Annotated in this window: 191 protein-coding genes, 21 tRNA genes, 13 rRNA genes, 3 pseudogenes, 3 riboswitches and 3 other annotated features (2 of these 234 cut by a window edge); of the genes and pseudogenes, 178 read left to right on the top strand and 50 right to left on the bottom strand. The window is 40.3% G+C overall.

Going from position 1 to position 230,686, the window contains the following annotated elements:
* The 11 genes from AC3ANL_RS25775 to AC3ANL_RS25725 all read left to right on the top strand — a co-directional run.
* On the top strand, position 1 holds a 1-nt sliver of the coding sequence (locus AC3ANL_RS25775; protein ID WP_488329840.1) for a bifunctional 2-keto-4-hydroxyglutarate aldolase/2-keto-3-deoxy-6-phosphogluconate aldolase. 641 nt of this gene lie to the left of the window's left edge; just 1 of its 642 coding nucleotides falls inside the window; its start codon lies off the left edge, out of view; the stop codon is cut by the window's left edge — 1 of its three bases falls inside, at position 1.
* A 2-nt stretch (positions 2–3) separates the two neighbouring features.
* Entirely contained in the window at positions 4–1,017 is a 1,014-nt protein-coding gene (locus AC3ANL_RS25770; RefSeq protein WP_488327115.1) for a PfkB family carbohydrate kinase, read from the top strand.
* Positions 1,018–1,058: 41 nt separating this feature from the next.
* A complete protein-coding gene (uxaC, locus tag AC3ANL_RS25765) occupies positions 1,059–2,471 on the top strand; it encodes a glucuronate isomerase (protein WP_488327114.1) in 1,413 nt (470 codons plus the stop codon).
* An 18-nt stretch (positions 2,472–2,489) separates the two neighbouring features.
* A complete protein-coding gene (gene uxuA, locus AC3ANL_RS25760) occupies positions 2,490–3,536 on the top strand; it encodes a mannonate dehydratase (RefSeq protein ID WP_488327113.1) in 1,047 nt (348 codons plus the stop codon).
* A 125-nt stretch (positions 3,537–3,661) separates the two neighbouring features.
* Positions 3,662–4,516, top strand: a complete 855-nt coding sequence (locus tag AC3ANL_RS25755; protein WP_488327112.1) for an SDR family oxidoreductase — start codon at positions 3,662–3,664, stop codon at positions 4,514–4,516.
* Positions 4,517–4,672: 156 nt separating this feature from the next.
* A complete protein-coding gene (locus tag AC3ANL_RS25750) occupies positions 4,673–5,512 on the top strand; it encodes an HAD family hydrolase (protein ID WP_488327111.1) in 840 nt (279 codons plus the stop codon).
* An 18-nt stretch (positions 5,513–5,530) separates the two neighbouring features.
* A complete protein-coding gene (locus AC3ANL_RS25745) occupies positions 5,531–7,282 on the top strand; it encodes a glycoside hydrolase family 3 protein (RefSeq protein ID WP_488327110.1) in 1,752 nt (583 codons plus the stop codon).
* Positions 7,283–7,370: 88 nt separating this feature from the next.
* Positions 7,371–9,674, top strand: a complete 2,304-nt coding sequence (locus AC3ANL_RS25740) for a glycoside hydrolase family 2 protein (protein ID WP_488327109.1) — start codon at positions 7,371–7,373, stop codon at positions 9,672–9,674.
* Between the two features lie 152 nt (positions 9,675–9,826).
* Positions 9,827–10,270, top strand: a complete 444-nt coding sequence (locus tag AC3ANL_RS25735) for a YbaK family protein (RefSeq protein WP_488327108.1) — start codon at positions 9,827–9,829, stop codon at positions 10,268–10,270.
* Positions 10,271–10,365: 95 nt separating this feature from the next.
* Positions 10,366–11,088: an N-acetylmuramoyl-L-alanine amidase CwlD gene (cwlD, locus tag AC3ANL_RS25730; RefSeq protein ID WP_488327107.1), complete on the top strand. Its 723-nt coding sequence runs from the start codon at positions 10,366–10,368 to the stop codon at positions 11,086–11,088.
* A gap of 146 nt (positions 11,089–11,234) precedes the next feature.
* A complete protein-coding gene (locus AC3ANL_RS25725) occupies positions 11,235–12,287 on the top strand; it encodes an Mrp/NBP35 family ATP-binding protein (RefSeq protein ID WP_488327106.1) in 1,053 nt (350 codons plus the stop codon).
* A 160-nt stretch (positions 12,288–12,447) separates the two neighbouring features.
* On the opposite strand, the gene gerD is transcribed toward AC3ANL_RS25725, so the two are convergent.
* The gene (gene gerD, locus AC3ANL_RS25720) at positions 12,448–13,017 is read right to left on the bottom strand and encodes a spore germination lipoprotein GerD (RefSeq protein ID WP_488327105.1); all 570 of its coding nucleotides are present in this window, start codon (positions 13,015–13,017) and stop codon (positions 12,448–12,450) included.
* A 148-nt stretch (positions 13,018–13,165) separates the two neighbouring features.
* Here gerD and AC3ANL_RS25715 point away from each other — a divergent pair, with 148 nt between their 5' ends.
* Positions 13,166–13,855, top strand: a complete 690-nt coding sequence (locus AC3ANL_RS25715) for a KinB-signaling pathway activation protein (RefSeq protein ID WP_488327104.1) — start codon at positions 13,166–13,168, stop codon at positions 13,853–13,855.
* A gap of 72 nt (positions 13,856–13,927) precedes the next feature.
* Here the strand turns inward: AC3ANL_RS25715 and pdaB are convergent, their stop codons facing one another.
* The gene (pdaB, locus tag AC3ANL_RS25710) at positions 13,928–14,680 is read right to left on the bottom strand and encodes a polysaccharide deacetylase family sporulation protein PdaB (RefSeq protein WP_488327103.1); all 753 of its coding nucleotides are present in this window, start codon (positions 14,678–14,680) and stop codon (positions 13,928–13,930) included.
* Positions 14,681–14,818: 138 nt separating this feature from the next.
* Here pdaB and AC3ANL_RS25705 point away from each other — a divergent pair, with 138 nt between their 5' ends.
* From AC3ANL_RS25705 to rocF, 15 genes are all read left to right on the top strand, one after another.
* The gene (locus AC3ANL_RS25705) at positions 14,819–15,055 is read left to right on the top strand and encodes a hypothetical protein (protein WP_488327102.1); all 237 of its coding nucleotides are present in this window, start codon (positions 14,819–14,821) and stop codon (positions 15,053–15,055) included.
* Between the two features lie 250 nt (positions 15,056–15,305).
* Positions 15,306–16,855: ribosomal RNA gene (locus AC3ANL_RS25700) — 16S ribosomal RNA — on the top strand.
* 189 nt (positions 16,856–17,044) lie between these two features.
* Positions 17,045–19,980, top strand: a 23S ribosomal RNA gene (locus AC3ANL_RS25695).
* Between the two features lie 253 nt (positions 19,981–20,233).
* Positions 20,234–20,350 (top strand): 5S ribosomal RNA (gene rrf / locus AC3ANL_RS25690).
* The 16S, 23S and 5S rRNA genes sit together here with 10 tRNA genes alongside, the layout of an rRNA operon.
* 17 nt (positions 20,351–20,367) lie before the next feature.
* A tRNA-Asn gene (locus AC3ANL_RS25685) sits at positions 20,368–20,442 on the top strand.
* Between the two features lie 27 nt (positions 20,443–20,469).
* Positions 20,470–20,542, top strand: a tRNA-Thr gene (locus AC3ANL_RS25680).
* Positions 20,543–20,564: 22 nt separating this feature from the next.
* Positions 20,565–20,639: transfer RNA gene (locus AC3ANL_RS25675), tRNA-Glu, on the top strand.
* Positions 20,640–20,644: 5 nt separating this feature from the next.
* A tRNA-Val gene (locus AC3ANL_RS25670) sits at positions 20,645–20,720 on the top strand.
* Between the two features lie 7 nt (positions 20,721–20,727).
* A tRNA-Thr gene (locus tag AC3ANL_RS25665) sits at positions 20,728–20,803 on the top strand.
* Positions 20,804–20,820: 17 nt separating this feature from the next.
* Positions 20,821–20,905 (top strand) — tRNA-Tyr (locus AC3ANL_RS25660).
* Between the two features lie 48 nt (positions 20,906–20,953).
* Positions 20,954–21,028: transfer RNA gene (locus AC3ANL_RS25655), tRNA-Gln, on the top strand.
* Between the two features lies 1 nt (position 21,029).
* Positions 21,030–21,102: transfer RNA gene (locus tag AC3ANL_RS25650), tRNA-Lys, on the top strand.
* Positions 21,103–21,162: 60 nt separating this feature from the next.
* A tRNA-Gly gene (locus AC3ANL_RS25645) sits at positions 21,163–21,237 on the top strand.
* A 7-nt stretch (positions 21,238–21,244) separates the two neighbouring features.
* Positions 21,245–21,320, top strand: a tRNA-Ala gene (locus tag AC3ANL_RS25640).
* Positions 21,321–21,541: 221 nt separating this feature from the next.
* Entirely contained in the window at positions 21,542–22,444 is a 903-nt protein-coding gene (gene rocF, locus AC3ANL_RS25635; RefSeq protein ID WP_488327101.1) for an arginase, read from the top strand.
* Between the two features lie 256 nt (positions 22,445–22,700).
* Here the strand turns inward: rocF and AC3ANL_RS25630 are convergent, their stop codons facing one another.
* Positions 22,701–22,859: an aspartyl-phosphate phosphatase Spo0E family protein gene (locus AC3ANL_RS25630; RefSeq protein WP_488329839.1), complete on the bottom strand. Its 159-nt coding sequence runs from the start codon at positions 22,857–22,859 to the stop codon at positions 22,701–22,703.
* A gap of 187 nt (positions 22,860–23,046) precedes the next feature.
* Between AC3ANL_RS25630 and sigW the strand changes: the two genes are divergently transcribed.
* From sigW to AC3ANL_RS25565, 13 genes are all read left to right on the top strand, one after another.
* Complete coding sequence (gene sigW / locus AC3ANL_RS25625) at positions 23,047–23,610, top strand: RNA polymerase sigma factor SigW (RefSeq protein WP_488327100.1); 564 nt, start codon at positions 23,047–23,049, stop codon at positions 23,608–23,610.
* Positions 23,611–23,626: 16 nt separating this feature from the next.
* Positions 23,627–24,250 (top strand): zf-HC2 domain-containing protein, encoded by a 624-nt coding sequence (locus tag AC3ANL_RS25620; protein ID WP_488327099.1) that lies wholly within the window; start codon positions 23,627–23,629, stop codon positions 24,248–24,250.
* 127 nt (positions 24,251–24,377) lie between these two features.
* The gene (gene cdaA, locus AC3ANL_RS25615; RefSeq protein WP_488327098.1) at positions 24,378–25,202 is read left to right on the top strand and encodes a diadenylate cyclase CdaA; all 825 of its coding nucleotides are present in this window, start codon (positions 24,378–24,380) and stop codon (positions 25,200–25,202) included.
* On the top strand, positions 25,195–26,424 hold the full coding sequence (locus AC3ANL_RS25610) for a CdaR family protein (protein WP_488327097.1): 1,230 nt from the start codon (positions 25,195–25,197) through the stop codon (positions 26,422–26,424). The genes cdaA and AC3ANL_RS25610 overlap by 8 nt, the downstream gene beginning before the upstream one ends.
* A 37-nt stretch (positions 26,425–26,461) precedes the next feature.
* A complete protein-coding gene (gene glmM, locus AC3ANL_RS25605) occupies positions 26,462–27,811 on the top strand; it encodes a phosphoglucosamine mutase (protein WP_488327096.1) in 1,350 nt (449 codons plus the stop codon).
* A gap of 509 nt (positions 27,812–28,320) precedes the next feature.
* Complete coding sequence (glmS, locus tag AC3ANL_RS25600) at positions 28,321–30,123, top strand: glutamine--fructose-6-phosphate transaminase (isomerizing) (RefSeq protein ID WP_488327095.1); 1,803 nt, start codon at positions 28,321–28,323, stop codon at positions 30,121–30,123.
* A 366-nt stretch (positions 30,124–30,489) separates the two neighbouring features.
* Complete coding sequence (locus AC3ANL_RS25595) at positions 30,490–30,702, top strand: DUF6366 family protein (RefSeq protein WP_488329838.1); 213 nt, start codon at positions 30,490–30,492, stop codon at positions 30,700–30,702.
* A gap of 104 nt (positions 30,703–30,806) precedes the next feature.
* Entirely contained in the window at positions 30,807–31,004 is a 198-nt protein-coding gene (locus tag AC3ANL_RS25590) for a hypothetical protein (protein ID WP_488327094.1), read from the top strand.
* 121 nt (positions 31,005–31,125) lie between these two features.
* Positions 31,126–31,401, top strand: a complete 276-nt coding sequence (locus AC3ANL_RS25585) for a hypothetical protein (protein WP_488327093.1) — start codon at positions 31,126–31,128, stop codon at positions 31,399–31,401.
* 57 nt (positions 31,402–31,458) lie between these two features.
* Positions 31,459–31,923 (top strand): GNAT family N-acetyltransferase, encoded by a 465-nt coding sequence (locus AC3ANL_RS25580; protein ID WP_488327092.1) that lies wholly within the window; start codon positions 31,459–31,461, stop codon positions 31,921–31,923.
* 294 nt (positions 31,924–32,217) lie between these two features.
* Entirely contained in the window at positions 32,218–32,619 is a 402-nt protein-coding gene (locus AC3ANL_RS25575) for a hypothetical protein (protein WP_488327091.1), read from the top strand.
* Positions 32,620–32,769: 150 nt separating this feature from the next.
* Positions 32,770–33,258, top strand: a complete 489-nt coding sequence (locus AC3ANL_RS25570) for a DinB family protein (protein WP_488327090.1) — start codon at positions 32,770–32,772, stop codon at positions 33,256–33,258.
* Between the two features lie 199 nt (positions 33,259–33,457).
* Positions 33,458–33,835, top strand: a complete 378-nt coding sequence (locus AC3ANL_RS25565) for a DUF3888 domain-containing protein (RefSeq protein ID WP_488327089.1) — start codon at positions 33,458–33,460, stop codon at positions 33,833–33,835.
* A 285-nt stretch (positions 33,836–34,120) separates the two neighbouring features.
* On the opposite strand, the gene AC3ANL_RS25560 is transcribed toward AC3ANL_RS25565, so the two are convergent.
* Positions 34,121–34,648: an AAA family ATPase gene (locus tag AC3ANL_RS25560; protein ID WP_488329837.1), complete on the bottom strand. Its 528-nt coding sequence runs from the start codon at positions 34,646–34,648 to the stop codon at positions 34,121–34,123.
* On the opposite strand from AC3ANL_RS25560, the gene AC3ANL_RS25555 reads away from it, so the two are divergent.
* The 5 genes from AC3ANL_RS25555 to AC3ANL_RS25535 all read left to right on the top strand — a co-directional run bounded on the left by AC3ANL_RS25555 (position 34,596) and on the right by AC3ANL_RS25535 (position 39,365).
* Positions 34,596–35,255 carry a hypothetical protein gene (locus AC3ANL_RS25555; RefSeq protein ID WP_488329853.1) on the top strand — a complete coding sequence of 220 codons (660 nt, stop codon included), beginning with the start codon at positions 34,596–34,598 and terminating at the stop codon, positions 35,253–35,255. The genes AC3ANL_RS25560 and AC3ANL_RS25555 overlap by 53 nt on opposite strands.
* A 440-nt stretch (positions 35,256–35,695) precedes the next feature.
* Positions 35,696–36,133: a MarR family winged helix-turn-helix transcriptional regulator gene (locus AC3ANL_RS25550; protein WP_488327088.1), complete on the top strand. Its 438-nt coding sequence runs from the start codon at positions 35,696–35,698 to the stop codon at positions 36,131–36,133.
* Positions 36,134–36,217: 84 nt separating this feature from the next.
* Entirely contained in the window at positions 36,218–37,165 is a 948-nt protein-coding gene (locus AC3ANL_RS25545) for a ring-cleaving dioxygenase (protein WP_488327087.1), read from the top strand.
* Between the two features lie 76 nt (positions 37,166–37,241).
* Complete coding sequence (locus AC3ANL_RS25540; protein WP_488327086.1) at positions 37,242–38,219, top strand: ring-cleaving dioxygenase; 978 nt, start codon at positions 37,242–37,244, stop codon at positions 38,217–38,219.
* A gap of 132 nt (positions 38,220–38,351) precedes the next feature.
* Positions 38,352–39,365 (top strand): pirin family protein, encoded by a 1,014-nt coding sequence (locus AC3ANL_RS25535; RefSeq protein WP_488327085.1) that lies wholly within the window; start codon positions 38,352–38,354, stop codon positions 39,363–39,365.
* A gap of 634 nt (positions 39,366–39,999) precedes the next feature.
* Here AC3ANL_RS25535 and AC3ANL_RS25530 read toward each other — a convergent pair.
* On the bottom strand, positions 40,000–40,620 hold the full coding sequence (locus tag AC3ANL_RS25530) for a LysE/ArgO family amino acid transporter (RefSeq protein ID WP_488327084.1): 621 nt from the start codon (positions 40,618–40,620) through the stop codon (positions 40,000–40,002).
* A gap of 209 nt (positions 40,621–40,829) precedes the next feature.
* Here AC3ANL_RS25530 and AC3ANL_RS25525 point away from each other — a divergent pair, with 209 nt between their 5' ends.
* The 3 genes from AC3ANL_RS25525 (at position 40,830) to AC3ANL_RS25515 (ending at position 43,724) form a co-directional block, all read left to right on the top strand.
* On the top strand, positions 40,830–41,003 hold the full coding sequence (locus AC3ANL_RS25525) for an aspartyl-phosphate phosphatase Spo0E family protein (RefSeq protein ID WP_488327083.1): 174 nt from the start codon (positions 40,830–40,832) through the stop codon (positions 41,001–41,003).
* A gap of 266 nt (positions 41,004–41,269) precedes the next feature.
* Positions 41,270–41,740, top strand: coding sequence for a CBO0543 family protein (locus tag AC3ANL_RS25520; RefSeq protein ID WP_488327082.1), 471 nt, complete (start codon positions 41,270–41,272; stop codon positions 41,738–41,740).
* A 223-nt stretch (positions 41,741–41,963) separates the two neighbouring features.
* The gene (locus AC3ANL_RS25515; RefSeq protein ID WP_488327081.1) at positions 41,964–43,724 is read left to right on the top strand and encodes a glycoside hydrolase family 3 protein; all 1,761 of its coding nucleotides are present in this window, start codon (positions 41,964–41,966) and stop codon (positions 43,722–43,724) included.
* A 159-nt stretch (positions 43,725–43,883) separates the two neighbouring features.
* Here the strand turns inward: AC3ANL_RS25515 and AC3ANL_RS25510 are convergent, their stop codons facing one another.
* Positions 43,884–45,113, bottom strand: coding sequence for an MFS transporter (locus AC3ANL_RS25510; RefSeq protein ID WP_488327080.1), 1,230 nt, complete (start codon positions 45,111–45,113; stop codon positions 43,884–43,886).
* A gap of 135 nt (positions 45,114–45,248) precedes the next feature.
* On the opposite strand from AC3ANL_RS25510, the gene AC3ANL_RS25505 reads away from it, so the two are divergent.
* The gene (locus AC3ANL_RS25505; protein ID WP_488327079.1) at positions 45,249–46,001 is read left to right on the top strand and encodes a MerR family transcriptional regulator; all 753 of its coding nucleotides are present in this window, start codon (positions 45,249–45,251) and stop codon (positions 45,999–46,001) included.
* A 39-nt stretch (positions 46,002–46,040) separates the two neighbouring features.
* Here AC3ANL_RS25505 and AC3ANL_RS25500 read toward each other — a convergent pair whose 3' ends face one another.
* Complete coding sequence (locus AC3ANL_RS25500; RefSeq protein ID WP_488327078.1) at positions 46,041–47,252, bottom strand: helix-turn-helix transcriptional regulator; 1,212 nt, start codon at positions 47,250–47,252, stop codon at positions 46,041–46,043.
* A gap of 207 nt (positions 47,253–47,459) precedes the next feature.
* Here AC3ANL_RS25500 and AC3ANL_RS25495 point away from each other — a divergent pair, with 207 nt between their 5' ends.
* From AC3ANL_RS25495 to metG, 4 genes are all read left to right on the top strand, one after another.
* On the top strand, positions 47,460–49,190 hold the full coding sequence (locus tag AC3ANL_RS25495; RefSeq protein ID WP_488327077.1) for a glycoside hydrolase family 3 protein: 1,731 nt from the start codon (positions 47,460–47,462) through the stop codon (positions 49,188–49,190).
* A gap of 271 nt (positions 49,191–49,461) precedes the next feature.
* Complete coding sequence (locus AC3ANL_RS25490) at positions 49,462–50,838, top strand: MFS transporter (RefSeq protein WP_488327076.1); 1,377 nt, start codon at positions 49,462–49,464, stop codon at positions 50,836–50,838.
* 109 nt (positions 50,839–50,947) lie between these two features.
* Positions 50,948–51,667, top strand: a complete 720-nt coding sequence (locus AC3ANL_RS25485; RefSeq protein ID WP_488327075.1) for a GntR family transcriptional regulator — start codon at positions 50,948–50,950, stop codon at positions 51,665–51,667.
* 442 nt (positions 51,668–52,109) lie between these two features.
* Positions 52,110–52,362 (top strand) — a binding site (T-box leader).
* A gap of 47 nt (positions 52,363–52,409) precedes the next feature.
* Positions 52,410–54,044 carry a methionine--tRNA ligase gene (gene metG, locus AC3ANL_RS25480; protein ID WP_488327074.1) on the top strand — a complete coding sequence of 545 codons (1,635 nt, stop codon included), beginning with the start codon at positions 52,410–52,412 and terminating at the stop codon, positions 54,042–54,044.
* A 119-nt stretch (positions 54,045–54,163) separates the two neighbouring features.
* Here metG and AC3ANL_RS25475 read toward each other — a convergent pair whose 3' ends face one another.
* Positions 54,164–54,478: a winged helix-turn-helix transcriptional regulator gene (locus tag AC3ANL_RS25475; RefSeq protein ID WP_488327073.1), complete on the bottom strand. Its 315-nt coding sequence runs from the start codon at positions 54,476–54,478 to the stop codon at positions 54,164–54,166.
* Between the two features lie 267 nt (positions 54,479–54,745).
* Positions 54,746–56,191, bottom strand: a complete 1,446-nt coding sequence (locus AC3ANL_RS25470; RefSeq protein ID WP_488327072.1) for a GMC oxidoreductase — start codon at positions 56,189–56,191, stop codon at positions 54,746–54,748.
* A 257-nt stretch (positions 56,192–56,448) separates the two neighbouring features.
* Between AC3ANL_RS25470 and AC3ANL_RS25465 the strand changes: the two genes are divergently transcribed.
* From AC3ANL_RS25465 to AC3ANL_RS25410, 12 genes are all read left to right on the top strand, one after another.
* On the top strand, positions 56,449–57,309 hold the full coding sequence (locus AC3ANL_RS25465) for an SDR family oxidoreductase (RefSeq protein WP_488327071.1): 861 nt from the start codon (positions 56,449–56,451) through the stop codon (positions 57,307–57,309).
* 407 nt (positions 57,310–57,716) lie between these two features.
* Positions 57,717–57,851: a BA3454 family stress response protein gene (locus tag AC3ANL_RS25460; RefSeq protein ID WP_488327070.1), complete on the top strand. Its 135-nt coding sequence runs from the start codon at positions 57,717–57,719 to the stop codon at positions 57,849–57,851.
* Between the two features lie 40 nt (positions 57,852–57,891).
* Positions 57,892–58,839, top strand: coding sequence for a class II fructose-bisphosphatase (gene glpX, locus AC3ANL_RS25455; RefSeq protein ID WP_488327069.1), 948 nt, complete (start codon positions 57,892–57,894; stop codon positions 58,837–58,839).
* Between the two features lie 42 nt (positions 58,840–58,881).
* A complete protein-coding gene (gene zwf, locus AC3ANL_RS25450) occupies positions 58,882–60,390 on the top strand; it encodes a glucose-6-phosphate dehydrogenase (protein WP_488327068.1) in 1,509 nt (502 codons plus the stop codon).
* Positions 60,391–60,418: 28 nt separating this feature from the next.
* Positions 60,419–62,413: a transketolase gene (gene tkt / locus AC3ANL_RS25445; RefSeq protein WP_488327067.1), complete on the top strand. Its 1,995-nt coding sequence runs from the start codon at positions 60,419–60,421 to the stop codon at positions 62,411–62,413.
* 124 nt (positions 62,414–62,537) lie between these two features.
* On the top strand, positions 62,538–63,431 hold the full coding sequence (gene gnd, locus AC3ANL_RS25440; protein ID WP_488327066.1) for a phosphogluconate dehydrogenase (NAD(+)-dependent, decarboxylating): 894 nt from the start codon (positions 62,538–62,540) through the stop codon (positions 63,429–63,431).
* Positions 63,432–63,477: 46 nt separating this feature from the next.
* On the top strand, positions 63,478–64,143 hold the full coding sequence (fsa, locus tag AC3ANL_RS25435) for a fructose-6-phosphate aldolase (protein WP_488327065.1): 666 nt from the start codon (positions 63,478–63,480) through the stop codon (positions 64,141–64,143).
* Between the two features lie 101 nt (positions 64,144–64,244).
* Positions 64,245–65,582: a glucose-6-phosphate isomerase gene (locus AC3ANL_RS25430; protein ID WP_488327064.1), complete on the top strand. Its 1,338-nt coding sequence runs from the start codon at positions 64,245–64,247 to the stop codon at positions 65,580–65,582.
* 44 nt (positions 65,583–65,626) lie between these two features.
* Positions 65,627–66,958: a GntP family permease gene (locus AC3ANL_RS25425; RefSeq protein WP_488327063.1), complete on the top strand. Its 1,332-nt coding sequence runs from the start codon at positions 65,627–65,629 to the stop codon at positions 66,956–66,958.
* 64 nt (positions 66,959–67,022) lie between these two features.
* A complete protein-coding gene (gene gntK, locus AC3ANL_RS25420; protein ID WP_488327062.1) occupies positions 67,023–68,576 on the top strand; it encodes a gluconokinase in 1,554 nt (517 codons plus the stop codon).
* 125 nt (positions 68,577–68,701) lie between these two features.
* On the top strand, positions 68,702–69,559 hold the full coding sequence (locus AC3ANL_RS25415; RefSeq protein WP_488327061.1) for a class II fructose-bisphosphate aldolase: 858 nt from the start codon (positions 68,702–68,704) through the stop codon (positions 69,557–69,559).
* Positions 69,560–69,805: 246 nt separating this feature from the next.
* The gene (locus AC3ANL_RS25410; RefSeq protein WP_488327060.1) at positions 69,806–71,080 is read left to right on the top strand and encodes a diguanylate cyclase domain-containing protein; all 1,275 of its coding nucleotides are present in this window, start codon (positions 69,806–69,808) and stop codon (positions 71,078–71,080) included.
* A 104-nt stretch (positions 71,081–71,184) separates the two neighbouring features.
* Here AC3ANL_RS25410 and AC3ANL_RS25405 read toward each other — a convergent pair whose 3' ends face one another.
* The 3 genes from AC3ANL_RS25405 to AC3ANL_RS25395 form a co-directional block, all read right to left on the bottom strand.
* Positions 71,185–72,429, bottom strand: a complete 1,245-nt coding sequence (locus AC3ANL_RS25405; protein ID WP_488327059.1) for an aminopeptidase — start codon at positions 72,427–72,429, stop codon at positions 71,185–71,187.
* A 229-nt stretch (positions 72,430–72,658) separates the two neighbouring features.
* Positions 72,659–74,767 carry an MMPL family transporter gene (locus AC3ANL_RS25400; RefSeq protein ID WP_488327058.1) on the bottom strand — a complete coding sequence of 703 codons (2,109 nt, stop codon included), beginning with the start codon at positions 74,765–74,767 and terminating at the stop codon, positions 72,659–72,661.
* Between the two features lie 108 nt (positions 74,768–74,875).
* Entirely contained in the window at positions 74,876–75,451 is a 576-nt protein-coding gene (locus AC3ANL_RS25395; protein ID WP_488327057.1) for a TetR/AcrR family transcriptional regulator, read from the bottom strand.
* A 488-nt stretch (positions 75,452–75,939) separates the two neighbouring features.
* On the opposite strand from AC3ANL_RS25395, the gene AC3ANL_RS25390 reads away from it, so the two are divergent.
* From AC3ANL_RS25390 to AC3ANL_RS25375, 4 genes are all read left to right on the top strand, one after another.
* On the top strand, positions 75,940–76,659 hold the full coding sequence (locus AC3ANL_RS25390) for a hypothetical protein (RefSeq protein ID WP_488327056.1): 720 nt from the start codon (positions 75,940–75,942) through the stop codon (positions 76,657–76,659).
* Positions 76,659–77,429 (top strand): hypothetical protein, encoded by a 771-nt coding sequence (locus AC3ANL_RS25385; RefSeq protein WP_488327055.1) that lies wholly within the window; start codon positions 76,659–76,661, stop codon positions 77,427–77,429. Before AC3ANL_RS25390 ends, AC3ANL_RS25385 begins: the two co-directional genes overlap by 1 nt.
* Positions 77,430–77,713: 284 nt before the next feature.
* Positions 77,714–78,631: a class I SAM-dependent methyltransferase gene (locus tag AC3ANL_RS25380; RefSeq protein ID WP_488327054.1), complete on the top strand. Its 918-nt coding sequence runs from the start codon at positions 77,714–77,716 to the stop codon at positions 78,629–78,631.
* Between the two features lie 150 nt (positions 78,632–78,781).
* Positions 78,782–79,474: an AIM24 family protein gene (locus AC3ANL_RS25375; protein ID WP_488327053.1), complete on the top strand. Its 693-nt coding sequence runs from the start codon at positions 78,782–78,784 to the stop codon at positions 79,472–79,474.
* 489 nt (positions 79,475–79,963) lie between these two features.
* Here the strand turns inward: AC3ANL_RS25375 and AC3ANL_RS25370 are convergent, their stop codons facing one another.
* From AC3ANL_RS25370 to AC3ANL_RS25355, 4 genes are all read right to left on the bottom strand, one after another.
* Positions 79,964–80,908, bottom strand: coding sequence for a nuclease-related domain-containing protein (locus AC3ANL_RS25370; RefSeq protein ID WP_488327052.1), 945 nt, complete (start codon positions 80,906–80,908; stop codon positions 79,964–79,966).
* 89 nt (positions 80,909–80,997) lie between these two features.
* On the bottom strand, positions 80,998–82,089 hold the full coding sequence (locus AC3ANL_RS25365) for a GerAB/ArcD/ProY family transporter (protein ID WP_488327051.1): 1,092 nt from the start codon (positions 82,087–82,089) through the stop codon (positions 80,998–81,000).
* Positions 82,086–83,285, bottom strand: a complete 1,200-nt coding sequence (locus tag AC3ANL_RS25360) for a Ger(x)C family spore germination protein (protein ID WP_488327050.1) — start codon at positions 83,283–83,285, stop codon at positions 82,086–82,088. Before AC3ANL_RS25360 ends, AC3ANL_RS25365 begins: the two co-directional genes overlap by 4 nt.
* Positions 83,282–84,862, bottom strand: coding sequence for a spore germination protein (locus AC3ANL_RS25355; protein ID WP_488327049.1), 1,581 nt, complete (start codon positions 84,860–84,862; stop codon positions 83,282–83,284). Before AC3ANL_RS25355 ends, AC3ANL_RS25360 begins: the two co-directional genes overlap by 4 nt.
* 205 nt (positions 84,863–85,067) lie before the next feature.
* Here AC3ANL_RS25355 and AC3ANL_RS25350 point away from each other — a divergent pair, with 205 nt between their 5' ends.
* Positions 85,068–85,640 (top strand): TetR/AcrR family transcriptional regulator, encoded by a 573-nt coding sequence (locus AC3ANL_RS25350; protein ID WP_488327048.1) that lies wholly within the window; start codon positions 85,068–85,070, stop codon positions 85,638–85,640.
* Positions 85,641–85,669: 29 nt separating this feature from the next.
* Here AC3ANL_RS25350 and AC3ANL_RS25345 read toward each other — a convergent pair whose 3' ends face one another.
* Positions 85,670–85,924, bottom strand: coding sequence for an alpha/beta-type small acid-soluble spore protein (locus AC3ANL_RS25345; RefSeq protein ID WP_488327047.1), 255 nt, complete (start codon positions 85,922–85,924; stop codon positions 85,670–85,672).
* A 104-nt stretch (positions 85,925–86,028) separates the two neighbouring features.
* Positions 86,029–86,242 (top strand) — a binding site (T-box leader).
* A 66-nt stretch (positions 86,243–86,308) separates the two neighbouring features.
* Here AC3ANL_RS25345 and argS point away from each other — a divergent pair.
* From argS to AC3ANL_RS25325, 4 genes are all read left to right on the top strand, one after another.
* Positions 86,309–88,003 carry an arginine--tRNA ligase gene (gene argS, locus AC3ANL_RS25340; protein ID WP_488327046.1) on the top strand — a complete coding sequence of 565 codons (1,695 nt, stop codon included), beginning with the start codon at positions 86,309–86,311 and terminating at the stop codon, positions 88,001–88,003.
* 72 nt (positions 88,004–88,075) lie between these two features.
* Positions 88,076–88,543, top strand: coding sequence for a DinB family protein (locus AC3ANL_RS25335; RefSeq protein ID WP_488327045.1), 468 nt, complete (start codon positions 88,076–88,078; stop codon positions 88,541–88,543).
* A 266-nt stretch (positions 88,544–88,809) separates the two neighbouring features.
* On the top strand, positions 88,810–90,636 hold the full coding sequence (locus AC3ANL_RS25330; RefSeq protein ID WP_488329836.1) for an APC family permease: 1,827 nt from the start codon (positions 88,810–88,812) through the stop codon (positions 90,634–90,636).
* A gap of 51 nt (positions 90,637–90,687) precedes the next feature.
* Positions 90,688–90,823: riboswitch (guanidine-I (ykkC/yxkD leader) on the top strand.
* Between the two features lie 60 nt (positions 90,824–90,883).
* Entirely contained in the window at positions 90,884–91,216 is a 333-nt protein-coding gene (locus AC3ANL_RS25325) for a hypothetical protein (protein ID WP_488327044.1), read from the top strand.
* Between the two features lie 526 nt (positions 91,217–91,742).
* Here AC3ANL_RS25325 and uptA read toward each other — a convergent pair.
* The 3 genes from uptA to mgtE form a co-directional block, all read right to left on the bottom strand.
* Complete coding sequence (gene uptA, locus AC3ANL_RS25320) at positions 91,743–92,336, bottom strand: undecaprenyl phosphate transporter UptA (protein ID WP_488327043.1); 594 nt, start codon at positions 92,334–92,336, stop codon at positions 91,743–91,745.
* 142 nt (positions 92,337–92,478) lie between these two features.
* The gene (locus tag AC3ANL_RS25315; protein WP_488327042.1) at positions 92,479–93,666 is read right to left on the bottom strand and encodes an FtsW/RodA/SpoVE family cell cycle protein; all 1,188 of its coding nucleotides are present in this window, start codon (positions 93,664–93,666) and stop codon (positions 92,479–92,481) included.
* Positions 93,667–93,802: 136 nt separating this feature from the next.
* Positions 93,803–95,161: a magnesium transporter gene (gene mgtE, locus AC3ANL_RS25310; RefSeq protein WP_488327041.1), complete on the bottom strand. Its 1,359-nt coding sequence runs from the start codon at positions 95,159–95,161 to the stop codon at positions 93,803–93,805.
* A gap of 266 nt (positions 95,162–95,427) precedes the next feature.
* Here mgtE and AC3ANL_RS25305 point away from each other — a divergent pair, with 266 nt between their 5' ends.
* Entirely contained in the window at positions 95,428–96,204 is a 777-nt protein-coding gene (locus AC3ANL_RS25305) for a hypothetical protein (protein WP_488327040.1), read from the top strand.
* 161 nt (positions 96,205–96,365) lie between these two features.
* On the opposite strand, the gene AC3ANL_RS25300 is transcribed toward AC3ANL_RS25305, so the two are convergent.
* Complete coding sequence (locus AC3ANL_RS25300) at positions 96,366–97,025, bottom strand: sulfite exporter TauE/SafE family protein (RefSeq protein WP_488329835.1); 660 nt, start codon at positions 97,023–97,025, stop codon at positions 96,366–96,368.
* Between the two features lie 224 nt (positions 97,026–97,249).
* Here AC3ANL_RS25300 and AC3ANL_RS25295 point away from each other — a divergent pair, with 224 nt between their 5' ends.
* The 4 genes from AC3ANL_RS25295 (at position 97,250) to cshA (ending at position 102,434) form a co-directional block, all read left to right on the top strand.
* The gene (locus AC3ANL_RS25295) at positions 97,250–98,329 is read left to right on the top strand and encodes a D-alanine--D-alanine ligase (protein ID WP_488327039.1); all 1,080 of its coding nucleotides are present in this window, start codon (positions 97,250–97,252) and stop codon (positions 98,327–98,329) included.
* A gap of 118 nt (positions 98,330–98,447) precedes the next feature.
* Positions 98,448–99,824, top strand: a complete 1,377-nt coding sequence (locus AC3ANL_RS25290; RefSeq protein WP_488327038.1) for a UDP-N-acetylmuramoyl-tripeptide--D-alanyl-D-alanine ligase — start codon at positions 98,448–98,450, stop codon at positions 99,822–99,824.
* A 28-nt stretch (positions 99,825–99,852) separates the two neighbouring features.
* Positions 99,853–100,539, top strand: a complete 687-nt coding sequence (locus tag AC3ANL_RS25285; RefSeq protein WP_488327037.1) for an alpha/beta hydrolase — start codon at positions 99,853–99,855, stop codon at positions 100,537–100,539.
* Positions 100,540–100,943: 404 nt separating this feature from the next.
* Positions 100,944–102,434 carry a degradosome RNA helicase CshA gene (gene cshA, locus AC3ANL_RS25280; protein ID WP_488327036.1) on the top strand — a complete coding sequence of 497 codons (1,491 nt, stop codon included), beginning with the start codon at positions 100,944–100,946 and terminating at the stop codon, positions 102,432–102,434.
* Between the two features lie 46 nt (positions 102,435–102,480).
* Here the strand turns inward: cshA and AC3ANL_RS25275 are convergent, their stop codons facing one another.
* From AC3ANL_RS25275 to AC3ANL_RS25265, 3 genes are all read right to left on the bottom strand, one after another.
* Positions 102,481–103,599, bottom strand: a complete 1,119-nt coding sequence (locus tag AC3ANL_RS25275) for a GerAB/ArcD/ProY family transporter (RefSeq protein WP_488327035.1) — start codon at positions 103,597–103,599, stop codon at positions 102,481–102,483.
* Positions 103,600–103,822: 223 nt separating this feature from the next.
* Entirely contained in the window at positions 103,823–104,986 is a 1,164-nt protein-coding gene (locus tag AC3ANL_RS25270) for a Ger(x)C family spore germination protein (protein ID WP_488327034.1), read from the bottom strand.
* Complete coding sequence (locus AC3ANL_RS25265; protein WP_488327033.1) at positions 104,983–106,530, bottom strand: spore germination protein; 1,548 nt, start codon at positions 106,528–106,530, stop codon at positions 104,983–104,985. Before AC3ANL_RS25265 ends, AC3ANL_RS25270 begins: the two co-directional genes overlap by 4 nt.
* Positions 106,531–106,676: 146 nt before the next feature.
* Between AC3ANL_RS25265 and uvsE the strand changes: the two genes are divergently transcribed.
* From uvsE to AC3ANL_RS25250, 3 genes are read left to right on the top strand one after another with little or no spacing between them, the layout of a single operon-like run.
* Positions 106,677–107,660: a UV DNA damage repair endonuclease UvsE gene (gene uvsE / locus AC3ANL_RS25260; RefSeq protein ID WP_488327032.1), complete on the top strand. Its 984-nt coding sequence runs from the start codon at positions 106,677–106,679 to the stop codon at positions 107,658–107,660.
* A gap of 48 nt (positions 107,661–107,708) precedes the next feature.
* Positions 107,709–108,188, top strand: a complete 480-nt coding sequence (locus tag AC3ANL_RS25255) for a PH domain-containing protein (RefSeq protein ID WP_488327031.1) — start codon at positions 107,709–107,711, stop codon at positions 108,186–108,188.
* Positions 108,178–109,638 carry a PH domain-containing protein gene (locus AC3ANL_RS25250; RefSeq protein WP_488327030.1) on the top strand — a complete coding sequence of 487 codons (1,461 nt, stop codon included), beginning with the start codon at positions 108,178–108,180 and terminating at the stop codon, positions 109,636–109,638. Before AC3ANL_RS25255 ends, AC3ANL_RS25250 begins: the two co-directional genes overlap by 11 nt.
* A 7-nt stretch (positions 109,639–109,645) precedes the next feature.
* Here the strand turns inward: AC3ANL_RS25250 and AC3ANL_RS25245 are convergent, their stop codons facing one another.
* Positions 109,646–110,215, bottom strand: coding sequence for a rhomboid family intramembrane serine protease (locus AC3ANL_RS25245; protein WP_488327029.1), 570 nt, complete (start codon positions 110,213–110,215; stop codon positions 109,646–109,648).
* A gap of 251 nt (positions 110,216–110,466) precedes the next feature.
* Between AC3ANL_RS25245 and acpS the strand changes: the two genes are divergently transcribed.
* The 6 genes from acpS (at position 110,467) to AC3ANL_RS25215 (ending at position 116,605) form a co-directional block, all read left to right on the top strand.
* A complete protein-coding gene (gene acpS, locus AC3ANL_RS25240; protein WP_488327028.1) occupies positions 110,467–110,814 on the top strand; it encodes a holo-ACP synthase in 348 nt (115 codons plus the stop codon).
* A gap of 211 nt (positions 110,815–111,025) precedes the next feature.
* Positions 111,026–112,039 carry a LolA family protein gene (locus tag AC3ANL_RS25235; protein WP_488327027.1) on the top strand — a complete coding sequence of 338 codons (1,014 nt, stop codon included), beginning with the start codon at positions 111,026–111,028 and terminating at the stop codon, positions 112,037–112,039.
* A 219-nt stretch (positions 112,040–112,258) separates the two neighbouring features.
* Positions 112,259–113,422 carry an alanine racemase gene (alr, locus tag AC3ANL_RS25230; RefSeq protein ID WP_488327026.1) on the top strand — a complete coding sequence of 388 codons (1,164 nt, stop codon included), beginning with the start codon at positions 112,259–112,261 and terminating at the stop codon, positions 113,420–113,422.
* 184 nt (positions 113,423–113,606) lie between these two features.
* Positions 113,607–113,888: a CopG family ribbon-helix-helix protein gene (locus AC3ANL_RS25225; RefSeq protein ID WP_007083557.1), complete on the top strand. Its 282-nt coding sequence runs from the start codon at positions 113,607–113,609 to the stop codon at positions 113,886–113,888.
* A 4-nt stretch (positions 113,889–113,892) separates the two neighbouring features.
* Positions 113,893–114,243, top strand: a complete 351-nt coding sequence (gene ndoA / locus AC3ANL_RS25220) for a type II toxin-antitoxin system endoribonuclease NdoA (protein WP_007083556.1) — start codon at positions 113,893–113,895, stop codon at positions 114,241–114,243.
* Between the two features lie 184 nt (positions 114,244–114,427).
* A complete protein-coding gene (locus tag AC3ANL_RS25215) occupies positions 114,428–116,605 on the top strand; it encodes a Tex family protein (protein ID WP_488327025.1) in 2,178 nt (725 codons plus the stop codon).
* Positions 116,606–116,668: 63 nt separating this feature from the next.
* On the opposite strand, the gene cmpA is transcribed toward AC3ANL_RS25215, so the two are convergent.
* Entirely contained in the window at positions 116,669–116,782 is a 114-nt protein-coding gene (cmpA, locus tag AC3ANL_RS25210; protein ID WP_007083554.1) for a cortex morphogenetic protein CmpA, read from the bottom strand.
* Between the two features lie 98 nt (positions 116,783–116,880).
* Here cmpA and AC3ANL_RS25205 point away from each other — a divergent pair, with 98 nt between their 5' ends.
* The 15 genes from AC3ANL_RS25205 to AC3ANL_RS25135 all read left to right on the top strand — a co-directional run bounded on the left by AC3ANL_RS25205 (position 116,881) and on the right by AC3ANL_RS25135 (position 123,737).
* The gene (locus AC3ANL_RS25205; RefSeq protein ID WP_488327024.1) at positions 116,881–117,351 is read left to right on the top strand and encodes a SprT family protein; all 471 of its coding nucleotides are present in this window, start codon (positions 116,881–116,883) and stop codon (positions 117,349–117,351) included.
* Positions 117,352–117,613: 262 nt separating this feature from the next.
* Positions 117,614–117,688, top strand: a tRNA-Asn gene (locus AC3ANL_RS25200).
* A 3-nt stretch (positions 117,689–117,691) separates the two neighbouring features.
* Positions 117,692–117,782: transfer RNA gene (locus AC3ANL_RS25195), tRNA-Ser, on the top strand.
* A gap of 17 nt (positions 117,783–117,799) precedes the next feature.
* A tRNA-Glu gene (locus AC3ANL_RS25190) sits at positions 117,800–117,871 on the top strand.
* 67 nt (positions 117,872–117,938) lie between these two features.
* A tRNA-Gln gene (locus AC3ANL_RS25185) sits at positions 117,939–118,013 on the top strand.
* A gap of 28 nt (positions 118,014–118,041) precedes the next feature.
* A tRNA-Leu gene (locus AC3ANL_RS25180) sits at positions 118,042–118,126 on the top strand.
* 62 nt (positions 118,127–118,188) lie between these two features.
* Positions 118,189–118,275, top strand: a tRNA-Leu gene (locus tag AC3ANL_RS25175).
* A gap of 59 nt (positions 118,276–118,334) precedes the next feature.
* Positions 118,335–118,411, top strand: a tRNA-Arg gene (locus AC3ANL_RS25170).
* A gap of 5 nt (positions 118,412–118,416) precedes the next feature.
* Positions 118,417–118,493, top strand: a tRNA-Pro gene (locus AC3ANL_RS25165).
* Positions 118,494–118,507: 14 nt separating this feature from the next.
* A tRNA-Gly gene (locus AC3ANL_RS25160) sits at positions 118,508–118,581 on the top strand.
* A 108-nt stretch (positions 118,582–118,689) separates the two neighbouring features.
* Positions 118,690–120,239: ribosomal RNA gene (locus AC3ANL_RS25155) — 16S ribosomal RNA — on the top strand.
* A 190-nt stretch (positions 120,240–120,429) separates the two neighbouring features.
* Positions 120,430–123,365 (top strand): 23S ribosomal RNA (locus AC3ANL_RS25150).
* A 75-nt stretch (positions 123,366–123,440) separates the two neighbouring features.
* Positions 123,441–123,557 (top strand): 5S ribosomal RNA (gene rrf, locus AC3ANL_RS25145).
* 30 nt (positions 123,558–123,587) lie between these two features.
* Positions 123,588–123,661 (top strand) — tRNA-Met (locus tag AC3ANL_RS25140).
* A 2-nt stretch (positions 123,662–123,663) separates the two neighbouring features.
* Positions 123,664–123,737: transfer RNA gene (locus AC3ANL_RS25135), tRNA-Asp, on the top strand.
* A gap of 104 nt (positions 123,738–123,841) precedes the next feature.
* On the opposite strand, the gene AC3ANL_RS25130 is transcribed toward AC3ANL_RS25135, so the two are convergent.
* Complete coding sequence (locus AC3ANL_RS25130) at positions 123,842–123,988, bottom strand: hypothetical protein (protein ID WP_488327023.1); 147 nt, start codon at positions 123,986–123,988, stop codon at positions 123,842–123,844.
* A gap of 224 nt (positions 123,989–124,212) precedes the next feature.
* Here AC3ANL_RS25130 and tsaE point away from each other — a divergent pair, with 224 nt between their 5' ends.
* The 4 genes from tsaE to tsaD are packed head-to-tail and all read left to right on the top strand — an operon-like array spanning position 124,213 to position 126,856.
* Positions 124,213–124,668, top strand: coding sequence for a tRNA (adenosine(37)-N6)-threonylcarbamoyltransferase complex ATPase subunit type 1 TsaE (gene tsaE / locus AC3ANL_RS25125; RefSeq protein WP_488329834.1), 456 nt, complete (start codon positions 124,213–124,215; stop codon positions 124,666–124,668).
* Positions 124,665–125,378, top strand: a complete 714-nt coding sequence (gene tsaB, locus AC3ANL_RS25120; RefSeq protein WP_488327022.1) for a tRNA (adenosine(37)-N6)-threonylcarbamoyltransferase complex dimerization subunit type 1 TsaB — start codon at positions 124,665–124,667, stop codon at positions 125,376–125,378. The genes tsaE and tsaB overlap by 4 nt, the downstream gene beginning before the upstream one ends.
* 6 nt (positions 125,379–125,384) lie before the next feature.
* Positions 125,385–125,834 (top strand): ribosomal protein S18-alanine N-acetyltransferase, encoded by a 450-nt coding sequence (gene rimI, locus AC3ANL_RS25115; RefSeq protein ID WP_488327021.1) that lies wholly within the window; start codon positions 125,385–125,387, stop codon positions 125,832–125,834.
* A complete protein-coding gene (gene tsaD / locus AC3ANL_RS25110) occupies positions 125,831–126,856 on the top strand; it encodes a tRNA (adenosine(37)-N6)-threonylcarbamoyltransferase complex transferase subunit TsaD (protein ID WP_488327020.1) in 1,026 nt (341 codons plus the stop codon). Before rimI ends, tsaD begins: the two co-directional genes overlap by 4 nt.
* A gap of 488 nt (positions 126,857–127,344) precedes the next feature.
* Here tsaD and AC3ANL_RS25105 read toward each other — a convergent pair whose 3' ends face one another.
* On the bottom strand, positions 127,345–129,264 hold the full coding sequence (locus AC3ANL_RS25105) for an ABC-F family ATP-binding cassette domain-containing protein (protein ID WP_488327019.1): 1,920 nt from the start codon (positions 129,262–129,264) through the stop codon (positions 127,345–127,347).
* 176 nt (positions 129,265–129,440) lie between these two features.
* Between AC3ANL_RS25105 and moaC the strand changes: the two genes are divergently transcribed.
* The 5 genes from moaC (at position 129,441) to AC3ANL_RS25080 (ending at position 132,865) form a co-directional block, all read left to right on the top strand.
* A complete protein-coding gene (gene moaC, locus AC3ANL_RS25100; RefSeq protein WP_488327018.1) occupies positions 129,441–129,938 on the top strand; it encodes a cyclic pyranopterin monophosphate synthase MoaC in 498 nt (165 codons plus the stop codon).
* Between the two features lie 21 nt (positions 129,939–129,959).
* A complete protein-coding gene (locus AC3ANL_RS25095; RefSeq protein ID WP_488327017.1) occupies positions 129,960–130,613 on the top strand; it encodes a redox-sensing transcriptional repressor Rex in 654 nt (217 codons plus the stop codon).
* Between the two features lie 165 nt (positions 130,614–130,778).
* Positions 130,779–131,405 carry a YhbD family protein gene (locus tag AC3ANL_RS25090; RefSeq protein ID WP_488327016.1) on the top strand — a complete coding sequence of 209 codons (627 nt, stop codon included), beginning with the start codon at positions 130,779–130,781 and terminating at the stop codon, positions 131,403–131,405.
* 12 nt (positions 131,406–131,417) lie between these two features.
* Positions 131,418–132,140, top strand: a complete 723-nt coding sequence (locus AC3ANL_RS25085) for a polymer-forming cytoskeletal protein (protein WP_488327015.1) — start codon at positions 131,418–131,420, stop codon at positions 132,138–132,140.
* 14 nt (positions 132,141–132,154) lie between these two features.
* Positions 132,155–132,865, top strand: coding sequence for a cytoplasmic protein (locus tag AC3ANL_RS25080; protein WP_488327014.1), 711 nt, complete (start codon positions 132,155–132,157; stop codon positions 132,863–132,865).
* Positions 132,866–132,925: 60 nt separating this feature from the next.
* Here AC3ANL_RS25080 and AC3ANL_RS25075 read toward each other — a convergent pair whose 3' ends face one another.
* Complete coding sequence (locus tag AC3ANL_RS25075) at positions 132,926–133,132, bottom strand: YdiK family protein (protein ID WP_488327013.1); 207 nt, start codon at positions 133,130–133,132, stop codon at positions 132,926–132,928.
* The gene (locus AC3ANL_RS25070) at positions 133,129–133,839 is read right to left on the bottom strand and encodes a CPBP family intramembrane glutamic endopeptidase (RefSeq protein WP_488327012.1); all 711 of its coding nucleotides are present in this window, start codon (positions 133,837–133,839) and stop codon (positions 133,129–133,131) included. Before AC3ANL_RS25070 ends, AC3ANL_RS25075 begins: the two co-directional genes overlap by 4 nt.
* A gap of 253 nt (positions 133,840–134,092) precedes the next feature.
* Here AC3ANL_RS25070 and AC3ANL_RS25065 point away from each other — a divergent pair, with 253 nt between their 5' ends.
* The 3 genes from AC3ANL_RS25065 to groL all read left to right on the top strand — a co-directional run bounded on the left by AC3ANL_RS25065 (position 134,093) and on the right by groL (position 136,588).
* Positions 134,093–134,236, top strand: coding sequence for a hypothetical protein (locus AC3ANL_RS25065; protein WP_488327011.1), 144 nt, complete (start codon positions 134,093–134,095; stop codon positions 134,234–134,236).
* A gap of 384 nt (positions 134,237–134,620) precedes the next feature.
* Positions 134,621–134,908 (top strand): co-chaperone GroES, encoded by a 288-nt coding sequence (groES, locus tag AC3ANL_RS25060; protein WP_488329833.1) that lies wholly within the window; start codon positions 134,621–134,623, stop codon positions 134,906–134,908.
* 51 nt (positions 134,909–134,959) lie between these two features.
* Positions 134,960–136,588, top strand: a complete 1,629-nt coding sequence (gene groL / locus AC3ANL_RS25055) for a chaperonin GroEL (RefSeq protein WP_488327010.1) — start codon at positions 134,960–134,962, stop codon at positions 136,586–136,588.
* A gap of 103 nt (positions 136,589–136,691) precedes the next feature.
* Here groL and AC3ANL_RS25050 read toward each other — a convergent pair.
* From AC3ANL_RS25050 to AC3ANL_RS25040, 3 genes and pseudogenes are all read right to left on the bottom strand, one after another.
* A pseudogene (locus tag AC3ANL_RS25050) lies at positions 136,692–136,892 on the bottom strand (tyrosine-type recombinase/integrase); the annotation flags it as partial.
* Positions 136,893–137,108: 216 nt separating this feature from the next.
* Positions 137,109–139,514 (bottom strand): M14 family metallopeptidase, encoded by a 2,406-nt coding sequence (locus tag AC3ANL_RS25045; RefSeq protein WP_488327009.1) that lies wholly within the window; start codon positions 139,512–139,514, stop codon positions 137,109–137,111.
* A 412-nt stretch (positions 139,515–139,926) separates the two neighbouring features.
* Positions 139,927–141,075 carry an ArgE/DapE family deacylase gene (locus tag AC3ANL_RS25040; protein WP_488327008.1) on the bottom strand — a complete coding sequence of 383 codons (1,149 nt, stop codon included), beginning with the start codon at positions 141,073–141,075 and terminating at the stop codon, positions 139,927–139,929.
* Positions 141,076–141,420: 345 nt separating this feature from the next.
* Here AC3ANL_RS25040 and AC3ANL_RS25035 point away from each other — a divergent pair, with 345 nt between their 5' ends.
* The 8 genes and pseudogenes from AC3ANL_RS25035 (at position 141,421) to AC3ANL_RS25000 (ending at position 148,592) form a co-directional block, all read left to right on the top strand.
* Positions 141,421–142,062 (top strand): TetR/AcrR family transcriptional regulator, encoded by a 642-nt coding sequence (locus AC3ANL_RS25035; RefSeq protein ID WP_488327007.1) that lies wholly within the window; start codon positions 141,421–141,423, stop codon positions 142,060–142,062.
* The gene (locus AC3ANL_RS25030) at positions 142,055–143,353 is read left to right on the top strand and encodes an MFS transporter (RefSeq protein WP_488327006.1); all 1,299 of its coding nucleotides are present in this window, start codon (positions 142,055–142,057) and stop codon (positions 143,351–143,353) included. The genes AC3ANL_RS25035 and AC3ANL_RS25030 overlap by 8 nt, the downstream gene beginning before the upstream one ends.
* Complete coding sequence (locus AC3ANL_RS25025) at positions 143,338–145,644, top strand: ABC transporter permease (protein WP_488327005.1); 2,307 nt, start codon at positions 143,338–143,340, stop codon at positions 145,642–145,644. Before AC3ANL_RS25030 ends, AC3ANL_RS25025 begins: the two co-directional genes overlap by 16 nt.
* 4 nt (positions 145,645–145,648) lie before the next feature.
* Positions 145,649–146,407 (top strand): ABC transporter ATP-binding protein, encoded by a 759-nt coding sequence (locus AC3ANL_RS25020; protein ID WP_488327004.1) that lies wholly within the window; start codon positions 145,649–145,651, stop codon positions 146,405–146,407.
* Between the two features lie 423 nt (positions 146,408–146,830).
* Positions 146,831–146,941 carry an SDR family NAD(P)-dependent oxidoreductase gene (locus tag AC3ANL_RS25015; protein WP_488327003.1) on the top strand — a complete coding sequence of 37 codons (111 nt, stop codon included), beginning with the start codon at positions 146,831–146,833 and terminating at the stop codon, positions 146,939–146,941.
* 52 nt (positions 146,942–146,993) lie between these two features.
* A pseudogene (locus AC3ANL_RS25010) lies at positions 146,994–147,521 on the top strand (SDR family NAD(P)-dependent oxidoreductase); the annotation flags it as partial.
* Positions 147,503–147,601: an SDR family oxidoreductase gene (locus AC3ANL_RS25005; RefSeq protein WP_488329832.1), complete on the top strand. Its 99-nt coding sequence runs from the start codon at positions 147,503–147,505 to the stop codon at positions 147,599–147,601. The pseudogene AC3ANL_RS25010 and the gene AC3ANL_RS25005, both read left to right, overlap by 19 nt.
* Positions 147,602–147,806: 205 nt before the next feature.
* Positions 147,807–148,592, top strand: coding sequence for an SDR family oxidoreductase (locus AC3ANL_RS25000; protein WP_488327002.1), 786 nt, complete (start codon positions 147,807–147,809; stop codon positions 148,590–148,592).
* A 119-nt stretch (positions 148,593–148,711) separates the two neighbouring features.
* Here the strand turns inward: AC3ANL_RS25000 and AC3ANL_RS24995 are convergent, their stop codons facing one another.
* Positions 148,712–150,172: an alpha-amylase gene (locus AC3ANL_RS24995; RefSeq protein WP_488327001.1), complete on the bottom strand. Its 1,461-nt coding sequence runs from the start codon at positions 150,170–150,172 to the stop codon at positions 148,712–148,714.
* A 249-nt stretch (positions 150,173–150,421) separates the two neighbouring features.
* On the opposite strand from AC3ANL_RS24995, the gene AC3ANL_RS24990 reads away from it, so the two are divergent.
* The 40 genes and pseudogenes from AC3ANL_RS24990 (at position 150,422) to rrf (AC3ANL_RS24795) (ending at position 199,770) form a co-directional block, all read left to right on the top strand.
* Entirely contained in the window at positions 150,422–150,676 is a 255-nt protein-coding gene (locus AC3ANL_RS24990) for a KGG domain-containing protein (protein ID WP_488327000.1), read from the top strand.
* A gap of 365 nt (positions 150,677–151,041) precedes the next feature.
* Positions 151,042–151,599 carry an integrase gene (locus AC3ANL_RS24985; protein WP_488326999.1) on the top strand — a complete coding sequence of 186 codons (558 nt, stop codon included), beginning with the start codon at positions 151,042–151,044 and terminating at the stop codon, positions 151,597–151,599.
* A gap of 227 nt (positions 151,600–151,826) precedes the next feature.
* The gene (gene pruA, locus AC3ANL_RS24980) at positions 151,827–153,458 is read left to right on the top strand and encodes an L-glutamate gamma-semialdehyde dehydrogenase (protein WP_488326998.1); all 1,632 of its coding nucleotides are present in this window, start codon (positions 151,827–151,829) and stop codon (positions 153,456–153,458) included.
* A gap of 195 nt (positions 153,459–153,653) precedes the next feature.
* Positions 153,654–154,082: an RrF2 family transcriptional regulator gene (locus AC3ANL_RS24975; protein WP_488326997.1), complete on the top strand. Its 429-nt coding sequence runs from the start codon at positions 153,654–153,656 to the stop codon at positions 154,080–154,082.
* A gap of 223 nt (positions 154,083–154,305) precedes the next feature.
* A complete protein-coding gene (gene spxA, locus AC3ANL_RS24970) occupies positions 154,306–154,701 on the top strand; it encodes a transcriptional regulator SpxA (RefSeq protein WP_488326996.1) in 396 nt (131 codons plus the stop codon).
* 174 nt (positions 154,702–154,875) lie between these two features.
* The gene (locus AC3ANL_RS24965) at positions 154,876–155,214 is read left to right on the top strand and encodes an IDEAL domain-containing protein (RefSeq protein ID WP_488326995.1); all 339 of its coding nucleotides are present in this window, start codon (positions 154,876–154,878) and stop codon (positions 155,212–155,214) included.
* A 279-nt stretch (positions 155,215–155,493) separates the two neighbouring features.
* Complete coding sequence (locus tag AC3ANL_RS24960) at positions 155,494–156,948, top strand: DHA2 family efflux MFS transporter permease subunit (protein ID WP_488326994.1); 1,455 nt, start codon at positions 155,494–155,496, stop codon at positions 156,946–156,948.
* A gap of 180 nt (positions 156,949–157,128) precedes the next feature.
* Entirely contained in the window at positions 157,129–157,836 is a 708-nt protein-coding gene (locus AC3ANL_RS24955; RefSeq protein WP_488326993.1) for an SH3 domain-containing protein, read from the top strand.
* 700 nt (positions 157,837–158,536) lie between these two features.
* Positions 158,537–158,833 (top strand): WXG100 family type VII secretion target, encoded by a 297-nt coding sequence (locus AC3ANL_RS24950; RefSeq protein ID WP_235741964.1) that lies wholly within the window; start codon positions 158,537–158,539, stop codon positions 158,831–158,833.
* Positions 158,834–159,020: 187 nt separating this feature from the next.
* On the top strand, positions 159,021–162,332 hold the full coding sequence (gene esaA / locus AC3ANL_RS24945) for a type VII secretion protein EsaA (protein WP_488326992.1): 3,312 nt from the start codon (positions 159,021–159,023) through the stop codon (positions 162,330–162,332).
* Positions 162,307–162,819 carry a type VII secretion protein EssA gene (essA, locus tag AC3ANL_RS24940; protein WP_488326991.1) on the top strand — a complete coding sequence of 171 codons (513 nt, stop codon included), beginning with the start codon at positions 162,307–162,309 and terminating at the stop codon, positions 162,817–162,819. The genes esaA and essA overlap by 26 nt, the downstream gene beginning before the upstream one ends.
* Before the next feature lie 13 nt (positions 162,820–162,832).
* The gene (locus tag AC3ANL_RS24935; protein WP_488326990.1) at positions 162,833–163,084 is read left to right on the top strand and encodes an EsaB/YukD family protein; all 252 of its coding nucleotides are present in this window, start codon (positions 162,833–162,835) and stop codon (positions 163,082–163,084) included.
* A gap of 72 nt (positions 163,085–163,156) precedes the next feature.
* Positions 163,157–164,323 carry a type VII secretion protein EssB gene (essB, locus tag AC3ANL_RS24930; RefSeq protein ID WP_488326989.1) on the top strand — a complete coding sequence of 389 codons (1,167 nt, stop codon included), beginning with the start codon at positions 163,157–163,159 and terminating at the stop codon, positions 164,321–164,323.
* Between the two features lie 31 nt (positions 164,324–164,354).
* Positions 164,355–168,893: a type VII secretion protein EssC gene (essC, locus tag AC3ANL_RS24925; protein ID WP_488326988.1), complete on the top strand. Its 4,539-nt coding sequence runs from the start codon at positions 164,355–164,357 to the stop codon at positions 168,891–168,893.
* Entirely contained in the window at positions 168,880–169,290 is a 411-nt protein-coding gene (locus AC3ANL_RS24920) for a chorismate synthase (protein WP_488326987.1), read from the top strand. The genes essC and AC3ANL_RS24920 overlap by 14 nt, the downstream gene beginning before the upstream one ends.
* Complete coding sequence (locus tag AC3ANL_RS24915) at positions 169,277–169,579, top strand: WXG100 family type VII secretion target (protein ID WP_488326986.1); 303 nt, start codon at positions 169,277–169,279, stop codon at positions 169,577–169,579. Before AC3ANL_RS24920 ends, AC3ANL_RS24915 begins: the two co-directional genes overlap by 14 nt.
* Positions 169,576–170,283 (top strand): DUF5081 family protein, encoded by a 708-nt coding sequence (locus AC3ANL_RS24910; protein ID WP_488326985.1) that lies wholly within the window; start codon positions 169,576–169,578, stop codon positions 170,281–170,283. The genes AC3ANL_RS24915 and AC3ANL_RS24910 overlap by 4 nt, the downstream gene beginning before the upstream one ends.
* Positions 170,276–170,608 (top strand): hypothetical protein, encoded by a 333-nt coding sequence (locus AC3ANL_RS24905; RefSeq protein WP_488326984.1) that lies wholly within the window; start codon positions 170,276–170,278, stop codon positions 170,606–170,608. The genes AC3ANL_RS24910 and AC3ANL_RS24905 overlap by 8 nt, the downstream gene beginning before the upstream one ends.
* A gap of 4 nt (positions 170,609–170,612) precedes the next feature.
* On the top strand, positions 170,613–172,298 hold the full coding sequence (locus tag AC3ANL_RS24900) for a hypothetical protein (protein ID WP_488326983.1): 1,686 nt from the start codon (positions 170,613–170,615) through the stop codon (positions 172,296–172,298).
* A 3-nt stretch (positions 172,299–172,301) separates the two neighbouring features.
* The gene (locus AC3ANL_RS24895; RefSeq protein WP_488326982.1) at positions 172,302–172,688 is read left to right on the top strand and encodes an immunity 22 family protein; all 387 of its coding nucleotides are present in this window, start codon (positions 172,302–172,304) and stop codon (positions 172,686–172,688) included.
* Positions 172,689–172,705: 17 nt separating this feature from the next.
* A pseudogene (locus AC3ANL_RS24890) lies at positions 172,706–173,212 on the top strand (pentapeptide repeat-containing protein); the annotation flags it as partial.
* A 176-nt stretch (positions 173,213–173,388) separates the two neighbouring features.
* The gene (locus AC3ANL_RS24885) at positions 173,389–173,838 is read left to right on the top strand and encodes an SMI1/KNR4 family protein (RefSeq protein ID WP_488326981.1); all 450 of its coding nucleotides are present in this window, start codon (positions 173,389–173,391) and stop codon (positions 173,836–173,838) included.
* Between the two features lie 72 nt (positions 173,839–173,910).
* The gene (locus tag AC3ANL_RS24880) at positions 173,911–175,836 is read left to right on the top strand and encodes a hypothetical protein (protein ID WP_488326980.1); all 1,926 of its coding nucleotides are present in this window, start codon (positions 173,911–173,913) and stop codon (positions 175,834–175,836) included.
* 28 nt (positions 175,837–175,864) lie between these two features.
* Positions 175,865–176,308 (top strand): hypothetical protein, encoded by a 444-nt coding sequence (locus AC3ANL_RS24875; RefSeq protein WP_488326979.1) that lies wholly within the window; start codon positions 175,865–175,867, stop codon positions 176,306–176,308.
* 14 nt (positions 176,309–176,322) lie between these two features.
* Positions 176,323–177,126: a hypothetical protein gene (locus AC3ANL_RS24870; protein ID WP_488326978.1), complete on the top strand. Its 804-nt coding sequence runs from the start codon at positions 176,323–176,325 to the stop codon at positions 177,124–177,126.
* A 130-nt stretch (positions 177,127–177,256) separates the two neighbouring features.
* A complete protein-coding gene (gene ypfJ / locus AC3ANL_RS24865; RefSeq protein ID WP_488326977.1) occupies positions 177,257–178,090 on the top strand; it encodes a KPN_02809 family neutral zinc metallopeptidase in 834 nt (277 codons plus the stop codon).
* A 339-nt stretch (positions 178,091–178,429) separates the two neighbouring features.
* On the top strand, positions 178,430–179,686 hold the full coding sequence (locus tag AC3ANL_RS24860; RefSeq protein ID WP_488326976.1) for an SH3 domain-containing protein: 1,257 nt from the start codon (positions 178,430–178,432) through the stop codon (positions 179,684–179,686).
* A 194-nt stretch (positions 179,687–179,880) separates the two neighbouring features.
* A complete protein-coding gene (locus AC3ANL_RS24855; RefSeq protein ID WP_488329831.1) occupies positions 179,881–180,822 on the top strand; it encodes an AAA family ATPase in 942 nt (313 codons plus the stop codon).
* The gene (locus tag AC3ANL_RS24850; RefSeq protein WP_488326975.1) at positions 180,822–182,042 is read left to right on the top strand and encodes a DUF58 domain-containing protein; all 1,221 of its coding nucleotides are present in this window, start codon (positions 180,822–180,824) and stop codon (positions 182,040–182,042) included. The genes AC3ANL_RS24855 and AC3ANL_RS24850 overlap by 1 nt, the downstream gene beginning before the upstream one ends.
* Positions 182,042–184,249 (top strand): transglutaminase TgpA family protein, encoded by a 2,208-nt coding sequence (locus AC3ANL_RS24845; protein ID WP_488326974.1) that lies wholly within the window; start codon positions 182,042–182,044, stop codon positions 184,247–184,249. The genes AC3ANL_RS24850 and AC3ANL_RS24845 overlap by 1 nt, the downstream gene beginning before the upstream one ends.
* A gap of 75 nt (positions 184,250–184,324) precedes the next feature.
* Positions 184,325–184,426: riboswitch (purine riboswitch) on the top strand.
* 146 nt (positions 184,427–184,572) lie between these two features.
* Positions 184,573–186,093 (top strand): glutamine-hydrolyzing GMP synthase, encoded by a 1,521-nt coding sequence (guaA, locus tag AC3ANL_RS24840; protein WP_488329830.1) that lies wholly within the window; start codon positions 184,573–184,575, stop codon positions 186,091–186,093.
* 150 nt (positions 186,094–186,243) lie between these two features.
* A riboswitch (purine riboswitch) is annotated at positions 186,244–186,345 on the top strand.
* Between the two features lie 103 nt (positions 186,346–186,448).
* Positions 186,449–187,777, top strand: a complete 1,329-nt coding sequence (locus AC3ANL_RS24835) for an NCS2 family permease (RefSeq protein ID WP_488326973.1) — start codon at positions 186,449–186,451, stop codon at positions 187,775–187,777.
* A gap of 183 nt (positions 187,778–187,960) precedes the next feature.
* Positions 187,961–188,899 carry an ABC transporter ATP-binding protein gene (locus AC3ANL_RS24830; RefSeq protein ID WP_488329829.1) on the top strand — a complete coding sequence of 313 codons (939 nt, stop codon included), beginning with the start codon at positions 187,961–187,963 and terminating at the stop codon, positions 188,897–188,899.
* Positions 188,900–188,911: 12 nt separating this feature from the next.
* Positions 188,912–190,099 carry an ABC transporter permease gene (locus AC3ANL_RS24825; protein ID WP_488326972.1) on the top strand — a complete coding sequence of 396 codons (1,188 nt, stop codon included), beginning with the start codon at positions 188,912–188,914 and terminating at the stop codon, positions 190,097–190,099.
* Entirely contained in the window at positions 190,092–191,219 is a 1,128-nt protein-coding gene (locus tag AC3ANL_RS24820; RefSeq protein WP_488326971.1) for an ABC transporter permease, read from the top strand. Before AC3ANL_RS24825 ends, AC3ANL_RS24820 begins: the two co-directional genes overlap by 8 nt.
* 110 nt (positions 191,220–191,329) lie before the next feature.
* Entirely contained in the window at positions 191,330–192,172 is an 843-nt protein-coding gene (gene glcT, locus AC3ANL_RS24815; RefSeq protein WP_488326970.1) for a glucose PTS transporter transcription antiterminator GlcT, read from the top strand.
* Positions 192,173–192,359: 187 nt separating this feature from the next.
* Complete coding sequence (ptsG, locus tag AC3ANL_RS24810; protein WP_488326969.1) at positions 192,360–194,411, top strand: glucose-specific PTS transporter subunit IIBC; 2,052 nt, start codon at positions 192,360–192,362, stop codon at positions 194,409–194,411.
* A gap of 363 nt (positions 194,412–194,774) precedes the next feature.
* Positions 194,775–196,324: ribosomal RNA gene (locus tag AC3ANL_RS24805) — 16S ribosomal RNA — on the top strand.
* 190 nt (positions 196,325–196,514) lie between these two features.
* Positions 196,515–199,450 (top strand): 23S ribosomal RNA (locus tag AC3ANL_RS24800).
* A gap of 203 nt (positions 199,451–199,653) precedes the next feature.
* Positions 199,654–199,770 (top strand): 5S ribosomal RNA (gene rrf, locus AC3ANL_RS24795).
* A 79-nt stretch (positions 199,771–199,849) separates the two neighbouring features.
* On the opposite strand, the gene AC3ANL_RS24790 is transcribed toward rrf (AC3ANL_RS24795), so the two are convergent.
* From AC3ANL_RS24790 to AC3ANL_RS24780, 3 genes are all read right to left on the bottom strand, one after another.
* Positions 199,850–200,122, bottom strand: coding sequence for a YqhV family protein (locus AC3ANL_RS24790; protein WP_488326968.1), 273 nt, complete (start codon positions 200,120–200,122; stop codon positions 199,850–199,852).
* Between the two features lie 419 nt (positions 200,123–200,541).
* The gene (locus AC3ANL_RS24785; protein ID WP_488326967.1) at positions 200,542–200,823 is read right to left on the bottom strand and encodes a hypothetical protein; all 282 of its coding nucleotides are present in this window, start codon (positions 200,821–200,823) and stop codon (positions 200,542–200,544) included.
* 75 nt (positions 200,824–200,898) lie between these two features.
* A complete protein-coding gene (locus AC3ANL_RS24780) occupies positions 200,899–202,143 on the bottom strand; it encodes an MFS transporter (protein WP_488326966.1) in 1,245 nt (414 codons plus the stop codon).
* Positions 202,144–202,308: 165 nt separating this feature from the next.
* On the opposite strand from AC3ANL_RS24780, the gene AC3ANL_RS24775 reads away from it, so the two are divergent.
* The 5 genes from AC3ANL_RS24775 (at position 202,309) to cysC (ending at position 206,199) form a co-directional block, all read left to right on the top strand.
* Entirely contained in the window at positions 202,309–203,076 is a 768-nt protein-coding gene (locus AC3ANL_RS24775; protein WP_488326965.1) for a phosphosulfolactate synthase, read from the top strand.
* The gene (locus AC3ANL_RS24770; protein WP_488326964.1) at positions 203,061–203,600 is read left to right on the top strand and encodes a histidine phosphatase family protein; all 540 of its coding nucleotides are present in this window, start codon (positions 203,061–203,063) and stop codon (positions 203,598–203,600) included. The genes AC3ANL_RS24775 and AC3ANL_RS24770 overlap by 16 nt, the downstream gene beginning before the upstream one ends.
* A gap of 77 nt (positions 203,601–203,677) precedes the next feature.
* A complete protein-coding gene (locus AC3ANL_RS24765) occupies positions 203,678–204,334 on the top strand; it encodes a phosphoadenylyl-sulfate reductase (RefSeq protein ID WP_488329828.1) in 657 nt (218 codons plus the stop codon).
* Positions 204,335–204,380: 46 nt separating this feature from the next.
* Positions 204,381–205,544 (top strand): sulfate adenylyltransferase, encoded by a 1,164-nt coding sequence (gene sat, locus AC3ANL_RS24760; protein WP_488326963.1) that lies wholly within the window; start codon positions 204,381–204,383, stop codon positions 205,542–205,544.
* Between the two features lie 55 nt (positions 205,545–205,599).
* Complete coding sequence (cysC, locus tag AC3ANL_RS24755) at positions 205,600–206,199, top strand: adenylyl-sulfate kinase (RefSeq protein ID WP_488326962.1); 600 nt, start codon at positions 205,600–205,602, stop codon at positions 206,197–206,199.
* A gap of 7 nt (positions 206,200–206,206) precedes the next feature.
* Here the strand turns inward: cysC and AC3ANL_RS24750 are convergent, their stop codons facing one another.
* Positions 206,207–206,761 (bottom strand): YitT family protein, encoded by a 555-nt coding sequence (locus AC3ANL_RS24750; protein ID WP_488326961.1) that lies wholly within the window; start codon positions 206,759–206,761, stop codon positions 206,207–206,209.
* Between the two features lie 517 nt (positions 206,762–207,278).
* Between AC3ANL_RS24750 and AC3ANL_RS24745 the strand changes: the two genes are divergently transcribed.
* The 3 genes from AC3ANL_RS24745 (at position 207,279) to rrf (AC3ANL_RS24735) (ending at position 212,274) form a co-directional block, all read left to right on the top strand.
* Positions 207,279–208,828, top strand: a 16S ribosomal RNA gene (locus AC3ANL_RS24745).
* A gap of 190 nt (positions 208,829–209,018) precedes the next feature.
* Positions 209,019–211,954 (top strand): 23S ribosomal RNA (locus AC3ANL_RS24740).
* Positions 211,955–212,157: 203 nt separating this feature from the next.
* Positions 212,158–212,274, top strand: a 5S ribosomal RNA gene (rrf, locus tag AC3ANL_RS24735).
* 228 nt (positions 212,275–212,502) lie between these two features.
* Here rrf (AC3ANL_RS24735) and AC3ANL_RS24730 read toward each other — a convergent pair.
* The 6 genes from AC3ANL_RS24730 to AC3ANL_RS24705 form a co-directional block, all read right to left on the bottom strand.
* Positions 212,503–213,426, bottom strand: coding sequence for a GDP-mannose 4,6-dehydratase (locus AC3ANL_RS24730; protein WP_488326960.1), 924 nt, complete (start codon positions 213,424–213,426; stop codon positions 212,503–212,505).
* The gene (gene gmd / locus AC3ANL_RS24725; RefSeq protein ID WP_488326959.1) at positions 213,423–214,388 is read right to left on the bottom strand and encodes a GDP-mannose 4,6-dehydratase; all 966 of its coding nucleotides are present in this window, start codon (positions 214,386–214,388) and stop codon (positions 213,423–213,425) included. The genes AC3ANL_RS24730 and gmd overlap by 4 nt, the downstream gene beginning before the upstream one ends.
* Before the next feature lie 161 nt (positions 214,389–214,549).
* A complete protein-coding gene (locus tag AC3ANL_RS24720) occupies positions 214,550–215,677 on the bottom strand; it encodes a glycosyltransferase (RefSeq protein ID WP_488326958.1) in 1,128 nt (375 codons plus the stop codon).
* 38 nt (positions 215,678–215,715) lie between these two features.
* Positions 215,716–216,318, bottom strand: a complete 603-nt coding sequence (locus AC3ANL_RS24715) for a class I SAM-dependent methyltransferase (RefSeq protein WP_488326957.1) — start codon at positions 216,316–216,318, stop codon at positions 215,716–215,718.
* A 35-nt stretch (positions 216,319–216,353) separates the two neighbouring features.
* On the bottom strand, positions 216,354–217,352 hold the full coding sequence (locus AC3ANL_RS24710; RefSeq protein ID WP_488326956.1) for a glycosyltransferase: 999 nt from the start codon (positions 217,350–217,352) through the stop codon (positions 216,354–216,356).
* 43 nt (positions 217,353–217,395) lie between these two features.
* The gene (locus AC3ANL_RS24705) at positions 217,396–218,793 is read right to left on the bottom strand and encodes a glycosyltransferase (protein WP_488326955.1); all 1,398 of its coding nucleotides are present in this window, start codon (positions 218,791–218,793) and stop codon (positions 217,396–217,398) included.
* Between the two features lie 164 nt (positions 218,794–218,957).
* Between AC3ANL_RS24705 and AC3ANL_RS24700 the strand changes: the two genes are divergently transcribed.
* The 3 genes from AC3ANL_RS24700 (at position 218,958) to AC3ANL_RS24690 (ending at position 221,108) form a co-directional block, all read left to right on the top strand.
* A complete protein-coding gene (locus tag AC3ANL_RS24700) occupies positions 218,958–220,166 on the top strand; it encodes a glycosyltransferase (RefSeq protein ID WP_488326954.1) in 1,209 nt (402 codons plus the stop codon).
* Positions 220,167–220,246: 80 nt separating this feature from the next.
* Entirely contained in the window at positions 220,247–220,579 is a 333-nt protein-coding gene (locus tag AC3ANL_RS24695; RefSeq protein ID WP_488326953.1) for an alpha-helical endospore appendage domain-containing protein, read from the top strand.
* A 211-nt stretch (positions 220,580–220,790) separates the two neighbouring features.
* Positions 220,791–221,108, top strand: a complete 318-nt coding sequence (locus tag AC3ANL_RS24690; RefSeq protein WP_488326952.1) for an alpha-helical endospore appendage domain-containing protein — start codon at positions 220,791–220,793, stop codon at positions 221,106–221,108.
* 175 nt (positions 221,109–221,283) lie between these two features.
* On the opposite strand, the gene AC3ANL_RS24685 is transcribed toward AC3ANL_RS24690, so the two are convergent.
* Positions 221,284–222,666, bottom strand: a complete 1,383-nt coding sequence (locus AC3ANL_RS24685) for a sugar phosphate nucleotidyltransferase (protein WP_488326951.1) — start codon at positions 222,664–222,666, stop codon at positions 221,284–221,286.
* Positions 222,667–222,944: 278 nt separating this feature from the next.
* Positions 222,945–223,091 carry a hypothetical protein gene (locus tag AC3ANL_RS24680; RefSeq protein ID WP_488326950.1) on the bottom strand — a complete coding sequence of 49 codons (147 nt, stop codon included), beginning with the start codon at positions 223,089–223,091 and terminating at the stop codon, positions 222,945–222,947.
* A 533-nt stretch (positions 223,092–223,624) separates the two neighbouring features.
* On the opposite strand from AC3ANL_RS24680, the gene AC3ANL_RS24675 reads away from it, so the two are divergent.
* Both AC3ANL_RS24675 and AC3ANL_RS24670 read left to right on the top strand, forming a co-directional pair.
* On the top strand, positions 223,625–224,329 hold the full coding sequence (locus AC3ANL_RS24675; RefSeq protein WP_488329827.1) for an alpha-helical endospore appendage domain-containing protein: 705 nt from the start codon (positions 223,625–223,627) through the stop codon (positions 224,327–224,329).
* 329 nt (positions 224,330–224,658) lie between these two features.
* The gene (locus tag AC3ANL_RS24670) at positions 224,659–225,291 is read left to right on the top strand and encodes an alpha-helical endospore appendage domain-containing protein (protein ID WP_488326949.1); all 633 of its coding nucleotides are present in this window, start codon (positions 224,659–224,661) and stop codon (positions 225,289–225,291) included.
* On the opposite strand, the gene AC3ANL_RS24665 is transcribed toward AC3ANL_RS24670, so the two are convergent.
* The 3 genes from AC3ANL_RS24665 to AC3ANL_RS24655 all read right to left on the bottom strand — a co-directional run bounded on the left by AC3ANL_RS24665 (position 225,275) and on the right by AC3ANL_RS24655 (position 226,378).
* Entirely contained in the window at positions 225,275–225,559 is a 285-nt protein-coding gene (locus AC3ANL_RS24665) for an alpha-helical endospore appendage domain-containing protein (protein WP_488326948.1), read from the bottom strand. The two genes, AC3ANL_RS24670 and AC3ANL_RS24665, sit on opposite strands and share 17 nt — an antisense overlap.
* A 174-nt stretch (positions 225,560–225,733) precedes the next feature.
* On the bottom strand, positions 225,734–225,982 hold the full coding sequence (locus AC3ANL_RS24660) for a hypothetical protein (RefSeq protein WP_488326947.1): 249 nt from the start codon (positions 225,980–225,982) through the stop codon (positions 225,734–225,736).
* Between the two features lie 36 nt (positions 225,983–226,018).
* Positions 226,019–226,378, bottom strand: a complete 360-nt coding sequence (locus tag AC3ANL_RS24655; protein ID WP_488326946.1) for an alpha-helical endospore appendage domain-containing protein — start codon at positions 226,376–226,378, stop codon at positions 226,019–226,021.
* A gap of 649 nt (positions 226,379–227,027) precedes the next feature.
* Positions 227,028–227,871, top strand: a sequence feature (23S ribosomal RNA rRNA prediction is too short).
* Positions 227,872–228,086: 215 nt separating this feature from the next.
* On the opposite strand from AC3ANL_RS24655, the gene rrf (AC3ANL_RS24650) reads away from it, so the two are divergent.
* Positions 228,087–228,203, top strand: a 5S ribosomal RNA gene (gene rrf / locus AC3ANL_RS24650).
* Between the two features lie 690 nt (positions 228,204–228,893).
* Here the strand turns inward: rrf (AC3ANL_RS24650) and AC3ANL_RS24645 are convergent.
* Positions 228,894–230,159 (bottom strand): TolB family protein, encoded by a 1,266-nt coding sequence (locus AC3ANL_RS24645; RefSeq protein ID WP_488326945.1) that lies wholly within the window; start codon positions 230,157–230,159, stop codon positions 228,894–228,896.
* Between the two features lie 124 nt (positions 230,160–230,283).
* Here AC3ANL_RS24645 and AC3ANL_RS24640 point away from each other — a divergent pair, with 124 nt between their 5' ends.
* On the top strand, positions 230,284–230,686 hold the 5' portion of the coding sequence (locus AC3ANL_RS24640; protein WP_488326944.1) for a DUF2179 domain-containing protein. Its footprint extends 140 nt past the window's final position; only the first 403 of its 543 coding nucleotides appear in the window; its start codon is at positions 230,284–230,286; its stop codon lies off the right edge, out of view.

Raw genomic sequence — 230,686 nt, 5'->3', positions numbered from 1 at the left:
ATCATGAAAAAAGTAGTAACCCTTGGGGAAATTATGCTTCGATTATCAGCACCAAACTATCAAAAAATTGTTCAAGCAAATTCTTTTGATGCGGTATATGGCGGCGGGGAAGCGAATGTTGCTGTCTCCTTAGCAAAATTTGGACTATCCAGTTCCTTCGTGACCAAGTTGCCCGATAATGCGATTGGCACGAGTGCTGAGCAGCAATTAAATCGATTTGGCGTCATGACCAACCATGTTCTGCGTGGAGGAGACCGGCTGGGGATATACTTTTTAGAAAAGGGTTTTTCGATCCGGCCATCAAAGGTCTACTATGACCGGAAGTACTCTTCGTTTGCCATGTCAAAAGCAGAAGAATATGATTTTGATGCTATTTTTGCAGATGCTGATTGGTTTCATATAAGCGGGATCACACCTGCTTTAAATGAAGAGTTATTTACCTTAACGAAGCAGGCGTTAATCGCTGCAAAGGCAAAAGGATTAACGACCAGCTGTGATCTTAATTACAGAAGTGCATTATGGACTTTTGAAAAGGCACGCGAAAAAATGACAGAATTAATCCAATATGTAGATGTATGTATTGGAATAGAACCATTAACATTACTGGATGAAGCAGGACAGGACATTAAAGATAAACTGCCAAAAAATCCTAGCATAGACGATTATGCAGAAGTCATGACACAACTACATAAACAATTTGGATTCAAATATGTGGTCATGACAAAAAGAGAACATGTGTCTGTGAATTGTAATCGATTGCAGGCTTATCTGTTTGATGGTTCAAAAATTTATCAATCTACTGAAGTTGAAGTGGATATTATTGATCGAGTGGGTACAGGTGATGCCTTCTCTGCGGGAATCATTTATTCATTAATTAATGATTATAAACCACAAGAGGCAGTTGAATTTGCTACAGGATGTTTCGCCCTTAAGCATACAATTGAGGGAGATGCGAATTTGATACCTATCTCTGATGTCGAAAAATATATGAGCCGCTCATTTTCCATCAATCGCTAATCAGGGTAACGACTGACTAAAAAAGAGGGAGGGTGTTTGATATGGGATCATTTATTCATGATGATTTTATGCTAAAAAATAAAACAGCTGTAGATTTGTACCATACCTATGCTGAAAAAATGCCGATTTATGATTATCATTGTCATTTATCACCACAGGAAATTGCTGAAAACCGAAAGTTTAACAATATCACAGAACTATGGCTGGCTGGCGACCATTATAAATGGCGTGGTATGAGAGCTAACGGGATTGATGAACGCTATATTACGGGGGACGACAGTGACAAAGAAAAATTTGCTGCTTGGGCAAAAACGGTACCTAATACAGTTGGGAATCCACTCTATCATTGGACCCATTTAGAACTAAAGAAATACTTTGGAATTGAAGAATTATTGAGTGAAGATAACTGGGAACGTATATGGGACCAGTGCAATGCGTTATTACAACAAGATGATTATTCAGTCCAGGGTTTGATTCAACGCTCCAATGTAAAGGTAATTTGTACAACTGACGATCCAACAGATGATTTGTATTATCATGATCAAATCAAACAAAGTGATTTTCCAGTTGTCGTGCTTCCAACATTCCGTCCTGACAAAGGAATCGAGATTAATAAAGAACCCTTTGTTGGATTTGTTCAGCAACTTGAAAAGGTTACAAACAAACAAATATCTTCATTTGAAGATTATTTGAATGCTCTTGAAGAAAGGGTTGAATACTTCCATCAAAAAGGCGGCAGGATTTCGGATCACGGTTTAGGTGATATTCCATTTGCAACCGCAGAACCTGGTGAAGTAGAGGCTATTTTTCAAGCAGGACGCAGTGGTAATGGTGTAAGCCTAGAGGATGAAAAGAAATTCAAAACGGCTGTTCTTCTCTTTTTGGGTAAATGCTATAAAAAGAGAGATTGGGCGATGCAAATTCATTTCGGTGCCATCCGGAATAATAATGCGAGGATGTTCAAAAAGCTAGGACCGGATATTGGGTTTGATTCAATTAATGATCAAGGTGAAGTAGCAGCACCATTAAATGCACTCTTAAATGCATTAGATGAAGATGGTTCATTACCAAAAACGATTCTTTATAACTTGAATCCCGTATACAATGATTTGGTTGGAAGTACGTTAGCTAATTTCCAAACAGAGCCAGGGATTGCTGGTAAAATCCAACTGGGTTCTGGCTGGTGGTTTAACGACACTAAGCAAGGAATGCTTCGCCAGATGAATGCATTAGCCGACCAAGGCTTGTTGATGCATTTTGTCGGCATGCTGACAGATTCACGCAGTTTCATTTCTTACAGCCGTCATGAATACTTCCGCCGGATTTTATGTAATCTTGTCGGTGAATGGGTTGAAGATGGTGAAATTCCGAATGATCAAGCATTGTTGCAAAAACTAATTGAGAATATTTGTTATAACAATGCAAAAAACTATTTTAGCATAGAGGTTAACTAATAAGGAGGCGTATTATTTATGGAAATGAGTTTCCGTTGGTATGGGAAAACAGATAGTATTTCACTAGAAAACATCCGTCAAATTCCCGGCATGAAAGGTATCGTAACAGCAATCTATGATATCCCTGTTGGAGAGGCTTGGCCATTAGAAAAGATTCAAGAATTAAAAAATACAGTTGAAGAAGCAGGCTTACACATTTCGGTTATTGAAAGTGTTCCTGTTCACGAAGATATTAAAATTGGTCTTCCAACTCGTGACAAATACATTGAAAACTATAAAGAAACTTTACGTAATCTAGGTAAAGCTGGCATTCCAGTTGTATGTTACAACTTCATGCCAATCTTTGACTGGACACGTACTGATTTAGATTACCGTCTTCCAGATGGTTCAACAGCCCTTATTTTTGAAGAAGAAGTTGCGAAGAAAATGGATCCGCTAACTGGTGAATTATCACTTCCAGGATGGGATAGCAGCTACAAAAAAGAGGACTTACAAGTTCTATTTGATCATTATAAAAATGTCGATCATGAAACACTTTGGGCGAACTTAGAGTATTTCATTAAAGAAATTATACCTGTTGCTGAAGAAGCTGGCGTTAAAATGGCGATTCACCCAGATGATCCACCAACCGATATCTTTGGATTGCCACGGATTATCACAAACAAAGAAAACCTTGAAAGATTTGTTAACTTATACGACAGCCCATATAATGGCTTAACAATGTGCAGTGGTTCGCTTGGTTGTGATCCAAAAAATGATTTTCCTGAAATGCTTCGTTATTTTGGACAAAAAGGCCGCGTAAACTTTGTACATGCTCGTAACGTAAAACATACAGGCGGTATGTCATTTGAAGAATCTGCTCATGTATCAGAATACGGTTCCATCGATATGTACGAAGTCATCCGCGCGATGAAGGACTTTGATTACACCGGTCCAATTCGCCCAGACCACGGAAGAATGATTTGGGGCGAAACAGGTAAACCAGGCTATGGTTTATATGACCGTGCGCTAGGTGCTACCTATCTAATTGGATTATGGGAAGCAGAAGTAAAAAATAGAAAGTAAATAGAAAAGCGAAAGCGCCCGTTTAGCGAAGTACACTAGCCGCTGGGCGCTGGAGCTAGACAATTTTTTAAGTCAAAAATTATAAACTTTCTTATTCTAAAATAAACCTTCAGGAGGAAATTATCATGACAGTTCCATTTAAAGTGGATTTAACAGATAAAGTTGCCGTTGTTACCGGCGGTGGCGGTGTATTAGGTTCTTATTTTGCTAAAGCATTAGCTGAATGCGGTGCAAAAGTAGCGATTCTTGATCTTCACCAAGAACCAGCAGATAAAGTAGCAAATGAAATCAATGAAGCTGGCGGAAAAGCTATCGGTGTGGCAGCTAACGTTTTAGATAGAGAAGCACTTGAAAAAGCGAGAGAAATCGTTGAAAAAGAGCTAGGAACATGTGATATCCTTCTAAACGGTGCAGGTGGAAATAATCCACGTGGAACCACTGATGATGAATTCTTTAATGCAGAAGAAGTTAAAAAGAATCCAGAAATGAAAACATTCTTTGAACTTGATCCTAAAGGTGTAGGTTTCGTATTTGACTTAAACTTCTTAGGCACATTACTTCCTTCTCAAGTATTTGCAAAAGCAATGACTGAGAAAAAAGGAAGCTGTATCATCAACGTATCATCTATGAACGCTTATACACCATTAACAAAAATACCTGCATACAGTGGAGCAAAAGCAGCTATTAGTAACTTCACACAATGGTGTGCTACTTATTTTGCAAAAGCTGGTATTCGTGTAAATGCGATTGCACCAGGATTCTTAGTAACAAAACAAAATGAAAAATTATTATTTAATGAGGATGGAACACCTACAGCAAGAACAGGTAAAATCCTTGGCAGCACACCAATGGAAAGATTTGGTGAGCCAGAAGAATTGATTGGCGGAGTTCTTTTCTTAGCTAGCGAACAAGCAGCAAGCTTTGTAACTGGCGTTGTCCTTCCAATCGATGGCGGCTTCTCATCTTACACTGGAGTTTAATTCTTTTGAATAGCTAACAGGAGCTCAAGGTTGCTAGTCCCAAGTATGGATTAGCAGCCTTCCTTCATTTACAAAACATGGATAATTAATAGTTTTTTTTCGAAAGATAATAGTGTGTAAAAAATACATAAGCCAAACAACCGAGGTGTAAAGAGAATGAAAGATAAGATTCAAGATTTTCAAAAGACAAAAGACTTTCTCGTATGCGTGGACTCTGACGGCTGTGCGATGGATACGATGGAAGTAAAACATAGAAAAGCATTTGGCCCGGAGGCAGTAAATACTTGGGGTCTTCAGCATATTCAAGATCATTTCCTTGAAGTGTGGAACAATATTAACCTTTATACGCAGACAAGAGGAATCAATCGTTTTAAAGGAGTTATCCAAACATTCGCCGCTCTTCAAGCTGAAGGGATTGATATGCCTGATATTTCTTCCTTTAAAAACTGGACGGAAACCACTTCGGAATTATCCAATCCTTCTCTTCAGAGAGAAATTGAAAAGACCAATGATGAGCAATTAAAGAAGGCATTAGAATGGAGCAATGCCGTAAATAAGTCAATCGAAGAAATGGCTGGGGACGACAGACCATTTGAAGGGGCAAAAGAAGGCTTGCAGGCTGCCAATAATGTCGCTAATGTGGCGATTGTTTCCTCTGCGAATGGTGCGGCTGTTTTGGACGAATGGACAAGACATGAACTTAATGTTCATGTAGATGTGATGCTTGGCCAAGAAGCCGGTACAAAAGCTTATTGTATTGAGCAACTAAAGACATTCGGTTTTGATCAGACCCATGTATTAATGGTGGGCGATGCACCTGGAGATTTAGATGCGGCTCAAAAGAATGGGGTTCTTTATTATCCAATCTTAGTTGGTAAAGAAAAATTCTCTTGGGACCGTTTCAGAAATGAAGCTTTAGGAAAGTTCATCGATGGAAGCTTTGCAGGTGATTACCAACAAAAGTTAATCGATGAATTTAATGATAACTTAAAATAAGCTTTTGGAGGGTCCGAAATGATGCAAAAAATTGCTGGAATGAATATTTCAATGCCTAAAGTAGATTTAAAAGCAAAACCTTATAACTTATCTGATGCAGATATCAAATGGGTAAAGGATACCATTTCAGGCATGTCTGTTGAGGAAAAAATTGGGCAATTATTTATTAACTTATTCTTCTTTGGCGGAGATCAATTTAGCGGCAATAAACTTACAAATGCTGAAATCATGAGTAAATATCATATTGGCGGTGCTCGTTACCAGGGCGGCACTTCCGAGCAAGTACAAGATTTAATTAATGATTTACAATCAAATTCAAAAGTTCCTTTATTGGTGGCAGCAAACTGTGATTCTGGAGGAAACGGTGCCATGAATGATGGTACCTATGTGGCTAAAGCTGCGATGTGTGAAGCATCCGGTGATGAACAAGTATCATTCGATGCTGGTTATGTAAGCGGTCGTGAGGAGCAGGCGATTGGCGTAAACTGGAATTTTGATCCATGTGTTGATATCCTTAAAAACTGGAGAAATACCATTGTCAATACTCGTGCTTACGGAACGAACGCAGAAACGGTTATTAAGCATACAAACGCTTATATTAAAGGATTAACAGAAAGTAATATTGGTGTATGTATTAAACACTGGCCTGGTGATGGTACAGAAGAACGCGACCAGCACTTAGTATTAGGTGTTAATGAATTATCTGTGGATGAATGGGAAGAATCATTCGGTAAAGTATACCGTAATCACATTGAAAATGGTGTGCATTCCATCATGGCAGGTCATATTGCATTGCCTGAATATCAAAAAGCGTTAGTTCCTGGTTTAGAAGACAAAGATGTCTTACCAGCAACATTAGCTCCAGAATTAATTAATGGACTTTTAAAAGGAAAATTTGGCTTCAACGGTTTAGTGTTAACAGATGCTACTCATATGTTAGGGATGACTGCTGCTATGCGCCGTGAAGATTATGTGCCATTAGCCATCGCTGCAGGATGTGACATGTTCTTATTCTTTAACAATATTGATGAAGATTTCAACTTTATGTTAAATGGATACAAAAATGGTGTCATTACAGACGAACGTCTGCATGATGCATTAGAAAGAATTCTCGGACTTAAAGCCTCCCTTGGCTTACACAATGCCCAACAAGAAGGCACGTTATTGCGTACTAGAGAGGACTTAAAAGTTGTTGGTAGTGAAGACCATATAGCACGTGCAAAAGCGGCCGCTGATAAAGGTATCACATTAGTGAAAAATACTTTAGACCAGCTTCCAATCCGCCCAGAAACACACAAGCGTATTCGTCTTTATTTCTTAGAAGGTGAAAAAGGCGGTATTTACGAAGCTAGCACTAAAACACTCGACTTCATCGTTGCCGAGTTAGAAAGACGCGGCTTTGAGGTAACAGTAAACGATGGTACCACTCGTATTAAAGGTCCTACTCTCAAATATCGCGATGAAGTGGATGCAGCTTTAGTCTTTGCAGATGTGATTGGCTATGGTGCACAAAACAACTACCGTATCCAATGGAAAACAGCAATGAGCAACGAGGTACCTTGGTATGTGTATGAAGTTCCGACTGTGTTTGTATCATTAAACTTTACGACACACTTAACAGACGTTCCAATGGTGAAGGCCTACATTAATGCGTACAATGATGATGAAATTTCCATCAGCACAACAATTGATAAAATCATGGGTGAATCAGATTTCAAAGGAACACCAAATGAAAACGTATGGTGTGGTAAATGGGATACTAGACGCTAAATCAATATGTTGAAAAAACCAAAAAGCAACTATCCTTATCGATAGTTGCTTTTTTAAAGAAAAAATGGAGAAAACGGGAGGTTAGAACATGAGAAAAGTTATTAATATGAACCAATCGTGGAAATTTATCAAACAAAATGAAGAACAAGCTCTCGAAAAAAGCTATAACGATGAAAATTGGGAAAGCGTTAACATCCCGCATACATGGAATGCTATTGATGGCGCAAACGGCTTTGACTATTACAAGGGTGCATGTTGGTATAGAAAAGACTTTCAAATAGATACTCCTTCTGAAGGAAATAAGGTCTATATCGAATTCAATGGCTCAAACAGTGTTACTGACGTGTATGTGAATGACCACCACCTTGGGCAGCACCGCGGCGGGTTCTCCATCTTCCGTTTTGATATCACCGACGTGATTGAATTTGGGAAAGCGAATACATTAGCGGTTAAAGTCGACAATACTGTCGTGGAAGACGTTTATCCGCAGATGGCTGATTTCACATTTTATGGTGGTATCTATCGTGATGTTAATCTAGTCATTACCAATCATGTTCATTTTGATTTAATGGATTATGGTTCACAAGGCGTCTACATTGTTCAGGAGCAAGTAACAAACGAACAAGCTCAATTAACAATTAAGGCAAAATTAGTGAATGATTACAAAGAGGAAAAGAAAGTACGAGTATGGGCAGATTTTCTAGATGCAGCCGGAAAAAGTGTAGCTTACGCCGCTAAAGAAGTGTTCTTAGCTGCTGGAGAAACCAAAACAATCGAGATTCCAGCGACCATTCAAAACCCAACCTTATGGAATGGGTTGAAAAATGCTTACATGTATAGAGCAAATGTGTCGCTCGAAAGCTTTAACGATACAGTTGATGAACTTACCATTCCGTTTGGAGTTCGCTATTTTAAGGTTGATTCCGAACAAGGCTTCTTTTTAAATGGAGAACATCTGCCATTGTACGGTGTTTCCAGACACCAGGATCGAAAAGATATGGGCTGGGCCATTACGAACAAAGAGCACAAAGAAGATATGGAATTCATTAAAGAGGTAGGAGCCACTTCGATTCGTTTGGCTCACTATCAGCATGATCAATACTTCTATGACCTTTGTGACCAAGAAGGTATGGTGGTTTGGGCAGAAATTCCGTTTATTTCCGTTATGTCGAAAACAGAACTCGAAGGAATTAACCCAAAACAGCAGATGATCGAACTAATCAGACAAAACTTTAACCACCCATCCATCATGTTCTGGGGCATCCAAAATGAAATCCAAATTGGCGGCGATCGACCAGAAGTTCGCAAATTGGTAAAAGAGTTAAATGAGTTAACGAAAAAAGAAGATCCAACCAGACTTTCGACGATGGCAAACGTCATGTTTGTTCAAGAGAAGGATGAGTATAATTTTATCACCGATATTGTCGGCTATAACAAATATTACGGCTGGTATCAAGGAAAAACGGAAGACTTTGCTACTTGGTTAGATGGATTCCATCAAGTAAATCCCCAAGTGAAATTAGGGATTTCTGAATATGGGGCAGAGGGCATTTTACAATACCATAGTAATGATCCGAAGGTAAAGGATTACACAGAAGAATATCATACCTTATTCCATGAAACGGTTTGGGGTATTTTCTCGAAACGACCATACCTCTGGTCAACATACGTTTGGAATATGTTTGACTTTGGTGCCAACATTCGTGACGAAGGCGGCGTAAAGGGACGCAATAATAAAGGCCTGATGACGTACGACCGCAGAATTAAAAAAGATGCTTTTTATATGTACAAAGCAAACTGGTCCAATGAAAAATTTGTCCATATAACAAGTAAACGTTTTGTTGATCGTGTGGATGAGTCCATTACGGTTAAAGTGTATTCCAACTGTGATCAAGTCACTCTCTTTGCTAATGGAGCGGAAGTGGGAGCGAAGACAAGTGATAGCAGGACCTTTATTTTTGAAAATGTAGCGTTAAAATCAGGATTAAATAAAGTTAAGGCTATTTCGAATCAAGATGGAGTAGAATTTGAGGATATCGCCTTCTTTAATAAAGTCGAGGAAGCTAACCAAAGTTATGTGGCTCCTGAAGCCGAAACAGGAGGTTTAGTAGCAAACTGGTTCACCATGCCTGAAATGGAAGATGTCGAAATAGAGGAATTTGAAATCTCTGATGACGTTTATTCGACGCGTTCTACCCTTGGGGAGCTTTTGAAAAATGAAGAAACGAGAAAAGTAATCGAGAAGTATTTAGTAGGCTTTTCCGAAGAGCACCCAATGTTTGCAATGGCCGAAGGAATGTCAATTGATGTATTGGCATCGATGGCAGAAGAAATGTTTACCGATAAAGTCATGTATATCCTTAATAGGGAATTAACTAAAATTCACAAATAATCTTAGTAAGGTCGTTTCCATGGAAACGGCCTTTTTCAATGTTAAATAGGCGTTTTACTATTCCCTAAAAAATTTGGCAAAGGGAAAACAGTCAGGTCTTTGCATTTCTTCTGAACGCGCGTTAAAGAATAGTGCTAAGAGGTGAAAATGAAGTGACGATTATTACAACCTTTAAAGAAAAAAGACGCGAAAAACAAATCAAATATGAACGTTCCGTGCTGCGGGACTTATCCATCAATACATTGAAAGAACGGGTCAAACAGTATTTTGGTTCAACAAGCCTTGCTTCAAGCTTTGTCATGAATACAGGAATAGAGGAAGCCTGCTATGATGTGGCTCTGGAAGCTTTTCTACTGGGGGCTAAACTCAGTAAATTTGGCTACCATGGAGAAGATCCTGAACAGGTGCGCATGCGTTGCTCTAGAGAAGAAAAACACCTGATTGATACGTTATATAACTTTTTATTATATTGGGGAAATGGTCAAGAAGGTGCCATGAGTGAGTCACTCTACTATCTATGCGAACAATATATCCATGTCTGGTGGAGAGAGGGCTTCGAAAAAGGGCAGCGGCGCCACAAGTTAAGACTGCATTAAAACCAAACATTTCTTCCTGTTCTAAAACGGTTCTAAAACTTTTCCTTGTCCCATATAGTGTAGGGAACATGGACGAGCGGGAAGGAATGATTTTGGTGTCAAAGCGCAGATTGAAATTGACTAGCTTTATTGCGGGATTACTTGTGTTATTTTTCATACTACAGCATGACTTTAGTGAAAATAACTCGTGGAAAACCTGGAATCTACCCTTGTCAGGTAAAATTATTTTATTAGATGCTGGCCACGGCGGTCCAGATGGAGGCGCTGGTACCGGTAAAACGCTAGAAAAGGACATTGCCTTAGAAATTACGCATAAGGTCCGGGATTATCTTCAAGAGCAAGGGGCCCTTGTGATTATGACAAGGGAAAAGGACGAAGATTTAGCCGATCCCGATACAAGAGGCTACAGTCGAAGAAAAGTAGAGGATCTGAAAAAAAGATTAAAAATGATTAATACCTCCGATAATGACTTATTTGTCAGTATACATTTAAATGCCATTCCCTCTTCAAGATGGAGTGGGGCCCAAACCTTCTACGCTCCCCATCATAAGGAGAATGCCAGGGCTGCTAAATTTATTCAAGAAGAGCTCCGCCGAAATCTGGAGAATACCACCCGTAAAGCAAAGCCCATTAATCAAGTATATATACTAAAGTATGCCAAAAAACCAGGCGTATTGGTAGAGGTTGGCTTTCTCTCTAATCCGACAGAAAAAGCGTTGTTAAAAAAGGACTCCTATCAGGAAAAAGTAGCTGCCTCCATTAATAATGGGATATTGCGCTATTTTACAAAGGAGAAGGAGTTAAAAGAAACAGATTAAGGAGATGGCGGCATCCTCCTTTTTTTGTGATTATTAAGCTATCGTGCATTTCTAATGTGATAAACGTGTGATTCATTTAACTGTTTCCATGCTTGAATATGGTATACTGAGAAATGGAAACGAATACAAAAGGTGAGGTGTTTTTTATGTTAACAGAGGTGAGCATCCGTGAAGTTTTGGGCGGACTCAAGGAACCATTTTTACATAAAACGTTAGCTGAATTAAATGCAATTCAGGAAATTAAGATTAAAGAAGAAAAAAATCACGTAAGTGTAAAGATAGCCATAGCTAAAACGGGGACAAGCGAACAACTGCAGCTGCAAACCCAAATTGTTAACTTGCTTAAAGAAGCAGGAGCCGCAACAGTGGGCATCCGTTTTAGTGAACTGCCTGAAGAAGTTTTAGCTGCGCATCGACATGCGGAACCCGAACAAGAAAAAAATCTCCTTAATTCAGATCAAACCACCTTCATTGCCATAGCAAGTGGAAAAGGCGGCGTTGGTAAATCAACGGTTTCCGTAAACCTTGCTGTTGCCCTAGCTCGTTTAGGGAAAAAGGTTGGCCTCATCGACGCTGATATTTATGGGTTCAGCGTACCAGATATGATGGGAATAACTAATCGACCTGTTGTTCGTGGGGAAAAAATTATCCCTGTTGAACGTTTTGGTGTTCAAGTCATTTCGATGGGCTTCTTTGTTGAAGACAACGCCCCCATTATCTGGCGTGGACCAATGCTTGGAAAAATGTTAAATAGTTTCTTCAATGAAGTAGAATGGGGAGACATTGATTATTTACTACTAGATTTACCACCAGGGACAGGGGACGTCGCCTTAGATGTTCATACGATGCTACCTGCATGCAAGGAAATTATTGTAACGACTCCACATCCAACCGCAGCATTTGTTGCAGCCCGTGCTGGTGCAATGGCCTTACGGACCGAGCATGAGGTACTAGGAGTCATTGAGAATATGGCTTATTTTGAGAGTAAGGTAACAGGCGAAAAGGAATATGTATTTGGCCGTGGCGGCGGAGATAAATTAGCTGAAGAATTAAATACAGAAGTTCTAGGCCGTCTTCCACTTAACCAACCAGATTGGAACGATGAGGATTTTGCTCCATCTGTTTATCAGGAGGACCATCAAATTGGTAAAATCTATTTAGAAATTGCTGAAAAAGTAACAAGTCTGCTTAAAAAGTAAGCAATTAGAAAAGGGTCAGACCTCACATTGCAGCGACCTGTTGATGTTGTGGGGTCTGACCCTTTGTGTTGGGAATAAGTTAACCATAATTGTAGGAATTTATTGAAGCATTTGGTTTTCTTAAGGCTTTGTCCCCCAAATCCACTTTTACTTCTCGACGCTATTTCTTGGTTGTAGAGGTTTTTGTCTCCTCGGCAGCCTTTAAGAGTAATTCCTCTATCTTTGCCTTATAAAGAGGACTATCAAGGGTTTCTGTAATGAGCTTTTGGAGCTGTTCACGATAATCCTTACTTTTTAGGGCATCCGCCATTTCTTTTTTAATCTCAGGCTCTTTAAAAACCTCAATCATCATTGCTCTATATTCAGGGTCATTCATTAATTCCTTTAATAATGTCTGGTTCTCTTTTTTCATATTTTTAGCAACGCCCTGAGCAAACTTTGGATCACTGAACGTTTTCTTCCAAAACTCAGTTGCTTTGTCTGTTGTTAGTGTTTGTTGGATTGTGTCAGAGACCACCTTCTGATCCATGACAAGCTTCTCCTTCATCGTATCATCGGTCATTACATCTTGAATAGCCTTCTTACCATCATCTGTTTTTAGAATATCAACAACCATTTTCTTAGTTTGGTCGTAATCAAGTTGCCCTCCGCTACTGCCAGTATCGCTCGAAGAACAGCTTGTTAATATCAACATGATGGGTAGGAGGAGCAATATCGTTTTCCCTTTCATTTTCAAGCTCCTTTCACATAAATATCCTTAATTTTAGGATGAATAAAAAATGGTAAGATTATGCGTAAGGATATCAAATTATAGATTTTTCCTATTTGGCTTGGTACAATCAGTATGGTATTTATTTTTTTACTTGGAGGTTTATAGTGTGACAAGCCGTAATTGGGTAAGACTGTTTTTGACCACATTATTAGTTGGCGGGGTCACGACGGCTATTGTGGGTTTTATTATTCGCTGGAATGAATTTCAGCCTTATTTTATTGAATTTAAAATCATTGATATTTTATCAACGTTAATTTGGTTAATTGGGATGGGATGTCTATTTAGCTTAATAAGCCAATTGGGCTTTTTTGCTTATTTAACGGTTCACCGCTTCGGTTTAGGAATTTTTAAATCTGCTTCCCTTTGGAATGCCGTTCAAGTGGTTCTGATCTTATTTGCATTCTATGATTTAATTAGTTGGCGATTTGATAAATTCGCGAAAGCAGGGGAATCTATTCTTCCCTATTTCTTGCCTGCAATCCTCCTTTTAGTGGTTGCACTTGCGGTTGCCTGGGTAAAAATGAAACAGACAAATAGCGGGGCGTTTATTCCGGCCCTGTTTGTTATGATTGTGGTTACAATAATAGAATGGGTTCCTGCCATTAAAGCAAATGATAATAGCTGGCTTTATCTAATGATGTTAGCTTTAATGGCTTGCAATGCCTATCAATTATTAATCCTTCATAAATTGAATATGCAATCGCAACAAGAAAGACAATTACGAGCAAGCCAATCAAACTCTAAAGCAAACAAGAATCCAAAAAATAAGAAAATGACCAAAAAACCGTCCATGTAATGGGCGGCTTTTTCGTAAGCTATATGAACATCAGAATACAGCGATTATTACTGAGACCTGTTTTTAAATAGACTATCTAATTTCTTTTGACTGGACCTCTCCGTTTGCAATCATTTCGGAAACGGAAACCAGTTTTAAGCCTTTTTGTCTGATATCTGCCAAAATGAGCGGCAGGGCTTTTGCCGTTTGTTTGGCTGAATCTGAGGCATGAAGAAGAATAATATCTCCGTTTTTAGCCTTACTTACGTTTTTAACTATTTTTTCTACACCTGGATTTTGCCAATCTTTTGAGTCAATTTTCCAATGAATAACGGTGTATCCATACCTTTTAGCAATTTGTAAGGTACGCTTATCAAAATGCCCTGTCGGAGCACGTAAAAGCTTTATATCCTTTACATTTAACTTTGTAAAGGCCTCTTGGGCTTTTGAGATATCCTTCGCAATTTTTGCATCCTCTAAATCATTGTAATCGACATAATTGTAACCAAGCATCCCAATTTCATAGCCTTCCTTTGCAATCCGGCTGACTAAATCAGGATGTTGTTCTGCCCAGGAACCTGCTAAAAAGAAAGTGGCTGACTTCACATTTTCCTTTTTCAACGTATCTAAGATTGGCTCTGCTTTTTCATCACCCCAACCAATATTAAATGTAAGGGCTAAATCCTTTTCACCGCGATAGATCGCATTCGTGCTGTCCTTCGTTGAAAAGACAGGAACTTGCACCATGTTTTCCATATAGAGAAACCAAGCAGTAAAAAAAGCGGCAATAAAGATTAGTGATAGGCTTTTTAATGATTTTCCGTTTAATACAAAAAAGAATTTCATCCTTCCCACCTCGTCCAATACAGTCCTTGTCTCAAACCTATGCTTGCATTTTTAATAATATGATTAAAGAATTTTATTATAAAATTTCAATAATTGGAAAAGACTACTATAACTACAAACTTTGTTGGGGGTTATTTTATGTTTGGACTTCTAATCAATGATAAAGAAGTAAAAGAAGTGGAATACCTTATAAAAAGAGAAATGGATGAGATATTATTTGATTTAAAGGATGACCGTATTGATCATATTGTAAAAAGAGCAATGGAAGAGAGATACAAAATACTATTTACCTTATTTAAAAGGGTAGCATCGCCACAAGAATGCTTTAAATATATGAGAAGAGGAGGTAAGAAGGACCGAAAAAGGGTTGATTAATATTTTTTATAAAATGCGTTGACAATTATTTAGTATCTTGTTATAGTAATAAACGTCGCTGCTGACAGTAACAAAAACAGCTTAAAAAAGTTGTTGACATTACTAATGACAGCTGATATATTAATAAAGTCGCTTTTGAGCGATTGGAAAATTGTTCTTTGAAAACTAAACAAACAAAAGCGTCAACAAACAATAAATTATTAGTTTCTTACGAAACTAAGCCAACGTAACATTTATGAGCTAATCAACTTTCTTGGAGAGTTTGATCCTGGCTCAGGACGAACGCTGGCGGCGTGCCTAATACATGCAAGTCGAGCGGATCAACAGGAGCTTGCTCCTGTTGGTTAGCGGCGGACGGGTGAGTAACACGTGGGCAACCTGCCTGTAAGACTGGGATAACACCGGGAAACCGGTGCTAATACCGGATAATCTTTTTCTTCACATGAAGAAAAACTGAAAGACGGTTTCGGCTGTCACTTACAGATGGGCCCGCGGCGCATTAGCTAGTTGGTGAGGTAACGGCTCACCAAGGCGACGATGCGTAGCCGACCTGAGAGGGTGATCGGCCACACTGGGACTGAGACACGGCCCAGACTCCTACGGGAGGCAGCAGTAGGGAATCTTCCACAATGGACGAAAGTCTGATGGAGCAACGCCGCGTGAGCGATGAAGGCCTTCGGGTCGTAAAGCTCTGTTGTTAGGGAAGAACAAGTATCGGAGTAACTGCCGGTACCTTGACGGTACCTAACCAGAAAGCCACGGCTAACTACGTGCCAGCAGCCGCGGTAATACGTAGGTGGCAAGCGTTGTCCGGAATTATTGGGCGTAAAGCGCGCGCAGGCGGTCCTTTAAGTCTGATGTGAAAGCCCACGGCTCAACCGTGGAGGGTCATTGGAAACTGGGGGACTTGAGTGCAGAAGAGGAAAGCGGAATTCCACGTGTAGCGGTGAAATGCGTAGAGATGTGGAGGAACACCAGTGGCGAAGGCGGCTTTCTGGTCTGTAACTGACGCTGAGGCGCGAAAGCGTGGGGAGCAAACAGGATTAGATACCCTGGTAGTCCACGCCGTAAACGATGAGTGCTAAGTGTTAGGGGGTTTCCGCCCCTTAGTGCTGCAGCTAACGCATTAAGCACTCCGCCTGGGGAGTACGGCCGCAAGGCTGAAACTCAAAGGAATTGACGGGGGCCCGCACAAGCGGTGGAGCATGTGGTTTAATTCGAAGCAACGCGAAGAACCTTACCAGGTCTTGACATCCTCTGACACTCCTAGAGATAGGACGTTCCCCTTCGGGGGACAGAGTGACAGGTGGTGCATGGTTGTCGTCAGCTCGTGTCGTGAGATGTTGGGTTAAGTCCCGCAACGAGCGCAACCCTTGTTCTTAGTTGCCAGTATTCAGTTGGGCACTCTAAGGAGACTGCCGGTGACAAACCGGAGGAAGGTGGGGATGACGTCAAATCATCATGCCCCTTATGACCTGGGCTACACACGTGCTACAATGGATGGTACAAAGGGCAGCAAAGCCGCGAGGCCTAGCCAATCCCATAAAACCATTCTCAGTTCGGATTGTAGGCTGCAACTCGCCTACATGAAGCCGGAATCGCTAGTAATCGCGGATCAGCATGCCGCGGTGAATACGTTCCCGGGCCTTGTACACACCGCCCGTCACACCACGAGAGTTTGTAACACCCGAAGTCGGTGGGGTAACCGCAAGGAGCCAGCCGCCTAAGGTGGGACAGATGATTGGGGTGAAGTCGTAACAAGGTAGCCGTATCGGAAGGTGCGGCTGGATCACCTCCTTTCTAAGGATAATGCAGTCCTTTCGGACTGATAAGAAGTTGACCGTTTTTTGTTTGTTTAGTTTTGAGAGTACAATCTCTCGAAACATTCGTTCTTTGAAAACTAGATAATCGTAAGAAGAAGCAAGTAAAACATCGAGAATTCGCCATTTTAGTTTTCTCTCTTTTTTATTAAGAGAAACAAACCTTTTAGGTTAAGTTAGAAAGGGCGCACGGTGAATGCCTTGGCACTAGGAGCCGATGAAGGACGGGACTAACACCGATATGCTTCGGGGAGCTGTAAGTAAGCTTTGATCCGGAGATTTCCGAATGGGGAAACCCACTGCTCGTAATGGAGTAGTATCTTTACCTGAATACATAGGGTATGGATGGCATACCCGGGGAACTGAAACATCTAAGTACCCGGAGGAAGAGAAAGCAAACGCGATTCCCTGAGTAGCGGCGAGCGAAACGGGACATAGCCCAAACCAAGAGGCTTGCCTCTTGGGGTTGTAGGACACTCAACATGGAGTTACAAAGGAACGGGGTAGATGAAGCGATCTGGAAAGGTCCGTCATAGAAGGTAAAAACCCTGTAGTTGAAACTTCGTTCCCTCCTGAGTGGATCCTGAGTACGGCCGGACACGAGAAATCCGGTCGGAAGCAGGGAGGACCATCTCCCAAGGCTAAATACTCCCTAGTGACCGATAGTGAACCAGTACCGTGAGGGAAAGGTGAAAAGCACCCCGGAAGGGGAGTGAAATAGTTCCTGAAACCGTGTGCCTACAAGTAGTCAGAGCCCGTTAATGGGTGATGGCGTGCCTTTTGTAGAATGAACCGGCGAGTTACGATCCCATGCAAGGTTAAGTTGAAAAGACGGAGCCGCAGCGAAAGCGAGTCTGAATAGGGCGAATGAGTATGTGGTCGTAGACCCGAAACCAGGTGATCTACCCATGTCCAGGGTGAAGTCCAGGTAACACTGGATGGAGGCCCGAACCCACGCACGTTGAAAAGTGCGGGGATGAGGTGTGGGTAGCGGAGAAATTCCAATCGAACTTGGAGATAGCTGGTTCTCTCCGAAATAGCTTTAGGGCTAGCCTCACGTAGTAAGAGTCTTGGAGGTAGAGCACTGTTTGGACTAGGGGCCCTCATCGGGTTACCGAATTCAGACAAACTCCGAATGCCAAAGACTTATCCGTGGGAGTCAGACTGCGAGTGATAAGATCCGTAGTCAAAAGGGAAACAGCCCAGACCACCAGCTAAGGTCCCAAAGTATACGTTAAGTGGAAAAGGATGTGGAGTTGCTTAGACAACCAGGATGTTGGCTTAGAAGCAGCCACCATTTAAAGAGTGCGTAATAGCTCACTGGTCGAGTGACTCTGCGCCGAAAATGTACCGGGGCTAAACGTATCACCGAAGCTGTGGATTGACATCAACGATGTCAGTGGTAGGAGAGCGTTCTAAGGGCGTTGAAGCTAGACCGTAAGGACTGGTGGAGCGCTTAGAAGTGAGAATGCCGGTATGAGTAGCGAAAGATGAGTGAGAATCTCATCCACCGAATGCCTAAGGTTTCCTGAGGAAGGCTCGTCCGCTCAGGGTTAGTCGGGACCTAAGCCGAGGCCGAAAGGCGTAGGCGATGGACAACAGGTTGATATTCCTGTACCACCTCTTTATCGTTTGAGTGATGGGGGGACGCAGGAGGATAGGGTAAGCGCGCTGTTGGATATGCGCGTCTAAGCAGCTAGGCTGGTAAGTAGGAAAATCCGCTTACCGTGAAGGCTGAGCTGTGACAGCGAGGGAAATTTAGTACCGAAGTTCCTGATTCCACACTGCCAAGAAAAGCCTCTAGCGAGATAAAAGGTGCCCGTACCGCAAACCGACACAGGTAGGCGAGGAGAGAATCCTAAGGTGAGCGAGAGAACTCTCGTTAAGGAACTCGGCAAAATGACCCCGTAACTTCGGGAGAAGGGGTGCTCTTTGGGGTGAATAGCCTCGAAGAGCCGCAGTGAATAGGCCCAGGCGACTGTTTAGCAAAAACACAGGTCTCTGCGAAGCCGCAAGGCGAAGTATAGGGGCTGACGCCTGCCCGGTGCTGGAAGGTTAAGAGGAGGGGTTAGCGCAAGCGAAGCTCTGAATCGAAGCCCCAGTAAACGGCGGCCGTAACTATAACGGTCCTAAGGTAGCGAAATTCCTTGTCGGGTAAGTTCCGACCCGCACGAAAGGCGTAACGATCTGGGCACTGTCTCAACGAGAGACTCGGTGAAATTATAGTACCTGTGAAGATGCAGGTTACCCGCGACAGGACGGAAAGACCCCGTGGAGCTTTACTGTAGCCTGATATTGAATTTTGGTACAGCTTGTACAGGATAGGTAGGAGCCTGAGAAGCCGGAGCGCTAGCTTCGGTGGAGGCGTCGGTGGGATACTACCCTGGCTGTATTGAAATTCTAACCCGCACCCCTGATCGGGGTGGGAGACAGTGTCAGGTGGGCAGTTTGACTGGGGCGGTCGCCTCCTAAAGAGTAACGGAGGCGCCCAAAGGTTCCCTCAGAATGGTTGGAAATCATTCGTAGAGTGTAAAGGCACAAGGGAGCTTGACTGCGAGACCTACAAGTCGAGCAGGGACGAAAGTCGGGCTTAGTGATCCGGTGGTTCCGCATGGAAGGGCCATCGCTCAACGGATAAAAGCTACCCCGGGGATAACAGGCTTATCTCCCCCAAGAGTCCACATCGACGGGGAGGTTTGGCACCTCGATGTCGGCTCATCGCATCCTGGGGCTGTAGTCGGTCCCAAGGGTTGGGCTGTTCGCCCATTAAAGCGGTACGCGAGCTGGGTTCAGAACGTCGTGAGACAGTTCGGTCCCTATCCGTCGTGGGCGCAGGAAATTTGAGAGGAGCTGTCCTTAGTACGAGAGGACCGGGATGGACGCACCGCTGGTGTACCAGTTGTCTTGCCAAAGGCATCGCTGGGTAGCTATGTGCGGACGGGATAAGTGCTGAAAGCATCTAAGCATGAAGCCCCCCTCAAGATGAGATTTCCCATAGCGTCAAGCTAGTAAGAACCCTGAAAGATGATCAGGTTGATAGGTCAGAGGTGGAAGCGTGGCGACATGTGGAGCTGACTGATACTAATCGTTCGAGGACTTAACCAAATAGAAAAGCGGAGGCGACTGGTCAACTTCGACAGACGTTGGAGAGCCGGCACTGCAAATCCTGGTTTTGGATTTGAAGGGACGGATCGAAACGGCCGAGAAGTAAGGAGCCGCAGCTGGACAAATTTTAAAGCGAACTTGAGTTTTACCACACTTCTTCTAGATTATTTAGTTTTGAGGGAATGAAAAAATTTAAATTTCCTCTTGAAAAATATAAAAAAGACATTATAATAAAATAGTGTCGAATAAATAGTCTGGTAATTAAGGCGAGAAGGTCACACCCGTTCCCATACCGAACACGGAAGTTAAGCTTCTCAGCGCCGATGGTAGTTGGGACACGCGTCCCTGTGAGAGTAGGACGTTGCCAGGCTGTAATATTATTATTGTTCCGCAGTAGCTCAGTGGTAGAGCTATCGGCTGTTAACCGATCGGTCGTAGGTTCGAGTCCTACCTGCGGAGCCATTTTTTTCATCAAAGAAAATCAGCTATGCTTCCATAGCTCAGTAGGTAGAGCACTTCCATGGTAAGGAAGAGGTCAGCGGTTCGAGCCCGCTTGGAAGCTTACCTATATTTATTATAAAAAAGGCCCCTTGGTCAAGCGGTTAAGACACCTCCCTTTCACGGAGGTAACACGGGTTCGAGTCCCGTAGGGGTCACCATATTTGGAGGATTAGCTCAGCTGGGAGAGCATCTGCCTTACAAGCAGAGGGTCGGCGGTTCGATCCCGTCATCCTCCACCATTAATATGCCGGGGTAGCTCAATTGGTAGAGCAACTGACTTGTAATCAGTAGGTTGGGGGTTCAAGTCCTCTCGCCGGCACCATTTTTTTAATTGAATATGGAGGGGTAGCGAAGTGGCTAAACGCGGCGGACTGTAAATCCGCTCCCTCCGGGTTCGGCGGTTCGAATCCGTCCCCCTCCACCATTCATATTTTTAAAAAAGTTGGACATACTAAATATATCACATTCATATTGGGCTATAGCCAAGCGGTAAGGCATCGCACTTTGACTGCGACATGCGTTGGTTCAAATCCAGCTAGCCCAGCCATGAGCCATTAGCTCAGTTGGTAGAGCATCTGACTTTTAATCAGAGGGTCGAAGGTTCGAGTCCTTCATGGCTCATAATGCAATAAAAGATAAAAACCCTAATGATACTTATTATGGGTTTTTATCTTTGAATACGCGGAAGTAGTTCAGTGGTAGAACATCACCTTGCCAAGGTGGGGGTCGCGGGTTCGAATCCCGTCTTCCGCTCCAATTATATGGGGCCTTAGCTCAGCTGGGAGAGCGCCTGCTTTGCACGCAGGAGGTCAGCGGTTCGATCCCGCTAGGCTCCACCATCACACTACATATTTGCCTTAAATCAGGATGCTGATTTAAGGCTTTTTTTATTTTTTTAGTTGGAAAAAATATGAGCTTTCGTGGATTCGCTGATAAAAATCTCCTGTTAACTTTCAGAACCTTTCCAAAATACTGTATATATATACACGACTTTGTCGAGTTGAGTCATAGGGATGAAAGCGGTTAAAATATACGTATCATGAGCAGGGGGGAAACAGTGATGTCTAATAAAAAGCTATCAATTATAGGAATGCCGATGGACTTAGGCCAGATGAGAAGGGGAGTAGATATGGGGCCAAGTGCCATTCGTTATGCGGGGATTAATGAACGACTAAAGCCTCTATTTGATAGTATTCACGACCTAGGTGATATTCCGGTTGGCAGACCAGAAGTAGTCATCGATAAAGAATCTAATCTACGGAACTTAGATTTAGTGGCAGAAAAAAGTGCTATGCTGGCTGAGAAGGTGGATGAGGCGATTAAATCAGGCGCATTTCCACTTGTCCTTGGTGGAGACCATAGTATTGCGATTGGTACATTAGCTGGAGTTTCTAAGCATTATAAAAATCTTGGTGTCATTTGGTATGATGCCCATGGTGATTTAAATACCGCTGAGACAAGCCCCTCTGGGAATATTCACGGGATGCCCTTAGCCGTTAGCCTTGGATTAGGACATTCATTGTTGACTGAAATCGCAGGATATTATCCAAAAGTTAAACCTGAAAACGTAGTAATCATTGGTGCAAGGGCGCTGGATGATGGAGAAAAGGATTTAATTAAGGAAATAGGAATTAAAGTATACACCATGCATGAAATTGATCGTTTGGGAATGGCTAAAGTAATGGAAGAAACGATTACCTACCTTAAAGAAAAAACAGATGGTGTCCATCTATCTCTTGATTTAGATGGTTTAGATCCAAGTGATGCCCCTGGTGTTGGAACACCTGTTATAGGCGGTATCAGCTATCGCGAAAGCCATCTTGCTATGGAAATGCTAGAAGAAGCCAAAATTATTACTTCTGCAGAATTTGTAGAGGTAAATCCAATCTTAGATGAAAAGAATAAGACTGCCATTTGTGCAGTTGAACTAATGGGTTCATTATTTGGCGAAAAATTATTATAAAAATGAGCAGCTGCACCTATTGCGAGTGCAGCTGCTTTTTAGCGTTTGGCCCTTTTCGTAACCTTTATTGCTATTTTCCCCCTACTTTGAGGCTCATTTGGACAGGCTTGGAGTATATTAAAGCAACCGAGTCTGAATCGGAGGCTCATGCAGACAGGTATGATGTCTTTTAAAGCAACTGAGTCTGAATCAGAGACTAATTCAAAAAATCCCCTATATAATTTGTCCAAAAAACAACAAACATTGCGAAAACAGTTTAACGTTTTAATGCAGTATACTTATTAAGTAAAGAGTCCAGCTTCATACTGGTTTCAATGACCTTCTGATTAGCAAATGAGGTATTAGATGCTAATCGAACCATCTCATTTCGATAATGTTCTATTTTTTCTAGTAAATCACGAGAACAAGCGCCCATCAACTACACCCTCTTTATAAAAATTACTATCTTTTTTCCCCACTACAAAAACTTTAAACTTAATTTATCCCTAAATTAGTAAATTTTTGTTAATATTATAGGTATTGAGAAGTTTTTCGTTAAAAACGAAACTTTTTCGCTAGCGATTCGTATTATCGTATAGCAGCATTGGAGCTGAAGAAACTCGATGGAAACAATTGTTAAAAAAAGAATTAAACAGGTGATCAAAGGCGATCAAGATGCATTTGGCGAAATTGTGGAATTATATAAAAACAGTGTCTATCAGCTTTGTTACAGAATGCTCGGAAATCGGCATGAAGCAGAGGACATGGCACAGGAAGCCTTTATCCGCGCTTATGTGAATATCAACTCGTTTAACCAGGACTTGAAATTTTCAACCTGGCTTTTCCGGATTGCTACTAATTTATGTATAGATCGGATGCGAAAAAAGAAGCCGGATCATTACTTGGATGCTGAAGTGGCCGGAACAGAAGGATTAACGATGTATTCGCAGATTCCATCCGACACACCGTTGCCGGAAACTGAGGTTGAAAGTTTGGAACTGCATGAGACCGTTCAGAAAGAAATTTTAAAGCTGCCTGAAAAATATCGTTCTGCTATCGTTTTAAAATATATTGAAGAGTTGTCCTTAAATGAAATTAGTGAAATTCTTGATCTGCCCCTTGGAACAGTAAAAACAAGAATTCACCGCGGTCGGGAAGCATTAAGGCAGCAATTACGATATGTGTGAAGAGGTGAAACAACAAATGTGTCCAGAACATATCATCGAACTAATGCACGAATATTTAGATGAAGAACTAGATCCTGAAAAAGAACAAGAACTGAGGGACCACCTCCAAAACTGTAAAGAATGTGAAACGATATTTAATGAATTAAAAAAGACTGTGGCTTTTGTAGGAAGTCTATCACATATGCAGGCACCTGCGGATTTTACGGCCAGTGTTATGGCTCGTCTGCCGAAGGAGAAGAAAAAAGTCTGGATGCAGCGGTGGTTTAAAAACCATCCCATGCTTACAGCAGCATCTGTTTTCGTTATTCTAATGCTGGGAAGCTTGGTTTCAACGTGGGAACAGGATCAAGACTTTTCAGTAACAAAGCAAAAAAACTTAGTAGTAAAGAATAATACCGTCATTGTTCCAAAAGGAGAGACCGTCAAGGGTGATGTCGTCGTTCGCAATGGAAAATTGCAAATAGAAGGTGAAGTTCAAGGGGATGTAACCGTCATTCATGGCGAAAAATATTTAGCTTCTGCAGGTCATGTCACAGGCCAAATTGATGAAGTGAATGAGGTTTTCGACTGGATTTGGTATCACATCAAGAGAGCAGGACAAGAGGTAATCAATATCTTTGGTCAACCTGAAACGGATTAAAAACAAATCACTCCGGCTGAGTGATTTGTTTTTTTTACCATATACATATAATAAGTATATGGTGTATTTATGTTATAATAAGTAGGTTGTATTCAATTACGTTTTAAGAAGTTACGGAGGAAGAACAATGCAGGTTGCTGATTTTACTTTATGGAAGTATCTAGCTAGTATTGTTGATATTGCTCTCGTATGGTTTGTTATTTACAAACTGATTAATGTGATAAGAGGAACGAAGGCCGTTCAGTTATTAAAAGGGATTCTCGTTATTCTTCTTGTCAGAGTGATCGGTGAGTGGCTCGGCTTAACTACACTAAGCTGGATTATGCAGCAGGCCATAAACTGGGGCTTTCTTGCCATTATCATTATCTTTCAGCCAGAGCTCAGAAGGGCCCTTGAACAATTAGGGAGAGGGAAGTTTTTCTCTAGGAGCAGTTCTACAGATGATGATAGTCAGGAAAAGACAGTCGAAGCAATTACAAAGGCCACAGATTATATGGCAAAGCGCCGAATTGGGGCATTAATTTCGATTGAAAAAGAAACAGGTATGGGCGATTACATAGAAACAGGTATCCAGTTAAATTCGAATATCTCATCGGAATTGCTCATTAATATATTTATACCAAATACACCGCTCCATGATGGCGCAGTGATTATCCAAAAAAATAATGTATCAGCAGCAGCATGTTATCTTCCCCTATCTGAAAGCCCGTTCATTTCTAAGGAGTTGGGAACAAGACATCGAGCTGCATTAGGTATAAGTGAAGTGACGGATAGTGTGACTGTCGTTGTATCAGAAGAGACGGGAAGTGTCTCCCTGACCAAGAATGGAGAACTTCATCGTGACTTAACGTTGGAGCATTTAAAAGAAATGCTTACGAGTGAATTGGTAATTAATAACACGAAGCAGGCTTCTTCAGCTCGATGGAACTGGAGGGGGAAAAATAATGGATAAACTGTTGGATAATCCTTGGTTTTTAAAGGGATTGGCTTTATTATTAGCTGTTCTGTTATATTCTTCGATACCACATACAAGTAAAAAATTATCTGATGTTAATGTTCCAGGAGAACAAACGACAGAGACCATTCAGGATATGCCGGTTAAAGTTTATTATGATACGGAAAATTTAGTGGTGTCTGGAATCCCGGACACAGTCGATATCACGATAAAAGGTCCAATCACACATGTTCAATCTGCCAAGGCGTTAAGGAACTTTGAGGTTTACGTTGACTTAACGAATGCCAAAATTGGAAAACAGAAAGTGGAGCTAAAGGTTAAGGACTTATCGGATAAATTGAAAGCAACCCTGAAACCTGCCAGCGTGAATGTGTTAGTGCAAGAAAAGATTACAAAAGAATTTAGGGTCGAAGCTGAATTTAACGCCAATCAAATTGAAGAAGGTTATTCGGCTGGACAACCAATAGTCGAGCCAAACAAAGTCAAAATAACCGGCGCTAAAAGTGCGATTGATCGAATTACCTATGTCAAAGCGACCCTAGAGGAAAAAGGAAATCTGAGAGAAACAATTACGAAAGAAGCCAGCATCCAAGTACTCGATAAGCAATTAAATAAATTGGATGTTGTGGTGGAACCTGCGGCTGTCAAGGTGACAATACCGATAAAAAGTAATACAAAGACGGTTCCTATCAATATCGTTAAAAAAGGAGCAGCTCCAACCGGCGTTACAATTGAATCGATTGATCTCGATATAAATGAAGCGACGATCACAGCGAGTGAAGAGGTGCTTAAAGATACAGAAAATGTTCGAGTAGAAGTTGATATTAGTAAAATATCGGAGAACACCACACTGACTTTACCTGTTATTATCTCGAATGGGGTTACAAAGGTGAACCCGCAAATAGTAAAAGCAACAGTGGTGGTAAAAAAACAACAAACAGAGAAAACAGTCTCAGGAATACCCTTAACTATTCGAGGGTTGGCTGATAACTATAAAGCTGAAGTTACGGACCCAACAAATCAAACGATAAATGTATTAGTAAATGGTCCTAGTGGTTCGGTAACGGGACTAACACCTGATGATTTTACCGTATTTATTGACTTATCCGGCTTAACGGAAGGCAGCCATGATGTCGAAATTAAGGTAGAGGGTCCAACCAACGTTAATTGGAAGCCTGACAAGTCGACAGCAAAAATCACGATTACGAATAATGCCTAATATCCAGCAATACACATGTTGAAGGAGAGATTTTAAAATGGGAAAATATTTCGGTACCGATGGGGTACGTGGAGTAGCAAATAGCGAATTAACACCTGAAATGGCCTTTAAATTAGGCCGTTTTGGCGGTTACGTATTAACAAAGGATAAAGACCGTCCCAAAGTCATTATTGGACGTGATACACGTATCTCAGGGCATATGCTCGAAGGAGCGCTTGTTGCCGGCTTGCTTTCTATCGGTGCAGAAGTCATGCGCCTAGGAGTGATTTCAACGCCAGGTGTTGCGTATTTAACAAAAGCATTAGGTGCTCAGGCAGGTGTTATGATATCCGCCTCTCATAATCCAGTAGCAGATAACGGGATTAAGTTTTTTGGCCCAGATGGATTTAAGTTATCAGATGAGCAGGAATTAGAGATCGAGGCATTAATTGACTTACCGGAAGATCAATTACCACGACCAACAGGTGCAGACCTTGGTTTGGTTATGGATTATTTTGAAGGCGGCCAAAAGTACCTTCAATACTTGAAAAATACAGTGGATGAAGACTTTTCAGGTATCCATATTGCCTTGGATTGTGCACATGGTGCAACATCAGCCTTGGCAAGCCACTTGTTTGCAGATTTAGATGCAGATTTATCCACGATGGGTGCTTCTCCGAATGGATTAAATATTAATGCTGGAGTGGGCTCTACACACCCAGAGGCACTTGCAGCGCTTGTCATCGAAAAAGGGGCCGATGTGGGTCTTTCCTTTGATGGTGATGGTGACCGTTTGATTGCCATTGATGAAAAGGGAAATATCGTCGATGGGGATCAAATTATGTACATTTGCGGTAAATACATGAAGGAACAGGGACGCTTAAAGCATGGGACAATTGTGTCAACCGTTATGAGTAACCTTGGATTTTATAAGGCCCTTGAAACGCATGGCATCCACAGTGTGCCAACAGCAGTCGGTGACCGCTATGTAGTCGAAGAAATGAAGAAAAATGGCTTTAATCTTGGCGGTGAACAATCCGGTCATATCATTTTCTTAGATTATAATACAACAGGTGACGGCCTATTATCCGGGCTGCAATTAGTGAATATCATGAAGGCTACACACAAATCATTATCTGAGCTAGCTGGAGAAATGAAAAAATATCCGCAAAAGCTTGTAAATGTCCGTGTAACAGATAAACATCATGTAACCGATAATGAAAAAGTGAAAGAAATTATTGAACAAGTTGAAGCGGAAATGGCTGGAAACGGGAGAATTCTTGTCCGCCCATCTGGAACAGAGCCACTTGTTCGTGTCATGGCAGAGGCTGCGACGGAGGAACTTTGTGAATCCTATGTTGCTCGGATTGTGGCAGTAGTAAAAGAAGAAATGGAATTAAAAGAATAATGATTTACCCCCTATGCATAAGGGAACCGAACATTTCCCTTATGCATATTTTATTATGTATGACAGATTGAAATTTTGAAAAAATTGTTGCCTGATAAGGGATAAGACCTTTCATATACCAAATTGTAGTTGACGAAGACTCTCAATCATAGTAGTATTAACTTGCTTTGCTTTTAAAGCATGTTGTCCATTTTTTGTAGAAAGGTGGGTTGAAAGTAAAATTAGATTTTAAAAGCGCCTGGACTAATCTTCAGTGGTTAGATTAGTTGACGAGGAGGAGGTTTATCGAATGTTCGGCGGATACCTCCCGGTTGGAGACGCACAACCGAAAATTTCTTCTTTAAAACATTGGGGCAACTCTGTGCACAAAGAGAAGAAAATGCGCATACTAAATTTAATGTTTAAAAGGTGTTTAAACGGGTATACACAGATACCTTAAAAAAACAGAGATAAGGGGGCAAGTACAGCCCCAAAGCTTTCTTGCCCTCGTATCAGGGAGGAACTAGAAAATGTGTGGAATTGTTGGATATATTGGAAATAATGACTCAAAGGAAATTTTATTAAAAGGGTTAGAAAAACTTGAATATAGAGGATATGACTCAGCGGGTATTGCAGTTAAAAATGAGAACGGCATTCATGTATTTAAAGAAAAAGGCCGCATAGCAGATTTACGTAATATCGTTGATGAGGATGTAATGGCAAATATCGGTATAGGTCATACACGCTGGGCCACACACGGTGTTCCTAGTAAGGTAAACTCCCATCCACACCAAAGTGCATCTAGTCGCTTTACGCTTGTTCACAACGGCGTAATCGAGAACTATGACCTCTTAAAGAAGGAATATTTAACAGATGTTCAGTTTGTGAGTGAGACGGATACAGAAGTGATCGTGCAAATGGTCGAGCTATTTGTAAACGAAGGCTTAGAGGTTTTAGAGGCATTCCGGAAAACATTATCGTTGTTACACGGTTCCTATGCCCTAGCACTTTTAGATGCTGAGGATAATGAAACGATCTATGTGGCAAAAAATAAAAGCCCATTACTTGTTGGTTTAGGGGACGATTTTAATGTCGTAGCAAGTGATGCGATGGCAATGCTTCAGGTTACCGATCAGTACTTGGAAATAATGGACAAAGAAATTGTCATTGTGACGAAGGATGGAGTAACCATTCAAAACTTGAACGGTGAAACAATCAGCCGTGCACCATATAAAGCAGAACTTGATGCAAGTGATATTGAAAAGGGCACATACCCACATTATATGCTTAAAGAGATCGATGAGCAGCCGCTTGTGATGCGCCGAATTATCCAAATGTATCAAAACGAGCAAGGTGAATTAACAATTGACCCTAAAATCATCGCCGCTTTAAATGAGGCAGATCGTCTGTATATTATTGCTGCGGGTACATCTTATCACGCGGGTCTGGTTGGAAAGCAGTTTATTGAAAAAATGGCAAAAATTCCGGTTGAGGTCCATATCTCAAGTGAATTTGGCTACAATATGCCGCTACTTTCTGAAAAACCAATGTTCATTTTCATCTCACAAAGTGGTGAAACAGCAGACAGCCGCGCTGTTTTGGTGAATATAAAAGAAATGGGCTACCCAGCCTTAACCATTACGAATGTTCCAGGGTCCACCCTTTCACGTGAAGCAAACTTTACGCTTCTTTTACATGCTGGTCCTGAAATTGCTGTGGCCTCTACAAAAGCTTATACAGCGCAGTTAGCGGTCCTTGTGATTTTAGCAGAAGTGGCAGCAAAAAGCCGCAATCTGAATGTTGATTTTGACCTGGTGAAAGAATTAGGGATCGTCGCAAATGCGATGGAAGTTCTTTGCGACTCAAAAGAAATTATTGAGTATATGTCTAGAGAATTTTTATCCGTTACACGCAATGCCTTCTTCATTGGCCGTGGAATTGACTTTTATGTTGGCTTAGAGGGTGCCTTGAAGCTTAAAGAAATTTCTTACATTCAAGCGGAAGGCTTTGCTGGCGGTGAGTTAAAGCATGGTACAATCGCTTTAATCGAAGAAGGTACTCCTGTTATCGCGCTTGCTACGCAAGAGAGTGTAAATTTAAGCATCCGTGGAAATGTGAAAGAAGTTGTAGCCCGTGGCGCCAACCCTTGTATCATTTCGATGAATGGCTTAAACCGTGATGAAGACAGCTTTGTCATTCCAGAAGTAAATGAATTATTAACACCGCTTATCTCTGTCATTCCATTACAATTACTATCCTATTATGCAGCCCTTCACCGCGATTGCGACGTCGATAAACCGCGTAATCTTGCTAAATCGGTTACGGTTGAATAAAGGATATATAATTCTAAATTATCTTGTTGGATGACAACAAAGTCGGGTACTGGACAACAAAGTTGGGTACCGAACAACAAAGTCGGGTACTGACTCAAAGTTGTCATACAACGATTATGAATAAAAATGACTCAATCCAATTTCAGGATTGGGTCTTTTTTTGTGAAGCAGGAATTCTTGAAAAACATTTGAATTAAGATTGGTTGTATAATGATTTTTAATTGATAAAGTATATTAATGTTAAAATAAGAGTATAGATTGTGAAAGAATGTACTTAAACTAACGAAGCAGGTTAGTGGCAGAAGGTATAGACGATAAAATGTAGAATATATTCACAGTAGAAACTAATCATAGGGGGAATTTAGTATTAATAAACACGATGAAACTCCTGAAGAAAAAAGAGAACGGTTCAGACAAAGAGAAATAAAAAATAATCCAACGGGATCATTACACGATTCATTAAATAGAGGAAGTAATGGAAATTTAAGTGATTTAACTGGTGGTATGGGTTGGAAAGGGACAGGAATTCTAATTGCATTAATAATAGTTGGATTTGTTTTATATAAACTAATTTTTTGAAGAGGAGTGCTGCCATCAATCGAAGGCGGCTTTTCTTATTGTGCTAACGGGGCAGGTTAGCTCAATAAGGTTAGTTTGGGTAATAAAGCTGTAGAGGTGGAATTATGGAGGAGTTTTTATATTATTTACTTGCATTCTTAGGTGTTTTACTGATGTTTATTAGCGTTATAAATATGTGGATTATAGACACGAAGAACAAGAAAAGTGAAGAAAAGGAAAGTAAATCAAAATATATAAAGTTATTGATTGTTGGGGGAATTGTTTTTATCTTTTCCCGTGTCTTACAAGGACAACTTCTTTAAAAGGTGAGGAGTTTTAAATAGGTGCCAAAGTTCTTTATCGTACGTCAACCAAGCGGCATTTGTTTTTCGACAACGGGGCAGGTTAGTAAAAAACTCTTTGAATTTTTGGAGCTGACTTACAATGTTAAAAGACCTTTGTAGTTGTGAAATTACTAATTCATTAAAAATCGAAGCAGATTTTGGGGCTGATGCAATTTGGTGCAATCAATGTGGCTACAATCTTGATATTGAAGACATTCCGATAACAGCCAATCTTAAAACAGAGTTAGACCAATGGACTGGTTTATATAAGAAGATCTCAATTAATGAACACAATTCAATAGGGAGACAGCTTACTGAAAAAGTGAAGGAAGAACTGGGTACCGAATATACAATAGTCTTTATCCCTGACCGTTAATGAACAAACGGGGCAGGATTGTTGAAAGGAAATAAGCAGAAAAAGGTGGTAAGTTTTATGGAGATAAAGACTGATCGATGTACTGTACGTCGATTTGAAAAAGAAGATCTTGACGATTTTATACAATATAGAAATGATGAAAGCTGGATGCAATTTCAAGGTTTCAAAGGATTGACCAAGCAAATGTATGCTAAAGAATTACTTAGCGAACCCTCTTTTTTAAAAGGTGTTCAACTTGCTATAATCAACAATACAACTAATCGATTGATTGGTGATATTTATTTAAAAAGGGAAAATTACACGTTTTGGATTGGATACACTATAAGTCCTTTTCACGCTAAGCAAGGCTATGCATATGAAGTACTTGTCGCAATTATAGCCTGGCTCAAGCAAAAAGGTTGTATCAGAATAAATGCGGGCGTTTCACCTGAAAATCTTGCTTCAATCAACTTACTTAAAAAACTTAAATTTACTTTTCTTTCTTCAGATGATGGAGAACATATATATATATTGGATTTGTAAAAGATATGAAGTAATTTTCAATATCAATTCGCTTAAAAGAAAATAATAATATGTATAAAAAGATTTATCTTGTGAAGTGATTCACTTAAACTATCGGGTGCTTTAGCTTAAGTTGATGATCGCTGCGGCGGTCATTTTTTCTTTTTGAACTAACGGAGCAGTTTAGTTCAAGAAGAAAAACTGATAAAATAACAACAAATCAAATCTAAAAAGGTGTTGTTATATTTGGAACAATTGAGAATGTATAAAATTTCTTCGTATCCAATATTCGCTTTAATGTTTACTGGTGGAATAATGTTTTTTTCATTTTGTTTTATGGGATTAAAAGACATTCTCTCAAATATATTCTACTCAATTGTTGGGTTATTTTTTTCATTGTTATTTTTAGGGTATTCGATTTATCTCTTAAGAAAAAGAAGACAGGGTAAGGGATTTTATTGGGATAATGAAGGAATTGTAATTGACTTACGAGGAAATAAAGTCTATTGGGAAGAGATTGAAAGTATTCAATATTCCAATGTAAGAGGTATGAAGTCAACCGTGATTTATCCACACTATACATATCACGAAAAGATTAGAATCCGTCGTAAGAAATGGATGCCAACTCCTGCCCATTCCATCGATTGGTTTTATATTGAAAAGCCAAAGGAATTTCACAGAGATTTAATGAAGACTTGGGAAGAAAAAAGGCATTAAGCATACATTCATTTCAAATTTCTTATTAAGCTAACGGGTAGCTTGAGTTAAAGATGGGATTGCTGAGGCAATCCTTTTTTAGTCATTAGAGAAAGGGTTTTTCTATATATGTATAGAATAGGTAGTTATATTTATTTAGGTGGTGTTTTGATGTTTCAACATGAATATGGATGGGTTCGGCAAACTAGAGGAACTCTGTTAGATTTTTGTGGGAAAGTAGATCCTAACCATCTTACTCATACAAATGGATTCGGTTGGCAAAGTGTAAGAGACACATTGGTTCATATAGCAGATTGTTATGTTGCATGGCTTGGCTCGTTTGTTTTATTGAAGACAAAAAAACCACTTACTCCAAGGGAAGAATTACTTAATCTCAGTTTAGACCAAATAATAGCACGATTCGAACAAGTGGATTCAATAGTAAATGAATTATTAGAACTACATGGACATAATTTAAATGTCCTAATTGAGAGAGCAATCCCTTGGAGAGAAGCACCTGAACTATTATCTATTACTCCGCTTAAATTGCTAATGCACACCATTACTCACGAGTTTCATCACAAAGGACAAATAGTAGCTATGCTCCGTCAGATGGGTTATGAGCCCCCAAATACAGATGTATTAGGAACAGAAGATTAATTTATTAAAGAAGTAATTTGGGCGATGTTTAAATGACATTGCCTTTTTCGTTGAGTAAGTTTGTGAAGCATCGTACTTAAAGTAACGGGTGCGTTAGTGAAAAAGGATCGTCAAAAAAACGGTCCTTTTTGGGTGAGATTAACATTTTATTTTTATAAAGTGGGGAAAAATAAGAAAAAGCCTATAAGCGAGGTTCTTTATGAAAAAAAGCCTTTTAATATTGATTGCCTGCCTAACTTTTTTCTCTTGTTCTCCCGCTCAAGCCGAAACCGTAACAAAAAATGATGTGCAATTGCGTGATGACTTAATCCTCAATTTGTTATTTCCTTTGATTAGCAAAGAAATCGAGAAACATTACGGTCAACCGAAGCAGTATTACAACCAACAAATTCTCCAAATCAAGAACCTAAGAGAAGGTAGCTTCTCCTTTGATGTAACGGTTCAGGTAACGACATTTGAGGGTGCCCATAATCCCCCTTATGATTTAGTGACCATCACTTTTAGTAATTATCGCCCAAGCCCAAGTTGGCGGGCGATTGATTTCAAAAGCAGAAGGCTAAAACCAAACGAAAACTAAATGCAGACATCCTATGTAAAAAGGATGTCTTTTTGCTGTTGTCCGTTACAAATGGGGGTTTAAATTGAAATAGAGGAATTGATATAAAAAGTAGAAAAGGACCAAAACTGGTCCTTTTAATATGTCCAAACATTAATATCATCATTGAACAAAGCCCTTATTTAAAGAATTTGCAAAACCGCTCCAACATGTTAAGGTCTTCAATCATTTCATCATTGCTTAGTATCATTCGACCAATAGCGTAAGACTCATCATGTACAGTGGATGTTTTTGTCATACCCTCTGTTACGAGTTGGACAATCTCATCCGAAAATTTAATTTTACTAAGTTTTTGTGTTTGAACACTTGGATTAAACCGTTAACGACACCGTTTAACAACAGTTCTTCTACGGCACGTTCCCACGATTCCCTCAGCAGCATATACCATGTTTTAACGTTAGGGATAAATAAATCAGGATCTAATTGGCTTTCTATCTTTTTTAGCTTTGGCAGTTCATTTCTTAAGTATTTGATTCTTTTACTGGTTGCTAGGGTTATCCATGGCATTTCCGTTTTTGCGATCCCTGCTCTGTTACCATTTCTCCTTACAGAACAATAGGATGACTTTACGTTTTGTAAATTAACATGTTTTTGTAAGGTGTGTAGAAACACGATGTCGTGTGTAAAAATAATAACTTGCCGTTTTTTAGCTTCCTGTACCAATCGGTGAGCTACATACTCTCTCCTGCTGTGGTCTAGAGAGGAGACGGGATCATCAAGTATGATTCCTCCATTTGATGGTATAGAAGAAATTTCCGCAAGGAAGAAGGCTATTGATAATGCTTTTTGTTCACCTTCACTTAGGATTTCGTTAATGTTCTTAGTGGGCAGTGCTTTAAAAGTAGGTAATGTTCTTATCATTGGCTTAGCCATTGCTATCATTGTTTCAGCCATCATCTTTAACAAATATATTCCAAGTCAAAAAGCAGTAATTAACGAAGGAGCAAGCGGCTCAGTCATGCCAGTCTTCATACTTTCATCAACTGTAGCTTTTGGTGTTGTTATCACGCTTGCACCTGGATTTAAATATATTTCTGACTTCATTTTAGGTATTCCAGGTAATCCACTTATCAGTTTATCGATTGCTTCGGCTGCTTTTAGTGTCATAACAGGATCAGCATCAGGCTCATTAGGAATTGTTATGCAAGCTTTTGGCCAAAGTTATTTGGATATGGGGATTAATCCTGACGTCATCCATAGGGTATCAGCTATTGCATCATCTGTACTTACCATCATGCCGCATACTGGTACCATTATAACATTGTTTGCCTTAACAGGACTTAATCACAAAAACGGCTTTAAGTATTCATTTGTCGGAATGACTGTTGCTAATTTACTTGCATTAATCGCAGTTATAATCGCAGCCCTTATTATTTATTAATAGCTAAAACAAGGGATTGGATATGCCATTGTACAAGGTCTTATTGAAAATGGAGACTTTGTAACCATCTTTGATTTATATGAAGAAGCAGCGAAAATCAGGAGCCATTTCCTTACTCAGAGGGAATGGCTCCCCTTTTTTTCTTTTATATTATTTGCATATTATTGTGAAACTATTCACAAGTTGTCCTTGGTTATATTTTATCACGTAAATTACTATAAATGTGTGAACGTTTTGTGAAAAGAAAAACGAAAGGAATATTGTAGTGAGAATTTTGTTGAGATAAATAAAGGCTGTCGAGATTTCTTCTCGTATTAAAGGAGAAGAATAGTTCAGCTTGAAATTTAGAGAGGCGATAAAATATTTTTAATTCGAGATATTTTTATTGCATTTTTTTCACTTGAGGTGTAAAGTGATAGTAACGAAAGGAAATGAGTCAATTGAGAAAAAATACACTTGGTTCACTAATCTGGTTGCGTATTGCTCGTTTTACACATCAAAGTAATTTATTATCGAATGAATTCTTAAAACAGTTTGGTATCACAGCTGCACAGTTTGATGTATTAAATCAGGTTTCTACTTATCAGCCTATCATGCAAAGTCAACTTGCTGTTAAAGTTACCGTGTCGGAGGGTGGAATTTCACGTATGCTCACTCGACTTGAGCAAGAGGGATATATACAGCGGAAGCAGGACTGGAAAACTAAATGGATTGCCCTTACTTCAAAAGGGGAAGATAAAATGCATGAAGTTTTTGAACACCAACTTACCTTCCAAACGTCCGTTCTCAATGAGTGCTTAACAGAGGATGAGCAAAAAACACTATACAAGTTGATGACTAAGCTACAAAAACATACTGAAGATAAATTAGAAAGTTAAGAATCCTTTTATTTATGGTAAATGCAATGCTATTTATTTTTTAATTTTCACTTGACTAGTTAATTGAAAATGGAGGAATGATCTATGTATAAAATTCCAGGACATCATCACATTTCAATGATTACAAAAAACGCAAGTCAAAATAATCACTTTTACCGTCACGTGCTTGGTTTACGTCGTGTGAAAGTAACGGTGAACCAAGATGATCCATCGATGTATCACTTATTTTACGGAGATAAAACAGGCAGCCCAGGTACTGAACTATCATTTTTTGAAATTCCACTAGTAGGAAAAACTTATCGTGGTACAAATGCCATCACAAAAATTGGTTTACTTGTACCAACAGAAGCAAGTTTATTCTATTGGAAAGCACGTTTTGAGGAACTCGGGGTAGAACATAGTGACATTACAACGTATGCTAATCATCCAGCTTTACACTTTGAGGATCCTGAAGGTTTACGTATGGTACTTCTTGTTTCAAACGTTGCGAAAGTAGAGTACTGGCAAACTTGGGGAAAATCCGAGGTACCTGCCGATCATCAAATTCAAGGAATGGGCTCTGTGGAAATGACAGTACGAAGACTTGATAAACTGGCAAGCACACTTACAGACATGTTTGGCTATACAGAGATAAGCCGTACAGAGGACGAAGCGATTTTTCAATCAATCAAAGGAGAGGTTTTTGGAGAAATCGTCGTGAAATATTTAGACGGACCGACTGAAAAACCAGGCCGTGGCAGTATTCATCATTTAGCCATTCGTGTAAAAAACGAAGAAGAGCTTATCTTTTGGGAAGAGAAAGTCCGAGCACGTGGCTTCCATTCATCTGGCATAGTGGATCGCTTCTACTTTAAAAGCCTATATTTCCGTGAATCAAACGGGCTTCTATTTGAAATAGCAACCGATGGACCAGGTTTTACCGTCGATGGAGATGATATCCAAACACTGGGTGAAAAATTAGTTTTACCTTCATTTTTAGAAGACCGTAGAGCTGAAATTGAAGAAAATCTAAACCCCATTGAGGAATATTAATTAATAAACAAACGAATAGGATCACATTCATCAAACAAACTTACCACTAAATTTGAATTTCTAGGAGGAAAATAAAATGAACCAACTAAAAGGAATGCATCACGTAACAGCTATTACAAGTAGTGCAGAAAAGAACTATGAATTTTTCACCTATGTTTTAGGGATGCGTTTAGTAAAAAAAACAGTCAATCAAGATGATATTCAAACCTATCATTTATTCTTTGCTGATGATAAAGGGAGTGCAGGCACAGACATGACGTTCTTTGACTTCCCAGGCATTCCGAAAGGTGTACATGGTACTAACGAGATTTCAAAGACCTCGTTCCGTGTACCAAGTGATGCAGCATTAGAGTATTGGGTAAAACGTTTTGATCGTTTAGAAGTCAAGCACACTGGAATTAAAGAGCAATTTGGCAAGAAAACTCTCTCTTTCGTTGATTTTGATGATCAACAATATCAACTAATTTCAGATGAATTCAATAAAGGCGTGGAATCTGGTACCCCTTGGCAAAAGGGTCCTATACCACTGGAATATGCCATTACTGGTTTAGGTCCTGTCTTTGTTCGTATTGCGAACTTTGATTACTTTAAAGAAATGATGGAAAAAGTCCTATTATTTAAAGAGACAGCTAAAGAAGGAGCATTCCATTTATTTGAAGTGGGGGAAGGCGGTAATGGTGCTTCAGTCATTGTCGAATATAATGCGATTCTTCCTGAAGCAAGGCAAGGTTTTGGAACGGTACACCATGCGGCATTCCGAGTAGAAGATCGCTCAGTATTAGATGAATGGATTGAACGAATGAGTAGTTTTGGATTCCATACATCCGGTTATGTAAACCGTCACTTTTTTGAGTCTTTATACGCAAGAGTGGCACCACAAATCTTATTTGAGTTTGCTACGGATGGTCCTGGCTTTATGGGGGATGAACCTTACGAAACGCTTGGGGAAAAATTATCTTTACCTCCATTCTTAGAACCAAAACGTGAACAAATCGAAAAATTAGTTCGCCCCATTGATACAGTGAGAAGCACTAAGGAATTTATTAAAGAATAAAAGGTGAAATATCAACCAAACAGCTTTTTATGAAGAAAAGTGGAAAACAAATTGTTTGATTATCCCGTTACTTCAGATTTAAAGATCAAAATTAGTCCACAACAGGGTGGCTTTTAAAGGAGAGAGATAGAAGTGAATAGCAAAATCATGAAAATACAAAAATTAGGATTTCCATGGGAAACAGAAGATCCGTTTCTTATGACAGTCCATCATAAAGATGCGTATCCTTCAGGAAATGACGAGCAGGGTCCTAACGTTTCATTGGCAGGCAGAAATCTTGGCGAGGATTTTACGTTGCGTGATGGTTTTAGAATGTATCATGGCACCACGGTTCCGGGATTTCCTGTACATCCCCACAGAGGTTTTGAAACGGTAACCGTCGTTCTTGAAGGTTTAATTGATCATTTTGATTCATACGGGTCCACAGGACGATTTGGAAATGGGGATGTTCAATGGATGACAGCAGGAAAAGGCTGCCAGCATACTGAAATGTTTCCTCTTGTTCATCAAGACAAAGGCAATCCGCTTGAATTCTTTCAGATATGGCTGAATCTACCTGCAAAAGATAAATTCGTTGATCCGGAATATAAAATGTTATGGGCTGAGGATATATCGGAAGTACAATCAGCTGCTGCTAAAGGACAGAAAACGACCGTAAGACTGATTGCCGGAAGTATGCAGGGCAAGTCTAGTTTAGAACCAAACTCTGCTTCTTGGGCAAACGATAAAAATCATCATGTGGGGATTTACCTCATTCATATGGAGCCTGAAGCAGTCTTCACCATGCCGTCAGTTTCAGCGACAATGACAAGAAATTTATACTTTTATCAGGGAGATAAACTAAATATAGACGAAACAGCGATTGAAACGTACCATCGTGTAAAGCTTGCTGGTGACCAAGAAATCACGATCACAAATGGATCATCTGAGAGTTATATGCTGCTCCTAGAGGGAGAGCCGATACAAGAACCGGTCGTATCCTATGGACCGTTTGTCATGAATACTGAGCAGGAAATTCACGATGCATTCAAAGATTATCAAAATACCCAATTTGGAGGCTGGCCGTGGGACCGTCCAGATCCTGTAAATAAGCGTGAGTCAGGAAGATTCGCACGCCATGCAGATGGTAGAGTTGAAAAAAGGTGACCACTATTCATTATATGGATCTAGGTCAATATACTTAAATCTGCAGAACAAAACTCCATTTTGATTTCAAAATGGAGTCTTGTTATTTATCATAAGTTGCTTGTGAGGATTTTTGATCAAACTTTACTTCAAAGCTAAAATTTAAAACACCATCCATTTTCCAACAAATTTCTTAATAGTTATAGTGAAAAAAGCCTATTATACCAAGGAGATTAGCATTTTTAATCAAACGATTAGTTAGTAAAAAATAAACTAACCAATCGTTTGATTAAAACTATAGCTAAGTTTATGAATAAAGGGATGACCCCATTAAGTAAAAGAAAATGATGTCGAAAATAGAAGGTAATTTGTTCCTTTCATTCGAAAATCATGTTGAATAATAGCCCTTATTGGCTAATTCCTCATTCTTCGACAAGAATATTTATAATACCCTTTCAATTAAACGTTTGATTAAAAATAAGGAAACTCCTTCTATCATTTGATTTCCATGGGAAATTGAAAAAAAAGAATGTCGAAATTCGCTCGACTTTTTTCCGTACAAAAAAAGCTAGCTCTATAAGGTCGCGGACGGACCATATTAAAGAGCAGCTTTTTTATTTTTCAATACAATGTTCAATTATTACATTGCTTTTCCTCAAAACGTACTAAATAAAGATAATCCAAGGTAAACTGCTGCTCCCCACATGACTAAGGCTGATATTTTATTTAATACTAACATGAATCTTCCCGATTTATCGAGTTTTCCAGTTATTCTCCCTATTTGTGCAAGCCCCAAAAACCAAATCCACGAAACCATAATACATGAAACAGCAAATATTACTTTTTCTTCTCCTTGATATCTTAACGAACTTGGTCCAATTACACCTACCGTGTCCATTATTGCATGTGGATTAAGTAAGGAAACAGAGGCCGCAAACAACACTTGTTTCCTTATTGAAAATTTCTTCTCAACTTCTTCTTTCGCATTACTTGGTTTACTAGTCCATGTGGTCCATCCCATATAAATTAAAAAGATAAATCCTCCCCCTAAAAGAACCGTTTTAATCCAAAATGAACCTAAGACCAGTAATGAAACACCTAATACAGACACCAAAATCAAAAGGGTATCACACATAGAGGCTGTAATCACAGCTGGTAATGCTCTGATCAAACGTGGTTGAATAGCCCCTTGATTAAAAACAAAAACATTTTGAACACCAAGAGGCAGAATGAGTCCTAGTGCAAGAATAAATCCATGAATAAATGGCTCTAACATCTGAAGTTCTCCCTTTCTTTTTATTAAACTAGTCTTATTATAGGTAGTATCTTTCCCGATGTCTCTAACCAATTGGATGGATTCTAAACCAACCAAGTTTTATACTTAATAACAAATTTGTTAATTTTTTAAAAAAATGCCCAAACAACTTCCATTTTTAGCGAGACTAAGGCATAATTTATGTATACTAGTATTCAGGGGAATGTTCTATGTTTATATACTCGAATTATGGTGAAATGGATGAAAAAATTAGAATGATTAGAAGTAAAATGATTGAATCTGGACTAAAAAAGGGATTAATACATCCTGAAACTATTAAATATAGTCAAGAACTTGATAAATTAATATACAAATGTCAATACACAATAAAAAAGAGCGGTTGACCCATTCATTGTTCTCAATACTTGCACCAGTTACCTTAAGTATAATATTTCGTAAAGCGAAATTTTCTATTTCCCCTTTACTATTTTCCTCACCACATAAATCTGCAGGGCTTTTTTATATTTCCTTCGCCTATCTCTTCAATAAAAGATGAAAGAGCTAATCGCGATTGGCTTTTTTAAATCAATAAATAGTTAAAGAATAATATTTGCTAAAATTGGTGAATGTATTAGTGACAAATGGAATCTTTTTGGAAGGATGTTTTTTTATGGAGAAAAAACTGCTAAATCTACTTACTGCTTTATGTTTGGTTTTTTTGCCATTTTTATTCAAGGGTCCAAAAATGAGAGAAAATCTCGTTATTTTTTTCTCGAAAGGCGTTATTGCGGTTCTGATTGATGCCTATGTTGTTGGTACTAAAAAAGTTGAATATCCAGTCCGTCCTTTCCCCAAAATTTTTAAGACCAACATCATTTATACCATATTGTTTTTCCCGCTCTTAAGTGTTATCTGGGTTAAACTATCTTATAATGATCATTTTGGCAAAATCCTTATAAAAAGTTTGCTATTTAGTGTTCCTATGAGTATCGGCCAATGGTACTTTGAAAAGAATTCCAGATTATTTAAATGGAAAAAATGGTCACCGTTCCATACCTTTGGAAGTGTATCTTTTACTTTGTTTACGATTAGAGGTTTGGTTGGATTATTAAAAAAATTAGATAAGTTAAAGAATGCTTAAGTGTTTAATCTAAAACATAATTGTTTTATAGAATTGTAAATATTTGTTCAACATTTTATTGATATGCTAGTATACAAGTTTGCTTCTTTTGGTATATGATAAGAATGGGTTTACATTTTTAGGCCCTTGTTACTTTGGAAAAGAAAGCCCTTTCTAAGAACAGCTTATTAGTGGAACCTCACAAATTCTCTAAAATTTTTTTCGAAAAGGAGTTGTACATACAGTGACAAAAGTAGATTTGAAAGCAAAACCATACAACTTAAGCGATGAAGATATTAAATGGGTGAACGATACAATCGGCTCCATGTCCATTGAAGAAAAGATTGGGCAATTATTTATTAATATGGGTTCCAGCCGTACAGAAGAGTATTTAACTGGTGTCTTAAATGATTATCATATTGCAGGTGTTCGCTATAATCCTGGAAAAGCTGAGGAAGTATACGAACAAAATAAAATCCTTCAAGAAAACAGCAAAATTCCGTTGCTGATTGCAGCTAATACGGAAGCAGGTGGAAACGGCGCTTGTACAGATGGAACAGAAGTCGGCGTAGAAGTTAAAATCGGCGCAACAAATGATGCTAAATATGCCTATGAAATGGGTCGTGTTTCTGGAGTCGAGGCTGCGGCAATTGGTTGTAACTGGAGCTTTGCTCCAATCGTAGATATTAACTACAATTGGCGTAATCCGATCATTTCAAGCCGTTCTTTCGCATCGAATCCAGATTTAGTGCTAGAGTTGAGTCTTGCCTATATGAAAGGTATTCAAGAAAGCGGGATTGCTCCAGCTGCAAAACACTGGCCTGGTGATGGTGTCGATGAGAGAGACCAGCATTTATCGTTCAGCGTGAACAGCTTATCTACTGAAGAATGGGATAAGACTTATGGAAAAGTATACAAAGGATTAATTGATGCCGGATTACCATCCATTATGGCAGGACATATCCATTTGCCTTCATACCAAAAACACTTCAATCCTGACGTGAAAGATGAAGAACTTTTACCAGCTACCCTTTCAAAAGAAATTACAATAGACTTATTACGTGGCAAATTAGGATTTAACGGTGTTGTTGTAACAGATGCCAGCCATATGCTAGGTTTAACAGGTGCAATGAAGAGAAGTGAACTACTGCCTACAGCCATTGCGGCTGGTTGTGACCTATTCTTATTCTTTAATGATCCAGATGAAGATTTCGGCTTCATGATGGATGGTTATAAAAACGGAATCATTACTGAAGAGCGCCTGCAAGAAGCTTTAGAACGTACTTTAGGGTTGAAAGCTAAATTAGGTCTTCATAAAAAAGCAAAAACTGAAATTTTGCCATCAAAAGAAGAAGCAATGGCAAAAATCGGTCTTCCAGAAAACAAAGCATTGTTCAAAGAAGTGGCTGATAGAGCCATTACATTAGTAAAAGACAAACAAGAAATCTGGCCAGTAACTCCGGAAAAATACAAACGTGTATTATTGGTTGATGTAAAAGGTGTACAAGGCGGATTCGGTGCATTGATCGGAAGTAAAGAAAAAGCTGTCGATATCATGAAAGAATTACTGGAAGCCCAAGGATTCGAAGTGACTGTTTGGGAATCAACAGAAGAGAAAATTATGAAACTTCCAGAAGAAGAAAGATTCGCTGCTATTGCCAATGTATATGCACAAAAGAGACCGATTACTGAGTTAACCGATAATTATGATCTAATTATCAATATCGCCAATGTTAACCCAGGCACCGTACAAAGAATCGTATGGCCAGCAAGTAAAGGAACACCAGATATTCCATTCTATATCCATGAGGTTCCAACTATTTTCGTTTCTGTTCAATATCCATATCATTTGGCAGATGTACCACAAGTAAAAACTTACATCAATACGTATGATAGTAAGAAGCAAACACTAGAACTATTAGTAGAAAAATTAATGGGACGTTCTGAATTTAATGGTGTTAGTCCTGTTGATGCATTCTGCGGCTTCGTTGATACACGTATTTAAATTTAGTTATGAAAAAGGACCATTCCCCATATTGCGGTGAGTGGTCTTTTTTTGTTTAATATAGTTTGGCACATAAAGTAACCATATTGGTTAGGAAGTCTTTGTACTCTTAAATTGAACTCGTTATTTTCAATATACCTTATGGTTCTCCTTGTTATTTTACACTTCGCATGAGGGGGAAGATTCATTTCCCGCCAGATCATAGTTTGGTTGTTCTTTGTTCAGAATACCAAATACAATCATATCAATAAACAACATTACAGCTGCAATAATGAAGGTAACGGTAAATCCCCACTTTGTCGAAACGAACCCTAAAACGATTGATCCTACTGCAATCCCTATATCCATGGCAGCATACATGGTGGCGTTGGCAGCTCCTCTTCTTTCAGGAGATGCGGCCTCCATACCGATGATATTTATGATCGAAAAGCTGGCGCCAAAACCGATACCATGAAGAATGGCTGCCGTAATCATAAGAGGCAGAGAATAAGCAAAGGCCAGGATTACGAAGGCAGTAAGCTGCAGGACCAGTCCCGGAATAAAAATCTTTCCAGTCCCATATTTTTCGACAAGTTTTCCAGTGAATAAAGAAATGATAACGGTAGCTCCCGCATAAAACATAAAGAATAGGCCAATATTATCAACTCCGCGTGATTGCCCGTACATAGGAATAAATGTATAGATGATGGCTGCACCGAAGGCGATAAATATCTGATACAAGGCAGGTTTCAACGCTGTCTTTTCAATCAAGTTTTTAATATTGAATTTTTCCCTTGATTTTGCTGGCTCCCTCGTAAGTCTCGGCTTCTTTTTTTCATAATTAATGAGAAAAGTAAGGGCAAGGCCTAATAGAGCGATTCCGAAGGCTATTTCAAATGTTATAGAGTATTTGAACTTGTTTATTAGGTAAAGAGCGGCAATCGGTCCTACAGCTGTGGTAAGGTTCATAGCGATTCCATACATACTGATTCCTTCCGCCAGTCTAGAAGCGGGTGTGACATCTGCCACCACTGTTGGGGCAGCTGTTGTGATTGCACTGATCGACAGTCCATGAAATAGGGCCAAAATCAGAAGAACCCATATGGAGGCTGCAAGTCCATAAGAAAATGCGGCTAGGGCTAAGGCAATGATTCCTATTACAAGAACCAATTTCCTGGTTTTCGTGTCCATGACATTTCCCATTAAAGGTCGAAGTACCAGGGCAGTCAGGCTGATGACAGCCATAAAGGCACCGGCCGTGGATGCCGTCCCGCCAATTTCAAGGGCATATAATGGAACCGTAGTTACAGCAATATAATCGGCAAGAAATAAGATAAAGGCAATGATATTAATCATCACATATTGGTTATTGAGCAACTTTTCCGCATTAATATATTGATCATTTTTCATTTTCTAATCTACTCTCCATTTTTATTTTTTCGGGCTATTTTTTACCTTATGGCACATTATAAACCTTAAAGTTACTTTAACCTCAATAGAAAAATGATATAATGTATCAAGAATTTAAAAGTGATGGAGATTCGTATGAAGGAAAATAACAATCATATTAAGGAAATTTCTGAACTATTCAAAATTCCTAAGTCCACCTTGCGCTATTGGGATTCCGAAGGTTTGATCCACTTTGACAGAGACGGCTCAAATGATTACCGTAGGTTTTCATTGAAAACGATTATGGAAATTAGTGATATTGCTTTTTACAGAAGCATGAATATCTCCATCGAGGATCTAAAATCTCTACAGCAAAGGAATGTAGATGAAATGGAGGATATTATCAAGAAATCAGGCAGGAAAATCGAAGAGCAGATGCTTGCCCTAAAAGAAATGATGAAGAAAATAGAGACGAGGATGAAAAGGATCGATCAATACAGGCAGCTGCTTGAACAACCATACGCCGTGGGTAAACCAAATTTTCAAATGATGGTTAAAAATAATTTTATGGATCAGGAGTATACTCAAAAATATCTATCCGACCCTTATAGTGCTGCCATCCATTTTCAGTTAGAGGATAAAAACAAATTTGAATTTGGTTTCGTGGTGGAAGGTGAATGTGATAGCCCTAATATATTATGGAACATGGCGGATGCCTCTTCGAGTTTCATCCATTGTTTACTGAAGGTTCCTGCTGATTACCAGGATGTACCCTGTTTTGAAGAGCATCGGAGATATTTTGATGACCATGGATACGGAATGGGCAATGTTGTCGGAAGGTATTTATTTACGGCCTATGACCAAAAACTTTACGATTATTTTGACGGCTGGATTGAAATTGCTGAATAGCAGGGCGATAGACAAGAAAAGAGCAGACGTATGATTTCTTCATACATCTGCTCTTTTGCCATTCTTATATTCCGTTGCCGTTACTCCTTTTAAATCCTTAAATACTTTACAGAAGTAGTTATAGCTGCTAAACCCTGCCATATAGCTGATATCCGTGATTGATGACCGTCCCTGTTCAATGAAGAAGGCTGCTTCATCAATTCGTTTTTTATGAATATAATCAATCACGCTCATTTTCATTTCCTCTTTAAATTTTTTTGCTAAATACGAACGGGTAAATCCAATTTCATCTGCAACTGTTTGTAAATTAATGGGTTCAATATAGTGAAGATTAATAAACATTAATGCTTCCTTTACTACAGAACTGTGGTCTTTAATAGCGAAATTTTTGACTGCATCGCAGTATTCCTCTGTCATGGCGACTTCTAAGGCATCTAATTCCGACATCGTAACGGCTTCCTCAACTTTTAAGGCAAATTTCTCCGAAATGGCATGGCAATATTGAGGCGGGACACCGCCTCTGGCTGCTGCCTGCCGATACATTGTATTACTGGAAAACGTCAAATTTTTCTTTGCCCGCAGCGGATTTCCCGGAACTCTGTATAAAAAATCCACTGACCACTCCGCCATTGTTGCCAGCGCCCTTTCTTTATCCCCTGTTTCAATATAGTGTAAATACTTTTTCTCAGCCTCGTACATTCGTTTAATATCCGCCCCCTCTTGATCTCGGTCTTGGGGCTGTATTTCTCTGTGGTCATTCTTTGTAGTATTTTTCATTACGATTATTTGCGAGTCCACATGCGGGTTTATTAATAGATTTACTAAAGCTTCACCAAAAGATGGCAAAGATTCTCCAACATGGGTCAGTTCTTTATAAAACTTCTCCAAAGGTTTTATCCAGCTATTTTCAAGATGATTGTCCTTTAACACCTTCCAGATAAAATGGTCGGTGCTTTGTTCATGTAAAAACGGCCCGACAATGACCATTCCTTTATACTGTTCATCTTCTTTTATAGCGATACCGATATAGGAGAGCTGAAAAGAGTCTGTATGAAAACAAAAGCTATGTTTTTTTGCCTTTACTAGTGTGGCTTGCAGATTTGTGTACAAGCTTTTGCGTGCCTCAGTAATGATTAGGGGCTCGGAATCATGGGAAATATGCAAAATTGTTTTCAATTGGTCATCCAATGCCTCGATATCTATTTTAAAGGTATTTTTGATTAACCAACATTTTTCCACAAGTTCAACCATTTTTTTAACCTCCTTCATTTTGTCAGTTTTGTGAAAGACATTAAAATAATTTTTTCCTAGTGTTCAATTTTATATATTTAAGTTCAATAGTGGATGTGAAACCGCTTTTATTTTATTATGATTCACTTGTAAGAAAAACACTAGTATACATCCTAAAAATTCATTATAAGGGATTCCACAACTCGAAGATAGAGAGGAGAAAGATTTATGACACGAGTTAATCTCAAAGCAAAGCCATTTTATCTATCTGATAAAGACATTAAATGGGTAAATGATACCATTGAAAATATGACGATTGAAGAAAAGATTGGCCAATTATTTATTAACTATAACGAATCTGGGAATCTATCACAGTTCCTCAAAGAATTGGACAAATACCATGTAGGTGCAGCCAGACTTGATGTTGACTCTGCAAAGAAAACGTATGATGAGTATAAGATCATTCAACAAAATAGTAAAATCCCATACCTTATCCCATTTAATGGCGACCAAGGAGGAAACGGAGTCTGTTCGGAAGGCACTGTCATTGCATCATCAGCAGCCTGCGGGGCAACATCTGATACAGAAACGGCATACAATGTTGGCTATGTAGCCGGAAGAGAAGCTGCTGCAGTCGGCATTAACTGGGATTTTGGCCCATGTGTCGATATATTACTCAATTGGAGAAATACCATCATCAATACCCGTGCATATGGTGATGACGTTGAAAAAGTAATCGAAAATTCTAGAGCCTATATCAAAGGGTTACGCGAGAGTAATGTTGCAGCCTGTGCCAAGCATTTTCCCGGCGATGGTGTCGAAGAATTAGACCAGCATCTTGTCACGGGGAATAATGACCTTAGCTGTGAAGAATGGGATAACAGTTTTGGAAAAGTCTATAAATCTTTAATTGACGAGGGCCTGCAAAGTATTATGATTGGTCACATTACTCTTCCTGAATACTCACGGAAATTAAGACCAGGTATAAAGGATACAGAAATTATGCCAGCCACCCTTGCACCCGAATTATTGAACGACCTGCTTCGAGAGCAGTTAGATTTTAACGGGTTAATTGTCACCGATGCTTCTCATATGGCCGGAATGACATCTGCAATGCCAAGAAAAGATCAGGTTCCAGGTGCGATTGCTGCTGGATGCGATATTTTCTTGTACTTTAATAAGCCAGCTGAGGATTTTGCCTATATGATGGATGGATATCAAAACGGGGTCATAACGGAAGAGCGATTGCATGATGCGCTTACAAGAATTTTAGGATTAAAGGCATCCTTAAAGCTGCACGAGCAGAGCTTCCCAAGTGAAGATGGCTTAAGCGTCATTGGTTGTGAAGAGCATCTAAAGATGGCAGAAATGGCAGCAGATAACAGTATTACTTTAGTAAAGGATACTGAACAGAACCTGCCAATTAAGCCAGACACCCATAAAAGAGTTAAATTGTATTATCTCAGCAGTCCGCCAACATCGAAAAATGCCGGTCCTGATCCTGCAAAAGCGATGATTGCGGAGGAACTGGAACAAGCAGGCTTTATCGTGGATGTCCATGAGTCATTCTATGATTTGGAAAGAACGGAAAGCAAGCCTGAGAACTTTTTAACAGCTATGGACTGTGGAAGTGTGGAAGAGTTTAAAGAAAAATATGATGCAGTCTTTGTCTTTGTTAATATGTATGGCTATGCACAGGAAAATGTCGTGAGATTAAGATATTCAACAGGACATTCAAATGAAATTCCTTGGTTTGTAAGAGAGGTTCCGACTATTTGCGTATCGTTAAACTATACAACTCATTTACTCGATCTTCCGATGATGAAGACATACATCAATGCCTATGTTCCGACGAGGACAGCAGTAAAAGCAGCAATTCAAAAGATCATAGGTGCATCAGAGTTCAAAGGCCAGCATAATGAAACCGTATTTTGCGATCGCTGGGATACCAGATTATAGCATCTAAAATCGCTTCTGATTGATGAAAAATCATATAAACACTAACGATCGGAAGGAGGAGCTTTAGCTAAAGGGGCTTCTAGAAATATAAGCCCCTTTATTATCAATATTTTTACTTTATCAATTAGAAGGAAAAGTTTTTTACAATTTTTGGGATACTAGTATACCGCGATAATTCAATTCCTATTTTACCGAAAATTATTTTACTAAAAATGTAAGCGTTTAACAGGTGCACCATTATTAATTTTAAAAAAAAACGGAGGAAAATTTAATGAAACCATTTGGCTTGAAAGACAAGTTTGGTTATATGTTTGGCGATTTTGGCAATGACTTCTTCTTTGCAATCGTTACTTATTATTTGATGGTTTTTTATACCGATATTCTTCATATCAGCCCTGCAATTGTCGGCGTCCTCTTTTTCGTAGCGCGGTTATGGGATGCAGTGGCCGATGTTAGTTGGGGCCGTTTTATTGACACAAGAAAGGCGGGGATAAATGGAAAATTTAGACCGTGGATTTTTAGAATGTCCTTCCCTCTTGTGATTTCAGGTGTATTGATGTTTGTGAAAATTCCTGGTATGTCTGATGGTTTTCATTTGGCATGGGCGTTCGTCACTTATATTTTATGGGGAACACTCTACAGCACCGTTAATATTCCTTATGGATCTATGGCATCTGTGGTTTCGGATGATCCGAATCACCGTACATCCTTATCTACATGGAGAACGGCGGGGGCTAACTTTGCCTGGTTGATTATCGGAGCAGCATCTCCATTCATCTTTTTTGTTAATAACAAGGCAAGTGAAAGCCGTTTCCTTTTGGGAGCAATCATTTTTGCTGTCCTTTCTCTTGCTTGCTATATGGCATGTTATAAATTATCAACTGAACGAATTGAATACACTCAGACTCAAGAAAAGCCTAACCTTGGAAAAACTTTAAAAGGTATATTGAAAAATAAAGCTTTATTGGTTCTCTTGCTTGCTGCCCTTGTTCTATTAGTCGCTACCATGTTACAAGGAACCGTTCAAACCTATTTGCTTAAAGATTACTTTGGTAAAGCCACTGCCCTTAGTATCATGACTACCAGCCAAACGGTTCTTGCCTTTGTGGTTATACCGTTAATTGCTCCATTAGCTAAAAAGTTTGGGAAAAAAGAAATGTCCGGAATAAGTATGGTTATTTCGGGTGCCGTATATGCTTCCATGTACTTTATGCCTAATATGAATCTAACAACATTTATTGTGCTTTCCTCTATAGCCTACTTTGCACTTAGTTTCTTTATGACGGCAATCTGGGCGTTTGTTACAGACTGTATCGATTATCAGGAATTACTAACAGGAATTCGTGAAGATGGAACGATTTATTCAATCTATTCATTTTTCCGTAAAGTGGGTCAGGCTGTCGCCGGCGGCCTCGGAGGTTTTGCCCTTTCCCTAGTTGGGTACGATGCAACCTTGAAAGCACAAACGGCAAATACACTACATGGGATTTTTACGCTAAATACACTTGTAATGGGTATCGGTTTTGGTGCAGTGGGGTTAATTTTACTCTTCCTTTATCCATTAAACAAAAAACGGACACTTCAACTTTCTGCGGACTTAACTGAAAAAAGAAATGCATTAATCAAATCAGCTGGTAAATCAGCATAAAATCTGTAAGAAGATAGTTAATGTAATGTTAGCTATCTTCTTTTTTCCAGAAGAGTTGAAATGAGATATTCATTGGACAGCTAGAAAAGTATTATAGGAGTGTATCAAAATGCTAACTGTAACACCCAGACTGCCAGGCGAAAATAATAAGGAATATTCCTATAGAATTATTAAGGATGGAATTATGTCGCTGCAACTGCAGCCGGGACAAGTGTTAAGGGAAGCGGAGCTGGCGGAAACACTGAACCTCTCGCGCACCCCGGTAAGAGAGGTTATGGCAAAGCTGAATGAAGAGTATTTAGTTGATATCGTTCCACAGGTTGGGACATATGTTTCCAAAATTAAACCGCAATTAATCAAAGAAGCCTCCTTTATGCGTTTTACATTGGAAAAAGAGGTATTAAAACAGGCTTGTGAGTCATTTCCCAATGAAGCCTTAATCGAGTTGAGGAGAAATATAGTATTTCAAAAGGAACTTGCCGGTTATAATGGAATGGAGCGGGAATTCCATAAATTAGATAAAGAATTTCATCAACTCATTTACCAAGGGGTTAAGAAAGAAAATGTCTGGGCAGCCATAACACGAATTAGTACACATTATAATCGGATGAGACTGCTTTCGGAGATGAAAAATAGTTTTGACCAGGCGATTGCTCAACATCAAACAATCATTCAAATGATTGAAAATAATGCAGGTGATCAAGCGGAATATATCATTCGGCAGCATATAGTAGAAGCCGCCAAGTTTTGGAAAGGGTTAATTACAGATAACAACCCTTATAGCCATTATTTTGACCTTTCAAATGAAAAAATGCCAGTATTCCAATAGTAAAGGAATACTGGCGTTTATTTTAATGATTTTGCTGTTTTTTTGAAGGATTTTGTTTGGTCGTATACCTCTTTAGGTATTCCTCTATGTGGCTCGAACCCAAACCATCCGTACATGCGCCGTTTCCGCTCGCTTCTATAGGATTCGAAGTGACGGTTTGAAAATCAACAGAAGAGAAAATTAGGAAGCTATCAATAAAGGCAGACAAAAAAGGATCCTTCCTCAAATTTCTTGATCCTTTTTTTGTCATAATAACCCTTCAACAACTGTCCGAAAAAACTAAACAAACGTTTGATTAAAACGCTGGAAGCATTGGTATGACTGACCTCCAAAAACTAAACAAACGATTGGTTAAATTATTGAATTGAAAAAGTGACTGGTTGGTGGAAAAAACTTGCTTTTTTTGGAGAAATTAATATAATAATTCATATATTCTTTGAAATGAAAAGCTTTGAGAAGGAAGAGTAAATGGGGCAATATTTGATAGAGAGCTTCTGATGGTGGAAATGAAGCAAATGAACCCTTTTGAAAATGACCTTTGAGCTGCGTACCGAACGCTTTCCAGCAAGTAGGCTGCGTCGAGATCGGCACTCGTTACAACAGCGGCAGTATCTCTCAAAAGACGTACTGATGGAGACAAATAGTGTGAGCTATTTGTAAATGTAGGTGGTAACACGGGTATACTCGTCCTAATCGTAATGATTAGGGCGTTTTTTTATTTCATTTTTGGGAGGAATTCGAAATGACAGTTGTCATCGGAGGAGCATGGCCATATGCCAATGGATCTTTGCATCTAGGTCATATTGCGGCATTATTGCCAGGGGACATTTTAGCCAGATATTACAGACAAAAGGGAGAGAAGGTTCTTTACGTCTCAGGAAGTGATTGTAATGGCACGCCTATCTCAATTCGGGCCAACCAAGAACATACAACGACAGAGACAATCGCCAACCGTTACCACGAGGAGTTTACCGAGTGTTTTAGGAAATTAGGCTTTACGTATGATCTTTACACGAGAACAGATGCCAAACATCATCATGAATCTGTTCAAAAGATATTTTTACAGCTGTTGGAAAATGGTTATTTATATACGAAAAAGATTGAGCAAGCATATTGTGAGCATGACAAACAGTTTTTACCGGATCGATTTGTTGAAGGGATTTGTCCTAATTGTGGGGCAAAGGCGAGAGGCGACCAATGTGATAATTGCTCAACCATTCTGGATCCACTCGATTTACTTGAAAAACGATGTAAAATATGTGGTAATGAGCCCGTCATTAAGGAAACAGAGCATTTTTATTTTGCTTTCAGTAAATTTCAACATGAGTTAGAAGACTTCGTTAATAATGCAGATGAGGAAAATCGTTGGCGGGAAAATGCTGTATCTTTATCAAAAAGATACTTGCAAGAAGGTGTTCCTGACAGAGCCGTTACGCGTGACTTACCGAATGGTGTAGATGTTCCCGTCGCAGGGTTTGAAGGCAAGAAAATTTATGTGTGGATCGAAGCGGTTGCAGGATATTTAACGGCGAGTTTAGAATGGGTCAAACAAAATGGGGAAAGCATTGATCAGTTATGGAATGAAGAGACAAACTCTTATTATGTCCACGGAAAAGATAATATTCCGTTTCATACGGTGATTTGGCCCGCAATCCTAATGGCGATTGGGAACAAAGCACTGCCGACACATATCATTTCAAACGAGTATTTGACATTGGAGAAAAGGAAGTTATCCACGAGCCGAAATTGGGCGGTTTGGATTCCGTACATTTTGAGCAAGTATGATCCCGATTCCATTCGCTACTTCTTAACGATCAATGCACCGGAAAATCGCGATACCGATTTCTCCTGGCGGGAATTCATTTATAGTCACAATGGTGAGTTGCTTGGTGCCTATGGGAATTTTGTTAACCGCACGTTAAAGTTTATTGAAAAATCGTTCGGTGGTAAAATTCCGCAGGCTAAAGTGAATGAGCAGATTCAAAACAAGACAATCAATCTCTTCAAGTCAACAGGAGAATTCATCGAAAAGGGGCATTTTAAACAAGCACTAACAGAGATATTTGACTATATTCGTGCAGCAAACCGTTATTTTGATGAACAGCAGCCTTGGATTCAAGTAAGGGAAAACCCAATTGAAGGTGAAGCGACGTTGGCAACGTGTACGTATATCATTTCAAATTTAGCCCAAGTACTTCAGCCGTTTTTACCGTTTTCCACAGCGCAAATACGAAAAATGTTAGGGGTATCGACAGTAGAATGGAAGGAACAACCACAGCTGCCGGGTGCAATCGAATTCGTTGTACCATTATTTGAGCGCTTAGATATTCAATTGATTGAGGAAGAATACAATTATTTAGTAGATGCTTCTAAGTAAGAGGTGTGAAAAAAGGACCAGTCCTCCTCTACATTAGATTAGTGTTGGACTGATCCTTTTCAGGACATTGGTATTTCAAAAAAAACCTCTCCATTTGTAAAATGAAAAGGTTTTCATTATTATAGCCATTTTTCCGCCCAAGTCTCTACTACTTTAAGAGATCTTCCTAATTCAGTTCCCTTTTTAGTTAATGAATACTCTGTTCGAACGGGTCGGTCTGTAATGACATTTCTTAGTACAATTCCGCTATCTTCAAGTTCTTTAATCCGCTCATTTAACATCCGTTTACTTAAATCAGGTATATAAGCATGAAGCTCACTAAACCTTTTTGGTTCTACCATTAACGTATGAATGATAAGACCCATCCACTTCTTCCCTATTATTTGGTAACATTTTTCTACTTTGGCGCTACAAACGATTTTTTCATTACTCATCAATATCCCTCCTTTTATGGATTTGGTTATATAAAATAACTAATTATGGAATTATCTTTATTCTAATAATAACAAAGAGTTGAGAAAAAATAAAGTTAATTTTTGTTACTAAAAGTTACTAAGTGACAAAAGATAAATTTATGATTAGAGATTATATACTCTCATTTCCTTTTCTTTATTTAAGAGTGGAATTAGAAAGGACACCATCTAATTAAAGAATGGTGTCCATTTTATAATTCTTCTAAGTTTCTTAAGCTTCTTAAAATGTTAACCTGACTGACGGACAATATGGTCCGCTAATCTTATCGCCAAAGCAGTTCCTGAAAGCGTCGGTCCAGCGGCGGTTAAGGTAGGCAGAACACTATTATCAGCCACAAATAAACCTTGAACCCCATGTATTTGCCCATGACGATTTGTTGCTGAAGTCGCTGGATCATCACCCATTCTGCAGGTAGACGCTTCATGCATGTCTGACCCAGGTGGTCGAAGTACAAGAGTAGATTCATCAAGAGTCACTCCCATGGCAGATGCGGATTGTCTAATTCCCTGAGCAACTTGATTGGCTGTTTGCCGGTCTTTGTTACTTAACGAATACTGAACTTGGAATACCGGTACACCGAATTCATCCTTTGCAGAGGGATCAACATAAACTCTATTCTCAGCGCGAGGTTCAACTCTTCCAAAAGCAGCGTAGACAACCATGAGATTATCTTTATAAGCCTTATCTTCAAATTGCTGGTAGGAAAAAAATTGATCAGGTCCAAGAATCTGAATTTGATAGGGATCCTCTTTTGTTTCAAATTTCAAAATAGATAGATTGCCAAGTTTATCAGAGAATTGTCGTCGACTAATCGTACCTATTGCAATGATAGACACATGCCCTGTTAAATAATGCCCAATCGCAGGTCCTGCAATTCCAGAACTCAGTAGTATTCGAGGAGTCTCTAAAGTACTTGCGGAAACTACCACATTTTTAGCTCGAATGGTATGAGCTTTCCTGTCTAAAGAAATCACTTCGACACCTGCAACTTTCTTATTCTCTACAATGATTCGAGAGGCATTGGCGTTTAATCCAAGATCATATGGTCGATCAAATTGGGCCGCAGCCAATGCGTTGATTGAACTATACCAGGGATTGGAATGGACTTCACCTTGATGAGAGCCTGTCATATCAAAAGCCACTGGCATATCATTGGCTTCCAGAATACCATGTGAATGGAGTCGCTTTAAAAGAATATTTTGCATGGAAGAGCCTTTCGCAAAAGACGTTGTTACGTGCAATAGCTTCTCTGCCATCCTATAATATACATCTAATTCTTGGTGATGAATCGGCCATTTATTCAGTTCAGATTGAATGGGTCTTGGGGTTGCTGCATTCCAAAATAGTGACCTGCCTCCAAGCGCATATACCATTCGTGCTCCCGAAAATTGAGGTACACGCTGTTCAAAAGTTGTTGAATTATCTGGAAGGAGTTGGTCACGGGCAGTATTTACATTCTGAGTGGGAATATTAAGGGCGTGAGAGTGAAATAATTTATCGCCTTTATCAATAATCCCAATCTTTTTAGCGCCTTGATTTTTCCATAGTTCACACAATCGATACAGGGTGGCACCTCCGCCAGGGCCAGTTCCCACAATCAGCACATCGTATTCTGTCTTTGACATTTCTTCAATGGTTTTTGTTGGGATCCAATTGTTTTTATATTTCACCATGATTGACACCAACTTTCCATTTTATCTAGTTATTTATAATGTTTATGTGTATGGCTAATCCAGAATACCAAGGGCATTAAGTAAAAGTTTTTTACCTGGTTAAAGATGAAAGTGCGAGCGGAGGATTCCCATGATTGACAGTAGAAGAAAAAATACACTATAATCATCTCGAATTAATAATATTTGATTTCAAGATTCTAACTTTGGGTAAGATATGAGTAAGATGAATTTTAAGAGACATTACAGGAGGCATGATCATGGTAAAATTACCGTTTCAAATTGATTTAACGGATAAGGTTGTAGTTGTAACAGGAGGAACAGGTGTGCTTGCTGGACAGTTCGTAGATGCGCTAGCCGCTTGTGGGGCAAAAGTGGCTATTTTGGCCCGTAGACTTGAAATTGCTGAGGAAAAGGCATTAGAAGTAGAAAGAAATGGCGGTATTGCCCTTGGTGTAAAAGGAGATGTCGTTAATAAAGAAAGCTTAAAAGCAGCGCATGATGTCATTCGTGAAAAATTAGGTCCGGTTGATATCTTAATCAATGCTGCAGGCGGTAATCATCCAAAAGGTCAAACAACAAAAGAATATTTATTTGCAGAAGATTTAAAAGAACAGCATGATGACACAATTACATTTTTTGATTTGGATCCTGAAGGAGTTCAATTTGTTTTTAACCTGAATTTCTTAGGGACATTGTTGCCTTCTCAAGAATTTGCCTCAGATATGATTAATCGTCCTGGAGCAACGATTATTAATATTTCTTCTATGAATGCTTTTACCCCTTTAACAAAAATTCCGGCCTATAGCGGGGCAAAAGCTGCCGTGAGCAATTTCACTGAATGGCTTGCTGTGCATATGTCAAAAGTGGGTATTCGTGTAAATGCTATTGCTCCAGGATTCTTCATAACAGGGCAGAACGAAAAATTATTAAAAAATAAAGATGGATCATTCACAGAACGCTCTGAACAAATTATTCACCATACACCCATGGATCGTTTCGGTGATGCACAAGAGCTAATTGGCACTTTATTGTATTTAGTTAGTCATGAAGCATCTAGCTTTGTAAATGGAGTTGTCATTCCTGTTGATGGGGCATTCCATGCCTATTCTGGTGTCTAAACGGTTAGGACTACCATTTTCTAAATAAAAGATACAAAAAATAGAACCAATTTGCATATTAAGAAAACCTCTCGATTTCTTTAAGAATGGAGAGGTTTTCTTGTTTCGTCCAGCTCCAGCACCCAGCGACTAGTGTACTTCGCTAAACGGGCGCTTGCGCTTTTGTTCTAAAAATAGAACTATTTTTCAGTCTGCGTTAAAAAATGTCACAAATTAGACACAAATGTGTTGACAGAAAAAGATAAAAGAATTATTATGGTTACATAAAGTTACTTGATAATTAAAACGCAACAATAGAGTAACTTGTAAACAACAAAATATAAATAGTTTTTAGCTATTTTTTTAGAGATATGTCTCGAATTAAAGATATTTTATAGTAGGTAAAAAAGGGGAGAAGGGAGAACAATATGTGCCAAGTTGAAGTGACTGTTGAATTGAATGGAAAAAAATATAAAACAAATGTCATTGCCAATAAAGGAATGTCAAATGAGACCATAAGGTTTTTAGCAGAGAAACAAGTTAAACAACAATGGAGTAAATAATGTATCAACTATTATCGGACAGTAAAGGGGATAAAACAACATGAACAGCAATTTATCAATCGAGCTTGTAAAAGTAACGGAAGCTGCAGCTTTAGCTGCGGGAAGATGGACGGGAAGAGGGAAGAAAGAAGAAGCGGACGGAGCAGCAACCGAAGCAATGAGAGATATGTTCAATGCCATCCAAATGTCAGGGACAGTTGTGATAGGTGAAGGTGAAATGGATGAGGCACCGATGTTATATATTGGCGAACAATTGGGAACTGGTGAGGGGCCGGAAATTGATATTGCGGTAGACCCATTAGAGGGAACAAATATTGTCGCTGCGGGGACATCGAATGCACTCACGACGATCGCAGTTGCAGAGCATGGGAATTTATTGCATGCACCGGATATGTATATGGAAAAAATCGCTGTTGGTCCTGAAGCTGTTGGGGTGATTGATATAAATGCACCAGTGATTGAAAATCTAAGAGCTGTAGCAAAGGCAAAAAATAAAAACGTTGAAGATGTGGTTGTCACCATTTTGGATCGTGAAAGACATAAAAAAATAATCCAAGAGATTCGTGATGCTGGGGCAAAGGTGAAACTCATCCAAGAAGGTGATGTATTAGCTGCCATCAATACCGCATTTGAACATTCTGGTGTCGATCTCTTGCTTGGTTCGGGTGGAGCACCGGAGGGAGTTTTGGCTGCAGCCGCATTGAAAAGTTTAGGTGGAGATTTTCAAGGAAAGTTACTCCCACAATCAAATTTAGAAAAAAATCGCCTGAAAAAAATGGGGATAACTGATTTTAATAAAGCTTTATTAATGGATGATATCGTAAAGGGAGATGATGCTTATTTTGTTGCAACAGGTGTCACAGATGGTGAACTCCTAAGAGGTGTCCAATATAAAGGGGATTTGGGAATCACCCATTCGATTGTTATTCACGGAAAATCAAGGTCCGTTCGCTTTATTGAAGGACAACACCATATGATGAGTGTCTAAGAATCAGGATGTGCAGCTGTTATTACTGGAGGAGGAACATAAATGGATGCAATGACTTTTGTTTTATTTGGTGCAACAGGGGATTTAGCAAAGCGAAAAATATTCCCTGCTTTGTTTAATTTATTTCTTGATCAAAAACTGGCACAGCCCATTTCGATTATTGGGTTGGGCAGACGTAATATGGCGGATAAGGATTTTCAAGAGTATGTGAAGCAATCGGTAAGAACCTTTTCAAGACGGACCGATATTGATCACCACAAAATGGATCATTTCTTAGCGGCCTTTCGATATAGTGTTCTCGATGCCACAAAGGTTGAGGACTACGGAAAACTTCTAAACGTTGTCAAACAACGTGAAAGCGAACTGAAAATACCGGAAAATCGAATGTTTTACCTGTCAGTTGGACCTGAATTTTTTGGCCCGATTGCTTTAAATATTAATGAAAGTGGTTTAGGTTCCACAGCTGGCTGGAAACGACTAATTATCGAAAAACCATTCGGACGTGATTTAGAGTCAGCTCGTGAACTAAATACCACCTTAAGCAAAGCCTTTGAAGAAGATGAAATCTATCGAATTGATCATTATCTTGGTAAATCCATGATTCAAAATCTAGAGTCACTAGCCTTTTCGAATCCCGTTCTGCAAACTTTATTGAATAATCGGCATATTGCTAATGTGCAAATTACCGCGAGTGAAATCGTTGGGGTAGAGGAGCGGGCTGGATATTATGATAAATCTGGGGCCATCCGAGATATGTTCCAGAATCATATGCTGCAAATCTTAATGATGATGGCCATGCATATGCCGAAAAGCATTAGACCAGAGGATATCCGAAATGAAAAGCGAAAAGTGATAGAATCTGTTCGTCCGTTAAAGAAAGACAATATTAGCAAGGATATTATCCGTGCTCAATATAGTGCTGGAGAAATAAATGGCAAGCCAGTGGCAGGCTATATAAATGAGCCCGGCATTGAGGCTTCTTCGCAAAATGATACCTTTGTAGCAGCGCGTCTTTGGATTGATAATTCCTATTGGCAAGGGGTACCGTTCTATATCCGAACAGGAAAGAGAATGGCCGAAAAATCTACTCGGATTGTCATCGAATTCAAAAATTCAGTAAAAACTGGAAACCCAAATAAATTGGCTCCAAATCTTTTGATTATTGAAATCAATCCAAATGAAAATGTATCTTTACAAATAAATAGCAGGAATCCAATCAATGGGAAAATTGAACCTGTAAAGATTAGTTTTTCAACCGAACAAGCAGACATACCCGAGGCTTATGAACGATTAATTTATGATGCTTTTCGCGGCGATTCCACGTTCTTTGCCCACTGGAAAGAAGTTGAATTGTCATGGGAATGGGTACAGCCAATTCTAAATGCATTTAAAGAAAACGACATCCCGCTTTATCATTACCTAGCAGGATCCAACGGCCCAGAGGCAGCAAATCGGCTGCTTCATCAAGATGGATTCAACTGGTGGCTGGATGGCGGCAGAAAAGCGGATGAAGATTCCGTTGATTTCATAAATGAATCGGTAGCACAATAACAAATTGTCCAAAAGGAGATTCCAACAAATGAGTAAAACAGTAGAAGCTTTAGCCGTTAATACAATTCGTACTTTATCAATAGATGCCATAAATCAAGCTAATTCCGGTCATCCTGGTCTGCCGATGGGGGCCGCACCAAGTGCCTATGCTTTATGGGCCAATCATTTAAAACATAACCCTCAGCACGCCCAATGGTTTAATCGTGACCGCTTTGTTTTATCTGCTGGCCATGGTTCAAGCATGTTATACAGCCTGCTTCATCTTGCTGGCTATGATGTGACGATTGATGATTTAAAAAGCTTTCGCAAGCTAAACAGTAAAACACCAGGTCATCCAGAATTTGGTCATACAGATGGTGTGGACGCCACAACTGGACCCTTAGGACAAGGGATTGCCAATGCAGTAGGGATGGCAATGGCAGAGGCACATTTAGCAGCGAAATTCAATAAAGAGAAATTCCCTGTGATGGATCACTATACCTACGCCATTGTAGGGGATGGTGATTTATCAGAAGGGATCTCTTATGAGGCCATGTCCATGGCTGGTCATATGAAACTTGGCAAACTGGTGGTTTTATACGATTCAAATGATATTTCGTTAGACGGAGAATTAAATTTATCCTTTTCGGAAGATATTAAGAAGAGAGCAGAATCTGTTCATTGGCAATACCTGCGAGTAGAAGATGGAAACAACGTGGAAGAAATCTCAAAAGCCATTGCAGAAGCAAAAATGAATATAGAACTGCCAACTTTAATCGAAGTAAGAACCATTATCGGTTATGGCAGTCCAAAAGTGGCGGGGACAAATAAAGCACATGGTGCACCTCTTGGAGTAGAAGAAGCGAAGGCAACGAAAAAAGCCTATGGCTGGGATTATGAAGAAGATTTTTATGTCCCAGAAGAAGTAAAGGCACATTTTGAATCCTTAAAACAATTAGGTATTGAGGCTGAAGAACAATGGAATGGATTATTTCAAGCATACAAAGAGGCCTATCCACAATTAGGGAAAGAACTTGCTGATGCTATTGAAGGAAAAGTATTAATTGATGTGAACGATATTTTAACTTTTAATCCTGAAAAAGCAGTTTCCACTCGGGTAGCTAGTGGAAATGCCATCAATCATTTTGTGAAAATCGTCCCATCTCTCTTTGGCGGAAGTGCTGACCTTTCTCACTCCACCATGACGGATATCACAGGAGAAGCAGCATATGCCGTCCAGTCCTATGCAGGCCGTAATGTATATTTTGGTGTTCGTGAGCATGCCATGGGTGCAGCTGGTAATGGAATGGCACAGCATGGTGGTGTGAAACCATTTGTAAGTACATTCTTTGTGTTTAGTGATTACCTTCGTCCATCAATACGGTTAGCGGCCCTACAAAAGCTGCCTGTAACCTATGTATTTACTCATGATTCAATTGCCGTTGGAGAAGATGGTCCAACACATGAACCAGTTGAACAATTAACGGCATTGCGTTCGATTCCAGGTCTTACAGTCATTCGTCCATCAGACGCAAATGAAACAGCGAGTGCCTGGGCATATGCCCTTCAAAACACAGCAGGTCCAGTAGCTTTAATTCTAAGCCGCCAAAACCTTCCAGTGTTTGAAGAAACGAAAGCCAATCTTGAGAACCTATCAAAAGGGGCCTATGTATTAACAGAAACAAATGAAAATCCTGATCTTATTTTTATTGCTACTGGTTCTGAAGTTTCCCTTGCTGTGGGTGCAAAAGCTGAACTGGAAAAAGAAGAAGTATCGGTACGTGTAGTCGCCATGCCAAGCTGGGAACTATTCGATCATCAATCCGCGAGCTATAGGGAGTCTGTTCTTCCATCTGCAGTGACGAAACGTGTGTCTATAGAAATGGGGATCTCACTTGGTTGGGATCGCTATGTTGGACCGCAGGGAAAAATAATGTCTATTGATACCTTCGGTGCCTCTGGAACGGGTGCAGCGGTGATGGAATTATTTGGTTTCACGATTGAAAATGTTGTTCAAACAGCGAAAAAATTACTAAATGCCTAAGCAAGCGGGGCATTTGATAAACTTGATGCCCAAATGATTAGGGGGAAATCAACTTTCTTCTATATAACATAGAAGAAAGCAATAAAAACAACGTAGGCAAATACATCTTTAGGAGTGAATTAGGATGCAAGTTGGATTAATCGGTTTAGGAAAAATGGGCTTTAACTTAGGTCAAAATTTATTGGATCACCATCATTCGGTAGTAGCTTATGATTTGAATCCAAAAGCTGTAGAGGAAATGAATAAACTAGGCGCCCATGCCACATCGAATCTAGAGGAATTAGTACAATCATTAGAAACACCTAGAATTCTATGGATCATGGTTCCGCACACTGTAGTGGATTCCGTTCTTAGCGAGATCAAACCATTGCTTGAAAAAGGTGATGTTGTGATTGAAGCCGGGAATTCCCATTATAAAGAATCGATTCGCCGGTATGATGAGTTAAAAGAAATGGGAATCTATTATATGGATGCCGGAACTTCAGGTGGAATGGAAGGTGCCCGTAATGGTGCATGTTACATGATCGGCGGCGATCAAGAAGCATGGCAGATCGTTGAACCGCTTTTCCGTGATACAGCAGTAGAAAATGGCTACCTATATGCCGGAAAAATTGGCAGCGGCCATTTCTTGAAAATGATTCACAATGGCATTGAGTATGGCATGATGGCTGCCATAGGCGAAGGGTTTGAAGTATTAGAAAAAAGCGAATTCGACTTTGATTATGAAAAAGTGGCCAAGGTTTGGAACAATGGATCCGTTATTCGGTCATGGTTAATGGAACTAACAGAAAATGCCTTCTCTAAAGATCCAAAACTTGATGGAATTAAAGGGGTCATGCATTCATCTGGTGAAGCAAAATGGACACTAGAGACTGCTTTAGATTTGCAAACAGCAACACCTGTTATCGCTCTTTCATTACTATCCCGCTATCGTTCATTAGATACAGATACCTTTAACGGGAAAGTGGTAGCGGCTTTACGCAATCAATTTGGCGGACATGCCGTGGAAAAAGCATAAGTAACACATTCGGAAATTAACACAAAATAATTGGAGGTAATTAAACATGAAATTTTTTATAGACACTGCAAACCTTGAGGAAATTAAAAAGGCATACAAAATAGGGATCTTATCAGGAGTAACCACTAATCCATCCTTAGTTGCCAAAGAAGGCGTAAAATTTGAAGACCGAATTGCAGAAATTTTAAATACGGTACCAGAAGTGGAATCGGTATCTGCGGAGGTAACACCACATGCGTTGACAGCGGAAGAAATGATGGCAGAAGCAGATGAATTAATCAAAATCAATGGCGGCGATAAAAATATTACCATTAAAGTGCCAATGAATTTAGCTGGCTTAGAAACAACTCGGTACCTTGCGAAAAAAGGTGTGAAAGTAAATGTTACCCTTATTTTCACTGTCAACCAAGCACTATTAGCAGCACGTGCTGGAGCTTCATATGTATCACCATTCTTAGGTCGTTTAGATGACATTTCTGAAGATGGTGTTCTACTTGTCTCAAAAATTGCCGAGCTATTCCGTATTCATAACCTCGATGCTCAAATTATTGCAGCCTCTGTTCGCCACCCAGATCATGTAACACGTGTGGCCATGGCAGGTGCCCATATTGCGACGATTCCTTACAAAGTTATTGAACAGCTTGCTAAGCATCCACTAACCGATCAAGGAATTGAAAAATTTGCTGCAGATTGGGTCGAACCTAAACACTAAGAGGGAAGGAAGGGCGTTAGCAGTTATGAAGGATACGATTATACGCTAACGTCCATTTTTTTAAATAAGTTCTGAAAAATCACTAAAAAGGGATGGATAAAATGACAATATCTTTTGATTATGCAAACGTACTTCCATTTATGGAACAAAGTGAAGTGGATAACCTTTCCGAATTCGTCAAAACAGCGCACGATATGCTACATAACAAAAAAGGTCCAGGGTCTGATTATTTAGGATGGGTTACCCTTCCGCACGACTATGATAAAGAAGAGTTTTCAAGAATTAAGCAAGCGGCTAAAAAAATTCGAGAGTCTTCGGATGCGTTAATCGTGATTGGAATTGGGGGATCTTATTTAGGTGCAAGAGCAGCGATTGAAGCTCTTTCGCATTCATTCCATAACCAAATGAGCGGCAATACGCAAATCTATTTTGCTGGTCAAAATATTAGTTCAACTTACATTTCTCATTTATTAGAAATGTTAGAAGGCAAAGATATTTCCATAAACGTGATTTCCAAATCAGGTACCACAACAGAACCCGCTGTCGCTTTCCGTATTTTCCGCGATTATTTGGAAAAGAAATATGGGAAAGAAGAAGCGAAAAAGCGGATTTACATTACAACCGACAAAGAAAAAGGGGCATTAAAACAACTGGCCACTGAAGAAGGGTTTGAAACATTTGTTATTCCTGATGATGTTGGGGGAAGATACTCGGTCCTTACAGCAGTTGGTTTATTGCCAATCGCAGCGGCAGGTTTGGATATTGATCAGATGATGGCAGGTGCAGCAGCTGCAGCTGACAGATACAATCATGATGATCTTGCAACCAATCAAAGCTATCAATACGCGGCGGTTCGTAATGCCTTGTACCGTAAGGGAAAAAGCATCGAATTGCTCGTTAACTATGAGCCTGCACTTCATTATGTATCAGAATGGTGGAAACAGCTTTTTGGGGAAAGTGAAGGAAAAGATCATAAAGGACTATTCCCAGCTTCCGTTGATTTTTCAACCGACTTGCACTCCATGGGACAATATGTGCAAGAAGGCCGTCGTGATTTGATCGAAACGGTTGTTCAAGTGTCCAAACCGAAAGTAGAATTAACGATTCAAGAAGATGCAGCGAATTTAGATGGCTTAAACTTCCTGGCCGGTAAGACCATGGATGAAGTTAATAAAAATGCCTTCCAAGGAACCGTGTTGGCACATGTTGACGGCGGCGTACCAAACATGGTTGTAGAATTAGATGAATTAACTGAATATACATTCGGCGAAATGGTTTATTTCTTTGAAAAAGCATGTGGTATCAGCGGCTTACTCATGGGGGTAAATCCATTTGATCAACCTGGTGTTGAAACATATAAGAAAAACATGTTTGCTTTACTTGGCAAACCTGGCTATGAAGCGGAAAAAGAGGCTTTGTTAAAACGGTTAACAAAATAGCATCGTAGAGTTTACTTTTACTAGTAGGAGAGGTGTATCTTTTTATGAATGCATATCTGTTAATTATTACACTTTTATCCATTGTAATTGTTATATTAGGTGTTTCTTGGTTTAAATGGCATGCCTTTATTAGTTTAACCATTGCAAGTTTATTTTTAGCGATTATGTCGGGTATGTCTTGGGATAAAATAGTAACTGCGTATGAGACGGGAGTCGGTGGGACTTTAGGTCATTTAGTAGGTATTTTAGCATTAGGAACGATTTTAGGAAAAATGCTTTCCGAATCTGGCGCAGGTTTGCAAATAGCAAATTTCTTTGTAAAGATTTTCGGTGAAAAAAGGTTACCATGGGCGATGTTTATTTCTGGGTTCATCATTGGAGTTCCCGTATTTTTTGAAGTGGGCATCTTAATTTTATTACCATTGGTCATTTCTATTCAAAAAGCAACGAAGCAAAATATCTTATTAATTGCATTACCCGCTGTAGCAGGTTTATCGATTGTACATGGCCTTGTCCCGCCGCATCCAGGTGCAGTCGCTGCGATTGGTATTTACGGTGCTGATCTTGGAATAGTGTTAATATATTCTTTGATTATCGCCATTCCTGCTGGAATCATTGGTGGCCCTTTATTTGCAAAGTGGCTTAACAAGCGAGTGATTCCAGAAGGAAAACCAGAACTTGTTAAAGTAGAGGAATCAACAAATTCAATTTCTGTACCAAGTGCTGGGGTTTCATTCTTATCCATTTTAATGCCTGTTATTTTAATGTTATTAGGCACTGCTGCACCGTTCATACCAATGTCATCAAGTGCAAAAAAATTTCTTGCATTTATTGGTAGTCCGCTTATTGCACTGCTCATTTCTTGTTTTATTGCTTTTTATCTTCTCGGTTTCCGTCAAGGAATGAATAAAAATGTGATTAAGAAATTCGTTGAGGAGTGTATCCTTCCAGTTGGTTCTATTATTTTAATTGTAGGTGCTGGCGGGGGATTCAAACAAATTTTAATTGATAGTGGTGTAGGATCAACAATTGGTAGCATGTCTGAAAGTTTATCTTTGTCTCCACTTGTTTTAGCCTTTCTAATCGCTGGTCTTATTCGGATCGCGACAGGTTCGGCTACAGTCGCCTTAACAACTGCCGCTGGAATTGTTTCACCAATTATTGCCAATATGTCTGGTGTAAACTTAGAATTACTCGTCATTGTAACAGGTGCGGGATCGCTCATGTTTTCGCATGTTAATGACGCTGGATTTTGGATGGTTAAGGAATACTTAGGATTATCGATTAATGAAACATTTAAAACATGGACTGCATTAGAAACGCTTTTATCATTTGCTGCTTTCGCCGGCGCATTAATTCTGAATATGTTTGTTTAATTTGTGAGTAAAAAAACAGCAAGAAATTTTCAATAAATATTTTGGAAGGGATAATGATTATTCTATGGAGCATTCATCCTTTTACTTAGGCGTTGATATTGGAACAACAAGTACAAAAGCAGTTTTATTTGGTGATAAAGGAACCGTTATAAGCATGCACCATACGGAATATCCCCTTTATAGCCCAGCACCTTCGATTGCGGAACAAGATCCGGAAGAAATATTCCGAGCTGTTAAGGAAACGATAAAAGTTGCTATAAAAAAAGGAAAGATTAGTCCAACTAATTTACAACTTGTTTCTTTCAGTTCAGCCATGCATAGCGTCATTCCTATGGATGAAAGCGGAAAACCCTTAACTCGCTGCATTACTTGGGCAGATAGTCGTGCTACAGAATGGGCTGAAAAAATAAAAAATGAACTGAATGGAATTGAAATTTATAAAAGAACTGGTACTCCAATCCATCCGATGTCACCACTTGCAAAAATTGCTTGGCTTCGGACAGATCATCCTGAGATCTTTAATAAAACGAATAAATTCATAGGCATCAAAGAGTATATCTTTTATAAACTCTTTGATAAATACATTGTTGACTATTCTATTGCTTCCGCAACTGGTTTGTTTAATTTGCAGCAATTGAATTGGGATAAAGAAGCGTTAGAGGTTGCCGGAATTACGGAGAAGCAGTTATCTGAGCCAGTCCCTACAACTTTTTATATAACAGGGTTAAAGCAAGAATATGCAGATGAACTAGGAATTGCGTCTAATATTCCATTCATTATTGGGGCTAGTGACGGTGTCCTATCAAACTTAGGAGTTAATGCCATTGATCCAGGCGTTGTCGCTGTAACGATTGGAACAAGTGGCGCCATTCGAACCGTTACAGATAAACCTGTAACTGATCCAAAAGGAAGGATTTTCTGTTATGCATTAACAGAAAATCATTGGGTGGTTGGCGGTCCCGTTAATAATGGTGGTATGACATTTAGATGGGTTCGTGATGAACTGGCTTCAGCTGAAGTCGAAACAGCCAAACGCCTTGGCATCGATCCATACGATGTATTAACAAAAATAGCTTCGCGTGTTTCTCCAGGTTCAGATGGACTGCTTTTCCATCCTTATTTAGCCGGAGAGCGCGCACCTCTTTGGAATGCCAATGCAAGAGGTTCCTTTTTTGGACTTGGTCTTCACCACAAAAAAGAACATATGGTTCGTGCCGTATTGGAAGGCGTTATTTTAAATCTTTATACGGTGATGTTGGCACTTCAAGAGATGATTGGTGAACCAAGAAAAATCCAAGCAACAGGTGGATTTGCGAGGTCTGAGCTATGGCGCCAAATGATGGCTGATATTTTTAATCAAGAAGTAAGCGTTCCGGAAAGCTTCGAAAGTTCTTGTTTAGGTGCTATTGTTCTTGGAATGTATGCACTCGGACAGATTGATGACTTCTCTATCATATCCGAATGGGTCGGCTCTACACATGCCCACCAACCTATTAAGGAGAACGTAGAAATTTACGGGGATTTAATAGCTATTTATATTCGTATCTCTCGCGTTCTTGAAAATGAATACGGAGCAATCGCCAATTTTCAAAAAAAATGGGTGAAAACAAATAATTAAACATCATGTTCTTATAAGGGGATAGCCTATGTATCTTAGATCATCAAAACCTAAGAGGGATAGGCATGAAATGAATGAAGGAAAGCTTTGAAAGAGTGATCGATTTTAACAAAGGGGGAAGTAAGATGTCTTTAGTGACAATGAAAGAAATGTTGAATAAAGCTAAATCAGAGGGTTATGCGGTAGGTCAATTTAACATAAATAATCTGGAATTCACTCAAGCAATTCTACAAGCTGCCGAAGAAGAAAAATCACCAGTTATCTTGGGAGTTTCTGAAGGTGCAGGGAAGTATATGGGTGGATATATAGCTGTTGTAAAAATGATTGAAGGTCTGCTTGAATCATACAAAATAACAGTTCCAGTGGCTATACACTTGGACCATGGATCAACCTTTGAAAATTGTAAAAGTGCTATTGATGCGGGCTTCACTTCAGTCATGATTGATGCTTCTCACCATCCCTTTGAGGAAAATATCGCGATTACCTCAAAGGTGGTTGAATATGCACATGCCAAAGGTGTATCTGTTGAAGCAGAATTAGGTACTGTTGGCGGGCAAGAGGATGATGTTGTCGCGGACGGTGTGATTTATGCTGATGCGAAAGAATGTGAGGCACTTGTAAAACGTACAGGTATAGATTTCTTAGCGCCTGCTTTGGGATCTGTGCACGGTCCATACAAAGGGGAACCAAACCTAGGTTTTGTTGAAATGGAGGAAATCCGGAACCTAACAGGTGTACCACTAGTGCTTCATGGGGGAACAGGTATCCCAACTAAAGACATCCAAAAGGCGATTTCTTTAGGAACAGCCAAAATCAATGTGAACACAGAGAACCAAATTGCATCTGTTAAAACGATACGAGAAGTACTAGCTGCTAATCCAGATATGTATGATCCACGCAAATATTTAGGACCAGCACGTGAAACAATTAAACAAACCGTAATTGGTAAAATACGTGAATTCGGTTCTTCCAATAAAGCTTAATCGATTATCCTTATTTACCAAAGAAAAACATGAGAGCGTCAAATTTGATAGGGATTCTAAGAGCATTACAAAAGGTAACCAATGAATGAATGCTATACAGAGAGCTAATCGATTTTTTGATTAGCTCTTTTTAATACGTGCTGTCACTTTTAGAATCAAAATGGCATTCCGAAAAATCCACTGTGATTAATTAGGTACAGTTATAATATATTAACTTCTAGATTGATAGAAATAGAATGGACGTGAATGACTAGGATTATGGAAAAAATAACAAAAATAGAAGATGAAGCGTTTGAACTCATCTGGGAACATACCAATGATGCCATTTTTATTATTGGCCAAGATGGAGATGTTCTTCAGGCTAATCCAACGTTTACTGATATTCTGGGCTGGAGAATTGAAGAAATTAAAGGGGTTACACTGCCACCCTTCTTAATTAACATCACTAGAGAACAACATAAGGCATTCTTAAATAAGTTAAAAAGAGGAGAGAATATAAGTTATTGTGTTACAAAAAGAAAAAGCAAAGATGGGGAAGTCCTGGACATCTTAGCAACTTACCGTGCTATTAATAAGGGTAAGGCTCTTGCAGTGGTTATATATAAGGACTTCACAGAACAAATGAAAATAAATAGGCGACTCAAGGAAAGTGAAGACTGTTATCGTAAACTGGTCGAATTTTTACCTGATGCTATTATTGTTCAAAATAACGACCATATTGTGTTTGTAAACAGGGAGGGAATCAAGTTTTTAGGACAAGACAATGCCAATAGCTTGATTGGGAAACCGATTTGGAAGTTTATCTATTCGGAAAATAAAAAGAGCATTGAACAAAGATTAGCGAAGATGATGGAACAAAACGATGGAATCAAACCGATTCCAATCGTAGAAAAAATTCTTCGCTTTGATTATAAGATGTTTTTCGTGGAGATAACAGCGATACCGATTGTTTATAATGGCGAATCGGTCATGCAAATTCAATTTCGAGATATATCTGACAGTAAAAAATATGAAATACAGTTAGAACATATGGCTTTCCATGACCCCCTAACAGGACTCAGAAACAGACGAAGCTTCATCGATATTATGGATCAATCAATTGAGTATGCAAGTATGACGGATGAGCAACTTGCGGTAATGTATATCGATTTGGATAAGTTCAAGGACGTAAATGATTCACTCGGACATGAAATAGGAGATGAACTACTTAAACAGTTTGCAAATAGACTAGTGAACAATGTTCGAGAAAATAGTATCCTTTGTCGTATAGGCGGGGATGAATTCTTATTATTAATTAACAATATTAATAACGCCCAGAGTGTTTCACGTATTGCAGAGAGGTTATATGAAACACTTCAGCAGCCATACCAAATTAAGGGACATAATATTGAAACAACTGCAAGTATTGGTATTTCGCTCTTTCCTCAGGATGGAACTAGTAGCAAAAGATTAATTAAACATGCGGATCAAGCTTTATATAGGGCGAAAACAACCAGAAACCAATTCATATTTTATAGTTAATGTTAGTAGATACAAAAGATATTGTTGTACCTATATAGAAAGAAAAAAGGAGTCAGCCCTCCACCGCGATAAAGCGGTGGGGGTCTGACCCCTTTTTTAATTGTTTAAAATGCCCAATCGCCATTGCGGAAGATTGGAACAATCGTGCCATCTTGTTTGATGCCGTCAATGTCCATCTTGTCAGAACCGATCATGAAGTCAACGTGAACAGTAGAAGTGTTCATGCCGTGTTGTAATAATTCTTCTTGGCTCATTTTTGTCCCACCTTGAATCGTGGTTGGATATGCAGCTCCGATTGCTAAGTGATTGGAGGCATTTTCGTCATATAGAGTCGTAAAGAAGGTGATACCAGATTGAGAAATAGGAGATGGATCTGGAACAAGGGCAACTTCACCTAAACCAGTACCGCCCTCATTATCGAATACCAATTTCTTAATCGTTTCGTCTCCCTTTTCAGCAGAGATATCAACGATTTTTCCGTCTTTAAAGTGCACTTCAATGCCTTCAATTAACGTGCCGGCATAGCTAAGTGGTTTTGTGCTGCGGACCACACCATCCATGCGATGGGTATCAGGAGCGGTGAAAACTTCTTCTGTAGGCATGTTGGCAATAAATTCTTCACCTTTTGGATTAACACTTTCGGCACATGCCCAAATATGGTTCTTAGGTAAGCCTAAAGTTAAATCCGTGCCCGGTGCAGTGTAGTGCAATGCATCAAATTGGATTTCATTTAATTTCTCAGCTTTTTCATTTAACGTTTGTTTATGCTCATCCCAGGCTGCTACGGGATCCTCTGCATAGACACGGCAGGTTTTGAAGATTTGATCCCATAAGGCATCAACTTGTTCTTCAGACGTTTTCAAGTCAGGGAATACTGTTGCAGCCCAGCCTGCACCAGCAGCTGCTGCAACAGTCCATTTCAAATCATCATTTTGTGTGGCAATGCGCTGTGCTTTAAACGCTTTACCGGCAACATTTTGATAGGCAGCAATTTTAGCAGGATCGACTTCATTTAGTAAGCCTGGATCACTTGATACAATCGAAAGACGACTAACGCGATGATTTAATACATGGTCTTCAGATTCTTGAATTTCGTAGTCAGGAATGTCAGTTAACACTTCTACGGGTTGATTCAAGTAATGCATTTTGCTAATTTCATCATCAGCCCACTTAACGATTACTTTTTCCGCACCTAACCCATAAGCTTCTTTGGTGATTAAACGAGCTAAAGGAGCTTGATCAACGGTAATCGTCATTTTTACCCAATCACCAGGTTGAACATTAATTCCTTTCGCTGTTAAAAGTTTTGCGTATTTATGTAGATTTTCTTCAAAGTTAGGTAGAACCATTTTATGACCTCCAATAATTTATTTCTAAAAACAATACTAGCATAATAATATGAAAATTTCCGCAAGTAAGTCTACAAACGTATTGTTTTGTCCTTTTTAGTATCCCACAAAAAAGGACAAACTATCTTTTTATTTGTTAATCTCAGTGTGTAAACCGTTAGGTCAGACTTTTTTGAGACATCCTCGTTTTTATTTTATGCAAATCGACTTCTGAATAATGCCTAGAAGCTTATTTACTTTCACTAACCGCTTTGTCCTTTTCAAATAAAACGATTAATCCAGGCAATAGGATTCCTCTGATTAAGAATGTATCAAGCAAGATTCCGATTGCGACAATGAAGCCAAACACAAACAGTAATTGGATGGGCTGTGTCATTAAGACGGCGAAGGTTGCAGCAAGGATAATTCCCGCGGATGAGATGACACCGCCTGTATTGGCAACAGCAATTTCGACTGCTTTTTTAACAGAATGTGTTTTCCGTTCTTCTTGGAACCTTGAGATTAACATAATATTATAGTCAATCCCTAATGCAACAAGGAAGACAAACGAATAAAGCGGCACACGGTCACTGATGGTGTCGATATCAAAGAACAGGTTACTTAAGAACATGCCTAACCCTAGCGCAGCAAGGAATGAGATTAAGATCGTACCCATCATGTAGATTGGCATTTTAATAGATTTAGTCAGAATGATTAACATTCCAAAAATTAAAATCGTCTCCAGCAATACAATCACAATGACATCTCGATTATTAACAGCGCGATCATCTACTTTTGTGGCAGTTTCCCCCGCGAAATACAGCTTTCCGTCAAGGCCGCTATCGGCGGTTATCTTTTCGGCTTTGTTAATGATTTTTTCCATGGCGTCTATTGTCTCGACTGAATATGGATTGCCTTTAAAAGTAAGGCTGTAATTAATCACCTTTCGATCCTCTGTTATCCCGTTGACTCGAACATTGCTGACAAGCGGCTGCTTAGAAAGGACCGCTTGTAACTTCGCTTGTTGTTCCTGCGTAATGGCAGTAGACGATTCCAGAAGAATGGTTGTTGGGGCAAGGTCACCCTTATCAAATTTTTCTCCTAAAATTTCATAGCCTTGGCGTGAAGGCATATCTTTAGGAAAAGACTTCATCGTATCAAATTCATATTTTAGATTGAACATATTACTTGCTGCTAAAAGAAGTAATAATCCGATGACACCAACGGAAAGGCCTGGCTTTTTGGCTACAAAACGGCCGACCTTGCTCCAAAGAGAATGTTGATTGAGGGCTTGGTCTCCCACCCGTGGAACTTTTGGCCAGAAGGCCTTTCTGCCAAACAAGGTAAATAAAGCAGGGACAAGGGTAATCGATGCCACCATAATAATGACCATCGTAGTGGCAAAGGTTGGAGCAAAGTTACGATAGTCGCCAAATTGTGCAAAAAATAAAACCAGCATGGCGGCTAATACGGTGCCCCCTGAAAAGAAAACAGGCATACCAGTTTCTCGCATGGCAGCGTGCATAGCATCATATTTACTTTCATGAGCTTTAAGCTCCTCGCGGTACCGTGAAAAGACAAATAAAGAATAATCAATCACGGCGGCAAATAAGAGAATGGACATAATCGAAACTGTTTGACTGCTCATTTCTAGTCCCGCTTTTCCCATTAATCCAAGTGTCTGCGTCACGACTTCATAAACGAAGACAGCGGCAAGCAGCGGAATCAGCGCTAATAATGGCGAACGATAAATGACGATTAATAGAATAAGGATTAAACCGATGGTTGAAAAAATAAGAACAAAATCTGCTCTGGAAAAAAGGTCAAGGGTATCCGTCGCAATTCCGGCAGGGCCTGTCACATATAGCTTTAAATCAGAGGACTCTTTCACAATCTTAGAAATTTCTTGAATGGATTGTTTCATTTCTTTTGTTTCTAAGGAAGAGTCAAACGTTAATGGGATTAGTGCCGTCGTCTTGTCAGCGGAGAAGAATCCCGCAGCGGCTTGTGGCGGCAAGGCTGATAAAGGAACAACCTGCTGTGTGCCTTTAATATGTTTACTTTCGACTTGATCTAAAACCTTAGCGAGATCCGCAAATTCGACTTCCCCTTTATTAGCTTGGAAGACTAAGATGGCTGGAATCCCTTCATTATCTTGAAAATATTGATCCACCTTTGCTTGGGCCACGACTGATTTTGCATTAGCAGGTAAGGTATCAATCTTAGAAACCTCATAATCTCTAACGCTAGGGGCGAAAACAGCCAACAGCATCGTAACAATAAGCCAAGCAGCGAGTGTAATCCACATTCCTTTTTTGGTTGTTACCCGATCGGTTATAGCCTGTAGCAGTGTTTTCATGATTTACTCCTTTCATTACTGAAATTAAAGTGACAAAAGTGTCACTTTTAATAGTTTTAATGACACTTTTGTTACCTTCATTATCTTTTAAAGTAACACTAGTGTCAATTATTCAAATGCTAACACTCCATGACGAATAACCTCTTTGATGGATTGGATCCAGTCTGATTGAGGGATGCCAAAGTGATTGGGAATCATAATCGATTGAAAAATAAATCCTAATATTAACGGGTCGGGAATAGCGGCGTGCAGTTTCTTTTCTTGCCTTCCTAAAGTGATAAAGTTTTGTAAAGATTGATACATAACTAAATGTAGTCTCTCAAGCCTGTCAATATTCTCCTTTGCTTTTTTGTTTTCACTGACTGGAATGCGGCGTCCTACTTCAATCATGTGCGGAATGGTCGAATTTTTAAAAATAAGATCTAATAAGAAGTCAAATTGTGCTTCGAAACCTTTGTGTAATTCAATTTCCTTTAACTCCGAAAGAAAAAGATTCATTTCATAAAGCATATAATCTGTGATCAGCTCTTCTTTATTATCATAGTACTTATAAATAGCACCTCTAGAGATTTTTAACTGTTCGGCTAACAGACTAAAAGTAAATCCCTCATAGCCGTGTTCAAGAAGAAGCTGCTTTGCTGCTTGAAATAAATCATCTGTCGAGAATTTACGTCCCCGTGCCATATGCTCACCTCACTTCTTATTATAGTGCAAGGTGAGAAACAATGAAAATATGATAACTGCTTGCTTGTGTGGACTGGAATGAAATTTTTGTGAACGCCGCGGTTAGCTATAGGAAGGAGCCAATAAATTGTTTGAAAAACTCTATAGTAAAATGGAAAATCATGTTAATCTGAACATAAATAGAAAGAGATTTTGATTGGAGGCAAGGATGAATTGAATAATTGATCTATTAAACTATCTAAGGGGAAACAAGAGAGTTGGAAAATAACATAAGCTTACTAAATACATACGCACAAAAAACTAATCAAACGTTTGATTAAATGAGGTAAAGGTCTTGGTAGAGAAGGCTTACTAACTAAGTTGGAAAAAACTAATCAAACGATTGATTAAATGAGGTAAAGGCCTTGGTAGAAAAGGCTTTCTAACTAAGTTGGAAAAAACTAATCAAACGATTGATTAATTGTGGTTAATAAAACAGGAGGGGGAAAATGAACATTTCTTATGATTTTTCGTTTAATCTCATTTCGATCATAACTGTAACTTTAGCATGGGTCACGATTGGATTAATCGCCTACCGTTTATATAAAAAACAGACTGTAAAACCAAAGGTCTGGAAAGTTCTCGTTAGTTTATTTGTTGGCTTGTTTTCTTTTTCACTCAATGTGCCTTTATTTGATACAGTCATCAAGTTCTCAATCTTACCACTTGGTGTTTGGATTTTGTATTGGATTTTAAAGGGAAAGGAAGGGCGCTGGGAAAGATATCGAACTTTTGCGTGGTGTGGCTTTTTTGCCAATTATATATTCTTGGCTGTCACGTTAATCGCGGTACCAACTCAACATCTGATTTATCCTAAAAATGACCTATCAACGTACATCTCAACCATAGATCAGCCATCAATTATAAATATTCATCCATCAGCACTGAACCGCTCGCTGGATAAAGACCATCTATTTAATCAAGTACAGAGTATGAAGCCAGAGCCAAACCATGGCGTCCAGTGGTATTCAGAAGTGGAGAACAGCGGAGAAGGACCGATCAAAAATGAGCGTTTTCCCTATCAACTCATTGGAACTTCCTCTAAATGGGGGAGCCAAGTAGAGGCAATTATTTATATTGAAGAGGATGGAAAAGGGCTATTGGTCACTACATCGGAAAAACAGCTTTATTTTCGCTCCGATGAGTCTGTCCTAAAAGGAGGGGAATAATGTTGAAGAAAAAAAGGGTCTGGCTCTTTACACTGTTAGGTTCACTTGTCCTTGTCCTATTAGTATTTGTGATTAATTGGTACTACTTTTCAACACCTACGGCATTTCCAAAAAATGACCAACTGATAAAGGAGATTAATTATATTCTTCCAGAAGCAGAGGCCAGCATGATCCAAGAAACAATTCACATCGATAAACAGCATGTATTTGTTCCATTTATTTCTGAAGAAGAAAAATATGGGGTTAGTTATTGGGAATGGAAAATGCGTAAATGGCAGGTTGTTTCCATCAATACAAATGGGGAACCGAATATTTGGAAGATTGATAGCGATGATCCATCCACATTTCGTTTGCTGTGGAACATTAACCCTGAGGATCGCGCCAACTATTTGAATTTCTATTTTATAAGAGAAAGAAGATTCCAAAGCAGTAATGGGGTTGAAAGGTATAACCCCAGAATTCAAATGGTGAAGAAGGTGAATCTGGAGGAGAATTTCTATGGTTCATTAAAACTGCCGGATGATTGGGTAACCTTAATAAATTCCAACATTAAAGTAGCATCGCCGAATACTTCGGTGCCATTTACCAATCATTACTTTCCTGCTGATGAAGTGTATTTTGGTTGGTTTCCCTATGATAAAACAGGTAAAGAGATCATTTTAAATAGTTCTTTAAATGGGCATGGGTATTCAACAGGAAATGCTAGTATAGAATTCATAAGAATTTTAGGTCAAGCAGAAATTGAATCACCTACAGATCAAAATAAATAGAATCTTTTTAAATGTTTTTTAAAGAAAAAACATAAAAACCTAACTAAACGATCCTTAGTTTGCAGGAGAAAAGGCTTTAAGATCTCTCGGCGACGGTTCCTATGTGCAGCTATTTAACAAAATATGGTATATGGCATCAAGTAATTATTTTTAATATTTATATTGACTTTTTATAATCAATGTGTTAAAATATTTATTTATTGACAGATACATATATTTTTCATAAAATAAACTCCTAGCAGATTGTTGTTGGGAGTTTTTTCTATTTTTAAGGGGGAGTTTGCTTGGAAAAAAGCCAGGAAAGTGTAACAGCAGTTGTGAGTTGCTTTGCCAGAGGATATCATGCAACAAAAAGCAGGAAGCCCATTTTTAATGACTTTATGGCCAATTCTCTTTTATTAGAGGAAGAAAAACAGCTCATTTCCACGAACTGGGCCAAGGCAATTGCATTTTTTGATCAGGAGAAAAGTGAAACATTAGCTACCTTTGAAGAAAGATTAAATTGGGTCATGAACACCCAAACGATTCCACAGTTAGTCAGCAGGGCCCGATACGCAGAGGATGGCCTTTTGTCAGCTATCCAGCGAGGTGTAAGACAATATGTCATTTTAGGAGCAGGTCTAGACACTTTTTCCTTAAGACAAGAAAATCTCCCAAACGATTTTACTATTTATGAAGTTGACCATCCTGCCACCCAAGCATTTAAAATCAGTCGCCTTCACGAAAAGGGGATTGAGATTCCTGATAATGTAAAATTTGTTCCTGTTGATTTTAAGACTCAGTCGATAAGTAAGGAGTTAATGAAGAACGGTTTTGATAAACAAAAGCTTTCTTTTTTTAGTCTATTAGGCGTAGGGATGTACTTGGAGAAAAATAACTTTTATCAGCTTCTTTCTACTATTTCCGATTTATCCGTTAACGGAAGTTCTTTCATCTTTGATTACCTCGATGATACCGCGTTTAATGAAAAAACGGCCTCAAAAAAACTCACACAAATGCGACAAATTACAGCCCATACTGGTGAGCCAATCATCACTGGCTTTGACCCTTTTGAACTAGACCGTGAGATCCAAGATTGCAATATGTTAGTCTATGAAAATCTCTCTCCGGCAAATATTGAAGAATGGTATTTTGCGGACAGGGAAGATGGATTACATGCCTTCGATCATTTTCATTTTGCCCACCTAGTGGTTCATAAGTAATAAGATCAACACCGTTCACATTAAATGAGCGGTGTGTTTTTATTTTTCTTTGTTAATGTTTGGGCTATCTTGGACGATTAATGCTAAACCGTAAAACGAAACCTAATTGTATGTTGTTCGTAGATAAGGAAGGAAAGGGCGGTGTGCCTAATGAGCAGGTACTCAATTGAAGAATTTATTAAGCAAACTGAGCAAGAGGATAAGGGAGAAGGCTTTTTTGAATTAGAAACTCCCCGCATGCTTGAGGTAAACCTTGATGGTAAAGTATGGGCCAAAGCAGGATCAATGGTCGCCTATCATGGTGCTATTAAATTTGAACGCGAAGGAATCTTAGAGCATGGGTTAGGGACTGCTTTTAAAAAGGCAATTACGGGTGAAGGTGCTTCATTAATGAAAGCTAACGGCCAAGGGAAACTGTATCTTGCGGATGAGGGTAAAAAAATCATTATTTTGAATCTGCGAAATGAATCCATCTATGTGAATGGCAATGATTTGCTAGCATTTGAACCGAGTATTAAATGGCAGATAAAATTAATGAAGAAAATTGCCGGGATGATGGCGGGCGGCTTATTCAATGTCCGCTGCGAAGGAACCGGTATGATTGCCATTACTACCCATTATGAGCCGCTGACACTAAGAGTTACCCCTGGGAAGCCCGTTATCACGGATCCGAATGCCACTGTGGCTTGGTCTGGTAACCTTCGGCCAGAGTTTCAAACGGATATAAGTTTAAAGACATTATTCGGAAGAGGCAGCGGTGAATCTATTCAAATGAGATTTGAGGGTGATGGCTTTGTTGTTGTACAGCCTTATGAAGAGGTTCATCGGGTGGAAAAAAGTTAATGGGTATTTTTGAGGGATCCTTTCACTTGGTGGAGGGATTTTTTTATGGGAAAGAACGTTGAAATTTTTAATCAGCTATCTTAAAGACAAAAGCGGTCAAGAAACCTAGCAAACTGTCTTTGAAAAGGCTTCTTGAGGACAAAACTGCTTAAGGAAAATAGCAAACTGTCTTTAATCAGCGCTCTTAAAGACAAAAGCGGTCAAGAAACCTAGCAAACTGTCTTTAATCGGCTCTCTTAAAGACAAAAGCGGTCAAGAGTCCTAGCAAACTGTCTTCAAAGAGGCCTCTTGAGGACAAAACTGCTTAAGGAAAATAGCAAACTGTCTTTAATCAGCTCTCTTAAAGACAAAAACGGTCAGGAAACCTAGCAAACTGTCTATAATCAGGCCTCTTGAGGACAAAACTTCAAAAAAGCAGAGGAAATGTCCTCAACTTTATTCTTTTAAAATATTTACTCCTAAAATAGACCCTTTAATACAACCCCCTTTTTACTCGTAAAAGGCCCATTGACCAACCCCGACAATCTTAAAATTCTTCCCTAATATCCTGCTTATTCTCTTTTTAGAATCAACTACCCTACACCAATCATAAATGTCATTTGTAGTAATTTTCCGATTTGGAAAAAGAAGCTTATACTCACTCACATTTCGCAATACTGCAGCTTCAACCCCTTCTTTGTGACCGCAATTGCCACAAACACAATACATACCAAGAACAAAAATTGAAAAGGTGTTACAGATCTCACAAGTGATACCCTTTCGTAGCTGGTCATAATTATATGAGGGTAATCCTTCATAAGGAGATTCTTCGATATGGAGTGAAAGTAACTTCTTAGCAAGCTTTTCGTGCTTTCCATTTAGTTTTGAAGGGGTAGTGTTTATTTTATTTAAATCACGATCAACTTGTGTTGGAAGTGTAATAGGTGAGTTACGAGGGGCTTGGTATAAGGAAAAATGTGGATTAATATGGACCACCCTTGCCTCAATAGGCATATAAAGACCGAGATTTTGGAGTAGTTGCCGGAGCAGGGAAGCACTTCTGTTTAACTGGAGCAATGGATCCTTTCGTTCAATGCCATTTGAGGAAAAGAACCTCCCATTCTCATAATAGAAATCGCCCTCGAAGTTTTTAACTTCGTTCATGTAAGTAGTTGGTTGTGAAATGATAAATGAATCAATTTGAAATCTTGTATTGTTGACTTCAAACAATAACCCGTTTAATATCAAACAATCGCATTCAAGCTTGTCTGTCAATGAGTTAAATATCAACTCACCTTCATAGCCCTTTTTTAGATTTAAATATTTCTGCTTGTCGTCTCTAGATAAATCCATCCTCATGTTCAAATAGCCCTGGAGAATTAGCTTGGCAGGCTTCCTAAGAGGTTTTATAACCATATGCCACAACCTTTCTGATTTAATTGCTACCAAATCCATTTTATAAAAAAACCCCCTCAAAAAGGCCCTTAAACAATGAATATTTTGTTAATCTTTAAAAATAGATAAATGGCAAGTTCCCCCGTATGTTAAGGATTTGCCTGAAATTTTTTGCGTAAGCTTCCTACAAACCATAGTAAAAATGGGATACCCACCATATTGACAGGCAGGGCAAAATAGATCCAATAGGTATTATCAAAGATATAGGTATACGTAGGATTTGGAAAAATGACGGCTAAAAAGAAAAAAAATGCCGAAGTAAACCAGATCAATTTCCGCCAGTTTTTTATATGGAACAATTGTGCTGTGCCATAGTTGGCTAAAAAGAAGTAAAGCGATAACTTGATAAAAATACTAAGGATCCAGACTAGAACCGCAAGAATTTCTAAGTTTTGAATAAAATCCATGACGGTAACATAGCTGACTGCATCAAAAGCAGGGTGACGCAGCTTCGAGGCGATTTCTGGGCCCAAAATCAGCAATACCCAAATAGCGACGGTACTAACTAAACAGGAGGCTGCGGCAATTCCTAAAACCGCTCTTTTTGGACCCTTGTTCGGCTGATCCATAAATGAGAGCAGCATCAACATCATGACAGACTCCCCCAAAAAGGAAAGAGGAGGGAGAGTCCCTTTAAGGATCGGCACGAAGCCGTTATCTGAAAAAACAGGAAGAAAATTCTTGTAATTGAAAACTGACACGGATAAAATCAACAAAATAAACACGGATAGAAGGATGATGGGACCAAACACTTCGCTGCATCGTCCAATTCCTTCAATTCCACCGCTGTAAGTTATATAAATCAGTAACAACAGCATGGTTAAAACCAAAACCCACATTGGTGTGGTGGGTAGAAGGATGGTAATCGTGAACTCTGCGAATTCTCTTAAAATATCGCCAATTACCGTATACCATTGAATAAGATAAACAATCACAATGAACATTCCGAGCCACTTACCAAAAATAAGTTTACTGTATTCAACTAGTGTTTTGCCGGGATACAGCAGGGCTGCCTTTGATGAAACATAAACAATCAGCATCCCCAAAACGCCGGCAAGGCCATAGGAAATCCAAGCATCTTGTTTTGCCTCTTGAAAGGTTGGGGAAAGGGTAAGCAGGATCATATTTCCCGTTTCGAAAGTAAACATTAACCAAAAAATTTGCAGCCCTGAAAGTTTCATCTTTTTATCTCACTTTCTTTAAACAATAACGAGGGTCCATCCATTCCAATCTCTTTTATCCTTAAGTCTGTTTTCACTATAATGTCCGCCTCTGAAAATTTCTTGTCCCAATCATGCTTCAATGATTTCCACTGGTTAGGATTCTTTCGGTGGATCACTTCTCCAAATCCAAAGATATCAATTCCGTATTCTTTTTGTACTTTTGTAATCATTTGTTGAACTTTTTTTTGAGAAATTTTTTCAAATTCCTTTTCAAGCCGCTTCAGATTATTTGGATACCTAACGTCCAATCCTGAATTATTTTCCTTCAGGGACCCTTCCCCTTTTAGGGTGACAGTGAATGTAATCTGCTGATCTTTACTTATATTTGGTTCGATTTTACTGCTGAGTTTGTCTAAGGTGAGGCTGGCGAGGATATCCTTTTTTTTAACACCAATGGTTAATTTTTTAAGAATTCCTATCACCCAAAGCATATGTCTGTTTTCTTCCATACTCAAAATTCCTTGCATTTTGAGGTTTTTATCAAATACAGCAACACCAGCAATCTGAAGTAGCTGGGGATTAGCTGAAGTTTCTTTCCCTTTTTTTACGCCATCTTGAGAACTACTGAATTCAAGAACAGGAATAGAAGGGCGAAAACCGTCACTGGTAGCGGCCATGAGGAAATTTAAATAAGCCGTGTTCCCTCTGCCGCCACTTTGTTCATGTTCACCTAATGCGGCAGTAATGGGTGGTTTTTCTAATGGATTGCCTACAGAAAGGGCTTTCTTTGCTGTAGAACCCTTAATCACAAAAACATCCGTTCTCAAACTAACCTCGGCACGCCGTTGATTGTTGTCTAATTCTTTTTTAAGTCCCCGTCTGGCAAATTGTTCTCCGAATATAATAACGCGCCGCTGTCCAGAAAAAGCCTCCCTTGGAAGTTTTGTCTGGATGTTTTGCAAGGCATCACTTAGATCTTTCCCAATCGAAGAAATGGTAAAAAAGCCCTTTTGCGCCGTTCCACCCCCACCGCCTTGGGTCTGAATGTTAGAGGGAATGACAATCTGTCCGCTGACTTCTATGCCGCCATTTTTAGCAACATCCCAGCCTGAAGCAAGCCAAATGGCCTGTTCATTTAATTCCTTACGATCCCAGCAGCCAGAGATAAAAACGAGGGAAAAACATAATCCTAAACGAACAATGATTTTCTTCAATCATCTCTGCCTCCTTTTTGGGGATCTGGCTTTTGACCGGGAGGAATTCGCTTTTTATCCTTGCCAAATGTAAAGATTGGTCCAGTCTGTAAAGCCCATCGGGGTGACCTGATTAATACATCCTTTAAATCCCGGGGAATCTGAGGGGCTACTGGAGTAAAATACGGAACCCCAAAAGAACGAAGATTAACCAGATGGATCGTCAGCGTAATAAAACCGAGGGTAATACCGTAAAAACCAAAGATGCCAGATAATATTAGCATGGCGAACCTTATAAGTCGGAGTGCAGTTCCCAGGTTGTAACGCGGAATCGCAAACGAGGCAATTCCAGTTGTGGCCACCACAATGACCGTCGGAGCAGAAACGATGCCTGCTTGAACAGCAGCCTGGCCGACGACAAGTGCCCCGACAATACTGACGGCTGAACCGACAGCTTTTGGCAGTCTAATTCCTGCTTCCCTCAGTCCTTCAAACACAAATTCCATAACCAATGCTTCAATGATAGTAGGAAACGGGACACCTTCCCGGGCAGCCGCTACACTAATCAAAAGTTTAGTCGGAATCAATTTTGGATGATAGGTTGTCAGGGCGACATAGATAGATGGTAAAAAGAGAGCCATATTAAACAATACATAACGAACAAACCGAATGAAGCTGGTATAGATAGGCCGTTCATAATAATCTTCAACGGCCTGCATGCCATTCCAAAATGTCATGGGTACAAGGAGAGCAAAGGGAGTGTTATCGACTAGTATAGCCACCTTCCCTTCCAGCAAGTTAGCAATGACGATATCGGGCCTTTCGGTATTTTGAATTTGCGGGAACGGAGAATACGGCATGTCCTCAATAAACTCTTCGATATATTCTGATTCTAGTATCGCGTCAATTTGAATGCTACTTAACCGCTTACGAACCTCCGCCAAAAGAGGATCAAGGGCAATTCCTTCTATATAAGCAATCACAACATCTGTTTGCGACAGCTCACCAAGGGAGAGGGGCTCAAATTTCAGTCTGGTACTGCGAATTCTCCTGCGTAGAAGGGTGGTATTTGTCACAATTGATTCAGTAAACCCGTCTCTGGGACCACGTATGGTGATTTCTGCCGTGGGCTCTTCCACACTCCGCTTTTCAAATCCAGCCAAACTGGCAAGTAAAGCGTCTGTCTGCCCTTCAATTAAAATACCGACATCCGCCTTTAAGACCCCATTAACCAATTCGTTTATCTGTGAAACAGTTTTAATGGGGGTGATGGCAATCAGCTGCTCCTCGATTACTTGCCCAATCGTACGACATTTACCTAGCCCGCTCGGTATTCCCTCAAACAACATCGGTTTTAATAGGACATTTTCAAGTGTTTTTGTGTCCGTTAACCCATCTAAATAAATCAGCAGTATTTTAGGCTTGCCTTCTATATTTATTGGGCGAATGACAAAATCAAAGCAATTTTGAAAAATGTCCTTTAATAGTTGCTCGTTTGTTGAAAGATCCTTACTGAGTTGTTCATGATTATTTTCAGTAGGAAGAGGGATCGCTGTTTTTATATCAAGTAACTTTTTTCGTTTCCGAAAACGAACCATTATGAAGGCACCCCTTTATATAGCTGTGTATATTTTTCCAATTAGAGGGATTGGTATGCACTTTTAAAGAACATAATAGGAAAAATTTCAATGGATGCTGTAAATTCCCAATTAATTTGAAACTACATAAAAGCTATGCTATAGTAAAACCGTATAAATATGACTGTAGAACTAAATTAGTCATTAAGGGGGGTTGTCCACAACTATGGCACCCGACAGAAGAAAGATGATTATCGAGGCGGCAACAAAATCCTTTTCGTTATTTGGCTACAAAGCCACCACCATGGATCAAGTAGCAAGGCTGGCCAATGTTGGAAAAGGTACCATTTATACTTTTTTTAAAAATAAAGAAGAATTATTTGAAGAAATCATTTCAACACTCGTGAAGGAAATGATAGCTGAGGCAGAGGCGGTCATCCAGCCGGATGCAGCGTTTACGGTAAATGTTCATCGCGCACTTACCCGTATCTTAGAATTCCGTTCACAGCACGTGCTTATGATTAAACTCGTTCAAGAAGAAACAGAAATGGGGACACTTGCGGTATCCGAAATGCTGCAGCATGTGGAGAATGAAATTATTGCTTATTTAAAACAAAAGATTGAATTAGCGATTGCCAAAGGAGCAATACCAGCGGCCGATACCGAAGTCACCAGCTTTCTCTTATTAAAAATGTATATCGCCCTTGTATCAGACTGGGAAAGAAATCATGAACCATTGAGCTCAGAGCAAATTGCCGAAATAATGAAAGTATTTTTATTAAAAGGCTTAAAACAATAAAGAAGGGACCTCAAATAGGTCCCCGAAAATTACTGTCTTTTACTTAGGTTTTCCTGTGCCATTTTGACAAGCTCGCGGACCATGCTGCCGCCGAGCCGGCCGCCGACTTTCCCTGCTTGTTCGGATGTAAGCTGTCCATTGTACCCTTTTTTTAAAGGAACACCGACCTCTTCGGCAGCTTCAAATTTTGCATTCTCAGGGGATTGTGACTGAACGACCCTGGCTTTAAGGGCATCTAACCCACTGCGAGCTTCAGGGACGAGTATTTTATTTCTTCTAGACATAAAAAATCCCTCCTTTATGTTAGGATTCCCCTAATGAAAAAAATAATCAGCAATGACTGGATAAATCCTTATCTTTCCAGTATAATAACTGATAATCAAGTCGGAAAAAGTCAATGAGAAAGAGAGTAGTTATCTTGCGAGTTCAAGCGAGTCAGGGAGGGTGTGAGCCTGATAAGGAGCGGATAATGAAGCGCACTTTTGAGATGCAAGCCCGAAAGTAGTAGGGAATGCCGGAGAATACTCCGTTATAAAGGAAAAGCTGGTTCTTTTTGAACAATTAGAGTGGTACCGCGGGATAATCAAACTCTCGTCTCTTTAAATAGAGACGGGAGTTTTTTGTGTTTATTTGAAAAAGGGCTTTTTAAACAAAGGAGGTCATTCAATATGAATGTTAAGAAGGAGTTGGCAACGGTTCTATTTGAGCTGCTTGACCAGGAAATTTCAATGGTAGAACTGGAACACATGATTGAAAAACCAAAAAATAGTGAACACGGGGATTTAGCCTTTCCGTGCTTTACATTAGCCAAGGTAAAAAGAAAATCCCCCAATCTAATTGCCCAAGAACTAAGTCAAAAAATTCAAAAGCCGCTATTTGAACAAATTGAAGTGGTAGGGGCGTACTTAAATATATTTTTAAATAAGAAGCTTGTTTCTGAAAAGCTTGTCAATGAAGTGGTTTCCCAAAAGGGTCATTTTGCTGATCTGGTCTTCGGTCAAGGCGGAAATGTCACGATTGACATGTCGTCACCGAATATTGCCAAACCTTTCTCGATGGGGCATTTGCGTTCCACGGTCATTGGGAATTCCTTAGCTCTTATCACAGAAAAGTGCGGCTATAAACCGATTAAGATTAACCATCTTGGTGACTGGGGCACACAGTTTGGGAAGCTGATAACGGCTTATAAATTATGGGGCGATGAGGAAAAGGTAAAACAAAACCCGATTAAAGAGTTATTGGCCCTTTATATTAAATTTCATGAAGTGGCAGAAACGGAGCCAGCATTGGAAGATCAAGGGCGTGGCTGGTTTAAAAAATTAGAAGATGGTGACGAAGAAGCCTTACATTTGTGGCAATGGTTCCGTGATGAATCTTTAAAAGAGTTCTCTAGAATTTATGAGTTAATGAATGTTCAATTTGACTCGTATGCCGGGGAAGCCTTTTATAATGACAAAATGGACCGCATTGTCCAACTTCTAGAGGAAAAACAGTTACTGGTAGAGTCTGACAAGGCCATGGTTGTTGAGTTACCTGAGGAACAGCTGCCGCCATGCCTTATTAAGAAGTCTGACGGGGCAACACTGTATGCGACACGTGATTTAGCAGCGGCTCTTTATCGCAAAGAAAACTACAACTTTGTCCAGTCCTTATATGTGGTCGGTCATGAACAGAGCCTTCATTTCAAACAGTTAATGGCGGTGTTAGGAAAAATGGGTTATAAATGGGCAGATAAAATGGTGCATATCCCATTCGGCCTCATGCTAAAAGAAGGCAAAAAGATGTCGACACGTAAAGGCAAAGTTGTGTTACTTGAAGAAGTGTTAAATGAGTCTATCGCAATGGCAAGACACAATATTGAGGAAAAGAATCCAAACCTTGTCAACAAAGATGAAGTGTCCAAACGAGTTGGGGTTGGAGCGGTCATTTTCCATGACTTAAAGAACAATCGGATGAATGATATTGAATTTTCGTTGGAGGAGATGCTCCGCTTTGAAGGAGAGACAGGACCATATGTCCAATACACCTATGCCCGGGCCTGTTCAATTTTACGAAAAGCCAACTGGCAGGCGGATGAACATGACACATCCTATCCAAATTCCTGGGATAAAGAATGGAAGGTAGCGAGCCTGTTAATGGATTTTGCACCTGCAATTAAAAGAGCGTGTGAAAATTATGATCCATCTCAAGTGGCTAAATACATTATTGACCTTGCTCAAGCCTTTAATAAATATTATGCCGAAGTAAAGATTCTTGAGGAGAGCGACGAGCAAAAGGCGCGTTTAGCCCTGGTTTACTCAGTGACAGTTGTTCTTCAAGAGGGCTTGCGCTTGTTAGGGATTGAAGCACCAATGGAAATGTAAGATATTTTGGTTAATATTTACCTGATTATGGTATAAAATAGAACGAGGTAAACGAGAGGGAGGAAAGAGAAAATGAGTGAGCTATTGTTTAAAAGCTTCGAGTTAACAAGAGGAAGATTATTGAATTTCGCGGCTGGACTAGATGAGACGATTGTGGATGTGCAGCCACAGGGCTTTAACAACACGATTCACTGGCATATAGGGCATGTGCTAACGGTTGCGGAGCAATTTATGTTTGGCTTTCCCAAAAAGTCGACCAGTTTACCGGCAAACTATATGACGTTGTTTGCTACAGGTAGCAAACCCGCTGACTGGCAAGGTGAGGTTCCGTCTGTTCAGGAATTGACTGTACAATTAGAGGACCAACTCAAAAGAATTAAAGAAATTCCAGCTGAGAGCTTTGGCGAAAAGTTGAAAGTTCCATTCCTCGGTCAAGAAACCTATGGAGAACTAGCTAACTTTGCTATTTTTCATGAGTCACTTCATTTAGGACAGATACAGGCCATGAAACGTGTCAATGAAGCAGCAGCTGCGAATTAATTTTCATATAAAGACCGGGTTAGTACGGCGCACCCATCATTGAGTCAATGGATACTGATTACTGTTATTTAAGAAATGGGCAAAAGTATGGAGACAATAACCTCCATACTTTTTTGTTTTTATAAAATGGGAGCTTTACTCATAATCCTGCAATCTAGGGCAAAATAAAGGGAAAGCTGTCAAAAAGAAAACACTTCATATTGCATGCAATGAGTGATAAAATCAATCAGTATTTCTACTTCAAATGAATGTGGTGGGTGAGTCAAGTGCTCTCTTCTTTTAAGAGATTTTTAATTGGCCGTCCGTTAAAATCAACGGCATTAGGCGAACAAAAATTAAATATTTTTAAGGCATTAGCGATACTTTCTTCGGATGCCTTGTCATCAGTTGCTTATGGGACTGAACAAATTTTAATTGTTTTGGCAACAATAGGCGCGGTTGCCTTTTGGTATTCTGTTCCGATTGCAGTAGGAGTGTTATTTTTACTGGCAGCACTTATTCTTTCCTATCGACAAATTATTTATTCTTACCCACAAGGTGGAGGGGCCTATCTTGTATCAAAAGAGAATCTTGGAGAGAAAGCAGGATTAATAGCGGGTGGGTCGTTATTAGTGGATTACATCTTAACGGTGGCGGTTAGTGTGTCAGCCGGTACAGATGCGATTACATCGGCCTTTCCATCTTTACATGCTCATACGGTCTCTATTGCTTGTATTCTAGTAGTCTTAATTACCATTTTAAATCTGCGCGGTTTAACCGAATCAGCAACTATTTTAGCCTATCCGGTCTATTTGTTTGTTCTGGCTCTGTTTATTTTAATAGGTGTTGGGCTCTTTAAAATAGTAACGGGGAATGTTTCTCCTACAGTAAGTCATGCTCCAATTGGTGCACCAGTTCAGGGAATTACCTTATTCTTGCTGCTCCGGGCATTTGCCTCAGGTTGTTCGGCCTTAACAGGTGTAGAAGCTATATCAAATGCCATACCTAACTTTAAAGACCCGGCGCCAAAGAATGCGGCAAAGACATTAATTCTGATGGGTTCACTTTTGGCTGTGTTATTTACTGGGATTACTTATCTTGCTTATTATTATGGCATTGCACCAAAGCATGACGAGACAGTTGTCTCCCAAATTGCGAAAGAAATATTTGGGCGCAATTATTTATATTTCTTTATTCAAGGAACAACGGCCCTTATTCTTGTTTTAGCGGCTAATACAGGTTACTCCGCTTTTCCTTTGTTAGCTTTTAACTTGGCAAAGGATAAGTATATGCCAAGAATGTTTACGATTCGTGGCGATCGTCTTGGATATTCTAATGGAATTGTTTCTTTAGGTGTAGCCTCTATTATTCTTATTATTGCTTCGCAAGGCCAAACTGAACACCTAATCCCACTTTATGCGGTAGGGGTATTTATTCCGTTCACCTTTTCGCAAACCGGGATGATTATTAAATGGCTGCGTGAAAAACCGGCGGGTTGGGTTGCAAAGCTAAGTGCCAACTTAATCGGAGCCCTGATTACCTTAACGGTGTTAATAATTTTCTTTGTCACTAAGTTTAACCAGGTATGGTTTGTGATCATCTTTTTACCGGTCATTGTGATTTTCTTCCAGAGAATTAATTCCCACTATGAGTTGGTGGGGGAACAATTGCGGATCCATCCTGATCATCCGGCCATCCCAATTGAAGGTAATGTGATTATTGTACCGGTTGCAGGGATTACAAAGGTAGTTGAAAACTCCATCAACTATGCCAAATCAATAACAGATCAAATTTATGCTGTATATGTTTCCTTTGATCGAGAAGATGAGAAGCGATTCGAAGAGAAATGGCAAAACTGGCAGCCCGATGTCCGGCTGGTCACCTTGCAATCGCACTACCGCAGTGTGCTCCAGCCGTTATCGAAGTTCATTGATACCGTCGAACACAAAGCTAGTGAAAATAATTATCGGGTTACGGTATTAATTCCACAATTTATTACAAAAAAGAGTTGGCATAATATTTTGCACAACCAATCAAGTTTATTGATTCGGACCTATTTAATTTTTAAAAAGAGGGTTATTGTCGCCACCCTGCCATATCATTTTAAAAAGTAATTGATAGGGTATTGAGATTAGCACTAATATGGTAATATACCTATATATGAATAAAAGGTTTTCTAGGGTTCCGTGGCCTTTAGGTCAGTCTGGTCCGAGAGAAAACGTGCAGAAATAAACAGAGCTTACTTTGTTATTGTGAATCTTTGTTTTTCTGTATACACGGAAGGATAAAAGCCTGGGAGAAATGTTCGGTTACTTACCGATATTTCTTTTGGGCTTTTTTTGTGGAAAAGGGGGAAGAGAAATGGATTTTTTAGTTGAAAACAAGTGGATGATTTTAGTGATCCTTGAAGTATTGGCTTGGTCCGCAACTTTTTTTCTGCTATATGCTAGGTATGGACTGAAATCGAGATTATGGTTTAGGATAGCGACTATTTTATTTGCGTTAACTGGGGTCATTCCCCAAGTGTTAATGGGGGTAATTAATTTTATTGCAACGAAAAAGGTGGATTTGTTTACCTTAATTATTGTCTTACTCCTACTTTACGGCTTCACCATTGGGAAAAGGCATGTAAAAAAGCTGGATGCCTGGGCACAAGCAAAGTTCAATAGAATGAAAAAACCACCGACAGATTAATAAACGTGTTCAATTCTGGTTAAATCAAAGAGGATTCTCAGTTATTCCTCTGCTCAATTTTCCTGATCAGTATCATTTTGTTGGGAATCTGAAATTGGATTGATAAGCGACCGTATCGTTGATTTCAAAAGGAGATCAGTCGTTTAGAACCTTGATAAACGACCGTTTTAATGATTTCAAAAGGGGTTCGGTCGTTTAGAGACTTGATAAGCGACCGTTTTAATGATTTCAAAAGGAGATCGGTCGTTTAGAACCTTGAAAGGACCTGAACTCCTTTTTTTTAACAAGATCAAAATTTGGAATTCCACAATTAATTTAACAACCTAATTCACATCAGATTCTCAACCACTCCATAAATTATTACCAACACTTAGAATTACCCAGTGAATTCGGATGTGGATAAGATCCAAAAAGGCCTGAAACCTTGGTATAGTAACAAAAAACACACTGCGATTTCGTATCCGAAATCCAGTGTGTTTTACTTTGTTATTTGAGTGTGCACATCTAAACTGAATCAGTTAACAGATTAATCGGTGGTTTTCTTTGTTTTTTTAATTAAAAAGTAAATGGCTCCTAACACAACAGCGGCAATTATGAGCGGCAGCACATACGGCTGTGCAAATTCTTTTACATGTGCCCAATTTTTGCCTAACACCTTCCCTAGGTACAGGAAGAGAACCGACCATGGTAAAACAGCTGCTACCGTGTAAAGAGTAAATTTGGAAAAGGGCATTTTGGCAATCCCGGCAGGAATCGAAATGGCATGTCTCACAACAGGGATAAACCTTGCCGAAAAGATTACACCAGCGCCATATTTATCAAACCATTGTTCGGCAACATCAATATGATGCTTATTAATAAGAACATACTTTCCGTATTTCTCCAAAAATGGCCGTCCGCCATAGTAACCTGCCCAGTATATAAAGAGCTGAGCAATCGTTCCTCCGATGGTACCGGCAATAACCGCTCCGACAAAATTGAGATGTCCTTGTGAAATCATATAACCGCCATAGCCTAAAACAATTTCACTTGGGATAATTTCTATCATAAGTCCAAGGGCAATTCCAAAATATCCTAACTGTGATAAAAATTCTAAAATGGTGTTAATAAAGTCTGCCATAGTTCACCTTCACTTATGTAAATAATAGTATGATTAATCAAATTTTCGGGCGCTTCCGCTTTTCTTATTTTACTCTAGTTTGTCTTTTATTGAAATAAATATGGTACTTCTAGATTTGCATTGAACGTTGTTACTGATCTAACTACGTACTTAATGAATTCTCTGATGAAAACAAATATGTTTTATGGTGGTAGTGAATGCTGTATACCAGTCCCATCGCAAACATATTGCCCATCAGGGAGCTGCCCCCATAGCTTATAAATGGGAGGGGAATGCCGGTAATGGGTAGTACCTGAATGGTCATTCCAACATTTTGAAAGACATGAAAAGTGATCACACTAATAATCCCTGTACAGACGTATGTATTAAATGCGTCTTTCGTTTCTAATGCTGTTTTAATTAAATGATAGATGAGCAGAAAAAACAGGCCAATTACAATACTACCGCCGACAAAGCCATACTCTTCTCCAATCACGCTAAAAATAAAATCGGTATGTGCCTCAGGGATATAAACCTCTCGATTACCAAATCCCTTCCCTGTAATAAGTCCTGAACCAATGGCACTTAATGACTTTAACAAATGGTAGCTTGAGCTTGCTGCATGATTGTGTGGATCTAGCCAGGCATATATTCGGTTAAACTGATAGGTCTGAACATGCAGGTACTTTTCAAGAAGTTCCGGTTTGATTAAGACTAAGTAAAAAATGAGGGCTGCAATGGATGCACCTGCACTATAAATCGGAATAATGATTTTCCATGAGATTCCGGAAATCAATATGAGACCTGTTAAAATGGATAGGATCACCAATCCTGTCCCAAGGTCAGGCTGAAGCATAATCAAACCTAGCGGCGCTGCTGTAGTAAGACCTAATTTTAACAGTAACAGTATGTCAGTCTTTAATGTTTTTTCTAGATACTTTTCGTGATGATTCGTAATAAGCTGGCTTAATGCAAGGATTAAAAAGGTTTTTACAAATTCGGATGGCTGGATCTGTCCGATTCCTCTAATCACAAACCAGCTTTTCGCCCCATTCCTTACAGGAGCAATCGATTCAGGTGCAAGGTATACGGTTAGCAGTAAGAGGAGACCAAAGCCATATAAATACCAGGAGAGTCGCTTATACTGATAACCATCGATAAAGATGGAAATGGATATGATAGCGGCCCCAATCAGATACCAAAAGATTTGCATCATTAAAAAATTCGTTTCACCATATTGTCCTGAGGCTTGGGCACTATAAATGGCCACACAGCTGACGAGGAAAAAGAGAAATAATAATAGGGTTAACGTCCAATCAAAACGATCCGCTTTTTTTATGTGTTTTTCCATTGCTACACCCATTTTTAAAAAATTCTTATAAATGCTCCCTATTGTACATAACGATTCTACGACTGAAAAGTTTCGTTTTTATTCAGATAAATTTTCTGCTTTGATAATGGCCCCATTACTCGTACCCTTTTTCAGCTTACATAAGGTGGTTTAAAAACATGGTGGCAATCCCAAAGTAGGTTAGCAAGGAAAAAATATCGTTTAGGGTTGTAATCAACGGTCCAGATGCCACAGCAGGATCAATCTTTAAATGGTACAGGATAATCGGAATAATGGTTCCCGCCAGAGTGCCGATGATGAGCGTGAAAAATAGAGAGCAGCCGACCACGGCTCCAAGTATTAAATTTCCTTGCCATATATAAGCGATAATCGCAATTAAGAGCGCACAGGTAATTCCGATGGTAATGCCGACGCCAAGTTCCCTGATGATTAACCGGGTAATCACGCCACGGTTAATATCGGTTGAGATGAGTCCTCTGACGACCACGGCCAGCGATTGGGTCCCGGTATTTCCAGTCATCCCCGCAATCATTGGCATAAAAAAGGCAAGTGCGACGACTTGTTTAAGCGTATCCTCAAAACTGCTGATGATTCTACCTGAAATAACGCCAATGAATAAAAGTAAAATCAGCCAAGGTAACCGTCTTGCCGCAGCCACCAATGTTTTTGTTTCAAAATCAATGGATTTCCCCGATGCGGATAATTTTTCGATATCTTCATTTGCTTCTTTAATGACAATGTCGATGATGTCGTCAATGGTCACAATTCCGACCAAGACATTATTCTCATCAACCACAGGGATGGCTAAAAAGTCATAACGTTCTACCGTTTGGGCCACGACCTCTTGATCAGTGGTGACTGTAACGGAAATGACTCGTTCGTACATAATAGTCCGAATTTCCTCTTCGGGCTCTGCTAGCAATAAGTCACGATATGAAACCACTCCAACCAGCTTTCGTGCTTCATCAGTGACATACAGATAGTTAATGGATTCGGCAAACCCGGCGAATATTTTAAACTTATCGACTGCTTCTCTCACCGTGTAGTAATCCCGAATCCAAACGAACCGATTGGTCATCAGTCTGCCGGCGGTTTCCGGCGGGTAATTCATAATACCTTTTACAGCATTGGACTCTTCTGCTTTCATCCCTGAAAGGAGAGAATCCTTTTTTTCTGGAGACAATTCATTTAATAACAAGGCCAGATCGTCATTGTCCATCAAATCCAAAACCTTACTTGACTTTTCAATGCCAAGAATGTTTAATAAATCGAGTTGTTCCTCTTTATCCAGCTCTTCCATTAGATCGGCAAGGACATCAAATTTTAAACATAAAAGAAACTTGCTTTTATGTTTTACCGGTAAATCTTCATAAATTTTAGCAATATCATAGGGCTGAAGTTCCTCAAGAATCGCTTCAAATTCTACCTGTTTGTTTTCCTTTAATGTTTTAATAATATAAAGACTAATTTCATCAAATGACATATTTTTGATCATGCTTACCAGACGCTCCTTTCCACGGTGCGTTTATGACAAATTTCCCTTAAATTAAGTAATTGAAACAAGTGTTAAAAACAAATACTAGTCAATAGGACTTGAATCTAGTATGTGTAACTCCTGATATTTTTTTGTAAAAGAATTGAAATATGCTATTTGACCTATTGTTTGATAAAATAAGGAAGTATTTATTGAGGAAAATTGGAAGTTTCATGGAAACTGGCCGCGAACATAATTTTAATGTGGTTGATCGGAGGAGTTTGGCTTTGAAAAAGCATCATCAAGACATACAGGATCTCATCTATATTCACTTAAACCAAAAAGACCAGTATGTAATGTCGTACGGTATCGAATTCAGTGAATTTGCTGCTGCTTTTTCAGGTTCATTAAATCATCTGCTTTTATTAAAGCACCGTTTTGATGATGCTGATTTTAATATGCATACGCTGCTTGAATATTGTCCGGAAGATAGAATTAGTAAACTAGCTGCTGACGATGTATATAGTTACGGAGACTTCTGCTGGATTGATTTTATTGAAGAAGAAGTACTGAACGAGCTTTCTGGTCAGGAATTAGCTGAACTATTGTACCTAGGTCACCAAAAACAACATTTAAAATTGCCTTTCTATAATAAATTAGGCAACCGTTTTGTTTATTTGGCTCATGATGATGGCTGGTATAATAAAATCTATTACCGCAGCTTCAAGGATTTTTTCCACTTATTAAGTGAAGTGGTTGCCAGCAAGCTAGGGGAACTAAAACTGGAAAAATCCATTCTCGGATTACGAAAAAAGCGTGCCTATCCACAGGTAAATAAAGAAATTTTACTTACGCTAACTCCGTTTATTAAAGAGGGAATCTGTATTTCCTTAAGAGATGCCGATCACCAGCGCAACCGCATTGAAATTCCTATTTGGGTAATGGGTGATTTTGATAATATGGATGACATGTACGAAGAATATGAACAAATTTCTCGTAAACCCTACCATGCGAAATTGACCTTTGATAAAAAAACAAAAGAATGGAAACTGAATGTCCTTTAACATAAATGAACAGGATGTCCCAAAAAGGAGGATGTCTTAAAAGGGTCTGACCCCCCGTTTAACACTCAATCTATAGCCGCTTATTAGGAAGTTCAGCGCTATGGTGAGGTTGTGGGGTCTGGCCCTTTGTTGTTAATCATCCTCTTGTGGGCATCCTATTTTTATGAAAACCACAGAGTGAAAAGGCCTTCGTTAATACCTAAGTTATACATATAGTAAATTCCGAATAATATGCTAACAATTCCGGCCAGATTATTTAAGTAGCGATTCCATTGTTTTCCGGTTGTTAACACAAAGGGAATCCCAATAATTGTAGAAAAGCAAAGCATGCCGACTACAGTTCCTAAACCGAAAATGAGGATGTATAATGCGCCCTGCCAAACGGTTGAGACCGTACTCATGGTTAACAGTACCATGGCTGCGCTTCCCGCCAGCCCATGAATCAATCCAATGACAAACGACTTTATATGTGGTCGTTTTTTTCCTGAAGGGGCTGCTGAATGGGAGTGCGGGTGAGGATGTTTCGTAATCGATAGGACACTGTTAAACCCAAGGGACACCAGCATGATTCCAACAACAAATTCAAGGCTCATCGCGACTGTATCGGTAATCGTGTTTTTTGCCAGAATGAAGAACATGCCTGCGATAAAAAGTGTAGCAGTATGTCCAATCCCCCAATAAACGCCTGCGAACATGGACCGTTTAATGTTTTTGGATTCACCTGCAATCGTAGAAACGGCGATTACATGATCGGGCTCTATTGCGTGTTTGATTCCAAGTAAAAAACCTAGTAATAATATCGATAGTAACGATCCCGTCAACATACATGCGGCCCCCATTTTCCTGATAAATCTATCATACAGGAAAAATAAGGCTGATTTACATCAGTTTATTGACAAAATAACGATAGATTGTTTTGAAGCAAGCTGTACGAATCATAAAATAAGAAGTAGGAAAAAACATTAAAAAACACGTCGGCACATTTCCTTTCTTAATTAGATAAATGGTAAAATAAAACCGTGAAAGAGAATATGGAGGTTTTACAATGAAAACGAAATTAGGTTTGTTATACGGGGGAAAATCCGCCGAGCATAAAGTATCCTTACAAACAGCACTCGCTGTTATTCGGGCATTAGACCTTGAAAAATTTGAAATTCATCCTATTTACATAAATGTTGAAGGTCAGTGGATTAAAGGGCCGCAGCTAAGTGAGCCTGTAGAAAATGTTCAAGCGCTTGAATTTTCTAATGGAAGTTCAGTGTCATCACCAGCGCTGGCACCTGCCCTTTTCCAAGCAGAGCAGCAAGAGTCTGCACCCCTTGACGTCATTTTTCCATTGCTTCATGGACCAAATGGCGAAGATGGTACCGTACAGGGATTATTAGAACTACTCAACTTGCCATATGTAGGAAATGGCGTTCTTGCTTCAGCCGCTGGAATGGATAAAGTGATGATGAAGAATGTGTTTGCGCAAGCCGGGCTGGCACAGGTGAACTATGTTGCTTTTATTAAAAGTGAATGGGCACAGGCAAAGGAAGAGGCATATGCGGCGGTAGAAACTCAACTTGGATATCCGTGCTTTGTGAAACCGGCAAACCTGGGCTCGAGTGTTGGGATTAGTAAATGCTCGAATCGGGCAGAGTTGGAAGCGGCATTTGTGGAAGCATTCCAATTTGATCGTAAAGTTATTATTGAAGAAGGCGTCGTTGCCCGTGAGATTGAAATTGCTGTTCTTGGCAATGACGAGCCTGAGTGCTCGGTACCAGGTGAAATTGTTCCTAAAAAGGATTTTTATGATTACAAAGCAAAATATGAGGATGGCGATACGGCGCTGATTATTCCTGCTGATGTAACGGATGAGGAATATAAAGAGTTAAAGGAAATGGCGATTCGTTCCTTTAAAGCATTGGATTGTTCCGGATTGGTTCGAGCTGACTTTTTTTTAACAAAAGATGGAAAGGCGTTAATCAATGAGGTTAATACGATGCCTGGTTTTACACCGGTTAGCATGTTCCCGCTTTTATGGAAGCATACCGGTATAGAGTATCCACAATTAATTGAGCGTCTCGTCCAATTAGCGCAAGAAAGACATGCGGAGAAACAAAATATTAAATACACCTTTTAATTCAAAGACTAAACAACGGAGACACGGCTGAAGTGCCGTGTCCGTTTCTGTTTTGAAATGCGGATACGACCGTGTAGCGGCGTATTTTTGTTATAATTTAAAGAAGGAGGGGATCAAATTGATCAAACGTTCTTTGAAACAAATCTCGGAAATGATTCCTGTCATGAATGATATTACCCCGTTCGCTGATGTGGTGATCGAGGGAGTAACAATAGATTCCAGAAAAATAAAAGCAGGTAATTTGTTTGTTCCTTTTAAAGGGGAGCGAGTAGATGGTCATAAATATGTCGAGGAATCGATTCGAAAAGGTGCTGCAGCTGCCCTATGGCAAAAGGATGTTCCAAATCCGCCGACACATCTGCCAATCCTGCTTGTAGACGACTGTCTTGTTGCCATCCAAGAGTTAGCACGGAAATACCGCCAAGAGTTACCAGTCAAAGTGGTTGGGATTACGGGAAGTAATGGAAAAACAACAACCAAAGATATGACAGCGGGGCTTCTCTCCTTGCAATATAAAGTTCAAAAAACAGAAGGGAATTTTAACAATCATATTGGACTTCCCTTAACGGTTTTAGGATTAAAGGAAGACACTCAAATTGCCGTCCTTGAGATGGGAATGAGCGGAAGAGGCGAAATTGCCTTTTTAACAAAACTTGCCTGCCCAGATGCAGTAGTGATTACCAATATTGGGGAATCCCATCTGCTTGATCTTGGCTCACGGGAAGGAATAGCGGAGGCAAAGCTGGAAATTCTTCAAGGTCTTCAGGATGGAGGACTCGCAGTCCTTCATGGTGATGAACCGTTACTTATGGAGCGGATCTTTCAATATAAAGGGAATGTGAATATCAAAACCTTTGGAAGAAATGAAACCAATGATCTTTACCCAACCGATATTACCCAAATCGAACAAGGGAACTCCTTTAAAATTAATACATCTGATACTGTCTTCGAGCTTCCAGTTCTCGGCACGCACAACATATTAAATGCCTTAGCTTCGATGCAGATTGCTCATTATTTTTCGATTCCATTTGAAAAAATGAACGAAGGACTTGCGAATATTAAATTGACCAATATGCGGATGGAACTGGTTGAAGGTAAGCATGGGGAAAAGATTATTAACGATGCCTACAATGCCAGCCCTACATCGATGATGGCAGCTATTGAATTGGTGTCCAATCTTCAAGGCTATAAGCGGAGAATTCTTGTCCTGGGTGACATGCTGGAGCTTGGACCGCAGGAGGAGCAATACCACCTTCAAATTGGTGAAGGACTATGTAATGATAAAATTGATTATCTGTTCACATACGGGGCATTAGGGGAATTTATTGCTAAAGGTGCTCATAACGTTTTAGAGGAATCAACCGTATTTTCTTTTACGGATAAAGCTAAGCTTATTAAAGAATTAAAAAATCACGTAGACGAAACGACATTGGTGTTAGTAAAGGCGTCACGCGGGATGAGATTAGAAGAAATCGTCGCAGCTTTACAAAAATAGCAAGGGATATGGGCAGGTGAGGGATGGAATGATTGGCTGCTTACTTCTTCATGGCTTTACGGGTGCACCTTATGAAGTAGCGCCGCTGGCAGAGTACTTGCGAGAACGAACAGATTGGCGGTTACGTATACCGACTCTGCCGGGACATGGTGAACTCGACTCTTTAAAGGGAATTCATTATCAACAATGGATTGATTTCGCCGAGGCTGAGTTGAAAAAACTCACTGAAAGCTGTGATGAGGTATATGTAATTGGTTTTTCAATGGGCGGCCTTATTGCCAGTTATCTTGCCGCCCGATATCCTGTGGACAAGCTTATACTTTTGAGTGCAGCTGCATACTATATTAACCCCGGCCAGCTGGCTGCGGACTTCAAAAAAATAATGCTGGATTCCTTTCGAGGAAACTTACAAGAGAATGAATTATTTCAGCGATATAAAAGAAAAATAACAGAGACACCTTTAGCGGCTACATTCCAATTCCGTAGACTGGTTTCCTCTATCAAACCACTGCTGCCTCAAGTGGAAGTGCCAACCCTAATTGCGCAGGGGGAGTGTGATGGAATTGTGCCGCCTAAAAGTGCTGAATATCTATTTCAAACCATAGGTGCAAAACAGAAAAAACTGACCTTTATTAAGCAATCGAAACATCATATTTGCCACTGTGAGGAAAAAGAAGCCCTATTTTCTCAAGTATATGACTTTTTGATGTCGTAATAAGACGAGTTGGATAGAACAAACATGTCTTTATTGCAAATTACTGCTAATAGTGGTATGATATTCATCAACGTGTCTAAAGGACGATTAATTAAGGGCATACTCTTAGTGAGAATGTCTTTTTGTATGGAAAAGGTGCGGAGCGACGTAAAAGCGAATCATTAAATTCAATCGGAGTGAAAAAAATCCATTTCAGACGATGAATGCAATGAAGCTCGGCTTTAAGCACACCGCTTTTATTATATTGGTGTATTACTCCAATCAAATTCATTTCCATGCGTGAGTTGACAGTTGAGACTCATGTTGGTTGTTTTGGTAAAATAAAGAAGTAACTATTACCGCATTTTGATGCGTATGTATATTCAGCACAAAAATTTTCAAATAGATGAAGGAGAATGAAAACATTGACAAAGTTTGAAGAACTAGGCCTAAGTCAGGCCACTTTAAAAGCTGTCCTCAGTATGGGGTTTGAGGAAGCAACACCAATCCAGTCAGAAACTATTCCATTGGGGTTAAAAGGTATTGATTTGATCGGGCAGGCCCAAACTGGAACAGGTAAAACTGCTGCTTTTGGAATTCCGTTGGTGGAAAAGATTGACACTAAAATGGATGCCATCCAAGGAATTATTATTGCACCAACACGTGAGTTAGCTATTCAAGTATCGGAAGAACTTTATAAAATCGGTTCAGGTAAAAGAGTTCGCGTCTTGCCAATTTACGGCGGACAGGATATTAGCCGTCAAATCCGTTCATTGAAAAAAGCTCCTCATATCATTGTTGGTACACCTGGACGGGTATTAGACCATATTAACAGAAAAACAATGCGCCTTGATACGGTTAATACCGTAATTCTTGATGAGGCAGATGAAATGTTAAACATGGGATTCATCGAAGACATTGAATCGATCCTTGCAGCGACACCGGCTGAACGACAAACATTGCTTTTCTCTGCAACCATGCCGGCTCCAATCCAAAGAATGGCTGAACGGTTCATGAAGGAACCGCAAGTTGTTCGTGTGAAAACGAAAGAATTGACCATGCCTTCCATTGAACAATATTATCTTGAAGTGCAAGAAAGAAATAAATTTGATGTATTAACAAGACTTTTGGATATCCAATCACCAGAATTAGCAATTGTGTTTGGACGTACGAAACGCCGTGTTGATGAATTATCAGAGGCATTAACTTTAAGAGGTTATACAGCAGAGGGTATTCATGGTGATTTAACACAAGCAAAACGTATGTCAGTTCTTCGTAAATTTAAAGAAGGAACGATTGATATTCTTGTTGCAACGGACGTTGCTGCTCGTGGTCTTGATATTTCAGGCGTAACACATGTATACAACTTTGATATTCCGCAGGATCCAGAGAGCTACGTTCACCGTATTGGACGTACTGGCCGTGCCGGTAAAAAGGGTATTGCCTTAACATTTATTACACCGCGTGAAAAATCCTATCTTGCTGTTGTCGAAAGAACAACGCGTCATAAGATGGAAAAAATGAAGGCTCCAACGCTTGATGAAGCATTAGAAGGCCAACAAAAAGCGGTTGTTGAAAAAATCGTTGCCACGATTGAATCAAATAATTTACATTATTATAAAGCTGCTGCACAAGAACTTTTAGAAGAAAATGATGCTTCAACCGTTGTGGCTGCAGTTCTTAAAATGCTTACAAAAGAACCAGATCAAACACCGATTAAGCTGACTGAAGAACAGTTACCGCAAAAGAGAGACAGAAAGCCATATGACCGTGATCGCAGAAGAAGAGATGATTCTAGAGGATCATATGCTGGCGGCGATCGTAACAGAAAAAAGGCACCAGCAAAGCCAAGAAGTGGTGAAAAAAGAACTGGTGGTAAATCTTCATCAAAACCAAGAACTTTTAATCATCAATAAATAGAAGAAGAGCATGGACCTTGGTTCCATGCTCTTTTTTTGCTTTTTAATTGTTAGAATGATTGTGGCTGCCTGACTTTTTTTTTACATAGTTCTTTGCGGTATCCATCAGGAAATATAACACTGGAATGAGCTCTATACAAAACGCATAAGTTGGAAAGGAATTTTCATATACATCAACAATATTAGCAAAATTCTCGGCCATATTTACTGACAGGGAAACCATGACAGCGGCTAAAGAAAAAGTTAATGGTCGATAATCTTTCATTCCGAATAAGTGTGAAAGAATTAAAACGGAAAGATAGAAGAAAAAACTTATTTTGATATAAACCATTGTCGACCAAATCGCAATTAAAAAAGGATCTAAGTTTTCAATAAAATCGGCAATGCGAATAAACCGGACCATTTCTAATACTGGAAAGGATAAATGTGAAATTAAATTAGGACCAAAAAGAAGTAATAAACAAAAAATGTATATAATAATCAAGCTAACAGTAAAAACAAACGCCCAAAAAATAGTTTTTAATGTTTTTTCCCTTTTCATAATATAGGGATAGATAAAAATCAATAAGAAAGCTTCGCCAAAGAAGGACGTAATAAAATAACTTCCCTGCCAAATCCCTTGGAGATTGTGGTGCGTAATAAAAGCCATCGACCGTTCCCATTTTAACTCTTTTCCAACAAAGAGTGTATTTAATGAAATGGCAAACATCGTGATAAAAAATAATCCTTGAGCCGATCGAAACAGCGTAATAATACCTAATCGGGCCATAATCGCGATAGCACTGCCAAATATCATCCCAACTGCCCAATTAGGGGTTTCTGGAAGATAGACTTGCACAATAAAATCTTCATATTCCCGTAAAACAAACGAACAAGCGTGAAGGCAGAAGAAGAAGACGAATCCCATAAGGGGAAGATGGATCCAATATGGAAAAATATCTTTCCCGTAAAAAGTAATAAATTCAGTAGGGCGTCGATTGGCAAGTTTTATCGCTGGATAAGCAAACCCTAATCCCACCAATCCACCAATACAAAGGACAAGTAAGGAGTCGTATTGTGACCTTTGAATGAGTTGGACGGAAGAAAATCCGATAAATGTGGAGTAAAAAAAAAGAATCAAAAAAAGTAAAATTTGATTTTGTGAGATACCCTCGATTTTCAACTATGATCCACCTATCCTAAAATTCTTTTTTGAAGGGGTTTAAATAATTCGATCAAGTCGTTTGGATTAAGTAAATTTTTAAAAAAGAACGTTGTCATACAGTAAAGAAAAGAAACACTCATGACTCCTAAGACAAGCAAGTAGGTTCTTTTTTTTCGTTGTCTATTTTTAAGATAATTCCACTCGTAAATGAAGATAATCATGAACAATAAAATGATGAGGATCATGAGCTTAGTTCACCTGTCCAAAATGGATTATTTTCGGTACCCCTGCGTTTTATCTGTAAATCAACATAAATATTTAGTTTAACTTTATCTTGATAAATCGTTTTCCAATTACCTTTTGCTCTTTTCCATATTTTTGGTTTATACCATGATAAATATTCACCAAATTGAAAAGCATCTGCACCAACCTTTTTAGTAGAAATAAAAGCAGTTTCAATTCTGTCTTTAATATCTTTTTCAGCCAGTATTTCTAATTTTTTTATATTTTTTTCATTCTTTAGATCTATACTAGAGTTCGTCTCTGAGATATCGTCTTCTACTTTGACGTGAACATCAAACGTATATGGTTCTGTTTTAGATGGACGAATTTTTGTTTTTGCTTGTAAGACAATTAAATTAATATCTTTATGATCTGTAGGGGATTGAATGGTAACTAGAGAGTTTTTGATCGTGTTTCGGACCCATAGGGCACCTCTTCCCTCATGAGAAGTTAATTTTCCTACCATTTTGTAATGACGGAATAAGGCTACTCCATTTGTCCCGACCCAAACGCCCTTTTTTCCTTTTTCACTAACCATTTTGCGTTTTCCTATTTTCAGGACGCTAACGACCATATCACCATTTTCTGATTCAAGAAAATCCTTTGCTGTTGTTGTTAAAGCAATTTGATTGTTGGTAAATCCTTTTAATATTCTCGTTTGCGCTTTTTCAAAGGCAGGAACCATATTGATAATTTCCTTTGCCTTTCCGGGTGTAATATACATGAGGATGTTTATGTTCAAACTTGGTTGACGGATAATAAATTCAAGTATTTTCTCTATCCCTTCCTCGGCCATTTTACCGCCAATAACCACAACCTTTGCTTGCCCCCAACTAATTTTTCTAGGTAAATCCATCTGTGCTTTATGGAAGGCTTGTGATATATTGGCTCCTGAATAGGTTACTGTTGCATATGGATTTCCTAATGATTGAGCAGCACCTGATTGTCCTGTCGTAAGCCGATTCGGGAGTGGAAAGGTTAAGGTTAATTCGATCTGACCGTTTTTTCCTTTATCGACTAAAAACGCGGAAATAAAGGCTCGATCATTGATTTCCACACGAGACCAACACCCAGTTAAAAAAAATATACTCATGATCATGCTGCAAATGATGACTCGCTTCAATCTTTATCCTCCTCTGTCAACGGATACTTCATATTAGACCTCACTGAATCTGTCGTTCCAGTAAACGAAGGACGCCGTTTCATTAACCACCACGGGGCCCTTAATAACACATCCTTTAAATCACCCGTCCGCAATGGTGCGGTAGGCGCAAGATACGGCATTCCGAAAGAGCGGAGATGGACCAAATGGATATAAATAAACAGGCAGCCAATCATCAGCCCGAATATGCCGAAGGTACCTGATAAAATCATAATCGGAAAGCGGAGTAACCGAATCGTAAATCCTAAATCAAAATAAGGGATGATAAAGGAGGCAATTCCTGTTAAGGAAACAATAATCACCATAGGTGCAGAAATAATCCCTGCTTGCACGGCTGCTTGTCCAATCACTAATGCACCAAGGATACTAATGGCCTGTCCGATTGCTTTGGGTGTCCGAATTCCTGCTTCCCTTAGTGCTTCAAAGGATATTTCCATGATGAGTGCCTCCACCATTGCTGGAAATGGAACCAGATCTCTTGCAGCAGCCACACTTACTAATAAGTCGGATGGAATCATGACAGGGTGAAAGGTGGTCACTGCAATATAAAAGGAGGGGAAGAGTAAAGAAATGACTAAAAACAGCATTCGCAGCCAGCGAATAAAATTGCCGGAAATATAGCGTTGATAATAATCTTCCGGTGATTGAAGGAACATGTAAAAGGTAACAGGTACAATCAGTGGAATCGGTGTACCATCTACAAAAATAACGACTCTCCCTTCCATCAATGCTGCAGCAACGACATCCGGTCGTTCTGTCTTTTGTGATTGTGGAAATGGTGATAAAGGAAAATCATCGATACACTCTTCCAAATAGCTGCTTCCTAATACAGCATCCATCTTTATTCGACCTAACCGTTGTCTCACTTCCTCGATTAATTCTTGCTTGCAAATCCCATTGAGATAGCCAATCACTACTTTTGTTTTTGTGTATTTACCGAATTCAAGTTGTTCCATTTTCAAAGAGGGTGACTTAATTTTTCTGCGAACCAACGTAATGTTTGTATTAATATCCTCAACAAAGGCTTCTCTTGGCCCTCTGATTACATTTTCGTTGGCCGGTTCACTCACTGCTCTCTTATTAAAACTTTTCATGGGAAAGGCAAGCATTCTCTCATCAGCTTCGAAAAAAATTAAAATATTTCCTTCCAGGACGAGTTGAACGGCTTGCTGCATATCAGAAAGAATACTGCTTGACATGGAGCTGACCATTTTTAATTCAAGTATTTTATGAATAAAGTCTTTATGAGAGGAAGCAAAATCCTCAGATACTATATAGGATAGGACTTGTTCATCAAATAATTGCTGATCGACCATGTCGGTTAAATAAACGATTCCACACCGTGTTCGGTTAGCGGTTAATTCATGAAAAGATATATCTGAACATTGATGAAAGGATTGTTTCAGCCAATTGAGCCGGATATCAAAATCCTTCCCTAAGAATACCTGTTCAAGAGTGCGATTGCTTTGAGGGCTGTGTGTTTTTGTCTTTGAAAAAAACGGCATGATGTTTCACTCCACAAACTTTTTTATAGAATGCCCGTTATCTGAGAAAAATATTTTGTAGTTGAAAAAGATCAATGGGTCAGAATAACGATATAGCTATTTTGCTTGTTGAAAAAGGTTATAGAATGATACAGGAGTGAATAAACATGATTGTTAAACTAGGCTATGTAGCTATGAGTGTTGAATTGCAAAACGCCTCCCCCTCACAGACAATGACGTTTGCCCAATTCACAAAGATCAAGGACCGCGAGGCAGCGATAAGGAAATTAGAGAGAATTGCTGAATCAAACATAGAAAATTGTTTGCGCCTGCTAAAACATAATGCAGCCAACGATATTCATTTTTTTCGGTTGAGCTCTCGGCTTATCCCGCTTGCCAATCATCAGGACTTGCATGATTGGAATTATATGAAACCCTTAAAAGAACCGCTCCGAAAGCTGGCGAACTATCTAAAGGAACACCCAGCACGGATTGATTTCCATCCGGACCATTTTGTCGTCTTGAATTCACCCGAAAAGGATATATTAAAAAACTCGCTTAAGACACTTGCGATGCATGAAGCGCTTCTCAAAGGAATGGCCATTGATCCCGAACATCGATGTGTCCTCCATGTCGGCGGCGGGTATGAAGATAAAGAAAAAGCGCTGGAACAGTTTATTCATAATTGGGCCTTTATTAAGCCGACTATTCAAAAAATGATCATGCTAGAAAATGATGATACAACCTTCACAGTCAAAGACACGTTATACTTATGCGAAAAATTAGGTGTGCCAATGGTGTTTGATTATCACCACCATCTGGCCCATCATGAAGAGGAGGAGTGGCGATCAGATTGGGAAAGGATTATAACTACATGGACCCATTCACCATTGCCTGTTAAAATGCATATTTCTAGTCCCCGCTCGGAAAAAGACTTCAGAGCACATGCAGATATGATTGATCCCGAAATGTTCTTGCAATTTTTACATGGAATAAAGGGAACGGTACCAGAAATCCATTGTATGATTGAAGCGAAACAAAAGGATGCAGCCCTGTTTCAACTGGTTAAGGACTTAAAAGTACTGGCAAAATTGGAATGGATTGATCAATCTAGTTTTAAAATGGAAATGAGTAATGTTACATCCACATAAACTATGTATACTAAAGAGAAGACGAGTGTTTATGGAGGAGAGGCCAAATTGCTAGGTAAACCACAAAAACGTATTTCGAATAAAGCATTAACCGTCTGGCGAATAGGTGGTGTTATAAGATCCATTATTGGTTGGACGGTAACGGCAATTATCCTATTTATTCTACATATCTTTGAAGTCCCATTTTGGATCTCGATGATATTGATTGTGCTCGGAATAATCTTTCCATGCTTTCATATTTTTATATCTCCGGTGCTGCGGTGGAAGTCGTGGAGATATGAAGTACGGGAGGAGGAAGTTGAACTGGAGGAAGGCATATTTATCAAAACACGGACACTTGTGCCTATGATTCGAGTTCAGCATGTCGATACGGTTCAAGGGCCGATTTTAAGAAAATATAAGTTAGCCTCTGTCCTTGTTCACACGGCAGCAACCGCGCATGAAATTCCGGCTTTGGAAGAGGAAGAAGCAGAAGAATTGCGAGGTTACATTTCTAAATTAGCAAGGGTGGCTGAAGATGATGTCTGAACCGAAACGGCTTCATCCAATTGCCAGCATTCTTAAGACGGGAAAACGATTAAGGAACCTCATTATCCCAATGATTGTGGTAAACGTCTCAGGTGGACGCGATGGCAGGATTCCTTTACTCATAACCTTTATTCTTTCAGCAGTGGTCATTCTATTTACCTTCGTTACAGGGATTTTATCATGGTTACGGTATACCTATAGGTTTGAACAGGATGAGCTTCGGATTGAATATGGGATTTTTCTCCGTAAGAAAAGATATATTCCTTTTGAACGGATTCAGAGTATCAATGTAACCGAGGGGATTTTGCAGCGATTGTTTGGACTTGTTAAGGTGAAAATTGAAACCGCAGGCGGTGATGATGAGGCAGAAGCCGTTTTATCTGCGATATCAAAAGGGGAGGCCGATCGAATCCAAGCCTTTGTTCACGCTGCTAAATACCATCATCAACTAGAGACTGAGAGTGAAGTCGAGAGCCAGACCATTTTTAAAATTTCGAGACAGCAATTATTGGTCCTTTCGTTTACATCCGGCGGGATTGGTGTTGTGATTTCAGCCATATTGGCCATTTTTTCACAGCTCGACGATTTCATTCCCTATAAAAAAATATTTGGCGGTTTTGAAACGTTTGTCATTCATAATGTATTGATGATCATCGTATTTGTGTTTATTGGTTTTCTGCTTGTATGGATGATTGGGTTAATCATAACCATGCTGAAATATGCAAATTTCACCGTTGTGAAAAAAGAAAATGATTTAGTCATTTCACAAGGGCTGCTGGAAAAAAAACAGATCACCATTCCCTTGAAACGTATTCAAGCGATACGGGTTAGTGAAAATATGATTAGGCAAATGCTTGGCTATGGCACGGTTTATGTCGAAAGTGCAGGGGGATCTATTGCCGATCAAGAGGGTGCGAATGTCACATTCTTGCCAATCGTAAAGATTAACCAAATTCGCTCCATCCTCGAGCCCTATTTACCGGATTATTGTCTTACAACCACGTTTCAGCCTGCACCAAAACGGGCATTGTGGAGATATATTTTACGAAGTTGGTACATCGTGATTCCGATCATGATCCTCGCCCTTATCTTTTTAAAGCTCTGGGGCTTGCTTTCTTTAGTGCTTGTCGGGGTGGTTACGATCAGGGCAATCTTAAAATATCGTGCGGCTGGATGGAGTCTTGATCAGCAGCAGCTAAGCCTGCGATATCGGACTAGCAAACGGACGACGGTCTATATGAAGAAAAATAAGATTCAAAGTTTAGAGGCGAGAGCGAGTTATTTTCAGAAGAAACAGGATCTTGGTACGCTTGAAGCCAATGTGAAGTCAGGGTTTGGCAGTGCGGGAGGCAGTGTCATCGATTTGGAAAAGGAGGATATTGAGAGAATTTATAAATGGTATTCTTATGGAGAGAAAAACAGGGAGTTTTCCGAAAGAACTTCGGGGTAACTCCCTGTTATTGTTGACTCCAGAACCCAAGGATGGCGATGATGATAATCGCTGCCCAGACCAGCACTTTCACTGGCGACTGAAAGGACAGGTCCTTCCTTTTACTACTAGCCCAGGTAGTGGTGCTTCTCAACGAATCTGACAAGTCTTTTTTATTAAAGTAGGGGATGGCACCAAGTAAAAAGCCGCCTAGTAATCCAAAGAGATGGGCAATAATATTAATATTGGGTTGTATAAAGGTCAAAAGAAGGCTGACTACACTAAGAGTGAGAATAACCTGCGAGTTTTGGCGGGAAAGCATATGTTTCCGGAACATGATAATCGCAATATAATAGCCAAATAGGCCAAAGATTGCTCCGCTTGAACCAACATGGGTATAGGTTAACGGTTCTAGCATCAATGTTGCTGCATTAGCGATCAGACCGGATAAAAGGTAAACGAATAAAAATCGGCCGCTGCCAAGCAATCGTTCTAATGCTGGTCCAAACAGAATAAGGGAAAAACTATTAAACAACATATGTGAAAAACCGCTATGCATAAAAGTAGGGGTAATCAGTCTCCAAACTTCCCCTTCCATAATATACAGATTGACCCCCGAAAAATGTTCAAAAAACCAATAGTTGGGGAATATGGGTAAGATCGTGAACAGATATAATAATAGGTGAATGGCAACAATAATTGATACCATAGGAAAAAAGCGAATAAATTCGCGGAAGTTTTCGGTTCTAGTAAATATGGTAAACAACTCCTCTCCATACCATCATATACGGATTTGCGGTTCTTTACACTATTATGCAGACAGGAATTTAAATAGAAGGAAGATGTACAATGATTAAAGGGATTGGCATAGATATTATTGAACTTTCAAGAGTGCGTGACATTATCAACAGACAGGATAAATTTGTTGACCGAATCTTAACGTTGAATGAAAAAGAAAAGTTCACAGCTTTAACTGAAGCAAGAAAGGTAGAATTTTTAGCAGGAAGGTTTGCTGCCAAGGAGGCTTTTTCAAAAGCGATGGGCACTGGAATTGGCAAAGAGCTGTCCTTTTTAGATATTGAAATTCATTCGGATTCCATGGGAAAACCGTTTTTTGTGAAGCCGGTCATTCAAGCTCATTTGTCCATCTCGCATAGCAGAGAATATGCGGTTGCTGAGGTAATTATCGAGGAATAACCTTATATTTGCATACGGAGGCCATACGCCGCTGACCAGGGCGCTTGCACTTTTCTTTTAGCTTGGCAACTTGGTAAGCATAATCCCCTGGGTTGTCTCATATATTCATAGGGAAATAGGAGAGACAAGGTCAGCTATGGTTATAAAGCCTGATTCCTGCCTTTCTCTTCTTTGATAATCATATGAAATGAGACAAGAAGGGGTTGAAGGAATGAGGAAAAAGTTTTTGCTGCTCATGACGGGGCTGATGGTTATTTTGGTACTAGCTGCCTGTGGCTCAAAGTCACAAGATGATGTGGTGAAAGAACTAAAGAGTAAGCAGGATGACTTATCCAGCTATAAGGTTAATGCTAAAATGACGTTGAAAATGGGCTCGGAATCACAGGTGTACAAGGTAGAAATCTGGCATAAGGATCCTACTTTCTATCGGGTCAATTTGAAAAATGCTGAAAAAGATCAGAGTCAGATGATTCTAAGGAATAATGAAGGGGTGTTTGTGCTTACCCCAGCCTTGAATAAGAGTTTCCGTTTCCAAAGTGATTGGCCGCAAAACAGCAGTCAAGCGTATTTATACGAATCCTTAATCAAAGATATTGTCGCAGATAAAGAGGCCAAGTTCTCTTCAACCAAGGATCATTATGTCTTTGAAACAAAAACTCGTTATCAGAATAATAGTATGCTTCCATTCCAAGAAATTAAGCTTAATAAAAGTGATTTATCTCCTGCGGTAGTAAAGGTGATGGATCCGGACCGAAACGCTCTTGTGACAGTCGAGTTTTCAAAGGTTAAGTTTAATGCTGATTTCGACAAAGACGATTTCGATATGAAAAAGAACATGACACGTGCCCAGCTTAATTTACCAGCGATGGCCGATGGCGGCGATAAGGCCTTTACTGTTATGTACCCAACTTTTGAGCTGAAAGGAACGAAGCTGGTCGAGGAGAAAACGGTCAATATTGAAGATGGTAAGAGGGTTGTCCTCACGTATGATGGCAAAAAATCATTTACATTAGTCCAGGAAAAAGTAACGGCAAAAGTTGCTTCGACTACTCCGACCCTTATGGAGGGTGATATCGTTGATTTGGGTGTGACCATTGGGGCTGTTTCGGATCATTCCATTTCATGGTCGCATGGCGGTGTTGATTATATGATTGCCTCAAAGAACCTTTCGAAGGAAGAACTGATTGAGGTAGCACAATCTGTCCAAGGCGATGCAGTAAAATAACCTAGCAGACAGATATTAACTATACACGTTAATAGGAGTGCCTCAAGTCAAATGTCTCAACAGGCACTTTCATAGGATAATTGCAGGCTCCTTTGAATAGGAGTCTGTTTTTTGTTTTGGTAAATATATGCAATTTTATGATTGAGTCAAGAGGTGGAACGAAAGAACATCTTTTGTGGTAAAATGGTTTAATGTAATTCCAATTAGGAAGTGAAAAAAATGGTAGAGCAAGGTTATTTTTATCGAGATACATGGGCAGAAGTCGATTTAGACTGTATTGCTGAAAATGTCACCTCCGTAAAAAAACATTTACCACAAGATGTCGATATTTTTGCGGTTGTAAAAGCAAACGCCTATGGTCATGGTGATGTTCAAGTGGCAGAAACAGCATTGGCAGCAGGGGCAGCATATTTGGCTGTTGCATTTATGGATGAAGCCATTGCGTTAAGAAATAAAGGAATCGATGCTCCAATCCTGGTATTAGGTGCGACAAGACCTGAAGATGTTGGAGTGGCAGCACAATTTCAGTTTACCCTTACTGTTTTTCAAAAAGAATGGCTGCAGGAAGCGCAAAAACACCTGAAAACGGGTGAAAGAGTGGCACTGCATATTAAACTTGATACAGGTATGGGTAGAATTGGTGTGCGAAACCGTGAAGAATTAGCAGGCGTTGAGCAGATGATTCTAGAGGATGAACGATTCTACCTTGAAGGGGTCTATACTCATTTTGCCACGGCGGATGAACTTGATGTCCGTTATTTCCAGCAGCAATTAGCTTTATTTGAAGAACTGATCCGTACACTGAGAATAACTCCGAAATATATTCATTGTAGTAATAGTGCAGCAGCGCTGCGCTTTCCAAAAGCCTATTTTAACGCAGTTCGATTAGGTATTGCGATGTATGGATTATCGCCATCGATTGAAATGGAACCAGAAATTCCGTTTCCTTTGCATGAGGCATTTTCGCTCCGGACGCGGTTGGTCCATGTGAAAAAGCTGCACAAGGGGGATAAGGTGAGTTACGGTGCCACCTATGAAAGTGAAGGAGAAGAATGGGTTGGCACAATCCCAATAGGGTATGCAGACGGCTGGATTCGCAGGCTTCAAGGTCAAGAAGTGCTCGTAAATGGGAAGCGTTCGCCTATTGTCGGTAGAATCTGCATGGATCAATGTATGGTACGTCTGTCTTCTTATGTACCGGTTGGGACGACTGTCACGTTAATCGGTCAGCAGGATCATCAGTCGATATCCGTAAACGAAATAGCAGCTAAGCTTGAAACCATTAATTATGAAGTACCATGCATCATTGCCAATCGGGTTCCACGCCTTTATAAAAAGGGCGGTAAAATTGTCGATTTAAAAAATTATCTTCTCAACGATTAGTTGGCGTAAAAATAGAAATTAGAACATATTTATGATATTGCGGTAATTTATGCATAAAAGCATCTTTTATTGGCTTATAATACAGTAGAATTATATTTAGTCTATGAATTAGGCTTGATTAGTGTTATTATAAAAAATGGTACAGATGAAAAATGGTGTGTAGTGATGGTGGAGGTGTATGTTTGTGTCTGAATCTGGCGCAACTACGGAAATCTTAGTAAAGTTACCGCAACATCTTTTAACTGAGTTGGATGGCTTCGTTAAGCAAGAAAATGTAAACCGCAGTGAGTTTATTTACCAAGCAACAAAAATGTATTTACGCGAACGAAAAAAGAGACAAATTCGCGAGTCGATGAGACGTGGATACATGGAAATGGCAAAGATTAATCTCGGAATTGCATCAGAAGCATTTTTAGCAGAATATGAGGCAGAACACACAGTTGAACGTCTTGTAAGCGGAGGATAATCCTTTGATTGTCAAACGTGGTGACGTTTATTTCGCGGACCTATCCCCAGTTGTTGGTTCTGAACAAGGCGGTGTCCGACCTGTACTTGTCATCCAAAACGACATCGGGAATCGGTTTAGTCCCACAGTGATTGTTGCAGCGATAACAGCTCAAATTCAAAAAGCCAAGCTTCCTACTCATGTAGAAATTGATGCGAAACGCTACGGATTTGAACGAGATTCGGTCATTCTGCTAGAGCAGATTCGTACAATTGATAAGCAGCGGTTAACCGATAAAATCACTCATCTCGATGACGAAATGATGGAAAAAGTGGATGAAGCCTTGCAGGTAAGTTTAGGTCTCATCGAATTTTAGTTTAACATACGCTCTTTTTTAAAGAGCGTTTTTTCATACATATCTGCCTCTTGAACATTCTGCCTATGAGCAAGCTATTATAGCTTGCTTTTCTTTTGCAATGAAACGGTCATACACAGGGCGTTTAATGAAACGTTTTTTTAGTTTTGTTATAATACTGGAAAAAAGGATGGAGGATTATTTTGTGAATGATACAGTTATAAAAGATGATCAGCTATTAAGCAAAATCGCTGCAGAGCTGTCGATATCATCTAAACAAGTGAAGAGTGTAATATCTTTATTGGATGAGGGAAATACCGTTCCCTTTATCGCCCGGTACCGAAAAGAAATGACGGGTGCACTGGATGAAGTGCAGATTCGTAATATTTTAGATCGTTGGCAATATATCCAAAACCTTGAACAAAGAAAAGATGAAGTACTGCGAATTATTGCGGAACAAGGAAAGTTAACAGATGAATTGAGTAAGGACATAACGAAGGCTGAGAAACTTCAAGAAGTTGAAGATTTATATAGACCGTATAAACAAAAACGACGGACAAAAGCAACGATTGCTAAAGAGAAAGGCCTCGAGCCTTTTGCGGAGTGGTTAATGACATTCCCTAAAGACAGTATTGATGAAAAAGCAACGGAATTTTTATCGGAAGAAAAACAAGTTCTTGCGATAGAGGATGTAATTGCCGGTGCAAAAGACATCATTGCAGAATGGGTTTCCGATGATGCTGAAAGCCGCAAATGGATTCGTAGAGAGACCTTTAAATCAGGCACCGTTTCATCTACTGTGAAAGATGCAGAAAAAGATGAGAAAAACGTATATGAAATGTACTATGAATATGAAGAACCGGTAAACAAAATAGTTCCCCATCGTACGCTTGCCTTAAACCGCGGGGAAAAGGAAGATATTTTACGTGTATCCATTAAAATGAACAGCGATTTAATTATGTCATATCTGTCGAGAAAATGGATCCGTGTTCAGCATTCTCCAGCAGCTCCCGTCGTAATTGAGGCGATTGAAGATAGTTATAAAAGATTAATCCAGCCGTCAATTGAACGGGAAATCCGCAACGAATTAACCGAAAAGGGCGAAGAGCAAGCCATACATATTTTCTCCGAAAACCTAAGGAATTTACTATTACAGCCGCCGTTGAAAGGAAAAGTAGTCATTGGTGTTGACCCTGCCTATCGGACTGGCTGTAAATTGGCCGTCGTGGATGAAACAGGGAAGGTACTAAAAATCGATGTGATTTACCCACATCCACCTGTTTCAAAAACAAAGGAAGCACGGGAAAAATTTATTAATATCTTACGTGAATATAAAGTAGAGATGGCTGCAATCGGAAACGGCACAGCTTCAAGGGAAACAGAGCAGTTTGTCGCTGATATTTTAAAAGAAATGAATGAAGAGATCTTTTATTTAATCGTCAATGAAGCGGGTGCGAGTGTTTACTCTGCCTCGGATATTGCCAGAGAAGAGTTTCCAAATTTCCATGTGGAGGAAAGAAGTGCCGTTTCAATCGCGCGCCGCTTACAGGATCCGTTAGCGGAATTAGTGAAAATTGACCCGAAATCCGTCGGTGTTGGTCAATATCAGCATGATGTTTCTCAAAAGCGTTTGTCAGAATCATTGCATTTTGTTGTTGAAACAGCCGTTAACCAGGTTGGTGTTAACGTCAATACCGCATCCTCTTCACTTTTACAGTATGTTGCCGGTCTAAACAAAACTGCTGCAAATAATATTGTTAAGAAGCGGGAAGAGGAAGGGAAATTTACAAGCAGAGTCCAATTAAAAAAAGTACCTCGTCTAGGGGCGAAAACATATGAACAGGCAATTGGCTTTTTGCGTGTTTTAGATGGAAAGCAGCCACTTGACCGGACTGGGATTCATCCGGAAAATTATGATGAGGTGAAAAGGTTGTTATTGAACTTGGGCTTTACCGCCAAGGACCTAGGTACGGAAGAGTTGAAGGCTGCACTAAACAGCCTTAATTTACCATCCGTTTCTAAAGAGATTTCCATTGGGGAACTAACCTTAAAGGATATTATAGATGCATTAGTAAGGCCGGAACGAGATCCTCGTGATGATTTACCTCGCCCGCTTCTTAAAAAGGATGTTTTAAAGTTAGAGGACTTAATGACGGGAATGGAACTGCAAGGTACCGTTCGGAATGTTGTGGACTTTGGCGCATTTGTCGATATAGGAGTGAAGCAAGACGGGCTTGTTCATATTTCTAAATTGAGCAATCGTTTTGTTAAGCATCCATTGGATATTGTCTCTGTTGGAGATGTCGTCACTGTTTGGGTAGACTCGGTTGATATGAAAAAAGGCAGAGTTGCCTTAACCATGCTGCCGCCATCAAAGGAATAGCAATAAGCACTCTGGCAGGCGGAAAACCCGCCGGCCAAAGCGCCAATGTAAAGGACACTGCTTCTAGGAGCAGTGTTTTTTTCTGTAAAAAAACCAGCACTGATTTAACAGTTTAATCTGGTAGCGGTCCTTCTCGTAGAAAGCCCTTTTCATTTGGTTTTGCAACCAAGTTGGCATAATAGAAAACCTCCCGAAAAGTACATCATCATTAAAGGTATATACAATATATGCTATAATAGGTTGTCATGTTCGCTAGAAAGTGAGGAACTCTGTAAATGGAGCAGCGAGAACTTCAATTATTGGTGGAAAAGATATCAGTTGCTTCTTTTGGAAAAACATTTAAGCATCAAGCTTCCTTTAATCCAAGGTTAAGGTCAACAGGAGGGCGATACCTTCTTGGCACCCACAATATTGAAATAAATAGAAAGTATTTAGAGCAATTAGGAGAACCGGAATTAATCGGTATCATAAAGCATGAGCTATGTCATTATCATCTTCATCTTGAAGGCAAAGGATATCAGCATAAAGACCAGGATTTTAAGCGATTATTAAAAGCAGTAGGGGCACCTCGCTTTTGTAACCAGCTTCCGGAAAGAAAAATAAAGAGTTCAGCGAAAAAAATCCTGCTATATCAATGTACAAAATGTCAGCAAACCTACCAAAGAAGAAGAAGTTTGGATACAAGTAGATATGTGTGTGGAAAATGCAAAGGGAAGTTGACTAAAATAAAAGAGGTAACGATATAAAAGACCAATAAATTGGAAAAAATCTTTAATAAAAATGATATTGACTTTGTTGTGTATCGTCATTATAATGGAAAGAGTCGATAGGGCGAATGCCTTGTTGAAGCAGTAAAATAGTAATTATTCCGCAGTAGCTCAGTGGTAGAGACGAGCATAGCATCATGAATATACTGCGAGTTGTACACGCCGAGTCGCTTCTTGCGTTACTTACTGAGGCGGGGACATGGTTGTAATATGAAGAAGATTAGAGAATTATTTTAATTATTCCGCAGTAGCTCAGTGGTAGAGCTATCGGCTGTTAACCGATCGGTCGTAGGTTCGAGTCCTACCTGCGGAGCCATATGGGGAAGTACTCAAGAGGCTGAAGAGGCGCCCCTGCTAAGGGTGTAGGTCGGGTGACCGGCGCGAGGGTTCAAATCCCTCCTTCTCCGCCATATAATTTTAAATTTACGGCCCCTTGGTCAAGCGGTTAAGACACCTCCCTTTCACGGAGGTAACACGGGTTCGAGTCCCGTAGGGGTCATCAGGGACGGGGAGTGACTTCGAATCATTTCCTGTTTCTTATTCTTTATTATTATTATTATTATTATTGGGCTATAGCCAAGCGGTAAGGCATCGCACTTTGACTGCGACATGCGTTGGTTCAAATCCAGCTAGCCCAGCCATTTTTACTTAATACAATAGGAATTATATGCGGGTGTGGCGGAATTGGCAGACGCACCAGACTTAGGATCTGGCGCCGCAAGGCGTGGGGGTTCGACTCCCTTCACCCGCACCAAAGTTTTCCTCTTGAATTAAATTGTTTGTTATGTTATGATTGATTTTGTCGCTAAATCATATGCGGTCGTGGCGGAATGGCAGACGCGCTAGGTTGAGGGCCTAGTGGGTGAATAACCCGTGGAGGTTCAAGTCCTCTCGGCCGCACCAAAAACTTGTTGACAAACAAAAATGATTATGCTATACTTTGAAAGTTGGCTTTAAAACACGCGCCCGTAGCTCAATTGGATAGAGCATCTGACTACGAATCAGAAGGTTGTAGGTTCGACTCCCGCCGGGCGCACCATAAAACGGGAAGTAGCTCAGCTTGGTAGAGCACTTGGTTTGGGACCAAGGGGTCGCAGGTTCGAATCCTGTCTTCCCGACCATCATTTTATTATATGCGGGTGTAGTTTACTGGTAAAACCTCAGCCTTCCAAGCTGATGTAGTGGGTTCGATTCCCATCACCCGCTCCAACTTGATTATTGTTCTTTGAAAACTAAACAAACAAAAGCGTCAACAAACAATAAATTATTAGTTTCTTATGAAACTAAGCCAACGTAACATTTATGAGCTAATCAACTTTCTTGGAGAGTTTGATCCTGGCTCAGGACGAACGCTGGCGGCGTGCCTAATACATGCAAGTCGAGCGAATCAATAGGAGCTTGCTCCTGTTGATTAGCGGCGGACGGGTGAGTAACACGTGGGCAACCTGCCTGTAAGACTGGGATAACACCGGGAAACCGGTGCTAATACCGGATAATCTTTTTCTTCACATGAGGGAAAACTGAAAGACGGTTTCGGCTGTCACTTACAGATGGGCCCGCGGCGCATTAGCTAGTTGGTGAGGTAACGGCTCACCAAGGCGACGATGCGTAGCCGACCTGAGAGGGTGATCGGCCACACTGGGACTGAGACACGGCCCAGACTCCTACGGGAGGCAGCAGTAGGGAATCTTCCACAATGGACGAAAGTCTGATGGAGCAACGCCGCGTGAGCGATGAAGGCCTTCGGGTCGTAAAGCTCTGTTGTTAGGGAAGAACAAGTATCGGAGTAACTGCCGGTACCTTGACGGTACCTAACCAGAAAGCCACGGCTAACTACGTGCCAGCAGCCGCGGTAATACGTAGGTGGCAAGCGTTGTCCGGAATTATTGGGCGTAAAGCGCGCGCAGGCGGTCCTTTAAGTCTGATGTGAAAGCCCACGGCTCAACCGTGGAGGGTCATTGGAAACTGGGGGACTTGAGTGCAGAAGAGGAAAGCGGAATTCCACGTGTAGCGGTGAAATGCGTAGAGATGTGGAGGAACACCAGTGGCGAAGGCGGCTTTCTGGTCTGTAACTGACGCTGAGGCGCGAAAGCGTGGGGAGCAAACAGGATTAGATACCCTGGTAGTCCACGCCGTAAACGATGAGTGCTAAGTGTTAGGGGGTTTCCGCCCCTTAGTGCTGCAGCTAACGCATTAAGCACTCCGCCTGGGGAGTACGGCCGCAAGGCTGAAACTCAAAGGAATTGACGGGGGCCCGCACAAGCGGTGGAGCATGTGGTTTAATTCGAAGCAACGCGAAGAACCTTACCAGGTCTTGACATCCTCTGACACTCCTAGAGATAGGACGTTCCCCTTCGGGGGACAGAGTGACAGGTGGTGCATGGTTGTCGTCAGCTCGTGTCGTGAGATGTTGGGTTAAGTCCCGCAACGAGCGCAACCCTTGTTCTTAGTTGCCAGCATTCAGTTGGGCACTCTAAGGAGACTGCCGGTGACAAACCGGAGGAAGGTGGGGATGACGTCAAATCATCATGCCCCTTATGACCTGGGCTACACACGTGCTACAATGGATGGTACAAAGGGCAGCAAAGCCGCGAGGCCTAGCCAATCCCATAAAACCATTCTCAGTTCGGATTGTAGGCTGCAACTCGCCTACATGAAGCCGGAATCGCTAGTAATCGCGGATCAGCATGCCGCGGTGAATACGTTCCCGGGCCTTGTACACACCGCCCGTCACACCACGAGAGTTTGTAACACCCGAAGTCGGTGGGGTAACCGTAAGGAGCCAGCCGCCTAAGGTGGGACAGATGATTGGGGTGAAGTCGTAACAAGGTAGCCGTATCGGAAGGTGCGGCTGGATCACCTCCTTTCTAAGGATAATGCAGTCCTTTCGGACTGATAAGAAGTTGACCGCTTTTTGTTTGTTTAGTTTTGAGAGTACAATCTCTCAAAAACATTCGTTCTTTGAAAACTAGATAATCGTAAGAAGAAGCAAGTAAAACATCGAGTAATCGCCATTTTAGTTTTCTCTCTTATTTAGTAAGAGAAACAAACCTTTTAGGTTAAGTTAGAAAGGGCGCACGGTGAATGCCTTGGCACTAGGAGCCGATGAAGGACGGGACTAACACCGATATGCTTCGGGGAGCTGTAAGTAAGCTTTGATCCGGAGATTTCCGAATGGGGAAACCCACTGCTCGTAATGGAGTAGTATCTTTACCTGAATACATAGGGTATGGATGGCATACCCGGGGAACTGAAACATCTAAGTACCCGGAGGAAGAGAAAGCAAACGCGATTCCCTGAGTAGCGGCGAGCGAAATGGGACATAGCCCAAACCAAGAGGCTTGCCTCTTGGGGTTGTAGGACACTCAACATGGAGTTACAAAGGAACGGGGTAAATGAAGCGATCTGGAAAGGTCCGTCATAGAAGGTAAAAACCCTGTAGTTGAAACTTCGTTCCCTCCTGAGTGGATCCTGAGTACGGCCGGACACGAGAAATCCGGTCGGAAGCAGGGAGGACCATCTCCCAAGGCTAAATACTCCCTAGTGACCGATAGTGAACCAGTACCGTGAGGGAAAGGTGAAAAGCACCCCGGAAGGGGAGTGAAATAGTTCCTGAAACCGTGTGCCTACAAGTAGTCAGAGCCCGTTAATGGGTGATGGCGTGCCTTTTGTAGAATGAACCGGCGAGTTACGATCCCATGCAAGGTTAAGTTGAAGAGACGGAGCCGCAGCGAAAGCGAGTCTGAATAGGGCGAATGAGTATGTGGTCGTAGACCCGAAACCAGGTGATCTACCCATGTCCAGGGTGAAGTCCAGGTAACACTGGATGGAGGCCCGAACCCACGCACGTTGAAAAGTGCGGGGATGAGGTGTGGGTAGCGGAGAAATTCCAATCGAACTTGGAGATAGCTGGTTCTCTCCGAAATAGCTTTAGGGCTAGCCTCACGTAGTAAGAGTCTTGGAGGTAGAGCACTGTTTGGACTAGGGGCCCTCATCGGGTTACCGAATTCAGACAAACTCCGAATGCCAAAGACTTATCCGTGGGAGTCAGACTGCGAGTGATAAGATCCGTAGTCAAAAGGGAAACAGCCCAGACCACCAGCTAAGGTCCCAAAGTATACGTTAAGTGGAAAAGGATGTGGAGTTGCTTAGACAACCAGGATGTTGGCTTAGAAGCAGCCACCATTTAAAGAGTGCGTAATAGCTCACTGGTCGAGTGACTCTGCGCCGAAAATGTACCGGGGCTAAACGTATCACCGAAGCTGTGGATTGACATCAACGATGTCAGTGGTAGGAGAGCGTTCTAAGGGCGTTGAAGCTAGACCGTAAGGACTGGTGGAGCGCTTAGAAGTGAGAATGCCGGTATGAGTAGCGAAAGATGAGTGAGAATCTCATCCACCGAATGCCTAAGGTTTCCTGAGGAAGGCTCGTCCGCTCAGGGTTAGTCGGGACCTAAGCCGAGGCCGAAAGGCGTAGGCGATGGACAACAGGTTGATATTCCTGTACCACCTCTTTATCGTTTGAGTGATGGGGGGACGCAGGAGGATAGGGTAAGCGCGCTGTTGGATATGCGCGTCTAAGCAGTTAGGCTGGTAAGTAGGAAAATCCGCTTACCGTGAAGGCTGAGCTGTGACAGCGAGGGAAATTTAGTACCGAAGTTCCTGATTCCACACTGCCAAGAAAAGCCTCTAGCGAGATAAAAGGTGCCCGTACCGCAAACCGACACAGGTAGGCGAGGAGAGAATCCTAAGGTGAGCGAGAGAACTCTCGTTAAGGAACTCGGCAAAATGACCCCGTAACTTCGGGAGAAGGGGTGCTCTTTGGGGTGAATAGCCTCGAAGAGCCGCAGTGAATAGGCCCAGGCGACTGTTTAGCAAAAACACAGGTCTCTGCGAAGCCGCAAGGCGAAGTATAGGGGCTGACGCCTGCCCGGTGCTGGAAGGTTAAGAGGAGGGGTTAGCGCAAGCGAAGCTCTGAATCGAAGCCCCAGTAAACGGCGGCCGTAACTATAACGGTCCTAAGGTAGCGAAATTCCTTGTCGGGTAAGTTCCGACCCGCACGAAAGGCGTAACGATCTGGGCACTGTCTCAACGAGAGACTCGGTGAAATTATAGTACCTGTGAAGATGCAGGTTACCCGCGACAGGACGGAAAGACCCCGTGGAGCTTTACTGTAGCCTGATATTGAATTTTGGTACAGCTTGTACAGGATAGGTAGGAGCCTGAGAAGCCGGAGCGCTAGCTTCGGTGGAGGCGTCGGTGGGATACTACCCTGGCTGTATTGAAATTCTAACCCGCACCCCTGATCGGGGTGGGAGACAGTGTCAGGTGGGCAGTTTGACTGGGGCGGTCGCCTCCTAAAGAGTAACGGAGGCGCCCAAAGGTTCCCTCAGAATGGTTGGAAATCATTCGTAGAGTGTAAAGGCACAAGGGAGCTTGACTGCGAGACCTACAAGTCGAGCAGGGACGAAAGTCGGGCTTAGTGATCCGGTGGTTCCGCATGGAAGGGCCATCGCTCAACGGATAAAAGCTACCCCGGGGATAACAGGCTTATCTCCCCCAAGAGTCCACATCGACGGGGAGGTTTGGCACCTCGATGTCGGCTCATCGCATCCTGGGGCTGTAGTCGGTCCCAAGGGTTGGGCTGTTCGCCCATTAAAGCGGTACGCGAGCTGGGTTCAGAACGTCGTGAGACAGTTCGGTCCCTATCCGTCGTGGGCGCAGGAAATTTGAGAGGAGCTGTCCTTAGTACGAGAGGACCGGGATGGACGCACCGCTGGTGTACCAGTTGTCTTGCCAAAGGCATCGCTGGGTAGCTATGTGCGGACGGGATAAGTGCTGAAAGCATCTAAGCATGAAGCCCCCCTCAAGATGAGATTTCCCATAGCGTCAAGCTAGTAAGAACCCTGAAAGATGATCAGGTTGATAGGTCAGAGGTGGAAGCGTGGCGACATGTGGAGCTGACTGATACTAATCGTTCGAGGACTTAACCATTTTTAAGCGAACTTGAGTTTTACCACTTCTTCTGCATTATCTAGTTTTGAGAGAACGATCTCTCTAATTTTATAGTCTGGTAATTAAGGCGAGAAGGTCACACCCGTTCCCATACCGAACACGGAAGTTAAGCTTCTCAGCGCCGATGGTAGTTGGGACACGCGTCCCTGTGAGAGTAGGACGTTGCCAGGCTGTTTATCTTTTAAATAAACATTTTATCGTCGCGGGGTGGAGCAGTCCGGTAGCTCGTCGGGCTCATAACCCGAAGGTCGCAGGTTCAAATCCTGCCCCCGCAATTGGTCTGGTAGTTCAGTTGGTTAGAATGCCTGCCTGTCACGCAGGAGGTCGCGGGTTCGAGTCCCGTCCAGACCGTCTTAAAATCAAAAACGAAACGTGGTTTCGTTTTTTTTTATGCGAATTTTTAAAGAGGCTGTGCTAGAGATGTTAAAATATTTGATGGCATAAAAAAACTCGGATTATTCTTTCCGAGTTGATTGATCCTGAACACTTTCCGCAAGTTCTATTACGCCCCAATCCATAGGATTCTTCCTTTTCACTTCATCGTATTTTCCTTTTGGTGAAGCTGTTGAACCTTTTTTTTCATAGGTCTCTTCTTTTTTCATTATCCAAACACCTCATTTTATGATTTTATTTATTTTTTCCCAATAAAACAGATTTTACCCCAAACCAGTATTTTAAAATCACGACATTTTGCTCAAATGATAAAAATCATGTAAACTCATAGGGAATAGGCTATCCTTGGGAAAGAAGATCCAAAGGGTTTTATTTCATTTAAATAAAGGTAAAATGAAGATAGGATTGCTATGTGAAAGTAAAAGGTGATTGGATGAATCAATTTGAACTAAATACAACAAATTCTGAAGAGACTACCGATTTTGCCATAAAGTTGGCTGGCTTTTTGCAGCCTGGTGATGTCATTGCCCTTGAGGGTGATTTAGGCGCTGGGAAAACAACCTTTACAAAAGGATTGGCTCAGGGCCTAGAAATAAAAAAAACGGTTAATAGCCCCACCTTTACAATCATAAAGGAGTACCATGGTAAACTCCCATTGTACCATATGGATGTTTACAGGCTTGCAGATGCTGATGAGGACCTTGGCTTCCATGAATACTTTGAAGGTGATGGTGTTACAGTAGTGGAATGGGCGCATTTGATTAATGAGCAGCTGCCACTTGAATTGTTAACAATTCATTTATACCATGAGGGTCCAGATAAACGTAAAATTGTCTTGGTACCACAAGGAAAAAGATATGAGCAATTATGTAAGGAGATTTTTGAATGACGATATTAGCAATCGATACTTCTAACTATGCCTTAGGGGTAGCGCTTTTAGAAGATAATCAAGTGCTTGGTGAGTATATTACAAATTTAAAAAAGAACCACTCCGTTCGAATTATGCCGGCCATTCAAGCATTAATGAAGGATTGTGAAAAAGTCCCGGCTGATTTAACGAAGATTGTTGTGGCCAAGGGTCCTGGATCTTATACAGGTGTAAGAATTGGGGTAACAATTGCGAAAACATTAGCATGGACCCTAAACATCCCGCTTGTCGGTGTTTCTAGTCTGGAAATTTTGGCGGCGGGCACAGGTCGCTACTTTAATGGCTTTGTGTCACCATTGTTCGATGCCAGAAGAGGGCAGGTCTATACAGCACTTTACCAATATCAAAACGGAGAGCTGATCGCTGTGGGACAGGATCAGTTAGTTATGTTAGCAGACTGGGCTGCTAAATTAACGAAAGTCAGCCTGCCAATCTTATTTGTGGGTAATGATTTACCTATTCATAAAGAGAAAATTAAAGAATTATTAGGGACAAAAGCCATCTTCGCCAGTGTGACAGAACATAATCCTCGGCCAGCAGAGCTTGCGATGCTTGGTAAGGACAGACCAGGGGAAGACATTCATTCCTTTGTACCCAATTATATTCGTTTGGCAGAAGCGGAGGCTAAGTGGTTGGAGGCAAAAGGGAAAATCTTAAATGGACAGGGATAGAGATAAATGGCAGAAACTTTTGTTTTTCGTTCTATGAGGGAAGAGGATATAGATCAAGTACTTGAAGTGGAGCATGCCTCCTTTACAATACCATGGAGCCGTGAAGCATTTTATAATGAATTAAACATTAATAAATTTGCTGTCTATTTTGTTTTGGAGAAAGACAATAAAATCATCGGATATTGTGGAACATGGGTAGTGGTTGATGAGGCACATGTAACGAATATAGCCATTTTACCTGAATATCGAGGAAAAAAGCTAGGAGAGGCATTACTGACTAACCTCATATCTGTGGTCCGCGAAGCAGGGGCAAGGACTATGACGCTTGAAGTACGTGTAACCAATCATGTGGCCCAATCCCTTTATCGAAAGTTAGGTTTTCAAAATGGCGGGATTCGCAAAAATTATTATTCGGATAATCAGGAAGATGCATTAATAATGTGGGTGAACTTATGAAGAAAGATTTATTGATATTAGGAATTGAGACAAGCTGCGATGAAACGGCTGTGGCAATTATAAAAAATGGCCGCGAAATAGTGGCCAATGTAGTGGCCTCGCAAATTGAAAGTCATAAAAGATTTGGCGGGGTTGTACCTGAAATTGCTTCCCGTCATCATGTCGAGCAAATAACGATAGTGATGGAGGAAGCCTTGCATCAAGCAAACTTAACATTTTCAGAGGTTGATGCGATCGCCGTAACAGAAGGTCCAGGGTTAGTAGGAGCGCTTTTAATTGGCGTAAATGCGGCAAAGGCACTTGCCTTTGCCCATAACATTCCACTTGTTCCTGTCCATCATATCGCCGGGCACATTTACGCAAATAGATTAGTAACAGAATTCAAATTTCCTCTATTGGCCCTAGTGGTATCTGGCGGGCACACAGAGATTGTTTTTATGAAAGAGCATGGTCATTTTGAAGTGATTGGAGAAACAAGGGACGACGCCGCAGGGGAAGCCTATGACAAGGTAGCAAGGACCTTAAATATGCCGTATCCTGGCGGACCACATATCGATCGCTTAGCCCAGGATGGAAGCCCCACAATAGATTTGCCAAGAGCTTGGCTGGAAGAGGGCTCCTATGACTTCAGCTTCAGTGGACTTAAGTCAGCGGTTATCAATACGGTTCACAATGCGGAACAGCGTGGTGAGGTGATCACGCCTGAAGATTTGGCCGCAAGCTTTCAAGCAAGTGTGATTGAAGTGCTGGTGAAAAAAACGGAGAGAGCAGTCGCGCACTATGGTGTTAATCAATTGTTAGTCGCAGGCGGTGTTGCTGCCAATAAAGGTTTAAGGAAAGCGTTAGAGACGACTTTTTCTAAAAACCCTGCGGTTGAATTAGTGATACCTCCATTATCACTATGTACGGATAATGCTGCGATGATTGCTGCAGCCGGCAGTGTGATGTTTGAAAAAGGAATCAGGGCTGGTCTTGACCTTAATGCTAATCCGGGACTGGAAATTGAAATATTTAATAAGTAAGGATGTCTCAAAAAGAGATGTCTCAAGATAAAGGGTCAGACCCCACAATCTCAACCTATAGCTGTACTGCTTCAACCAGTCGACTATAATTGAGTGTTAATTGAGGGGTCTGACCCTTTTGAGACGTATTTCTTTGTTTTGAGACATCTTTTTTTGTGGATAAGCCATTTAGAAAACACTATTTAATACTCTTTTATGTGGATAAGTCTGTGGATTAAGTGGATAATGTGAATAACTATGGTGTTTATTGTGGATATTGTGGAAAAGTATATGGATAACCTACTGTTAATACTTTTTTATTGTGAATAAGATTGTGGAAAAACCCTTAGATTGTGTTGATAAGTAAAAAAGCTGTCGAAAGGAGCATGGATTTTGTATAAAATAATAGAAAATTGTCGAATGTCTCTTTGAAATTTGTTGAATATCAACGAAAATTTTTTGGTTTTTTCCTTAAAAGAAAAAACCGGGCAGCCACCCGGTTTCAACCATTAATCAGCAAGTTCGGCCCAGTCTTCCATTAGTTGCTCAAGCTCAGCCTTAGCCTGTTCACTTTTTAGATTAATTTCTAATACTTTTTCATGGTTTTGAAAAATGTCAGGTTCACAGAGCTTTTCCTCGTAATCTTGGATTTGTTTCTCGAGCTCTTCGATTCGTTGTTCTATTTCTTCTAGTTTTCGTTTACGCTGCCGTTCAAGCTTTTTACTTTCCTTATCCTGTTGATAACTGTTTTTCTCTGAGGTATCCACTAAAGTTTCTTTTTTCGTTGCCGCAGCGAGCGCTAATGCTTCGAGTTCCTCTTGCTCCAGTTTCTTTTCTAGATAATAATCATAATCACCTAAATACTCATCGCTGCCCTTTCGACTTAATTCTAAAACCTTCGTTGCGATCCGGTTAATAAAATAGCGATCGTGAGAGACAAAAAGAATGGTGCCAGGGTAATCAATTAAGGCATTCTCAAGAACTTCTTTACTATCAAGATCAAGGTGGTTCGTAGGCTCATCCAAAATTAGCAGATTGGCCTTTTCCAACATAAGTTTAGCGAGTGCCAGACGGGCTTTTTCCCCGCCGCTTAGGGTAGAGACAATTTTTAACACATCGTCACCGGAAAATAAGAAATTACCGAGAACGGTACGAATTTCTTTTTCACTCTTTAAAGGGTAATCATCCCATAGCTCATTTAATACACGTTTATTAGAAGTTAATTCAGCCTGTTGCTGATCATAATAACCAATCGAAAGGTTTGATCCATATTTGACGGTCCCCTTTAACTCAGGCAGCTTCTTAATAATCGTTTTTAATAGCGTTGATTTGCCGATTCCATTTGGACCAACCAGAGCAATACTTTCCCCTTTATACGCCCGGAAAGTGATCGCCTCTGAAACCATTTCCCCTTGATACCCAATCGCTAAAGAATCTACCATCAAAACATCATTACCACTTTGTTTTTCGATCTCAAAGGAGAATGCAGCCGATTTCTCGTCCCCAAGTGGCCGATCCATCATCTCCATTTTTTCAAGCTTTTTTCGGCGGCTTTGCGCCCGTTTGGTCGTTGAGGCCCTTGCTAAATTCCGATTAATAAAATCTTGCAGGTTAGCGACCTCTTGCTGTTGTTTTTCATAAAGTTTTAAGTCACGTTCATAATTGGCCGCTTTTTGTTCAAGGTAAGCACTATAGTTACCTGTAAACCGCCCAATTTGCTTGCGCGATACCTCGTAAACCTGTGTGACGACTTTGTCTAAAAAGTAACGGTCATGAGAGACAATTAAAATGGCCCCTTCATAACTTTGCAGATATTGCTCAAGCCAGGAAAGAGTTTCAATATCAAGATGGTTGGTCGGTTCGTCCAAAATTAGAATATCCGGTTTGGTTAACAATAGCTTTCCTAAGGCAAGCCTTGTTTTTTGCCCGCCGCTTAAACTTGAAATCATCAAGGAACTTTCATTAAAATGTAACCCATGTAAAACAGAGCGAATATCGGCTTCGTATTGATAGCCTCCCTGCTCTTTAAACTTCACTTGAAGTTGATCATATTCAGATAAGATTCGCTCGTATTTTCCAGTGTCTTCGTATACACTAGAATCGGCCATTTTAGTCTCCAGCTGCCGCAATGACTTTTCCATCGACAACAGATGTTGGAAAACGGTCAACATTTCATCCCAAATGGATAAATTGGACTCAAGGCCAGTATTCTGAGCTAAATAGCCTATGGTCACTTCTTTGGGTTTGATGATCTCGCCGCCATCATGTGACAAATGCCCGGCAATAATCTTCAATAATGTTGATTTGCCGGCACCATTACGGCCAACAAGGGCAACACGGTCCCGTGTTTGTAATTCCAGTTTTATATTAGATAAAATAAGGTCAGCACCATAATATTTTTGTAGTTGATTCACTTGCAATAAAATCATTTTATTCACCTCTATTAACTATAATTAGTGTACCGTATATCCTGAACATCGGCAATAAAGCGGGGCTTTCGATTGGCGGGATTTCTTTTATCAGCGAAAAAATGTATATTTAGTGCAAACTTTCACACACATACTAGTGAAAATAGTGTATTATTTTGGGGTAGGGGGATTTATTGATGGCTGAATTTACTCATTTTAATGAAGAGGGCAGAGCAAAAATGGTCGATGTCAGTGACAAACCAGAGACGGCACGAACGGCTCTTGCACATTCTAGTATTACTGTTAGCAAAGAAATTTTTGATAAAATAACGAACAATGAAATGAAAAAAGGCGATGTCTTAGCAGTAGCCCAAGTTGCAGCGGTGATGGCTGCCAAAAAGACATGGGACATCATTCCGATGTGTCACCCTATTCCATTAACAGGGATCAATATTTCTTTTTCATGGGAAAAAGGGCAAAATGAGAACTACCAATTATCTATAGTTGCAGCTGTAAAAACAAAAGGGAATACAGGTGTGGAAATGGAAGCGCTCACAGCTGCTTCTGCCTGTGCCTTAACCGTTTATGATATGTGTAAAGCAGTCGATAAAAGCATGGTCATTGGACCGACTTATTTAGTCGAGAAGACGGGCGGTAAGAACGGTGATTTTAAGCGAAGCGAACAAGTTAAATAAAAGGAAGGGGTGTGGGAGAGTATGAGTAACGAAACGACAAAGATACCACAGGCGACAGCGAAACGGCTGCCCCTCTATTATCGGTTTTTGAAAAACCTGCATACTGCTGGGAAGCAAAGGGTATCATCAGCGGAATTAAGTGAGGCGGTAAAGGTAGATTCAGCCACTATTCGCAGGGATTTTTCCTATTTTGGGGCCTTGGGGAAAAAGGGCTATGGCTACAACGTCAATTACCTTTTAACATTCTTTCGGAAAACGCTTGATCAAGATGAATTAACAAAGGTTGCATTAATTGGCGTCGGAAATCTAGGAACAGCTTTCTTAAACTATAACTTTTTAAAAAATAATAACACTAAAATAGAGTGTGGCTTTGATGTGGATCCGGCAAAAATGGGAACGAAGATCCGTGAGGTGCCCGTGTATCACATGGATGAATTGGAGAATGTGTTAACGGAGGAAAAAATCTCGGTCGCCATCCTTACCGTTCCTGCGCCCGTTGCACAAATGATTACGGATCGGCTTGTGAATGCAGATGTAAAAGCAATCTTAAATTTTACGCCGGCAAGATTAAATGTGCCTGCATCAATTAGGGTGCATCACATTGATTTAGCAGTAGAGCTGCAATCCTTGATCTACTTTTTAAAACATTATCCGACAGAAGATATAGAAGAATAAGAAAAGGGTCAGACCCCCATGTTAACATTCAATCTATAATCGCTAATTGAAAAGGTCAGCGATATGTTGAAGTTAGGGGGGCAGGCCCTTTTTTTTTGTGCTCAAGTCTAACTTTACAACGTAACAGTGTTATGTTACATTAGAAATAGAAAGGGGTTTTCAATCATGAGCGAGGAGTTAATATCTAAAAAGGATTTACTGGATTATGCAGGAATTTCTTACGGACAGCTATATAGATGGAAGCGTAAAGATTTAATTCCGGAAGAATGGTTTATTCGAAAATCAACCTTTACGGGTCAAGAAACCTTTTTCCCTAAAGAAAAAATCTTAGAGAGAATTAACAAGATACAAACCATGAAAGAAAATTTGTCATTAGATGAACTAGCAGATATGTTTTCACCTAATATTAGTGATATGCAGTTAGACAAAGATGATTTAGTAAAACGTAACATTGTTTCGAATGAAGTGATGAATTTTTATTTAGAACAAGATAAAGGCAGCAACGATAAATTTAATTTTTCACGCATGTTGGAGATATATGTATTAGAGAAACTTTTAGAATCAGGCGATATAAACTTAGATGAAGGAAAAATGCTGCTTCAGCTGTTAAAAGACAATGAGCAGCTCATTAAGCAAAAAAGCTGTGACTTGATCATTACTCGTAAGCTTGGAGTGTCATCCTGTCTGTTACTGATAAATGCAGAAGACTTCCATTTTGAAAAGGGAACAAAAATAATCGTGTCTCTATCGCTTATGGGGTGTATGGAAGAAATTAAAGCAAAATTATTATAAAGGAGACTGGCAATGGATACGAAAAGTAGAGGAGACTTGGTCATTAATGGATTAGGTTCGTCTAACGGAGGCCACTTCCATTTAGTAACGGTTAATGGTAGAGGAACGATCAACAGTGACGTGCAGTGTACGGCGTTTGAGTGCAATGGGTCAGGTACAATGAAGGGGAATGTGGGAGCGGATACCGTCAAAGTGAACGGGAATGCCCGCTTTAATGGGAATATCGAGGCGGAAAAGCTTTCTGTTGAAGGAACGGCAAGGATTGATGAAAACCTCTATGTAAAACAGTTAAAGGTTTCAGGCAAAGTCACGGTTGGTGGAAAAGTAAAATGTGATGAAATCAATCTTCGAGGTCTTTTTGCGGTGAAGGATGATTGTGAAGCGGAGCTTTTTAAAGGGGAATATCGGTTTACCATTGGCGGGCTCTTAAATGCCGATCAAGTTAATATTAAGATTTATGGTGAATGTAAAGCGACAGAAATTGGCGGTCAAACCATTATTGTCAAGCAGCATAAAGGGTCTTTTTTCAGCACTTTATTTAAATCCTTTTTCAAATCGCAATTAGAAGCGGACATCATTGAAGGAGACATCGTTGAGCTAGAAAATACAAAAGCGAAAGTCGTGCGGGGTCATCAAGTCAAGATTGGCGCCAACTGCCAAATAGGTGTCGTAGAATACACCAAAGAATTTTCACAGGATAAAAATGCCGTTATTAGTGACATTCGAAAGGTTTAAGGGAGGGGAAGAACATGGGAAATAGCAAAAACCTTATCATTAATGGCACAGGAAGTTACCCCGGAGGCCAATACGATAAAATCAGCATTCGTGGCGAAGGAACGATTGTGAATGATGTCGAATGTTCTGCTTTTCGTGTCTATGGCACAAGTGAAGCAAACGGAAATGTGACAATCGGAACTGCCAAAATTTTAGGTGAGGCAGAATTTAATGGAAATGTGAGAGTGAAAGAAACACTCGTCATGGGAACCATGAAGGTCGACAAACAAGCCAAATTGGAAAAAATGAAAATCCTTGGTTTGCTGGAAGTGGAGGAAGGCCTCAGTGGTGATGAAGCTATCATAAAAGGAAGTATCGCCGTAAAGGGAGATGTCGAATATGAATTGTTTGATTCAAGCGGCGGCTTTGAAATCAAAGGATTATTATCAGCAGATACAATTAAAATCGGCTTGCGCTTTGGTGAAAGTACAGCAGAGGAGATTGGCGGCGGAAAAATCACGGTGAAAAGAAAGAAAAATTCTCTGCTTCCCTTTGGCAAAGAGGTCGGCACACTTGCTGCCAAGGTGATTGAAGGCGATGAAATTTATTTAGAAAATACAACGGCAGACGTAGTTCGAGGCAATACCGTCAAAATTGGACCTAGTTGTCTCATTGGCGTCGTGGAATATACCCATGAAATGACACAAGACCCATCCTCCACAATTAAAACAAAAACCAAGGTGTAAATAATAGAAAAGGTGTCAGGCACCCATGTGAATTCTTCACATGGTGCCTGACACCTTTTTTTATTTTTTCTTTTTAATTTTGTCTTTGTATTTCATGTAAAACAGGATGATTTTTAGACCTGAGCCAAAATCAAAGGTGGCTAACAAAACGAGGAGATAGCTGAAAAAGCCCCATCCGTTTCGTTGGACATCGTCGATGGCGAAATAGGTAAATAACCCGCCAAGCAGGAAGTAAATAAATCCGGAAAACAAAGGTGAACGTCTCATAGAAAGCCTCCGATAAAGTTTTGAACCGCCTCCGCCTCACGCTGAAGTCTTTCAATATCGTCTTTGTAAACAGATTGCACTAATACCACCATAGTATTCATGGTGACATGGGCAAATATCGGCACCAAAATGTGCTTGGTTTTGACATAAAGAAAGGCGAATGTAAATCCCATTGCCGCGTACATCAAAATATGAACGGGTTCCATATGGGCTATGGCGAAAATAACAGAACTAATGACTGCTGAAAGAAAAAAGTTGAATCGTTTATAAAGAGCACCAAAAATAATTTTTCTGAACACAATTTCTTCTAATATTGGACCGATGATGCTAGTAACCAAAATCGCCAATGGGAAAGCTTCGATGATATGAAGTATGCTTTGTGTGTTCTCAGACCCCATTTTAATGCCTAACAGTGTTTCAATATATGCTGCTGCATACTGGGAGAATAATGCCAAAAAGATTCCTAAAATGGCCCACATGACCGAATAACTTAATGAATGACCCCTTTTGTCGAGGCTTCGCATGTTCATTTCTTTTCTTAATAAAAACAAAATGATGAGCAGGGCAATGGTAAAACTAGCAACCAGCCAAACAGGAACAGCAAGACCCTTACTAATTCCTAGAAATACCAAAAACGGAAGACCGGCAAGACTCGAAAACTGCATAACAATGTAAACAACGATGATCCACCAATATTCTTTTTTCAAATGGTTAACTCCTTTTACTAATATCTATACCCATGAACGAGTAACTTATGATTTTGCAAACGAGCGTAAATACAGCTATTATCTCATTTTACTCTTAAACCTGTTACCGTTTCAATTTAGAAGAACTTTTTTGTAGAAAAGGGGGCGGGCTAAATAATTTTTTCATTGCCCTCGGGATCGAGTTATCGGAGTTAGATGTAAATGAGACGCCTTTACATTACCCTTGGGAGCAGGATCTTGGAGCTGGAGGTAAATGAAACGAACTTCCATTGCCCTTGAGAGCAGGATCTTGAAGCTAAAGGTAAATGAAACGAGCTTCCATTGCCCTCGGGAGCAGGATATTGAAGTCAAAGGTAAAAGAAACGGTCTTCCATTGCCCTCAAGAGCAGGATATTGAAGTTAAAGGTAAATTAAACGGGCTTCCATTGCCCTCGAGAGCAGGATATCGGAGCTAGAGGTAAATGAGACGGCTTTACATTGCCCGTAAAAGCAAACTTCTATATACAACGGTCAATGAATTCTCTAAGTATCTTATTCATAAAAACAAAATTCACAACAAGTTTACCAAACAGAGTACTTTTTTTAAAAAAACAGGTATAGATTATTCAGTTTTTCACATACTTGATAAGGTTGTTTAAAGATAAAATTCTTTTGTAAAATTTTATCCTTCAGACTTGCAAAAGATTTAGAGATTTATTATTATAATAATTGTGTTAGCACTCATCAATGGAGAGTGCTAATAATGACAGAATTACATATATTTTTGAGGAGGTTGTTTGATTTGTTAAGACCATTAGGTGATCGCATTATCATTGAGCTTGTTGAATCAGAAGAAAAAACTGCAAGCGGTATCGTATTACCAGATTCAGCGAAAGAAAAGCCTCAGGAAGGAAAAGTTGTTGCCGTTGGTACTGGCCGCGTACTTGAAAGCGGAGAACGTGTAGCACTTGACGTTGCTGTAGGCGATCGTATCATCTTCTCAAAATACGCTGGTACAGAAGTGAAATACCAGGGTGCTGAATATTTAATTGTACGCGAAAACGATATCCTTGCTGTTGTAGGCGAGTAAGGCTGGACGAAAAAATAAACCATTTGAAAATTATGAGGAGGTTTTTTGATCATGGCTAAAGAGATTATGTTTAGTGAAGATGCACGCCGCGCAATGCTTCGTGGTGTTGATGCTCTTGCAAATGCTGTAAAAGTTACTCTTGGACCTAAAGGACGCAACGTGGTTCTTGAGAAAAAATTTGGTTCACCACTTATCACTAACGATGGTGTAACGATTGCGAAAGAAATCGAATTAGAAGATGCATTCGAAAACATGGGTGCAAAACTTGTTGCTGAAGTAGCAAGCAAAACAAACGATGTTGCCGGTGACGGTACAACAACTGCTACTGTTCTTGCTCAAGCGATGATTCGCGAAGGCTTAAAGAACGTTACTGCTGGTGCGAACCCAATGGGTATCCGTAAAGGGATTGAAAAAGCTGTAGCTGTTGCTGTTCAAGAATTAAAAGCTATTTCTAAGCAAATTGAAGGAAAAGAATCTATTTCTCAAGTTGCTGCTATTTCTTCTGACGACAAAGAAGTTGGCCAATTGATTGCTGAAGCAATGGAGCGCGTTGGTAACGACGGCGTTATCACAATTGAAGAATCTAAAGGCTTTACAACTGAATTGGATGTAGTAGAAGGTATGCAGTTTGACCGTGGTTATACTTCTGCTTACATGGTAACTAATACAGACAAAATGGAAGCTGTTTTAGAAAATCCATATGTCTTAATAACTGACAAGAAGATTTCTAGCATTCAAGAAATCCTTCCAGTTCTAGAACAAGTTGTTCAACAAGGCAAGCCATTATTGTTGATTGCTGAAGATGTTGAAGGTGAAGCACTTTCTACATTAGTAGTAAACAAACTTCGCGGTACATTCAATGCAGTTGCTGTTAAAGCTCCTGGCTTTGGTGACCGTCGTAAAGCGATGCTTGAAGATATCGCTGCTTTAACTGGCGGTGAAGTCATCACTGAAGAGCTTGGCCGTGAATTGAAAACAACGACTATTTCTTCATTAGGACGCGCTTCTAAGGTTGTTGTAACAAAAGAAAATACAACAATCGTTGAAGGTGCTGGTGCAACGGAAGAAATCCAAGCACGTGTAAACCAAATCCGTGTTCAATTAGAAGAAACTACTTCTGAATTTGATCGTGAAAAATTACAAGAACGTTTAGCTAAATTAGCTGGCGGTGTTGCGGTAATCAAGGTTGGTGCTGCAACTGAAACTGAATTAAAAGAACGCAAACTTCGTATTGAAGATGCATTAAACGCAACTCGTGCTGCTGTTGAAGAAGGTATCGTATCCGGTGGTGGTGTAGCCCTTCTAAACGTATACAGCAAGGTTGCTGCACTTCAAGAAGAAGGCGACGTAGCAACAGGTATCAACATCGTTCTTCGTGCAATGGAAGAACCAGTTCGTACGATTGCTCACAACGCTGGTCTTGAAGGATCTGTTATCGTTGACCGCTTAAAACGTGAAGAAGTCGGCACAGGCTTCAACGCTGCAACTGGCCAATGGGTAAACATGATCGATGCTGGTATCGTTGACCCAACTAAGGTTACACGTTCAGCTCTTCAAAACGCTGCTTCTGTAGCTGCTATGTTCTTAACAACTGAAGCAGTTGTTGCTGACAAGCCAGAACCAGCAGGCCCTGCAATGCCTGATATGGGCGGCATGGGTGGAATGGGCGGCATGATGTAATAAGGGTTATAAAACCTTGTTATATCAACGTCTAAAATGATAATATACTTTTCTTGTCCTCGGTTTCTAAAAAACACCGAATCCATGACAAAAGAAAAGCTAACTATAGGAGAAGGTCTTTCATCAGTTTGCTAAACTGTTGGGAGGCCTTTTCTTTCATATTGGCGGTCATATGAGCGTAGATATTCATTGTCGTATTAATATCTGTATGTCCAAGCCGCTGTTGTATTTCTTTAATGCCAACTCCAGCTTCAATCAATAATGAAGTGTGGGTATGTCTAAATGAGTGTGGTGTAATGTTCTTCCTTTCATATAATCTCCCATTGTCATACGGGAGAGCTGTTCATAAATGTGATCTACTCGTTCTGTGGTTACACCGAAAGAAACTGGTGTAGGTTGATTGGTTTCAATGTCCATTCCTTTAAAAATAGGGGAGGAAACCTCTACATACATATTCGGGCTTGGAACAGGCGGGTTTGAAAAAGGAGTTGACCCCGTAAGGCCAACCCCTTGCAAACCGTTATTTTATTGTAAGCGTTACAGAATTATAGTTTTCCCCATTACCAAGTGGATTGTAGTTTTTCTCAATGTTTCCTGCGGCGTCCACAGTGAAATAATTGATGGTTGTTGTCTTTTCAATTTTTAATGTTTCTGCAAATTCACGGGTGCCGCTTAATTTAATTTTAGCTGATTGGAAGGTAGGGCGGCTGCCGTCAAGCGTATAATAAATGGTGGCTGGCTCACTTGTTTCAATCTTAACATCAACCGGACCTGTGTATTTACCGTTTCCAGGTGTAGCTTTTGAGGAAGGCCGCTGATGGTCTTTTGCACTGTTGTAGGCTACTTTAATTAAGCCAATCAAACCATTGGCAAATTCCATTGCTTCTTCATGACCTTCTACAAAGGCTGGCTGGAATCCAACTGCCTGCCATCTTTTTGTATCCTTATTCCATAAATCTGCCCCTACTTCGAAGTTCCAGGCATAAATCCCCTTTTCATACCATAGGTAGTCCGCAGAGTTACCTGCAGCAGAGTATAGTACGTCAGGAATTGGACCTGTACGGCTAGGTAGAATGACCGTTCCGCGGTGGTCTTGAATATCATTTAAGATGTTATCAGAAGCTGTCCAGTAAAACGCTTCCTCACCAGCTGATGGGCGTGGCAGTGTTGTACGTTTTGAATCGTAAGCACCAGGGGACCACATGAAGTAGCCGCCATAACTATGAATATTCATTGCAAACTTAATATTGGGGTTTTTGTCAGCAAGCCAGACAAGGTTTCTTCCTTCAGGCTCAGAGTTTTCAGCTGGTCCAGCGTAAGTTTCTCCCGTACAACTTGTACCTCCGCCAATATAGCCATCAAAAACGGAACCAACAGAATGGTTACGGTTAAGGTCAACTCCCCAATTATTACGGTACCCAGGGTCAGAGGCAGTGGGACCACAGTGATTGGTCATATTCTTACGCTGCATATTGTAATCATTGAAGCTGTAATTGGCACCATCAGGATTTACTGAAGGTACAAGGAATATATCAAGATTATCGACAAGCTTTCTTGTCTCACTATCTTGACTATAGTTTCGCAGTAGTCTTTCCGCCGTTTCGATTGTTACGAGTGGGGTCACCCATTCACGGGCATGCTCCTGAGCATATCCAAGAACACCTGGCTTAGAACCGTCACGATGCTTGCCGATTCGGATCGCTTTTACTGTAAAAGGATCACGGGAAACGTCTGCCCCTGCTTTCAAGCCGTCAGTTAATATCGCAGCATTTGTAGTTGGTGCGACAACACCAGCACCAGTATTACCGCGGTATGTAGTCGCAGTGACAAGTTGGCTAGCATTCTCATTCAGTGCTTTAACCACTTGTGCGGCAGTACTTGTTGCCTTTCCTGACGAATCAGTAGCTAAATCTACTGAAATCTTGGTACCATCCACAGTCACTTTTAGTGGTGCATTATTGGTTCCCGGATTCTTGAATTCTACCGATACATCATTCCCGCCTTTATGCCCCCATGCTTTTGAGGAAACAACAACTGCGAGATTGGTCGTGCCGCCGATAGTTGCTTGGGCAAGACGTCTGTAACCATTTGTTTTATTTGGCATATCAATGATTTCTACCAAGTTCGGGAATTCTTTTGCAAGTTTTTCGGCACGTTCATATAATTCATTTGGTGCCATATAGTGGTCAACAAAATCCGTAACATAATCTGTTTTTGGATGTTTCGGCTCTTTCCCTAACCATTCAGTAATGGTGCTCGTAGCTGTTCCTCCAAGATTACTTTCAATTTTAATAGATGAAGGAATGGCGCTAACTGGTAGAAGCAAATAGTGATATAAATATTCACCGTAATCTACCAATCTAGAAAGTGTAGCAGATTTTTCCACACCGTTCTCGGTCCAAGTTGCTTTAAGTGCTGTGCTAGCAGTCGCACCGGCGCTTGATTTCACTTCGAGATATAGGAAGGTGCCTGATTGATTGGTAAAATGGTTTGCCCTAATGACTTTAAGTGTATCCTCGGAAGCTGCCAGACTGGCTTGCAGCTGGACAGTAGATTGCCGCTCTGCCACGCGTGTGTTCCATTGATTTTCGGTGATCAGGGTCTCTTTTACATTGATGCCAAAGGTCTTTAACATGGCAATTTCTGTTGGTGTGACAACGGCATCCACCTCATAGACTCCGTCGTGTGCTTCGATTCTGTGGGTAAGGTCAATTCCAAGCTCAAGAAGCTTGTCCTTTGCCTTATCATTTGGTACTACAAGTTGAACAATTGAGACCGATTCTTCCTTAGGAATCGGCTGGTCAGGCTGTTCGACCGCTGCAACCGGAATACTTAGGCCTGGATAAAATGTAGAGAACCCAAGTCCAGTTATAGCAGTCATCACCACTAAATTCCTTTTCCATTTCTGCTTTTTCTGTTTTGTCAAAAACTGCACCCCCAAAATGTTAGAAATTTTAATACAAGCTTATTGTAAATTGAATGTACTTAATATCTTGTCGTAAAATCAGGGGCAGTTAAAAATCTGCTCTACAAATATTTTATTGAGAAAATATAATACTTTATTTTAGAAGGTTAAATTTTAGGCTGTTTTTCCTATTTAAAAAGTACTGTGCCACTCGAAAAATCTAGTAATTTTAGGAGCACAAAATTACTAGATTTTATTCCATTATAATTCCCACAAACTGTATATTGATAATCAACTGTTTTTATTGTTTAATATTGTTGCTTTTTGTTTAATTTTGTAAAAGGTAAGTGGTAATATATTTCATGTGAATTGCCCTTCTGAGTTCTTCTTCACACCCCATTTTGGGTCTTGAGGAACTTAAAAAAATCTCTTTTTATTTCGATAAACCTAAAATTAACTCTTTATAGATATCGAAGAATGCAAAGTAGTAAGCTTTGTAGACATATTCATCTGTTTTGTGTGCCATTCTTGTTTCGCCTGGACCAAACATCATGAATGGGAAGTTGTCATCTTTACCTCGTAATAAGTTTGATGCATCCGTCACCCCTGGCGAACCTTTAACCGAAATTTCTAAATCTAAATGTTTTTTACCGAGTTCTTTAGCCAGATCAACCATTTCAGACTGTCCTGAAGTGAAAACACTTGGTAATGACATTGTCACTTCAACATCAATATTAGAGCCTTCTTCATTGTATTTGTTAGCTGTTGCGTGGAATAAGTCAATCACTTCATCGTTATCAAATTCTGGAATAGTACGCACGTTTATTTGAGCTACTGCCTTTTCTGGAACTGAGTTTACTTGGTTCCCTGCATTAAAAATAGTTGTACTCATAACCAATTTATCTAGAACTTCATTTTTACGATCATCGCCATTCAATTTTCCGTCTACTTCTAATAGATATTTCATCAATGGATTAATCGCGTTATAACCTTGGTCAGGCATAGAACTGTGTGCTGCTTCACCAATAGACGTTACACGCAAGTTAAGTGATCCTTTGTGAGAGTAAATAATCGTGTCATGAGAAGGTTCAGCTACCCATAGATAATCTACATCATCCATATAGCCTTCTTCGTATAATTTTTTAGAACCTGCGCCACCGACTTCTTCACCAGTCGTTGCCATAAAACGGACAGTACCATTTTTTAGTTCATTGTTTTCTTTGAGTTCAATCATCACTAAAGCAAGGTTTACTAAACCTGCTTTCATGTCATTTGTTCCACGTCCGTATAATTTTCCGTCTCTTTCTGTCAATGTGAACGGATCTGAAGTCCACTCGCTTTCATCACCAGGAGAAACGACATCCATATGACCAGAAACGCCAATGACTGGATTCCCGCTTCCAATTTCAGCCACTAAGTTAACACGAGTGTCTGTAACGGGAACAATTTTAGATTCAATGCCGTATTCAGCAAATAAATCTTTCAAGTAATTTGCCACTTCGATTTCGTTTTCATTAATAGATTTAATCGCTATAATGTCAGATAAAATCTTTATCTTTTCTTCTTCTGTAAAATGTTTCATACTAAATTCCTCCAAAATTTTATCTGTCTATCCTCAATGTGAATACAACTGTATTTTACCCAAAAGTCCATTAATAATAGCATCCGACCAAACTGAGTACTGGTCACGTAAATAACTTTTTTCTAAAGAAAAAACTACTTCCTAAAAATAAGTGGTAGTCTTTTTTTATTGTTGAAATTTGGATATCAAGATTTTTTTAAAAACAAGGTCAGTCTTCAATAGAAAGGTCTATCGATGAAGCAATTTTACAGTCTTTACAAAATTTAACACAAACCCTATTAAAAATTAATAGTAGAATGTTAATATTTCATCGACTGACAGTCGGTCTATAAAGGAGGTGTAACAATGAGAAAAGAAGCAGAGGAACGCAGGAACGAAATACTTGATACGGCTGATGAGCTTTTTGGTCAGAAGGGCTTTGATGGAACGAGTACAAACGATATTCTCGAAAAGGTCGGAATTGCACGGGGAACACTGTATTATCACTTCAAGTCGAAGGAGGATATTATGGACGCATTGATTGACCGGTATAATGTCCGTCTTTTAGGCGCGGCGCAGGAAATTGCAGCAGATAAGAGTATTCCTGTAGTCGAACGTATTATCCGCGTTGTTATATCAATGAATTTAAGTGGAGGAAGTAGCCAGGAAATTATGGAGCACATTCACAAGCCACAGAACGCCCTTATGCATCAGAAAATACAAAAAGTCATCATCAACGGTGTTACGCCAATACTTACGGGAATAATCCAAGAGGGCATTGAACACGGACTGTTTAGCACACCATACCCGTATGAATGTATGGAAATGGTTGTTACATATGCGAATACCATTTTTGATGATGATATGGTAGAGATGACCAATGAGAAGCGCGCCTCGCGGATACAAGCGTTTATATTCAACGGAGAAAGGCTGCTCGGTGCAGAAAGCGGAAGTCTGATGAACGTTATGCAAATGTTTGACAGCAAAAATGGTGGAAATAGTGAATAATTCGGAAAAAAAATTCGGACGATTTTTTCTGCTGTGGTCTGGACAGTTTATGTCAGCAATAGGAAGCGGGCTTACGGCATTTGGGCTTGCGGTTTATGTTTATAACCAGACGGGAAAGGCATCGGCAGTAGCCTTGTTAACCTTGCTTGCGTTTATGCCAGGGCTTCTTTTAAGTCCCGTGGCGGGAGTGCTTGCGGACCGCTATGATCGCAGACTTTTGATGGTGCTAGGGGACAGTCTTTCCGCGGCGGGACCTGTATTTATTCTGTTTTGTATGCTAAACGGAGGAGCACAGCTATGGCAGATTTTCGTGGGAGTTACATTAAGCTCTTTGTTTTCATCACTGCTTGATCCCGCATATAAAGCAACGGTTACGGATTTGCTTACCGAGGAGCAATATACAAAGGCAAGCGGTCTTGTTCAGGCTGCAGGCTCGGCAAAATATTTGATTTCGCCCATAATTGCGGGACTTCTGCTCGCAGTTTCGGATATAAAGCTGTTGCTTGTCATCGACATCTGCACATTTTTTGTAACCGTTATATCAACTCTTGCTGTACGCAGGGGTCTTGCTTCAAAAAAATACGAACAGGCAAAATCGTTTATCCGTGAATTTAAGGACGGTTGGGGTGCCATTTCTGAAAAAAGAGGAGTACTTATTATCGTGTGCATGACATCGGTCATAACGTTTTTCCTCGGCTTTATACAAACACTTTCCGTGCCGATGATCCTCGCATTTTCGGACAGCACCACATTAGGCACAGTTGAAACAATTTCCGCTTCGGGAATGCTTGTGACAAGTGTAATTATAGGGTTTCTTTCGATAAAAAGAGGCTATGTAAAAATGCTTTCGGTTTCGCTGTTTTGTTCCGGAATATTTATGGCGGGCTTTGGAATGCGCGAAAATATGATACTTATCTGCATTTCGGGATTTTTGTTTTTTGCGATGCTCCCGTTTGCAAACACAAGCCTAGATTTTCTTATTCGAACCAACATCGAAAATAACGTTCAGGGAAGAGCGTGGGGACTTATCGGTGTCATTTCACAGCTTGGGTATGTTGTCGCTTATGCGCTTTCAGGGATGCTTGCGGATTATGTGTTCACACCATTGCTCGTTGACGGCGGAGTACTTGCTGACAGTATCGGAAGGATTTTCGGTACAGGCAGCGGCCGAGGAACGGGAATTCTCATTTTCATCACTGGAGTGCTGTTATGTGTGACATCGGTAATTTTGTCTAATGTAAAATCGGTTAAAAAGCTTGAAAACAGAGGTGACATATGTATTTCAGAATAATCCGTAATGACATTTTAAAGAGCAAAGTTATAACATTTACAATAATGATATTTGTTGCTGCAGCATCAATGCTTGTTTCACTCGCAGCGATACTCGTCGTCAATCTTTCGGGTGCGCTAGATACGCTAATGACAAAAGCTGAAACTCCACATTTTATGCAAATGCATTCCGGTGATATTGATACCGCGCGACTTAAATCCTTTGCAGAGCAAAATAACAATGTCGAAGAATATCAGGTAGTTGAGTTTCTAGGTATGGACGGAGCGCAGATTATTTTAGGCGATAATTCGCTTGCGAATAGTGTTCAGGATAACGGCTTCAGCATACAGAACGAAAAATTAGATTATCTTCTTGATCTTAACGGCAACATCATCAACGTATCTGACGGCGAGCTTTATGTGCCAGTAACCTATATGAGAGACAACACTACAAAGGTCGGTGACAAGGCCGTAATAAGCGGGAAGGAATTTACCGTTGCGGGATTTCTCCGTGATTCGACCATGAATTCCTCGCTCTCCGCGTCCAAGCGATTTCTTGTAAGCAACAATGATTTTGCGAATATAAAAGACCTTGGAAGTATCGAGTATCTGATTGAGTTTAGATTAAAAGATTTCTCGGCGATAGGTGAATTTGAAACAGCTTATGCCTCCGCAGGACTTGAAGCGAACGGGCCAGCAGTTACCTATAAGCTTTTCAAAACGATGAACGCCATTTCAGACGGAATGATGATTGCGGTTATCCTTCTTATAAGCGCACTTGTTGTTGCAATCGCATATATGTGCATACGCTTTACGCTCCTTGCAAAAATAGAGGACGACTACCGCGAAATTGGGGTAATGAAGGCAATAGGGATGCGTATATCTGACATAAAGCAGATTTATCTTGTGAAATACGCAGCGATAGCAGCGATAGGCAGTGTTCTTGGGTTTATTCTTTCGGTTATGTTCCAAGGTGTGCTTCTTGAAAGTATACGACTTTATATGGGCGAAAGCGAAAATTCTTCCTATGCTGTAGCTTTAGGAATTATCGGTATACTACTCGTTTTCCTTGCAATTATTGCCTATGTCAATGGGGTGCTGAAACGCTTTCGAAAAATTTCTGCTGCAGAAGCTATACGCTTTGGTACTTCTCAGGAAAAGAAAGCTGGCGCTAAGCGTTTTTCCTTAATTAGAAACAGACTGTTTAGCACGAATATTTTTCTCGGAATCAAGGATGTTCTCGCAAGAAAAGGACTTTACGCCACAATGCTTTTGGTACTGGTGATTTCGGCATTTATCATTATCGTTCCGCAGAACCTGTACAACACGATTTCCTCAAAAAGCTTCATCCAATATATGGGGATTGGAAACTACGACCTGCGCATTCAGACCAATATATCTGACAAAACCGATGAAATTGTGAAGACGATAGAAAACGACAGTGCTGTTTCAAAGTATGCTGTTCTGACAACAAAGACTTTCAAAGTAAAAACGAATAACGGGTCAGAGGAAAATATAAAAATTGAACTCGGTGACCATTCGGCATTTCCTATCGAGTATTCTGAGGGCAGAGCACCTGCTGCAGAAAACGAAATCGCGCTTTCGGCTATAAATGCCGGTGAGATGAGCAAAAAGGTCAACGATGTCATTACGCTGATGATTGAAGGGAAGGAGAAGGATCTCATGGTAACCGGAATATACTCCGACGTTACTAACGGCGGCAAAACCGCAAAGGCTGTATTCACCGACAATTCGGCGAACGTCATGTGGACCATCGTCTGTGTTGAACTTTCGGATCAATCTCTTGTTGACAGAAAGGCTTTGGAATATTCGAGTAAATTCGATTTTGCAAAGACTTCAGATATCTATGAATTTGTTTCTCAGACCCTCGGCTCGACAATAAGTTCCATCGAAATGGTCTCCTACGTTTCAGTTGCCGTTGCGCTAATTATTACGGTATTGATTACACTGTTATTTATCAAAATGCTTGTCGCAAAGGATAGATATTCCATTGCCGTAATGAAGGCGCTCGGTTTTACAAACAGTGATATTAAGGCGCAGTATGTTTCTCGTTCGGTTTTGGTTCTGATTGTCGGAATTGCTATCGGCACGCTGCTAGCGAACACACTTGGAGAGATGCTTGCAGGCGCGATGATCTCCTCGTTTGGAGCATCGACGTTTAAGTTTGAAGTCAATCCGCTTTCGGCTTATCTGTTTAGTCCACTGTTGATGATATGCACGGTACTTATCGCAACAATAATCGGCACATCGGGCGCAGGGCAAATAAAAATTTCCGAAAATATAAAGGAGTAGTCATATGAAGAAGATTATTAGCGGTGAAAATATAGTAAAATCTTTTGGCGAGAGCGATGAACAACGCAAGGTTCTAGACGGAGTGTCTGTTGAAATAAACGAGGGCGAGTTCGTTGCAGTTATGGGACCTTCGGGCTCTGGAAAATCGACACTGATGTTTGCTTTAAGCGGAATCGATGGTGTGGATGACGGAAAGGTCGTTTTTGACGGCAAGGATTTATCGGCAGTCGGGGAGAATGAGCTTTCAGATATACGTAGAACAAAAATGGGATTTATTTTTCAGCAGCCGACTATGCTAAAAAATCTGAATATCCTCGACAACATCATTCTTCCGTCAATGCGCGGCAACGGAAAAAACACGGCAAAAATTTCGGAGAAGGCGAGAGCACTTTTGAAGAGGGTAGGCATTGCGGAGCTTGAAACGCGCGATATTACACAGGTTTCGGGAGGTCAGCTTCAGCGTGCAGGTATATGCAGAGCACTGATGTGCAGTCCAAAGATTATCTTCGGCGACGAGCCAACAGGGGCGCTCAACTCAAAATCTGCCCATGAAATAATGGACATTTTTTCTGAAATCAATGCGGATGGTACTGCGATTATGCTTGTAACTCACGATGCAAAGGTTGCAGCACGGACGGAACGTATTCTGTTTATGCGAGACGGAAAAATTGTGAGTGAGTTGAAGCTTCCGAAGTTTGACGGGGCGAATATTGATCGCAGATTCGAAGACGTGACGGCGAAAATGTTGGAAATAGGAATATGATTTGTTCTATCATAGTTTCATAGATTTTATGGAGGCTTCTCATGAGTTGAGCAAACTTGTGGGAAGCTTCTTTTTTCATTTCCGCTCGATGATATTGCCATGGCACCTTTCAATTCCATTAGCTTCTATTTTATAGCGTTCTTTAGATTTTTCTTTAAAATACTCGCTTTAAGAAAACTAGTTATTACGGCTTAGACACCGTGTGCTTATTTCGGTTAGCATTGATATAATTATAGAAAAGAGGCCTCTTTGTTTTATTATGTGAAATAATGAACATAGTTTATTTTTGGAGATATTAAAGTACACTTATGCACACTTTAAATGATGTTAAGTTAAGTACAAAGATTGCTCAATGAATTTTTATTAGATTTTTAGGGAATATAGATTACGAACTCTAATAGAAAAAATAAAGGAGTAGATCATATGAATAGACTTGATGGAAAAACAGCTATAATCACAGGTGGCTCTGGAGGCCTCGGTAAAGAGACGACAGAAGTATTTTTAAAAGAAGGTGCAAGTGTAGTTTTTAGTTGATTTAAACGCTGATGCATTAAATGAAGTAAAATCAGAGTTTAGTAAGTATGGAGATGTTTTAACTATACAAGCAGATGTTTCAATAGAAGAAGATGTCAAAAATTATGTGCAGGAAACGATGAATAAATTTGGTCAAATTGATATTTTCTTTAACAATGCAGGTATTGAAGGGAAATTTAATCCTATTACAGAACAAGCTGTAGAAGATTTTGATAAAGTGATGAACGTTAACGTTCGGGGTGTATTTTTAGGTTTAAAACATGTACTTCCTGTCATGATGAAGCAAGAAAGAGGAAGTGTGATAAACATGTCTTCCGTTGCAGGATTAATGGGATTTCCTGGTTTATCACCTTATGCTGCATCTAAGCATGCAGTCGTTGGCCTAACGAAAACAGCAGCTTTAGAAGTAGCTGACAAACATGTACGTGTGAATTCGATACACCCATCGCCAGCTAATACGAGAATGATGCGTTCTGTAGAATCAGGGGCAAATTCGGAAGATGCGAAGGGGATGAAAGAGACATACACTCAATTAATCCCATTAGGTCGTTACGGTGAGCAATCGATATTGCAAATTTAGTTTTATTTCTAGCATCAGACGAAAGTGATTTTATTACAGGTGCACAATACCGTGTAGATGGTGGTATGGGAGCTAATTAATTAGGAATTAAATATTCGACTTATATAATTTACCAACAAGTTGCTAACATTTTGCTAATGCCATCCCGTAAAAAACTTATACCAATAGCAATAACCACTTCCTATAAAATTGGGGAGTGGTTTTTTGTGCTATATAATCTTTATGTTTCAAAATCTCTAAGGTGGATATAGTAAAATACATCGTCATTAAAGGAGGCTTTTTCACGTGGAGAATCTAATTCACAATCAGGTTGCTTTTGTTACAGGGGCTGGCTCAGGGATAGGAAAGGCGGCTGCTCTAAAGCTTGCTCAAAATGGGGGAAAGATTGCTTTAGTAGATTTGCATAAAGAAAACGTGGAAGAAGTGAAAAACCAAATCGAAGAAATGGGAAGTGAAGCGATTGTCTTGGAGGCCAACGTTTCCCAACCGGAGGAAGTAGAGAACTGTTACAAAAGAACCATTGATCAGTGGGGGAGACTAGATGTTGTCTTTGCTAACGCGGGGATTAATGGGGAAGTTGCTCCCATAGAAGACCTGGAGCCAAAGGAATGGGACTTAACCATTTCCAATAACTTAACGAGCACCTTTTTAACGGTAAAATATGCGATCCCGCATTTGAAGACAAATGGGGGAAGTATCATTATTACTAGTTCAATTAATGGAAACAGAATCTATAAAAATATTGGCATGTCTGCATATAGTACATCCAAAATTGGCCAGATGGGCTTTGGGAAAATGGCTGCTCTTGAGCTTGCCAACTATGGTATTAGAGTTAACATGATCTGTCCAGGTGCAATTGAAACAAATATCAATGAAAATACCTGGGAAGAAAACGAAAATTTAAAGAAAGTAAAAATTCCTATTGAATACCCAAAAGGAAACCAACCATTGGAACACAAACCAGGAAAAGCCGAACAAGTTGCCGACCTCGTACTATTCCTTGCTTCCAGTCAATCAACCCACATAACCGGGAGCGAAATCTACATTGACGGGGCCGAATCCCTTTTATAAGAAAATGGTGCCTGACACCACAAAAAGACACTACAAATAAAATGTCCACCTCCAGTGGACATTTTGTTTGTGCGTATAAAAATTGTTAGACTGGTCATGGCCGATACATATAATTGATCTTAGTCCTTAGGATGGTAAGCCCAAACTGATACGCCGCCGCCGTTAACCGGGAAAGTGGCATATCCATCTTCTTTGATTGTAATTTGGTCATCTCTTGAGTTTGTTAGGTCTACCCATGATTCTCCAGCCTTCCTTTCACCAACATACATTCTTTTCTCTCCATCTTCTCCATTGGAGATGACGACTGCACACCCGGAGTGTTTAATTTCTTTAATACCCAGCCGAACCCAGCCAATGGTATTTGGATGGTCGAAGTAATCATGCTGTTCACCGTATGCTTTATCGTACCTGGCAAAGAGGAGGCGATCTAGGATTTCTTTTTTCTCATCTGCTGGCTCTGGTCCAGCGATTCCGTAATAATCTCCATAGAAGAGACATGGATTTCCCTCTCTTCTAAGGAGAATCAGGGCATATGCACTTGGTTTAAACCAGTCCTGAACCCATGATTCAAGGGATTCTTGGGGCTGAGTGTCATGATTATCAACGAAGGTAACCGCATTTTTAGGGTGGGAGTTTACAAGGGTATCCTCGAAAATACTGGTTAAATCAAATTCACTGCCTTCGTTGGAGGCTTGATGCAGCTTATAATGCAAGGGCACATCAAACAAATCTATCTGATAATCGACATGGTCAAGGTATTTCTGGATGGGATGAAGATGAGTTTTCCAGACTTCTCCGACAAAATAAAAATCATCTCCTCGGTGTTTACGCATCTCCTCTACAAACACACGAATGAAATAGTGATTAATATGCTTGATTGCATCAAGGCGGTATCCATCACAATTAAGGGTATCAGCAAGCCATTTTCCCCATTCTATCATTTCTTTTTTTACTTCAGGGTGTTCATAGTTAATATCGGCAAGCATTAGATAGTCATAATTTCCGTATTCATCATCCACATGTTTACTCCAATCCTTGTCATCTCCAAGGATTTTAAATATTCCTGATTTCCCGGTCTTTTCATCATAATCGGTTCCGCTAAAATGCTCATATCCCCATTCAAAAGAAGAATATTTTCCTTTACGCCCTGGAAATGTAAATTTTGTCCAAGCTTCAATATCAAAGGGTTCAGATATTTCTGCGGTCCGGTCCTCCTGTTCCACTTCAATCACTTTAATTAATTCCGTCTCGTCAGCACCTCCTTTATGGTTCATTACTACATCTACATAGACTTTAATGCCTACATTTTGACATGCAGCTATTGCTTCTATTAGTTCTTGTCTAGTCCCGTACTTTGTCCGGATGGATCCTTTTTGATTAAATTCACCCAGATCGTATAAATCATATGTAGCATAACCATTATCCTCAGGCGAGGTCGCTTTTGTCACTGGTGGTATCCAGATGGAGGTAATCCCTTTTTCTTTTAATTCTGGCGCCAACTCCTTCAGACGTCTCCAATGGCTGCCATCTGGCTCTAGATGCCACTCGAAAAATTGCATGATCGTATTGTTTCTTTCCATATTCCTATCCCCCTAGTTTATCAATCAAATGGTATAGGAATACTTACCCGGTTTGACACCAAAAAAATCCTGATAAAACAAATATATTTAAGTAGAAGCAAGACGTATAAACAGAATTTGTTCTTTAGAGGTTTCTGAATATATTAATTGTAAGAACAATAGAAAAAGAGAAAAGGTGTTTAATTTAATGGACGGAGGGAATATAAAGAGTGTAACAAAATTCAAGTAAAATAATGGAGGGATTTTTAAATGGCTATGAACAATAAGAACAATCGCAGCGATAACAACAATGGTAACATGACTGTCGAGGAAGCAGGCCGCAAAGGCGGCGAAGCCACAGCTAAAAATCATGACCGAGAATTTTACGAGGAAATTGGACAAAAGGGTGGCGAAGCACGTGCTAACCAACGCCAAACCGACAATGACAATAATGGAAAAATGAGCAGAGAAGAAGCTGGCCGTAAAGGCGGCGAAGCACGTTCCAGACAACGTGACAACGATTAAATAGGTAAGAAACAACCATCGAAATGAATTCGAGAGATGATCCAAAATGGAGCGGGGCTGTTAAACAAGTCCCTAAAATAGTAAGAAGCTGGTGAAAAACATTTCGTTTTTCGCCAGCTTTTTTTTTCGGCCGATTGTAGGCGTTCTCTTTTTAATTTAGAGAACGCTTTTTATTTTTTTTTAGATAATATAGAGGTTTTACTTCGTATTACCTGTTGAATTGGAATTTATTTTAATATATATTCATATAATGAGAAAAACTTCCTCTACTATAATTTGTAAATAGACACTTCAAACACTCATAATCCATTACCGTAAATGATTATTGCGCCATAAGATAAATAAATGAGAAAGTAAGGGTTAAAATGAACGAAAAAAATAGGGAAAAGTGGATTGAGGACTTAATACAGTCCACTATAAGAACTGTTGGAATAGATATTGAACTGAAGCATCAACAAACGGGGGTGAATATGAGCTATAATTTTATCCTTGACTATATAGGTTACGATTTGAAACGGATAGAAGAAGCAATCCAGGAAATGCAGGCTTCCGTTTCACTTAAAGCATATATTAAGGCTTTTACACTTCATGAGTTAGGGCATGCGTTAGACCGGAAAGCGTTATTGGATTCATTGGAAAAAACGCTTGAATATTACGAGATGAAAAAAAACTATACCCCATACGAACGATACAGTGATTATCATCTTCTTGCTATATTAATCGAAGAGCATGAGATGAATATCGCTTTTGAAGAAACAGCTTGGTCGAATGCTGAAAAGTTGAATATGGAATATGAAATTGTGGACATGGTAAGCTTTGAAAAAGTGAAAAATCAAGGAATGGCAACTTATTCAAATTTATATGCAAAAGATTTACAGCTATATAATAAGCTTGTATCAAAGCAAACCGAACAAATTGCTTAATGAACGAAAAAAGACGGCCACTTAGGTTGTCTTTTTTCATTCATTAAATACTACTAAATTTTTATTAATTGTTATGAGTGTCCATCCTGTCAGAAATACAAATTCCCTGTATTTTTGTCCCAACCCTCTAACAACTAGAAAGCGCTTAATTTGAGAAAGTATGGTATAATTTGTCGATATAAGCAGTTCTATCTTTTTAGTATTTAAACAGGAAGGAACGTGAAAGAATGAGTAACGGAATTTTTAAAATCCCAACTGTTACAAATGAACCTGGCAATACCTATGCTCCAGGTACAAAGCAACGGGAAACATTAAAAGCAGAATTAAAACGCCAATCTGATCTCGTAGTCGATATCCCTGTTATTATTAATGGAAAAGATGTAAAGACAGATACAGTGAAGCAAGTGGTTATGCCGCATGATCATCAACATGTTTTAGCAAACTATTCGCAAGCTTCCGAAAAAGAGCTGCGTGAGTCGATCGAAGCGGCGATGGCTGCCAAAGAAGCATGGTCAAATATGCCATGGGAACACCGTGCATCTATTTTCTTAAAAGCCGCTGATTTAATCTCTGGTCCATACCGTGATTTAATCAATGCTTCAACTATGTTAGGACAATCCAAAACAGCTTATCAAGCTGAAATAGATGCTGCACAAGAATTAATAGATTTCTTACGTTATGACGTTGATTGTGCTAATCAAATTTATCAAATTCAACCGAGTAGTATGAAGAATATTTGGAACCGGACCGATTACCGTCCACTAGATGGTTTTGTATTGGCCATTTCTCCATTCAACTTCACATCAATTGGTGGAAACTTACCAGTAGCTCCTGCAATTATGGGGAACGTAGTCGTTTGGAAACCAGCAACCACTTCTTTACTATCAAACTACTACTTTATGCGTATATTAGAAGAGGCAGGATTACCGAAAGGGGTAATCAACTTTGTACCTTCCCGTGGTTCACAAGTATCAGAAGTGGTATTAACAGACCCTCGCATGTCTGGATTCCACTTTACCGGATCGACAAATACATTCAATACCATTTGGAAAACAGTAGGAGAGAACATTGCAAACTATACTTCATATCCTCGTTTAATTGGGGAAACAGGTGGTAAAGACTTTGTATTTGTTCATGAAACTGCACAAGCAGATAAAGTGGTAGCCAACCTCGTTCGTGGTGCTTTTGAATACCAAGGTCAAAAATGTTCAGCAGCCTCTCGTGCTTATATTCCAGCAAGCATGTGGGAAGAAGTAAAAGCTGGATTAGTGGAAGAAACTGCGAAAATTAAAGTAGGGGATATTCAAGACTTTAGAAACTTCATGGGTGCTGTCATTGATAAAGCGGCCTTTGATTCCATTACGAGCTATATCGACTATGCTGCAGATTCTGAAGAAGCAGAAATTATTACTGGTGGTACTTATGATGATTCTGTTGGATATTTCGTTCAACCCACTATCATTGTGACAACTAATCCAAACTTCAAGACAATGGTAGAAGAAATTTTTGGACCAGTATTAACGATTTATGTATATGAAAATGATAAATTAGAAGAAACATTGGATGCAGTAGATACAGCATCTATCTATGCTTTAACAGGGGCGATCTTTGCGCAAGATCGTGAAGCAATTATTCACTTAGAACGCCGCTTATCCGGCGCAGCTGGAAACTTCTATATCAATGACAAACCAACTGGTGCGATGATTGACCAGCAGCCATTTGGTGGTTCTCGTGGTTCTGGTACAAACGATAAAGCAGGTTCTATATTTAACATGATTCGTTGGACAAGTCCTCGTGTTATTAAAGAAAACTTTGCACCAACTACAGAAGTTGCCTATCCATTTATGGATGCAGAATAATTTAAAATGAACGACAAAAAGAAGTTGAAATGTTTGGGTTTCAACTTTTTTTTGTTTTACTAGATTTGCGGGAAGACTTTTCTTCTTTTAGAATATGCCAAAATATTTTTTCTATTTCCAAGTAGTTACAGTTGACTTATTAAACTGTATATATTAAATTTACAGTATGAACTGCTGGGAAGGAATTGAATTGAAATGAACAGTGATTTTGTAATAGCTTCGCATAGTTTGGTCCTGTTAGCTAACCTGCCTGGTCATATGGCAAATAGTGAAACCATTGCGGAGAATGTTTGTACAAATCCAGCTAGAGTTCGGAAGGTCATGAGCACCTTACGTAAAAACGGATATGTCAGGACAAAAGAGGGTATCGGCGGAGGGTATATTTTGAGCTGTGATCCTGAAAAAACAACTTTGTCTCAAATATATCTAACAATTTCATCTGGTTCACTCAAACCTCACTGGTGTACAGGTGACCCTGAACAAACTTGTGTGATTTCTTCCAACACCCAGGGCGTAATGGACCAAATTTTTAATGAAGCAGAGCAGCATCTTCAATCATTTTTGAATGAAATAACCATTATGAATGTCCTTGAGAGAATAAAAGAACTCGAACAGAACAAGTAAATAAAACATGATGTTTTGTTGCTAAACTGTATACTTTTTTGTAACATTTAAACGTTAAAGATATTGAGTGAAGGTGACACTTAACTGTACATTTTTTTATAACATTTAATCCTGATGACTAGGTTAAAGGATGAAGAGGTAATCAATGATTACATTGAAACCGTCATTTTTGATGGATTGCAGTTGTTAAAATCCAAGAATATTTTAGGGAGTGTGTTTGATTATGGTAAATCTATATACGACGCCCAGCTGTACTTCATGCCGAAAAGCAAAGGCATGGCTTGAAGATAATCACATTGACTATATTGAAAGAAATATATTGTCTGAACCTCTTACAGAGAATGAGATCAAATCCATTCTTCTGATGACTGAAGAAGGAACGGATGAGATTATCTCAACTAATTCTAAAACACTTAAAGAACTAAAGGTAAACATTGAATCTCTTTCACTTCTTGAATTATATAAACTAATTATAAACAATCCTAAGATATTACGCCGGCCAATTATCCAGGATGCAAAAAGATTACAGGTTGGCTATAACGAAGAGGAAATTCGCAGTTTTCTGCCACGGAGGCTTCGTACATTTCTAAGTACCGAATCACAAAAAGTAGTTAATTAAATAGAAAAAAGAGGGTATATAGTACGGTAAAGAAGAGGTTTTTAATCAATAAAGCAAATTAAAACGGCTCTTGATCGATTACATCCTTAGGAAATCTTAATAGTTAAAGTGTAAAAAAAATAATTACAGTTTCCGCATAGGAGCGACTCATACTAAATAGGCAGGTGAAAAAGAATGTTGTTAAATAATCATTCCATAATAAAAACAGGTGATTGGGTAAAGGGAAGAACCCCGAATGGGGAATTAATCATAGGTTTTATTGAATCATTGAACAGCTTAGAAGGAGCAGTAAGTGTAACGGTTGTAAATAGCGACAAAAAAGAAACAATTGGCAAAACAATTGAAGTGGGAAGTAAACAGGTAAAAAGCCTGCCCGTTTCAATGGTAAGGAATAAGGAACAAATTCTCTTCTTGATCGACTTGGCATTATTAACTGGAGATCAAGACTGGTTTAATGAGCTCTCCTCCCAGCTAAACGAAATCAGGCAGCTTGTAAGTGATGTAAAAAAGTAAAAGATAAATGTAGATCAGCGAATTGTTCGAAACAGATAGTAGTACCAGGAATAATTTGAATACAGAAAGAGCGTGTTTTGAGCAATCATGACACGCTTTTTCTTTGTATTTTGAGGCACTTAGTATGAAAACGGTTTAAAAATCTTTACAAAAAAAAACTTAGAAATCTAAAAAAAATTTTTGTTATATTTAAAACAGACCGGTCGGTATAAAGAATGATCTGCCAAAAATGATTTCGCATTTTTTTATTAAATCCAATTGATTAAAAAGGGGATTGTTATGAGTACACAAATTCAAGTGAAAAATCCTAAGACTATGGCATTTATCTTAATGCTTGGTGCTTTTATAGGATTATTTGGTGAAACAGCATTAAATATGGCATTAACAAATGTCATGGAGCAATTTTCGATCCAAGCTGCTACTGCACAGTGGCTGACAACGGGATATTTATTAACATTAGCTATTTTTGTGCCGATTTCAGCCCTTTTAATGAAATGGTTTTCGACACGACAATTAGTTATCGGGGGACTTGTTATTTCGCTGTTGGGGGCTGTTCTCGCATCGATTTCATCAAGTTTTGCTGTATTAGAAACCGGCCGTGTCGTCCAAGCAATCGGAACCGGTATTTTAATGCCGGTCATGACGAATGTTCTTTTAATTATATTCCCGATTCATAAACGGGGAGTCGTAATGGGGATTATGGGTCTTGTTATTACATTAGGTCCAGCTTTAGGACCGACACTATCAGGGGTCATTATTAGTACGTTAGGCTGGCATTATATTTTCTGGATGAGCGCTATTATCTATGTGTTATTGACACTTTTTGCTGCAGCTAAAATTGCCAATGTTTCGGAAATTACGAAACCTAAAATTGATGTTTTATCGATTGTTTTATCAACACTTGGTTTTGGCGGATTAATTTTTGCTTTGGCTACTATGGCAGAAGCGTCAATTGCATCGCCAAGAGTATGGGCACCTTTACTTGTAGGGATTATCGCCCTTGTATTATTTGGAATTCGTCAAATGAAAATGGATAAGCCGATGATTAATTTACGTGTCTTTAAGTATCCTATGTTCACATTAGGAACAGTGATGATGTTTCTTAGTATATTAGTTATTTTATCAACGGGTATTTTATTGCCATTGTATTTAAAGGGTGCTTTATTATTTAGTGCTGCGGTGGCTGGTTTATTATTACTTCCAGGTAATGCTGTCAATGTCATTTTGTCACCGATTGTTGGAACACTATTTGATAAAATAGGGCCTCGTAAATTAGCAGTCACTGGATCTGTTATTGTATTAATTGGGAATGTGATTTTTATGTCCTCTATTTCCGCAACAACACCTGCTTGGCAAATCATCGTAGCCTTTATGGTTTTATTCTTCGGGTTAACGATGGTAACCATTCCTGCACAAACAAATGCACTCAATGCATTGCCACGTGAGTTATATGCAGATGGCTCAGCTGGGATGAATACATTGAACCAAGTAGCCGGGGCAGCAGGTACTGCAATCGCAATTTCACTGCTGACAGCTGGTCAAACTAGTTTCGCAGCAGGTACACCAGATGCCGCACAGGGCGAAGTATTAGCCGCTGGCGTAAAATATGCCTTCAACTTTATTACAGGGATATCAGTAATTGCAGTCATCTGTTCTTTGTTTATGAAAAAACCAAGCGAAGTAAAGGAAAAATCTCCAGCTTCTGTGAAAGCAGCAGAACCTGTTAGCAGGTAGTAGAATTTCCACTGAATCGGCACTTAGTCAGTTATCTAACCATCTAGAGCGTGTATGATTTTTTATCATACACGCTCTTTGATTTTAGGTGATTGGATCTTTTTTTGAGTGTATCGCTACGCGATATAACTTGCAAATAAATCTAAAAACCTTCATATTTAATAGAAAAGGAGGTCCGATATGCGACGTGATATACAACTAAATGAACGAGCTTTCTCTTCCAAGGAAGTGGCGGAAGAAGTGGGGATTGCAACACCGACTGTTCGAAAGTATGGGCAAATCTTAGAGAAGAATGGATATGAGTTTTTAAAAGATGGCGATCGGCGTATCTTTGTTCAATCTGACATCCTAGCGCTTATAGCGCTGCGCGATACGGACAAGCCCTTAGACGATACAGCTAAAGACCTTGTGTATCAACAAAAAGAACGATTAGAAGGAACAAACGAAACAGAGATAGCGCTGCCCGATACATATGAAAATTTACCCCAAGACCCTAATCAATTAAAAGAAATCTTAATGTTTTTAGTCAATGAACTTGCTGCCACACGTGAAATGAATGTCCAACTGACAAACGATATGTCACAGCTAAAAAAAACAGTTTCACGTCTCCAGCAAGATCACCATGTTATAAGTTCTACTATTGGAAATGCAGCACAAAAAACTCATGCTAAAATTGAAAAATTAACTGAACAACAAAATACTCATTATGAAACATTACTGCAACAAGAAAAACAAAAAAGTGAATTCTTACAAAAAGAACTACAAAATTTGCGGGATGAACAGAAAAAAGAGTGGAGTTCACAAAACGATTTTAATAAACGATTAGAAGAAGCGATACAAAAACCAAAAGAAAGATGGGGTTGGCTTTCTTTCATATCACGAAAATAGGTTAATCTGCGTTTATTTTTTGTTTCGTATCGCCGGGCGATATAAGCGATACGATCAAGTCCTAGACGATCCAGTTTGCAAAAATGGTATTTTAAACGTGTCGTTTCTTGTATCGCAGGATTCATTATTTTTCAAAGTTCAACAAATTCCCGGGAAATATCTACAAATAGGAGTAGATATCGACAAACAATCGTAAAGAAGGCTCAAAATTTAGTTCAGAGCTTTTTTTACTGATTATTTATATTTTAATGTGGGATGACAACCCTATTGTATAATGCTTTTTTATCTAGGATATTAAGGAATCTTATCAAATATTAAAAAAACAGTAAAAAAGTTCTGCAATTTGTAATAATAACACCATTTAATTCCCAAAAACACCTCCGATAGTCTTGCTAGAAAAGAATCAGATTCCCCCAATTTTCCTCCTGATAAAATCCTAGTTTCCAAATAAATTAGTTTGAAAGTACTAGAAAAAATCCACCTCTTTTCCAAGTGCGTTTGAATGTTTAATGTTCCTGTGTTAAATAGTATATAAAGGAATTTACTTCCAATGCAGTGTTAACTATATGTGAAAAGGTAGACAAAATGCCATGGCTGACTATTACAGGTAGAGGTAGTTTACTATGTTTATCATTTAATTTTTATGATAAAAATTGTCTATGATCTAAAGACAAACTATAGGTAGAGGAGATGGAGAAAAGTGGCTGGACAAATTCGGATGACCCCAGAAGAGTTAAAGGCAAAAGCGACTCGCTATGGACAAAGTTCACAACAAATTGAGCAAATCCTTAGAGACCTGACAAATTTACAAAATGAACTCCGCGGTGAGTGGGAAGGTCGTGCCTTCCAAAGATTTGATGATCAGTTTAATCAATTGAAGCCGAAAGTGCAAAATTTTGCTCAATTAATGCAAGAAATTAACACACAATTGAACAAAACGGCGGATGCAGTCGCACAACAAGATGAGCAATTATCACAGAATTTTGGGCTAAATTAATAAATTTACTACCCATTTGATGTGGAATGAGTCATTCGGGACTGTGTTCCCATATAACCAAAAGCCACGCGACAATCGTTGTGTGGCTTTTGCTCTTTAAATTGTCTCGACTAGGAATCAATAAAATTTCTCCTTACATATAGGTAAATCAAAAAATACATATTAAAAATTTTCAGGGGTTGATTGGATGAAAAGGTTTGAGCGGGGTGTCTTGTTATTTCTGGTTCTCATATTAGCCCTTACTTCGGGTATTTCTTATTTGGCATTAAATCAATCATCAAAAGGCAAAGCCAATAAAGATGACCAGAAAATGACTGTTGCATTGGTTAATGAAGATCAAGGTGCAAAGTTTAATGATAAAAATTATGAATTTGGTGCAGAGTTTATCAAGAATATTGAAAAGGATGATCAACAGGACTGGTATGTTGTCAGCCGTGGTGTGGCAGAGAGCGGATTAGACCGAAATGTTTATAATATGATGATTGTCATACCAAGTGACTTTACACAAAAGGCATTATCAATCGATTCACCAACACCAGAAAAGGTAGTTTTGAACTATAAAATTAATGCTTCCGATAACAGTAATATGAAAGCGGAGGCTGAGAAAACAGCTAGTTCTATCTTAGGGGATTTTAATCGCCGAATAATAGATGTTTATTTTGCAAGTGTAATCGGAAATTTACACGATGCCCAAGACAATATTGGGACACTCGTCAAAAAAGAACAAGTCTATACAAATACCTATAATAATAGGATTCATCGCCCATTAGCAGGTTATACCTCTCAGTTTGGAGCGCTTGAGAGTCACACAAACGTTTCGAGGGATAGTTTTACAGGGTTGAACGGTATTTTGAACGGCTTTGAAACAACATTAGGACAGAATGTACAAACAAGCAATACCTATCAATCGACCTTTAGAGATTTTACCAACATACAGGCTGCTAATGGACTTATCACAAAAGGTTTCTCTGACCAACTTAGCCTATTAGATCGGGATATGAACAATGGCGATGTCATGCAGCTAGTAGAGAATTTAAGCTCTGCGAACAAAGCCATCAATGATGAGTTCCATCAAAAGGACAATCAGACCGCAACTATTTTGTCAGAATCCGCTGCCCTTCAAGAGTACCTGACGAACACAAAAGACAAAATCGATAAAATGGATACCGAGCTGGCTGACACACTGGCAGCAGACATGCAGCAATTAACGGCCGAAAAGCTGAAAACAGAATTAACATATACTTCTGGTAAAGAACAGAATGTGTACTTAAATCATTTTTTTGCAAAACCGGATGAAAATGCCCGTGGGACATTACAAAAGCATATTGACCTCCTGCCTTCGATGGATGTTAACGACATAGAAGGTTTAGGACTTAGTGATACAACGATCACACAATTGAAGAATGTAATGGCGGTAACGAATAAATACAATACAGAGTTTGGGTATACGCCAAATCGAGGTCCCAATAGTATTCCATTATCAGACCGAGTAAAACAAATCAAACAGGACTTGATGACGAAGGGTATGACCCTAACAGATACGGTGAAGCTTCAGCAAAATAAAAAGAACGGCCAGGAATTTACCCTATCGATTCCAAGCGAATTTGAAGTACGACAAGTTTTAATAACCTTACCAAATAGTATCAAAATGGATTATACCGAGCCGTTTTTAAAAAAACAGGTGATTAAGCTGCCTGCAAATGATGATGGCCAATTCACTATAACTGCCAAGGTTACATTGAAGAACATGGATGCAAAAATGGATGTTTTCCAACCCATCACCTGGAGCTGGAGACTGGACCAAAAAGATATAACAGGTGTCGATACTCCAGAACTGCCTCCGGAAACGGTGCCAACGATACCAACAGAAGAAAAAGTGGAAAGTGCGCAAGATCCGACGAACGCCAAGACTGTAGATTCGACTCCATTAAGCGGTGAAACGGCCTCTCCAGCTACTGGAGAGCAACCTGTTCAGCAGACCAACAATCCAACTCTTGTTGAAAAATTATTGGTTCAAAATAATCAAATTATCCATCAAGTGATGTCATCTCTTTCAGATGATTCAACAAGTGTTCTTATCAATGCTTCAAGTGATACAGTTCGTGATTTTCAAAAATTATTAACACTGTATGAGCTATATTTTGGTATTGGAATGGATCAGTTCAATCGCTCTGATTTAGTAAATGAATTGGATCAGACCAATTTGAAGGATTTAGCGTCAGAGGAATCCCTTTATTATTTATTTAATAAACAAGATGTTGTCGATATTTTAGCTAATTATGTAGCAGGGCAAATAACGGAGGAAATACGTCAGCAGACAGAAGACCTTAAGAGCAAAATAGGGGAGTATAGTCAACTTGTCAATCAGGCAAATGCAAGTTCTATGCAAATGGCCAATCTGATTAAGGAAACAACCGAACAAGCGGAAGTACTGAATACAAACCTTGCTGAGACGTTAAAAGATTTAACAATGTGGCGTGAAGCGAGTCTTAATTTGAAAAATGAACAATCGAAGATTTTGCTTAATGGGGAAGAAGAACAAAGCGCCGTTCTTTCTTTGGATCGTCAATTTAACACCTTGCTTGCTGCCAGTCAATCACTAGCAGACCAGTCGAGAAGTAATTTACATTCTGCCGATCAAGTTTATCAAACCTTTGATGCCCTTGATAATAAAGCAAAAGAAATCCAAGCCAGCGGGTCGACGTTAGTCCAACAGGCCGGAAACCTTTCCGATGATTTAACAACTAAATTGGCAGAGGATCAGGACTTCGCCGGCAATTTTACCGCTGTGCTTGCCAATAGCCGCATTGGAGAACGGCCAAATGAAAATCTATTAAGCTTCCTTTCTAATCCGGTCCAAACAAAGAATGCTGGAGTCATCGCAGCAGGTGATACATTTACTCCTTATTTCGTTGTATTAATCTGTTTTATCGTCGCCTTATTTACAGGGTATGTTATTTCTAATTATCAGCGAAAACGACTGCAAAATGATTCATTTGCAGATGAAAGAACATTAGTAGCAACGAATACCCCGATAACGATTATAACGGTTAGCATTGGGTTAATCGAAGGGCTTGTGATTGGATTACTTTCCGCTTATTTATTGGATAGGACGGGCGGAGACTTTTGGCGTTGGACTGGTATGATTACCCTTATTATGGTAACGATGCTGCTTGTGGCCGCTTATTTATTAAGACAGTTGAAAATGGTCGGCATGTTTATCCTATTGGTCATTTTGAGCCTGTATTTATTCTTAACAGAAGCACTCGGACTTCATTTTGATCAACTCTCTGTTGCTGGTAAACTAAGACAATATTCACCCTTACAATACATTGAATCGTTAGTAATGAAGTTTGGCAGTGGAGCAGCCGATAATATGGTCATAATGCTTAGCTTACTAGTCATCAGCATAGTTAGTCTTGTTGGCCAACTATTTGTTTTTAACCGTTCTGCTGCAAGCGAGGAGGTTAACCATGAAGGAATTAGTGAAACGGTTTAGCTTTAGTGTCCTCCTTGTTCTGGTTGGAACCTTGATACTGTTTTCATCTCATCCCTTAGCGGAAACTACGCTTGATCATAGCGGAAAAATACGATTGCAAACGGAACGGATTGGTCAAGATGCTGTTGAAAGGGAGAAGTTAGAAAGCCAGGACCATAAAGAAACAGAATTAGAAAAAACCGCGCCCGATTTGTTCAAGGAGCAAACTCGGGCTGCCATAAAAACGAAACAAGCAGAAAATGAAAAGAAAGCAGAGGAATTACAACAAGGGTTATTTGTGACGCCAAGTGAGCCCAATACAACATTAAAAGACACTGAAAAAGTTTTGTTTTCGAGTGATTATAAAGTTCAATATACTGCTGTACCAAGTGAGGGCAGTAACGAGAATGATGATTTGATCAGTTCCAAAACATGGACGGCAATCTTAGGATTGATCGTAGTAGGCTGTGGAGGATTATTTACCATGATGAAAAAATTGCTGGAGTAAAGGAGAGGGGACCATGCCTAGTACAACGCATATTAATGTGACAGTTGATTTTAGTAAGTGGGGGAAAGGGCGATATGACGTAAGAATCCCTGTGCACCAGCCGATTAAGTTACTGCTTTTGAATTTGGCAGAAACCTTGAACTTCGAAATGTCGAAGATAACCCTTTTTGCTGTAAAGATTCCCTACAAAGGGCTGTTATTGACGGATGATGATCGACTTACCGATTATCCGGTCACAAATGGAGATATTTTACTAGTTTTATAAAGTATAGCAACAGGCACTATCGCAAACTACATGAGTCGGTAGCGCCTTTTTCTAGAAAAGGAGTCAGCAAACATGAACGAAAAAACGATCCGACTGGAGTCTATGACCTGCCAGTTTGTCATTCATGATAATCAATGGCAGTTAAAATTGCCTAAGTCACAAACACGAGTGAAAGATGTTCGTCAATTAGCCTTAATCAATAAGGACTCAGACTTATTCGTACCAGCACTTATTGAAGAAGAGGACGACGTATTTACCTTTTCCTTCATGGTCGGCTCACGCGCTAAAACATGGGAAGATTTACTGAAATTAGACCGAACAGATAAATTACGTTTCTTATGTAATCTCGCTCGATTCAAAAAAAGCCTATCCACACGTATGACATTCTTCTTACATCCCGATAATCTGATCATTGACGATAATCTGATTCCGTCGATTGTGTATCGTGGAATTCGGGAATTAGTTCCCCCTTATGAGTTGATTGAAGAGAAATTAATCCTCCAATATAAATGCTTAATCATTGCCTTGTTTTCAAAAAAATATAGCTTTGATGAACTGTATTCCGGTTCTTTAAAGAATGCTAAAGATACACCATTTGAACGCCAAGTGGGTGAACAGGAAGATTTTGATACTTTAATTAAGGTATTGGAAGAAAACTATCTCAAAGAAAAAAAGGAAACAGAAAGAACCATGCAATTGGTAGCGAAAAAGCGATTTCGTCTTTTTAAGCGATTAGCTTTTTCTATGATGGCTCTTGCCGTTATTTTGGCTGTTCCACTCGTCTATTTAAGCTTTGTAAAAGCACCTTTTCAAGAGCAGCTCCTCGCAGCAGATCGTCATTTTTTATCATTAGATTATGGGAATGTCATAAATGATTTAGAAGGTCAAACGCCGGAAAAATTACCTGATCCAAGTAAGTATGTACTGGCCTATTCATTTATTAAATCAGAGAAATTATCAGATGATCAAAAAGAGGCCATCCTGAAAAATATTAGTATGAAAAGTGATCCTAATTATTTGTTGTATTGGATTTACAACGGCCGGGGGGATTTTGACCGAACCGTTGAGCTTGCTAAGTATGTTGATGATCCCCAATTAATTATGTATGGACTGATTAAACAAATAGAAAAGGCGAAAAATGACCCTGAATTAACTGGGGCGGAACGTGAAAAGTTGGTTGAAAAATATCAGCAGCAATATGACACATATACGGAAAAATACGGCCTAGATTCATTATAATGTTTATTTGTGTGTAGAGAGGGAGAGAAGGATGGCACAACGACTATTACTGCTGAGTTTTAAAGATCAATTGCATAAATGCCATTTAATAATCAATGAACCACAGAGCGTGACCGTCGGAAATGATTGGTCTAACACGATTACCTTTAAAGATTTGCATTCATCGTTGAAGATTAATTGGGACGGTGCTTCATGCATAATCGGCGAACAGCAGCTTCAGATAAATGAATGCCTAACCTTACAACAGCAGAATGACCCCATTCGTCTTTATTTAATTGAAGAAAATGAGTGGTGTCGATATGATACTACACAGCAGTTTAGTGTTACATTTGGTGCTAATGATTTCGATGATGTCAGGATTAAAAATACATCTACCGACCTTGTACTCATTCGCGAGCAATTGGGAGCACCTTTTAAACTCGAAATCTATGACGGGGAGGTCTACCATAACTTTATTCGTACAACAGGACATGTAGTTCTGGAACAAGGGGACCACCTTTTTTTTGCCGGAATAATGGTCAAGATTGGAAAGGATGACCTGGAAGTTCTGGAGGGAGAATTATTTAGCGGAACGAAATTGGTTCGTTTGTTTGGACTGGAGCATGGTTTCAGTAGTCAGTATCCTGATTATCATCGTTCACCACGGATTATTTATCGTGAGCCAAAGGAAAAGCAGAAAATTGCTAAACCCTCCAATAAACCGGGAAAGCCGAGTGAACAGTTGGCACGTGTTATTGTTCCTCCGCTGGTGATGATTGCGGCCATGGTTTTAGTCTCCATTTTTATGTCAAACGGGTTTTATATCATCATCATGCTTGCTATGACGATAACAACGGTCATTTTCTCAATTACTACCTATGTAAAAAGCTTGAAGCAATACCGCTTGGATACAAAGGAACGGGATACCAGTTACCGAGATTACTTGAAACAGAAGACTCAGCAATTATATCTTGCCAGTGAAGAACAGCGTCATGCCCTGCAATATCATTTTCCACATGTGGAGCAATTACGGGTTATGGCCATGAAAGTCGATTCTCGTATTTATGAAAAGACGATTTTTCATCATGACTTTCTTATGTACCGAGTTGGAGTGGGGCAAGTTGATTTGAGCTTTGAAGTTGAATTCAATGACGAAGAGTTTACCCTTGTAAAGGATGAATTAGTGGATGCGGCGCGCAATCTTCGGTCACAGTATCTCAGATTAGAGGATGTGCCGGTCGCCGCTTCCTTAATGAAAGGTCCGGTTGGTTATATCGGACAGCGTCATCTTGTCCTTGAACAGCTGCAATTGCTGGTGATGCAGGCGGCCTTATTCCACAGTTACCATGATGTCCAGTTTGTCACTATTTTTCCGGAAGAGGAAAAGGAGAAATGGGACTGGATGCGCTGGCTCCCGCACGCAAGCTTACGAGATATAAACGTAAGGGGATTTGTCTATCACGAACGTTCCCACGATCAAGTCCTAAACTCACTTTATCAGATTTTAAAAGAACGTAAGCTGGCAGTCGATGAGAAGAGCAATAAACATGAAAAACTTTATTTCTCGCCCCATTTTGTCGTCTTCATTACAGATGAAAAAATGATTTTAGATCATTCAGTAATGGAATATTTTAATGAAGATCCAAGTGAATTAGGTGTTTCGCTGGTATTTGTCCAAGATGTGATGCAGTCACTGCCAGAACATGTGAAGACAGTCATCGATATTCGGGATGCCGCGAGTGGAAAGATGATTCTTGAGCAAGGAGAATTGGTCAACCGAAAATTTATACCTGATCGGATTCCAAACGATTTTAATAAAGAAGATCTATCACGTGCTTTAGCACCGCTCAATCATTTACAAAATTTAAAAAACTCCATTCCAGAGAGCGTGACATTCCTTGAAATGTACGGTGTTGAGAAAGTGGAGGAGCTTGGTATTCAGTCGCGCTGGACTCAACATGAAACCTATAAAAGCCTCGCTGTTCCGCTCGGGATGCGGGGAAAAGAGGATATTGTCAACTTGAACCTCCATGAAAAAGCACATGGACCACATGGTTTAGTCGCGGGTACCACTGGTTCAGGGAAATCGGAAATCATTCAGTCGTATATCCTCTCACTTGCGGTAAACTTTCATCCGCACGAAGCCGCCTTTCTTTTAATTGATTATAAAGGCGGTGGAATGGCGAATTTATTTAAAGATCTCCCGCATTTAGCAGGAACGATTACAAACTTGGACGGTGCCCAATCAATGCGCGCACTCGCTTCTATTAAAGCCGAATTACAAAAACGCCAGCGTTTATTTAATGAACATGATGTCAACCACATCAATCAATATCAAAAACTAGTTAAATTAGGTGAGGCTAGTGAGCCGATGCCGCATTTATTCTTAATATCAGATGAGTTCGCCGAGCTTAAATCCGAGCAGCCGGACTTTATGAAGGAACTTGTTTCCACAGCACGCATCGGTCGTTCACTTGGGATTCATCTCATTCTGGCCACACAAAAACCAAGTGGTGTGGTCGATGACCAAATATGGTCCAATTCCAAATTCAAACTGGCGCTTAAAGTGCAAAATGCCAGTGATTCAACTGAAATTTTGAAAACACCAGATGCAGCGGACATTACGTTACCTGGCCGTGCCTACTTGCAGGTTGGCAACAATGAAATATATGAGTTATTCCAGAGTGCCTGGAGCGGCGCGGATTATATTCCAAATAAAAACGAACAGGACTTACTGGATACAACCGTTTACGCCATTAATGATCTTGGTCAATATGATGTCCTCTCCGATGATTTAAGTGGTTTATCGTTTAAGAAGGAAATGACAAAAGTGCCAACAGAGCTCGATGCGGTGGTGGAGTATATTCATGCCTATGCCAAAGAAACAGGGATTGCGGAACTTCCGCGCCCATGGCTGCCACCACTCGGAGAACGGATTTTTCTCGCTGATTTGGACGGTGTCGATTATCGAAAGGCTTGGTATGAAGCTAAAACATCTCTAAAAGTAACATTCGGTTTTCTAGATATTCCAGAAATGCAGCAGCAATCACCACTCACATTGGACCTTTCCAAGGATGGACATATGGCCGTCTTTGCCAGTCCTGGCTATGGAAAGTCAACCTTCTTACAAAGTGTGGCGATGAATATTGCGAGACATCATAGTCCAGAAAGAATCCATATCTATCTGATTGATTTGGGAACAAATGGTTTACTGCCACTGAAGGATCTGCCGCATGTGGCGGACACGATTATGGTCGATGAGGAAATCAAGCTTGGAAAGCTGTTCCGCCGTCTGCAAAATGAGTTAAAAAAACGAAAGCATAAATTAAGTAAATATGGTGTAGCCAATATGCACATGTATGAGCAAGCAAGCGGGGAAGAAGTTCCTGCGATTCTTTTACTCATTGATACGCTTGACTCCATCACAGATGCGGTTTATCGTGACGAATTTGAAAAAGTTGCTGCTCAAATTGCTAGAGAAGGTGTCAGTGTAGGAATCCATCTTGTGATTAGTGCTGGGCGTCAAAGTGTAATGAGAGCCCCATTGCTTGCCAATATCAAACATCAAATTTCCTTATTTTTAATTGACGGAATGGAAGCACGGAATATTGTTGGAAGAACAGATTTAACAATTGAAGAAGTGCCTGGACGCGGCTTAGTTAAATTAGAGCATCCAACCTCATTCCAAACTGCTCTTCCAGTAAAAGGCGAAGATACACTCGCCATTATTAAAAGACTCCAAGAAGAGTGCCAAGAAATGCGGGCTGCTTGGAAAGGGAAGGTTCCCGCTCCGATTCCGATGGTTCCTGAAGCCATTGTGTTTAAAGAATTTATCAATAAACAGGAGACAAAAGCCCTTTTAAGCAAGGGCGGTATCCCGTTTGCTGTTGACTTTGAAAAGGTTGAACCGATGGAATTAAGTGTTATCAACGATCAAACCACATTAATTTTGAGTGATCGAATCGATGCCGTTGAACAAACGTATCTAACACTGATTGCAAGTATCTCAGTCAATCAATCCATCGACGTCGGTTTAATCGACAATGCTTCGTCAAGGTTTAGAGCATTTAAAGAAAATGTGAATATTTATGCGGACAATACGCTGCAAATGGATGATTTTGTAGAGCAGCTACAGCAATTATCTGAAACAAGAGAAGATGCCTTCCGTCAAGTGCAAATGGCAACGGGCGGCCGCGCGACCATGAAGGATTTTCTGAAAGAAATTCGTCCAATGATTGTACTCCTAACAGATGTGTCATTCATCATTGAATCGATGTCATTTACAGCACAATCGTCACTAGCAAAACTTATTGAAACAGGGTCAAGGGTAGGAATTCACTTTATAGTTGGAGCTGTACATGGTGCCTTAGAAAGACAGTACGATGATCTCGCGACAATAGTTAAGAAACAAAAGACTGGAGTCCTGATTGGAAGAATCACTGAGCAAAACATTCTAGAAGTCTTGAATCGGCCATATAAAGAGCCAAATTTACTTCCTTATGAAGCCTATTACATTAAACATGGCAAAGCTGAAAAGATCAAAATTGCTGCTCCTTACCCATTAAGAGAGGAAGTGAATGTCAGTGTTTAATTGGTTTAAAAGTGGAACGGAGAGAAAAAGAGAAGAGTATTACGAGCTGTATGAAAAACTCAAGAGGGCCATATCAGAACACGATCATAAGGTTTCAGAGGCAAACGCGTCATACAGCTCTTATCTTGGTACGATTGCGAATCTATCTACTACTAAGATACCTTCAAATGATTTTGAAAAAAGCCGCGAAGAAGTGACTGAGAAACTAAAACAGTATTTCCAGGCAGATCAAGAAAAGCGGGCATCACTTGTTGCGGCAAAAAATCAGGCCTATGAAAGATATGTTTATTATAAAAATTTGGCCATTCAAGAAGCAGAAGCGGAAAGAGCCAGAAGAGAAAAAGAATTGAAAGAGCTACAGGAGAGATTGGAGCGATTAACCAGTGGGGAGCGTTAGAATTGACGGGGATAAAGTAAATGAAGCGAAGGCAGCGGCAAAGGCATTAGAACAATCGATTGAGAAGACATTTGACCAATGTGAACAATTGATTTCGTACCTTCATTCTGCAGAATGGAGTGGAAAATCAAGGGATTCTTTTTTAACCTATCTTGAAATTATTCAGAAGTATCATCTTGATATGAAATCTGCAGTTGCCAAACAGACGAAAGCCTTAAATAATCTTGAGGGTTACTTCGACGATTTTCTACAGGATCCTTCAGTCAGAGAAGTGAGGAATCTTGGATGAGGTTATCTACAGACGTATTTACAGCCCCAGAATTGTATTTATTAGCAGCTGCCTTTGGCGGAAATGTCCTTTTTGGCTTGCTGGAAAAAGAAATTTTTCAGTTGAAGGGTGAGGATGTATTTAAAGAGGCTCATGAGCGGCTGATGGAAAAGGGAATCATCACAGCGGATGGTAAAATCACAAAAAATGGGGCCATCATCATACAAACCGTTGAGTTTTACCATCAAAGTGAGAAGTATGTTCGCATTAATAACTTAATGTTTGCCTTTAGAGATAAGAAAAGTGATGAGCTGATTGTCCTGGTGGAAACGGAAGAACCAGGACACTATCAGCTTCGGGTTACCTCTAAGGCCATCATGCTAAAAATATTAAGTGGACAATTTCCTCTCATTGTCAGAGAGCCTGCAGAAAAGGAAAAAACTTTTTTGAAAAAAGAATTATCAAACCAGGAAAGACGTGAGATTGAAAGCTTTGAGCCTGACCAAATGTTTATGAATCTAGAATTCTTCCATCTTAAGGAGGAACATAGAGATCAATTTAATTGGCACTATTATCAGCAGTGGCTTATCTTTACCAAAGACGAGAAGTTAATGATGGTCGATACTGTGAATAAGAAATATTATCATGCTAGTCAATATTGGTTCTTAAAAGTCCTATTTGATGAACTGGAATTCCCTTATAAGGAGGAAAGGTCATATGCATAATGCGGCAGGTGATGGGGGCGGTGCAGGTCTTCTTATTAATATTAATCCGGACGAAATAACCACGATTTATCAATTTTTACAAGGAATTGTGACAGAATTAGAGACCAATGCTGCTCCTAACATTGAAAAATTGGCGAACCTCGACTATTACCAAGAAGGTAAGGCTAAAAAAGCGATGGAAGTTTATGCCGAAGCAAACCAGAAGGTTATGGATTTACACGACAATTATTCCCGCGCTGCTGCATTGGTGATTGATATTCTCAATACAATGATGCAAGCAGACCAAGCGATTGCTGAACAAATCATTGCCAAACTGGGGGTATGATTTGATGGATGTAAAATACATCCCGTCAGACTGGGAAAAGATGAAGGATGGGATTGGTGATTTAATCGGTCTAGGCCGCTGGGGCAAGGGCATGATTGATGATTTAAAAAATTTAACTGATAACCTAGAGGATGCCGAGTCTGATATAGCGAAATATGATAGTGATGGTGTTATCTCTTTTGATCACACGAGTCAGAAGAACAATTACCAAGGATTGTATGAGGATTTCGAGGTATTGCATAGTTTTGCAGGTAAGGTGGGAGATATTGTCGATCGTACGATTGATCAGCCATTCTATAAAGACATGGATTCCTTTGTTGAAGCGATGCGAAACTTAACGATTTCCAACTATACGACGAAAAACCGGATTGGGGCCACTGAAAAACAGTTTGTCTACGGTGGATACGGGCCCGCACAATCCTTTACCGTTCCCAAAGCAGAAGTCAGCATGGATGATTTATTCAGCGGTGATAACTTCTATGGAGGTCAGATAAAACTGGAGTATGAAGCGTGGAAAGAGCTAAATCCTGACCAAGATTTTTCCCATGAAGAGTATCAGCAAGCGGCCTTTAATACCCGTGCGTTCCAGTATGAATCAATCCGTAATCAACAAGAAAATAAGGAATTCTGGGTACAGTTAGGTGCTTTAGTCGTTATTGTGGGCGCAACCCTCATCTGCCCTCCGGCAGGAATGGCATTAGGAGCGGCCTATGGAGCAATGGAACTGAGTTCAGCAGTTACAGGCAAGGATTGGGTCTCTGGCCGAGAGCTTGGGACGGGAGAACGTTGGTTCCGCGGCTTATTAGCTCCGTTGGACATTGTTCCGGGGGTGAGCAGCTTAAGCAAATTCAGCAGCACCATCCGTCTTGCGCATGTGAGTGATTCAATCGGACAATTAGGTTTAAGGACGGGTGTTAAAGCGGGACTTCATCAAGGAGTCACTCATATTGATCACATGATCAAAACTGCTGGGCAGCAGTCGGTGACACGATTGAAGAATGCCTCGTCTGCCATAAAAGAAACCGCCGATGTTGCAAAAAATAAGCTGGCAAAGGATACAATTGAAGTAGGCAGATTTGCGGACACAGTAATCACGGGTATGAAAACCACGATCCCTTCCAAAGAAAGACTAGCGGTATTATCTACAGGTGAAAAGGGGTATATCCCTGTAGATAATAACCACGCAATTGAGAATTCGTTAAGTGATTTTCTTAGTAGGATTAAAGGTATCAATATTGAGAGCGCTAAGGGTACGGGTAAAACTCTTGACTCTGTACCATCAGTAAGAAATGGGGAATTTAGAAACTGGTTTAATTCCTTAACTACGGAAGAATTTGATAGAGTATGGTCAGACCCTAATCTAAGAGAGTCAATTAAAGACCGATTGCGTCATCCTGGTGGAATGCACGAATGGCACTTGGTTTCCCGAGCTGATACTTTCAAATACTGGGGAGTAACTGCCGAACAAATTGTAGAAATGAGAACACTGATAAGTGAAACGAAGTTTGTTAATCCAACTGGGAAACATGGTGGAAAGGGCTCAACAATAGCACATAATGAGCTGTTACAACTAATTGATACATCTGAAGATTATGATATGTTTAAACGGCGTTTACAAAATTGGGCAGATTATCGTTTTGAGGGTGGTTCTGACGCACTGCCAGATGGATTGAAACCAAATAGGAGGTAGTTTATGCAAAAAGAAGGATTTGTATCATTGTGGGTAGGGAATATTAACTCGTCAGAGGAATTAGACAATTTACTTGAAATTTCTTATACAGAAGATGGGGATTTTATACCATCAATATTTGCCCGTAGTTTTAACATTGAGAGGTATGACGATGCTGTTAGAGAAGCGGAGTTTTATGATGAGGCCGATAACTTGCTTAGTCGATTATTAGAAGGATTCTCTTATGATGACGTTATTATTTCTAAACTTTCGTCAGTGTGTGGTGAACAGTTGCAAGATAATTATAATGTTGTAATTCTTCTCTATAACTTTAAATATGAGGGAGTTAAAAAAATAACCGCAATTAATACAAGTAATTTAGAGTTTTTAGGCGCAGTAGAATACTTGTAATTTAGATAAAAAACCTCGATTTGCATTTTAGCTTTTCGAGGTTTTATGAAGTATTTGGAATCATCCTAAGCGGGGCAGACTTCTATAATGCTAATATGAAATATGCAAAATTAAATATAAGTATGTGTGTAGAAACTTGTTTTGACGAGGTTGATTTTTGTGATGGTGAGCTAATTGGATCAACCATAATGAATGCTACCCTACGCAATGTATATTTATCAGGAATCAATGCTAAACAAGTAAGTTGCTCTGGAGCAGATTTTAGCGGTGCAAATCTTAAAGATTGTAATTTTCAAGGTGCAACTCTTATGGGTACTAATTTATCTGATATAGATGCTAAAAATGCTAACTTTGCAGGTGGAGACCTAACAGGAGCTATCCTATGTAATAGTGACTTTACAGGGGCAAATTTTACGGGTGCCAAACTTGATAATGTCGTTTGGACGGGGGCAAAAGTAGAAGGGGCTATTTTTGATATAGATGTAAAGGATCAAGTATTAAAGATGGTCATGGGATGTTTTTAGGGTTTTTTAGGAACTTAAAACAGCAGATAGAATAAATATGCATGAGCCACTGTTGGTGGAAAGATAGACTATCGGATGATGATGGTGGACATTTAATGATCCCAGTTTGATGTGCCAGCTGATATTGATAATTTAGTACACAAAATAGTGAAATAATAGATGTGGTGGAGTTTTAAATGAATAAAGAGGAATTAACCAATTTTATTAAGATAAATATGGAATCAGATGACTTTACTGGCGGAGTAGATAAAAAACAGGTTGATTATGTTCAAGATACCCTACAGTTAGAATTGCCAGAAAGTTATAAGTGGTTTTTAACTAATTATGGCTCTGGTGGGTTATTTGGTGTAGATATTTTAGGAGTGGCTAAGTCTAATATAGCTTCTGTTGTTATTGAAACGGAGAGTTATAGGGATTTAGGAATGAGTGAGAATTTAGTAGTTATTGAAGATATTGGGGAATATGCTTATTGTTTAGATATTAGTAATATGGAAAATAGTGAGTGCCCAGTAATAGCTTGGAATAGACCAGGTGGACTTGATGACTACAATACAGCAAAGAATTTTTATGAGTTTTTATCACAAAGATTATTGGATGCAAAAGAAGCATGGGAAGAAGAGTTTTAATATAGATAAATGACCTTTTTAAAGCTGAATAAGGTCATTTTTATTAAATAGAACTAAAAAAGGAGTTATTGAATGGATGTAAAATATATCCCTTCGGACTGGGAAAAGATGAAGGATGGGATCGGAGATTTAATTGGTCTTGGGCGCTGGGGCAAAGGAATGATCGATAATCTGAAAGATCTAAGCGATAATTTAGAGGATGCCGAGTCTGACATCGCGAACTATGATAGTGATGGGGTCATAACATTTCATCACACAAGTCAAAAAAGCAAATACCAAGGACTTTATGAAGATTTCGAAATATTACATAGTTTCATAGGCAAGGTCGGGGACATTGTCGACCGCACCATTGATCAGCCATTCTATGAAGATATGGATGCTTTTGTCGAAGCGATGCGGGATTTAACGATTTCAAACTATACGACAACAAATCGGGTTGGAGCAATGGAGACTCAGTTTGTTTATACAGAATACGGTCCAGCACAATCTTTGGTAGTACCTAAAACGGAAGTAAGCCTTGATGATTTGTTGACTGGCGATAATTTCTATGCAACGCAAATGAAGCTAGAATTTGATGCCTGGAAAGAGCTTAATCCAGACCAAGACTTATCTCAAGTAGAATATCAGCAGGCAGCTCTAAATACACATGCCTTCCAGTATGAGTCGATTCGGAATCAACAAGAAAACAAGGAGTTTTGGGTGCAAATTGGAGCGCTAGTTGTCATTGTGGGGGCCACACTCATCTGTCCGCCGGCAGGCTTGGCCTTAGGGGCAGCCTATGGTGCAATGGAATTGAGTTCAGCTGTTTCCGGAAAGGATTGGGTATCAGGCCGGGAGCTTGGGACGGGCGAACGGTGGTTCCGCGGCTTATTGGCTCCATTGGATATTGTTCCTGGCGTTAGCGGCCTGACCAAATTCTCTAGTACCGTCCGGCTCGCCCATCTTGGTGAGAATATCGGAGGAATAGGGCTGCGGCCAGGCGTTAAGGCGAGTTTCTCTGAAGGAATGAACCATATCGATAACATGGTCAAAACTGCTGGACAGCAATCGGTCTCAAGGTTGAAAAATTCCTCATCGGTAATAATAGATAAAACCAATGTAATGAAAAATAAACTTGCCAAAGATACACTGGAAGCAGGAAGATTAGTCGACTCTGCTATAACACAAGCGAAAAACATCGGCACATCTCGAAAAATGGGATTGGCGATAGAGGAATTGGGTGAAACCGGGAAGGTCCACATCCCTGTTGAGAATACCCATGCGGTGGAGAATAAGTTGAAAGATGTGCTGAGTCGTATTGATGGGGTTAACTTTAGAAGTGGAAGCCCTAAGGTCGCGGATCATGCTGAGGAAAAAATCTCAGAAAATATCTTAAAGGTTTTACAGGAAAATAATATAAGTATAGAAGAATTCCAACGGATTAAACTTACCCCAGTATCAGAATTAACAGACCGCGAAATGAATTTAATCTTTTACCTTCGGGAGTCTGTAGAAAAACCAACAGAAGACACCCTAATGAGTAAGGTAATTCCAGTTGACTCCGTTGATGGCTATCTAAAGAAGGAAAATCCATATACAACAGTTGCTGGATATGTAGCAAAGTATGAAGATGTCGCCAATGCAACAGGTAATTATAAGGAAACGCTGGAGACGCTGCGGTTAGATTATACCTACGAAAAAAATGGAGTTGTTATTAGGACATATCCAGATGATGGTGATTCATATGCGGTGATTCGGTTTAAATACAATGATGTATCGGATAATTTGATAGATATTCCATATGGAACAGAATTCTATGGACCAAATAAGGATGCATATCCTTGTACACATAATGGCTTTTTGGGAGGAAGAAATGGCACCATCGTTCCTGAATGGCAAGTGAAGGATTATGCTCGGGCTAACATCCAAGAAGGTGCTAAGATGTTTAGAGTAGTAGATGGTAGAGAAGAGTTAATTGCGGTATTTGATGGTAAACGGTTTATACCAATAGAAGAATAATAAAAAAATAAAGTACTAGGGTGATATCATGGATAGGGAAGTAGCTGTCTTTAAAGGAAAAAAATATGAAGCCATAAAAAGTGCTAATGAAATATTTTTGACTAAAAATCGACCTGCAGAAGGGTTTCAAGTATCCCCTTATAATAAAAAATTATTTAAGATGAAAGTCCAAATGGATGACTTAACAGAGTTATATCGTGAATATTTTATGGCCAGATTTAAAAATCATGAATTTTTTGTTCAGGGTATTTATAGGGACAGTATGGAGATTGAAATCGTGACTGTCGATTCAAATATCGGAAGGGAATGCCGTTTAAATGCGCTAGACCGGGACTTGTTTACGAAAAAGCTGAACCCAAATGATGATTATCAACTTATTTATGTGAAAGAAGATTACTTAAGGAAAGCAACTTCAAGAAAAGATGTGACATTAGAGGAGTCTTACGTATTAGATAGTGAGAAGTTTGAATAAGGGTGGAGAATTGGATGACAATACAGGAAAAAATTGCTCTATCAAATAATTATAATGCAGTGTCAGAACAATATCATTCCTTATATGAAGAAATTATGACAGATATCGTAAAATCAAAAGATTTATATACGATTGTAAGAAAAGAATCATCTTTCGAAAGTATTAAAGATGGTACCGCGCCTATTTTTTGTGGTCTTAGTTATCAAGATATTCCTACCATTTGGTTATTCACTGAAGAATCAATTGCAAAAGAATATATCAATTATTACAACTTGAAAAAGGATGATTTTGCTTTATATAAGAAGGTAACAATTGAAGAATTAACCGTATTTGCGTTTAATGCCATGTTTTCCGGTATAAGTGGATTAATTGTAGACGAGGGGAAAAGTACTCTTGTAACTACTATATATGATTTGGTAAATACTTCACTCATCTCGGTGGGCAAACATCCTGTATTAGAAAAACAGGAATATAAAATTATGAATCTGTTTAATCAAATGAAATATGGCAATAAAAAGTTATGGATCATTCCAGCAAAAGAAACAACAGGAGAGGAACTAATGTTTAATGATTTTTCTCCTCTTCAAATCGAGGGTGCTATTAAAGTGTATGAAAATCAGGAGGACTGTGAAGAAGAATCTTTACGATATGGATTTAAAAGTAAATTTGCTGCCTCTGTGGGAATTAATAGTTTATATCAAGTATTGAAGAATTCTATAAACATGAAAATAGATGAAATCATATTCGATTGTAACGGTAAAGAAGTAAAAATGAGTTTTGTAAAGGTATTAAATATATTGGAACGAATGAATGATTAAAATCAACAGGGTATAAAGTCTAAAATTTCCAGAATAAATACATTTTAATTCTCTCTTAATCTGGGTATAACACTATGGATATATTAATTGGTTAATTACTTGCAATCATGATTTTAGGGAGGGTAAAACAATGCAATGGAAAGGAAGACGGGAGAGCTCTAACGTTGAAGACCGAAGAGGCATGGGGGGCAAAACCGTGATTGGGGGCGGGATAGGCGGTATCATTATCGTTCTCCTTCTTACGCTGTTCGGCGGAGGCAACCCTGGAGACATACTAAACAACATGACATCGACTCCTAATTCGGATACAAGCACACCTTACAAAGAAACTGCTCAAGAGAAGGAACTGGCGGACTTTGTATCGGTAGTCCTTGCTGATACAGAGGATGTTTGGTCAAGTGAATTCAAGAAAAGAGGACTGACCTACGAAAATCCTAAGCTTGTCTTATACACAAGCAGCGTTCAATCGGCGTGTGGATCGGCCAGTTCGGCGGTAGGTCCGTTTTATTGTCCAGGTGACCACAAGCTGTACATTGACTTAAGTTTTTATGAGGAATTGAAACAAAAATTCCAGGCACCCGGCGACTTTGCGATGGCGTATGTCATCGCTCATGAGGTAGGCCACCATGTCCAGACCCTTTTGCACAGTGGCGAACGCGTTTCTCGGGCAGAGCAGAAAACCAATGAGTACTCCATCCGATTTGAATTGCAGGCTGACTATTTGGCAGGTGTTTGGGCTCACTATGCTCAAGGGAAGGGATACCTTGAACAAGGTGATCTAGAGGAGGCCCTCAAAGCTGCAAATGCGGTTGGGGATGATAATATCCAGAAAAAAGCACAGGGTTATGTTGTTCCAGAAAGCTTTACACATGGAACCTCCGCGCAGCGCATGCGCTGGTTTAATAGAGGGTTCGAGAACGGCACCATAGAGGGCGGAGATACTTTTAACGCGCCGAACCTTTAAAAGCCGTGCGTAACCCGATACTAAAGAACTGAGGATGAATCAAAGAAGGCGAAAGCTTTCCATTGATTCATCCTTTTTTTAATTTAATACTGTTCTACGGTCCATGAGGGAGCTTAATAAAGCTTAGTACTAAAAAACTACATCTATGAAAAATAGACGGTTTTCAATTATTTGTAGAAAAAACTCGAAAATGCGACGTAAAATGATGAAAATCATCGAATTTTACTAAAGAGAGAATATTTTTACAGGGACCATGTACCCCGATCGAAATACATACATAACAAGACAGGTCACATCAACGTAAATACTTTAAAAAGAGAATGGGAGAAATCGTTATTTATGTCTACAGAAATATTTGTACCTGAATTAACACCAAGTCGGAAAGAAACGTACGGAAAAAGCAAGTCAACAAAAAGTGTACCTGTTTTCACGTCAAGAATGGAAAAACGTGAATTTTATAAAGGTGTCAATCTTTTTGATATTCGTAATGTATTAGATATAAAGGGATTCCTAAAAGATATCCATGACAATTTGAATACATATACGGCCAAGGTTAACGAGTGGATTCAAAAACATCCTGTAAAAAAGCTTGTGGTGACGGGCATTTTTACCGTCGTTCTTGGCTTTTTAGCAAGCAATGCAAATGCAGCGTTCATTGAAGAATACACGTATCAAGTGAAAAGTGGCGAAAAGATTGAACAGATTGCGGCAAAGCATGGGGTCACCGCTCAGGAAATCCTTGATGCCAATGGTCTATCATCTATTGCTGGTAAAAAAATTCTTTTACCAAAAGTACAAGACAGAATGGTTACAGCGACAACATTAAATGTCCGGTCTCAACCGAACACGTCAAGCAGTATTATTGGAACAGTTAAAAAAGGAGAGATTGTTAAGGTTTCATTCGTAGAAAACGGATGGGCTGGTATCCTGATCAAAGGGCGGGTTTGTTTCGTGAGCACTGCTTACCTTGCACAAGCTCAACCTGCTTCAGCCACAACAAGTCAAGCAAAAACAATGGTGATAAAGGCAACATCGCTAAATGTGAGAGAAAAAGCTTCAACAAACAGTGCTGTACTAGGTTCATTAAAATCAAATGAGCGTGTGTCAGTGCTGGCAGTGGTTAATGGCTGGGCGCAGATTAATTTCAAAGGCAAAGCCGCGTTTGTTAGTGCAGCCTATTTAACGGTCAATGCTAGTGCAAATGCTAGTGCTAGTGTACCACCAACTACAAGTTCTTCCACTTATGTGATTAAAAAAGGTGATACGTTTACAAAAATCAGTAAAGCATTAGGAATCTCTGTATCATCGATTCAAAAACTAAATCCGGCTGTAGACCCAGCAAAGTTGAAAATAGGTCAAAAGATCAATATCCCTGCTACAACGGCCTCATCTGCTAATCTTATCAAAGTAGAAGCTCATATAGCAGGTGTAGAGCCTGAGGGCACCTTCCGTTTTATCACATCGGATGGCAGTACATATGCCGCAAAAGCATCAGGTAACATAATCAATGAATTATTTAATCATCAAGGAAAAAAAGTAACCCTAACACTTGAAGGAAAAAGGGGTCAAAAATTGACGTTAACAGCTCTTCAATAAATCACAGCAATAAAATGACAAGCCTCCATATGAGGCTTTTTTTTATTGAAACCTGTCTACTATTTACGCACGTTTTGAAGATTGTGTGACTTATTAACAGGATTTTTCCAGTTAAAAGAGAATACATAGATAGAATGTCATAAATCGGTTTCATACCAACCGTCCAAGGAGGAATCACCTTGTCCCACGAACACATGAATCCCACGATTGAAAAGATAATAGCTAACATTGAAAAAGTAATGATAGGAAAACGGAATGTGGCTGAATTGAGTCTTGTTGCCCTGCTTGCTGGGGGACATGTGCTATTGGAGGACGTACCTGGTGTCGGGAAAACAATGATGGTCCGTGCCCTAGCAAAGTCCGTGAATGCAAACTTTCGGAGAATCCAGTTTACCCCGGATCTATTGCCATCCGATGTAACGGGTGTCTCCATCTATAATCCAAAAGAAATGGAATTTCAATTTCGGCCAGGACCACTGATGGGCAACATCATTCTCGCCGATGAAATCAACCGGACCTCCCCGAAGACTCAGTCTGCGCTGCTAGAGGGAATGGAAGAGGCGAGTGTCACAATTGATGGTGTGACCCATAAACTCCAAAAACCATTCTTTGTTATGGCTACACAGAACCCGATTGAGTATGAAGGGACGTACCCGCTTCCGGAAGCCCAGCTGGATCGATTTTTGTTAAAAATGAAAATGGGGTATCCGGATGTACTGGAGGAAATGGAAGTACTCAGCCGGGCCCAAAAGGTGCAGCCGATTGAAGAGCTTACTCCAGTCGTGGATCTCGAAGGACTTCTGGACCTGCAAACCGAAATGAAAGATGTTTATGTGGACGATACAATTAAACGTTATATTGTTGATATCGTTAACCGTACCAGAGGACATGGCAGTGTCTATCTTGGGGCAAGCCCGCGGGGTTCGATTGCTCTTATGAAAGCCGCCCAAGCCTATGCGTTTATGTATGGCCGCGATTATGTGCTCCCAGATGATATTCAATATTTAGCTTCATACGTGTTATCGCATCGGATTATTTTGAAATCCGAGGCCAAATTTGAAGGGATTTCCGCTGAGGAAATTATTCATCAAGTGGTTGCAAGAGTCCCTGTACCGGTTAAAAGGCTTGTGAGGTAATGATGAAAAAATTATTGATTCCATTCCGAAAAGCATGGAAGTTTATCACCTTACTCGGTTTGATTCTATTAACGTTTTCGTATGCCATGTTCCAAGGGGGATTTGTCAGCTGGTTTTTATTCTATAGCTTTCTGCCCTTTGCCATTTACTGCATAGCGCTCTCTTTCTATTCGTTAAATGAGCTCGAAGTAACAAGGGAACTGCTGAAGTCAGATTATAATGCCGGGGAGCCCTTGCAAGTAACGGTACATATAAAAAGGTCAAAAGCGTTCCCGTTATTTTATTTACTTGTGGAAGATGATTTAGCAGAACCATTGAAATTTGTCCCGCAGCTAAAAAAAGCAAGGGCACTGATCCTGCCTGGACTGAAAAAACAATTTTCCTATGACTATATCATTGATGAACTGCCGCGGGGCGAACATTTTTTTGAGTCCGTTACATTACGAATTGGTGACCCGCTTGGTTTAGTTGAAAAAGAAAAGATCTTTGAAGTTAAAGGGAAGATTATGGTTTACCCAGCTTATTCAGAGCTTGTATACCAACCATTTGAAAATCAATATGACCAAGGACTTACGGCTTCAAGGGAACGTGTCCAGCGTGATACTTCAATGGCCGTTGGGGTAAGGGATTATCAGCCGGGAGATCGTTTTTCTTGGATCAACTGGAAGGCCTCTGCGAAGCGGAACGAAATTATGACGAAGGAATTTGAGCAGCGCCAATCCCATGATGTGTTTGTTGTCATGGACTGTGTGCCGGATGGGCGGTTTGAATCCGTCGTTTCCTTTACCGCCTCGTTAGTAAGGGCCATTTTAAAAAAAGGAGCTCAAACCGGTTTATTAACCATAAGTAAAGAAAGAGTATCGTTCCCGATTAGCGGCGGGGAACAGCAGCTAAGACAGCTTTTTTATCATCTAGCTAAAATTGAGGCGAAAAGTTTAAAACCCTTTGAAAAGGTCCTAGAGACAGAGGGACTTTTTATTCAACAAACTGTTTCATTTTTACTTGTTACTGCCCAATTATCGAAACCCGTGGTTGAAAAAGCAAGCTTTTTGGGGCAAAGAAAAGGAACGATCACCCTGTTTGTCATTAAGGGTCAAAAGGAAGCGCCAACAGAAAATGAACGCTCGCTAATAGCGATTGCCAATGCCCGGGGAGTACGGATCGTCATGGTTCATGAGGGCGATCATAAAGCTGCCTTTTCGGAGGTGAGTTTACGGTAATGGAACGAAATATTCCGTCGCTGCTTTTATATACGCTCAGCTTAGTTCTTTTGTGGGAATGGCTAAGACCGGTGGAACAGTTAACCGATACGAGTAATCTCGGAACGTTTAGTGTCTTTCTGTTTATGGCCGTTGCTGTTTCCTTTTTACGTGTAAAAGGGCTTTGGTCATTTATCATTAAACTGCTTTTTATCTTATTTTTCATCCATCGTTTTTATTATGAGGAAGGGCTCTTTCACCTTACCTGGTTGAAAGCATTCATCACAGATATCGGCGATAATTTGGGGCTGCTTTTGGGCAGGCAGTGGAATGATTTTTCCAATGAATTCCGGACGCTGTTATTTTTCATCCTGCTTTGGTTAATGGTGTATTTAATCGAGTATTGGCTCTTAAAACGGCAGCGGATTTTTACCTTTTTCTTTATGACAATCATTTATATTACGGTACTAGATACCTTTACACCCTATAGTGCAACAGCAGCAATTGTACGAACTGTTGCAGCGGGCTTTGCTGTTATGGGAATGCTGACATTTTACCGAATCATCCAGAAGGAACAGGTTGAATATGATGTTTCTTTCCTTCGAAAATGGATGATGCCGCTGGCGGGAATGATTGTCCTTAGTGTATTAGTGGGATTTGCTGCTCCTAAGGCAGCCCCTATTTGGCCGGATCCGATCCCCTATTTAACGGCCAATAACGACAATGCTGGTTCCAAAGAGACGGGAGCTGGTCCACACCGTATTGGTTATGGGACAAATGATGAAGCATTAGGCGGTCCGTTTCTTGGCGATGACCGACCCGTCTTTGCCTACGAAGGAAATGGGAAGAATTATTGGAAGATGGAAACCAAGGATATGTATACCGGTAAGGGCTGGTTAGCTTCAGGGGGTGGAACCGTTGAATTTAAGCAGGACGATCTTGTTCCAATCACTACTTTTCCAGACGCAGTCGCGGTCATAAAGGAATCTGCCCGTGTCATCATTCATGGGAGTTATAACTACAACTATCTCATGTATCCTGCCGGTATCAATAAGGTCTTGGAAATTCAGCCTGCTGACCAGGCGGGTAACCGTTTCATGGTTGACACCAATATCGAGAGAATTAGTTTTTACAATAGCAGCCAAGATCCAGTCGTGCCCAAATTTTTTTCAGTTGACTTTGAAATTCCTAAATACAATGCAACGGATTTAGTAAAAACAACTGAATTCCCGGCAGACATGAACCCCGTATTTAATGAAAGATATACAAGCCTGCCGGAGAATTTGCCGCCCCGAGTTAAAAAACTGGCAGAAGAAATAACAGCCGGGAAAAGCAATTGGTTTGATAAGGCCAAGGCCATTGAAGCGTATTTTGGAAACGCCGATTATAGGTATGATCAAAAAAATGTCGCGGTGCCTGGAGCGAATGACGATTATGTCGACCAATTTTTATTTGAAACCAAACGGGGCTATTGTGATAATTTTTCAACCTCGATGGCTGTTTTACTAAGGACGATTGGCATTCCTACTCGTTGGGTAAAAGGATATACGGGCGGCAATTTTCAATCATATAGTTCTGAGGATGCTTCGAAGCAGTTTTACGAAGTAACCAACAATAATGCTCACTCCTGGGTAGAAGTCTTTTTGCCTAATCAAGGCTGGGTACCGTTTGAACCGACGAAAGGTTTTTCTAATGAGATCCAGATTAATTACGATGTAAAAGGGAATTCATCATCCACTAATCAGCAAACCACTCCACCGCCTGTGGAAAAACCGCAGCAGAAAAAGAAGGAGGATGTCAGTCCATCGACTGATGCTAAAAATTCCTTTGATTTGAACAACATCTGGAATCGTGTGAAAAGCCATTGGAAGCAGTCGGTTCTCCTTATTGTCCTTTTGGCGGGGATTGCAGCCATTCTTTACCGGTATCGTGGAAAATGGATACCTTATGGGGTCTTGCTGCTATACAGATTCAAGAAAAAGGATGAAAATATTGGCACTGCATATTTAATTTTATTAAAGCAGTTAGAACGGTACGGATTAAAACGAAAAGATCATCAGACTCTTCGTAACTATGCGGGTTATATTGATACGTTCTTTTCCACCCGGGAGATGACACGGTTAACCGTTTTATATGAACAATATTTGTACCATCAAAGCCTTCCAACCGGAATATGGGAAGAGTCACATGAATTGTGGGAAAATTTAATCAAAAAGACAATCGCTTGACCGGAAAAACAACCTATTGATACAATATGAACAAATTAATGTTTAGTGCAAACAACCTGCGGGTGCTTGTGCTTTTCTCAATAGGTACGTTTCCTTCATATATCCTCGAAAATAAGGTTCGAGAGTCTCTACCGGGTCACCTTAAATGGCCTGACTATGAAGGCAGAATTTTTTCTATAAGATATATTTGCGAGATAACTAGAATTCTGCCTTCCTGATATTTTAAAGGGAGAATTCTAGTTTTTTTTATTTTTTTTACTTTTGGTAAATGCTAGTAATAACTTTAGAAAATTGAGGTGGCTGCTTTGACAGAAAATCAAGATATGGTGATTGTTTTAGATTTTGGAAGCCAATATAATCAACTGATTACCAGACGGATTCGTGAGTTCGGCGTTTACAGTGAACTGCATCCGCATACCATAACCGCAGAAGAAATTCGCAAATTGAATCCAAAGGGAATTATTTTTTCTGGGGGTCCAAACAGTGTTTATGATGAAAACTCCTTCCGTTGTGATGAGGCCATTTTCGATATGGGTCTGCCGATTTTAGGGATTTGTTACGGAATGCAGCTGATGACTGTTCATTTTAATGGGAAGGTTGAAAAGGCAAAAGAGCGTGAGTATGGAAAGGCAACCATGACCATTGAACATCCATCCGCTTTATTTACCGGGCTGCCTAATGAGCAAACCGTTTGGATGAGTCATGGCGACCTAGTGGTTGAGGCGCCAGCAGGGTTTACCGTCGATGGTACGAATCCGCATTGTCCAATTGCAGCAATGAGCAACGAAGAAAGCAAGCTTTACGCAGTGCAGTTCCACCCAGAGGTACGTCATTCTGTTTATGGAAATGAGCTCCTGAAGAATTTTGTGTTTAACGTTTGTAACTGCAGTGGCGACTGGTCGATGGGAAACTTTATTGAAGTTGAAATGGCAAAGATTCGTGCGCTGGTCGGTGATAAAAAAGTCCTTTGTGCCCTAAGCGGCGGGGTGGACTCTTCCGTAGTAGCAGTTCTAATCCATAAAGCAATCGGTGACCAGTTAACATGTATTTTTGTTGATCATGGTTTGCTTCGTAAAAATGAGGCGGAAAGCGTAATGAAGACTTTTGCAGAGGGCTTTCATATGAATGTCATCAAGATCGATGCAAAAGACCGCTTCTTATCAAAGTTAGAGGGCGTTTCCGATCCAGAGAAAAAGCGGAAAATTATCGGTAATGAATTTATTTATGTGTTTGATGATGAAGCAACAAAACTTGAAGGCATTGAGTTTTTGGCCCAAGGAACGCTATATACGGACATTATTGAGAGCGGTACAGCGACCGCACAAACGATTAAATCTCACCACAATGTCGGCGGGCTTCCGGAAGACATGCAATTTAAACTGATTGAGCCATTAAACACGTTATTTAAGGATGAAGTTCGGGCACTTGGCACTGAGCTAGGTATCCCTGATGATATTGTTTGGAGGCAGCCATTCCCTGGTCCCGGGCTTGGCATCCGCGTTTTAGGAGCTATTTCTGAAGACAAACTTGAAATTGTCCGTGAATCCGACTGGATTTTACGCGAGGAAATTAAAAAGGCCGGGCTTGACCGTGAAATCTGGCAATACTTTACCGTTCTGCCGGACATTCGCAGTGTCGGTGTGATGGGAGATGCACGGACCTATGATTATACGATTGGGATCCGCGCGGTTACTTCCATTGATGGTATGACTTCTGACTGGGCACGAATTCCATGGGATGTCCTCGAGGTCATCTCGACGCGAATTGTTAACGAAGTGGCCCATGTAAATCGGGTTGTCTATGATATTACCAGCAAGCCGCCAGCTACGATTGAGTGGGAGTAGGAATAGCAGAATTGTCTGAGGGCGATAGAGCTAAATAGTTATTCGAGTTCAAACTTATCAAAGTACGAACGATGTTGTAATTTTTTATAACATCGTTCGTATTTTTTATTTACAAGCTCAACATTTCCTGTTATTATAAAAAAGGACTTAAAAGTGAATAAAAAATTGCATCGTATAATGTTGGGAATATGGCCCAAAAGTTTCTACCGAGCTACCGTAAATGGCTTGACTACGAGGCAGTGTTTTTACAAGAGGCAGCTCTATTCCTCTATTAATACACAGCCTACGTCACGCTCCGGTAGAAGAATACTGGAGCTTTTTTTGCGTAACACAAGAAAAAAATGGGGGCAGACACATGAAGAAATATTTTGAATTTGAAAAATACGGAACGAATTATCGCCGTGAAATTATAGGCGGGGTTACGACTTTCTTGGCCATGGCCTATATTCTAGTCGTCAATCCGTTAACCTTATCACTTACTTCAGTGAAGGACTTTCCAGATGCTTTAAGAATGGATTATGGTGCTGTTTTTGTGGCAACTGCTCTTGCATCGGCCTTAGGTTCGATTATCATGGGGCTGATTGGGAAGTATCCACTTGCATTAGCACCGGGCATGGGTTTAAACGCCTTCTTTGCTTATTCCGTTGTTTTAGGTAGTGGTATTCCTTGGCAGCATGCGCTAGGTGCTGTGCTTATATCCGCAATTGTTTTCTTTTTATTAACATTGACAGGTCTTCGTGAAAAACTCATCAATGCGATTCCTATTGATTTAAAGCATGCCATTGGTGCAGGAATTGGTTTATTTGTTACTTTTGTTGGTTTACAAAGTTCACAACTCATTGTCAACAATGATGCAACACTTGTTGGATTAGGGGATTTAACAGCTCCTGGCCCATTACTAACCATTTTTGGGATTGTAATATCTGTCATCATGATGACAAGAGGAATTAAAGGTGCTGTTTTTTATGGCATGATCATTACGGCCATTGTTGGAATGATTTTTGGAGAAATTAAAGTACCACATCAAATCGTTGGCCAAGTTCCAAGTTTATCACCTACATTTGGGGCAGCATTTTCATCTTTTGGGGATAGTTCGTTTTACACGACTGCTATGCTTGGTGTTATCTTAACGTTCTTGTTTGTTGATTTCTTTGACAATGCTGGTACACTTGTCGCAGTTGCAAATCAAGCTGGTCTTATGAGGGACAATAAACTTCCTCGTGCAGGCAGAGCATTAATTTCCGATTCAATTGCTTCTGGTGTTGGTGCGATTCTTGGTACATCGACAACTACTTCGTTCGTTGAATCAAGCGCTGGGGTTGCTTCGGGGGCAAGAACTGGTTTTGCTTCTCTAGTAACAGCTGTTTTATTCTTATTATCACTCTTTTTCTTCCCGTTATTATCGGTGATTACATCTGCTGTTACGGCACCTGCTTTGATTATCGTAGGGGTATTGATGGTTTCTTCATTAGGGAAAATTAATTGGAAACAGTTTGAAATAGCTGTTCCGGCCTTTTTAACAATGATTACTATGCCATTAACATACAGTATTGCAACCGGTATTGCCGTAGGGTTTATCTTTTATCCAATTACGATGGCGGTTAAAGGCCGCACAAAAGAAATTCACCCAGTCATGTACTTCTTCTTTATCATCTTTGTTCTATACTTTATTTTCTTAAAATAATTCCTGAGGGGACTGCGAAACTGGCAGTTCCCTTTTTTATGTTTTTATGAGTGTTTAAATGATTACTACTATGGAATTATTTAAATGGTAAAAATTAGTATAATCATCTTACAATTTCAATAGTATCCTTGTATGATATAGGTGCGAGGAAATGATTGGAAAAGGGAGTGGTTACCAATGAACATGCTAACCGTTCAGAATTTGCGAAAGTCCTTTGGGGATTTTGAGGCTGTGAAGGGTGTTTCTTTTACAGTAGAGAAAGGAGAGTCATACGGGTTGCTGGGGCCAAACGGTGCAGGTAAGTCAACAACCATTAATATGGTTACAGGCTTGTTTCCAGCGACTTCTGGTGAAATACATATTAAAGAGATTGATGTGAACAAGAATCCAAAGCAGGCACAGAAATGGATTGGGGTTGTACCGCAGGAGATTGCTCTTTATCAGACGATGTCAGCACGGGAAAATTTGAAATTTTGGGGTAGAATGTACGATTTATCAGGGAAGGCACTCGAGAAAAGTGTGGATCAGGTGCTCGAAATTATTGGGTTGACCGAGCGGGCAAAGGATAAAATCGAGACCTTCTCTGGCGGGATGAAGCGGCGTGTAAATATTGGGGCCGCGATTTTGCATCAACCGGAATTATTAATTATGGATGAACCAACAGTCGGTATTGACCCACAATCCAGAAATCATATTTTAGAGACAGTCAAACGATTAAATAACGAAGGGATGACAATTATCTACACCAGTCATTATATGGAGGAAGTGGAATACCTCTGTGAACGGATTGGGATTGTCGACCATGGCCAATTAATTGCGTCCGGTACATTACGGGAGCTTAGAGAAACGATTGGTGATCATTCGCGAATCATCCTAACCATTGATAAAGACACCGCCCATATGGAAAAAATATCCGAAACATTAGCCGCGCATTTTGCAGAGGAGGATATCCAAATTCAAGATCATCAAGTCATGGTTTTTCATAAAGAGCCACAACTAGTATTAAGTGATTTTATTCAGTCAGTGACAAAGGTCGGCACAAAGATTACATCGGTGGATATTGTCGAACCAAACCTCGAAAGTGTCTTTTTACATCTGACCGGACGAAGCTTAAGGGATTAGGGGGCGAAGATAATGAAATTTTGGTTCCTAGCGCGGAAGGATTTACTTCTTGTTGCACGTGATAAAAAAGCCTTTCTAACCTTGATTTTGATGCCGCTTCTGTTAATTGCCATTTTAGGATCAGCCTTTGGGAATATGATGAAAGAAGACGAAGAAATTTCAATAAAAAAGTTTACCCTTGGTGTCGTTAATTTGGATCAAGGTCAGCTAAGTAAAGTATTAACAGACGAAGTCCTCTCTAAAAACCTATCCACCCAGTTCAAAGTGAAATATTACCAAGAAGACGAATTATATAAACAGATAGAAAACCATAAACTGTCTGTTGGCATTATCATCCAAAATGACTTCACCCAATCATTAATAAGCGGTGCGGGAACAAAAGTGAAGCTGCTAACGGTGCCTGACACCGTTATTAAGGCAACCATTGTGCAAACTGTGATTGAACAGTTTTCTCAGTCGATTCCGATTGAGGCGGCGGCTTCGCAGTTGGCTCAGCCTGTCCAAGCGGGAGGTCAAAGCACGGTTGTTCAAGATGGGTATGGAAGCAAACCGCTTCTTAAAGAAACCACTGTCGATGCTGAAACAAAGATGGTTAGTTCCTTTCAATACTATGCCGCAGCAATGGGTGTCATGTTTTTACTTATGACAGTCGTTCAAGGTGTCTCCACTATGATCCTCGAGAAAGAACAAGAAGTGTTTAAACGATTGCTCCTGACGAATTTAACTTATTCGAATTATCTTCTCGGAAAATTGCTGGGATTAATTGTAATTTGTTTAATTCAAGCTGGGATTATCATTGCTGGCACCAATCTTCTCTTCGGGGTTGACTGGGGTGCTTCGATTCCAGGGATTATTTTTCTGACATTTGCCTTTGTCGTAAATGCCAGTGGCCTTGGTGTATTAGCGGGTTCCTTTATCAAAACTGAAAAAGCTTTTAATGTGGCGGGGATGTTTGGTACACAAATAATGGCGGCAGTCGGAGGCAGTATGGCGCCCTTGTATATTTTTCCTGATTGGGTCATTTTCGCCACGAAATTATTGCCAAATGGATTGGCCCTGCAAACCTATTTGGAGTTGATGTCCGGAGCAGGACTACTGGAAATTATGCCTGCCATCGCCGGATCCATAGGGTTAGGCATATTCTTTTTTGCTATCGGCTTATTTCGCCTTACCATGGAGAGGAGGGGGCAATATGCGTAAAATCTTGACCATCCTTTTGCTTCGCTTGAAGGAGTTTTTTAAATCACCTGGTGCATGGGTGCTTATGTTTGTGATGCCGGCTTTATTTAGTTGGATCTTCGGCGGTATTGCCGTGAATTCCGAACAAACCAAACCTTTAGTTAATGTTGTTCTTAGTGATTCTAAGGAAAGCATAGAGATTTTAAAACTGTTAAAGAAGGATGACCATTTTGACTGGAAAAAGGCCACCCAAACAATTGCTAAACAAAATGTCGCTGCCCAGGATGCAGTAGCCGCTGTTGTGATACCTAATAATATTCAGCAAAGAATTCAAGAGCAGAAGCCTTTGTTTGATGTAATCGTCCAAAGAAAAACAGAAGATTATTTAGTTCTTTCTGCCCAATTAGAGGGAACGGCCGGACTTGTGCTGCATGCCCATCAATCCACTGCTAAGCTTGAAGGAGACGCGCTGCCGAAGGTGCTGGAGTCCATTGTCATGAACAAAGGGGTGACAGTTGAAAAGCAAACCATTCAAAAGGAAAAAAACAACCAAGTAGAAATCAATTTAATGTTTGTCGGTTTTGCCATTATGTTTATGATGTTTGGTCTGTCTGGCACAGCTTCTGCCATCCTTGATGAACGAATCGGGGGGACATGGGGTAGGCTGATCATTTCTCCAGCCAGTAAACTGCAGATCATTTTAGGCTATTTGTTGTCGTATTTTTTTATGGGGTGGATTCAACTGGCAGTTCTGATGACGACGATGAAGATCCTCTTTGCTACAGACTGGGGGAATCTCTTCTATATCATACCATTTGCATCGCTAGTGATCTTATGTGTGGTCGGCTTTGGTCTCATGATTGCCGGGCTCGTTAAAACGAAACAGCAGGCCACCGCAATTAGTGCTGTTTTAATCGTAAGCACCTGTATGCTTGGGGGTGTCTATTGGCCAATCGATGTGGTCCCTGATCTCATGCAGAAAATTGCTTTGGCAGTCCCGCAAACATGGGCAATGTCTGGCTTTAAAGAAATTATTAGCGGCAGCCTGCATAGTGGAACAATCATGCAGGATTCTGCAGTGTTGTTAGGATTTACGATCCTGTTCTTTTTTGTGGGATTAAAAGGGATGAAATTCGAATAATTTTCTAAGGGTTTTCACATAGAATTGTCGAACATTGTCGTTGACTTCCTGTTTCACCTCTTATAACATGAAAATATTAGGTGTTGTAGGAAGAAACGGGGGTGGAGGGTTTGGCAAACTTAAAAATAGATAAAGTATTAAATAACAATGTCTTAATCGCTGAACACCCTTCCTATAAAGAAGTAGTCTTAATTGGTAAAGGTATTGGCTTCAATCGGAAACGAGGGGACATTATCGATACCGATGCGGTTGAAAAGCTTTTTGTTTTAAATGATGAGAAAGAACAAGAGAACTACATCAAGCTGCTGCCATTTATTGATAATGATTTTTTAGAAGTTATTATTTCAGCTATTGATTTAATAAAACAACGTATTCCTTCTGGATTAAATGAACATATTCATGTTGCGTTGACCGACCACTTAATGTTTGCCCTTACCAGAGTGTCGCAAGGCATGGAAATAAGGAATCCATTTTTAGTAGAAACAAAGACGCTGTATCGCCATGAGTATGAAGTAGCGACAGAAGTTATTCAGTACATTGCGAAAATGACCGGGATCAGTCTTCCAGTTGGGGAGATTGGCTTTATTGCCTTGCACATTCATAGTGCCATTACGAATAAAGATTTATCTGACGTAAATCAACATTCACAGCTTGTCAGCCATTTAGTTAAAATGGTTGAAGAGCAGTTTGAAATCGAAATTGATAAAGAAAGTATCGATTATATGAGGCTTGTGCGCCATCTTCGCTTTGCAATCGAACGTGTGTTGAAAGGTGAAATGGTAGCGGAACCAAAAAAAATTGCTTCCCTCTTGAAAGATGAATATCCAGTATGCTATAATCTCTCATGGAAGCTCATTAAAGTGATGCAGCAAACATTGAAAAAGAAGGTTTTTGATGCAGAAGCCGTTTATTTAACGATGCATCTACAAAGACTTCAAAACAAATTTAAATAGTTACTATTTTTTTATGTGTTACTGATTCGATCAGGCATGAGTAAAAAAGGATTAATTGAAAGGAAGTTATTAGGGTATTCTATACCCATAGCTTCATTCGATTGAACTTTTACTCATGCTTTTTTGTTGTTTTTTTATCAATATGTAAACGCTTTATGAGCTAAAACGAAATTAGGAGGAAATGATAATGTTTAAAAAAGCATTTGGCGTCTTGCAAAAAGTCGGTAAAGCACTTATGCTTCCGGTTGCCCTCTTACCAGCCGCTGGTATTTTACTTGCAATAGGTGCTGCCTTAGTAAATCCAGCATTATTAAACATAGCCCCTTGGTTAGATAATAGTGGGGTTGCTATGGTTGCAAATGTAATGCAAAATGCTGGTAATATTGTTTTTGGTAACTTGCCGCTGTTATTTGCGGTCGGTGTTGCTGTAGGGTTAGCTGGGGGAGAAGGTACAGCTGGTTTAGCCGCAATCATTGGCTACTTAATTATGAATGTAACAATGGGTACAGTGTTAGGTATTGATGCGAAGGAGATTAATGGGACAAGTTATGTAAGTGTCCTAGGTGTACCAACACTTCAAACAGGAGTATTCGGCGGAATTATCGTTGGGATTATTGCTGCTTCTCTATATAACAAATTTTACGAGATTGAATTACCATCTTATTTAGGGTTCTTTGCAGGTAAACGTTTTGTGCCAATTATCACTGCTGGTACAGCAATTATTCTTGGTCTAGTCATGCTTATTATCTGGCCGCCAATCCAGTCTGGATTGAACGCATTCTCGAACAACATGGTAAATGCTAATTTAACTCTATCTGCATTTATTTTCGGGGTTATAGAACGTGCATTAATTCCATTTGGACTACATCATATTTTCTATTCTCCATTCTGGTATGAGTTCGGAACCTATACGACAAAAGCTGGCCAGGTTGTTCACGGTGACCAACGTATCTTTATGGCTCAAATCTCAGACCACGTGAAAAATCTTACTGCTGGTACATTTATGACCGGTAAATTCCCATTCATGATGTTTGGTCTACCTGCTGCGGCATTAGCAATTTATCATGAAGCAAAACCTGAAAAGAAAGTGTTTGTCGGTGGTTTAATGGCATCTGCAGGTCTAACCGCATTCTTAACAGGTATTACTGAACCAATTGAGTTCTCATTCCTATTCGTTGCACCAATATTATTTGGTATCCATGCTGTTTTTGCAGGTTTATCATTTATGGTGATGCACTTATTAGATGTAAAAATCGGGATGACTTTCTCAGGCGGTTTAATTGACTATATCTTATTCGGGCTAATCAACCCGCAAACACATGCTTGGATCGTAATACCGGTAGGTCTTGTATTTGCCGTTATTTATTACTTCGGATTCCGGTTTGCGATTCGTAAATTTAATCTAAAAACACCTGGTCGTGAATTAGAGGAAGAGGAAGGTCCAGCTGTAACTGGAAAAGCAAGTTCCGGGGATTTAGCCGGAAATATATTAGATGCAATGGGTGGTAAAGAAAATATCGCCAATTTAGATGCTTGTATTACTCGTCTTCGTGTTTCTGTAAATGACATTAAAAATGTGGACAAAAATGAATTGAAACGACTTGGTGCTGCAGGTGTGCTTGAAGTAGGTAACAATATTCAAGCTATTTTTGGACCACGTTCCGAAACCATTAAAGGACAAATGAAAGATATCATGTCTGGAAAACGTCCTCGAGCGGTTAGTGAATCTGAAACCATACAGACTGAGACAACGAATCCGGAAGCATTACAAGCAGCTCGTATAAATGAAGTTTTTGCAGCACCTCTTAAAGGGGAACTAAAACCAATTACGGATGTACCTGATCAGGTTTTTGCAGGAAAAATGATGGGTGACGGATTTGCTATTGTCCCAGCAGAAGGATTAGTGGTTTCACCGGTTAACGGAAAAATTGTTAACCTGTTCCCTACAAAACATGCGATTGGGATCTTATCGGATACAGGACGAGAAATACTCATCCATGTTGGTATCGATACAGTTAACCTAAAAGGGGAAGGTTTTGAAACATTAGTTTCAGAAGATGAAATTATTGAACAAGGTCAGCCATTATTGAAATTCGACATAAACTATATTAAAGAACATGCAACATCCACGATTACTCCAATTGTTTTCACAAACTTAGCTGAAGGGGAAAAGATCGTGATTGAAAAGCAAGGTCAAGTTAATATGAAACAAGAAGGTATCATTAAAATTACAAAATAAAAAGGAGTCGGCCATGGGGCCGGCTTCTTTGTTTATATACGTAGAAAGCATCTTCAGATAGATGATTTACCGGCAGCAAGAGAAAAAATTAAACAAAAATAGAATTAAGTATTGACCTACTATCATGGAGGTGGTAATATATTAAAGCAGTCGTTAATGACGAGTTAACAACACGTTTGAGTTGAAAAAAATAAACAAAACCATTGACTTGTGAAAAACGATATGATATATTAATAGAGTTGCTTCTGACGAAGTAACGTAATTGTTCTTTGAAAACTAAACAAACAAAAACGTCAACAAACAATAAATTATTAGTTTCTTTTTGAAACTAAGCCAACGTAACATTTATGAGCTATATCAACTTTCTTGGAGAGTTTGATCCTGGCTCAGGACGAACGCTGGCGGCGTGCCTAATACATGCAAGTCGAGCGGATCAATAGAAGCTTGCTTCTGTTGATTAGCGGCGGACGGGTGAGTAACACGTGGGCAACCTGCCTGTAAGACTGGGATAACACCGGGAAACCGGTGCTAATACCGGATAATCTTTTTCCTCACATGAGGAAAAACTGAAAGTCGGTTTCGGCTGACACTTACAGATGGGCCCGCGGCGCATTAGCTAGTTGGTGAGGTAACGGCTCACCAAGGCGACGATGCGTAGCCGACCTGAGAGGGTGATCGGCCACACTGGGACTGAGACACGGCCCAGACTCCTACGGGAGGCAGCAGTAGGGAATCTTCCACAATGGACGAAAGTCTGATGGAGCAACGCCGCGTGAGCGATGAAGGCCTTCGGGTCGTAAAGCTCTGTTGTTAGGGAAGAACAAGTATCGGAGTAACTGCCGGTACCTTGACGGTACCTAACCAGAAAGCCACGGCTAACTACGTGCCAGCAGCCGCGGTAATACGTAGGTGGCAAGCGTTGTCCGGAATTATTGGGCGTAAAGCGCGCGCAGGCGGTCCTTTAAGTCTGATGTGAAAGCCCACGGCTCAACCGTGGAGGGTCATTGGAAACTGGGGGACTTGAGTGCAGAAGAGGAAAGCGGAATTCCACGTGTAGCGGTGAAATGCGTAGAGATGTGGAGGAACACCAGTGGCGAAGGCGGCTTTCTGGTCTGTAACTGACGCTGAGGCGCGAAAGCGTGGGGAGCAAACAGGATTAGATACCCTGGTAGTCCACGCCGTAAACGATGAGTGCTAAGTGTTAGGGGGTTTCCGCCCCTTAGTGCTGCAGCTAACGCATTAAGCACTCCGCCTGGGGAGTACGGCCGCAAGGCTGAAACTCAAAGGAATTGACGGGGGCCCGCACAAGCGGTGGAGCATGTGGTTTAATTCGAAGCAACGCGAAGAACCTTACCAGGTCTTGACATCCTCTGACACTCCTAGAGATAGGACGTTCCCCTTCGGGGGACAGAGTGACAGGTGGTGCATGGTTGTCGTCAGCTCGTGTCGTGAGATGTTGGGTTAAGTCCCGCAACGAGCGCAACCCTTGTTCTTAGTTGCCAGCATTCAGTTGGGCACTCTAAGGAGACTGCCGGTGACAAACCGGAGGAAGGTGGGGATGACGTCAAATCATCATGCCCCTTATGACCTGGGCTACACACGTGCTACAATGGATGGTACAAAGGGCAGCAAAGCCGCGAGGCCTAGCCAATCCCATAAAACCATTCTCAGTTCGGATTGTAGGCTGCAACTCGCCTACATGAAGCCGGAATCGCTAGTAATCGCGGATCAGCATGCCGCGGTGAATACGTTCCCGGGCCTTGTACACACCGCCCGTCACACCACGAGAGTTTGTAACACCCGAAGTCGGTGGGGTAACCGTAAGGAGCCAGCCGCCTAAGGTGGGACAGATGATTGGGGTGAAGTCGTAACAAGGTAGCCGTATCGGAAGGTGCGGCTGGATCACCTCCTTTCTAAGGATAATGCAGTCCTTACGGACTGATAAGAAGTTGACCGCTTTTTGTTTGTTTAGTTTTGAGAGTACAATCTCTCAAAAACATTCGTTCTTTGAAAACTAGATAATCGTAAGAAGAAGCAAGTGAAACATCGAGTAATCGCCATTTTAGTTTTCTCTCTTATTTAATAAGAGAAACAAACCTTTTAGGTTAAGTTAGAAAGGGCGCACGGTGAATGCCTTGGCACTAGGAGCCGATGAAGGACGGGACTAACACCGATATGCTTCGGGGAGCTGTAAGTAAGCTTTGATCCGGAGATTTCCGAATGGGGAAACCCACTGCTCGTAATGGAGTAGTATCTTTACCTGAATACATAGGGTATGGATGGCATACCCGGGGAACTGAAACATCTAAGTACCCGGAGGAAGAGAAAGCAAACGCGATTCCCTGAGTAGCGGCGAGCGAAACGGGACATAGCCCAAACCAAGAGGCTTGCCTCTTGGGGTTGTAGGACACTCAACATGGAGTTACAAAGGAACGGGGTAGATGAAGCGATCTGGAAAGGTCCGTCATAGAAGGTAAAAACCCTGTAGTTGAAACTTCGTTCCCTCCTGAGTGGATCCTGAGTACGGCCGGACACGAGAAATCCGGTCGGAAGCAGGGAGGACCATCTCCCAAGGCTAAATACTCCCTAGTGACCGATAGTGAACCAGTACCGTGAGGGAAAGGTGAAAAGCACCCCGGAAGGGGAGTGAAATAGTTCCTGAAACCGTGTGCCTACAAGTAGTCAGAGCCCGTTCATGGGTGATGGCGTGCCTTTTGTAGAATGAACCGGCGAGTTACGATCCCATGCAAGGTTAAGTTGAAGAGACGGAGCCGCAGCGAAAGCGAGTCTGAATAGGGCGAATGAGTATGTGGTCGTAGACCCGAAACCAGGTGATCTACCCATGTCCAGGGTGAAGTCCAGGTAACACTGGATGGAGGCCCGAACCCACGCACGTTGAAAAGTGCGGGGATGAGGTGTGGGTAGCGGAGAAATTCCAATCGAACTTGGAGATAGCTGGTTCTCTCCGAAATAGCTTTAGGGCTAGCCTCACGTAGTAAGAGTCTTGGAGGTAGAGCACTGTTTGGACTAGGGGCCCTCATCGGGTTACCGAATTCAGACAAACTCCGAATGCCAAAGACTTATCCGTGGGAGTCAGACTGCGAGTGATAAGATCCGTAGTCAAAAGGGAAACAGCCCAGACCACCAGCTAAGGTCCCAAAGTATACGTTAAGTGGAAAAGGATGTGGAGTTGCTTAGACAACCAGGATGTTGGCTTAGAAGCAGCCACCATTTAAAGAGTGCGTAATAGCTCACTGGTCGAGTGACTCTGCGCCGAAAATGTACCGGGGCTAAACGTATCACCGAAGCTGTGGATTGACATCAACGATGTCAGTGGTAGGAGAGCGTTCTAAGGGCGTTGAAGCTAGACCGTAAGGACTGGTGGAGCGCTTAGAAGTGAGAATGCCGGTATGAGTAGCGAAAGATGAGTGAGAATCTCATCCACCGAATGCCTAAGGTTTCCTGAGGAAGGCTCGTCCGCTCAGGGTTAGTCGGGACCTAAGCCGAGGCCGAAAGGCGTAGGCGATGGACAACAGGTTGATATTCCTGTACCACCTCTTTATCGTTTGAGTGATGGGGGGACGCAGGAGGATAGGGTAAGCGCGCTGTTGGATATGCGCGTCTAAGCAGTTAGGCTGGTAAGTAGGAAAATCCGCTTACCGTGAAGGCTGAGCTGTGACAGCGAGGGAAATTTAGTACCGAAGTTCCTGATTCCACACTGCCAAGAAAAGCCTCTAGCGAGATAAAAGGTGCCCGTACCGCAAACCGACACAGGTAGGCGAGGAGAGAATCCTAAGGTGAGCGAGAGAACTCTCGTTAAGGAACTCGGCAAAATGACCCCGTAACTTCGGGAGAAGGGGTGCTCTTTGGGGTGAATAGCCTCGAAGAGCCGCAGTGAATAGGCCCAGGCGACTGTTTAGCAAAAACACAGGTCTCTGCGAAGCCGCAAGGCGAAGTATAGGGGCTGACGCCTGCCCGGTGCTGGAAGGTTAAGAGGAGGGGTTAGCGCAAGCGAAGCTCTGAATCGAAGCCCCAGTAAACGGCGGCCGTAACTATAACGGTCCTAAGGTAGCGAAATTCCTTGTCGGGTAAGTTCCGACCCGCACGAAAGGCGTAACGATCTGGGCACTGTCTCAACGAGAGACTCGGTGAAATTATAGTACCTGTGAAGATGCAGGTTACCCGCGACAGGACGGAAAGACCCCGTGGAGCTTTACTGTAGCCTGATATTGAATTTTGGTACAGCTTGTACAGGATAGGTAGGAGCCTGAGAAGCCGGAGCGCTAGCTTCGGTGGAGGCGTCGGTGGGATACTACCCTGGCTGTATTGAAATTCTAACCCGCACCCCTGATCGGGGTGGGAGACAGTGTCAGGTGGGCAGTTTGACTGGGGCGGTCGCCTCCTAAAGAGTAACGGAGGCGCCCAAAGGTTCCCTCAGAATGGTTGGAAATCATTCGTAGAGTGTAAAGGCACAAGGGAGCTTGACTGCGAGACCTACAAGTCGAGCAGGGACGAAAGTCGGGCTTAGTGATCCGGTGGTTCCGCATGGAAGGGCCATCGCTCAACGGATAAAAGCTACCCCGGGGATAACAGGCTTATCTCCCCCAAGAGTCCACATCGACGGGGAGGTTTGGCACCTCGATGTCGGCTCATCGCATCCTGGGGCTGTAGTCGGTCCCAAGGGTTGGGCTGTTCGCCCATTAAAGCGGTACGCGAGCTGGGTTCAGAACGTCGTGAGACAGTTCGGTCCCTATCCGTCGTGGGCGCAGGAAATTTGAGAGGAGCTGTCCTTAGTACGAGAGGACCGGGATGGACGCACCGCTGGTGTACCAGTTGTCTTGCCAAAGGCATCGCTGGGTAGCTATGTGCGGACGGGATAAGTGCTGAAAGCATCTAAGCATGAAGCCCCCCTCAAGATGAGATTTCCCATAGCGTCAAGCTAGTAAGAACCCTGAAAGATGATCAGGTTGATAGGTCAGAGGTGGAAGCGTGGCGACATGTGGAGCTGACTGATACTAATCGTTCGAGGACTTAACCAAATAGAAAAGCGGAGGCGACTGGTCAACTTCGACAGACGTTGGAGAGCCGGCACTGCAAATCCTGGTTTTGGATTTGAAGGGACGGATCGAAACGGCCGAGAAGTTAGGAGCCGCAGCTGGACAATTTTTAAAGCGAACTTGAGTTTTACAACACTTCTTCTGCATTATCTAGTTTTGAGAGAACGATCTCTCTAATTTTATAGTCTGGTAATTAAGGCGAGAAGGTCACACCCGTTCCCATACCGAACACGGAAGTTAAGCTTCTCAGCGCCGATGGTAGTTGGGACACGCGTCCCTGTGAGAGTAGGACGTTGCCAGGCACAACAAAAAGACAACCTGTATTGGGTTGTCTTTTTTTATGAAGAAAATAATTAAGAAGGTTGACATTATTTTTTTAAGTCACCACCGTACCCCTACAAAAATAAAAGCTACACCAAGAAAAATCCATACAATTTTCATAACGGAAATATCCCCAACAATCCCTGCTAGCCCGATGGTGGTAGTTAAAATTAAGATAATCGGTCCAACGAGAGCGAGTGAGGAATTAATCATCAAAGCCTTTTCAACAGAATTAAACTTTAACATTAAAATGGCTGCGAAGATTTCAATACTCCCAGATATTAATCGTAAAAAAGCCATCCCTAATACTGCCTTTTCTAAGATAATAAACATAACTACCTCCTGAAATAAACCAACACACCACAGTATATGTTGCTTTTTCCAAGAGAAGGACATGTTTTTTTCATCAAATAAGATTTATAAGTTTTGGCTTTGAGAAATGTCCAGCTCCAGCGCCCTAGCGGCTAGTGTCCTTCGCTCTCCGCCCTACGATAAGTCAACATCGAATCGCCTTCGGCTCTTCGTGTTTCCTTTATCGCGTTTAACGGGCAGTAGATTCTTAACTGCCCGTAAGCACCCGATCGGCTCAACTAACAATCAGCGAGAAGAACGTTCGCTGATTGTTAGTTGAGCCTTATCTCAGTTGGAGCGCTCCACAAGGAAGGCTTCGGCAGCATTGGCATCGCACGAAGGGAAAGCGTTAGCTTTTCCGAGGAGGCCATACGCCGCTGACCAGGGCGCTTCCGCTTTTCTTATTTTTGTTCTTCGTTATTCAGTTTTATTTTCTTACATCCAACATATAAACAAGAGAATATATCGAGTCCAGGCTTTGCTTTTGCTAATCCCTTTATATAAGGTGTAACTAAGTCTCTAAAATCAGCACCCACTTCTTCCTCTTCTAAAATTCCATAAACAAACAGCTTTTTTTCATCAAATAAAAAGGCGACATTTCCGACTCCTTTATTATTAGAATCCACTACATTTAAAACTTGAAATTGTGGGGTTATGACCTCAGGTGAAAAAAATATTTGCAAACAGATCTACTCCTCTCTGTCTAGATTTTATGCCGAACGATTGGTGTATTTAGCTGCCTGGCACTAGCCACTCCACTAAGAAAAGGACAATTTTTCAAACAAAGAGTCATTTTCTTCTGTGGGTTCCTTTTTCGCTACACGAATTAACATGAGACAAAGTAATCCGCATAACAGGGTTAAACCAGCCGTTGATAAAAACATTCCAGCCCGAGACCATACCATTAACGTACTGAATATAGGCGGGCCAATTGCCACCCCTAAAAATCGAACCGAGCCATATAACGAGGTTACAAATCCTCGGCGGTCGGATGGAACGGAGCCAGTAATAAAACTATTTATACAGGGAAGAACGAGGCCCGTTCCAATACTACTGACGATAAGTACAGCAAAGAAGGGAAGCAGTTTTGTGAAAAATACCAGTGATGCAAACGAAGCGGTCATGAGGAGACAGCCGATTACAATTAACGTTTTCATTCGCTTCATTTTTTTCCCGATATGACTTCCGGTTAAATAAGAGGTGGAGGTCATAAATAAGAGTGGGATTGCTAAAATGGCTCCTTTTAATAGCCCGTCGATTTGATGGTCCTTTTCAAGAATGTCAGAAATATAAAACAAAATGCCAAATAATGTAAATAAACAGGAGGCTCCTGTTAAATAGGCTGCGAATAACCAGCGTCCTTCTGTTTTAAAAACGGATATAAGCCCCTTTACATATTTTCCAACTGGTGGAGGCTCTTTTTCCGCTTTCTTCTCTTTTATAAAAAAGATAGTTAGCAGGATAGAAAGGAAGCAGAAAATAGGGAAGGCAAAAAAGGCTGCATACCAAAAGAGCAGGGCTAAAAGGGAACCAATAATGGGGCTAACAACCTTTCCCAACCCATTGGAAGCTTCCACTAAACCTAAGACCTTGCTCTGTTCTGCCCCTTTAAATAAATCCCCGGCTAACGCCATGGCGATTGGAGCTGTGCCAGCGGCGCCGATTCCTTGCAAAATTCTTCCCGCCAGAATCCACGTATAGGAGTTAGCGAACCAAGCAGCAGCAGCCCCGGCTAATAATCCGCCGGCTCCGTAAAAAATAAGTGCAGGGATAATGACGGCCTTCCGGGAAAATCGATCAGATAAGTATCCTAAAATGGGAATCGAGATCGCCGCTGCAATTGAAAAGGCAGAGATAATGAGGCTGGTCTGAAATTGACTAATATTAAGTTCCGTTTTCATTTTCGGGAGAATTGGGATTAGCATAGAGTTTCCTAACACTAAAATAAGTGGGATTGAACCGATTGCAAAAATCGTCAAGCCATTGGGTTTTTGCTTTGGCAATGAATGTACACCCCTCACTGTGAGTTTAAGCTTTTTTATTGTTTGGCCATGACACGTTGTTTATACATGACAAGTGCCTAATTTCTAGGAAAAAAGCCCATTATTTTCACCATAGGCGGATTTTTGAATAATCTATCCTAGAAAAATAGGGGAGGCGTATTGCCTATGAATTTTTTAACATTGCCAGAGAGGACATCAGGGAGACGAACCTACGGTTTAACATCGGTCATCGATTTTGGAACTCCGTTAGGTGAATTAAATAATATTTTAGCTGATTTTGGTGACATCATTGATATAGCCAAAATTGGAATTGGTTCTGCCTATGTAACCCCTAATTTAATGGATAAAGTGAATCTTTATAAGGAGTACGATATTAAGACATATTGTGGGGGCACGTTGTTTGAGAAATGCTATCACCAAAATAAAATCCCTGAGTATTTAATGCAATTACGGAGTTTAGGGATTGAATGGCTTGAAATATCAAATGGAACGTTAGATATTCCTCTCTATGATCGACTCGAATTGATTTCTCAAATCAAGAATGATTTTCATATCATTGCTGAAGTGGGTTCAAAGGATTCGAATATGGAAATGCCCATCTCAGACTGGAAGGAAGAAATGAAGCTCCTGTTACATGCTGGTTGTGATTACGTCATTACGGAAGGCAGAGATTCTGGTACATCAGGGATTTATGAGCAATGCGGCAATGTTAAATCCGAGTTAATTCATGAATTGCTTACTGAAATAGATTTCAAACATATTATTTTCGAAGCACCTACAGCAAAACAACAAATGTATTTCATTAAGGAAATTGGTGCAAATGTTAATTTAGGAAATGTGAAACTTCATGATGTTCTAGTCTTGGAATCTCAACGAAGAGGTCTAAGGAGTGAGACATTTTTTTTGGAGGACCGAGAATGCAAATTACCTTAATCAGACATCTCCCCACAGAGTGGAATAAAAAAACTTGGCTTCAAGGGAGGAGGGACATTGAACTTGCTCCTGTTACCAAGGATTTTCACTCGAAAATTTTTCAAAATCAGCAACTCCTGAAGGAACTGCCACCGATTGATTTAGTGTTGGCGAGTACATTAAGACGAACACATCAGACAGCCCAACTTTATGGCTTCCAAGCTGAAACAGAAGGATTATTAGATGAGCTTGATTTCGGACCCTTTGAAGGACGACCGAAGGAAAACCTGATTGAGGAGTATGGTGAACAGTGGTTTGAAAACCCAAGGGAGTTGATTCTAGGGGAGAGCATTACACAACTAGAAGAGCGGATTTTGCTGTTTTTAGAGAAGTATCAGGCATTTGATCATATTTTAGTGTTTGGACACGGTTCATGGATCAGAGCATTCGTTTCATATGCCCAACACCAGGATGTTAATAAAATGAATAAAATCACCGTTGAAAATAATGCTTGTATTACGTTAGAAGTAGATCCTGCAAGGTAAATGGAGAAACGGAGGGGTGAAGATTGTCTGAAACAGTAACCTATAAAAATTGGGATGAAAACAAAATAGCCTCCTTTATGAAGAGTAAACCTGATTTTTTAGATGTTTTAAAATGGGCCTATCAGGAGTATCAAGATGATATCGTTTATTCCTGCAGCTTTGGTGCCGAGGGTATCGTGTTAATTGATTTAATCCATAAGGTAAATAAACAGGCAAAGATCATTTTTCTCGATACGGGACTGCATTTTCGAGAAACATATGAATTAATAGAAAAAGTAAAAGAACGTTACCCTTCACTGCAAATCACCATGTTAAAACCAAGGATGAATTTGGATGATCAAGCAAAATGGTATGGAGAAGAGCTATGGAGTGTTAATCCTAACCTATGCTGCCATATGAGAAAGGTTGTCCCCTTGAAGGAAGCATTATCCGACGTATCCGCGTGGATCTCTGGTTTAAGAAGAGATCAATCCCCCACAAGAAGTAACACCGAATATATTAATAAGGATGAAAAATTTCAAAAAGTAAAAATCTGTCCTCTAATTCATTGGTCATGGGAGGAGATCATGACCTATATTCATTTACATGAGCTTCCCTATAACCCATTGCACGATCAAGGCTATCCAAGCATTGGCTGTGCTCCATGTACCCATTCAGTAACGAATACTGGGGATCTCCGTGCGGGCCGATGGGCAGGTATTGCAAAAACAGAATGCGGTCTCCATGAAGGATAGGTATACGGAAGACTATATCATTTTGGAGATTTAGGGAGGAAAAATAATGGGTGGGATCATGCCGCATGGCGGCAAATTGGTTAACCGAATCGATGCTAATTTTTCAAAAGAGCATATTCGAAACGTGGTGGAACTCGATAAAGTAGCATTAAGTGATGTAGAGTTAATTGCAAACGGAGCGTATAGCCCGCTTGAAGGGTTTATGGGAAAAGAAGATTATCATGCCGTTGTTCATCATATGAGGTTGGCGAGCGGGTTACCGTGGTCGATCCCTATTACCTTAGCGGTGGATTTTACTAAAGCCAAACAAATCAAAATTGGTGAAACAATCAACCTTAGTCATGAGGGAACCGTTTATGGTGTCATGATGGTTAAAGAGATATATCGTCCTGATAAGAAAGTAGAAGCTGAAAAGGTCTATCAAACGACTGATCCGCAACACCCGGGAGTTAAAAAGCTATTCGATCGGCCTGAAATATATCTAACTGGACCTATTACCCTTATCAAAAGACCGGAAAAGAGTTCGTTTGAAAGCTTTTATTTGGATCCCATTCAAACAAGGCGGATGTTTCAATCATTAGGATGGAACACGATCGTCGGTTTCCAAACGAGAAACCCTGTTCATCGAGCGCATGAATACATTCAAAAATCCGCTTTAGAAATCGTTGATGGTCTTTTCTTGAATCCGCTTGTCGGAGAAACAAAATCAGATGACATTCCAAGTGAAATCCGCATGAAAAGCTATCAGGTGTTACTCGAAAATTATTATCCGCAAGACCGAGTCTTCTTGTCTGTCTTCCCTGCTGCGATGCGCTATGCAGGACCAAGAGAGGCCGTTTTTCATGCGATTGTCCGGAAAAATTATGGATGTACCCATTTCATTGTGGGAAGAGATCATGCTGGAGTAGGAAACTATTACGGAACCTATGATGCTCAAAAGATTTTCAGTCATTTTAGTGAAGAAGAATTAGGCATTAAACCACTCTTTTTTGAGAACAGTTTTTACTGCAGGAAATGTGAAAATATGGCATCCGAGAAGACTTGTCCACATGACCGGAAAGACCATGTCACGTTATCAGGTACAGCCGTTCGAGGTATGTTAAAAAATGGCGTCATGCCGCCAAAAGAATTTAGTCGTCCAGAAGTAGTAGAAACACTCATTCAGGGTATGAGGGAAATGTACTTAAATAAAAACACAACCATTGGCTAGTCGGTAAGACTGGGGAGAGTGCTGCTGTTTAGCCAAAAACTAAAGGGTGAAGGAAATGAAGAAACAAGGTAATATCACCTGGCACCACACAACGATTACAAAAAAAGACCGGATCCGTTTGAATGGTCACAAAAGTTGCCTGCTCTGGTTTACAGGATTATCAGGTTCTGGAAAATCAACATTAGCGAATGCGGTTGACCATACATTCTATCAAGAACAATATCGGAGCTATATTTTGGACGGGGATAATATCCGCCAAGGACTAAACCGTGATTTAAGCTTTTTGCCAGAGGACCGCAAAGAAAATATTCGCAGAATTGGGGAAGTAGCCAAACTTTTTGTCGACAGCGGCCAAATTGTTTCTTCCGCCTTTATTTCACCCTTTCTTGAAGATCGGGAACTTGTCCGCAAAATGTTTGAACCGGGAGAATTTGTTGAAATTTATTTAAATTGTCCCCTTCAAGTCTGTGAGGGCCGTGATCCAAAGGGTTTATATAAAAAGGCGCGAACAGGAGAAATTCCTGAATTCACAGGTATATCATCCCCCTATGAAGCTCCAATCAATCCGGAAATTATCATCGACACGGATAAAATGTCAATCGAGGAGTCTGTTAATAAGGTATTAGCCTATTTGAAAGATAAGAAGATTCTTTAGGATCTCCTTATCTTTTTCGCCAGTTTGTCGTAAAGATCCTTATCTTTTGGAATTTTAATTCATAAATATAATCAATGATATTGGTAGAAAAAAACTGACAAATAATAGCGAAGATCACAATTTTATAATCAATCACAAGAGCAGTTAACAAGAAAATTAAAAAGTTAATCCCCATCATTACCTTTCCGGGGCTCCAATTCTTATAGGAAGCTATCATTAAGGCCGGAATAACCATTCCTCCGCTAGACGCGCCAGCTCGGATAAGGAGACCGACACCTATGCCAAAAAAAACACTCCCTGCCATAATATCTATTACTAAATGGATATGGTGGTGAGGAACATATGCGGTTAGGAGGTTAACTGTAGTAGATGTAATGGCAACAGAAAGAATGGTTCTAAATGTCCAGGTGTACCCAAAATATCGTATAGCAAAAAATAAAAAAACAATATTGGCTATCCACAAAGATAAACCGAGTGAAAAATTAAACCAATGATTCATTAAAATCGCAATGCCAGCAGCCCCGCCGGAAGGAATGGAGTGGGGAAATAAAAATAAGGACATGGACATCCCTTGTATGGCAGCGCCAAAAAGTAAGCAGAAATAGGTTATTAGTGATTTCTTCATCTAGAAACGGAAATAATCCGATAATGTATATATATGAATTCCACGTTATACCCTCCCTAGGACAATCCTTCCTTGTCCATTTTATGTGAGTGCTAGAAGGAATATGAGCGCTGGCTTTTCAAAAAATCTAGGATGATTGAAAGTCACTATACGCTGAACAAATGCCTGCTGAGGTTATGGACTAATTTGTTTATTTATAAATTGTAAAATATTACATGTAGACCTTTGTGCCCCTAAGTGCTAAGATAAGAAAGTTCCTTTACGAGTGGCAAACATAATAAATTGAAATTATGTGTTGACATTAATTAAGTGAATATGGTATTATATTTCTTGTCGCTTCATTAAAAAGTGGAATTGTCCTTTGAAAACTAAACAAACAAAAACGTCAACAAACAATAAATTATTAGTTTCTTACGAAACTAAGCCAACGTAACATTTATGAGCTATATCAACTTTCTTGGAGAGTTTGATCCTGGCTCAGGACGAACGCTGGCGGCGTGCCTAATACATGCAAGTCGAGCGGACTAACAGGAGCTTGCTCCTGTTAGTTAGCGGCGGACGGGTGAGTAACACGTGGGCAACCTGCCTGTAAGACTGGGATAACACCGGGAAACCGGTGCTAATACCGGATAATCTTTTTCTTCACATGAAGAAAAACTGAAAGACGGTTTTGGCTGTCACTTACAGATGGGCCCGCGGCGCATTAGCTAGTTGGTGAGGTAACGGCTCACCAAGGCGACGATGCGTAGCCGACCTGAGAGGGTGATCGGCCACACTGGGACTGAGACACGGCCCAGACTCCTACGGGAGGCAGCAGTAGGGAATCTTCCACAATGGACGAAAGTCTGATGGAGCAACGCCGCGTGAGCGATGAAGGCCTTCGGGTCGTAAAGCTCTGTTGTTAGGGAAGAACAAGTATCGGAGTAACTGCCGGTACCTTGACGGTACCTAACCAGAAAGCCACGGCTAACTACGTGCCAGCAGCCGCGGTAATACGTAGGTGGCAAGCGTTGTCCGGAATTATTGGGCGTAAAGCGCGCGCAGGCGGTCCTTTAAGTCTGATGTGAAAGCCCACGGCTCAACCGTGGAGGGTCATTGGAAACTGGGGGACTTGAGTGCAGAAGAGGAAAGCGGAATTCCACGTGTAGCGGTGAAATGCGTAGAGATGTGGAGGAACACCAGTGGCGAAGGCGGCTTTCTGGTCTGTAACTGACGCTGAGGCGCGAAAGCGTGGGGAGCAAACAGGATTAGATACCCTGGTAGTCCACGCCGTAAACGATGAGTGCTAAGTGTTAGGGGGTTTCCGCCCCTTAGTGCTGCAGCTAACGCATTAAGCACTCCGCCTGGGGAGTACGGCCGCAAGGCTGAAACTCAAAGGAATTGACGGGGGCCCGCACAAGCGGTGGAGCATGTGGTTTAATTCGAAGCAACGCGAAGAACCTTACCAGGTCTTGACATCCTCTGACACTCCTAGAGATAGGACGTTCCCCTTCGGGGGACAGAGTGACAGGTGGTGCATGGTTGTCGTCAGCTCGTGTCGTGAGATGTTGGGTTAAGTCCCGCAACGAGCGCAACCCTTGTTCTTAGTTGCCAGCATTCAGTTGGGCACTCTAAGGAGACTGCCGGTGACAAACCGGAGGAAGGTGGGGATGACGTCAAATCATCATGCCCCTTATGACCTGGGCTACACACGTGCTACAATGGATGGTACAAAGGGCAGCAAAGCCGCGAGGCCTAGCCAATCCCATAAAACCATTCTCAGTTCGGATTGTAGGCTGCAACTCGCCTACATGAAGCCGGAATCGCTAGTAATCGCGGATCAGCATGCCGCGGTGAATACGTTCCCGGGCCTTGTACACACCGCCCGTCACACCACGAGAGTTTGTAACACCCGAAGTCGGTGGGGTAACCGTAAGGAGCCAGCCGCCTAAGGTGGGACAGATGATTGGGGTGAAGTCGTAACAAGGTAGCCGTATCGGAAGGTGCGGCTGGATCACCTCCTTTCTAAGGATAATGCAGTCCTTTCGGACTGATAAGAAGTTGACCGCTTTTTGTTTGTTTAGTTTTGAGAGTACAATCTCTCAAAAACATTCGTTCTTTGAAAACTAGATAATCGTAAGAAGAAGCAAGTAAAACATCGAGTAATCGCCATTTTAGTTTTCTCTCTTATTTAGTAAGAGAAACAAACCTTTTAGGTTAAGTTAGAAAGGGCGCACGGTGAATGCCTTGGCACTAGGAGCCGATGAAGGACGGGACTAACACCGATATGCTTCGGGGAGCTGTAAGTAAGCTTTGATCCGGAGATTTCCGAATGGGGAAACCCACTGCTCGTAATGGAGTAGTATCTTTACCTGAATACATAGGGTATGGATGGCATACCCGGGGAACTGAAACATCTAAGTACCCGGAGGAAGAGAAAGCAAACGCGATTCCCTGAGTAGCGGCGAGCGAAATGGGACATAGCCCAAACCAAGAGGCTTGCCTCTTGGGGTTGTAGGACACTCAACATGGAGTTACAAAGGAACGGGGTAAATGAAGCGATCTGGAAAGGTCCGTCATAGAAGGTAAAAACCCTGTAGTTGAAACTTCGTTCCCTCCTGAGTGGATCCTGAGTACGGCCGGACACGAGAAATCCGGTCGGAAGCAGGGAGGACCATCTCCCAAGGCTAAATACTCCCTAGTGACCGATAGTGAACCAGTACCGTGAGGGAAAGGTGAAAAGCACCCCGGAAGGGGAGTGAAATAGTTCCTGAAACCGTGTGCCTACAAGTAGTCAGAGCCCGTTAATGGGTGATGGCGTGCCTTTTGTAGAATGAACCGGCGAGTTACGATCCCATGCAAGGTTAAGTTGAAGAGACGGAGCCGCAGCGAAAGCGAGTCTGAATAGGGCGAATGAGTATGTGGTCGTAGACCCGAAACCAGGTGATCTACCCATGTCCAGGGTGAAGTCCAGGTAACACTGGATGGAGGCCCGAACCCACGCACGTTGAAAAGTGCGGGGATGAGGTGTGGGTAGCGGAGAAATTCCAATCGAACTTGGAGATAGCTGGTTCTCTCCGAAATAGCTTTAGGGCTAGCCTCACGTAGTAAGAGTCTTGGAGGTAGAGCACTGTTTGGACTAGGGGCCCTCATCGGGTTACCGAATTCAGACAAACTCCGAATGCCAAAGACTTATCCGTGGGAGTCAGACTGCGAGTGATAAGATCCGTAGTCAAAAGGGAAACAGCCCAGACCACCAGCTAAGGTCCCAAAGTATACGTTAAGTGGAAAAGGATGTGGAGTTGCTTAGACAACCAGGATGTTGGCTTAGAAGCAGCCACCATTTAAAGAGTGCGTAATAGCTCACTGGTCGAGTGACTCTGCGCCGAAAATGTACCGGGGCTAAACGTATCACCGAAGCTGTGGATTGACATCAACGATGTCAGTGGTAGGAGAGCGTTCTAAGGGCGTTGAAGCTAGACCGTAAGGACTGGTGGAGCGCTTAGAAGTGAGAATGCCGGTATGAGTAGCGAAAGATGAGTGAGAATCTCATCCACCGAATGCCTAAGGTTTCCTGAGGAAGGCTCGTCCGCTCAGGGTTAGTCGGGACCTAAGCCGAGGCCGAAAGGCGTAGGCGATGGACAACAGGTTGATATTCCTGTACCACCTCTTTATCGTTTGAGTGATGGGGGGACGCAGGAGGATAGGGTAAGCGCGCTGTTGGATATGCGCGTCTAAGCAGTTAGGCTGGTAAGTAGGAAAATCCGCTTACCGTGAAGGCTGAGCTGTGACAGCGAGGGAAATTTAGTACCGAAGTTCCTGATTCCACACTGCCAAGAAAAGCCTCTAGCGAGATAAAAGGTGCCCGTACCGCAAACCGACACAGGTAGGCGAGGAGAGAATCCTAAGGTGAGCGAGAGAACTCTCGTTAAGGAACTCGGCAAAATGACCCCGTAACTTCGGGAGAAGGGGTGCTCTTTGGGGTGAATAGCCTCGAAGAGCCGCAGTGAATAGGCCCAGGCGACTGTTTAGCAAAAACACAGGTCTCTGCGAAGCCGCAAGGCGAAGTATAGGGGCTGACGCCTGCCCGGTGCTGGAAGGTTAAGAGGAGGGGTTAGCGCAAGCGAAGCTCTGAATCGAAGCCCCAGTAAACGGCGGCCGTAACTATAACGGTCCTAAGGTAGCGAAATTCCTTGTCGGGTAAGTTCCGACCCGCACGAAAGGCGTAACGATCTGGGCACTGTCTCAACGAGAGACTCGGTGAAATTATAGTACCTGTGAAGATGCAGGTTACCCGCGACAGGACGGAAAGACCCCGTGGAGCTTTACTGTAGCCTGATATTGAATTTTGGTACAGCTTGTACAGGATAGGTAGGAGCCTGAGAAGCCGGAGCGCTAGCTTCGGTGGAGGCGTCGGTGGGATACTACCCTGGCTGTATTGAAATTCTAACCCGCACCCCTGATCGGGGTGGGAGACAGTGTCAGGTGGGCAGTTTGACTGGGGCGGTCGCCTCCTAAAGAGTAACGGAGGCGCCCAAAGGTTCCCTCAGAATGGTTGGAAATCATTCGTAGAGTGTAAAGGCACAAGGGAGCTTGACTGCGAGACCTACAAGTCGAGCAGGGACGAAAGTCGGGCTTAGTGATCCGGTGGTTCCGCATGGAAGGGCCATCGCTCAACGGATAAAAGCTACCCCGGGGATAACAGGCTTATCTCCCCCAAGAGTCCACATCGACGGGGAGGTTTGGCACCTCGATGTCGGCTCATCGCATCCTGGGGCTGTAGTCGGTCCCAAGGGTTGGGCTGTTCGCCCATTAAAGCGGTACGCGAGCTGGGTTCAGAACGTCGTGAGACAGTTCGGTCCCTATCCGTCGTGGGCGCAGGAAATTTGAGAGGAGCTGTCCTTAGTACGAGAGGACCGGGATGGACGCACCGCTGGTGTACCAGTTGTCTTGCCAAAGGCATCGCTGGGTAGCTATGTGCGGACGGGATAAGTGCTGAAAGCATCTAAGCATGAAGCCCCCCTCAAGATGAGATTTCCCATAGCGTCAAGCTAGTAAGAACCCTGAAAGATGATCAGGTTGATAGGTCAGAGGTGGAAGCGTGGCGACATGTGGAGCTGACTGATACTAATCGTTCGAGGACTTAACCAAATAGAAAAGCGGAGGCGACTGGTCAACTTCGACAGACGTTGGAGAGCCGGCACTGCAAATCCTGGTTTTGGATTTGAAGGGACGGATCGAAACGGCCGAGAAGTTAGGAGCCGCAGCTGGACAATTTTTAAAGCGAACTTGAGTTTTACAACACTTCTTCTGTATTATCTAGTTTTGAGAGAACGATCTCTCTAATTTTATAGTCTGGTAATTAAGGCGAGAAGGTCACACCCGTTCCCATACCGAACACGGAAGTTAAGCTTCTCAGCGCCGATGGTAGTTGGGACACGCGTCCCTGTGAGAGTAGGACGTTGCCAGGCACAACAAAAGGACAACTCAAAAGAGTTGTCTTTTTTTATCGTTTAGGAAATAATAAATTTTTAAACTGTCATTTATACGATATGTCCCTCAGGATGGAATCCTTTAGTAAAATAGTAAACTAAATGCGGAAAACCGCGAATTTGCTGAACGCGGTTTCCCCGTTTGTATTGCTTCACTGTCCTATAACCACTCTTATTGAGAACAAGAAGATTAGATAGGGCATTACTTCATATAATCTCTATCCAGTAATCATAAATGTCTCTTAATGTTTCCGCCAGTTTCCGTTTCGGTTTCCATCCCGTTAATGTGAATATCTTTTCAGAGGCTCCTACTAATTTTGGGATATCTGCCACTCTCATTCTGCTGGGATCAACTTCTAGATTAATTTTTTTATCTGTAAAACTTAGTAATATCTCAAGTATATCGTGAATATAAACTCTTTGACCTGTACACACATTATAAGCTTCCCCTGCTTCACCGAAACATGCGATATGGTAATAAGCCTCCACAATATCCCTTACATCGGTAAAATCCCTTGCTGTTTTTAAATTCCCAATTTGGATGACAGGATCTTTTGTTATTCCTTTATTAATAAGAGCAATTTGATAGGCAAAATCAGATGTAACGAATCCTAGCCTTTGGCCTGGACCGATATGATTAAAAGGCCTGGCATGTGTTACGCTTAATCCATATGACTTATGGTATAAATTCACAAGCATGCTAATCACCGACTTGCTGATTCCATATGGATTAACTGGTTGTAATGCTGTTTCCTCCGTGACTTTGTCTAATCCTTTCGGAATAAGTCCATACTCCTCTGAAGAACCAACTGTCAGAACTTTTATTTGATTATCTGTCTTTCTTACAGCCTCCAATAAATGAATGGTTCCAATCACATTTCCCTGAATAAAGTCAGCTTTGTGGTTCCAAGAGTCCTTTACATTACTCAATCCGGCAAGGTGGAAAATGTGCGTAGGTTTAATGGTATTGATTAGATCAATGATTTTTGTTTCTTCACTGAAATCCACTTCAAAAATATGCTTTTCGCTTCTATTTGATCTTGATGTTCCATATACATCAGCTTTATCTTTCAAGAAGGCTTCAAGATGTTTTCCGACAAAGCCTGTAATCCCCGTAATCAATGCCTTCATGTAGTTTGACCATACTTTTTCAGATCATGGTCTACCATCATTTTTACTAAGTCCTCAAAGGAAACCTTAGGCTCCCATCCCAACTCTGTTTTTGCTTTCTGGGGGTTTCCGAGGAGCAAATCTACTTCTGCCGGCCTCATAAATGCAGGATCCTGGACAACATAATCTCCCCATTTCAAGCCAACATGATCAAAGGCAGTTGCAACAAGATCACGTACTGTATGAGTCTTTCCGGTTGCCACCACAAAATCGTCCGGCTTTTCCTGTTGAAGCATGAGCCACATTGCTTTTACATAATCACCTGCAAAACCCCAGTCCCGTTTTGCATCAAGATTTCCAAGGCGAAGCTCCGTTTGCAGGCCGAGTTTAATTCTCGCCGCAGCATCCGTTACTTTCCGTGTCACAAATTGGATTCCTCTTCTTGGTGATTCATGGTTGAATAAAATTCCTGAACAGGCAAATAAATCATAGCTCTCGCGATAATTGACAGTAATCCAATGTCCATATACTTTCGCTACACCATAAGGACTTCGAGGGTAAAAGGGAGTCGTTTCCGTTTGAGGGGTTTCTACTACCTTCCCAAACATTTCAGAACTTGAAGCCTGGTAAAAACGTGCCTCCTGCTTTACTTGCTTAACTGCTTCCAGCATATGAAGTGCCCCAAGACCAGTAACCTCTGCCGTATAAACTGGCTGCGACCATGAATCTGCTACAAAGGATTGGGCACCAAGGTTATAAACTTCATCCGGCTTAGAAAGTTTCACAGCCTGTATCAATGATGATAAATCAGCCAAATCACCGGATATAAACTCAATTTCTTTTTGTATATGTTTAATATTCTCATAGGTTTCTGTCGAGGTTCTTCTTTTTAACCCATATACCTTATATCCCTTTTCAAGAAGAAGTTCTGCCAAATATGAACCATCCTGGCCGGTTATACCCGTAATGAGCGTTCTTTTCATGGATATCCTCCCCTGATTTTTGCTGTAAGAATTCCTATGTAGTATCTATGCGGTTATGAGCTTCTTCTATTCCCTTTGCCTAAGAAAAAAGTGCATTTTAACACAAAAAAAATCTTTATATTGAAGAACCGGACTTATTTGTCTTGTTCCTCATATAAAGATTAAGAAAATAACCGGGTCTTCATTTGCTCCGCAATGACTTGTGGAGAAAAATAATTTACTATATCATGTTTTGCCTGCAATGAAATGTCTTCTCTTTTTTTATGATTTTCAAACGCTTCCCGCAAAACCTTTCGAACGTTTTCTTCTTTAACCTTTGCCCATTTATGTCCATAATAATGAATATTTCTTGTGCGCTGTAATTCAGGATGTACGGGCTCTAATTCTTGCTCCGGTGCTATTAGAAAGCAATTATGATCGTTCATAAATTCTGTGACTCCCCCCCAGTTAATCGATATAACCGGTTTTCCCATTGCCATTACCTCCATTTGAGGCATCCCCCACCCGCAGGCCCTTTCAGTGGAAACATAGCAGTCACAGCTTGAATATAAACAAAGCAATTCTTCCCGGGGAGTGTTTTCAATCATGAAATGAATATGGGGATTATTTTCCTTATTCGGTAAATATGAGGTTAATAATTCAAGTATATTGTCCTGAGTAATCCATTCGGGAACATTAATTTTTAAAATGAGGCTAACGTCATCCGAAGAAGAGAATTCCTTACAATAGCTTTGTATGAGCAAATCCAGCCCTTTGCGGTAATCAAAGGCTAAAGTATATAGAAACTTAAAAGACTTTACTTCGGCAGAAAAAGGGTAGGGGTCGAATGGTTTCGCGTATGTGCTGCCCTCTATTGGATAATGTATTACTTGAACTTTTGAGGAATCAACACCGGATTCTGTAAATGTCTGATAATTAAATTGAGTGGGAACCCAAATCTCATCTAAATCATTACAAAGCTTTGCCCAATGAAGGGGGATGCGGTCTGTTTCAAACAAGGTAATCCCAATTGTTTTATAATAACCTTCTTTTTCAAACCCCATAAATGATTCTGCAGTACCATGAATCACAAGTACTGGATTATCGCCCGGATCCTGTCTTGCCGTTAAAAAATTTGACAGAAGCTTGATATCCTCTTCTCCAATTTCATTATGGATCCTACCCGTATTTACTAAATGCACCGGTAGTCCAATATGCTGCAAAGCTCGCAAATAATTCCTGGTAACATTACCGTATCCCCCCAAATCTCCTATAGGACCTACCCATATAATTCCTGAAGGCTGAGTCATACACTGATCTTCCTTTCTAAAAGGTATAAACGGCCAAATTATCGGCCATCTCTGCAAAATTGAAAACAAATCATCGTACCCTCAACGAAAAAAATATGATCTCCTTCCATTATATTCAAAGTATCAATTACTTCCGTTACCCCAGGTACAAGATGGTTTCCATAATCGTGCCAGCAAATCATTCCACCTTTTCTGATAACTTCCCTGGCTAAAAGAGTATCCTGTAGCACACCCTCTCTGGAATGATCACCATCAATGAAAATTAAGTCTGCTGCCGGCAAATCGGATGGTTCCAAATCCCGTGAACCATTCGGTTTGACAATCAACTCTACTCTTGGATCATCCTTAACACACTCTCCTGCAATCTGAGGAACTTCCCCCCTTTGAATGGCTAACGGAGTAATATAGGTGGGTATGACATCTATCCCTACATATTTTTCAATCCATGGGCTATTGTCTAAAATACATTTCGCTGTTTCTCCACGTTGTATTCCAATTTCAATAACCGTTTTAGGATAAAAAGTTCGTGAAAGGGCTATTAGCGCCGGAACATCATAAGGACGTGTGTAAAAAGGTACTTCCCCATTGTAGGTACCACTGCCAAATAATTTAAAAAAGGTATCCATACTTAAAATACTCATAATCTCCTCCAATAAGATTGCGAAATAATAGCCTTTTATTCTTTAGACAAGTATTTCTTCCATTGATCTTTTATGTTATCTTTACCGAAAAACTGGATTGCCTTAGCCCTGGCATTTTTACTTATTTCTTTCGCAAGTTCATAATTGCTCAGTAATTCAGTTAATGAATTCCGTAATTCTAGAACACTATCAGAAACAAACCCCTCTTTTCCATTCTCAATGATTTCATGAACTTCAAAGGTACGTTGATTAAGGAATGGATGATTCCCTTGTATTTCTGAAACTGAAACAATAGGAATTCCTGTCATAAATGCCTCGATAAATCCAAGCGTATAACTTGTAACTCTGGTACCTGTATAAAAAAATGCGCGATTTTCTCTCATCTCCGTTTTCATTTGTTCATATGTCACCAATCCAGCACTTTCAGGTATTCCCTCATTTCCAGGACCAAATAATTTTACAGGAAGACCTCTACTAACATGATGGAATAAAATATAGTTACAATCTATTGGCCTTTGCTTCATCAACTGATTAACAGTGATGACATTCAGTTTATTGCCAGTCCAATGATCATACTCTTTTGGATCTTTGTAGAACCGGATTACCGCATCTTCTCCAATATAACCGGGAATCAATCTTTCCTTTGGTGAGTATCGAACAATTTCCATCCCTTGCTCTCGATATGGAAGAAGAATATTTTCAACTTCAGGAACTGATTGGCCTATTGACCTCCAAATGACACGCTTATGCTTAATTTTCTCCCAATTATTAATGATAAATGATGGTGAATGCATAACAATAATGATGTCCTTATCTTCAATCATTTCAGGATGGAGATTATCTTGAGGATAACGATCAACCATATCAGCAAAATGCGGGTCAAATTTCATTTCTGGAATGGGGGGGCGGAGTCTGCTACCTTTATGAGGACGGGAATATTGACCGTGAGAATAACATTCGTATCCTAATTCAGTAAATATTTTTAGCTCATCATACTCTAATACCTCATGAACAGATAGATATAATATTTTCATCTTTTATCCTTCCTATCATGTGATTAAATAATCCACTAAAGGACTACAGCTGTGCATAACAGAATTTCATCATGAGCTGGATATTCTCCTGAAAGTCATGATCTTGCTGCGCCATGTTGTCAGCAAAGTAAACAAGATGTTTTATTGCAGCGGTGTAATTTTTTTGTTGGATGTAAATAATAGCTGCATTGTACCGCGCCATAAGTGTCAGGGGGTATACTGAAAGAAGGTTCAGATAGATACCCAATGCATCATCCATGAAATTTTTTTGATAAAGTTCATTCCCATACTCCATCTCCATTTTAATAATATCCTCGTTTGCTGTTTTCGGGCCTGATTTCTGATTAGATAACTGTCTGATTCTTTCAGAAACTGTAAGAGCGCTTTTTTTCCATGTAAAGGAGGATAAAATCTGCTGGCTTGCTTCCTGTCCCTTTTTCTTCACCATTGATGGGTTCTCATATGCGAACCGCATTGTCTGCTGTAAGTCGTTCCGATCAATCGACAGCCACCATGGATAGTCCACTGTATCCAGATCACCTACTTTTTTCTCTGATAAAAGAACCTCCTTAGAGGGTACGAAAAATGCTGTTTCAGCATTGCAAAAATCCTGACATGAACCTTTATCCGGTACAATCGCCGGAATTCCGCATGCCATAGCTTCTGCAATAGTCAGCCCGAAACCCTCTCCCCTGTATGGATGAACTAAACAATCACACGCCTTATATAATCCACCTAGCTCTGTTTCTGAAATATCATGATCCATGTAGACAATCCGCGGATTTTTTGGATCTAACATGGCTTCATGAATCATCTTTTCAAGCGTGATTCCTTTATAAAAAGATTGGGTGCCGGTGTCTTTAATAAACAAACAAACATCATCATTCGCAGTAAATTCATTTAGGTATGCTTGAACGAGGGTATCAATTCCCTTACGTCCAATCGTCCCTCCGACAAACAGGAATCGAAAAGAGGAAGGTTTTAAATCCAGTGCTTCCACATCTGTGTGGAAAACTTTCTCGTCCACCCCAAGCGGAATGACGTGAATTTTATTTTCTGGAATTCCGCAGCGTACGTAGCTTTCCTTATTGTAATTGCTATAAACCCAGACTTCATCCACCCAATACTTCATTGGAATATACCACGTCCTGGGAATTGCGCCATATTCCCAAGGTTGCATACAAATCCACTTCTTACTTTTTGGTGCTTCCCAATCTGGCGGCCACTGATGGAAAATCGTCAAGTCTGATTCGGGAAAAGGCGAAAATTCTTGCTTTTCATTGTTAGAGAGTGCTAATGGTGCTTCTAAATCAGGAATTTTTTTCTTAATATTCAAATGTTCTTTGCTTAATAACCTGCAAATATTCCTGTTAACAATTGCAAGACTATGACCGGCAAATTGAGGACCGACCCAGTTAATTTTTATTGCTTCTTTTTTCAACAGTATCCACCTCAAGCTTCGTTATGGTGTTTTCTTTCTTTCTTCACTTACACAGTATATTGAACACCGTTGAATAAGTTTCCAAAAACGCACTTTTACCTAGTTAAAATCATAATATGGGAAATGATTGGTTTAGTTTTTTTATAAGGAGAGTGAAAGGAAATATGGACTTTCGACGTTTGTCGTTATGCATGATTGTAAAAGATGAAGAGGACTGTATCGGTAATTGCCTTAGCAGTATAGAGAAGGTTGTAGACGAAATCATTATAGTAGATACAGGATCTTCAGACCGAACAGTTGAGATCTGTAAATCATTTGGAGCACAGGTTTACGAATTTCCCTGGAACAAAAGCTTTGCTGACGCCCGCAACTTTGGTTTAGAACGTGCAACAGGGGATTGGATTTTATGGTTGGATGCAGATGAGGAGTTGGAATCTTCTGATGTTTATAAACTGCGTGATATCCTTTATTCCGATGAAGACATTTTATCCATTCATTTAATGAATTATTATGGCGAACGCCCTGAACCGGATAAAACCTTCGATATTGCCCATACTCGCCTTTTCCGAAATCATATAGGATTTAAATTTATTGGCAAAATCCATGAAATGATAAACACTGATGAGGTTCTGACGATTCCAGAGGATGGTCTGATAATCAAAACGGTGCCAATTAAAGTTCACCATTATGGTTATATGGTTTCGGTGACTGAAAATAAAAAGAAATTTGAACGGAATCTTACAATGTTACTGGAAGAACTGAAACAAAAAGACCATAACCCTTGGATTCATTATCATATTGCCAGCGAATATTACAATAAACAGGAATTTAGTAAAGCGTTTGATCATGTTAATCATTCCATTAAAGATTTCCTAAAACGGTTACAGGCGCCGCCTTCGCTTTTATATCGATTAAAGTATTCCATATTGATTAATACTGGAAGCATCGAAGGAGCATGGCCAGGTATTGAGAAAGTGCTTATACTTTATCCGGATTATGTAGATTTACATTTTTATAAAGGCATTATCTTATATTTGAAAGATATGTTCAAAGAAGCATTGGAGACGTTTGAGGATTGTCTCGAAATGGGAGAGGAGAATTTACAGCATCTTACCATAAAGGGTGTAGGCAGCTTTCAAGCATTACACTATAAAGGATGCTGTCTCGAAAAACTGGGACAGATCGAGGAAGCTGCAAGGTGTTATGCAATGGCTGCAAGTCAATCGAAAACATTTGCTTCTCCCGTAGAAGCTCTACGTGAACTGATGGCGAAACAGCAAGATCTATTTAGTCCATTAACGGAAGATTGCGATGATGAAACACTAATCGCAAAGGCGCTCACGATCCATTTTCAAAAAAAATATGATCAATAATAAAAATAGTTTATTGGCCGTGCCCCTCAATGAGAGAAATCAATACAATGTAGAAGATTAAAAGAAAAGAGGTGAAAAAAATGTCCCAAGCTAATATTCCTAATATTACGCCGCTTATTTCAGTTACGACTTCGCAGACGATTCCGTTGCTTTTGGCTTCTGTTGCCCTAGAGGAATTGGCTCTTGCACACATCATTAATGCTGAAGCAGAGAAACTTCAATTAGTTCTAGGAACTTTAACTCCTACTAGAACTACTTTCTCTCCTGCAGTGGTTTCGATAACTAATCTTATTGATATTAATACAAGTGTTCAAAGAACACTTCGTGATGTGATCAAGAAGGAAATGTTACTAGAGTTTAAGTTTGAAAATATCCTTGATTTGATCGCTATCACGCCACGACCAGGAGGTTAAGGTTAGTTAGTTTTGCAGCACCTCACTTAGTCGTTCTAAGTCGATGATAAGATATATATCTTCATATTCCTCTTACTCCCGATTGGCGTGCCCAACCGGGAGCTTTTTAATGAAATAACTTTGCATAGCAAACATCATAAAAATAGTTGTGTCATTCTTTAACCTGAGGAAATAAACTAACATCAGCGCTAAAGAAAATGAGGTGATAACAATGTCTCAAGCCAATATTCCGAATATTAGTCCACTCCCTTCAGTTACCACTGATCAGGCCATTACATTGCTGCTGGCTTCCATTGCCCTTGAGGAGTTAGCTCTTGCACACGTCATTAATGCCGAGGCTGAAAAACTTCAATTTGTACTCGGAAGATTAAAGCATACAAAAACAAAACTTTCTCCCAAAGAGGTTTCCGCATCTAATCTTCTTACAATCAATGCTAGTGCTGAAAGAATCCTTCAGGACGTTATTAAAAAGGAGATGTTATTGCAATTTAAATTAGAAAACATCCTTGATTTGACACCCAAACGATAAATAAAAAAAAGAAAGAAAATCTGTTATCGATTTTCTTTCTTTTTTTTATTTATCGCCTTATAAGGTTGTTCCATCCAAAATGGGGATTTGGATTGATTGGATAATCCAGAAAAATGAAGAGGTCATGAAGGTTCAGGCAATTTCACCTTATTCTCAAGACAAATAAACAGGAAATTTACTTACTCTCAAGGGATTTCTTCATTTCTTCCCATGACATAAATAAACGAATAATATCTTCTTCTTCTAGTTTACTTCCCATTTGAACCTCAACAATTTCAAGATCTTTGCTTGCTTTAATTCCATGCCTTGTCCCTACAGGAATCTTTAGCACATCGCCTTTTTTTACATAAGACAGTTTATCATCAAGAACAAATTCTCCTTCACCTTCCACTACCACCCATACTTCACTCCGGTTATGATGATATTGATAGCTGAGGTTATGCCCTGCCAATATGAATAATCGCTTTGTCAGTACTTCTATTCCTTCAGCGGATTTGTTGTATTCCAAGACGCGATACCACCCCCAACGGCGCTCCTCATACATAGGGCGTTGATGGAAATCTTTTACTATTTCTTTGACGTGATGGCTTACAGATTTTTCTGAAACCAAAATACCATCAGGACTTGTTGCCACAACTACATTAGAAGTACCCAATACAACCACAGGTAGATCTAATTCATTGATTAAATGTGTATTGATGCAATCATGGCTCATTGAACCCCTGCCGAGGATATTTGTCTGCATCTCCTCCGTCAATGTATTCCAAGTCCCCAAGTCTCTCCAATAGCCGTTATAGGGGGTAACAGCAATTCGCTCTGCCTTCTCTACAATTTCATAATCGAAGCTTATTTTCGGCAGACTATTATAATGTTCTATTACTTGGTCATATTGAGTAGGAAGACCCCTTTTTTCTAGCTGTTTCATCATATAGCCCAATTTAAAGGCAAATACACCGCAGTTCCAAAGTGCCTGCTGTTTCACCAAGCGCTCTGCCATTTCTTCTATCGGTTTTTCCTTAAAGCCGATTACGTTTAAATATTCTTGTGCTTGTTGACAGTTCTTTTCAGCTTTTTCAGGAATGATGTAACCATATTTTGTCGAAGCATAGGCAGGATTTACCCCAATTAAAGCGATATCCATACTCGATTCCAAAATAACATTCTCTAATTCTTTAACTTTATTAAAAAATTGATTTTCTACAAAAGGATCAACAGGCATTACAATAATGACTTCGTTTAGATTTACACCAATGATTGAATACAAATACGATGCTGCTAATGCGATTGCAGGAAAGGTATCTCTCCGCTCAGGTTCGATAATTAATGGTACTTGAGTTCCTAATTGACTTTGTATAATATCCACCTGTGTTTTACTCGTCGAGATATACGTACTATTTAATAATTGATTCCACTCTAATTGTCGCCAGATTCTTTGCACCATGGATTCCAGCTCATCTTCAGAACGGGAGAGTATTTTTAAAAATTGCTTAGATCTGGAGTCATTGGAAAGCGGCCATAATCGTTTCCCAGATCCTCCTGACAGCAATATTAGTTTCATTTCACGCACCTCTATATAAATGGATTACCCAAAAAGTTTCCATCCACTTGAATTACTATCATATGAGTGAAGATGGCATTATGAAATAGATAAGAGCCTTTTAATAAAAGAGATTAGAAAATAAATCTAAGAAAGGATTTGACTTTCTCATTACTTATTATCTTAAAAAACTTATTATTTAAAACAGTGAGACAAGCCGTGTCTGTATTGATTAACTTTTCATATTGTACAAGCAGATAAGTCGAATAATGTGACCTTCAAGAGGGGTATTTTCATATTCAGTAAATTGCTGCCTGCTGGATAAAAGAATAGTCCTCTGGCTGGGCAGGTGCTGGCTGTTTTGGCGGCGGCGGAGGAGGTTCGCGAAATAACGGAACGAACCAAGTTAACGCAGCTGGTTTCGGTACAGACAACGGAGTAGTCATTATTACCTTTATGTGATCTAGCCATTGCTAAAATGTCATGGAAATTACTGACGTCTTTTAAATAATAGAAGGGAATCAGCCAGGCTTTTTTGTTAAAGCACTGGCTTTTTTGGCTTACTGCTATTTATCGTTTTCATAGATTCCAAAAAATATTAAACAAGCATCCGAATTAGAAGATTCTAGGGTCGGACCTTCACCAATAAAGCAATATTGGAATAATATATATTGGGCGTGATATTAGTAGACATTCTTCACCTCTTCCTGAGATGGAGCCTTCCTCAGCAATTATTTGTCCAAAAGCCGCTCTTCATTTTCCTATATTTAAAAACTGTGAAAACGCAAGGGAGAAAGCCTTTTTTTCTAGTTTTTTGGAAACAATCTCTTAAAAACATAATTGAGTAAAATAATAAGGAACGAAGGCATGTACAGCTTTTGTTAAAATCACCAAGGAGGTGAATAATAATGTCTAATCCCAACATAGGGAATATTACGCCTACAATCTCCTTAGTGTAGGACAAACTGTTCCACTACTACTGGCTTCCATAGCCCTCGAGGAGCTGGTTCTCGCTCACCTGGTGAACGCAGAAGCCGAAAAACTTCAACTTGTTCTTGGCACATTAACCCCAACAGGTGCTACATTATCTCCTGCAACAGTTTCGTTGACCACCCTTCTTACTTTGAATGCAAGTGTACAAAGAGCACTTCGCGATGTGATCAAGAAGGAAATGCTTCTTGAATTCAAGTTTGAAAATATTCTTGATTTAATCGCACTCACTCCTACGCCGCCACTAGCTTGCCCTTGTAATGCTACATTGAACTTCCATATGGGTGGTGTCTCAATTACTGTTCCTGGCGTCGGTGTTGTGACAGGTGCTATCGATCTAACTGGAGCGATTTGCCCAAGCTGCGGAGCAGCAGGTAGTATGTTCACATTTAATTTCGACTCAGCACCACCTGGTTTTAGCGAATCTTTCATAGCTACAACAATCACTTCGGTAACTTGTCCTGTTCTATCGGATATTTTAAATACCATGATTGTAACGGGATCTGGAACAGGAAACTTTAATGGTGCACCGTTCTCTTCTACTTTCACTCTCCTATTGACTGATGTAGAGCCACCAGCACCTACTGCAACATTTGTACTAACTATCGATAATACTCCTAATGGAACGCAGGTTGTCACCTTTACACAAAATGGAGAAGGGCACGTGGAAATAACAGGCTGCCCCTTACCTTAACAAACTATTGAGTTAAAAAAACTCCTATTCCGAATATGGAATGGGAATTGTTTGGTTGAGAGGGCTTAGCTGCTGTAGCGATCTTGTTTTTGAACACGAGAAACAGCCAAGGCATTTTTCTAAAAGTACTGGCTGTTTTTATTTTTCTCTCTTCTACTAAAAAACAGCGTAATTGGATTAGCACATTGAAAAAATTTTTTTTGCGTGATATTAGCCTTTTTAAATTACATATTTTTCATAATGTGCAAGTGTATAAGTTTTTTTTAGATACCTGCACCTGCGGTGTAAATATAACGGACTTATATAAAAAATTGAAATGGAATGATTAAATGTCTAATCCAAACATACCCAAAATCACACCCACGATTTCCATTAGTTTGGCAGAGACTGTTCCATTGCTCCTTAGCTCAGTCGCTCTTGAAGAACTAGCCTTGGCTCATTTGCTGAATGCAGAAGCGGAGAAGCTACAGCTTATTCTCGGAGCATTAACACCTACACGCATCACTTTTTCTCCTGCAACCGTTTCGTTAGCCGATCTTCTTGCTACGGATACAAGTGTCCAAAGGACCATTTGTGACGTTATTAATAAGGAAATACTATTGGAGTTCAAATTTGAAAATGCGTTGGATTTAGCTGCCACTGTTGCAAGCTATGGTCCTTTTACATTTGGTTTTGCAGGAGCCAAACTTCAGTTTATTGCTGTTCCGCCATTTGCATCTACCGCAACAATCCAAGCGATTGGTGCAGCAGGTGGCAAAGGACCTGCAGCAAATGGACTTGGCGCCTCTATTAAGGGTGATTTCCCTGTAACGCCGGGTGAAGTATTTTCAATAATGGTTGGTGGCCAAGGTGGAACAGGTGGGGCCGCTGCCGGTACTACTACCGGGATAAAGGTATTAAACAATGAGGCAATCCAATTCCTTTTGGATTGCCTCATTGTTGTATTCAAAGTAAAAAATTAATTGTATCTTCAAGTTCAAACATTAGTAAAATTTCTTTCGCAATGATAGCCCGAAGCATTTCTTCCGCCTTCCTGTTTGCTTTTTTTAGGTCCTTGAGGGAAGCCTTCTTATGTTCAAATTCGGACACGGTTGCCTGAAGAATTTCGACCTCTGATTCTAATAAATTTGCCAATGATTGTTCCATCAATGCTATTCCAGCCAATTTCAACGTTACAACATCCCGCCTTTTGGGGATATGAAAATCTTTCGGTATTTCCGGTAAACCCATGATAGCCCTCCTCTTTGATTGTCACTAATAGAAGTAAAGCATCCGTAAATGCACCACATAATACCTATATGTAATCATTATTTTTTTGTGACATCTATTCCAAATAAACCCCTCTAGTACGGTAAAGTGGAACGTATCATAAAAAATAAACAGACAACACATTTGTGCGTCTGTTTATTTTATTATGTTGAAAAATGCTTTTCTTCTTCCTTCCATTATTCGCTTTATTTCTGAAATGGAATCATTTTGGATTTCTCTCTCCCTTTCTACGGTAAAAAGATCGTTTTGAGAAAACCAGTCTGGTTTCATCATTGCCATTTCAAGCATGTTGAATGTTTGTGAAAGGCGTCTTAATGAAGAATGTATATGAGAGAGAGATTCTTCTAACATTTCGCTGACATCTTCACTAAAATGATCCTCCATTTTCATATTCCCCTTCCTTATTGAAGACAAAGGTGCTCAATCTCCGGACTCTTCGAACTCTCCGGACTCTTCGAACTCCTCAAACTCTTCGCACTCTTCTCGTGGTATATGAATGACTTCAAGTGTTCTTTCTAATTTTTTTAGTAAAAGCCATTCCTTCATTACAATGGTTTCCAGCATTTGTGTGACCGAACGGTTCAAATCCAATATTTCTTTATTGCATGGTTTGGTAGGAAAGTCAGAATGTTTTCCGATAAAGGCTTGAATTTTATCCGCTTCAGCTTGAATCAGAAGAGCCAATGCCTCCTCCTCATTGGCTATTGATTTGATTAAATCAAACAGGACATGATTTAATGAGTGTTTTTCATCCCCATCCTTAGGGTGATGCTTTGTCATGAGTTTAACACCTCTTTAACAATTTTTTTCATACGATAGGTATATGCGCTAATGCCCGGTCCGGTGAATCGAAATATAATTAAAGCCAAAAAGAATAACACCCCGTAATAGCAGTTAGTCTCTTTTCTATATTGAACATAAATTTTTTTTACTTAATTTGACTTTTCCTCTTGTTCATCAACCAAGTCATGCAAAAACCCCTAGTTCTAAGGATTAGGATTTTTCGTCACCTTAAGCTTTATAAACACACCGACAATGGAGATAAATACAAGCTGCATGACAACCATATGTAAAAGCTTAACGTATCCTTACCCGAGAATGTTAAACCGATCGATTGATTCAGTGTAACTTCATGAACATGGGGACTTTCAAATATTTCCACTATAGGCAATTTTATTAATTTACTAATCATTGAGCGTTTGTCCAAGACCATTATTATTGTTCATCAATACTATATAGAGCAAGTACAAATTAGATTTCGGGGGCGAGAAAGAATGTCTGCTAAGAGACGCTATAACGATTTCGATTATGGAATGCCTTCTAAGAGATACTATGGTGAATTCGATCAAGAAGACGATGGGGATTGGGATAGAGACTGGGATTATGTTTGTGATCAAGAAGACGATGGGGATTGGGATAGAGACTGGGATTATGTTTGTGATCATGATGGCGATTGGGATAGATTGAGATTGAGATCACGATGACGATGAAAAGGAAAGTAAGAGAACAAGGTTAAAGGTAGGAGCATGAGAAGCCGGAGTGCTAGCTTCGGTGGAGGTGTCGGTGGGATATACCCTGGCTGAACCCGCACCCCTGATCGGGGTGGGAGACAGTGTCAGGTGGGCAGTTTGACTGGGGCGGTCGCCTCCTAAAGAGTAACGGAGGCGCCCAAAGGTTCCCTCAGAATGGTTGGAAATCATTCGTAGAGTGTAAAGGCACAAGGGAGCTTGACTGCGAGACCTACAAGTCGAGCAGGGACGAAAGTCGGGCTTAGTGATCCGGTGGTTCCGCATGGAAGGGCCATCGCTCAACGGATAAAAGCTACCCCGGGGATAATAGGCTTATCTCCCCCAAGAGTCCACATCGATGGGGAGGTTTGGCACCTCGATGTCGGCTCATCGCATCCTGGGGCTGTAGTCGGTCCCAAGGGTTGGGCTGTTCGACCATTAAAGCGGTACGCGAGCTGGGTTCAGAACGTCGTGAGACAGTTCGGTCCCTATCCGTCGTGGGCGCAGGAAATTTGAGAGGAGCTGTCCTTATTACGAGAGGACAGGGATGGACGCACCGCTGGTGTACCAGTTGTCTTGCCAAAGGCATCGCTGGGTATCTATGTGCGGACGGGATAAGTGCTGAAAGCATCTAAGCATGAAGCCTCCCTCAAGATGAGATTTCCCATAGCGTCAAGCTAGTAAGAACCCTGAAAGATGATCAGGTTGATAGGTCAGAGGTGGAAGCATGGCGACATCTGGAGCTGACTGATACTAATCGTTCGAGGACTTAACCAAATAGAAAAGCGGAGGCGACTGGTCAACTTCGACAGACGTTGGAGAGCCGGCACTGCAAATCCTGGTTTTGGATTTGAAGGGACGGATCGAAACGGCCGAGAAGTTAGGAGCCGCAGCTGGACAATTTTTAAAGCGAACTTGAGTTTTACCACACTTCTTCTGGATTATCTAGTTTTGAGAGAACGATCTCTCTAATTTTATAGTCTGGTAATTAAGGCGAGAAGGTCACACCCGTTCCCATACCGAACACGGAAGTTAAGCTTCTCAGCGCCGATGGTAGTTGGGACACGCGTCCCTGTGAGAGTAGGACGTTGCCAGGCACGACAAAAAGACAACCTGTATTGGGTTGTCTTTTTTTGCCTTAAAGTTGAAAATTATGGCTGAGGACAACGGGTTCACTTGTGAGGTGTAAAACATTAAAACACAAGGTTAAATCACTATTTAATTCGCAAGTTTTTCACCACTAAATTCACGGGACATTTCAAATAAGTCTTTGTTCCCCAGGGTCCTCCATATTGAGGACATTACTCTAGCTAACCATGCGAGTTTTGTCCTCAATGGCCCTTTATTGAGGACAGTTTCTCCGCTAACCATGCGAGGTTTGTCCTCAATAGCCCTTATTGAGGACAGTTTCTCCGCTAACCATGCGAGTTTTGTCCTCAATAGCCCTTATTGAGGACAGTTTCCCCGCTAACCATGCGAGGTTTGTCCTCAATAGCTCTAATTGACGACTGAGATTGAATTGAAAAAATTCAGGTAGCCAACACGATAAACCTTATAACCATTCACACTATAAAACATAGCACTTTCACATAGCCTCCAATAATCATTTCCACCATTGAGAATTACCTTGGAATTCGTATATGAAAAAGACAATTAAACGCTTAAAATCTTGATAAGATAACAAAAAAACATACCGAGTTTCATACGTGAAAAACGATGTGTTTGCCTTTGTGATTTGATTGTTTGCACTCCTAAAGTGAACCCGTTAAAGCCATGCCCCCACCTTCTTATGGTTTGTTTTTAAAAGAGTTAGGCTTATATAAACTAAAAACCTCATCCCAATTCCATTTCTCGTAATACCAGGTCCCTAAAGTTATATCTTTTATCCATTGTTTTTCCTTTATTTTATCTATCCTTGAAATAAATATATCCGCTGTTTTTCGATCCGTCCTGGCCCAAACTAGATGATTACGGGAAAACTGCGGCGCAAAATCACCTTCATTTTTAGAAGGAAAAGTGACTTGCTGTTGCGTGTTAGCAGAAATGTTAATCTCATATATGCTTGGTAGTGGTCGTCCATTCACATCCACTAATTCACTTTCTTTCGAGCGTGAAGCGTATAGGTGGTTATCATTTTCCCAAAATAAATCTCGATCTGCAAAACCCATTGGAGTAAAAATTCCTGTGTATAGGGTTGGAACACTTACCGTCTTTAATTGTTTATTCTTCATCGCTTCTCGGCCAACCCCTTGAATGTATCCAAGAGAGCCCTTCATTGGTGCCCATTGAAACCATTCCTCATCATTTAACATTTCATCCACCTTTTTAAAAACCTCACCATCGGCCGCTAACAAACATAGCGTGTTCGCATCTGCTGACAATGATGCAGTGGGGATCAGTAAGAAACTTAGCCACTTTTGGTCATAGGACCATTTAAATGGACTGGTACTGACAAAAAATTCTTCTTCCCCGATTGGAATCGTGAAAAAGGGCTTAAGGATTGGTCTATGTCTTTCAAACGTTAGTTTGGATAAAATAATATCCGAATGGAGCTGCCTGCTCGCCTTTGCGGAAGTAATCATTCCATTGCCATCAGGGAGCCAAGAGAAATTTTCGATATTTGCGGAAATCTTTGCCGTAAGAAAAGGAGTAGCCGGCTCCAAATGCAGGACATATAAATCCTTGTTTATCAAAAAGCTAATTTTATTATCGTGCGGCGCCCATTGGAAGTTGTTATGTACATTTTCCTTTATTTTTATGTGGTGGTTCATTTTAGCATTGTATAGCCACAGATCTCCATTGTACAGGATATCCTCAGCACTTTTTTTCCCCTTTAAATAGGCAATCCAGTTCCCGTCATGAGACCATTTTGGATATCTTATAAATCCTCTGGTTGTTATTTTGCGTTCTTGATTGCCAATCTTCATCCACAGATCATCGTTCCTGATAAAAGCGGCTTTGAGGTTATCGGTTTGATGATCTGCAAAAGCTATAGTTGGAACCAGAATGGGTAGTGTAATTAAAAGAATGGTAGGGATGATTTTTTTTAACATAATAACCGCCTCTTTGGCAAAAATGATATTTTGTTTATTTTGTACAAATAATTAGGATTCATCATTAATTTCATTATAAAAGTGTGCTAAAGTGAGAGAGGCTTATTACAAAGGAGGGCTTTTCGTGTTGGAAAATAGTTTTATGATGGTCGCGATTATTCTAATCATTAATATCGTTTATGTTTCTTTTTTTACGATAAGAATGATTTTGACTTTAAAAGGTCAGCGTTATTTGGCAGCCTCCCTCAGTATGATTGAAGTAGTTATTTATGTCCTTGGGCTTGGCCTTGTATTGAATAACCTAAATGAAATTCAAAATCTGATTGCCTATGCCGTTGGTTATGGTATTGGCGTTATCGTTGGAATGAAAATTGAGGAAAAGCTGGCATTAGGATATATTACTGTTAATGTGATTACAGCAGAATATGATAAAGATTTAGCTAAAGTATTAAGGGATGAGGGCTATGGAGTTACTGACTGGGCCGCACATGGGCTGGAAGGAAATCGCATGGCCCTGCAAATATTAA

It is taken from the genome of Neobacillus sp. DHD-1R (genome assembly GCF_057747995.1).
Note: the sequence above shows the minus strand (reverse complement) of the source record. Positions and strands in the feature narration are given on the sequence as shown.

What these genes read in the sequence shown, in the direction of transcription:
- AC3ANL_RS25770 (WP_488327115.1), top strand. Translation starts at nt 4, where the DNA reads ATGAAAAAAGTAGTAACCCTTGGGGAAATTATGCTTCGATTATCAGCA.
- uxaC (WP_488327114.1), top strand. Translation starts at nt 1,059, where the DNA reads ATGGGATCATTTATTCATGATGATTTTATGCTAAAAAATAAAACAGCT.
- uxuA (WP_488327113.1), top strand. Translation starts at nt 2,490, where the DNA reads ATGGAAATGAGTTTCCGTTGGTATGGGAAAACAGATAGTATTTCACTA.
- AC3ANL_RS25755 (WP_488327112.1), top strand. Translation starts at nt 3,662, where the DNA reads ATGACAGTTCCATTTAAAGTGGATTTAACAGATAAAGTTGCCGTTGTT.
- AC3ANL_RS25750 (WP_488327111.1), top strand. Translation starts at nt 4,673, where the DNA reads ATGAAAGATAAGATTCAAGATTTTCAAAAGACAAAAGACTTTCTCGTA.
- AC3ANL_RS25745 (WP_488327110.1), top strand. Translation starts at nt 5,531, where the DNA reads ATGATGCAAAAAATTGCTGGAATGAATATTTCAATGCCTAAAGTAGAT.
- AC3ANL_RS25740 (WP_488327109.1), top strand. Translation starts at nt 7,371, where the DNA reads ATGAGAAAAGTTATTAATATGAACCAATCGTGGAAATTTATCAAACAA.
- AC3ANL_RS25725 (WP_488327106.1), top strand. Translation starts at nt 11,235, where the DNA reads ATGTTAACAGAGGTGAGCATCCGTGAAGTTTTGGGCGGACTCAAGGAA.
- gerD (WP_488327105.1), bottom strand. Translation starts at nt 13,017, where the DNA reads ATGAAAGGGAAAACGATATTGCTCCTCCTACCCATCATGTTGATATTA.
- pdaB (WP_488327103.1), bottom strand. Translation starts at nt 14,680, where the DNA reads ATGAAATTCTTTTTTGTATTAAACGGAAAATCATTAAAAAGCCTATCA.
- AC3ANL_RS25705 (WP_488327102.1), top strand. Translation starts at nt 14,819, where the DNA reads ATGTTTGGACTTCTAATCAATGATAAAGAAGTAAAAGAAGTGGAATAC.
- rocF (WP_488327101.1), top strand. Translation starts at nt 21,542, where the DNA reads ATGTCTAATAAAAAGCTATCAATTATAGGAATGCCGATGGACTTAGGC.
- AC3ANL_RS25630 (WP_488329839.1), bottom strand. Translation starts at nt 22,859, where the DNA reads ATGGGCGCTTGTTCTCGTGATTTACTAGAAAAAATAGAACATTATCGA.
- sigW (WP_488327100.1), top strand. Translation starts at nt 23,047, where the DNA reads ATGGAAACAATTGTTAAAAAAAGAATTAAACAGGTGATCAAAGGCGAT.
- AC3ANL_RS25620 (WP_488327099.1), top strand. Translation starts at nt 23,627, where the DNA reads ATGTGTCCAGAACATATCATCGAACTAATGCACGAATATTTAGATGAA.
- cdaA (WP_488327098.1), top strand. Translation starts at nt 24,378, where the DNA reads ATGCAGGTTGCTGATTTTACTTTATGGAAGTATCTAGCTAGTATTGTT.
- AC3ANL_RS25610 (WP_488327097.1), top strand. Translation starts at nt 25,195, where the DNA reads ATGGATAAACTGTTGGATAATCCTTGGTTTTTAAAGGGATTGGCTTTA.
- glmM (WP_488327096.1), top strand. Translation starts at nt 26,462, where the DNA reads ATGGGAAAATATTTCGGTACCGATGGGGTACGTGGAGTAGCAAATAGC.
- glmS (WP_488327095.1), top strand. Translation starts at nt 28,321, where the DNA reads ATGTGTGGAATTGTTGGATATATTGGAAATAATGACTCAAAGGAAATT.
- AC3ANL_RS25590 (WP_488327094.1), top strand. Translation starts at nt 30,807, where the DNA reads ATGGAGGAGTTTTTATATTATTTACTTGCATTCTTAGGTGTTTTACTG.
- AC3ANL_RS25585 (WP_488327093.1), top strand. Translation starts at nt 31,126, where the DNA reads ATGTTAAAAGACCTTTGTAGTTGTGAAATTACTAATTCATTAAAAATC.
- AC3ANL_RS25580 (WP_488327092.1), top strand. Translation starts at nt 31,459, where the DNA reads ATGGAGATAAAGACTGATCGATGTACTGTACGTCGATTTGAAAAAGAA.
- AC3ANL_RS25575 (WP_488327091.1), top strand. Translation starts at nt 32,218, where the DNA reads ATGTTTTTTTCATTTTGTTTTATGGGATTAAAAGACATTCTCTCAAAT.
- AC3ANL_RS25570 (WP_488327090.1), top strand. Translation starts at nt 32,770, where the DNA reads ATGTTTCAACATGAATATGGATGGGTTCGGCAAACTAGAGGAACTCTG.
- AC3ANL_RS25565 (WP_488327089.1), top strand. Translation starts at nt 33,458, where the DNA reads ATGAAAAAAAGCCTTTTAATATTGATTGCCTGCCTAACTTTTTTCTCT.
- AC3ANL_RS25555 (WP_488329853.1), top strand. Translation starts at nt 34,596, where the DNA reads ATGATTCCTCCATTTGATGGTATAGAAGAAATTTCCGCAAGGAAGAAG.
- AC3ANL_RS25545 (WP_488327087.1), top strand. Translation starts at nt 36,218, where the DNA reads ATGTATAAAATTCCAGGACATCATCACATTTCAATGATTACAAAAAAC.
- AC3ANL_RS25540 (WP_488327086.1), top strand. Translation starts at nt 37,242, where the DNA reads ATGAACCAACTAAAAGGAATGCATCACGTAACAGCTATTACAAGTAGT.
- AC3ANL_RS25530 (WP_488327084.1), bottom strand. Translation starts at nt 40,620, where the DNA reads ATGTTAGAGCCATTTATTCATGGATTTATTCTTGCACTAGGACTCATT.
- AC3ANL_RS25525 (WP_488327083.1), top strand. Translation starts at nt 40,830, where the DNA reads ATGTTTATATACTCGAATTATGGTGAAATGGATGAAAAAATTAGAATG.
- AC3ANL_RS25520 (WP_488327082.1), top strand. Translation starts at nt 41,270, where the DNA reads ATGGAGAAAAAACTGCTAAATCTACTTACTGCTTTATGTTTGGTTTTT.
- AC3ANL_RS25510 (WP_488327080.1), bottom strand. Translation starts at nt 45,113, where the DNA reads ATGAAAAATGATCAATATATTAATGCGGAAAAGTTGCTCAATAACCAA.
- AC3ANL_RS25505 (WP_488327079.1), top strand. Translation starts at nt 45,249, where the DNA reads ATGAAGGAAAATAACAATCATATTAAGGAAATTTCTGAACTATTCAAA.
- AC3ANL_RS25500 (WP_488327078.1), bottom strand. Translation starts at nt 47,252, where the DNA reads ATGGTTGAACTTGTGGAAAAATGTTGGTTAATCAAAAATACCTTTAAA.
- AC3ANL_RS25495 (WP_488327077.1), top strand. Translation starts at nt 47,460, where the DNA reads ATGACACGAGTTAATCTCAAAGCAAAGCCATTTTATCTATCTGATAAA.
- AC3ANL_RS25490 (WP_488327076.1), top strand. Translation starts at nt 49,462, where the DNA reads ATGAAACCATTTGGCTTGAAAGACAAGTTTGGTTATATGTTTGGCGAT.
- AC3ANL_RS25485 (WP_488327075.1), top strand. Translation starts at nt 50,948, where the DNA reads ATGCTAACTGTAACACCCAGACTGCCAGGCGAAAATAATAAGGAATAT.
- metG (WP_488327074.1), top strand. Translation starts at nt 52,410, where the DNA reads ATGACAGTTGTCATCGGAGGAGCATGGCCATATGCCAATGGATCTTTG.
- AC3ANL_RS25475 (WP_488327073.1), bottom strand. Translation starts at nt 54,478, where the DNA reads ATGAGTAATGAAAAAATCGTTTGTAGCGCCAAAGTAGAAAAATGTTAC.
- AC3ANL_RS25470 (WP_488327072.1), bottom strand. Translation starts at nt 56,191, where the DNA reads ATGGTGAAATATAAAAACAATTGGATCCCAACAAAAACCATTGAAGAA.
- AC3ANL_RS25465 (WP_488327071.1), top strand. Translation starts at nt 56,449, where the DNA reads ATGGTAAAATTACCGTTTCAAATTGATTTAACGGATAAGGTTGTAGTT.
- AC3ANL_RS25460 (WP_488327070.1), top strand. Translation starts at nt 57,717, where the DNA reads ATGTGCCAAGTTGAAGTGACTGTTGAATTGAATGGAAAAAAATATAAA.
- glpX (WP_488327069.1), top strand. Translation starts at nt 57,892, where the DNA reads ATGAACAGCAATTTATCAATCGAGCTTGTAAAAGTAACGGAAGCTGCA.
- zwf (WP_488327068.1), top strand. Translation starts at nt 58,882, where the DNA reads ATGGATGCAATGACTTTTGTTTTATTTGGTGCAACAGGGGATTTAGCA.
- tkt (WP_488327067.1), top strand. Translation starts at nt 60,419, where the DNA reads ATGAGTAAAACAGTAGAAGCTTTAGCCGTTAATACAATTCGTACTTTA.
- gnd (WP_488327066.1), top strand. Translation starts at nt 62,538, where the DNA reads ATGCAAGTTGGATTAATCGGTTTAGGAAAAATGGGCTTTAACTTAGGT.
- fsa (WP_488327065.1), top strand. Translation starts at nt 63,478, where the DNA reads ATGAAATTTTTTATAGACACTGCAAACCTTGAGGAAATTAAAAAGGCA.
- AC3ANL_RS25430 (WP_488327064.1), top strand. Translation starts at nt 64,245, where the DNA reads ATGACAATATCTTTTGATTATGCAAACGTACTTCCATTTATGGAACAA.
- AC3ANL_RS25425 (WP_488327063.1), top strand. Translation starts at nt 65,627, where the DNA reads ATGAATGCATATCTGTTAATTATTACACTTTTATCCATTGTAATTGTT.
- gntK (WP_488327062.1), top strand. Translation starts at nt 67,023, where the DNA reads ATGGAGCATTCATCCTTTTACTTAGGCGTTGATATTGGAACAACAAGT.
- AC3ANL_RS25415 (WP_488327061.1), top strand. Translation starts at nt 68,702, where the DNA reads ATGTCTTTAGTGACAATGAAAGAAATGTTGAATAAAGCTAAATCAGAG.
- AC3ANL_RS25410 (WP_488327060.1), top strand. Translation starts at nt 69,806, where the DNA reads ATGACTAGGATTATGGAAAAAATAACAAAAATAGAAGATGAAGCGTTT.
- AC3ANL_RS25405 (WP_488327059.1), bottom strand. Translation starts at nt 72,429, where the DNA reads ATGGTTCTACCTAACTTTGAAGAAAATCTACATAAATACGCAAAACTT.
- AC3ANL_RS25400 (WP_488327058.1), bottom strand. Translation starts at nt 74,767, where the DNA reads ATGAAAACACTGCTACAGGCTATAACCGATCGGGTAACAACCAAAAAA.
- AC3ANL_RS25395 (WP_488327057.1), bottom strand. Translation starts at nt 75,451, where the DNA reads ATGGCACGGGGACGTAAATTCTCGACAGATGATTTATTTCAAGCAGCA.
- AC3ANL_RS25390 (WP_488327056.1), top strand. Translation starts at nt 75,940, where the DNA reads ATGAACATTTCTTATGATTTTTCGTTTAATCTCATTTCGATCATAACT.
- AC3ANL_RS25385 (WP_488327055.1), top strand. Translation starts at nt 76,659, where the DNA reads ATGTTGAAGAAAAAAAGGGTCTGGCTCTTTACACTGTTAGGTTCACTT.
- AC3ANL_RS25375 (WP_488327053.1), top strand. Translation starts at nt 78,782, where the DNA reads ATGAGCAGGTACTCAATTGAAGAATTTATTAAGCAAACTGAGCAAGAG.
- AC3ANL_RS25370 (WP_488327052.1), bottom strand. Translation starts at nt 80,908, where the DNA reads ATGGATTTGGTAGCAATTAAATCAGAAAGGTTGTGGCATATGGTTATA.
- AC3ANL_RS25365 (WP_488327051.1), bottom strand. Translation starts at nt 82,089, where the DNA reads ATGAAACTTTCAGGGCTGCAAATTTTTTGGTTAATGTTTACTTTCGAA.
- AC3ANL_RS25355 (WP_488327049.1), bottom strand. Translation starts at nt 84,862, where the DNA reads ATGGTTCGTTTTCGGAAACGAAAAAAGTTACTTGATATAAAAACAGCG.
- AC3ANL_RS25350 (WP_488327048.1), top strand. Translation starts at nt 85,068, where the DNA reads ATGGCACCCGACAGAAGAAAGATGATTATCGAGGCGGCAACAAAATCC.
- AC3ANL_RS25345 (WP_488327047.1), bottom strand. Translation starts at nt 85,924, where the DNA reads ATGTCTAGAAGAAATAAAATACTCGTCCCTGAAGCTCGCAGTGGGTTA.
- argS (WP_488327046.1), top strand. Translation starts at nt 86,309, where the DNA reads ATGAATGTTAAGAAGGAGTTGGCAACGGTTCTATTTGAGCTGCTTGAC.
- AC3ANL_RS25335 (WP_488327045.1), top strand. Translation starts at nt 88,076, where the DNA reads ATGAGTGAGCTATTGTTTAAAAGCTTCGAGTTAACAAGAGGAAGATTA.
- AC3ANL_RS25325 (WP_488327044.1), top strand. Translation starts at nt 90,884, where the DNA reads ATGGATTTTTTAGTTGAAAACAAGTGGATGATTTTAGTGATCCTTGAA.
- uptA (WP_488327043.1), bottom strand. Translation starts at nt 92,336, where the DNA reads ATGGCAGACTTTATTAACACCATTTTAGAATTTTTATCACAGTTAGGA.
- AC3ANL_RS25315 (WP_488327042.1), bottom strand. Translation starts at nt 93,666, where the DNA reads ATGGAAAAACACATAAAAAAAGCGGATCGTTTTGATTGGACGTTAACC.
- mgtE (WP_488327041.1), bottom strand. Translation starts at nt 95,161, where the DNA reads ATGATCAAAAATATGTCATTTGATGAAATTAGTCTTTATATTATTAAA.
- AC3ANL_RS25295 (WP_488327039.1), top strand. Translation starts at nt 97,250, where the DNA reads ATGAAAACGAAATTAGGTTTGTTATACGGGGGAAAATCCGCCGAGCAT.
- AC3ANL_RS25285 (WP_488327037.1), top strand. Translation starts at nt 99,853, where the DNA reads ATGATTGGCTGCTTACTTCTTCATGGCTTTACGGGTGCACCTTATGAA.
- AC3ANL_RS25265 (WP_488327033.1), bottom strand. Translation starts at nt 106,530, where the DNA reads ATGCCGTTTTTTTCAAAGACAAAAACACACAGCCCTCAAAGCAATCGC.
- uvsE (WP_488327032.1), top strand. Translation starts at nt 106,677, where the DNA reads ATGATTGTTAAACTAGGCTATGTAGCTATGAGTGTTGAATTGCAAAAC.
- AC3ANL_RS25250 (WP_488327030.1), top strand. Translation starts at nt 108,178, where the DNA reads ATGATGTCTGAACCGAAACGGCTTCATCCAATTGCCAGCATTCTTAAG.
- AC3ANL_RS25245 (WP_488327029.1), bottom strand. Translation starts at nt 110,215, where the DNA reads ATGGAAGGGGAAGTTTGGAGACTGATTACCCCTACTTTTATGCATAGC.
- acpS (WP_488327028.1), top strand. Translation starts at nt 110,467, where the DNA reads ATGATTAAAGGGATTGGCATAGATATTATTGAACTTTCAAGAGTGCGT.
- AC3ANL_RS25235 (WP_488327027.1), top strand. Translation starts at nt 111,026, where the DNA reads ATGAGGAAAAAGTTTTTGCTGCTCATGACGGGGCTGATGGTTATTTTG.
- alr (WP_488327026.1), top strand. Translation starts at nt 112,259, where the DNA reads ATGGTAGAGCAAGGTTATTTTTATCGAGATACATGGGCAGAAGTCGAT.
- cmpA (WP_007083554.1), bottom strand. Translation starts at nt 116,782, where the DNA reads ATGCCAACTTGGTTGCAAAACCAAATGAAAAGGGCTTTCTACGAGAAG.
- AC3ANL_RS25205 (WP_488327024.1), top strand. Translation starts at nt 116,881, where the DNA reads ATGGAGCAGCGAGAACTTCAATTATTGGTGGAAAAGATATCAGTTGCT.
- AC3ANL_RS25130 (WP_488327023.1), bottom strand. Translation starts at nt 123,988, where the DNA reads ATGAAAAAAGAAGAGACCTATGAAAAAAAAGGTTCAACAGCTTCACCA.
- tsaE (WP_488329834.1), top strand. Translation starts at nt 124,213, where the DNA reads ATGAATCAATTTGAACTAAATACAACAAATTCTGAAGAGACTACCGAT.
- tsaB (WP_488327022.1), top strand. Translation starts at nt 124,665, where the DNA reads ATGACGATATTAGCAATCGATACTTCTAACTATGCCTTAGGGGTAGCG.
- rimI (WP_488327021.1), top strand. Translation starts at nt 125,385, where the DNA reads ATGGCAGAAACTTTTGTTTTTCGTTCTATGAGGGAAGAGGATATAGAT.
- tsaD (WP_488327020.1), top strand. Translation starts at nt 125,831, where the DNA reads ATGAAGAAAGATTTATTGATATTAGGAATTGAGACAAGCTGCGATGAA.
- AC3ANL_RS25105 (WP_488327019.1), bottom strand. Translation starts at nt 129,264, where the DNA reads ATGATTTTATTGCAAGTGAATCAACTACAAAAATATTATGGTGCTGAC.
- moaC (WP_488327018.1), top strand. Translation starts at nt 129,441, where the DNA reads ATGGCTGAATTTACTCATTTTAATGAAGAGGGCAGAGCAAAAATGGTC.
- AC3ANL_RS25095 (WP_488327017.1), top strand. Translation starts at nt 129,960, where the DNA reads ATGAGTAACGAAACGACAAAGATACCACAGGCGACAGCGAAACGGCTG.
- AC3ANL_RS25090 (WP_488327016.1), top strand. Translation starts at nt 130,779, where the DNA reads ATGAGCGAGGAGTTAATATCTAAAAAGGATTTACTGGATTATGCAGGA.
- AC3ANL_RS25085 (WP_488327015.1), top strand. Translation starts at nt 131,418, where the DNA reads ATGGATACGAAAAGTAGAGGAGACTTGGTCATTAATGGATTAGGTTCG.
- AC3ANL_RS25080 (WP_488327014.1), top strand. Translation starts at nt 132,155, where the DNA reads ATGGGAAATAGCAAAAACCTTATCATTAATGGCACAGGAAGTTACCCC.
- AC3ANL_RS25075 (WP_488327013.1), bottom strand. Translation starts at nt 133,132, where the DNA reads ATGAGACGTTCACCTTTGTTTTCCGGATTTATTTACTTCCTGCTTGGC.
- AC3ANL_RS25065 (WP_488327011.1), top strand. Translation starts at nt 134,093, where the DNA reads ATGAAACGAACTTCCATTGCCCTTGAGAGCAGGATCTTGAAGCTAAAG.
- groL (WP_488327010.1), top strand. Translation starts at nt 134,960, where the DNA reads ATGGCTAAAGAGATTATGTTTAGTGAAGATGCACGCCGCGCAATGCTT.
- AC3ANL_RS25040 (WP_488327008.1), bottom strand. Translation starts at nt 141,075, where the DNA reads ATGAAACATTTTACAGAAGAAGAAAAGATAAAGATTTTATCTGACATT.
- AC3ANL_RS25035 (WP_488327007.1), top strand. Translation starts at nt 141,421, where the DNA reads ATGAGAAAAGAAGCAGAGGAACGCAGGAACGAAATACTTGATACGGCT.
- AC3ANL_RS25025 (WP_488327005.1), top strand. Translation starts at nt 143,338, where the DNA reads ATGTATTTCAGAATAATCCGTAATGACATTTTAAAGAGCAAAGTTATA.
- AC3ANL_RS25020 (WP_488327004.1), top strand. Translation starts at nt 145,649, where the DNA reads ATGAAGAAGATTATTAGCGGTGAAAATATAGTAAAATCTTTTGGCGAG.
- AC3ANL_RS25015 (WP_488327003.1), top strand. Translation starts at nt 146,831, where the DNA reads ATGAATAGACTTGATGGAAAAACAGCTATAATCACAGGTGGCTCTGGA.
- AC3ANL_RS24995 (WP_488327001.1), bottom strand. Translation starts at nt 150,172, where the DNA reads ATGGAAAGAAACAATACGATCATGCAATTTTTCGAGTGGCATCTAGAG.
- AC3ANL_RS24990 (WP_488327000.1), top strand. Translation starts at nt 150,422, where the DNA reads ATGGCTATGAACAATAAGAACAATCGCAGCGATAACAACAATGGTAAC.
- AC3ANL_RS24985 (WP_488326999.1), top strand. Translation starts at nt 151,042, where the DNA reads ATGAACGAAAAAAATAGGGAAAAGTGGATTGAGGACTTAATACAGTCC.
- pruA (WP_488326998.1), top strand. Translation starts at nt 151,827, where the DNA reads ATGAGTAACGGAATTTTTAAAATCCCAACTGTTACAAATGAACCTGGC.
- AC3ANL_RS24975 (WP_488326997.1), top strand. Translation starts at nt 153,654, where the DNA reads ATGAACAGTGATTTTGTAATAGCTTCGCATAGTTTGGTCCTGTTAGCT.
- spxA (WP_488326996.1), top strand. Translation starts at nt 154,306, where the DNA reads ATGGTAAATCTATATACGACGCCCAGCTGTACTTCATGCCGAAAAGCA.
- AC3ANL_RS24965 (WP_488326995.1), top strand. Translation starts at nt 154,876, where the DNA reads ATGTTGTTAAATAATCATTCCATAATAAAAACAGGTGATTGGGTAAAG.
- AC3ANL_RS24960 (WP_488326994.1), top strand. Translation starts at nt 155,494, where the DNA reads ATGAGTACACAAATTCAAGTGAAAAATCCTAAGACTATGGCATTTATC.
- AC3ANL_RS24955 (WP_488326993.1), top strand. Translation starts at nt 157,129, where the DNA reads ATGCGACGTGATATACAACTAAATGAACGAGCTTTCTCTTCCAAGGAA.
- esaA (WP_488326992.1), top strand. Translation starts at nt 159,021, where the DNA reads ATGAAAAGGTTTGAGCGGGGTGTCTTGTTATTTCTGGTTCTCATATTA.
- essA (WP_488326991.1), top strand. Translation starts at nt 162,307, where the DNA reads ATGAAGGAATTAGTGAAACGGTTTAGCTTTAGTGTCCTCCTTGTTCTG.
- AC3ANL_RS24935 (WP_488326990.1), top strand. Translation starts at nt 162,833, where the DNA reads ATGCCTAGTACAACGCATATTAATGTGACAGTTGATTTTAGTAAGTGG.
- essB (WP_488326989.1), top strand. Translation starts at nt 163,157, where the DNA reads ATGAACGAAAAAACGATCCGACTGGAGTCTATGACCTGCCAGTTTGTC.
- essC (WP_488326988.1), top strand. Translation starts at nt 164,355, where the DNA reads ATGGCACAACGACTATTACTGCTGAGTTTTAAAGATCAATTGCATAAA.
- AC3ANL_RS24920 (WP_488326987.1), top strand. Translation starts at nt 168,880, where the DNA reads ATGTCAGTGTTTAATTGGTTTAAAAGTGGAACGGAGAGAAAAAGAGAA.
- AC3ANL_RS24910 (WP_488326985.1), top strand. Translation starts at nt 169,576, where the DNA reads ATGAGGTTATCTACAGACGTATTTACAGCCCCAGAATTGTATTTATTA.
- AC3ANL_RS24905 (WP_488326984.1), top strand. Translation starts at nt 170,276, where the DNA reads ATGCATAATGCGGCAGGTGATGGGGGCGGTGCAGGTCTTCTTATTAAT.
- AC3ANL_RS24900 (WP_488326983.1), top strand. Translation starts at nt 170,613, where the DNA reads ATGGATGTAAAATACATCCCGTCAGACTGGGAAAAGATGAAGGATGGG.
- AC3ANL_RS24895 (WP_488326982.1), top strand. Translation starts at nt 172,302, where the DNA reads ATGCAAAAAGAAGGATTTGTATCATTGTGGGTAGGGAATATTAACTCG.
- AC3ANL_RS24885 (WP_488326981.1), top strand. Translation starts at nt 173,389, where the DNA reads ATGAATAAAGAGGAATTAACCAATTTTATTAAGATAAATATGGAATCA.
- AC3ANL_RS24880 (WP_488326980.1), top strand. Translation starts at nt 173,911, where the DNA reads ATGGATGTAAAATATATCCCTTCGGACTGGGAAAAGATGAAGGATGGG.
- AC3ANL_RS24875 (WP_488326979.1), top strand. Translation starts at nt 175,865, where the DNA reads ATGGATAGGGAAGTAGCTGTCTTTAAAGGAAAAAAATATGAAGCCATA.
- AC3ANL_RS24870 (WP_488326978.1), top strand. Translation starts at nt 176,323, where the DNA reads ATGACAATACAGGAAAAAATTGCTCTATCAAATAATTATAATGCAGTG.
- ypfJ (WP_488326977.1), top strand. Translation starts at nt 177,257, where the DNA reads ATGCAATGGAAAGGAAGACGGGAGAGCTCTAACGTTGAAGACCGAAGA.
- AC3ANL_RS24860 (WP_488326976.1), top strand. Translation starts at nt 178,430, where the DNA reads ATGTCTACAGAAATATTTGTACCTGAATTAACACCAAGTCGGAAAGAA.
- AC3ANL_RS24855 (WP_488329831.1), top strand. Translation starts at nt 179,881, where the DNA reads ATGAATCCCACGATTGAAAAGATAATAGCTAACATTGAAAAAGTAATG.
- AC3ANL_RS24850 (WP_488326975.1), top strand. Translation starts at nt 180,822, where the DNA reads ATGATGAAAAAATTATTGATTCCATTCCGAAAAGCATGGAAGTTTATC.
- AC3ANL_RS24845 (WP_488326974.1), top strand. Translation starts at nt 182,042, where the DNA reads ATGGAACGAAATATTCCGTCGCTGCTTTTATATACGCTCAGCTTAGTT.
- guaA (WP_488329830.1), top strand. Translation starts at nt 184,573, where the DNA reads ATGGTGATTGTTTTAGATTTTGGAAGCCAATATAATCAACTGATTACC.
- AC3ANL_RS24835 (WP_488326973.1), top strand. Translation starts at nt 186,449, where the DNA reads ATGAAGAAATATTTTGAATTTGAAAAATACGGAACGAATTATCGCCGT.
- AC3ANL_RS24830 (WP_488329829.1), top strand. Translation starts at nt 187,961, where the DNA reads ATGCTAACCGTTCAGAATTTGCGAAAGTCCTTTGGGGATTTTGAGGCT.
- AC3ANL_RS24825 (WP_488326972.1), top strand. Translation starts at nt 188,912, where the DNA reads ATGAAATTTTGGTTCCTAGCGCGGAAGGATTTACTTCTTGTTGCACGT.
- AC3ANL_RS24820 (WP_488326971.1), top strand. Translation starts at nt 190,092, where the DNA reads ATGCGTAAAATCTTGACCATCCTTTTGCTTCGCTTGAAGGAGTTTTTT.
- ptsG (WP_488326969.1), top strand. Translation starts at nt 192,360, where the DNA reads ATGTTTAAAAAAGCATTTGGCGTCTTGCAAAAAGTCGGTAAAGCACTT.
- AC3ANL_RS24790 (WP_488326968.1), bottom strand. Translation starts at nt 200,122, where the DNA reads ATGTTTATTATCTTAGAAAAGGCAGTATTAGGGATGGCTTTTTTACGA.
- AC3ANL_RS24775 (WP_488326965.1), top strand. Translation starts at nt 202,309, where the DNA reads ATGAATTTTTTAACATTGCCAGAGAGGACATCAGGGAGACGAACCTAC.
- AC3ANL_RS24770 (WP_488326964.1), top strand. Translation starts at nt 203,061, where the DNA reads ATGCAAATTACCTTAATCAGACATCTCCCCACAGAGTGGAATAAAAAA.
- AC3ANL_RS24765 (WP_488329828.1), top strand. Translation starts at nt 203,678, where the DNA reads ATGAAGAGTAAACCTGATTTTTTAGATGTTTTAAAATGGGCCTATCAG.
- sat (WP_488326963.1), top strand. Translation starts at nt 204,381, where the DNA reads ATGGGTGGGATCATGCCGCATGGCGGCAAATTGGTTAACCGAATCGAT.
- cysC (WP_488326962.1), top strand. Translation starts at nt 205,600, where the DNA reads ATGAAGAAACAAGGTAATATCACCTGGCACCACACAACGATTACAAAA.
- AC3ANL_RS24750 (WP_488326961.1), bottom strand. Translation starts at nt 206,761, where the DNA reads ATGTCCTTATTTTTATTTCCCCACTCCATTCCTTCCGGCGGGGCTGCT.
- AC3ANL_RS24730 (WP_488326960.1), bottom strand. Translation starts at nt 213,426, where the DNA reads ATGAAGGCATTGATTACGGGGATTACAGGCTTTGTCGGAAAACATCTT.
- gmd (WP_488326959.1), bottom strand. Translation starts at nt 214,388, where the DNA reads ATGAAAAGAACGCTCATTACGGGTATAACCGGCCAGGATGGTTCATAT.
- AC3ANL_RS24720 (WP_488326958.1), bottom strand. Translation starts at nt 215,677, where the DNA reads ATGACTCAGCCTTCAGGAATTATATGGGTAGGTCCTATAGGAGATTTG.
- AC3ANL_RS24715 (WP_488326957.1), bottom strand. Translation starts at nt 216,318, where the DNA reads ATGAGTATTTTAAGTATGGATACCTTTTTTAAATTATTTGGCAGTGGT.
- AC3ANL_RS24710 (WP_488326956.1), bottom strand. Translation starts at nt 217,352, where the DNA reads ATGAAAATATTATATCTATCTGTTCATGAGGTATTAGAGTATGATGAG.
- AC3ANL_RS24700 (WP_488326954.1), top strand. Translation starts at nt 218,958, where the DNA reads ATGGACTTTCGACGTTTGTCGTTATGCATGATTGTAAAAGATGAAGAG.
- AC3ANL_RS24695 (WP_488326953.1), top strand. Translation starts at nt 220,247, where the DNA reads ATGTCCCAAGCTAATATTCCTAATATTACGCCGCTTATTTCAGTTACG.
- AC3ANL_RS24690 (WP_488326952.1), top strand. Translation starts at nt 220,791, where the DNA reads ATGTCTCAAGCCAATATTCCGAATATTAGTCCACTCCCTTCAGTTACC.
- AC3ANL_RS24685 (WP_488326951.1), bottom strand. Translation starts at nt 222,666, where the DNA reads ATGAAACTAATATTGCTGTCAGGAGGATCTGGGAAACGATTATGGCCG.
- AC3ANL_RS24680 (WP_488326950.1), bottom strand. Translation starts at nt 223,091, where the DNA reads ATGACTACTCCGTTGTCTGTACCGAAACCAGCTGCGTTAACTTGGTTC.
- AC3ANL_RS24670 (WP_488326949.1), top strand. Translation starts at nt 224,659, where the DNA reads ATGTCTAATCCAAACATACCCAAAATCACACCCACGATTTCCATTAGT.
- AC3ANL_RS24665 (WP_488326948.1), bottom strand. Translation starts at nt 225,559, where the DNA reads ATGGGTTTACCGGAAATACCGAAAGATTTTCATATCCCCAAAAGGCGG.
- AC3ANL_RS24660 (WP_488326947.1), bottom strand. Translation starts at nt 225,982, where the DNA reads ATGGAGGATCATTTTAGTGAAGATGTCAGCGAAATGTTAGAAGAATCT.
- AC3ANL_RS24655 (WP_488326946.1), bottom strand. Translation starts at nt 226,378, where the DNA reads ATGACAAAGCATCACCCTAAGGATGGGGATGAAAAACACTCATTAAAT.
- AC3ANL_RS24645 (WP_488326945.1), bottom strand. Translation starts at nt 230,159, where the DNA reads ATGTTAAAAAAAATCATCCCTACCATTCTTTTAATTACACTACCCATT.